The sequence below is a fragment of the Streptomyces sp. NPDC060028 genome, assembly GCF_042736725.1.
Classification (GTDB): Bacteria; Actinomycetota; Actinomycetes; order Streptomycetales; family Streptomycetaceae; genus Streptomyces.
Genome location: NZ_JBHWVJ010000004.1, coordinates 1 through 195,042 on the forward strand (window position 1 = coordinate 1; position 195,042 = coordinate 195,042).

General features: G+C 72.4%; 164 protein-coding genes, 3 tRNA genes, 2 pseudogenes and 1 riboswitch. Of the genes and pseudogenes, 61 read left to right on the top strand and 108 right to left on the bottom strand.

Annotated elements, in window-relative coordinates; genetic code table 11:
* Positions 1 to 50 precede the first annotated feature (50 nt).
* Both ACFWBF_RS03205 and ahcY read right to left on the bottom strand, forming a co-directional pair.
* The gene (locus tag ACFWBF_RS03205; RefSeq protein ID WP_385594344.1) at positions 51 to 683 is read right to left on the bottom strand and encodes a hypothetical protein; all 633 of its coding nucleotides are present in this window, start codon (positions 681 to 683) and stop codon (positions 51 to 53) included.
* A gap of 88 nt (positions 684 to 771) precedes the next feature.
* On the bottom strand, positions 772 to 2,208 hold the full coding sequence (gene ahcY, locus ACFWBF_RS03210) for an adenosylhomocysteinase (RefSeq protein ID WP_385594347.1): 1,437 nt from the start codon (positions 2,206 to 2,208) through the stop codon (positions 772 to 774).
* A gap of 354 nt (positions 2,209 to 2,562) precedes the next feature.
* On the opposite strand from ahcY, the gene ACFWBF_RS03215 reads away from it, so the two are divergent.
* Positions 2,563 to 4,647 carry a fructose-specific PTS transporter subunit EIIC gene (locus ACFWBF_RS03215; RefSeq protein ID WP_385594352.1) on the top strand — a complete coding sequence of 695 codons (2,085 nt, stop codon included), beginning with the start codon at positions 2,563 to 2,565 and terminating at the stop codon, positions 4,645 to 4,647.
* Between the two features lie 73 nt (positions 4,648 to 4,720).
* Here the strand turns inward: ACFWBF_RS03215 and ACFWBF_RS03220 are convergent, their stop codons facing one another.
* The 6 genes from ACFWBF_RS03220 to ACFWBF_RS03245 form a co-directional block, all read right to left on the bottom strand.
* The gene (locus tag ACFWBF_RS03220) at positions 4,721 to 5,656 is read right to left on the bottom strand and encodes a cation diffusion facilitator family transporter (protein WP_385594356.1); all 936 of its coding nucleotides are present in this window, start codon (positions 5,654 to 5,656) and stop codon (positions 4,721 to 4,723) included.
* Positions 5,657 to 5,728: 72 nt separating this feature from the next.
* A complete protein-coding gene (gene manA, locus ACFWBF_RS03225) occupies positions 5,729 to 6,886 on the bottom strand; it encodes a mannose-6-phosphate isomerase, class I (protein WP_385594360.1) in 1,158 nt (385 codons plus the stop codon).
* Positions 6,887 to 6,935: 49 nt separating this feature from the next.
* Positions 6,936 to 8,069 (bottom strand): SIS domain-containing protein, encoded by a 1,134-nt coding sequence (locus ACFWBF_RS03230; RefSeq protein WP_385594363.1) that lies wholly within the window; start codon positions 8,067 to 8,069, stop codon positions 6,936 to 6,938.
* A gap of 52 nt (positions 8,070 to 8,121) precedes the next feature.
* Entirely contained in the window at positions 8,122 to 8,310 is a 189-nt protein-coding gene (locus tag ACFWBF_RS03235) for a Trm112 family protein (RefSeq protein ID WP_365916561.1), read from the bottom strand.
* Positions 8,311 to 8,490: 180 nt separating this feature from the next.
* Positions 8,491 to 9,861, bottom strand: coding sequence for a phosphomannomutase/phosphoglucomutase (locus ACFWBF_RS03240; RefSeq protein ID WP_385594366.1), 1,371 nt, complete (start codon positions 9,859 to 9,861; stop codon positions 8,491 to 8,493).
* Between the two features lie 78 nt (positions 9,862 to 9,939).
* The gene (locus ACFWBF_RS03245; protein WP_385594368.1) at positions 9,940 to 10,314 is read right to left on the bottom strand and encodes a DUF3499 domain-containing protein; all 375 of its coding nucleotides are present in this window, start codon (positions 10,312 to 10,314) and stop codon (positions 9,940 to 9,942) included.
* Between the two features lie 217 nt (positions 10,315 to 10,531).
* On the opposite strand from ACFWBF_RS03245, the gene ACFWBF_RS03250 reads away from it, so the two are divergent.
* Complete coding sequence (locus ACFWBF_RS03250; RefSeq protein ID WP_385594371.1) at positions 10,532 to 11,014, top strand: metallopeptidase family protein; 483 nt, start codon at positions 10,532 to 10,534, stop codon at positions 11,012 to 11,014.
* Positions 11,015 to 11,048: 34 nt separating this feature from the next.
* Here the strand turns inward: ACFWBF_RS03250 and ACFWBF_RS03255 are convergent, their stop codons facing one another.
* From ACFWBF_RS03255 to ACFWBF_RS03265, 3 genes are all read right to left on the bottom strand, one after another.
* On the bottom strand, positions 11,049 to 12,536 hold the full coding sequence (locus tag ACFWBF_RS03255; protein WP_385594373.1) for a DUF5719 family protein: 1,488 nt from the start codon (positions 12,534 to 12,536) through the stop codon (positions 11,049 to 11,051).
* Entirely contained in the window at positions 12,533 to 16,210 is a 3,678-nt protein-coding gene (locus ACFWBF_RS03260; RefSeq protein WP_385594376.1) for a glycosyltransferase, read from the bottom strand. Before ACFWBF_RS03260 ends, ACFWBF_RS03255 begins: the two co-directional genes overlap by 4 nt.
* A 321-nt stretch (positions 16,211 to 16,531) precedes the next feature.
* Positions 16,532 to 16,795 (bottom strand): WhiB family transcriptional regulator, encoded by a 264-nt coding sequence (locus ACFWBF_RS03265; protein ID WP_003983763.1) that lies wholly within the window; start codon positions 16,793 to 16,795, stop codon positions 16,532 to 16,534.
* Between the two features lie 623 nt (positions 16,796 to 17,418).
* Here ACFWBF_RS03265 and ACFWBF_RS03270 point away from each other — a divergent pair.
* The 3 genes from ACFWBF_RS03270 to ACFWBF_RS03280 are packed head-to-tail and all read left to right on the top strand — an operon-like array spanning position 17,419 to position 20,241.
* A complete protein-coding gene (locus ACFWBF_RS03270) occupies positions 17,419 to 17,937 on the top strand; it encodes a cysteine dioxygenase (protein WP_385594378.1) in 519 nt (172 codons plus the stop codon).
* Positions 17,938 to 17,965: 28 nt separating this feature from the next.
* A complete protein-coding gene (cofD, locus tag ACFWBF_RS03275; protein ID WP_385594381.1) occupies positions 17,966 to 18,925 on the top strand; it encodes a 2-phospho-L-lactate transferase in 960 nt (319 codons plus the stop codon).
* Entirely contained in the window at positions 18,922 to 20,241 is a 1,320-nt protein-coding gene (locus ACFWBF_RS03280) for a coenzyme F420-0:L-glutamate ligase (protein ID WP_385594385.1), read from the top strand. The genes cofD and ACFWBF_RS03280 overlap by 4 nt, the downstream gene beginning before the upstream one ends.
* A 45-nt stretch (positions 20,242 to 20,286) precedes the next feature.
* Here the strand turns inward: ACFWBF_RS03280 and ACFWBF_RS03285 are convergent, their stop codons facing one another.
* Together ACFWBF_RS03285 and ACFWBF_RS03290 are read right to left on the bottom strand one after the other, a co-directional pair.
* Positions 20,287 to 21,297 carry a DNA-3-methyladenine glycosylase family protein gene (locus ACFWBF_RS03285; RefSeq protein WP_385594388.1) on the bottom strand — a complete coding sequence of 337 codons (1,011 nt, stop codon included), beginning with the start codon at positions 21,295 to 21,297 and terminating at the stop codon, positions 20,287 to 20,289.
* 305 nt (positions 21,298 to 21,602) lie between these two features.
* Positions 21,603 to 22,997 carry a peptidoglycan recognition protein gene (locus ACFWBF_RS03290; RefSeq protein WP_385594390.1) on the bottom strand — a complete coding sequence of 465 codons (1,395 nt, stop codon included), beginning with the start codon at positions 22,995 to 22,997 and terminating at the stop codon, positions 21,603 to 21,605.
* A 139-nt stretch (positions 22,998 to 23,136) separates the two neighbouring features.
* On the opposite strand from ACFWBF_RS03290, the gene ACFWBF_RS03295 reads away from it, so the two are divergent.
* From ACFWBF_RS03295 to ACFWBF_RS03310, 4 genes are all read left to right on the top strand, one after another.
* Positions 23,137 to 23,889: a TIGR03089 family protein gene (locus ACFWBF_RS03295; protein ID WP_385594393.1), complete on the top strand. Its 753-nt coding sequence runs from the start codon at positions 23,137 to 23,139 to the stop codon at positions 23,887 to 23,889.
* Between the two features lie 194 nt (positions 23,890 to 24,083).
* On the top strand, positions 24,084 to 25,313 hold the full coding sequence (locus ACFWBF_RS03300) for an LCP family protein (protein WP_385594396.1): 1,230 nt from the start codon (positions 24,084 to 24,086) through the stop codon (positions 25,311 to 25,313).
* 223 nt (positions 25,314 to 25,536) lie between these two features.
* Positions 25,537 to 27,294, top strand: a complete 1,758-nt coding sequence (locus tag ACFWBF_RS03305; protein WP_385594399.1) for an LCP family protein — start codon at positions 25,537 to 25,539, stop codon at positions 27,292 to 27,294.
* Positions 27,295 to 27,592: 298 nt separating this feature from the next.
* Entirely contained in the window at positions 27,593 to 29,086 is a 1,494-nt protein-coding gene (locus ACFWBF_RS03310; protein ID WP_385594728.1) for an LCP family protein, read from the top strand.
* Positions 29,087 to 29,167: 81 nt separating this feature from the next.
* On the opposite strand, the gene ACFWBF_RS03315 is transcribed toward ACFWBF_RS03310, so the two are convergent.
* Positions 29,168 to 30,193 carry a glycosyltransferase family 2 protein gene (locus ACFWBF_RS03315; RefSeq protein ID WP_385594401.1) on the bottom strand — a complete coding sequence of 342 codons (1,026 nt, stop codon included), beginning with the start codon at positions 30,191 to 30,193 and terminating at the stop codon, positions 29,168 to 29,170.
* A 273-nt stretch (positions 30,194 to 30,466) separates the two neighbouring features.
* On the opposite strand from ACFWBF_RS03315, the gene ACFWBF_RS03320 reads away from it, so the two are divergent.
* Entirely contained in the window at positions 30,467 to 31,849 is a 1,383-nt protein-coding gene (locus ACFWBF_RS03320; RefSeq protein WP_385594731.1) for an LCP family protein, read from the top strand.
* A 39-nt stretch (positions 31,850 to 31,888) separates the two neighbouring features.
* Here the strand turns inward: ACFWBF_RS03320 and ACFWBF_RS03325 are convergent, their stop codons facing one another.
* Positions 31,889 to 32,431: an acyl-CoA thioesterase gene (locus ACFWBF_RS03325; RefSeq protein ID WP_385594404.1), complete on the bottom strand. Its 543-nt coding sequence runs from the start codon at positions 32,429 to 32,431 to the stop codon at positions 31,889 to 31,891.
* A gap of 106 nt (positions 32,432 to 32,537) precedes the next feature.
* Between ACFWBF_RS03325 and ACFWBF_RS03330 the strand changes: the two genes are divergently transcribed.
* Positions 32,538 to 33,869 carry an LCP family protein gene (locus ACFWBF_RS03330; protein WP_385594407.1) on the top strand — a complete coding sequence of 444 codons (1,332 nt, stop codon included), beginning with the start codon at positions 32,538 to 32,540 and terminating at the stop codon, positions 33,867 to 33,869.
* A 93-nt stretch (positions 33,870 to 33,962) separates the two neighbouring features.
* Here ACFWBF_RS03330 and ACFWBF_RS03335 read toward each other — a convergent pair whose 3' ends face one another.
* The 3 genes from ACFWBF_RS03335 to ACFWBF_RS03345 all read right to left on the bottom strand — a co-directional run bounded on the left by ACFWBF_RS03335 (position 33,963) and on the right by ACFWBF_RS03345 (position 37,347).
* The gene (locus ACFWBF_RS03335) at positions 33,963 to 34,772 is read right to left on the bottom strand and encodes a polyprenol monophosphomannose synthase (RefSeq protein ID WP_385594734.1); all 810 of its coding nucleotides are present in this window, start codon (positions 34,770 to 34,772) and stop codon (positions 33,963 to 33,965) included.
* A gap of 23 nt (positions 34,773 to 34,795) precedes the next feature.
* Entirely contained in the window at positions 34,796 to 35,878 is a 1,083-nt protein-coding gene (locus ACFWBF_RS03340; protein WP_385594409.1) for a sugar phosphate nucleotidyltransferase, read from the bottom strand.
* Positions 35,879 to 35,997: 119 nt separating this feature from the next.
* Positions 35,998 to 37,347 carry an acyltransferase family protein gene (locus tag ACFWBF_RS03345; protein WP_385594412.1) on the bottom strand — a complete coding sequence of 450 codons (1,350 nt, stop codon included), beginning with the start codon at positions 37,345 to 37,347 and terminating at the stop codon, positions 35,998 to 36,000.
* 248 nt (positions 37,348 to 37,595) lie between these two features.
* On the opposite strand from ACFWBF_RS03345, the gene ACFWBF_RS03350 reads away from it, so the two are divergent.
* Positions 37,596 to 39,128 carry a glycosyltransferase family 39 protein gene (locus ACFWBF_RS03350; protein ID WP_385594415.1) on the top strand — a complete coding sequence of 511 codons (1,533 nt, stop codon included), beginning with the start codon at positions 37,596 to 37,598 and terminating at the stop codon, positions 39,126 to 39,128.
* Between the two features lie 106 nt (positions 39,129 to 39,234).
* Here the strand turns inward: ACFWBF_RS03350 and ACFWBF_RS03355 are convergent, their stop codons facing one another.
* The gene (locus ACFWBF_RS03355) at positions 39,235 to 40,392 is read right to left on the bottom strand and encodes an acyl-CoA dehydrogenase family protein (RefSeq protein ID WP_385594418.1); all 1,158 of its coding nucleotides are present in this window, start codon (positions 40,390 to 40,392) and stop codon (positions 39,235 to 39,237) included.
* Positions 40,393 to 40,599: 207 nt separating this feature from the next.
* Here ACFWBF_RS03355 and ACFWBF_RS03360 point away from each other — a divergent pair, with 207 nt between their 5' ends.
* Positions 40,600 to 41,943 (top strand): UDP-glucose dehydrogenase family protein, encoded by a 1,344-nt coding sequence (locus tag ACFWBF_RS03360; RefSeq protein ID WP_385594420.1) that lies wholly within the window; start codon positions 40,600 to 40,602, stop codon positions 41,941 to 41,943.
* 31 nt (positions 41,944 to 41,974) lie between these two features.
* On the opposite strand, the gene ACFWBF_RS03365 is transcribed toward ACFWBF_RS03360, so the two are convergent.
* The 4 genes from ACFWBF_RS03365 to ACFWBF_RS03380 all read right to left on the bottom strand — a co-directional run bounded on the left by ACFWBF_RS03365 (position 41,975) and on the right by ACFWBF_RS03380 (position 46,145).
* On the bottom strand, positions 41,975 to 43,066 hold the full coding sequence (locus ACFWBF_RS03365) for a membrane dipeptidase (RefSeq protein WP_385594423.1): 1,092 nt from the start codon (positions 43,064 to 43,066) through the stop codon (positions 41,975 to 41,977).
* A gap of 147 nt (positions 43,067 to 43,213) precedes the next feature.
* Complete coding sequence (locus ACFWBF_RS03370) at positions 43,214 to 44,410, bottom strand: dipeptidase (protein ID WP_385594425.1); 1,197 nt, start codon at positions 44,408 to 44,410, stop codon at positions 43,214 to 43,216.
* Positions 44,407 to 44,904, bottom strand: a complete 498-nt coding sequence (gene purE, locus ACFWBF_RS03375) for a 5-(carboxyamino)imidazole ribonucleotide mutase (protein WP_385226727.1) — start codon at positions 44,902 to 44,904, stop codon at positions 44,407 to 44,409. The genes ACFWBF_RS03370 and purE overlap by 4 nt, the downstream gene beginning before the upstream one ends.
* A gap of 32 nt (positions 44,905 to 44,936) precedes the next feature.
* The gene (locus ACFWBF_RS03380; RefSeq protein ID WP_385594428.1) at positions 44,937 to 46,145 is read right to left on the bottom strand and encodes a 5-(carboxyamino)imidazole ribonucleotide synthase; all 1,209 of its coding nucleotides are present in this window, start codon (positions 46,143 to 46,145) and stop codon (positions 44,937 to 44,939) included.
* Positions 46,146 to 46,307: 162 nt separating this feature from the next.
* Between ACFWBF_RS03380 and ACFWBF_RS03385 the strand changes: the two genes are divergently transcribed.
* A complete protein-coding gene (locus tag ACFWBF_RS03385; protein ID WP_385594431.1) occupies positions 46,308 to 46,829 on the top strand; it encodes a GtrA family protein in 522 nt (173 codons plus the stop codon).
* Here ACFWBF_RS03385 and ACFWBF_RS03390 read toward each other — a convergent pair.
* Both ACFWBF_RS03390 and ACFWBF_RS03395 read right to left on the bottom strand, forming a co-directional pair.
* On the bottom strand, positions 46,826 to 48,094 hold the full coding sequence (locus tag ACFWBF_RS03390) for an ATP-binding protein (RefSeq protein WP_385594433.1): 1,269 nt from the start codon (positions 48,092 to 48,094) through the stop codon (positions 46,826 to 46,828). The genes ACFWBF_RS03385 and ACFWBF_RS03390 overlap by 4 nt on opposite strands.
* A gap of 14 nt (positions 48,095 to 48,108) precedes the next feature.
* The gene (locus ACFWBF_RS03395) at positions 48,109 to 48,786 is read right to left on the bottom strand and encodes a response regulator transcription factor (RefSeq protein ID WP_385226684.1); all 678 of its coding nucleotides are present in this window, start codon (positions 48,784 to 48,786) and stop codon (positions 48,109 to 48,111) included.
* Positions 48,787 to 49,277: 491 nt separating this feature from the next.
* Here ACFWBF_RS03395 and ACFWBF_RS03400 point away from each other — a divergent pair, with 491 nt between their 5' ends.
* The gene (locus tag ACFWBF_RS03400; protein WP_385594437.1) at positions 49,278 to 50,795 is read left to right on the top strand and encodes a peptide MFS transporter; all 1,518 of its coding nucleotides are present in this window, start codon (positions 49,278 to 49,280) and stop codon (positions 50,793 to 50,795) included.
* 75 nt (positions 50,796 to 50,870) lie between these two features.
* Here the strand turns inward: ACFWBF_RS03400 and ACFWBF_RS03405 are convergent, their stop codons facing one another.
* The 8 genes from ACFWBF_RS03405 to hutU form a co-directional block, all read right to left on the bottom strand.
* Positions 50,871 to 52,106 carry a hypothetical protein gene (locus ACFWBF_RS03405; RefSeq protein WP_385594440.1) on the bottom strand — a complete coding sequence of 412 codons (1,236 nt, stop codon included), beginning with the start codon at positions 52,104 to 52,106 and terminating at the stop codon, positions 50,871 to 50,873.
* Positions 52,107 to 52,120: 14 nt separating this feature from the next.
* Complete coding sequence (locus ACFWBF_RS03410) at positions 52,121 to 53,221, bottom strand: hypothetical protein (protein WP_385594737.1); 1,101 nt, start codon at positions 53,219 to 53,221, stop codon at positions 52,121 to 52,123.
* A gap of 116 nt (positions 53,222 to 53,337) precedes the next feature.
* Positions 53,338 to 54,357 (bottom strand): hypothetical protein, encoded by a 1,020-nt coding sequence (locus ACFWBF_RS03415; protein ID WP_385594443.1) that lies wholly within the window; start codon positions 54,355 to 54,357, stop codon positions 53,338 to 53,340.
* Between the two features lie 17 nt (positions 54,358 to 54,374).
* Positions 54,375 to 55,067 carry an LPXTG cell wall anchor domain-containing protein gene (locus tag ACFWBF_RS03420; RefSeq protein ID WP_385594446.1) on the bottom strand — a complete coding sequence of 231 codons (693 nt, stop codon included), beginning with the start codon at positions 55,065 to 55,067 and terminating at the stop codon, positions 54,375 to 54,377.
* Between the two features lie 127 nt (positions 55,068 to 55,194).
* A complete protein-coding gene (hutI, locus tag ACFWBF_RS03425; protein ID WP_385594449.1) occupies positions 55,195 to 56,373 on the bottom strand; it encodes an imidazolonepropionase in 1,179 nt (392 codons plus the stop codon).
* A 195-nt stretch (positions 56,374 to 56,568) separates the two neighbouring features.
* Positions 56,569 to 57,918 (bottom strand): formimidoylglutamate deiminase, encoded by a 1,350-nt coding sequence (locus ACFWBF_RS03430; RefSeq protein ID WP_385594740.1) that lies wholly within the window; start codon positions 57,916 to 57,918, stop codon positions 56,569 to 56,571.
* The gene (locus ACFWBF_RS03435; RefSeq protein ID WP_385594743.1) at positions 57,915 to 59,105 is read right to left on the bottom strand and encodes an allantoate amidohydrolase; all 1,191 of its coding nucleotides are present in this window, start codon (positions 59,103 to 59,105) and stop codon (positions 57,915 to 57,917) included. The genes ACFWBF_RS03430 and ACFWBF_RS03435 overlap by 4 nt, the downstream gene beginning before the upstream one ends.
* Before the next feature lie 23 nt (positions 59,106 to 59,128).
* Entirely contained in the window at positions 59,129 to 60,814 is a 1,686-nt protein-coding gene (hutU, locus tag ACFWBF_RS03440; protein ID WP_385594452.1) for a urocanate hydratase, read from the bottom strand.
* Positions 60,815 to 60,918: 104 nt separating this feature from the next.
* Between hutU and ACFWBF_RS03445 the strand changes: the two genes are divergently transcribed.
* Complete coding sequence (locus ACFWBF_RS03445; RefSeq protein ID WP_385594455.1) at positions 60,919 to 62,283, top strand: diaminopimelate decarboxylase; 1,365 nt, start codon at positions 60,919 to 60,921, stop codon at positions 62,281 to 62,283.
* A 111-nt stretch (positions 62,284 to 62,394) separates the two neighbouring features.
* Here the strand turns inward: ACFWBF_RS03445 and ACFWBF_RS03450 are convergent, their stop codons facing one another.
* Complete coding sequence (locus ACFWBF_RS03450) at positions 62,395 to 63,237, bottom strand: MurR/RpiR family transcriptional regulator (protein WP_385594458.1); 843 nt, start codon at positions 63,235 to 63,237, stop codon at positions 62,395 to 62,397.
* A gap of 139 nt (positions 63,238 to 63,376) precedes the next feature.
* On the opposite strand from ACFWBF_RS03450, the gene ACFWBF_RS03455 reads away from it, so the two are divergent.
* Positions 63,377 to 63,751, top strand: a complete 375-nt coding sequence (locus ACFWBF_RS03455; protein WP_385594461.1) for a hypothetical protein — start codon at positions 63,377 to 63,379, stop codon at positions 63,749 to 63,751.
* A 306-nt stretch (positions 63,752 to 64,057) separates the two neighbouring features.
* Here the strand turns inward: ACFWBF_RS03455 and ACFWBF_RS03460 are convergent, their stop codons facing one another.
* Positions 64,058 to 65,443, bottom strand: coding sequence for a cystathionine beta-synthase (locus ACFWBF_RS03460; protein ID WP_385594746.1), 1,386 nt, complete (start codon positions 65,441 to 65,443; stop codon positions 64,058 to 64,060).
* A 120-nt stretch (positions 65,444 to 65,563) separates the two neighbouring features.
* Here ACFWBF_RS03460 and ACFWBF_RS03465 point away from each other — a divergent pair, with 120 nt between their 5' ends.
* From ACFWBF_RS03465 to ACFWBF_RS03475, 3 genes are all read left to right on the top strand, one after another.
* The gene (locus tag ACFWBF_RS03465) at positions 65,564 to 66,601 is read left to right on the top strand and encodes an SGNH/GDSL hydrolase family protein (RefSeq protein ID WP_385594464.1); all 1,038 of its coding nucleotides are present in this window, start codon (positions 65,564 to 65,566) and stop codon (positions 66,599 to 66,601) included.
* A 114-nt stretch (positions 66,602 to 66,715) separates the two neighbouring features.
* Positions 66,716 to 67,936, top strand: coding sequence for an acetyl-CoA C-acetyltransferase (locus ACFWBF_RS03470; RefSeq protein WP_385594468.1), 1,221 nt, complete (start codon positions 66,716 to 66,718; stop codon positions 67,934 to 67,936).
* 388 nt (positions 67,937 to 68,324) lie between these two features.
* Positions 68,325 to 69,140: a hypothetical protein gene (locus tag ACFWBF_RS03475; RefSeq protein ID WP_385594749.1), complete on the top strand. Its 816-nt coding sequence runs from the start codon at positions 68,325 to 68,327 to the stop codon at positions 69,138 to 69,140.
* On the opposite strand, the gene ACFWBF_RS03480 is transcribed toward ACFWBF_RS03475, so the two are convergent.
* A complete protein-coding gene (locus tag ACFWBF_RS03480; RefSeq protein ID WP_385594471.1) occupies positions 69,124 to 69,471 on the bottom strand; it encodes a hypothetical protein in 348 nt (115 codons plus the stop codon). The genes ACFWBF_RS03475 and ACFWBF_RS03480 overlap by 17 nt on opposite strands.
* Positions 69,472 to 69,572: 101 nt before the next feature.
* Here ACFWBF_RS03480 and ACFWBF_RS03485 point away from each other — a divergent pair, with 101 nt between their 5' ends.
* On the top strand, positions 69,573 to 69,803 hold the full coding sequence (locus ACFWBF_RS03485) for a DUF4287 domain-containing protein (RefSeq protein WP_365916646.1): 231 nt from the start codon (positions 69,573 to 69,575) through the stop codon (positions 69,801 to 69,803).
* Positions 69,804 to 69,936: 133 nt separating this feature from the next.
* On the opposite strand, the gene ACFWBF_RS03490 is transcribed toward ACFWBF_RS03485, so the two are convergent.
* Both ACFWBF_RS03490 and ACFWBF_RS03495 read right to left on the bottom strand, forming a co-directional pair.
* On the bottom strand, positions 69,937 to 70,791 hold the full coding sequence (locus ACFWBF_RS03490; RefSeq protein WP_385594474.1) for a Bax inhibitor-1/YccA family protein: 855 nt from the start codon (positions 70,789 to 70,791) through the stop codon (positions 69,937 to 69,939).
* Positions 70,792 to 70,951: 160 nt separating this feature from the next.
* A tRNA-Leu gene (locus tag ACFWBF_RS03495) sits at positions 70,952 to 71,033 on the bottom strand.
* A 460-nt stretch (positions 71,034 to 71,493) separates the two neighbouring features.
* Between ACFWBF_RS03495 and ACFWBF_RS03500 the strand changes: the two genes are divergently transcribed.
* Positions 71,494 to 72,261: an ABC transporter ATP-binding protein gene (locus ACFWBF_RS03500; protein ID WP_385594752.1), complete on the top strand. Its 768-nt coding sequence runs from the start codon at positions 71,494 to 71,496 to the stop codon at positions 72,259 to 72,261.
* 56 nt (positions 72,262 to 72,317) lie between these two features.
* Positions 72,318 to 74,867, top strand: coding sequence for an ABC transporter permease (locus ACFWBF_RS03505; RefSeq protein WP_385594476.1), 2,550 nt, complete (start codon positions 72,318 to 72,320; stop codon positions 74,865 to 74,867).
* 99 nt (positions 74,868 to 74,966) lie between these two features.
* Here ACFWBF_RS03505 and ACFWBF_RS03510 read toward each other — a convergent pair whose 3' ends face one another.
* The 9 genes from ACFWBF_RS03510 to ACFWBF_RS03550 all read right to left on the bottom strand — a co-directional run bounded on the left by ACFWBF_RS03510 (position 74,967) and on the right by ACFWBF_RS03550 (position 85,629).
* On the bottom strand, positions 74,967 to 76,301 hold the full coding sequence (locus tag ACFWBF_RS03510) for a class I SAM-dependent methyltransferase (protein WP_385594479.1): 1,335 nt from the start codon (positions 76,299 to 76,301) through the stop codon (positions 74,967 to 74,969).
* A 183-nt stretch (positions 76,302 to 76,484) separates the two neighbouring features.
* Positions 76,485 to 77,861 carry an NAD(P)/FAD-dependent oxidoreductase gene (locus tag ACFWBF_RS03515; RefSeq protein WP_385594481.1) on the bottom strand — a complete coding sequence of 459 codons (1,377 nt, stop codon included), beginning with the start codon at positions 77,859 to 77,861 and terminating at the stop codon, positions 76,485 to 76,487.
* A 424-nt stretch (positions 77,862 to 78,285) separates the two neighbouring features.
* Positions 78,286 to 79,227 (bottom strand): exopolyphosphatase, encoded by a 942-nt coding sequence (locus ACFWBF_RS03520; RefSeq protein ID WP_385594483.1) that lies wholly within the window; start codon positions 79,225 to 79,227, stop codon positions 78,286 to 78,288.
* Complete coding sequence (locus tag ACFWBF_RS03525) at positions 79,224 to 79,790, bottom strand: DUF501 domain-containing protein (protein ID WP_385594485.1); 567 nt, start codon at positions 79,788 to 79,790, stop codon at positions 79,224 to 79,226. The genes ACFWBF_RS03520 and ACFWBF_RS03525 overlap by 4 nt, the downstream gene beginning before the upstream one ends.
* A gap of 45 nt (positions 79,791 to 79,835) precedes the next feature.
* Positions 79,836 to 80,324, bottom strand: coding sequence for a septum formation initiator family protein (locus ACFWBF_RS03530; protein WP_385594487.1), 489 nt, complete (start codon positions 80,322 to 80,324; stop codon positions 79,836 to 79,838).
* A 90-nt stretch (positions 80,325 to 80,414) separates the two neighbouring features.
* Complete coding sequence (gene eno / locus ACFWBF_RS03535) at positions 80,415 to 81,701, bottom strand: phosphopyruvate hydratase (RefSeq protein ID WP_385226643.1); 1,287 nt, start codon at positions 81,699 to 81,701, stop codon at positions 80,415 to 80,417.
* Between the two features lie 253 nt (positions 81,702 to 81,954).
* Positions 81,955 to 82,650 carry a transglycosylase family protein gene (locus ACFWBF_RS03540; protein WP_385594490.1) on the bottom strand — a complete coding sequence of 232 codons (696 nt, stop codon included), beginning with the start codon at positions 82,648 to 82,650 and terminating at the stop codon, positions 81,955 to 81,957.
* Positions 82,651 to 82,653: 3 nt separating this feature from the next.
* A riboswitch (cyclic di-AMP (ydaO/yuaA leader) is annotated at positions 82,654 to 82,826 on the bottom strand.
* 279 nt (positions 82,827 to 83,105) lie between these two features.
* Positions 83,106 to 84,185 (bottom strand): transglycosylase family protein, encoded by a 1,080-nt coding sequence (locus ACFWBF_RS03545; RefSeq protein WP_385594493.1) that lies wholly within the window; start codon positions 84,183 to 84,185, stop codon positions 83,106 to 83,108.
* A 103-nt stretch (positions 84,186 to 84,288) separates the two neighbouring features.
* Complete coding sequence (locus ACFWBF_RS03550; RefSeq protein ID WP_385594496.1) at positions 84,289 to 85,629, bottom strand: cytochrome P450; 1,341 nt, start codon at positions 85,627 to 85,629, stop codon at positions 84,289 to 84,291.
* Positions 85,630 to 85,750: 121 nt separating this feature from the next.
* On the opposite strand from ACFWBF_RS03550, the gene ACFWBF_RS03555 reads away from it, so the two are divergent.
* Positions 85,751 to 86,962, top strand: a complete 1,212-nt coding sequence (locus ACFWBF_RS03555) for a globin domain-containing protein (protein ID WP_385594498.1) — start codon at positions 85,751 to 85,753, stop codon at positions 86,960 to 86,962.
* Between the two features lie 21 nt (positions 86,963 to 86,983).
* On the opposite strand, the gene ACFWBF_RS03560 is transcribed toward ACFWBF_RS03555, so the two are convergent.
* Positions 86,984 to 87,973, bottom strand: coding sequence for a nucleoside triphosphate pyrophosphohydrolase (locus tag ACFWBF_RS03560; protein ID WP_385594502.1), 990 nt, complete (start codon positions 87,971 to 87,973; stop codon positions 86,984 to 86,986).
* 28 nt (positions 87,974 to 88,001) lie between these two features.
* Positions 88,002 to 88,625, bottom strand: a complete 624-nt coding sequence (locus ACFWBF_RS03565; protein WP_385594506.1) for a SurA N-terminal domain-containing protein — start codon at positions 88,623 to 88,625, stop codon at positions 88,002 to 88,004.
* Positions 88,626 to 88,803: 178 nt separating this feature from the next.
* Between ACFWBF_RS03565 and ACFWBF_RS03570 the strand changes: the two genes are divergently transcribed.
* Positions 88,804 to 91,155 (top strand): YfhO family protein, encoded by a 2,352-nt coding sequence (locus ACFWBF_RS03570; RefSeq protein WP_385594509.1) that lies wholly within the window; start codon positions 88,804 to 88,806, stop codon positions 91,153 to 91,155.
* Here the strand turns inward: ACFWBF_RS03570 and ACFWBF_RS03575 are convergent.
* The 5 genes from ACFWBF_RS03575 to ACFWBF_RS03595 all read right to left on the bottom strand — a co-directional run bounded on the left by ACFWBF_RS03575 (position 91,143) and on the right by ACFWBF_RS03595 (position 100,621).
* Positions 91,143 to 92,639 carry a protein kinase gene (locus tag ACFWBF_RS03575; protein ID WP_385594511.1) on the bottom strand — a complete coding sequence of 499 codons (1,497 nt, stop codon included), beginning with the start codon at positions 92,637 to 92,639 and terminating at the stop codon, positions 91,143 to 91,145. The two genes, ACFWBF_RS03570 and ACFWBF_RS03575, sit on opposite strands and share 13 nt — an antisense overlap.
* Positions 92,636 to 93,268, bottom strand: a complete 633-nt coding sequence (locus ACFWBF_RS03580; RefSeq protein WP_385594513.1) for a hypothetical protein — start codon at positions 93,266 to 93,268, stop codon at positions 92,636 to 92,638. Before ACFWBF_RS03580 ends, ACFWBF_RS03575 begins: the two co-directional genes overlap by 4 nt.
* Positions 93,269 to 93,550: 282 nt before the next feature.
* Positions 93,551 to 97,081, bottom strand: coding sequence for a transcription-repair coupling factor (mfd, locus tag ACFWBF_RS03585; protein ID WP_385594515.1), 3,531 nt, complete (start codon positions 97,079 to 97,081; stop codon positions 93,551 to 93,553).
* Between the two features lie 172 nt (positions 97,082 to 97,253).
* A complete protein-coding gene (locus ACFWBF_RS03590) occupies positions 97,254 to 99,848 on the bottom strand; it encodes an ABC transporter permease (protein ID WP_385594517.1) in 2,595 nt (864 codons plus the stop codon).
* Positions 99,845 to 100,621 carry an ABC transporter ATP-binding protein gene (locus ACFWBF_RS03595; RefSeq protein WP_385594519.1) on the bottom strand — a complete coding sequence of 259 codons (777 nt, stop codon included), beginning with the start codon at positions 100,619 to 100,621 and terminating at the stop codon, positions 99,845 to 99,847. Before ACFWBF_RS03595 ends, ACFWBF_RS03590 begins: the two co-directional genes overlap by 4 nt.
* 297 nt (positions 100,622 to 100,918) lie before the next feature.
* Between ACFWBF_RS03595 and ACFWBF_RS03600 the strand changes: the two genes are divergently transcribed.
* Together ACFWBF_RS03600 and ACFWBF_RS03605 are read left to right on the top strand one after the other, a co-directional pair.
* The gene (locus tag ACFWBF_RS03600) at positions 100,919 to 102,688 is read left to right on the top strand and encodes an MFS transporter (protein WP_385594521.1); all 1,770 of its coding nucleotides are present in this window, start codon (positions 100,919 to 100,921) and stop codon (positions 102,686 to 102,688) included.
* A 130-nt stretch (positions 102,689 to 102,818) separates the two neighbouring features.
* Complete coding sequence (locus tag ACFWBF_RS03605) at positions 102,819 to 103,685, top strand: hypothetical protein (protein WP_385594523.1); 867 nt, start codon at positions 102,819 to 102,821, stop codon at positions 103,683 to 103,685.
* A 156-nt stretch (positions 103,686 to 103,841) separates the two neighbouring features.
* Here ACFWBF_RS03605 and ACFWBF_RS03610 read toward each other — a convergent pair whose 3' ends face one another.
* Positions 103,842 to 104,408, bottom strand: a complete 567-nt coding sequence (locus tag ACFWBF_RS03610; protein ID WP_385594525.1) for a CGNR zinc finger domain-containing protein — start codon at positions 104,406 to 104,408, stop codon at positions 103,842 to 103,844.
* An 87-nt stretch (positions 104,409 to 104,495) separates the two neighbouring features.
* On the opposite strand from ACFWBF_RS03610, the gene ACFWBF_RS03615 reads away from it, so the two are divergent.
* Together ACFWBF_RS03615 and ACFWBF_RS03620 are read left to right on the top strand one after the other, a co-directional pair.
* Positions 104,496 to 105,359, top strand: a complete 864-nt coding sequence (locus ACFWBF_RS03615) for an alpha/beta fold hydrolase (RefSeq protein ID WP_385594527.1) — start codon at positions 104,496 to 104,498, stop codon at positions 105,357 to 105,359.
* A gap of 29 nt (positions 105,360 to 105,388) precedes the next feature.
* Positions 105,389 to 105,925 (top strand): DUF6584 family protein, encoded by a 537-nt coding sequence (locus ACFWBF_RS03620; protein WP_385594530.1) that lies wholly within the window; start codon positions 105,389 to 105,391, stop codon positions 105,923 to 105,925.
* A gap of 27 nt (positions 105,926 to 105,952) precedes the next feature.
* Here the strand turns inward: ACFWBF_RS03620 and ACFWBF_RS03625 are convergent, their stop codons facing one another.
* From ACFWBF_RS03625 to ACFWBF_RS03635, 3 genes are all read right to left on the bottom strand, one after another.
* Positions 105,953 to 106,849 (bottom strand): DivIVA domain-containing protein, encoded by an 897-nt coding sequence (locus tag ACFWBF_RS03625; RefSeq protein WP_385594533.1) that lies wholly within the window; start codon positions 106,847 to 106,849, stop codon positions 105,953 to 105,955.
* A gap of 146 nt (positions 106,850 to 106,995) precedes the next feature.
* Positions 106,996 to 109,140 (bottom strand): SUKH-4 family immunity protein, encoded by a 2,145-nt coding sequence (locus ACFWBF_RS03630; protein WP_385594536.1) that lies wholly within the window; start codon positions 109,138 to 109,140, stop codon positions 106,996 to 106,998.
* Positions 109,141 to 109,147: 7 nt separating this feature from the next.
* Entirely contained in the window at positions 109,148 to 110,164 is a 1,017-nt protein-coding gene (locus tag ACFWBF_RS03635; RefSeq protein ID WP_385594539.1) for an SMI1/KNR4 family protein, read from the bottom strand.
* Positions 110,165 to 110,394: 230 nt separating this feature from the next.
* Between ACFWBF_RS03635 and ACFWBF_RS03640 the strand changes: the two genes are divergently transcribed.
* The gene (locus ACFWBF_RS03640) at positions 110,395 to 111,021 is read left to right on the top strand and encodes a YwqJ-related putative deaminase (RefSeq protein WP_385594542.1); all 627 of its coding nucleotides are present in this window, start codon (positions 110,395 to 110,397) and stop codon (positions 111,019 to 111,021) included.
* Between the two features lie 5 nt (positions 111,022 to 111,026).
* Positions 111,027 to 111,536, top strand: a complete 510-nt coding sequence (locus ACFWBF_RS03645; RefSeq protein WP_385594545.1) for an SUKH-3 domain-containing protein — start codon at positions 111,027 to 111,029, stop codon at positions 111,534 to 111,536.
* Positions 111,537 to 111,593: 57 nt separating this feature from the next.
* Here the strand turns inward: ACFWBF_RS03645 and ACFWBF_RS03650 are convergent, their stop codons facing one another.
* Positions 111,594 to 112,865, bottom strand: coding sequence for a sensor histidine kinase (locus tag ACFWBF_RS03650; protein ID WP_385594548.1), 1,272 nt, complete (start codon positions 112,863 to 112,865; stop codon positions 111,594 to 111,596).
* A 173-nt stretch (positions 112,866 to 113,038) separates the two neighbouring features.
* Here ACFWBF_RS03650 and ACFWBF_RS03655 point away from each other — a divergent pair.
* The 5 genes from ACFWBF_RS03655 to pth all read left to right on the top strand — a co-directional run bounded on the left by ACFWBF_RS03655 (position 113,039) and on the right by pth (position 117,272).
* Positions 113,039 to 113,110 (top strand) — tRNA-Gln (locus ACFWBF_RS03655).
* A 147-nt stretch (positions 113,111 to 113,257) separates the two neighbouring features.
* Positions 113,258 to 114,703, top strand: a complete 1,446-nt coding sequence (glmU, locus tag ACFWBF_RS03660) for a bifunctional UDP-N-acetylglucosamine diphosphorylase/glucosamine-1-phosphate N-acetyltransferase GlmU (protein WP_385594551.1) — start codon at positions 113,258 to 113,260, stop codon at positions 114,701 to 114,703.
* Between the two features lie 133 nt (positions 114,704 to 114,836).
* The gene (locus ACFWBF_RS03665; protein ID WP_112451977.1) at positions 114,837 to 115,814 is read left to right on the top strand and encodes a ribose-phosphate diphosphokinase; all 978 of its coding nucleotides are present in this window, start codon (positions 114,837 to 114,839) and stop codon (positions 115,812 to 115,814) included.
* A 194-nt stretch (positions 115,815 to 116,008) separates the two neighbouring features.
* Positions 116,009 to 116,590 carry a 50S ribosomal protein L25/general stress protein Ctc gene (locus ACFWBF_RS03670; RefSeq protein ID WP_385594554.1) on the top strand — a complete coding sequence of 194 codons (582 nt, stop codon included), beginning with the start codon at positions 116,009 to 116,011 and terminating at the stop codon, positions 116,588 to 116,590.
* Positions 116,591 to 116,681: 91 nt separating this feature from the next.
* Positions 116,682 to 117,272 carry an aminoacyl-tRNA hydrolase gene (pth, locus tag ACFWBF_RS03675; protein WP_385594557.1) on the top strand — a complete coding sequence of 197 codons (591 nt, stop codon included), beginning with the start codon at positions 116,682 to 116,684 and terminating at the stop codon, positions 117,270 to 117,272.
* An 84-nt stretch (positions 117,273 to 117,356) separates the two neighbouring features.
* On the opposite strand, the gene ppc is transcribed toward pth, so the two are convergent.
* The gene (ppc, locus tag ACFWBF_RS03680; protein WP_385225955.1) at positions 117,357 to 120,107 is read right to left on the bottom strand and encodes a phosphoenolpyruvate carboxylase; all 2,751 of its coding nucleotides are present in this window, start codon (positions 120,105 to 120,107) and stop codon (positions 117,357 to 117,359) included.
* A gap of 313 nt (positions 120,108 to 120,420) precedes the next feature.
* Between ppc and ACFWBF_RS03685 the strand changes: the two genes are divergently transcribed.
* Positions 120,421 to 121,398: an acyl-CoA desaturase gene (locus tag ACFWBF_RS03685; protein WP_385594560.1), complete on the top strand. Its 978-nt coding sequence runs from the start codon at positions 120,421 to 120,423 to the stop codon at positions 121,396 to 121,398.
* Complete coding sequence (locus tag ACFWBF_RS03690; RefSeq protein ID WP_385594563.1) at positions 121,395 to 122,069, top strand: TetR family transcriptional regulator; 675 nt, start codon at positions 121,395 to 121,397, stop codon at positions 122,067 to 122,069. The genes ACFWBF_RS03685 and ACFWBF_RS03690 overlap by 4 nt, the downstream gene beginning before the upstream one ends.
* Before the next feature lie 99 nt (positions 122,070 to 122,168).
* Here the strand turns inward: ACFWBF_RS03690 and ACFWBF_RS03695 are convergent, their stop codons facing one another.
* Positions 122,169 to 122,534: a VOC family protein gene (locus tag ACFWBF_RS03695; RefSeq protein ID WP_385594755.1), complete on the bottom strand. Its 366-nt coding sequence runs from the start codon at positions 122,532 to 122,534 to the stop codon at positions 122,169 to 122,171.
* A 2-nt stretch (positions 122,535 to 122,536) separates the two neighbouring features.
* The gene (locus ACFWBF_RS03700) at positions 122,537 to 123,394 is read right to left on the bottom strand and encodes a trans-aconitate 2-methyltransferase (RefSeq protein ID WP_385594565.1); all 858 of its coding nucleotides are present in this window, start codon (positions 123,392 to 123,394) and stop codon (positions 122,537 to 122,539) included.
* A 161-nt stretch (positions 123,395 to 123,555) separates the two neighbouring features.
* On the opposite strand from ACFWBF_RS03700, the gene ACFWBF_RS03705 reads away from it, so the two are divergent.
* Positions 123,556 to 124,053, top strand: coding sequence for a MarR family winged helix-turn-helix transcriptional regulator (locus ACFWBF_RS03705; RefSeq protein WP_385225963.1), 498 nt, complete (start codon positions 123,556 to 123,558; stop codon positions 124,051 to 124,053).
* On the opposite strand, the gene ACFWBF_RS03710 is transcribed toward ACFWBF_RS03705, so the two are convergent.
* The 13 genes from ACFWBF_RS03710 to rsmI form a co-directional block, all read right to left on the bottom strand.
* A complete protein-coding gene (locus ACFWBF_RS03710) occupies positions 124,012 to 124,788 on the bottom strand; it encodes a LuxR C-terminal-related transcriptional regulator (RefSeq protein ID WP_385594568.1) in 777 nt (258 codons plus the stop codon). The two genes, ACFWBF_RS03705 and ACFWBF_RS03710, sit on opposite strands and share 42 nt — an antisense overlap.
* Positions 124,789 to 125,277: 489 nt before the next feature.
* On the bottom strand, positions 125,278 to 126,237 hold the full coding sequence (gene galE / locus ACFWBF_RS03715; RefSeq protein ID WP_385594571.1) for a UDP-glucose 4-epimerase GalE: 960 nt from the start codon (positions 126,235 to 126,237) through the stop codon (positions 125,278 to 125,280).
* 83 nt (positions 126,238 to 126,320) lie between these two features.
* Positions 126,321 to 127,007: a response regulator transcription factor gene (locus tag ACFWBF_RS03720; protein WP_385594758.1), complete on the bottom strand. Its 687-nt coding sequence runs from the start codon at positions 127,005 to 127,007 to the stop codon at positions 126,321 to 126,323.
* Between the two features lie 128 nt (positions 127,008 to 127,135).
* Positions 127,136 to 128,791 carry a PQQ-binding-like beta-propeller repeat protein gene (locus ACFWBF_RS03725; RefSeq protein ID WP_385594574.1) on the bottom strand — a complete coding sequence of 552 codons (1,656 nt, stop codon included), beginning with the start codon at positions 128,789 to 128,791 and terminating at the stop codon, positions 127,136 to 127,138.
* Positions 128,792 to 128,912: 121 nt separating this feature from the next.
* Positions 128,913 to 130,571, bottom strand: a complete 1,659-nt coding sequence (locus ACFWBF_RS03730; protein WP_385594576.1) for a PQQ-binding-like beta-propeller repeat protein — start codon at positions 130,569 to 130,571, stop codon at positions 128,913 to 128,915.
* Positions 130,572 to 130,717: 146 nt separating this feature from the next.
* A complete protein-coding gene (locus ACFWBF_RS03735) occupies positions 130,718 to 132,514 on the bottom strand; it encodes an ABC-F family ATP-binding cassette domain-containing protein (protein ID WP_385594579.1) in 1,797 nt (598 codons plus the stop codon).
* A gap of 28 nt (positions 132,515 to 132,542) precedes the next feature.
* On the bottom strand, positions 132,543 to 133,871 hold the full coding sequence (locus tag ACFWBF_RS03740; RefSeq protein ID WP_385594581.1) for an acyltransferase: 1,329 nt from the start codon (positions 133,869 to 133,871) through the stop codon (positions 132,543 to 132,545).
* Between the two features lie 103 nt (positions 133,872 to 133,974).
* On the bottom strand, positions 133,975 to 134,883 hold the full coding sequence (locus ACFWBF_RS03745; protein WP_385594584.1) for a 4-(cytidine 5'-diphospho)-2-C-methyl-D-erythritol kinase: 909 nt from the start codon (positions 134,881 to 134,883) through the stop codon (positions 133,975 to 133,977).
* Positions 134,880 to 135,779 (bottom strand): 16S rRNA (adenine(1518)-N(6)/adenine(1519)-N(6))-dimethyltransferase RsmA, encoded by a 900-nt coding sequence (gene rsmA / locus ACFWBF_RS03750; RefSeq protein ID WP_385594587.1) that lies wholly within the window; start codon positions 135,777 to 135,779, stop codon positions 134,880 to 134,882. Before rsmA ends, ACFWBF_RS03745 begins: the two co-directional genes overlap by 4 nt.
* Complete coding sequence (locus ACFWBF_RS03755) at positions 135,776 to 137,002, bottom strand: ubiquitin-like domain-containing protein (RefSeq protein ID WP_385594761.1); 1,227 nt, start codon at positions 137,000 to 137,002, stop codon at positions 135,776 to 135,778. The genes rsmA and ACFWBF_RS03755 overlap by 4 nt, the downstream gene beginning before the upstream one ends.
* A 343-nt stretch (positions 137,003 to 137,345) precedes the next feature.
* Positions 137,346 to 138,230, bottom strand: coding sequence for a TatD family hydrolase (locus ACFWBF_RS03760; protein WP_385594590.1), 885 nt, complete (start codon positions 138,228 to 138,230; stop codon positions 137,346 to 137,348).
* Between the two features lie 10 nt (positions 138,231 to 138,240).
* Positions 138,241 to 138,741 carry a hypothetical protein gene (locus tag ACFWBF_RS03765; protein ID WP_385594592.1) on the bottom strand — a complete coding sequence of 167 codons (501 nt, stop codon included), beginning with the start codon at positions 138,739 to 138,741 and terminating at the stop codon, positions 138,241 to 138,243.
* Positions 138,742 to 138,901: 160 nt separating this feature from the next.
* On the bottom strand, positions 138,902 to 139,825 hold the full coding sequence (rsmI, locus tag ACFWBF_RS03770) for a 16S rRNA (cytidine(1402)-2'-O)-methyltransferase (RefSeq protein WP_385594595.1): 924 nt from the start codon (positions 139,823 to 139,825) through the stop codon (positions 138,902 to 138,904).
* Between the two features lie 152 nt (positions 139,826 to 139,977).
* Between rsmI and ACFWBF_RS03775 the strand changes: the two genes are divergently transcribed.
* From ACFWBF_RS03775 to ACFWBF_RS03785, 3 genes are all read left to right on the top strand, one after another.
* Positions 139,978 to 141,753, top strand: coding sequence for a dolichyl-phosphate-mannose--protein mannosyltransferase (locus ACFWBF_RS03775; RefSeq protein WP_385594598.1), 1,776 nt, complete (start codon positions 139,978 to 139,980; stop codon positions 141,751 to 141,753).
* 148 nt (positions 141,754 to 141,901) lie between these two features.
* Positions 141,902 to 143,548: a penicillin-binding transpeptidase domain-containing protein gene (locus ACFWBF_RS03780; protein WP_385594601.1), complete on the top strand. Its 1,647-nt coding sequence runs from the start codon at positions 141,902 to 141,904 to the stop codon at positions 143,546 to 143,548.
* Between the two features lie 115 nt (positions 143,549 to 143,663).
* Positions 143,664 to 144,137: a YbaK/EbsC family protein gene (locus tag ACFWBF_RS03785; protein ID WP_385594604.1), complete on the top strand. Its 474-nt coding sequence runs from the start codon at positions 143,664 to 143,666 to the stop codon at positions 144,135 to 144,137.
* Here ACFWBF_RS03785 and ACFWBF_RS03790 read toward each other — a convergent pair.
* The 4 genes from ACFWBF_RS03790 to ACFWBF_RS03805 form a co-directional block, all read right to left on the bottom strand.
* Positions 144,134 to 145,306, bottom strand: coding sequence for a serine hydrolase domain-containing protein (locus ACFWBF_RS03790; RefSeq protein WP_385594607.1), 1,173 nt, complete (start codon positions 145,304 to 145,306; stop codon positions 144,134 to 144,136). The genes ACFWBF_RS03785 and ACFWBF_RS03790 overlap by 4 nt on opposite strands.
* 97 nt (positions 145,307 to 145,403) lie before the next feature.
* Entirely contained in the window at positions 145,404 to 146,180 is a 777-nt protein-coding gene (locus ACFWBF_RS03795) for an energy-coupling factor ABC transporter ATP-binding protein (RefSeq protein WP_385594609.1), read from the bottom strand.
* A complete protein-coding gene (gene cbiQ / locus ACFWBF_RS03800; protein ID WP_385594612.1) occupies positions 146,168 to 146,929 on the bottom strand; it encodes a cobalt ECF transporter T component CbiQ in 762 nt (253 codons plus the stop codon). Before cbiQ ends, ACFWBF_RS03795 begins: the two co-directional genes overlap by 13 nt.
* A 1-nt stretch (position 146,930) precedes the next feature.
* On the bottom strand, positions 146,931 to 148,019 hold the full coding sequence (locus tag ACFWBF_RS03805) for an energy-coupling factor ABC transporter permease (protein WP_385594615.1): 1,089 nt from the start codon (positions 148,017 to 148,019) through the stop codon (positions 146,931 to 146,933).
* Between the two features lie 167 nt (positions 148,020 to 148,186).
* Here ACFWBF_RS03805 and ACFWBF_RS03810 point away from each other — a divergent pair, with 167 nt between their 5' ends.
* On the top strand, positions 148,187 to 148,585 hold the full coding sequence (locus tag ACFWBF_RS03810; RefSeq protein ID WP_385594618.1) for an SsgA family sporulation/cell division regulator: 399 nt from the start codon (positions 148,187 to 148,189) through the stop codon (positions 148,583 to 148,585).
* Positions 148,586 to 148,684: 99 nt separating this feature from the next.
* On the opposite strand, the gene ACFWBF_RS03815 is transcribed toward ACFWBF_RS03810, so the two are convergent.
* Together ACFWBF_RS03815 and ACFWBF_RS03820 are read right to left on the bottom strand one after the other, a co-directional pair.
* Positions 148,685 to 150,898, bottom strand: a complete 2,214-nt coding sequence (locus ACFWBF_RS03815; RefSeq protein ID WP_385594621.1) for an MMPL family transporter — start codon at positions 150,896 to 150,898, stop codon at positions 148,685 to 148,687.
* 91 nt (positions 150,899 to 150,989) lie between these two features.
* Positions 150,990 to 151,580, bottom strand: a complete 591-nt coding sequence (locus tag ACFWBF_RS03820; RefSeq protein ID WP_385594624.1) for a TetR/AcrR family transcriptional regulator — start codon at positions 151,578 to 151,580, stop codon at positions 150,990 to 150,992.
* Between the two features lie 175 nt (positions 151,581 to 151,755).
* Here ACFWBF_RS03820 and ACFWBF_RS03825 point away from each other — a divergent pair, with 175 nt between their 5' ends.
* Entirely contained in the window at positions 151,756 to 155,049 is a 3,294-nt protein-coding gene (locus ACFWBF_RS03825) for a S41 family peptidase (protein WP_385594627.1), read from the top strand.
* A gap of 70 nt (positions 155,050 to 155,119) precedes the next feature.
* Here the strand turns inward: ACFWBF_RS03825 and ACFWBF_RS03830 are convergent, their stop codons facing one another.
* From ACFWBF_RS03830 to ACFWBF_RS03845, 4 genes are all read right to left on the bottom strand, one after another.
* Complete coding sequence (locus tag ACFWBF_RS03830) at positions 155,120 to 155,311, bottom strand: hypothetical protein (RefSeq protein WP_385594630.1); 192 nt, start codon at positions 155,309 to 155,311, stop codon at positions 155,120 to 155,122.
* Between the two features lie 75 nt (positions 155,312 to 155,386).
* Positions 155,387 to 156,271 (bottom strand): SDR family oxidoreductase, encoded by an 885-nt coding sequence (locus ACFWBF_RS03835; protein ID WP_385594632.1) that lies wholly within the window; start codon positions 156,269 to 156,271, stop codon positions 155,387 to 155,389.
* Positions 156,268 to 157,194 (bottom strand): alpha/beta fold hydrolase, encoded by a 927-nt coding sequence (locus tag ACFWBF_RS03840; protein ID WP_385594635.1) that lies wholly within the window; start codon positions 157,192 to 157,194, stop codon positions 156,268 to 156,270. The genes ACFWBF_RS03835 and ACFWBF_RS03840 overlap by 4 nt, the downstream gene beginning before the upstream one ends.
* Positions 157,191 to 158,792 carry a flavin-containing monooxygenase gene (locus ACFWBF_RS03845; protein ID WP_385594638.1) on the bottom strand — a complete coding sequence of 534 codons (1,602 nt, stop codon included), beginning with the start codon at positions 158,790 to 158,792 and terminating at the stop codon, positions 157,191 to 157,193. The genes ACFWBF_RS03840 and ACFWBF_RS03845 overlap by 4 nt, the downstream gene beginning before the upstream one ends.
* A 111-nt stretch (positions 158,793 to 158,903) precedes the next feature.
* Between ACFWBF_RS03845 and ACFWBF_RS03850 the strand changes: the two genes are divergently transcribed.
* The gene (locus ACFWBF_RS03850; protein ID WP_385594641.1) at positions 158,904 to 159,617 is read left to right on the top strand and encodes a MerR family transcriptional regulator; all 714 of its coding nucleotides are present in this window, start codon (positions 158,904 to 158,906) and stop codon (positions 159,615 to 159,617) included.
* Here ACFWBF_RS03850 and ACFWBF_RS03855 read toward each other — a convergent pair.
* Positions 159,599 to 160,402: an exodeoxyribonuclease III gene (locus tag ACFWBF_RS03855; RefSeq protein ID WP_385594644.1), complete on the bottom strand. Its 804-nt coding sequence runs from the start codon at positions 160,400 to 160,402 to the stop codon at positions 159,599 to 159,601. The two genes, ACFWBF_RS03850 and ACFWBF_RS03855, sit on opposite strands and share 19 nt — an antisense overlap.
* 38 nt (positions 160,403 to 160,440) lie before the next feature.
* Here ACFWBF_RS03855 and ACFWBF_RS03860 point away from each other — a divergent pair, with 38 nt between their 5' ends.
* Positions 160,441 to 160,935 carry a GNAT family N-acetyltransferase gene (locus ACFWBF_RS03860; RefSeq protein WP_385594647.1) on the top strand — a complete coding sequence of 165 codons (495 nt, stop codon included), beginning with the start codon at positions 160,441 to 160,443 and terminating at the stop codon, positions 160,933 to 160,935.
* 204 nt (positions 160,936 to 161,139) lie between these two features.
* Here ACFWBF_RS03860 and ACFWBF_RS03865 read toward each other — a convergent pair.
* From ACFWBF_RS03865 to galU, 8 genes and pseudogenes are all read right to left on the bottom strand, one after another.
* Positions 161,140 to 161,256 (bottom strand): annotated as a pseudogene (locus ACFWBF_RS03865) (hypothetical protein); the annotation flags it as partial.
* 116 nt (positions 161,257 to 161,372) lie between these two features.
* Positions 161,373 to 161,446, bottom strand: a tRNA-Ala gene (locus ACFWBF_RS03870).
* A gap of 78 nt (positions 161,447 to 161,524) precedes the next feature.
* Positions 161,525 to 162,571 carry a hypothetical protein gene (locus ACFWBF_RS03875; RefSeq protein ID WP_385594650.1) on the bottom strand — a complete coding sequence of 349 codons (1,047 nt, stop codon included), beginning with the start codon at positions 162,569 to 162,571 and terminating at the stop codon, positions 161,525 to 161,527.
* 156 nt (positions 162,572 to 162,727) lie between these two features.
* Entirely contained in the window at positions 162,728 to 163,336 is a 609-nt protein-coding gene (locus tag ACFWBF_RS03880) for a GNAT family N-acetyltransferase (RefSeq protein WP_385594652.1), read from the bottom strand.
* Positions 163,337 to 163,353: 17 nt separating this feature from the next.
* Positions 163,354 to 163,968, bottom strand: a complete 615-nt coding sequence (locus ACFWBF_RS03885) for a molybdenum cofactor biosynthesis protein B (RefSeq protein WP_385594655.1) — start codon at positions 163,966 to 163,968, stop codon at positions 163,354 to 163,356.
* The gene (gene moaC, locus ACFWBF_RS03890; RefSeq protein WP_030662516.1) at positions 163,965 to 164,444 is read right to left on the bottom strand and encodes a cyclic pyranopterin monophosphate synthase MoaC; all 480 of its coding nucleotides are present in this window, start codon (positions 164,442 to 164,444) and stop codon (positions 163,965 to 163,967) included. The genes ACFWBF_RS03885 and moaC overlap by 4 nt, the downstream gene beginning before the upstream one ends.
* A 72-nt stretch (positions 164,445 to 164,516) precedes the next feature.
* Positions 164,517 to 165,857 carry a gephyrin-like molybdotransferase Glp gene (gene glp, locus ACFWBF_RS03895; protein ID WP_385594657.1) on the bottom strand — a complete coding sequence of 447 codons (1,341 nt, stop codon included), beginning with the start codon at positions 165,855 to 165,857 and terminating at the stop codon, positions 164,517 to 164,519.
* Between the two features lie 4 nt (positions 165,858 to 165,861).
* On the bottom strand, positions 165,862 to 166,764 hold the full coding sequence (gene galU / locus ACFWBF_RS03900) for a UTP--glucose-1-phosphate uridylyltransferase GalU (protein WP_385594662.1): 903 nt from the start codon (positions 166,762 to 166,764) through the stop codon (positions 165,862 to 165,864).
* A gap of 96 nt (positions 166,765 to 166,860) precedes the next feature.
* Between galU and ACFWBF_RS03905 the strand changes: the two genes are divergently transcribed.
* A complete protein-coding gene (locus tag ACFWBF_RS03905) occupies positions 166,861 to 167,490 on the top strand; it encodes a 5-formyltetrahydrofolate cyclo-ligase (RefSeq protein WP_385594664.1) in 630 nt (209 codons plus the stop codon).
* Here the strand turns inward: ACFWBF_RS03905 and ACFWBF_RS03910 are convergent.
* Complete coding sequence (locus tag ACFWBF_RS03910) at positions 167,487 to 170,321, bottom strand: penicillin acylase family protein (RefSeq protein ID WP_385594667.1); 2,835 nt, start codon at positions 170,319 to 170,321, stop codon at positions 167,487 to 167,489. The two genes, ACFWBF_RS03905 and ACFWBF_RS03910, sit on opposite strands and share 4 nt — an antisense overlap.
* 264 nt (positions 170,322 to 170,585) lie before the next feature.
* Between ACFWBF_RS03910 and ACFWBF_RS03915 the strand changes: the two genes are divergently transcribed.
* From ACFWBF_RS03915 to mscL, 10 genes and pseudogenes are all read left to right on the top strand, one after another.
* Positions 170,586 to 172,082, top strand: a complete 1,497-nt coding sequence (locus ACFWBF_RS03915) for a potassium/proton antiporter (protein WP_385594671.1) — start codon at positions 170,586 to 170,588, stop codon at positions 172,080 to 172,082.
* Positions 172,083 to 172,448: 366 nt separating this feature from the next.
* Complete coding sequence (locus tag ACFWBF_RS03920) at positions 172,449 to 173,795, top strand: MFS transporter (RefSeq protein ID WP_385594673.1); 1,347 nt, start codon at positions 172,449 to 172,451, stop codon at positions 173,793 to 173,795.
* A gap of 67 nt (positions 173,796 to 173,862) precedes the next feature.
* Positions 173,863 to 174,180 carry an FmdB family zinc ribbon protein gene (locus ACFWBF_RS03925; protein ID WP_385594676.1) on the top strand — a complete coding sequence of 106 codons (318 nt, stop codon included), beginning with the start codon at positions 173,863 to 173,865 and terminating at the stop codon, positions 174,178 to 174,180.
* A gap of 80 nt (positions 174,181 to 174,260) precedes the next feature.
* Positions 174,261 to 175,094: an S-methyl-5'-thioadenosine phosphorylase gene (locus ACFWBF_RS03930; protein ID WP_385594679.1), complete on the top strand. Its 834-nt coding sequence runs from the start codon at positions 174,261 to 174,263 to the stop codon at positions 175,092 to 175,094.
* 32 nt (positions 175,095 to 175,126) lie between these two features.
* Positions 175,127 to 175,180: pseudogene (locus ACFWBF_RS03935) on the top strand (hypothetical protein); the annotation flags it as partial.
* 58 nt (positions 175,181 to 175,238) lie between these two features.
* On the top strand, positions 175,239 to 175,364 hold the full coding sequence (locus ACFWBF_RS03940; RefSeq protein ID WP_385594773.1) for a hypothetical protein: 126 nt from the start codon (positions 175,239 to 175,241) through the stop codon (positions 175,362 to 175,364).
* Positions 175,365 to 175,378: 14 nt separating this feature from the next.
* Complete coding sequence (locus tag ACFWBF_RS03945) at positions 175,379 to 175,555, top strand: hypothetical protein (protein WP_385594776.1); 177 nt, start codon at positions 175,379 to 175,381, stop codon at positions 175,553 to 175,555.
* Positions 175,552 to 175,737, top strand: a complete 186-nt coding sequence (locus tag ACFWBF_RS03950) for a hypothetical protein (RefSeq protein ID WP_385594682.1) — start codon at positions 175,552 to 175,554, stop codon at positions 175,735 to 175,737. The genes ACFWBF_RS03945 and ACFWBF_RS03950 overlap by 4 nt, the downstream gene beginning before the upstream one ends.
* A gap of 139 nt (positions 175,738 to 175,876) precedes the next feature.
* Positions 175,877 to 176,404 (top strand): hypothetical protein, encoded by a 528-nt coding sequence (locus ACFWBF_RS03955; protein WP_385594685.1) that lies wholly within the window; start codon positions 175,877 to 175,879, stop codon positions 176,402 to 176,404.
* A gap of 147 nt (positions 176,405 to 176,551) precedes the next feature.
* On the top strand, positions 176,552 to 177,052 hold the full coding sequence (mscL, locus tag ACFWBF_RS03960; RefSeq protein WP_385594687.1) for a large conductance mechanosensitive channel protein MscL: 501 nt from the start codon (positions 176,552 to 176,554) through the stop codon (positions 177,050 to 177,052).
* 54 nt (positions 177,053 to 177,106) lie between these two features.
* Here mscL and ACFWBF_RS03965 read toward each other — a convergent pair whose 3' ends face one another.
* Positions 177,107 to 177,334, bottom strand: a complete 228-nt coding sequence (locus tag ACFWBF_RS03965) for a hypothetical protein (RefSeq protein ID WP_385594690.1) — start codon at positions 177,332 to 177,334, stop codon at positions 177,107 to 177,109.
* Positions 177,335 to 177,797: 463 nt separating this feature from the next.
* Here ACFWBF_RS03965 and ACFWBF_RS03970 point away from each other — a divergent pair, with 463 nt between their 5' ends.
* Both ACFWBF_RS03970 and ACFWBF_RS03975 read left to right on the top strand, forming a co-directional pair.
* Positions 177,798 to 178,964: a low temperature requirement protein A gene (locus tag ACFWBF_RS03970; protein ID WP_385594693.1), complete on the top strand. Its 1,167-nt coding sequence runs from the start codon at positions 177,798 to 177,800 to the stop codon at positions 178,962 to 178,964.
* A 90-nt stretch (positions 178,965 to 179,054) separates the two neighbouring features.
* On the top strand, positions 179,055 to 180,305 hold the full coding sequence (locus tag ACFWBF_RS03975) for a cytochrome P450 (RefSeq protein ID WP_385594696.1): 1,251 nt from the start codon (positions 179,055 to 179,057) through the stop codon (positions 180,303 to 180,305).
* A 100-nt stretch (positions 180,306 to 180,405) separates the two neighbouring features.
* Here the strand turns inward: ACFWBF_RS03975 and ACFWBF_RS03980 are convergent, their stop codons facing one another.
* Positions 180,406 to 180,900 (bottom strand): DUF5949 family protein, encoded by a 495-nt coding sequence (locus tag ACFWBF_RS03980; protein ID WP_385594698.1) that lies wholly within the window; start codon positions 180,898 to 180,900, stop codon positions 180,406 to 180,408.
* 56 nt (positions 180,901 to 180,956) lie between these two features.
* Positions 180,957 to 181,544 (bottom strand): DUF4352 domain-containing protein, encoded by a 588-nt coding sequence (locus ACFWBF_RS03985; RefSeq protein WP_385594701.1) that lies wholly within the window; start codon positions 181,542 to 181,544, stop codon positions 180,957 to 180,959.
* Positions 181,545 to 181,697: 153 nt separating this feature from the next.
* Here ACFWBF_RS03985 and ACFWBF_RS03990 point away from each other — a divergent pair, with 153 nt between their 5' ends.
* On the top strand, positions 181,698 to 182,141 hold the full coding sequence (locus tag ACFWBF_RS03990; protein WP_385594703.1) for a DUF6299 family protein: 444 nt from the start codon (positions 181,698 to 181,700) through the stop codon (positions 182,139 to 182,141).
* A gap of 49 nt (positions 182,142 to 182,190) precedes the next feature.
* On the opposite strand, the gene ACFWBF_RS03995 is transcribed toward ACFWBF_RS03990, so the two are convergent.
* The 5 genes from ACFWBF_RS03995 to ACFWBF_RS04015 all read right to left on the bottom strand — a co-directional run bounded on the left by ACFWBF_RS03995 (position 182,191) and on the right by ACFWBF_RS04015 (position 187,541).
* Positions 182,191 to 182,358: a hypothetical protein gene (locus tag ACFWBF_RS03995; RefSeq protein WP_385594706.1), complete on the bottom strand. Its 168-nt coding sequence runs from the start codon at positions 182,356 to 182,358 to the stop codon at positions 182,191 to 182,193.
* Positions 182,359 to 182,427: 69 nt separating this feature from the next.
* Positions 182,428 to 184,515, bottom strand: a complete 2,088-nt coding sequence (locus ACFWBF_RS04000; RefSeq protein WP_385594709.1) for a SpoIIE family protein phosphatase — start codon at positions 184,513 to 184,515, stop codon at positions 182,428 to 182,430.
* Between the two features lie 12 nt (positions 184,516 to 184,527).
* Positions 184,528 to 184,878, bottom strand: a complete 351-nt coding sequence (locus tag ACFWBF_RS04005) for a hypothetical protein (protein WP_385594712.1) — start codon at positions 184,876 to 184,878, stop codon at positions 184,528 to 184,530.
* Between the two features lie 12 nt (positions 184,879 to 184,890).
* Positions 184,891 to 186,165, bottom strand: coding sequence for an NAD(P)-binding domain-containing protein (locus ACFWBF_RS04010; RefSeq protein WP_385594764.1), 1,275 nt, complete (start codon positions 186,163 to 186,165; stop codon positions 184,891 to 184,893).
* A gap of 125 nt (positions 186,166 to 186,290) precedes the next feature.
* The gene (locus ACFWBF_RS04015; protein ID WP_385594713.1) at positions 186,291 to 187,541 is read right to left on the bottom strand and encodes an ATP-grasp domain-containing protein; all 1,251 of its coding nucleotides are present in this window, start codon (positions 187,539 to 187,541) and stop codon (positions 186,291 to 186,293) included.
* Positions 187,542 to 187,835: 294 nt separating this feature from the next.
* Between ACFWBF_RS04015 and ACFWBF_RS04020 the strand changes: the two genes are divergently transcribed.
* A complete protein-coding gene (locus ACFWBF_RS04020) occupies positions 187,836 to 189,425 on the top strand; it encodes a glycosyl hydrolase (protein WP_385594716.1) in 1,590 nt (529 codons plus the stop codon).
* Between the two features lie 38 nt (positions 189,426 to 189,463).
* On the opposite strand, the gene ACFWBF_RS04025 is transcribed toward ACFWBF_RS04020, so the two are convergent.
* The 5 genes from ACFWBF_RS04025 to murJ all read right to left on the bottom strand — a co-directional run.
* The gene (locus tag ACFWBF_RS04025) at positions 189,464 to 190,606 is read right to left on the bottom strand and encodes a GNAT family N-acetyltransferase (protein WP_385594719.1); all 1,143 of its coding nucleotides are present in this window, start codon (positions 190,604 to 190,606) and stop codon (positions 189,464 to 189,466) included.
* Positions 190,603 to 191,295: a lipopolysaccharide biosynthesis protein gene (locus ACFWBF_RS04030; RefSeq protein WP_385594767.1), complete on the bottom strand. Its 693-nt coding sequence runs from the start codon at positions 191,293 to 191,295 to the stop codon at positions 190,603 to 190,605. Before ACFWBF_RS04030 ends, ACFWBF_RS04025 begins: the two co-directional genes overlap by 4 nt.
* Positions 191,296 to 191,303: 8 nt before the next feature.
* Entirely contained in the window at positions 191,304 to 192,569 is a 1,266-nt protein-coding gene (locus tag ACFWBF_RS04035; protein WP_385594770.1) for a glycosyltransferase, read from the bottom strand.
* A gap of 2 nt (positions 192,570 to 192,571) precedes the next feature.
* Positions 192,572 to 193,351, bottom strand: coding sequence for a polysaccharide deacetylase family protein (locus ACFWBF_RS04040; protein WP_385594722.1), 780 nt, complete (start codon positions 193,349 to 193,351; stop codon positions 192,572 to 192,574).
* Positions 193,341 to 195,042: murein biosynthesis integral membrane protein MurJ (murJ, locus tag ACFWBF_RS04045; protein ID WP_385594725.1), on the bottom strand; the 1,702-nt coding region annotated here is incomplete at its 5' end. The genes ACFWBF_RS04040 and murJ, both read right to left, overlap by 11 nt.

Consider the following 195,042-nt stretch of genomic DNA (forward strand, 5'->3'; position numbering starts at 1 on the left):
GAGGTGCCGTACCGGGCGCCGCGACGCGGTGAACCTTTCCGGTCACAGCACTAGACGCCCTGGTCCTGGCCGTTGAGGGAGGACGGCGGGGTTTCCAGGTGTTCGAGTTCGATGCCGGGCGCCGAGAGGACCACGTCCCCGGCGAGGTGGATCGTGTGGACCTCGCCGGTGTCCAGGGCGCTGACCTGGTATTCGTCCACCAGCAGCGGGCCGCTGTCGGTGGGGTGTTCCTCGCGTCGCAGCAGGGCCCAGGCCTGGTCGACGGTGCGGGGGGCCAGCACCGGGTCGGTGAGTGCGACGAGCCGGACGCGGGTGGCGGGGGCGCCGGGGGTCAGGCGGAGCAGCCGGGCCGTCGCGACGAGGAAGGCCGGGGAGGTGCCGGTGAAGCCGGGGGCCTGGACGTTGCCCTCGGTGGCCTCGGCGCCGGCGGGGTCGGTGCGTACCCAGGTGACGCCGTCGATGGCGGCGCCGCGGACCTGCCAGCTCGCGGCGTTCACCTCGAGGCGGATGGGGCGTCCGAGTTCGTCGATCGCGAGGTCGACGGAGCCGCGGTGGTCGCCGTCCGGGCCGGTGATCTGGGAGACGTAGCGCCAGCCGGAGGGGCCCGGGGCGCAGTGGAAGTGCTCCTCGCCTAGCGGGGTGTGGTCGTGCGGGTCGTGGAGCGAGTAGCGGCCGCGGGGCATGGGTCCGGAGTCCAGTCCTTGGGTGGGTACGGGGCAGGCCCCCGGCGTGGTGCCGGGGGCCTGGCTCGGTGCTGTGGATCCGCGGGGATCAGTAGCGGTAGTGGTCCGGCTTGTACGGGCCCTCGACCTTGACGCCGATGTAGTCGGCCTGCTCCGGGCGCAGGGTGGTGAGCCTGACGCCCAGGGCGTCGAGGTGCAGGCGGGCGACCTTCTCGTCGAGGTGCTTGGGGAGCACGTACACGTCGGTGGGGTACTCGGCCGGCTTGGTGAAGAGCTCGATCTGGGCCAGGGTCTGGTCCGCGAAGGAGTTCGACATCACGAAGGACGGGTGGCCGGTCGCGTTGCCCAGGTTCAGCAGGCGGCCCTCGGAGAGGACGATCAGGACCTTGCCGTCGGGGAACTTCCAGGTGTGGACCTGGGGCTTGACCTCGTCCTTGACGATGCCCTCGATCTTGGCCAGGCCGGCCATGTCGATCTCGTTGTCGAAGTGGCCGATGTTGCCCACGATGGCCTGGTGCTTCATCTTGGCCATGTCGGCGGCCATGATGATGTCCTTGTTGCCGGTCGTGGTGATGAAGATGTCGGCCGTCTCGACGACGTCCTGGAGCGTGGCGACCTGGTAGCCGTCCATCGCGGCCTGGAGGGCGCAGATCGGGTCGATCTCGGTGACGATGACGCGCGCGCCCTGGCCGCGCAGCGACTCGGCGCAGCCCTTGCCGACGTCGCCGTAGCCGCAGACGACCGCGACCTTGCCGCCGATGAGGACGTCGGTGGCGCGGTTGATGCCGTCGATGAGGGAGTGGCGGCAGCCGTACTTGTTGTCGAACTTCGACTTCGTGACGGCGTCGTTCACGTTGATCGCCGGGAAGAGCAGGGTGCCCTCGGCCATCATTTCGTACAGGCGGTGGACACCGGTGGTGGTCTCCTCGGTGACGCCGCGGATCTCGGACGCGAGCTGCGTCCACTTCTGCGGGGTCTCGCCCAGGGTGCGGTTGAGCAGGGTGAGGATGTAGCCGTACTCCTCGGAGTCCGCGGTGGCCGGGTCCGGGGCGGAGCCGACCTTCTCGAACTCGACGCCCTTGTGGACGAGCAGGGTGGCGTCACCACCGTCGTCGAGGATCATGTTCGGGCCGCCGGTGGGGGTGTTCGGCCAGGTCAGCGCCTGCTCCGTGCACCACCAGTACTCCTCCAGCGTCTCGCCCTTCCAGGCGAAGACGGGGACGCCCTGCGGGTTCTCCGGGGTGCCGTTCGGGCCGACGGCGATGGCCGCGGCCGCGTGGTCCTGGGTGGAGAAGATGTTGCAGGAGGCCCAGCGGACGTCGGCGCCGAGGGCGACGAGCGTCTCGATGAGGACGGCGGTCTGCACGGTCATGTGCAGGGAGCCGGTGACGCGCGCGCCGGCCAGGGGCTGGGTCGCCGCGTACTCCCGGCGGATCGACATCAGGCCCGGCATCTCGTGCTCGGCCAGGGTGATCTCCTTGCGGCCGAAGGCGGCAAGGCTCAGGTCTGCGACCTTGAAGTCCATGGGTGCTGCTCCTCATGGTTCGAGAGGGTGGGTACGGCTGAGCTGTGCACCGGCCGTGGTGAGACGGGGCGGCACACCGAGCACAGTCCGTCGGGGGCCCTCTCTCCCCTCGGCCGGTCACGGGGACCGCCCGACCGCCATCAGCAGCGACGCCTGACACTGATGACGAATCTACACCGATCGACGGAGCGTGCCCCAGTCCGCGGAGGGGCACGTCCGATCTTGAGGTCGGGCCTTCCAGCGGAACAGTTCAGGGCCTTTCGGACTTTTGATCCGCCTCCTGCCTGTAGCAGGATGCGGTGGGGTCGGGTCGGATGCGCGATCCCGCAGGACCGAAGGCGTGAGGAGATTCCAGTGACCAGTCCGGCAGGCCCTCCCGGTGACGCAGGCACGAGCGGGCGCAGTCCCGTGAAGTTGGTTGCCGTGACCGCGTGTCCCACGGGCATCGCGCACACCTACATGGCCGCGGAGAAGCTCCAGCAGGCCGCCGATCGGCTCGGTGTCGGGATGAAGGTGGAGACGCAGGGCTCCATCGGGGCCGAGAACGTGCTCACTGACAACGATGTCAGGGAGGCGGACGCGGTCATCATCGCCGCCGACAAGGAGGTCGACCGCGAGCGCTTCGCCGGCAAGCGGGTCCTGGCGACGGGCGTGGCGGACGGCATCCACGAGCCGGAGGAACTGATCGAGCGCGCGCAGAGCGCGCCGGTACAGGCCGGGACGACCGCCGCCGCGGGCAGCGGCAGGGGCGCGGGCGGCGCGGGCGCGGGCGGCGGGCGGGAGCGCAGCCAGGCGTACAAGGCGCTGATGAACGGCGTCTCGTACATGATCCCGTTCGTGGTGGTCGGCGGTCTGCTGCTCGCGATCTCGATCGCGCTCGGCGGGCACACGACGCCGAAGGGCATCGAGTTCGAGAAGGACTCGTTCTGGTTCTACGTCAACGCCCTCGGCGGGCTCGGCTTCAAGCTGATGCTGCCGATCTTCTCCGGCTACATCGCCTACGCACTCGGCGACCGCCCCGCGCTGGTCCCCGGCATGATCGGCGGTTTCCTGGCCGCGGACGCCGTCCACATCTACGGCGCGGACGCGAACGCGGGCTTCCTCGGCGCCATCGCGACGGGCTTCCTCGCCGGCTATCTGGTGATCTGGATCAAGAAGGTCAAGGTCCCGAAGTTCGTCATGCCGATCATGCCGATCATCGTGATCCCGGTGTTGTCGACCTTGGCGCTCGGACTGCTCTACATCTACGTCATCGGCCGGCCCATCTCCTGGGTCTTCACGAACCTCACCAGCTGGCTGAACGGGATGACCGGCTCCAGCGCGATCGTGCTGGGCGCCCTGATCGGCCTGATGATCGCCTTCGACATGGGCGGTCCGGTCAACAAGACCGCCTTCCTCGTCGCCGTCGGCCTCATCGGCACCAACAACCACGTCATGGGCATGGCCGCCGCGGCCATCCCGGTCATGCCGCTCGGCCAGGGCCTGGCCACGCTGCTGCGCCGCAAGCTCTACGGCGACCAGGAGCGGGAGACCGGCATCGCCGCGCTGTTCATGGGCTTCTTCGGCATCTCCGAAGGTGCCATTCCGTTCGCCGCCGCACGGCCCGCGCAGGTCATCCCGGCGAACATGCTCGGCGGTGCGGTGGCGGGTGCCGTCGCCGGCCTGGCCGGTGTCGAGAACTCCGTACCGCACGGCGGTCCGATCGTGGCGCTGTTCGGCGCCGTCAGCGGTGTCGCGATGTTCTTCGTCGCCATGGCGATCGGTGTGGCCGTCACGGCGCTCACCACGAACGCGCTCATCGAGATCAAGCTGCGCAGGAGCGGTACGGCGCCCGGGTCCGTCGCGGCCGCGGCGGTACGGGAGCCCGCGCTCGTCGGCGCCGGTACCGGTACCGCGGCGGCCGTCCAGGCGGCCCAGGCCCAGGCCCAGGCCCAGGCTCCGGTCCAGGCCCCGGCAGCGGCCCCGGCCGGCGCCGCGGAGCCCGAGGTGCTGTCCGGGTACCTGACCGCGCGCACCGTGAAGACCGAGTTGGCCTCGGACTCCAAGGAGGCGGCGATCCGCGAGATGGCCGAGATGCTGGCCGGCACCGGCAACGTCCGGGACGTGGACGAGCTGGTACGCGTCGCCCTCGCCCGGGAGGCGCAGGGCACCACGGGTCTCGGCGAGTCGATCGCGATCCCGCACGCCAAGACGGACGCGGTGGCCCGCCCGACCGTGGGCTTCGCCCGCTCCGAGGAGGGCATCGAGTGGGGCGCCCTGGACGGGACGAAGGCCCGGCTGATCTTCATGATCTCGGTGCCGGAGGCCGCGGCCGGCGACGAGCACCTGCGGATCCTGGCGCTGCTGTCGCGCAAGCTCATGGACGCCGGCTTCCGGGAGCGCCTGCAGGGCGCCCCCGACGAGCGGGCGATCCTGGACGTCCTGCGCGAGATCCGGTAGCTCCCGGCCGGCACGCCTACGAGGAAGGCCCCCACGGCACTCGCCGCGGGGGCCTTCCTCGTAGGCGCAGGCGTCAGGCCTTGCCCGCCTCGTGCGCGGCGGCGTCGTAGATGTCGGGCTCCAGGTAGATCACCCGGGCGATGGGCACGGCCTCGCGGATGCGGGCCTCGGCCGCGTCGATGGCGTTCGCGACCTGGGTCGCGGTGTCGTCGTGCCGGACGGCGATCTTGGCGGCGACCAGCAGCTCCTCGGGGCCGAGGTGCAGGGTCCGCATGTGGATCACGCCGGTGACGGTGTGCCCGTCGACGAGCGCGGCCTTGATCTTCTCGACCTCTTCCGCGCCCGCGGCCTCGCCGAGCAGCAGGGACTTGGTCTCCGCGGCCAGGATGATCGCGATGATGATGAGCAGGACGCCGATGCACAGGGTGCCGATGCCGTCCCAGACACCGTCGCCGGTCAGCAGCGCGAGGCCGACGCCACCGAGGGCCAGGACCAGGCCGACGAGCGCGCCGAGGTCCTCCAGCAGGACCACGGGCAGCTCGGGGGCCTTGGCGCGCCGGACGAACTGGATCCACGTCAGCGTGCCGCGGATCTCGTTCGACTCCTTGATCGCCGTACGGAAGGAGAAGGACTCGGCGAGGATCGCGAAGACGAGGACGCCGACCGGCCAGTACCAGTGCTCGATCTCGTGCGGGTCCTTGATCTTGGCGAAGCCCTCGTAGATCGCGAACATGCCGCCGACCGTGAACAGCACGATGGAGACGAGGAAGGCGTAGATGTAGCGCTCACGCCCGTAGCCGAAGGGGTGCTGCGGTGTCTCCTCGCGCTGCGCCTTCTTCCCGCCGAGGAGGAGCAGCCCCTGGTTCCCGGAGTCCGCCAGCGAGTGGACGCTTTCCGCGAGCATCGACGAGGAGCCGCTGAAGAGGTATGCCACGAATTTGGCTACAGCGATGGCGAGGTTGGCGGCGAGTGCCGCCACGATCGCCCTTGTACCGCCCGACGCGCTCATGGATGCGGGGTGTCCTTCCTAGCCACTGACTACCGGCCGCACATTGTTGCAGCCGACGGGACGGACGCCACGTCAGACCAGCACGGTGGCACGGAATACGGTGCCGGTCCCGGACAGTTCGGCCTTTTCGCCCGCCGGTACGAAGACCGACTCGCCCGGGGCCAGGGTCAGTTCGCCCGCCATCGGGGATCCGGCGGTGCACAGCAGGATCTGCGGGGCCGCGTCCGGGAGGGTCTGCGGGGCGCCGCCGGGGGCCAGGTCGAAGCGGGAGAGCCGGAATTCGTCGATGGGGGTCTCGTAGACCTCCTCGCCGTCGCCCTCGGGGCGCAGCAGTCCGGGCTCGCGGGGCTCGAAGATGACGACCTTGAGCAGCTCCGGGACGTCGACGTGCTTGGGGGTGAGCCCGCAGCGCAGCACGTTGTCGGAGTTGGCCATCAGCTCGACGCCGAGTCCGTCGAGGTAGGCGTGCGGGATGCCGGCGCCGAGGAACATGGCCTCGCCGGGCTGGAGCCGGACGTGGTGGAGCAGCATGGCGGCGATCACGCCGGGGTCGCCCGGGTAGTCGTGCACGAGCCCCGCGTACGGCGTGTACGGGCCGCCGAGCCGGCCGGCGGCGGCCGCGGCCTCGGTGACCGTACGGGCCATCTCGGCGCGGTCGGCGGTCAGTACGGCGGTGAGCACCTCGCGCAGCGCCGCCTCCTCGGGGTGGGCGCGCAGCAGGTCGGCGTACGGCTTGAGGGAGTCGACGCCGAGGCCTTCGAGCAGCGCGGCGGCCTCCAGCGGGGGGCGGAAGCCGCACAGGCCGTCGAAGGGGGTGAGCGCGCAGATCAGTTCGGGCTTGTGGTTGGCGTCCTTGTAGTTGCGGTGGCCCGCGTCGATCGGGACGCCGCGGCTCTCCTCGTCGGCGAAGCCCGCCTCGGCCTGGGCGAGGTCGGGGTGGACCTGGAGGGAGAGCGGGGCGCCGGCGGCGAGGATCTTGAAGAGGAAGGGCAGCCTGGGGCCGAACTTGGCGACGGCGGCCGCTCCCAGCTCGCCCTCGGGGTCGGCCGCGATGACGTCCGCGAGGGTGATCGTCCCGGCGCCGCGGTCGAGGCGGGACGGCGCCCCGGGGTGGGCGCCCAACCACATCTCGGCCTGGGGTTCACCGGTCGGCTCGACTCCCAGGAGGGCCGGGATCGCGGTGGTGGATCCCCAGGCGTAGGGGCGGATCGTGTTCGTCAGGCGGTCCATCGTCGTCTTTCCTGGATCTGGAACTGGAGCGGGGCGGCCCGGGCGTGCCTCAGCCGTGTCCCCTGGAGGCCAGCGCCAGGTAGGCGGTGGCGAAGTCGGTGACGGCGAGGAGTTCGGCGAGCTGTTCGAGCTCCGTGCCCTCCTCGGGTTCGAGCTCGCTGATGGCCGTGTCGTGGCTGAGGGCGAGTTCGCGGGCGGCGGGGGCGGCGGTCAGACCGCCGGCCGGCCGGTCGCGCAGCAGGACGACGCGGGCGCGCAGGGCCTGGGGTTCCTCGACGCGGTCGCGGAAGAAGTCCTCGGGGTCGGCTCCGGCGGCGAAGGACCCGGCCAGCAGCACCCCGTGGGCGGGCAGTGCCTCGGGGAGCTCGGAGGCGAGCGCGGGGCGGCCGGCGAGCTCGGCGAGGGTGGCGGCGAAGCGGCGGCCGGCCGGGCCGGCGGCGGCGCCCTCGCTCCAGATGAGCGGGAGGGAGTCGGCGAGCTCGGAGGCGAGGGTCTTGGCCGGGTTGGAGTACGTGGCGATGGCGGGGCCGCAGCGCTCGGCGGTGCGGTCGAGCCGGTCGGCGACGAGCTGCAGGGTGCCGGGGGCCGCCGTGATCAGGCCGACCTTGTCGAGGAGGACCAGCAGCGGGGTGAGCAGCGCCCACAGGGCGCCGGGGCCGGCCGCCGCGGACTCGTCGTACTCCTGGTACGGGGCCCTGGCCATCGGTACGAGGAGCCCGTGCGCGCCGTCCACCGCCTCGCTCAGGGGCGAGCGTTCGGGCGCGACGGCGACGACGGTGCAGCCGCGCCGGTAGGCCTGCTCGGCGAGGACGGCGAGGCCGGGCTCGGTGCCGTCGGTGGTGGCGATGAGCAGCAGGTCGACGGGGCCGGCCCAGCCGGGCACCGCCCAGCGCAGTGCGCCGGGGGCGTGTGCGACCCCGGTGGGGTGCAGCCGGGTGACCGGGGCGGAGGCTCCGGCGAGGGCGCCCAGCAGGTCGGCGACGCCGGTGGCGGCGGTGCCGGGGCCGGCGATGAGCACGGCGCGGGGGCGGCCGTCGGGGCGCAGGTCCCCGAGGCCGGCTTCCGCGGCGTGCCGGGCGGCGGTGCGGACCCGGGCGCCGGCCTCGGCGGCGCCGCGGAGCAGGCCGCGGCGGTCGGCGCGGGCCAGGTCCTCCGGTGCGTCGAGGAGCGACTCGTCGAGCATGGCGGCCTCCGGCGGTGTTGACGGCGTGGGCGGTCTGCGCGGGTGGGGCGGGCTACGCGGGGCGGCGGGCCTCGTCCACGAGGAGGACCGGGATGCCGTCGCGTACCGGGTAGGCGAGACCGCAGTCCGCGGTGCCGGTGCAGATCAGCTCGGGTGCCGTCTCGTCGGCCGACTTGTCCTCGAGGGGCGAGTGGCAGGCGGGGCAGGCGAGGATCTCCAGGAGGCCGGCTTCGAGCGGCATGGGGCGGGTTCCCTTCGGGGAGGTGGATCGGGCGAGGTCAGCGTACCGCCGGTCCACCACCGGTGCGGTGCGATGTGATCCGGCGGTGCCGGTGCGCGGGCGGGCAGCGGGGGGGCTCCGCCCCGGACCCCGCGCCTCAAACCCCGGCGGGGCCGGTGGCCGGCCCCGCCGGGGTTCGGGTCAGGCGCGGACGAGGGCGAGGACCTCGTCGCGGATCTTGGTGAGGGTGGCCTGGTCGCGGGCTTCCACGTTGAGGCGCAGGAGCGGCTCGGTGTTGGAGGGGCGCAGGTTGAACCACCAGTCGGCGGTGGTGACCGTCAGGCCGTCCAGTTCGTCGACGGTGACGCCGTCCTGGGAGCCGTAGGTCTCCTTGACCAGGGCGGTGCGGCCGGCCTGGTCGGCGACGGTGGAGTTGATCTCGCCGGAGCCGACGTAGCGGTCGTAGGAGGAGACCAGGTCGGACAGGGTGCCGTCCTGGCCGCCGAGGGCCGCCAGGACGTGGAGCGCGGCGAGCATGCCGGTGTCCGCGTTCCAGAAGTCCTTGAAGTAGTAGTGCGCGGAGTGCTCGCCGCCGAAGATGGCGCCGGACTTGGCCATCTCCTCCTTGATGAAGGAGTGGCCGACGCGGGTGCGGACGGGGGTGCCGCCGTTCTCCTTGACGACCTCCGGGACGGACCAGGAGGTGATCAGGTTGTGGATCACGATGCCGGTGCCGCCGTTGCGGGCCAGCTCGCGGGCCGCGACCAGGGCGGTGATGGCGGACGGGGAGACGCCCTCGCCGCGCTCGTCGACGACGAAGCAGCGGTCGGCGTCGCCGTCGAAGGCGAGGCCGAGATCAGCGCCTTCGGCGATCACGCGGGCCTGGAGGTCGACGATGTTCTTCGGGTCGAGCGGGTTGGCCTCGTGGTTCGGGAAGGTCCCGTCCAGCTCGAAGTACATGGGTACGAGGTCCAGCGGGAGGCCCTCGAAGACGGTGGGGACGGTGTGGCCGCCCATGCCGTTGCCCGCGTCGACGACGACCTTCAGCGGGCGGATGGCGGTGAGGTCCACCAGGCCCTTGAGGTGCTCGGCGTAACCGGCGAGGCTGTCCTGCTCGGTGATGGTGCCCGGGACGGTGCCGGCGGGGATCGCCGGGGCGCCCTCGTCGGTCCACTTCTCGGCGAGCTCGCGGACGGTGGACAGGCCGGTGTCCTGGCCGACCGGGGCGGCGCCCGCGCGGCAGAGCTTGATGCCGTTGTACTGGGCCGGGTTGTGCGAGGCCGTGAACATCGCGCCGGGCAGGTCCAGCTTGCCGGAGGCGTAGTACAGCTGGTCGGTGGAGCACAGCCCGATCAGGGTGACGTCGACGCCGCGGGCGGCCGCGCCGCGGGCGAAGGCGCCGGACAGGCCGGGCGAGGAGGGGCGCATGTCGTGGCCGACGACGATGGCCGTGGCTCCGGTGACCTCGACGAACGCAGCACCGAACAGCTCGGCCAGGGGCTCGTCCCACTCGTCCGGTACGACGCCTCGTACGTCGTATGCCTTGACGATGTTCGAAAGATCTGCGGCCACTGCCTGCCCTCCTGAAGGTCCTGTGCGGTGGAGCAAACCTACCTCGTGTGGAGAGCGACTTTTCAGACGATCCACGTGTCAGGAGTCGGGCGAACGCAGGACACGGAGGTGTCCCCGGCGTGTCTCGCCGGTGGCCTGGGTGCCCTTGCGGCCGCCGCCGGCCTCGGCCGCGCGTTCCGGCGGACGGGCCGCCTCGCGCACGGCGTTGGCCAGGGCTTCGAGGTCGTCGCCGGTGGGGCGGGACGGCGCGGAGCCGTCGGAGAGGCGTACGACGTCCCAGCCGCGCGGGGCCGTCAGGCGCTCCGAGTGCTCGGCGCACAGGTCATAGCAGTGGGGTTCGGCGTAGGTGGCGAGCGGGCCGAGAACTGCGGTCGAATCGGCGTAGACGTACGTCAGTGTCGCGACGGCAGGGCGGCCGCACGCGGTGCGCGAACAGCGACGTACAAGGCTCACGACGTTGGACGGTACCGCACTCTTGACCGGGCCGCGACGACTCTCCCGCCGGTCACTCCCCCGTGTCGTCGTGGCGCGGCGTGCGGACCGTGCCCGGGTCCGGTGCGGGGAGTCCGGAACGCGGCCCAACCTTGGCCGAATCGTTCCGCGTACGACATCGGACCGTGGCCGGTGCGAAGGCCGGAGCGGGGGCGGGCGCGCGGGCTACGCTGCGGGGGTGACGGACAGCCCTCTGCCCCCTCCCCTCCCGGCCGACTCCGCCGCGGGGCCTCCCGCCGAGCCGCGGGTGCGCCGACGTGACCGGCACGGGCGCGGGATGCGCGGGCCGGTGGCCCCGCCGCAGGTGCCGCTGTCGGCGAGTCGTGCGGAGCTGTTCGGCGACCTCGTACGGGACTCCGTGGAGCGCCTGGAGCGGCGCTGGCCACAGCTGGCCGAGGTGGAGTTCCTGGTCGGGGACGTGCCGGGCCCGCCGGGCGGCGCGGACGCCGGCTGGAACGACGAAGCGGTGCCGCTGGGCGCGCTGGCGGAGCCGGCGGACGGGCGGCCGGCCCGGATCGTGGTGTTCCGCCGGCCCGTGGAGATCCGTGCGAAGTCGCGGGACGACAGGGCGCTGCTGATCCACGAGATCGTGGTGGAGCAGGTGGCGGAGCTGCTGGGGCTGTCCCCGGAGACGGTGGACCCGCGCTACGGGCAGGACTGACGCGCTCTGACGCGCCCTGCCCGTACGCGCGCTGTCAGTCGGTCAGGACCGAGAGGTCCTGGCTCGCCTTGGGGACCGAGACCGTTGAGTGGTCGTCCGACAGGGTCTGCACGGTGAACATCGGGATGCCGTCGCGCGGGATGGTCAGCGTGCGGGACGCGTGGACGGGGCCGCCGGAGAGGGTCTCCACCGTGAGGGCGTACGCGCCCTTCCCGCCGGCGGGGGCCACGGCCACCGTCTGGGTGGTGCCCGCCTTGACGGTGACCTCCTGGGAGGCCGCCTCGCCGCCCTCGGTGCCGGGTGAGGCCGTCACCTTGACCTTCGCGTCGGCGCCCGTCGCCGTCAGGGACAGCACCGTCGCGTTCTCCTCGGTCCGGTTGTCGGCGACGGTGGCCCGGGTGCCGACCGGGGCGGCGGCCTGGACGAAGCCGAGCTCCTGCTTGGCGCCGCTGCCACGGACCACCCGTACCGCCGCGACCACCGGGACCGCCGCCTTGCCGTCGGCGGGGGTCAGCACCAGCGAGCCGGGTTCGCCGCGGGTGACGTCCTTGAGGTCGACGCTCGCGGTCATGCCCGCCTTGACGTGCAGCTGTTCGTTGTCCGCCGGGCTGATGGAACCGTTCGGACCGGCGAGGCGGATCTTGAGGTCCGCGTCCTCGCCGCCGGGTGCGAAGGCGACCAGCCGTACGGAGGTGGCGTCCGCGGGGATCCCGGGCAGCACCAGCGAGCCCGCCGGGTCGACGGAGGCGGGCAGCCAGTCGGAGCCGACCCCCTCCTCGGCGGCCTGAGCGGTGGCGCCGACCCGGCCCGCGCGGGTGGTGACGTGGGCGGTGACGTCCGGGATCTGGGCGCCGGGGGCGAGGGAGGACAGGGAGATGGCCTTGGTGGACTTCGGGTCGATGCGGATGTTCTCGCTGGTGCCCTGGTCGGGCTTGAGCACCCCGTCCGGGCCGAACAGCTTGATGTCCACGACGGCCGCGGTGTCGTCGGGGTTGGTGAGGTGGACGTAGTCCTCGCGCCCCTTGGCGGTGCTCACCCCGGGGAACCAGAAGTCGGTGCCGGGCGCGGTGCAGCTCATGCCGAGCACGCCGCGGGCGCGGCCGACCGAGACCACCGTGGTCTGCTGCGCGGTCCAGCCGGGGGCGAGGAACCCGTCGGCGGTGCCGGTCAGCGCGGGCGCCTCGGCGCCGGACGCCTTGGCGCCGACGGGCTTGCCGGGCTCCTTGAGCTCCAGCACCTGCTTGGCGTCCTTGGTCGCGCCCAGCAGCCGGGCCGAGCCCTTGCCGCCGGCGGCGGCCTTGCCCGGGGTGATCGCCGTGTACTGGGTGTCGGCGATGTCGGAGGAACTGGGCGCCGGGCACACCAGCAGCGACCGCTCCACCGGCATCCGGGCGGCCGCGGCCGACGCCTTGCCCTCGGTGGCGGCGGAGGCGTCGTCGGCGGGCGCGGTGAGGGAGGCGACGGCGGTGACGGCGGCGAGCGCCGCCGCCACGGCCGCGAGCGTCAGGGGTGCGCGCTTCACTGCTGGGGGCTCCCGTCCGGACGCGGGTCGTGCTGTCCGTAGGTGTCGTACGGGTCGTACGGGTGGGGGTACTGCTGCTGGAACGGCTGCTCGTACGGCTGCTCGTACTGCTGCGGCTCGAACTGCTGGTCCTGGTAGGGCTGGTCCGCGTACGGCTGCTCGCCGTACGGCTGGTCCGGCGCGGGGTACGGCTCGTACTCCGGGGCCGGCGGCGCGTACGGGGGCTGCGGGGGCTGTTGGGGCTCCTGCTGCTCGTACGCGTAACCGTCCTGGTCGCCGTACGCCTGGTACGCGTACGTGTCCTCCCCGTACACCGGCTGCGCCGGGATGTCCGCGTACGGGTCGGCGGCGACCGCGGCGGCGGTCTCGGCGGCGGCCGTCTCCGAGGCGTTGGCGGTCTCGGCCTCGGCGCGCAGCCGGCGGGCGCGGCGGCCCTCCCCGGCCTCGCCCGGTCCGGGCTGGGCCGGGATGGCGGCCTCGTCCTCGGGCAGGTCGTCGTCGAGGCGGGCGCGGCGGCCGGGTAGGGCCATCACGAGCAGGACGAGCGCGAGCAGGCCCTGCGCCCAGTGCCAGGCGGTCCGGGTGAGGGCGTCCTCGTGGACGAGGTCGAGGCGGCCGCCGGCGGCGGGGAGCTCGAAGGCCTGCGCCCATCCGTCGACGGTCTTGGCCTTGAGCGGCTTGCCGTCGAGGGTGGCCTGCCAGCCGGGGGCGGCCCGGTCGGCGATGCGCAGGACGCGGCCCGCCTCGCCGGCCTGGATCTTGGTGTGGACCTCGACGGGGCCGGAGGCGACCGGGATCGGGGCCTCGCCGGGCTTGCCGGAGACGATCACGGCGCGGGCGACCTGGCGGTCCACCCGCCACAGGGCGCTTCCGTCGACCTGGCTGAGGCGGCTGAGGCCCGGGGTGGCGTCGAGGACCTTGCGCATCTGCTGCGGGGCGCCGTCGCGGACCAGGATGTAGCGGATGGCGAAGCCGCCGAGCTGGTCGGTCTGGTCGGCGCCGGAGCCGGCGACGAGGCTGGAGACGACCTTGTCGAGGCGGGAGTCGCTGCCGGCCTGGGCGGCCAGTTCGGCGTCGCCGAGGTGGCCGCCGGAGCCGCGGACCAGGGTGTAGGAGAGCGCGGCGGGCGAGGTGGCGCCGAGGACGAGGGTGCGGGCCTGGTCGCGGGTGCCGCTCTCCTCGGCGACGAAGGCCGGGACCTGGACGGGGTCGCGCCTCTGGAGCGGGCCGGCTGCGCCGCTCAGCATCCAGCCGGCCGCGCCGAGCAGCGGGCCGACGGCGGCGGCGAGCGCGATGAGCGCGGCCAGCGGCTGGCGCCAGCCGAAGCTGCTGGCGGCGACGCGTTCCTTGGCGCCGTCGGCGCCGAGCACGGCGGCGGCCAGCAGGGCGAGCCCGTACACGAGGGTGGCGGGCCCGGCCCAGGCGCTGCGGTTGAGGAGGACGGCGAGGACCAGCGCGGCCAGGGCGGTGGCCCAGGCGGTGCGGATGGCGAACTGCCGCTCGGAGCGCACCAGCGCGGCCAGCGCGGCCAGGACGATGCCGATCAGCACCAGTCCGCCGGCGGTCTTGGGTCCGCCGGGGCTGATGCCGAGGAGGTCGAGGGCGCTCGCGGAGCCGGTTCCGTAGGACAGTCCGGCCTCGTGCAGGAAGCGGGCGGGGTGGGTGAGCAGGCTCAGCGACCACGGGGCGAGGACGAGGACCGGGACGGCGAGGGTGGCCAGGAGCCGCGGCCCGTACGCCTTCCACTGCGCGCGGCGCATCACGAGCGCGGCGGTGCCCAGCACTGCGGCGAGCGGCCACACGACGGGGGTGAAGGCGGTGGCCAGCGTCAGCAGGAGGGTGTAGGTCCACGTCGCGCGCCAGCTGCCGGTGCCCTCGGATCCCGCGAACCCGAAGGCGGCGACCGCGGAGCGGGCGATGAGCGGGAGCAGGATCGCGAGGACGGCGGTGCCGAGGCGGCCGCCGGCGAGGGCTCCGGTGACGGCGGGGAGGAAGGCGTAGGCGATGGCGGCCCAGCCGCGCAGCAGCCGGGACTCGACGAGCGGCCGGGAGGCGAAGTAGGCGGCGAGTCCGGCGAGCGGCACCGAGCAGACGAGCAGCAGGGTCAGGGCGGTGGCGGTGGAGCCGAACATCAGGGTGGAGATCGCGCCGAGGACGGCGAGGTAGGGGGGCGCGCCGGTGGTGGAGCCGGTGCCGACGGGCTGCCAGTCGCCGGTGTAGCGGCGCCAGAGGTCGAGTCCGCTGTCGGGGGCGGGCAGCAGGGCGCCGCCCATGAGGGAGCCGCCGCCGAGCAGGGAGCGGCAGGCGATCAGGGAGACGAGCAGGAGGAGCGCGAAGAGGACGGGCGCGGGCTTGCGCGCGATCCGCTTGAGGCGCGCGAACTGTTCGATCTCCAGGTAGTCGGCGTCGTCTCCGCCGGGCCCGGACTCGACGGCGCCGCCGTGGCGTCCCGCGGCGGCGGCCTCGGTGTCGCGGTCGCCGCCGAAGTAGCCGGCGAGCTGTTCGGCGTTGGCGCGCAGGGTGGCGCCGGGCGGCGGGAAGAGCGGGCGCAGTTCCTTGGCGGGGACCGCGGGGCGGCGGCGCGCCGTGCGGGCGGCCAGGATGCGACCGGGTCTCAGCAGGGTGGCGAGGAGTCCGGTGATCTCGTCGACGGCCTGGCCGGGGGCCTTGCCGACGAGGTAGGCGAGGGTGCGCAGCACGGTGCCGACGAGGACGCGCAGCAGGACGTACGGGAGCGCGCGGCCCGAGCTGTTGGCGAGCATCGTGTAGACGGCGCCGGCCTTGTCCACGCGGTGCGGGCTGGCGGTGGTTCGGCCGGCGCAGTCGACGGTGCGGCGTTCGCGGGCGGAGGCCTCGGCGTGGCGCAGGACTGCGTCGGGGGCGATGAGGACGGTGTGGCCGGCGCTCTGGGCGCGCCAGCACAGGTCGACGTCGTCGCGCATGAGGGGCAGGCGGCGGTCGAAGCCGCCGAGGGCGTCGTACACGTCGCGGCGTACGAGCATGCCGGCGGTGGAGACGGACAGGACGGGGTGGACCTGGTCGTGCTGGCCCTGGTCCTGTTCGCGGCGGTCGAGTCCGGTCCAGCGGCGGCCGCTGCGGGCGATGGTGACGCCGACTTCGAGGAGTTGCTTCTTGTCGTACCAGCCGCGCAGCTTGGGGCCGATGACGGCGGCTTCGGGGTTGTCCTCGGCGACGCGCAGCAGTTCGGCGAGGGCGTCGGGCTCGGGGGCGCAGTCGTCGTGGAGCAGCCAGAGCCACTGGACGGGGTCGCCGTGGGGCAGTTCGGGGAGGTCGTAGTTGTCGTCGCGCCAGGTGCGGCTGACGGGGTCCCAGCCCGAGGGGCGCTTGAGGTACGGGAGGTCCTCGGGGGTGAGGGTGCCCGCGGTGCGGACGGCCTCGTCGACGGCCGCGCCGAATCCGGTGCGGCGGGCGAGGTGCAGGACCCGGTCGTCGCCGAGGGCCTCGGTGAGCAGGCGCGCGGAGTCGTCGGCGCTGCCGGTGTCGGCGGCGATGTGGCTCTGGGCGGGGCGTTCCTGGCCGAGGAGGCCGGCGAGCGTCCGGGGCAGCCAGCGGGAGCCGTCGTGGGCGACGAGCACCGCGGTGACGACGTGCCGGGGGAACTCTGGTGTGGCGGCAGCCTGGTAGGAGGCCGTCGACTGGCTGTGCAGGGACATCGCGGTACGGGCCCTCCGGCCGGGGATCCGGGGGTGGTGTGCCCTCGGAGGCTGCTGGACAGCGCCCCACACTAACGGCTGTAAACACAGCGGTCCGCCTCCAGCGGGGAAGGTGCAGGAGGCGGACCGTTTGCTCTGCTCGTCGCGATGCCGCTCTCGGTGTTCGCGGCGGTACGTGCGGCGGTACTTGTGGTGGTGCTTGCGGTGGTGCTTGCGGTGGTGCTTGCGGTGGTGCGGCCGGGCTTTCGGCTATGCCGTGCGCGGCGTTCGATATGTCATGGGATGTACCGTGGGCGCCGGGCAGTGAGCGCCGGGGCAGCTTCAGACCGCGGCCTTCTTCAGCCGGCGGCGCTCTCGTTCGGACAGGCCGCCCCAGATGCCGAATCGCTCGTCGTTGGCGAGGGCGTACTCCAGGCATTCGGAGCGGACTTCACAGGCCAGGCAGACCTTTTTGGCCTCGCGGGTGGAGCCGCCCTTCTCGGGAAAGAAGGACTCGGGGTCGGTCTGGGCGCACAGTGCGCGCTCCTGCCATCCGAGCTCCTCGTCCGCCTCCTCGACCAGCAGTTCCTGAAACAGCTCGGTCATGTGCGCCCCTCGCTCTGTCTGTGCGTCCCCGTGGTGTTGCCGTTACTCATAGCTACGTAACGACACGAGTGAAATTACAAGTGGGGGGCTCCGGCGCAGTCAAGCCGAGATCTGCTATTGGGCCCCTTATTCACTCTGCGGAACCAAGGCTATGCAGAAAGTGTTCATATCGCCAAAAATCGTGACACATGCCACGGGCACCACAAACGCCACTCCCACACCAGCAGCCGACGCGTCACCCTGTGGTGGGGTTCCGATCCGGCCGAAGAAGCGGTGCGGATCACATTTCGGCCACGAAGTGACGGTGCGACGAGGTGTGAAGCGCCAGTTCCCGGGTTCGGATTGCACAAACCTTTCTCCGGACACCGTAACCGGATGAGGTGAAACTTTTGCACCAAAACCGGACATTGAGTTGACAGTCCGACCCCCCACCGGGTCTCCTTGTTGCCATGTCAGTGACCGCAGCCACCTCCCGGACCCCCTTTCGTGGGTTCCTGTGGGCTGCCCAGGTTCGCTGTTGCTGTTGCGGCTGTTGATGCCTCCGGAGCTTCGGCTCCGCTGAGCTCCGGCCCGCCCCCACAGCAACCGCCGCACCACTGACATCCGTCGAGGACTCCCCCACGATGAACAGCACCCCCCTCACCGTCGAGAGCGACCTCCAGATCGCCGGCGACATCCTCTCCGTACAGCACCTCCTGCAGCCCGCCCGCGAACACCCGGCCACCGTCGCCGAGTTCGCGGGCCTCGCCCGCTCCATCGCCGAGAACCGCTCCGAGTGGGAGCACCTCGTCCGGTACGACGCCACCACCCGCTGGTACCACCGGCTGCGCACCGGCCCCGGCTACGAGGTCTGGCTGCTCAGCTGGGTCCCCGGCCAGGGCAGCGGCCTGCACGACCACGGCGCCTCCTCCGGTGTGCTGACCGTCCTGGAGGGCGAGCTCACCGAGAACACCCCGCACCCCGCCCGCGGACCGCTCACCCTGCGCGCCGGCTCCCAGCGCGTCTTCGCCCCCGGCTACGCCCACGAGGTCGTCAACGACACCCTCGACGGTGCGGTCAGCCTGCACGTGTACTTCCCCGGGCTGACCGAGATGCCGATGCACAACTGCTCCCCGGCCAGGCCGGAGGCCGTCTCCGTCTGACGGGGAGCGGCCTGACAGACTGCGCTGCATGCGCATTGTTGTTCTGGCCGGCGGCATCGGCGGCGCCCGTTTCCTCCGCGGCCTCAAGGCCGCGGTTCCCGACGCGGCCATCACGGTCATCGGCAACACCGGTGACGACATTCACCTGTTCGGGCTGAAGGTGTGCCCCGATCTGGACACGGTGATGTACACCCTCGGCGGTGGCATCAACGAGGACCAGGGCTGGGGCCGCACCGACGAGTCCTTCACCGTCAAGGAGGAACTCGCGGCGTACGGGGTCGGCCCCACCTGGTTCGGCCTCGGCGACCGCGACTTCGCCACCCACATCGTCCGTACGCAGATGATCGACGCCGGCTATCCGCTCAGCGCCGTCACCGAGGCGCTCTGCGACCGCTGGCAGCCCGGGGTCCGGCTGCTGCCCATGTCCGACGACCGCGTCGAGACGCACGTCGCGATCACCGACGCCGAGACCGGCGAACGCAGGGTCGTCCACTTCCAGGAGTACTGGGTCCGGATGCGCGCCGCGGTGGACGCGGAGGCCGTCGTACCCGTCGGCGCCGAACAGGCCAAGCCCGCGCCCGGCGTACTGGAGGCCATCGCGGCCGCCGACGTGATCATCTTCCCGCCGTCCAACCCCGTCGTCTCGGTCGGGACCATCCTGGCCGTCCCCGGCATCCGGGAGGCCGTCGCCGCCGCCCAGGCGCCCGTCGTGGGCCTCTCCCCCATCGTCGGGGGCGCCCCCGTACGCGGCATGGCCGACAAGGTGCTCGCCGCGGTCGGCGTCGAGTCCACCGCCGCCGCGGTCGCCCTGCACTACGGCACCGGGCTGCTCGACGGCTGGCTGGTCGACACCGCCGACGCGCGATCCGTCGCCGAGGTGGAGGCGGCCGGGATCACCTGCCGGGCGGTGCCGCTGATGATGACCGACCTGGCCGCCACCGCCGCGATGGCCCGGGCCGCGCTGGAGCTCGCGGAGGCCTCCCGGTGACCACCCCGCACGCCTCTCGCGAGGACACCCCCTCGTACGAGGTCCGGGCCGTCGGCAAGATCCCCGAGGTCCGCCCCGGCGACGACCTGGCGCGCCTGATCGCGGCCGCGGAGCCCGGCCTGCGGGACGGGGACGTCCTGCTGGTCACGTCGAAGATCGTCTCGAAGGCGGAGGGCCGGATCGTCCGGGCCGACTCGCGCGAGGATGCCATAGACGCGGAGACCGTACGGGTGGTCGCGCGGCGCGGGACCCTGCGCATCGTCGAGAACCGCCAGGGCCTGGTGATGGCCGCGGCCGGCGTGGACGCCTCGAACACGGCCCCCGGCACGGTGCTGCTGCTGCCCCAGGACCCGGACGCCTCGGCTCGGGCCATCCGGGCCGGGCTGCGGGACCTGCTGTCCGTGGACGTCGGGGTGGTGGTGACGGACACCTTCGGGCGGCCGTGGCGCACCGGGCTGACCGACGTCGCGATCGGCTCGGCCGGGGTACGGGTGCTGGACGACCTGCGCGGCGCCACGGACGCGCACGGCAACCCGCTGAGCGCGACCGTGGTGGCCACCGCGGACGAGCTGGCGGCCGCCGGGGACCTGGTCAAGGGCAAGGCCGCCGGGCTGCCGGTGGCGGTGGTGCGCGGGCTGGCCCACGTACTGGGCGAGGGGTCGACCGCGCGGGACCTGGTGCGCTCGCCCGCCGACGACATGTTCCGCCTGGGCACCTCGGAGGCCGTACGGGAGGCCGTGACGCAGCGCCGTACGGTACGGGCCTTCACCGCCGACCCGGTCGACCCGGGCGCCGTCCGCCGCGCGGTGGCGGCGGCCGTGACGGCCCCGGCCCCGCACCACACGACGCCGTGGCGGTTCGTCCTGCTGGAGTCGGCCGCGGCGCGGCTGGAGCTGCTGGACGCGATGCGGGACGCCTGGGTCGAGGACCTGCGGCGGGACGGCAAGTCGCCGCAGTCCATCGCGAAGCGGGTGCGGCGCGGCGACGTGCTGCGCGCCGCCCCGTACCTGGTGGTGCCGTGTCTGGTGACGGACGGGGCGCACGACTACGGGCACGCCCGCCGGGACGCGGCGGAGCGGGAGATGTTCGTGGTCGCGATGGGCGCGGGCGTACAGAACTTCCTGATCGCGCTGGCCGGGGAGCGGCTGGGGTCGGCGTGGGTGTCCTCGACGATGTTCTGCCGGGACGTCGTGCGCAAGGTGCTCGGGCTGCCGGACGACTGGGACCCGATGGGGGCGGTGGCCGTGGGTCACGCGGCCTCGCCGCCGGCGCAGCGGCCGGCGCGCGAGGCGGAGCAGTTCATCGAGGTGCGGTAGTCGCCGGCGCGGCCCTCGCCGGCGCGGCGCTCGCCGGCGCGGCGCTCAGAGCAGGCCGATGTCTCCGCGGGGCATCCGCGGGGCGCGGCGCGGCGGGGCGGCTCCGGCCAGCAGGATGAGGCGGGCGGCGCGGTGGCGCTGGCCTGCGTACGGGGCGAGGAGCTCCAGCATCGCGGCGTCGTCGGCGTCGCGGTCGCCGGCCAGCGCGTAGCCGACGATGCCCGGCAGGTGCAGGTCGCCGGTGGTGACGGCGTCGGGGGCGCCGTTGCTGCGCTGGAGGGTCTCGGCGGAGGTCCACGGGCCGATGCCGGGGACGGCCTCCAGGCGGGCGGTCGCCTCGGGGAGCTCCATGGCCGCGGCCTCCTCCAGGCGGTTCGCGACGCGGGCGGCCCGGACGATGGCGGCGGAACGCTTGGCGTCGACGCCGGCCTTGTGCCAGTCCCAGGAGGGGATCAGGGCCCAGGTGCGGGGGTCCGGCATCACGTACAGGTCCTGCGGGGCCGGGCCCGGGCCCGGCGCGGGCTCGCCGTACTGGCGCACCAGGCGGCGCCAGGCACGGTACGCCTCGTCGGCCGTGACCTTCTGCTCCAGCACGGTGGGGATCAGGGATTCCAGGACCAGGCCGGTACGGGTCAGCCGCAGGCCCGGGCGGCGGCGGTGGCTGGCGTGCACGAGGCGGTGGCGCGGGACGAAGGCGGCGGGGTCGTCGCCCGCCCCGAGCAGGGCGGGCAGTCCGTCGAGGAGCCAGTCGGCGCCCGGGCCCCAGGCTTCGGCGTACACCGTGGTCGTGTGGGCGGCGACACGGATCGTGGCGGGGCCGGCGGGGGTCTGGGCGCCCCGCCAGACCGAGCCGTCGGGGGTGGTGCGGAAGGTCGGGTCGCCGGGGCCGCGCCTGAGGGGGCCGAGGGTGAGGCCGAGGTCCAGCGGGCCGTCGGGGGTCCAGGTGCGGGACTTGGCGCCGGCGTCGGCGCCGGCCGTGTGGCCGCTGCCGCGGGGTACGACGGTGCGGCCGCCGCGGGCGGCGGTGCGGGTGAGGGGGTCGAAACGGCCGGCCATGCCTTTGAGCGTAGCCCGCCGAGCCGGGGCACCCGGTGGCTCCGCCCCGGACCCCGGGTGCCCCGGCCCGGCGGCATCAGCCGAAATCCGGCCCGGCCGGTGTTGGAGGCGCGGGGCTCCGGGGGCGGAGCACTGGTGCTGTGGCCAGTGCTGTGGCCGGAAAGGTTCACCGCGTCGCGGCGCCCGGCACGGCACCTCGCCGCGTTGTCGGACCGCGCAAGTACGTCCAGTACGAGACACGGTCCCCCGCCTTGCGACGCACCGCACCGGACACCGCGCCCCGGCAAACCTTCCCGGCCACAGCACTAGCGGCCCTGGAGCTTCGCCGACGAGGTGCGGGTCGGGGGGAGCAGGCTGTAGAGCCGCTTGCCCGGGCATTCCGTCGCGAAGCCGTCGCGGTGGCCCGAGATGACGTTCATCGACACGTTCTTGCCCTTGGGGTACCGGTTGCCGCCGCCCGACTTCAGGGTCGTCTTCGCCCGCGGGTCCGCCCCGAAGAGGCCCAGCTTCCACGCGGTCAGCCGCGCCACCGCGTCCACCGCCGCCGCCGGCGGGGCCGTGGAGGTGAACGAGCCGATCACCGCGACGCCCATGCTGTCCGTGTTGAACCCCATGGTGTGCGCGCCCATCACCGGCTTGGCGACCCCGCCCGCGCGCCCCTCGTACACGGTGCCGCACTTGTCGACGGCGAAGTTGTAGCCGATGTCCCGCCACCCGCTGCTGATCACGTGGTAGCGGTAGAGGCTGCGCAGCACCGCCGGGGCGTCCTTGCAGGCGTAGTTGTTGCCGGAGGCGGTGTGGTGGACGAAGGCCGCCTTGACCGTGTTCGTGTAGACGAAGCCCTTCTCGCGCAGTTCCTCGTCCGCGCCCCACCCCTTGCGGGTGACGATGCGCGGGCGCGGCCCGATGTACGGGCGCCCGGCCGCTTCGAGCGTGTCGTCGGCGAGCACGGCGTCGGCGGTCGAGTCGGCCTTGTCGAGCGCGGGGATCTCGTTCGCGCCGAGCGGGGCCATCGGGACGTTGGCGGCGGAGGACTCCGCCATCTCCATCGTCATGCCGGGCAGCAGTCCGATCTCGCCCTTGTCGTCGCCCGTCGGCGTGCCGTTCTTGCCGTCGGGCGCCGTCGGCTGCCCGCCCGTCGCGCCGGGGTCGACGAGCTCGATGCGCATGCCCGACGGCAGGCGCGCGGCGGCACGGTTGCTCCCGGGTTCCGCCTGGACGCGGACCTCCACGCCGTCGGACTCGCCCACCCACAGCGGGGCGGTGCTGCCGCGGACCTTGTCGGAGCCGCCTTCCGGTGTGCCGGGGTCGGCGGCGTGCTCGCTGTTGTGGGTCTCGACGTCCTGCCAGTCGGACCAGGTCGCGGTCCGCGCGGAGCGGGTACGGACCTGGACCCGGCCGAACAGCTCGGTGCCGGCGTCGTCCCAGACGACACCGATCAGGGAGAACGTCTTGACCTCGCGGGCGGTCAGGCCCCGCGCCTCGGGCAGGCGGGGCGAGGTGCTCATGCCGGGGACGCCGGGGGACCGCTCCGCGGCCGGTCCCAACGGGGCGAGTGGCAGTGACTGGGTGGACCCGGGGACCACCGGGGCGACCGTCGCCGTGGCAGGGGTGGCAAGGGCCGGAGTGGGGAGCACGAGCGGCAGGGCCAGTGCGGCTGCCGTCGCGACGCCGATCGAGGAAGCAAGGAATCCACGCATGGAAAGGATGCTGAGGACTCCCGGCGGCGGGCGCCATCCGAAAACTGACACACCGTCTGATCACTCCGCCGTACGCCTACCCCGTACGGGGGACCGTGCTGCCGCCGTACGAGGGAGGGGCCCGCGTAGGCTCGGGTCCGTGAACGCCACTGACCGCACCCCTGCCGACCTGCTGCGATCCGCGCTCGCCGCCGATCCGGGCCGCCCCCTGGTCACCTTCTACGACGACGCCACGGGCGAGCGCGTCGAATTGTCCGTCGCCACCTTCGCCAATTGGGTGGCCAAGACCGCCAATCTGCTGCAGGGCGACCTGGGCGCCGAGCCGGGCGACCGGCTCGCGCTGCTGCTCCCGGCGCACTGGCAGAGCGCCGTGTGGCTGCTCGCCTGCGCCTCGGTCGGGGTGGTGGCCGAGGTGGGCGGGGATCCGGCCGGCGCCGACCTCGTCGTGACCGGCCCCGACACCCTGGAGGAGGCCGCCGCGTGCACGGGCGAGCGGGTCGCGCTCGCACTGCGGCCGCTGGGCGGGCGCTTCCCGCAGCCGCCCGCCGGGTTCGCGGACTACGCGGTGGAGGTGCCGGGGCAGGGTGACCGCTTCGCGCCCTTCGCGCCGGTCGACGCGGACGGGCCGGGGCTGGTGGTCCGGGGCGAGGAGCTCTCGTACGCACGGATCTGCGAGCGGGCCCGCGAGGACGCGGTGAAGCTCGGCCTCGGGGAGGGTTCGCGGGTGCTGTCCGGGCTCGGCTACGACACCTGGGAGGGGCTCTCGGCCGGGCTGTTCGCCGCGCTGGCCACGGGCGGCTCGGTGGTCCTGTGCCGCAACCCGGACGGGCTGTCGGCGGAGGGTCTGGCGCACCGGATCGAGAGCGAGCGCGTGACCCACACCGCCCGCTAGTCCGTCACCCGGACCGCGTAGTGGCCGTCACCCACTCCGCCCAACAGCGACAACGGGCGATTTGTCACCCACATGGCCCTGTACAGGGCCCTGCCCCCGGGCCGCTCCGGCCGCCCGGGGGCAGGATCGGCAGGAGCCGTACCCACTCGTACGGCTGTCGTGCCACGCCGGTGAGGTGAGGGGACGGTACGCGAGTGAGGGACAGCGCGGGCATACCGGGCGGCACCGAAGCTGCCGGAGGCACTCCCAAGCCTCCGCGCAGCCGTCGGCGCCGGCTGCTGCGCTGGATCACCCTCGGGCTGGCCCTGCTGGTCCTGGCCGGGGCTGCCGCCGGCTGGTGGCTCTACACCAAGCTCGACGGGAACATCACCGAGGACGCCTCGGCCGCCGCCGAGCTGCGGCGCTACGAGCGGGAACGCCCGGTGCACCTCGCGGGCGGCGCGCAGAACATCCTGCTGATCGGCTCCGACACGCGCTCCGGCCGGGAGAACGCCCGCTACGGGCAGGACCGGGGCACCCAGCGCTCGGACACCACGATCCTGCTGCACCTGCCGGCGGACCGCAGGAGCGCGACGGCGGTTTCGATACCCCGGGACCTGATGACGGAGATACCGAGCTGCCTGGGGGCGGACGGAGAGCGTACGGTGCAGCGGACGGCGCAGTTCAACTGGGCGTACCAGTGGGGCGGGGCCGCCTGCACGATCCGTACGGTGGAGAAGCTGACCGGGATCCGGGTCGACCACCACATGGTGCTGGACTTCGGCGGCTTCAAGAAGATGGTCGACGCCGTCGGCGGGGTCGAGATCTGCCTCAAGCAGCCGGTGGACGACTCGGAGGCCAAGCTGAAGCTGCCGGCCGGCCGCCAGACGCTCCAGGGCGAGCAGGCGCTCGGCTTCGTCAGGGCCCGCTACAGCCTGGGCAACGGCAGCGACACGGAGCGGATGGAGCGCCAGCAGCAGTTCCTCGGCTCGCTCGTCAAGAAGGTGCAGAGCAACGGGGTGCTGCTGAACCCGGCGCGGCTCTATCCGCTGCTGGACGCGGCGACCTCCTCGGTGACCACGGACCCGGGGCTGGCCTCGCTGCGCGGCCTGTACGAACTCGTACGGGGCGTAAGGGACATACCGACCGACCAGGTCAAGTTCCTGACGGTGCCGCGCCGCCCGTACGCCGGCGACCCGAACCGCGACGAGCTGCTGGAGCCGGACGCGACCCGGCTGTTCGGCCAACTGCGGGCCGACATGCCGGTGACGGTGACCCCGCCCGAACCCGAACCCGAGCCCGAGCCCCAGCCCGAGCCGCAGCCGCAGCCCGCGACCGAGGTCACGGCAGGCGAGGACGGAAGCCGCAGCCCCTCCGCCCCCGCCACCCCCACCCCGGCCCCCACCTTCCCGGGCACCACGGCCGCCACCGCGGACTGCCGGTAAAGCAATCCCAAAAGCCGGACGCCGAACGAGCTGCTTGAGGTGATTGGCCCGTTATAAGGGGAGTGGAATTTGTCACCAGCATGGTTTGCGGCTGACCTGGCCGGATAAGGTGAGCGATCCGGTGCACCGGACAGCGAAGACGCCGTGCACCAGTAGCCGGATCGTTGACCGGGCGCCTGGGGGGAGGCGCGTCGCGAAGCACCGACGGAGGATTCGAGCAACCGTGGATGCGCAAAGCCGTGGGCGGGCCGACGAGATCGACCCCGCAGACCAGTGGGTGCTCAATCCCCGCACAGGCAACTACGAACTGCGACTGGACAGCTCCGCTGGGCAAGCGTCGGCGCCCGGCGCCACCCCCCGCAAAGCCCCTTCGCCCCAGGCCCCGCGCCAGGTCGCGCGCCGCGGCTCCCCCGCGCTGGCGCCCACGACCCCGTCCCCCGCGGTCCCCGGGCCGCGGCGCGGTGACGGGCCGCCCGACGGAGGCCGGCGCGGCGGGCGTCCACGCAAGGGCGGTGGCGGCGGCCGGAAGAAGGCGCTGGTCATCACCGGTGGCACGCTGGCGTTCCTGCTGGTCGGCGGCTCGGTCGCGGCGTACCTCTACTACGAGCACCTCAACGGCAACCTGAACGTCACCGACGTCGGTGACGCGGGCACGAGCGGCGGCTTCAAGAAGGACCAGGCGATCAACATCCTGGTCATCGGCACCGACAAGCGCAGCGGCGAGGGCAACGAGGGCTACGGGGACGCCGGCAGCGTCGGGCACGCCGACACCACGATCCTCTTCCACGTCGCCAAGGACCGCTCCAACGCGACCGCGCTGTCCATCCCCCGCGACCTGATCACCAACGTCCCGGCCTGCCCGACGAAGCAGCTGGACGGTACGACGAAGAACGTTCCCGCCGAGCACGGCGTGCGCTTCAACACCAGCCTCGGCCAGGGGGGCCGGGACCCGGGCTGCACCATGCGTACGGTCAAGGAGATCACCGGGATCCAGGTCGACCACTTCATGATGGCCGACTTCAACGCGGTGAAGAACCTGAGCACGGCGGTCGGCGGGGTGCCCGTCTGTGTGGAGAAGGCCGTCGACGACAAGGACTCCCAGCTGAAGCTGACGGCGGGCGAGCACCGGCTGGAGGGCGAGCAGGCGCTGGCCTTCGTACGGACCCGGCACGCCTTCGGCAACGAGAGCGACCTCGACCGCATCAAGACCCAGCAGCAGTTCCTCGGCTCGATGATGCGCGAGATGAAGTCGAAGCAGACGCTGACCAGTCCGAAGAAGTTCTTCTCCCTCGCGGAAGCGGCCACCAAATCGCTGAGCGTGGACACCGGCATAGGGTCGATCGACAAACTCACGGATCTCGCCGGTGAGTTGAAGGACATCGACCTCAAGAACATCACCTTCACCACACTTCCCGTTCTCGACAATCCGGCGGAGAAGGTCAAGGCCACCGTCGTGATCAATTCGGCGCAGGCGGATCCGCTGCTCCAGATGATCCGCGGGGACGTCTCGCTGACGGAAGTCGAGCAGAAGGAGCAGGCCGCCAAGGACGCGGCCGACGCGGACGCGAAGAACAAGCAGGACGCCCTGATGCAGGGCGACCGCGCGCCCGCCAAGGACGTACGGGTGGACATCTACAACGGCGGCGGCCCGGCGGGCTCCGCCTCCGGCACCCTGACCTGGCTGCAGAACACCAAGGGTGTACCGAAGGCCAGCAACCTGGGCAATGCCCGGGCCAAGGTCGACACCACGCAGCTGGAGTACGCGCCCAACCAGGCCGCCCAGGCCAGGGCGTTGGCGGACATGATGGGTCTGCCGGCCTCGGCTTTGAAGATGGGCACGGCGGACGCCGCCCCGAAGACCCCGATGAAGCTGACGCTCGGCGGCGACTTCAAGGGGGCCGGGGTGTCCCAGACCGCTCCGCAGCAGGCGCCGGAGGGCGTCCAGCGGGTCGAGGCCGACAAGGCGATCTGCGCCAAGTGACCGGCCGGGGGGCCGGCCTGCGACCATGATCGCCAAGCAGGGCCGGCACGGGCCGGCCCGTCAGACGACCGACACACAGGGAATTCAAGGGGGGGTACGCGTGAGGCACAGCAGCGTGCGAGGGGAGGGGGCGCCCGCACAGGGCGCCGGCGGCATATCCGGCGGCGGCTCGGACACCTCCGGCACCGTACCCTCACCGAGGAGCGGTTCCGGGCACGGGCGCCGGGGCGGTGGCGGTGGACGCCGGGGTGGCGGCAGCGGTGGTGGCCGTCCGGCCCGGCGGGGCAGGCGGCGCGTGCTGCGCTGGGTCGCTTCGGTGCTGGCGTTCCTCATACTCGGGACGGCGGCGGCCGGTTACCTCTACTACCGCCACCTCAACGCCAACATCCGCAGCGGCCAGCGCCTGAGCGGTGACAGCGGGGTCGCCAGGACCGAGGCCGACGCCGCGGGCCGGCGCCCGATCAACATCCTGATGCTCGGCTCCGACATCCGCGACGAGGCGAACGCGAAACTCGGCGGCGGCTGGGACAACATCGGCGGACCCGCGCGGGCCGACGTGCAGATGCTGATCCACATCTCCGCCGACCGGAAGAACGCCTCGGTCACCTCCGTTCCGCGCGACACCATCGTGGACATCCCGGAGTGCACCGATCCCAAGACCGGCGCGAAGTTCAAAGCCACCAAGACGATGATCAACGAGAGCCTCGCGAATGGTGGTCCCGGCTGCACCCTGGCCACCTGGGAGAAGCTGACCAACGTCTACATCGACCACTGGATGATGATCGACTTCACCGGTGTCGTGAGCATGGCCGACGCCATCGGCGGCGTCGACGTCTGCGTCAACCAGAACGTCTTCGACCAGTCGGAGCCCGGGTCGGGGACGGGCGGTTCCGGCCTGAAGCTCAAGGCGGGCACCACCAAGATCCAGGGCGAGCAGGCGCTCCAGTGGCTGCGCACCCGGCACGCCTTCGGCAGCGACATGGGCCGGGCCAAGGCCCAGCACATGTACATGAACTCGATGATGCGCGGGCTCAAGAGCCAGAACGCCTTCACCGACATCCCCCGCCTCACGGGCCTGGCGGAGGCGGCGACGAAGTCGCTGAAGGTGTCGGAGGAGATCGGGTCGGTCAAGAAGCTCCTCGACCTCGGCCTCGCGCTCAAGGACGTACCGGTCAACCGCATCACGATGGCCACGATTCCGGTGCTGGAAGCCCCGGGGGACAAGAACCGGGTGGTCGTCAACCCCCCGGACGCCGAGAAGATGTGGACGATGCTCCGCAAGGACGTCGCCATGGACTCCAACGGCGCCCCGGCCGAGAGCGGCAAGCCCGGTGCGGGCAGTTCCCCGTCGCCGACCCCCGAGGCCGCCAAGGCCCCGCCCACCGACCCGGCGAAGATCGCCGTGCAGGTGGTCAACGGCACGGGTGTCGGGGCTGCGCCGGTGGGCAAGCGGGCCACGGCCATCACCGGCCAGCTGGTCTCCAAGGGGTTCGCGCTGGCCAAGGCGGACAGCGCGCTCACCCCGGAGAAGACCACGATCGTCCGCTACGCCACGGACGCCCAGGCGGCCGACGCGCAGAGCGTGGCGGCGGCCCTCGGGATTCCGGCCGGGTCGGTACAGAAGGCCGCCGGGGCCACCAGGATCACCCTCGTGGTGGGCGCGGACTGGCGGGAAGGCAACGTCTACCCGCAGCAGCCCGCGCCCGAGGCCGGCGCGGTCCCGGAGTCGGCCGACATCCTCAACGGCACGGACACCAGCTGCATGGACATCTACAAGTTCTACCGCTGGTGAGCTGAGCCGGCACGGGTCGTGCGAAAGGGGTGCCCCGGTCCGACGAGGACCGGGACACCCCTTTCGTGTGCGTACGGAAGCTCAGAGCTCGGCGGGGTCCCGGCGCACCGACGGACGGCGGCTCGCGATCACCTTGGCGGCCAGCGAGCGCGGGCTGGTCAGGAAGCCGAAGCCCCAGCACATGTGCATCGTCGCCAGGGCGACCGGGATCTGCGCCCGGGCCTTGAGCGAGAGCCCCTTGCCCGCCGGGACCGACCCGGCTGTGATCGCCGCGAGGTAGCCGGCCGGGACCGCGAAGGCCCACGGGGTGACGGCCGCGCCGACGACCACACCGGCCGCGATCGCGCAGACGGCGGCCGGCGGGGCGAGGTAGCGCAGGTTGATGGAGCCCGAGTGGTAGCGGGCCACCACGTGGCGCCAGCGCCCGTAGTCCTTGTACTGCTTGGCCAGCGCCCGTACGGAGGGCCGCGGGCGGTACTGGACCTTCAGCTCGGGCGAGAACCAGATCAGGCCGCCGGCCTCGCGGATGCGGAAGTTCAGCTCCCAGTCCTGGGCGCGGATGAACTCCTCGTTGTATCCGCCCTGCTGCTCCAGCGCCTCTCGGCGGAAGACGCCGAGGTAGACGGTCTCGGCGGGGCCGGCCTGGCCGCCCGTGTGGAAGGCCGCGTTGCCGACGCCGATCTTCGAGGTCATCGCGGCGGCGACGGCGTCCTCCCAGGCGTTCTCGCCCTCGGCGTGCATGATGCCGCCGACGTTCTGCGCGCCGGTCTCCTCCAGGAGGCGGACCGCGGTGGCGATGTAGTTCGGGGAGAGCATGCCGTGGCCGTCGACGCGCACCACGACGGGGTGGCGCGAGGCCTTGATGGCGGCGTTGAGGGCGGCCGGCGTGCGGCCGGTGGGGTTGGGCACGGTGTGGACGCGGGGGTCGGTGCGTACGAGCTCGGCGGCGATCTCGTCGGTGCGGTCCGTGGACGGCCCCAGCGCGATCACCACCTCCATCTCGCCTGCGTACTCCTGTCCGAGGATGTGGCGGACGGAGTCACGCAGGTGGCGCTCCTCGTTGAGCACCGGCATGATCACCGAGACTGCGGGCTGCTGCGCGGGCATGTGGTCCTTCAAGGTCGGGTATCGGTGTCACGTTACCGCGTACGGGGGAAACGGGTGCGCGGCGGACGAGCGGTACGGACAGAGGCTGATCGTATGGGCCTACTGTTCTGACGAATCAGCCGAATGTGACCTGCTGCCCTGCTGCCCCGCGGAGGTGTCCCCGTGCCCCAGCCGCACCGTCCCACCCGCCCCGCCAGGCCACCGCAGCGCGCACAGCACCTGACGGGGGTCGGCGGTCCGGACCGGCGACGGGCGGACACGCCCCGGTGGGGGGTGCGGATCGCGGCCGGGCTCTCGGTGGTGGTGCTGGGCTCCGGGGCGATCGGGCACGCCGTGATGACCGGACTGGACACCGGCATCGAGCGGGTGGACCCGTTCAAGGACATGAAGAACCGCCCGCAAGCCGGGCACGGGGTGAACTTCCTGCTGGTCGGCACCGACGGCCGCGAGAAGATCACCGCCGAGGAGAAGCGCGAGTACCGCCTGGGCGGTGCGCCCTGCCACTGCACCGACACGATCATGCTCGTGCACATCTCCGCCGACAAGGAGCGGGCGAGCGTGGTCTCCCTCCCCCGCGACAGCTACGCCGAGGTCCCCGCCCACCAGGACCTGGTCACCGGCAAGGCGCACAAGCCGCACCCCGTGAAGCTGAACGCGGCGTACGCCGAGGGCGGGCCCAACCTGACCGTGCGCACCGTGGAGAACATGACCCGGGTGAAGATCGACCACTACCTGGAAGTCGACTTCACCAGCTTCATGAAGACGGTCGACGCGATGGGCGGCGTGGAGATCTGCACCGCCAAGACCATGCGCGACGCGAACACGGGTCTCGACCTGCTGCCGGGCACCCACCGGCTGAGCGGTGGTCAGGCCCTGCAGTACGTGCGCTCGCGCCATGTGGACGGCGCCTCCGACATCGGCCGGATGCAGCGCCAGCAGCGGTTCATCGCCGCCCTGATCCACCAGTCCACCAGTGGTGGCGTGCTGCTCAACCCGGTGAAGTTCAAGGAGCTCAGCTCCACGCTGCTCGGCTCCGTGCGGGCCGACAAGGGCTTCGGATCGGAGCAGATGCTGGCGCTCGGGCAGGCGATGCGGGACTTCACGCCGTCCTCGTCGGAGTTCGCCTCGGTGCCGATCGGCGATCCGTCCTTCCCGGTCAAGAGCATCGGCTCCACGGTGAAGTGGGACGAGCCGAAGGCCGCGAAGCTCTTCGAGGCGCTGCGCGACGACCGCCCGCTGGCCCCGGCCGCGCCCGGCCGGCCCGCGCGGCCGCAGTCGGCGGTGCCGGTGGACGTGGCCCCGCAGCAGGTCCGGGTGCAGGTGGAGAACGGGACCCGGATCGACGGGCTGGGCGGCCGGGTGGACTCGGCGCTGCGCGCCACCGGCTTCGACACCACCGGGGCTCCAGGCAACGGCGCCAGCCGTGACGTCAAGCGCACGGTGATCACGTACGACCCCCGCTGGGACCGGTCGGCCCGTACGGTCTCCGCGGCGCTGCCGGGCAGCGAGCTGCGCGCCGTCGCGGGCCAGGGCCGCACGGTGGTGGTGGTCGCGGGCGCCGACTACACCAAGGTGGTGGCGGTGCGCGGGGAGGACCCGTACCAGGGCGGCGCGACGTCGGTGATCACCGGCGACCAGGTGGTCTGCGGGCGGTAGCCGGGGAAGCGGCCGGGGAAGCGGCCGGCCCCGCGGGGCCTACTCCGCCCCGTCGAAGCCCTCGGCGGCCCGGCGTTCGCGCAGCTCCGTGATCGCCCGGCGGCGGGCCAGGCGGTGGGTGCGGCGGATCTGGGCCTCCTGGTAGCGCCGCTCGTCCTGCTCGGTCTCCGGGATCACGGGCGGGACCGTACGGGGCTTGCCTTCGGCGTCGACCGCCGCGAAGACGAGGTAGGCGCTGCCGACCTGGGTGGCGGGGGTGGACTCGTTCCACCGCTCCGCGAGGACCCGTACGCCGATCTCCATGGAGGAGCGGCCGGTCCAGTTGCACTGGGCCTTGACGTGAACCAGGTCGCCGACCCGGACGGGCGCCAGGAAGGCCATCTCGTCCATCGAGGCGGTGACCGCGGGGCCGCCGGAGTGGCGGCCGGCCACTGCGCCCGCGGCGTCGTCCACCAGCTTCATGATCACACCGCCGTGCACCGTGCCGAGGAGGTTGGTGTCGTTGGCGGTCATGATGTGGCTGAGGGTGGTGCGGGAGGCCGAGATCGGCTTGCCCGGCGTCTCGCCAGGTATGTCTGTCATACGGCCACCTTAAGTGCCTCGCCGAGGCATCAGCTCTGCAACAGCACCGGTACGAACAGCCGCCCGGACTGTCGGCCGACACGCCGGGCCAGGCATTCTTGGGCACATGAGTGACAGGGACGGGTGGAACGGCGACCGCGAGGACCGCGGCCGCCGCGATGACGGGTACGGACGCGGCAGCGACCGGGCGCAGCCGGAGGGCGCGCAGCGGATGCGGCACGTCCAGCGGCCGCAGCCGCAGCAGCAGCCCCCGCGCCCCGCGGTCCCGCCGCCCGCCCGGCGGCCCGGGACGCCGCCCGCACCGGGGGTGCCCCCGCAGCAGGCGCAGAGCCACGACACGTACGGCGGCTACGACAGCGGCTACAACACCGGCCAGGTCTACGGGTCCCCCGCGGGGCCCGGCGGGCCCGCGCAGCCGCCTTCGGGGCCCGGGGGTCCGGGGCGGACGCCCGGGCCGGCGCCGGACTGGCGCAAGCGGATCAAGATCGGCTCGATCGTGCTGGTCTCCGCGCTGCTGGTGACCACGGTCTCCACCTACTTCTGGGCCGACTCCAAGGTGCGCCGGGAGGTGGACCTCTCCAAGGTGATCGAGCGGCCGAAGGAAGGGGACTGCACGACGTACCTGATCGTGGGCTCCGACAGCCGCGAGGGCATGTCCGACGAGGAGAAGAAGAAGCTCCACACGGGCTCGGCCGAGGGCAAGCGGACCGACTCGATGATGATCCTCGCGAAGTGCTCCAGCGGGAACACGATGGTCTCGCTGCCGCGCGACTCGGATGTGGAGATCCCCTCCTTCGTCGGGTCCGAGTCGGGCAAGAAGTTCCCGGGCACGGGCAAGCGGACCAAGCTCAACGCGGCGTACGCGGAGGACGGCCCGGAGCTGCTGGTGCGGACGGTGGAGTTCAACACCGGTCTGCGCATCGACCACTACGCCGAGATCGGTTTCGCCGGCTTCGCGGGCATCGTGGACTCGCTCGGCGGGGTGGAGCTCGACATCGAGCAGGGCTTCAAGGACGAGAAGTCGGGCGCCGACTTCAAGGCCGGCAAGCAGACCCTGAACGGCGAGCAGTCACTGGCCTTCGTACGGACCCGGTACGCCTTCGCCGAGTCCGACCTCCAGCGGACCAAGAACCAGCAGAAGTTCCTGTCGGCCCTCGCCAGTCAGGCGGCCACCCCGTCCACGGTCCTCAACCCGTTCACGCTGTACCCGATGCTGGGCGCGGGCCTGGACACGCTCATCGTGGACAAGGACATGGGCCTGTGGGACATGGGTCAGATGTTCTTCGCGATGAAGGGTGTCAACGGCGGTGACGGCGTCTCGATGAACATGCCGATCTCCGGGCAGCGCGGCGGGAACCTCGTCTGGGACAAGGCGAAGGTGCAGCAGTTGGTGAAGCAGATCCAGAACGACGAGAAGGTCACCGTCCGCGGCAACTGACCCGCGGGCGGGGTACGGGAAAGGGGCACCCCCGAGGGGGTGCCCCTTTCCCGTGGCCTGCGTCGTGTACGTCGTGTACGTGGCCTGCGCGGGTCAGCGCTTGCCGGCGCGGGCGCGCAGCTTCCACGGCATCGCCACGGACTCCAGCTGGACCGCGAGGTTCATCTTGGACTCGCCGACGGTGCGGTCCTCGAAGTGGATCGGGACCTCCATCACCGGGAAGTCGCGGCGCAGCGCCTTGAACTTCATCTCCACCTGGAAGCTGTAGCCCGCACTGCCGACCGACGCCAGGTCGATGGCGCGCAGCGCCTCGGCGCTCCACAGGTTGAAGCCGCCCGTGATGTCGCGGACGCGGGTGCCCAGGATGCTGCTCGCGTAGGCGTTGGCCCAGCGGGAGAGCAGCTTGCGGTGGGCGCCCCAGGCGTCGGACAGGGTGCCGCCGGGGACGTAGCGGCTGCCGACGACGAGGCCGGCGCCGGTGGACAGGGCCACGCCCAGCATCTCGGCGATCTTGCCGGCCGGGTGCGAGCCGTCCGCGTCCATCTGGAGGACGTAGTGGGCACCGTCCTCGACGGCCTTGGTCATGCCGGCGGCGTAGGCGCGGCCGAGGCCGTCCTTCGCGGTGCGGTGCAGGACGGACATGCGCGGCTTGCCGTCCTCGGTGACGAAGCCCTGCGCGAGCTCGTCGGCGATCTTGCCGGTGCCGTCGGGCGAGGAGTCGTCGACGATCAGCAGGCGCAGGCCCGGCTGGTCGAGGCCCATGAGCAGCTCCACCATGCCCGGCAGGTTGCCCGCCTCGTTGTACGTGGGCATGACCACGGTGAGCGGCGTGTGCGCCCAGGCGTCGGGGAGCTTCGTGGTGGCGACGTCGGTCGCGCGGGGAGTCTGCTGCTCGCCTATCACAGGCTGTGCCTCACTGAAGTTGGTCAACGGTCAGAGGAGAAGCGGACGGCGGCGGCGGGCAGTTCAGCCTCGCACCACACCCGCACCCCTGCGCGAAGTTCGTTGTCAGCACCTACGACGGCGCCGTCACCGATGACCGCGCCGTTCACCACCGTGCGCGAGCCCACCGAGGCGCCGGCGCCGATGAGGCTGGCGCTCACGTGCGTGTCCGGGCCGATGGTCGCACCGTCCAGCACGATGGAGCCCTGGACGACCGCGCCCGATTCGATGCGGGCGCCGGCGCCCACCACGGTACCGCCCGAAAGCTTGGCTCCGTCCGCCACGTGGGCGCCCGGCAGGACGAGGGACTCGCCGCGGGGGCCGGGGACGGCCGGGGAGGAGACGACGCCGCGCACCAGGTCGGCGGAGGCCTGGACGAAGGACTCCGGCTTGCCGAGGTCCAGCCAGTAGGTGTTCTCGGTGACACCGTGCAGCTTGGCACCGGAGGCGAGGAGGCCGGGGAAGGTCTCGCGCTCGACGGAGACGGGGCGGCCGGCCGGGATGGAGTCGATCACGCTGCGGCGGAAGACGTAGCAGCCGGCGTTGATCTGGTCGGTGACGATCTCCTCGGGGGTCTGCGGCTTCTCGGTGAAGGCCAGCACCCGCCCCTCGGAGTCGGTGGGCACCAGGCCGAAGGCGCGCGGGTCCTCGACGCGCACCAGGTGCAGGGAGACGTCGGCGTCGGCCGTCTGGTGGGACTCGACCAGGCCGGCGATGTCCAGGCCGGTGAGGATGTCGCCGTTGAAGACGAGGACGGGGGAGTCCGGGCCGCCGGTCAGGCGCTGCGCGGCGTTGCGGATCGCGCCGCCGGTGCCCAGCGGCTCGTCCTCGACGACGTATTCGAGGGTGAGGCCGAAGTCGGATCCGTCGCCGAAGTAGGGCTCGAAGACCTCGGCGAGGTAGCACGTGGCCATCACGACGTGCGTGACGCCGGCGGCAGCGGCCCTGGCTATCTGGTGGGCGAGGAACGGGACTCCGGCGGCCGGGACCATCGGCTTGGGGGTGTTCACCGTCACGGGGCGCAGTCGCGTCCCCTGCCCACCGACCAGCAGGATCGCTTCCGTCATTGTTCTTCTCCCCAACCGGTTCAGGCGTACGAAGGTTCAAATTTAGCCCATGTGAGGGCGTGCGCAGGCCGGTGGGCGGCGGCCCGGGACCCGTCCGGGGCCCGGCCGCCGCCCCCTCGCTAGGCGCGGTGCGAAGCCGGTGTCGGGCTTTGCGCGGGGTCCTGCGCCGAACGCGTCGCGCCCCGCGCGGACTTGCGTTCCAGGGCCTTGAGCACGCGCTTGCCGAGGCGCTGGCCCGGCAGTTCCACGAGGCGGTAGGTGAGGTGACTCAGGAGGAGGACCAGCACCATGAAGACGAGGCTGGGGATGAACTTGCCGGGGCCGGTCTCCGGGAGGCCCGCGTCGTCCAGCATCCAGTGCACTCCGTGGAGCACGGGGACGTGCACGACGTACACCGAGTAGCTGATCGCGCCGAGCCAGGTGAGCACCCGCGGGAACCTGCGGTTGCGCAGCAGCATGCCGATGCCGAAGGTCGCCCACGCCGCGAGGAAGGGGAGCACGAAACCCTTCCAGCCCTCGGTCCAGGTCCCGAAGCGGGCCGGTCCGCGGTTGTACATGTAGCCGGCGGCCAGACCTGCGATCAGGACGAAGGCGCAGCACCACACCCCGAGGAGCCGGTCGATCTGGCCGGCCTGGATCCGGTAGATCGCGGTGCCCGCGAACATCGTGGCGAAGATCAGCATGGTCTCGAAGAAGGGGGCCCGGGCGTTGCCGAGGATCAGCACGAGGCCCAGTCCGCCGAGGATGAGCGCACCGAGGCGGGTCAGGTCCGTACGGCCGCTGAGCACGCAGGCCATCGCCATGACCACGACGATGGCGCAGGCGAGGATGAGGTTTCGGGTGCTGACCTTGTCGACGGTGATCAGGTTCGAGCCGACGGCGGCTCCGAGCAGGAGTGCCAGCGCGCCGAAGGCCAGCGAGATCTGGGCGCTCAGGCGGTGGCGGCCGAGCACGAACAGGGCGGTGACGAAGAAGTAGAAGACCATCTCGTAGGAGAGGGTCCACATGACGCCGATCGCGCTCGGGATGTTGAGCATCTCGTGCAGCAGCAGCGTGTTGGCCAGGGCGGACCGGAACGGGTGGTCGGTCACGACGCTCGGCACCGCGGAGTGCGCGGTGGGCAGGATGAACAGCGAGGCGACGATGACGACGATGAGGAGCGGGTAGATCCGGAAGAGCCGGCCGATCCAGAATCCCCGCACGTCGCCGCGGCGTTCGAGCGACGCCGGCACGATGTATCCGCTGACGAGGAAGAACAAGATGACGGCGTAGATGCCGAGGTCGAAGTTCCTGTGGAAGAAATGGCCGCCGGGTATGAGGTAGAGCACCCTGAAGTGGTGCACCGCCACGAGCAGCGCCGCGATCCCCCGGAGGGCATCAAGCCACCCCAGCCGTACCACTGGCCGGTCGGCGGCTGTATCGCTGATGCCTGCGGGCCGGTTCGCCGGCCGCTGTTCAATTACCGTCACAGCAAAGGAGGCTAACCCAGAAAGGTTAACCTCTATTAATCCGGGTGCCGACACGGCCCCGACGAGCCATCGTACTCCACTCGTTACCTTCCGGGCGCCGGGTGCGCCGCCCGCCGCGTCACCCGCCCCGGGCCATGGGCAATCGGCGACGCGGCCGGGCCATACTGATATGGGCTCCGCGAGTGTTTACGCCCCCACGGACCCGTCATGACCACAGCAGCAACACAGATGTCGAGAGGCTTGCCTTGATGAGCGCCAGCAGGGTCAGCAGCAGTGCTCAACCGCTGACTGGTACGGGGCCTGCCGACCCCTCGGCGTCCTCCGGGGACGGCCCGGGGACGGGCGCGCTCGCACGCGCGGCGCGTCTCGTGTGGCTGTGGCCGGCGCTGTTGACCCTTGCATTCGGTCTTTTCCGCAGTGGCCGCCTCGAGCTCTGGCGCGACGAGCTGGCCACCTGGAACGCCATCGACCGCAGCCGGGGCGAACTGCTCGACCTGCTCGGCAACGTCGACGCGGTCACCGGGGTCTACTACCTGTTCATCCAGCAGTGGACCGCGCTGTTCGGTCACTCGCTGGTGATGCTGCGGCTGCCGTCGGCGCTGGCGATGGCCGGTGCGGCCGCCTTCGTGGCGCTGACCGCCCGCAAGCTGTTCGACACGCGTACCGCCCTGGCGGCCGGGGTGCTGTTCGCGCTGATCCCCTCGGTCTCGCGCTACGCGCAGGAGGCCCGCGGCTATGCGTTCGTGGTGCTCGCCGTGGCCGCCGCGACGTTCCTGCTGCTGCGCGCGATGGAACGGCCGACCACCGGGCGCTGGGCGCTCTACGCGGTCAGTGTCTGCGTGGCCGGGCTCTTCCACATGATTTCGCTGGTGTTCCTGGGAAGCCATGCCCTGATCATCCTGATGCGCTGGCGGAGCGGGCGCGAGCGACGGCTCCTGTCCGGTTTCGCGCTGTCGGTCGTCGCCGCGCTGATTCCCGCAATTCCGCTCGTGGTCCTGGGCCGGCGCCAGGTGGGGCGGCAGCTGGACTGGCTGAACAGGCCCACCCTGCAGTACGTCGCGGACCACTTCTGGCGCGGTCTGTTCGGCTCGACCTGGGTCAGCCTGTGCTTCCTCGCGCTGTCCGTCCTGCCGCTGGCCTGGCACCGGGGACGGCGCCCGGCCTACGAGATCGGGCTCGTCGCCGTCCTGCCGATCGTCATGCTGTGGATCATCTCGCAGGGCAGCACGGCGTACTTCCTCGACCGCTACCTGCTCTTCACCCTGCCGGCGTGGGCCGTGCTGGCGGCCGCCGGGCTGAGCGCGCTGCGTCCCCGGGCGTTCCTGGCCCTGGGCCTGGTGGCCATGCTCGTCCTCGGCCTCAACGGCCAGCGCATCATCCGCAAGCCCTTCTCGCGGGAGAACTTCGACGCCAAGTCGGCAGCCGCGGTCATCGCCGAGGGCTACAAGCCGGGCGACGGCGTCGCACCGCTCCGGGGACACGCGGTCTTCCTGCAGTACAACATCGCCCTCGACTACTACCTGCCCGACGACGTGCACCTCAAGGACGTCTTCGTCGCGCGCAGCGCCGTGGAACGCGGGGACCTCTACCCGGAGTTGTGCAAGGACCCGGCCGCCTGCATCGGCGATCTGCGCAGGGTGTGGGTCGTGACCGAGGGCTCGGCCGACAGCAACCCGTTCAGCGGCTTCTCGCCGGCCCAGACGAAGGCCCTGGCATCGGCGTTCCCCAAGCGGACGGTGACCGGTGTCCCCGGGATGACCGTGACCCTGCTGGAGCGGTAGCCGGACGGATCGGACGGGCCGCGGACGGCGCCCCGACGCGAAAACGCTCGGCCGGGATTCCCGGCCGAGCGTTTTGCGTGGTGCGCGGAGCAGGTACGGGGCCTCGCTACGGCAGGTTCCTCGCCATGACGATGCGCTGGACCTGATTCGTTCCTTCGTAAATCTGCGTGATCTTGGCGTCGCGCATCATGCGCTCCACCGGGTAGTCACGGGTGTAGCCGTAGCCGCCGAGGAGCTGGACGGCGTCGGTGGTGACCTCCATGGCCACGTCCGAGGCGAAGCACTTGGCGGCGGCGCCGAAGAAGGTCAGGTCGCCGTCGACGCGCTGGGACTTGGCGGCGGCCGCGTACGTGAGCTGGCGGGCGGCCTCGATCTTCATGGCCATGTCCGCGAGCATGAACTGCACGCCCTGGAAGTCGCCGATCGGCTTGCCGAACTGCTTGCGCTCCTGGACGTAGCCCTTGGCGTAGTCCAGGGCGCCCTGTGCGATGCCGAGCGCCTGGGCGGCGATCGTGATGCGGGTGTGGTCCAGGGTCTTCATCGCGGTGGCGAAGCCGGTGCCCTCGGCGCCGATCATGCGGTCGGCGGGGATCCGGACGTTGTCGAGGTAGACCTCGCGCGTCGGGGAGCCCTTGATGCCGAGCTTCTTCTCCGGGGCGCCGAAGGAGACACCCTCGTCCGACTTCTCGACCACGAAGGCCGAGATGCCCTTGGAGCGCTTCTCGGGGTCGGTGACGGCCATGACCGTGTAGTACTCGGAGACGCCCGCGTTGGTGATCCAGCGCTTGACGCCGTTGAGCACCCAGAAGTCCCCGTCGCGCACGGCGCGGGTCTTCATGCCCGCCGCGTCGGAGCCCGCGTCGGGCTCGGAGAGCGCGTACGAGAACATCGCGTCGCCCTTGGCGAGGGGGCCGAGGTACTTGGCCTTGAGCTCCTCGGAGCCGGAGAGGATCACCGGGAGCGAGCCGAGCTTGTTGACGGCCGGGATGAGGGAGGAGGAGGCGCAGACGCGGGCCACCTCCTCGATCACGATCACGGTGGCGAGGGCGTCGGCGCCCGCGCCGCCGTAGGTCTCGGGCACGTGGACGGCGTGCAGGTCGCTGGCGACCAGGGCGTCGAGGGCCTCCTGCGGGAAGCGGGACTCCTCGTCGACCGCGGCGGCGAACGGCAGGATCTTCGCCTCGGCGAGCGAGCGGACCGACTCGCGGAGCATGTCGTGCTCCTCGGCCGGGCGGTACAGGTCGAAGTCGGCAGAACCCGCCAAGATCTCTCACTCCCCAGGGTGATGCGTGATGCTAACTACCGTTAAGTAACCCAAGCTTAGTGTCCGGCGTCCCGACAGCGATATGTACGGGGTACGTGAGCTGCGTGACAGCGCGGGTGCCTGGTGTGGTGCCGGTGGGGAGCTTCCCCCGGACGGGGCCGACTATGCTCGGTTGCCGCGAACGGCCCGCACCCCTCTGGAGCACGCATGGCCCCCCTCAAGATCACTGTGATCGGCACCGGATACCTCGGCGCAACGCATGCCGCGGCGATGGCTGAGCTCGGTTTCGAGGTGCTGGGGCTCGACGTGGTGCCCGAGAAGATCGAGATGCTGTCGGCCGGGCGCGTGCCGATGTACGAGCCCGGGCTGGAGGAACTGCTGGCCTCGCACGTGGCCGGGATGCCCGGCTCGACGGGGCGGCTGCGGTTCACGACCTCGTGGGAAGAGGTCGGCGCCTTCGGTGACGTGCACTTCGTCTGCGTGAACACCCCGCAGAAGCACGGCGAGTACGCGTGCGACATGAGTTACGTGGACTCCGCGATGGCCTCGCTGGCCCCGCACCTGACGCGTCCGGTCCTCGTGGTCGGCAAGTCCACGGTGCCGGTCGGCTCCGCGGAGCGGCTGGCGGCGAAGCTGGCGGAGCTCGCCCCGGCGGGCGCCGACGTGGAGCTCGCGTGGAACCCGGAGTTCCTGCGCGAGGGCTTCGCCGTGCAGGACACCCTCCACCCGGACCGGATCGTCATCGGAGTGCAGGGCGAGCGCGCCGAAAAGCTGCTTCGAGAGGTCTACGAGACCCCCATGTCGGAGGGGACCCCGCTGATCGTCACCGACTTCCCCACGGCGGAACTGGTGAAGACGGCGGCGAACTCCTTCCTCGCGACGAAGATCTCCTTCATCAACGCCATGGCCGAGGTCTGCGAGGCGGCCGGCGGCGACGTGGTCAAGCTCGCCGAGGCCATCGGGCACGACGAGCGCATCGGCGCGAAGTTCCTGCGGGCCGGCATCGGCTTCGGCGGCGGGTGCCTGCCGAAGGACATCCGCGCCTTCATGGCGCGGGCGGGCGAGCTCGGCGCCGACCAGGCGCTGACCTTCCTGCGCGAGGTCGACTCCATCAACATGCGCCGGCGCGGCCACATGGTCGAGCTGGCCCGCGACGCCGTCGGCGGCTCGTTCCTGGGCAAGCGGGTCGCGGTCCTCGGCGCCACCTTCAAGCCGGACTCCGACGACGTACGCGACTCCCCCGCACTGAACGTGGCCGGCCAGATCCACCTCCAGGGCGGCCAGGTGACGGTCTACGACCCGAAGGGCATGGACAACGCCCGCCGCGTCTTCCCGACCCTCGGCTACGCGGACTCCGCCCTGGCGGCGGCTCGCGGCGCGGAGGTCGTCCTCCACCTCACCGAGTGGCGCGAGTTCCGCGACCTCGACCCGGCGGAGCTGGGCGAGGTCGTCACCGACCGCCTCATCCTCGACGGCCGCAACGCCCTCGACCCGGCCCGCTGGCGCACCGCCGGCTGGACCTACCGCGCCATGGGCCGCCCCCGCGCCTGAGCCCTTGCCGGGCGGCGTCCGCCGCGGTGGGTCAGGAGGGCGCGGCCCTGCGGTGCTGGGCCGCGCGGGCGGTGAATTCCGCGTCGCGTAGGACGCGCTGGGCGTTGCCCCAGGTCAGGAGGGACAGGTCGGCTTCCGGCCAGCCGCGCTCCAGGAGTTCCGCGATCAGTTTCGGGTAGCCCGACGGGTCGGTCAGGCCGGTGGGGCGGGGGATGCCCGGCTCTGCGCCGAAGCCGGCGCCCAGGCCCACGCAGTGCGGGCCCGCCACGGCCCGTACGTGGTCCAGGTGGTCGGCCACCGCGTGCAGCGAGTCCCCCGTCCGCGCGGTGTCGAAGGTGACCATCGCCAGGCCGCCCGCCTCGCGCAGCGCGAGCAGGACCTCGTCGGTCGCGTTGTCCGGGTGCGGGTTGAGCGCGGCGGCGGCCGTGTGCGAGATGATCGCCGGCGCCTTGGAGGCCCCGGCGAGCTGGCAGGCCACCGCCGGCGGGCAGCCGGTGAGGTCCAGCAGCATCGCCAGCCGGTTCATCTCCCGGACCACCTCGTGGCCGAAGGCCGTCAGGCCCTGCTGGGCCCAGGGCGCTCCCGCGGGCGCGAGGATCCGTACGCCCAGCGCGTGGAAGGCGCGCAGCGCGCCCAGCGAGTCGATCAGGGTGCGCCCGGGCACCGGGCCCAGGAACGAGGCGATCCGGCCCCGGTTGCGGGCGTCGGCCATGTCGTCGGCGGTCAGCGCGAGGCACAGGCTGTCGGGGTAGCGGTGCACCAGGGCGAGCGCCACGTCGATCTCTTCGAGGGTGTCGGACAGCACCTGGTCGGAGGCCGCCTCGGGCGGCCGGCTCGACGGCACGAGCAGCGACCAGAACTGGGCGCCCACTCCCCCGGCGCGCAGCCGCGGGATGTCGGTGTCGACGCCCACGTCCGGGGTGTCGATGTCGTGGTACGGGCTCTGGCGCAGGGTCCAGACGAAGGTGTTGCACCCGTCCGCGACAGGATGCACGGACAGCAGGGCTTCGGCCCGGTCCAGGGCTCCGGCCACCACAGCGGCGGGGGTGTCCTCGGCTCCGAGGGAGCCGGGCCCCACGGGGGTCACCGGGTTCGTGTGCGGTTCATCCTGCAGGTCGGCCATGGCGTTCGCTCCGGTCTCGGCGGCAGCGGGGAGAGAGCAGGGAAGATGCTGCCACCGTGACATGTGGGACGCCTGGGCCGCCCGGCGGGTGTGGCGTTCGGGTGTAACCGGCAGGTCACACCCGACGGCCGGCCGCCGGGCGGGCGGCTACCGCGCCGGCGCCGCGTCCAGCACGCTGTTCGAGGGGCCCCGGGACGCCGACTCCTCGCGCGCCACCGCCTCGGCGTCGCGCAGCGCCCGTACCGCATTGGACCAGGTCAGCTTGGCCAGGTCGGCCTTCGACCAGCCGCGGGTGAGCAGCTCGGCGATCAGGTTCGGGTACCCGGCGACGTCGTCCAGTCCGGACGGGGTGAAGGCGGTGCCGTCGTAGTCCCCGCCGATGCCGATGTGGTCGACGCCGGCCACCTCGCGCATGTGGTCCAGGTGGTCGGCCACCGTGGCGGCCGTGGCCACCGGACGCGGGCGCTGTGCCTCGAAGGCCCGGTGCAGGGCCATCGCCTCGGGGGTGGTGTCGAGGTGGTGGAGGCCGTGCGCGCGCAGGTTCTCGTCCGCGGCCCGCGTCCACTCGACCGCCGCCGGGAGGATGAACTTCGGCACGAAGGTGGCCATCGCGACCCCGCCGTTGGCCGCCAGCAGCTCCAGCACGTCGTCGGGGATGTTGCGCGGGTGGTCGCAGATCGCCCGCGCGGAGGAGTGCGAGAAGATCACCGGCGCGGCCGAGACGGCGAGCGCGTCGCGCATCGTCGTCGCGGCGACGTGCGAGAGGTCGACCAGCATGCCGACGCGGTTCATCTCGCGCACGACGTCGCGGCCGAAGTCCGTCAGGCCCCCGTGCCGGGGCTCGTCGGTCGCCGAGTCCGCCCAGTCGATGGTGTCGTTGTGCGTGAGCGTCATGTACCGCACGCCCAGGCGGTGCAGGGCGCGCAGCGTGGCGAGCGAGTTGTTGATGGAGTGCCCGCCCTCGGCGCCCATCAGCGAGGCGATCCGGCCGTCGGCGCGGGCCGCCTCCATGTCGTCCGCCGTCAGCGCCCGCACCAGGTCGCCGGGGTAACGGGCGATCAGCTGGTCGACGACGTCGATCTGCTCCAGGGTGGCGCTGACCGCCTCGTCGCCCGCGTAGTCGGAGCGGACGTAGACCGACCAGAACTGCGCGCCGACCCCGCCGGCGCGCAGCCGGGGGATGTCGGTGTGCAGGTGGACGGACTGGTCGGCGGCGATGTCGCGGCGGGCCAGGTCGTAACGCACCTGCTCCCGCAGCGCCCACGGCAGGTCGTTGTGGCCGTCGACGACGGGGTGCTCGGCGAGCAGCTCGCGGGCCTCGCCCAGCCGCTCGGCGGCGCTCACTTGCCGAATCCGAAGGATTCCTGGCCCGCGACCTTCGTACGCAGCCGCTTGCCCTTCTCGGTGGCCTGGTCGTTCAGCTCCTGCTGGAAGTCGCGCATCCGGGCCAGCAGCTCGGTGTCGTGCGCGGCCAGCATCCGTACGGCGAGCAGGCCCGCGTTGCGTGCGCCGGCGACGGAGACGGTGGCGACGGGAACCCCGGCGGGCATCTGGACGATCGACAGCAGCGAGTCCATGCCGTCGAGGTACTTCAGCGGCACGGGCACGCCGATGACGGGCAGCGGGGTGACGGACGCGAGCATGCCGGGCAGGTGGGCGGCGCCGCCCGCGCCGGCGATGACCGCCTTCAGACCGCGCTCGGCGGCCTGCTCCCCGTACGCGATCATCTCGCGCGGCATCCGGTGCGCGGAGACCACGTCGACCTCGTAGGGGATCTCGAACTCGTCCAGGGCCTGGGCGGCGGCCTCCATGACCGGCCAGTCCGAGTCCGAACCCATGACGATGCCGACGAGGGGGGTGTTCTGGGTGCTCACTCGGTGATCGTTCCTCTGAGGTAGCCGGCGGCGTGACGTGCGCGCTCCAGCACATCGTCGAGGTCGTCGCCGTAGGTGTTGACGTGGCCGACCTTGCGGCCGTGTTTCACGTCCTTGCCGTACATGTGGATCTTCACCTGCGGGTCGTGGGCCATGCAGTGCAGGTACGCCGCGTACATGTCGGGGTAGTCCCCGCCCAGCACGTTGGCCATGACCGTCCAGCGGGCGCGCGGGCGCGGGTCGCCGAGCGGGAGGTCCAGGACCGCGCGGACGTGGTTGGCGAACTGGGAGGTGACGGCGCCGTCCTGGGTCCAGTGGCCGCTGTTGTGCGGGCGCATCGCCAGCTCGTTGACCAGGATCCGGCCGTCGGAGGTCTCGAACAGCTCAACGGCCAGGTGGCCGGTCACGCCGAGCTCCTTGGCGATGCGCAGGGCCAGCGCCTGGGCCTCGCCCGCCAGCTCCTCGGAGAGGTTCGGGGCGGGGGCGATCACCGTGTCGCAGACCCCGTCGACCTGGACGGACTCCACGACCGGGTAGGCCACGGCCTGGCCGTGCGGGGAGCGGACGATGTTCGCCGCGAGCTCGCGGACGAAGTCGACCTTCTCCTCCGCGAGGACCGGGACGCCCGCCTTGAAGGGGGCCTCCGCGTCCTCGGGGGTGCGCACGAACCACACGCCCTTGCCGTCGTACCCGCCGCGCACCGTCTTGAGGATGATCGGGAAGCCGCCCACCTCGTCCGCGAAGGCCGCCGCGTCCGCCGGATCGCTCACGATCCGGTGGCGGGGGCTGGGCGCGCCGATCTCGTCGAGCTTGGCGCGCATCACCCCCTTGTCCTGGGCGTGCACCAACGCTTCGGGCCCCGGGCGGACGGGGATGCCGTCCGCTTCCAGGGCCCGGAGGTGCTCGGTGGGCACGTGCTCGTGATCGAAGGTGATCACGTCGCAGCCGCGCGCGAAGGCGCGCAGGGTCTCCAGATCGCGATAGTCGCCGATGACGACGTCGCTCACGACCTGGGCCGCCGAGTCCTGTGGGGTGTCACTGAGGATCTTGAATCTGATGCCGAGGGGGATGCCCGCCTCGTGGGTCATGCGGGCGAGCTGTCCGCCGCCGACCATGCCGACTACCGGGAACGTCACACCCCCAGGGTATCCGCCGGTATTCCGCCATCCGGACACGGCCCTGGCCCGTACTGATCGACGCGCCATGCGGCGCGCGCGTCACGCGCCGCGGCGCGTACGGGTGTGCCGTGCGTCGCACGGCCCCCGAAGGCACAGACGCACCATCGGGGCGAGACTTAACATGGGTGAGTTGACGCACGACCCCAGACGCCCCTCACGGGCGACGACGGACAGGGACTGACCAATCACATGAGCGTGCCGAAGAACGGATCTGCCCTCGACCGCGTACGCGGCCTCGCACGGGAGGTCGCCAAGTTCGGGGCCGTCGGTGGGATCGGCGTGCTGGTCAACCTGGGCGTCTTCAACCTGATCCGCCACACCACGGACCTCCAGGTCGTCCGTGCGAGCGTCATAGCCACCGTCGTGGCCATCGCCACGAACTACCTCGGCTTCCGTTACTTCGCCTACCGGGACCGGGCCCACCAGACCGGCCGGACCCGTGAGCTCACCCTGTTCGCCCTGTTCAGCGCGATCGGCCTGGTCATCGAGAACGGCGTCCTGTACACGGCCACCTACGGCCTGGGCTGGGACGGCCCGCTCGCCAGCAACTTCTTCAAGTTCGCCGGCATCGCCGTCGCCACCGTCTTCCGCTTCTGGTCCTACCGCAGCTGGGTCTTCAAGGCCATGCCCGCAGCCGCTCCGGCCTCGCTGGTCGTCGAGCAGCGCGACGGCCAGAACGCTTCCCGCGCCCCCGAGCCCGCGAACAACTAGCGCACCGTCTGCTCCGGCTCCGCGGGGCGTTCCGGGGCCGTCTGGCTCAGGAACAGCGCGAACACCGGCGGCTGCGTCTGGAGCAGCTCCAGGCGGCCGCCGTCCGCCTCGGCGAGGTCCCGGGCCACCGCCAGGCCGATCCCGGTGGAGTTGCGGCCGCTGATGGCCCGCTCGAAGATCCGGTTGCCGAGGTCCGGCGGGACCCCCGGCCCCTCGTCCGTGACCTCCAGCACCGCCTGGTTGCCGATCACCCGGGTGCGCAGCGCGACCGTGCCGCCCCCGTGCATGAGCGCGTTCTCCACGAGGGTCGCCAGGACCTGTGAGACCGCCCCCGGGGTGCCGACGGCCCGCATGCCCGTCTTCCCGGAGCGCACGATGGCCCGCCCGGCGCTGCGGTAGGCCGGGCGCCACTCCTCCACCTGCTGTTTGACGACCTCGTCCAGGTCGAAGGGCACGGCCGAGCCGGTCCGCGGGTCGCGCGAGTTCGTCAGCAGCCGCTCCACCACGTCCGTGAGCCGCTCCACCTGGGTGAGGGCGATGCTCGCCTCCTCCCGGACGGTCTCCAGGTCGTCGGTGACCGTGATCTCCTCGAGCCGCATCGACAGCGCCGTGAGGGGGGTCCGCAGCTGGTGGGAGGCGTCCGCCGCCAGGCGGCGCTCCGCGGTCAGCATCCGCGCGATCCGCTCCGCGCTGGAGTCCAGGACGTCGGCGACCCGGTCCAGCTCGGGGACCCCGTACCGCTTGTGGCGGGGCCTGGGGTCGCCCGATCCCAGGCGTTCCGCCGTCTCGGCGAGGTCCGTGAGCGGGGAGGCCAGCCGGTTGGCCTGGCGTACGGCCAGCAGTACGGCCGCCACTACGGCCAGCAGCGCCACCGCGCCGACCACGGCCAGGGTCCGCCCGACCTCCTTGGTGACCGTGGAGCGGGACGCCTGGACGACCACGACCTCGCCCTGCTCGCCGCGCGCGGTGCCCCGGATGACGCTGTCGGGGATCCGCTCCCCGACCTCCACGGCCGGTTTACCCGGGACGGTGATCCGCGCGTACTGGCCGACGTCGAGCTGCTCGGCGAGCGCCTGGGGGTCGATCCGCTGGTTCTCCAGGACGTTCGACTCGACGATGCCCACCAGCCGCAGCGCCTCGGACTCGATCCGGTCCTGTGCGCTGCTGGTGATCGTCCGGGTCTCCACGATGACCAGGGAGACCCCGAAGACGGCGATGACGACGAGCACCACGGCGAGCGTGGAGTTGATCAGGCGGCGGCGCATGGCTTAGTGAAGGCTCAGCTCTTCTCGAAACGGAAGCCGACGCCCCGCACGGTGGCGATGTAGCGGGGGTTGGCGGCGTCGTCGCCGAGCTTCTTGCGCAGCCAGGAGATGTGCATGTCCAGGGTCTTCGTGGAGGACCACCAGGTGGTGTCCCAGACCTCGCGCATCAGCTGGTCGCGGGTGACGACCCGGCCGGCGTCGCGTACCAGGACGCGCAGCAGGTCGAACTCCTTGGCCGTGAGCTGGAGCTCCTCCTCCCCCATCCAGGCGCGGTGCGACTCGACGTCGATCCGCACCCCGTGGGTGGCGGGGGCCTGGGCCGCCTCGGTGGCGCCGCGCCGCAGCAGGGCCCGTACGCGGGCCAGCAGCTCGGCGAGCCTGAAGGGCTTGGTCACGTAGTCGTCGGCGCCGGCGTCCAGGCCGACGACCGTGTCGACCTCGTCCGCCCGGGCGGTGAGGACCAGGATCGGGAAGCCGTGGCCCTCGGCGCGCAGCCGGCGGGCGACCTCCAGGCCGTCCATCCCCGGCAGGCCCAGATCCAGGACGACGAGGTCGACGCCGCCCTGCAGTCCCGCGTCCAGGGCGGTGGGGCCGTCCTCCCGGACCTCGACCTCGTAGCCCTCCCGGCGCAGGGCCCGGGCCAGGGGTTCCGAGATGGATGCGTCGTCCTCGGCGAGCAGTACACGCGTCATGTGGGTGATGGTAGTCCGCGGCGGGTGCAACGAGTGGCCTGCTCGCACACCCCTGGCGATCTGGTCTTATGAAGTACTGACGGCCTTCGAATGTGATCTTTCGGTTCCCGCCGGGCCTGTGATCCATCTCTCAAGTCCTTTCATATGCCACAGTGTCGTGTCGTATGGTGGCGAGACGCCTGATGCACTACCTCTGAGACCTTTGTGCCGAAAAGCGCGCCGAAGGTCTCTGTTTCTGTCCTGACCGGTCCTGGCAGTCCTTTCGGGCTGACCTGTCCGGGCTTGATGACAGTGAATGACCTATGGGCCGGGCCCGTCGCGCGAGGTGCGCGGCCGGGCGTGGATCCCGGTTACGGATGCTCCTTCGCTCCGCCCCCGCGGGGCGAGACCCCAGGGCGTGGGGTGGGGCATCCGCTGCCGGTGCCGGCCACCCCCCACCGGGCGCGGATGAGCTCACGAAGCCAAGCGTCCCGAGCAAGCAAGGATCGACCATGGCTTCCAGCCTGACGAAGGAACCGGCGGATACGTCCACCGACAAGACCTTCTTCGGCCACCCCCGTGGCCTGGCCACTCTGTTCATGACCGAGATGTGGGAGCGTTTCTCCTACTACGGCATGCGCGCCCTTCTCGTCCTGTACCTGGTCTCCGGCGGCACCGAAGCCGCGACCGGCAGCCAGGGCGGCGGCCTCGCCTTCACGATGGCCACGGCAACGGCGATCTACTCCGTCTACGTGGCGATGGTCTACCTCATGGCCATGCCCGGCGGCTGGTTCGGTGACCGTGTCTGGGGTGCCCGCAAGACGGTCGCCATCGCCGGTGGTGTGATCATGGCCGGCCACGTGTCGCTGGCCATCCCGGGCCAGGCGATGTTCTTCGTCGGTCTGATCCTGGTCGCGGCCGGTTCGGGTCTGCTGAAGGCCAACATCTCCACGATGGTCGGCCACCTCTACGAGGGTCCGGACGACCCGCGTCGTGACGGTGGCTTCACGATCTTCTACATCGGCATCAACCTCGGTGCCTTCGTCGCGCCCTTCGTCGTCGGCACCGTCGGCGAGAAGGTCAACTGGCACCTCGGCTTCCTGCTCGCCGCCGTCGGCATGGGCCTGGGCCTGATCCAGTTCCTGCTGGGCACCAAGCACCTCAACGAGCGCAGCAGCCTGGTCCCGAACCCGCTGTCGCCCGCCGAGCGCAAGAGCGTCATCGTCAAGGTCGCGGCCGTGGCCCTCGCCGCCGCCGTGTTCTACGGCGTCGTCGCCGCCCTGGGCATGTACACCCTGAACTGGGCGCTGGTCCCGATCACCCTCGCCGGCCTGGTCATCCCGGTCGCGGTCCTGGTCCGCATCAAGCGCGACAAGGACCTGTCGGGTACCGAGCAGTCGAAGATGACCGCGTACATCTGGTTCTTCGTCGCCGCGGCCGTCTTCTGGATGATCTACGACCAGGGTGGTTCGACCCTGTCGCTGTTCGCCGACGGCAAGACCGCCGACACCGTCTTCGGCCTCGGCTTCCCGGCCACCTGGTACCAGTCGCTGAACCCGCTGTTCGTCATGGGTCTGGCGCCGCTCTTCGCCTGGGCGTGGGTCTGGCTGGCCCGCAAGAACCAGGAGCCGAACACCATCGTGAAGTTCGCGATGGGCCTGGTCCTGATCGGTGCCTCCTTCTTCGTCTTCATCGTCCCGATGAACATGGCGGGCGACGGCACCAAGGTCTCCCCCATGTGGCTGGTCTCGATCTACATGATCCAGACCATCGGTGAGCTGTGCCTCTCCCCGGTCGGCCTGTCGGTCACCACGAAGATGGCCCCGCAGAAGTACGCCTCCCAGATGATGGGTGTCTGGTTCCTCGCGGTCACCGCGGGCGACTGCACCACCGGCCTGCTCTCCATCGCCGGTGTCGACCTCAACGGCACGTCGGTGATCGGCTTCGAGGCCGCCGCCGCGGTGCTCGCGGGCTTCGCGGTCTACTCGTACCGCAAGAAGGTCAAGGGGCTGATGGGCAACGTGCACTGACGCACCCCGCCCCGCACGCCGCGAACGGCCCGGCACACCGCAAGGTGTGCCGGGCCGTTGCCGTTGCCGTGGGGGCTAGCGGGTGCCGCGCAGGCGGCGCCACGGGGTGAACGTGAAGACCGCCGCGCCGAGCAGGACGACCGTGCCGGCGACCAGGGCCAGGGCCTTGATGCCGCCCTCGTCCTGAGCGCCGGTATGGGCCAGGCTGTCCGAGCCGGTGGTGGTGCCGGTGGTGGACGGGCCGCCGGACCCGCCCGCCTGGGCGGTGACGTCCAGCTCCAGCGAGACGCCGCTGCCGGCCGCCTTGCAGGGCACCACGATCGGGTCGGCGCCCGGGGCCATGGCGACGTCGATCGTCAGTTGGTCCGGGCTCAGCGTCACCTTGCCGCTCTTGCCCGGCTTGTAGGTGCCGGTCATGTCACTGAGGGTGACCCCGGCCCCCGCCGGGATCGGTTCCTTGGTCGCGGGGCCGGAGACCTTGACCGTGCCGCTGTCGGCTCCACCGAGCTTGATCGCCATCGAGGGCTTGAGGGCCCCCGCGGGCAGGGAGGCCGGGCTCTTCATCGCATCCTTGGCGGTCTTGACGGTCAGGTCGTAGCTGCCGCCGTTCTTCTTGGCGCTGATCGTCACCGGGGTCTTGATGCCGTCCTTGACGAAGCTGCCGCAGTCGTAGGCCACCTCGATCGGCTTGCCCGGGAAGTCGGTCTGCCCGCCGGATCCGGCGGTGGTGCCGCCGTTGGTGGAGCCGCTATTGGTGGAGCCCCCGTTGGTGGAGCCGCCGTTGGTGGAGCCCCCGCCCTCGGTGACCTTGATGGTGGCGCCCACGCCGACCGACTCCTGCGGCGTGCAGTGCGTGAGCAGGCCGCTGAAGTCCACGTCGTACTTGCCGGGCGAGATGGTGACGTCCCCGGCCTTGGTCAGCTTGACCTTGGCCTTCATGTCGGAGATGACCATGGGCGACTTCTTCGGGATGGGCGGGTTCGACCGCGCACCCTCCATCTTCAGCTCACCGCTCTGCGCCCCGCCGAGCTTGGCGTAGCCGATCGGCTTGATGCTGTCCTTGGGCAGGTCCATGAGGTCGGTGTTGTTCGAGGCCGGCTTGACGGTCTTCCAGACCACCTCGACCTCGTCACCGACCTTGGCGGTGGCCGGCGCGGTGACCGAGGCGGTGGTCGTGCCCTGGACCGGGCCGCCACCGCCGGCCGGCGGGACGCACTCCACCTTGTACGAGACGTCGGCCGCCTGGGCGGGGGTCGCCGCCAGCAGGATGCCCGCGCCGCCGAACAACAGCGCGACTGCGGCCGCACTCATCCTCCGTTGGGTCTTCACGAATGTCCCTTCGTCGTCGGACTGATCTCAGACGGTGCGGACGCCTGTGGTGCAGGTGGTGCAGGTGCTTCGGGTGGTGCGGTTGGCCCCGGCGCGCTGTCCGGGGTGAACCACGGCAGGACCGCCGTGGTGGTCTGGGGGGACCGGGCCGGGGGCCCGGTGCGTGGCTGCGCGGGGCCCCGTACGGCGGGGATCCTGGGCAGCCGGGCCGTCACGGCCGTCGCCGCCTCGGGGAGGCGGGCGCCGCGGTGGCGGCCGCCGCCGCCGGCGGGCTCGCGCGGGCGGACCTTGTCCACCACGGCCATGCCCACGCGGAAGAGCCCGGCCGGGACGACCAGCAGGAGCAGGCCCCAGAACAGCAGCACTCCGTACGGGCGGGCGACGCCCCAGGGCTGGGTGGCCACGACCGTCTCGCCGTACTTGAGGGAGACCGTGTAGTCCCCGTGGGCGCCCGCGGCGAGGGAGACGGCCAGCGAGACCTCGGCCTTGCCGCCGGGCGGGATGGTGCCCTTCCAGCGGACCTCCTCCCAGATCGGCGCGAACACCCCGTGGGCGATGCCGAGCTGGAAGACGGGGTCCCTGACGGGGGCGGAGCCGAGATTGCCGACGGTGACCGTGAACCTCCGTCCGGGCGGGGCGCCGAACCAGGTCAGCACCCCGTCGTCGCCCTTGAGCCTGACCCCGGTGAGCATGGCCAGGCGGGCGGTGCCGCCCTCGGCGGGGAGCTCCGCCACCGGGTGGTCGGTGATCTTCAGCGCGGCGGCGACGGTGGACTGGTCGCCGTTGACGGAGGTGACGTTGACGACGCAGGGGCACGGCTTGGGCGGCGCCACCACCGGGAGCTGGGCGGCGAAGCGGCCGTCGTCGGCGACCGAGACGGCGACGCCGTCGGCGTTGGCGCAGCTGTTGGTGCCGCCGATCATGTTCTGCCCGCAGACCAGCAGCATCACCAGGGTCTTGGGCCGCCAGCCGGTGCCGGTGACGGTGATCTCGGTGCCCTTGGCGGCCTCCTGGAGGGAGAGCGCCACGGCGGGTTTGCCCGCGTCGGCCGCGGCGGCCGGGGGCGCCGGGAGCAGCAGGAGCGCGGGGACCGCCAGGAGCACCGCCAGCCCTGCCGCGACGAGGGCGCGACCCGGGCCGCGGCCCCGGCCCCCGGCCCGGGCACGGGCACGGGCACGGGCCTTGTCGCCGACTGCCCCGCCGACCTTGGCGCTCACCTGGGTGCTCCCGTCAACTCGTGTTCCGGTGCCGATGCCTGTGCGGGTACGCCGGCCGGGTCGGGCGGCGGCTCGTCCCGCCGGGTCCGCCGCCTGCGTACGAGGAGCAGCGCGGCCGACGTGGTCGCGCCGAGGCCGAGCAGGCCGACGCCGGTCCGGCCGGCGATGCCCCAGGGCACGAACCAGGCGGAGGCGCGTCCCGTGGCCCGGGCGCCGCCGGGGGCGGTGACGGTGAGGATGAGGGAGGCGTGGTCCAGGACCGGGGCGCCGGGCCAGGGTTCGGTCAGCTCGACGCGCTGGCCGGGCAGCAGCTCCACCGGGAGGGGGTGGGCGCCTCGGCCGGGGACCTCGCCGAAGCGGCCGCGGGCGGTGAGGGACAGTTCGGGGGCGAGGGCGACGTTGCCCCGGTTGACCAGGGTGTAGGCGACCCGGGTGCCCGCGCCCTTGCCCCGTACGGCGACGTCCTCGACCGTGAGGGCAGCCAGCGTCGGGCCGCTGACGCGCAGGTGGACCCGTACGCCCACCTCGCGTCCGCCCTCGGTGGCGACCACGGCCGCGGGGTGGTCGCCGGGCGGGGAGGCGGTCGGCACGGTGACGGTGAAGGGCACCACCGCGCGGGTGCGGGGCGGGATCTTGACCGTGGTGGAGGCGCCGAAGCTGATCCAGGACCCGGCGCCGGCGGACTGTGTGGCGGGGCGCACCGCGAAGGCGCCGTCGGCGGTGTTGTAGGCGTCGGCCCCGCGCAGGGTGACGGTGTGCTCCTGGTCGGTGGTGTTGGCCAGGGCGAGCCGGTCTTCCAGCACGGTGCCGGGGGTGCCCGCGAGGTAGAAGTACGGGCGGGCCGCGGCCGGGCGCCCGGCGGCGGGCTCGGCCGTCCAGCCGGGCTCGTCGGCGCTCGCGGGGCCGCCGCCGTACAGCGCGGCGGCCGCGAGGAGCGCCGCGACGGCCAGGCGGGGAGCGCGGCGGGCGCTCCGGCCGGGGGCGCGGTTGCGGGTGTGGGTGTGGAGCACGGGCATGGCCGGGGGCGCTCCGTTCAGGACCGGGCCCGCTGGCCGCGCCGGGTCAGCCAGAGCGCTCCGGCGGCGCCGGAGAGCAGCACGGTGCCGCCGAGGGTGCCGAGGGCGATCGCGGAGTCGGCGGGGCCGGTCTGCGGGAGGGTGTTCCCGCCGGCACCCCCGGCGCCAGCCTGCGGGCTGGTGTCCTTGCCCGCGCCGGCGGGGGCCGTGACCTCCAGTTCGAGGGCGGGCTTGGGGCTGTTGCCGGGGGTGCAGGTGGTCGTCGTGCCCATGGCCTTGATGGTCAGGACGCCGGCGGTGAAGGTGACCTTGCCGCTCTTCTTGGGCGTGTAGGTGCCCGAGAGGTCGGTGATCTTGATGGGCGTCTCGGCCGGAACGGCCTCGGGGTTGGGCGGCCCGGACACGGGGACGGACGCCTTCTCGGCGCCCTCGACGAGGATGACCGCGCTGGGGCTCATCGCGCCCTTGCCGAGCTCGATGGGGCTGGAGGAGACGCCCTTCTGGAAGGACATCGTCAGCTTGTAGCCGTCCCCTTCCTTGACCGCCTTGATGTCGATCGGCGAGACCGCCGACTTGTCCCCGATCGGGGTCTTGCAGTCGTACTGGACCTCGATCACGGCGGCGTGGGCTGCGGGGGCGGCCAGCAGCACGGCCGATCCGGCCAGCGCGGAGGCCAGTGCGAGCGCGGTGGAGCGTTTCCGGTCGGACACCTTCGTCTTCCCCTCAAGCCACAAGTTACTGACGGCACATCAGATTGGTGGCTCAAGGTACGCCCGGGACCTTACGGAGGGAAGACAAAGGACGGGCCCGGATCAACGGCCCGCGGGCCGGGCGGAATCAGGCCGCGCGGACGCCCTTCTGCCAGACGGCGCAGACCAGCGGGACGCCCGGGCGGTAGGCGAGGTGGACGTGGCTGGGGGCGTCGAGCAGGGCCAGATCCGCGCGCGAGCCGGGGGTGAGGGTGCCGATGTCGCCGCGGCGCAGGGCCCGGGCACCGCCCGCGGTCGCGGCCCACAGGGCCTCGTCGGGGGTCATCCGCATGTCCCGGACGGCCAGCGCGATGCAGAACGGCATGGAACTGGTGTAGGAGGAGCCGGGGTTGCAGTCCGTGGACAGCGCGACGGTGGCGCCCGCGTCGATCAGGCGGCGGGCGTCGGGCCACTGGGCGCGGGTGGAGAACTCGGCTCCGGGCAGCAGAGTGGCGACGGTGGTGGCCGCGGCCTGCGCGAGGGCGTCCACGTCGGCGTCGGTGAGGTGGGTGCAGTGGTCGGCGGAGGCGGCCTCCAGCTCCACGGCGAGCTGTACGCCGGGACCGTGGGAGAGCTGGTTGGCGTGGACGCGCGGGATGAGCCCGGCGGCGGCGCCCGCGGTGAGGATGGCGCGGGCCTGGTCGCCGTCGAAGGCGCCCTCCTCGCAGAAGACGTCCACCCAGCGGGCGTACGGGGCGCAGGCGGCCAGCATCTCGCCGGTGACGAGGTCGACGTAGCCGGCCGGGTCGTCGGCGTAGTCGGGGGAGACGATGTGCGCGCCGAGGTAGGTGACCTCCTCGGTGTGCGCGGCGGCGATGCGCAGGGCGCGGGCCTCGTCGGCGACGGTGAGGCCGTAGCCGGACTTGGTCTCGAAGGTGGTGGTGCCCTGGCGGCGGGCCTCGTCGAGGTGGCGCAGCAGGTTGGCTTCGAGCGCGGCGTCGGTGGCTGCGCGGGTGGCGGCGACGGTGGTGCGGATGCCTCCGGCGGAGTAGCTGCGGCCGGACATCCGCGCGTTGAACTCGGCGGTGCGGTCGCCGGCGAAGACCAGGTGCGAGTGGGAGTCGACGAAGCCGGGGATGACGGCGCGGCCGTCGGCGTCGTACGTCTCGTCCGCCGCCGGAGCCTTGTCGGCGGGGCCGGCCCAGGCGATGCGGTCGCCGTCGATGACGACGGCGGCGTCCTGGATCAGCCCGAGGGGGGAGCCGTCGCCGAGGGCGGGGTCGTTGGTGACGAGGCTGCCGATGTTGGTGACGACGGTGGTGGTCATGATTCCTCTCGGGGGTTTCCTGGGGCTCCGCCCCGGCCCCCGCGCCTCAAACGCCGGGCGGGGCTGGTTCTGGCTGAGCTGCGCTTTCAAGTGCCGCACGGCGGGCCGGATCGCCGCGCAGCGGCACATTCCGGCCCCGCCGGCGTTTGAGGCGCGGGGTGCGGGGCGGAGCCCCGGATCTTTGGGCCTCAGCGGTCAGGACCGGAGGGCCGCGATGGCGTCGGCCAGGGCGGACGGGACGTCCTGGAGCAGGGTGTGGGCGCCGTCGCGGACGATGTGGCGGCCGCCGACCACCGTGTGGCGGACGTCGGAGGCCGTGGCCGCGAACACCGCGGTCTCGGCGCCCAGCCTCGGCAGGGCGCCGGCCGTCCGTACGGAATCCAGGGCGATCGTGGTGAGGTCCGCGAGCGCGCCCGCCTCCAGGCGGCCCGCGTCGGGCCGGCCGAGGGCCGCGTGGCCGTCGGCGGTGGCGGCCGCGAGCAGCGAGTTCGCCGTCCAGTGCCCCCGCGTCCGGCTGCTGAGGCGCTCGTTCAGCTCCATCGCCCGCGCCTCTTCGAGCAGGTCGATCACCGCGTGGCTGTCGCTGCCGAGCGACAGCGGGCTGCCCGCGCGCTGGAGGCGGACCGCGGGGCCGATGCCGTCGGCGAGGTCGCGTTCGGTGGTGGGGCACATGCACGTGCCGGTGGTGGTGCCGCCCAGCAGGGCGATGTCCACGTCGGTGAGGTGCGTGTTGTGGACGCCGGTGGTGCGCGGGCCCAGCACCCCGTGGTCGGCCAGCAGCTGGGTCGGGGTGCGCCCGTGGGCGGCCTGGCAGGCGTCGTTCTCGGCGGTCTGCTCCGAGAGGTGCACGTGCAGCGGCGCCTCGCGCTCCTCGGCCCAGCGGGCCACGGTGGCGAGTTGGCCTGCGGGTACGGCGCGTACCGAGTGGATCGCGGCGCCGATCAGGGCGTGCTCGCGGGGCTTGAGCGCGCCGACCCGCTCGGCCCAGGCTTCGGCGGTGCCGTCGGAGAAGCGCAGCTGGTGCTGGTCCGGGGCCTGGCCGAAGCCCGCCGACAGGTACGCCGTGTCCAGCAGGGTGATCCGGATGCCGGCCGCGGCGGCGGCCTCGATCAGGGCCTCGCCCATGGCGTTCGGGTCGGCGTAGGGCGCGCCGCCGGGGGCGTGGTGGACGTAGTGGAACTCGCCGACGTTGGTGATGCCGGCCAGCGCCATCTCGGCGTACACGGCGCGGGCGAGCGCGAAGTACGTGTCGGGGGTGAGGTTCTGGGCGACCTTGTACATGACGGCGCGCCAGGTCCAGAACGTGCCCGAGCCGACCTGGACCGTGCCCCGCAGCGCCCGGTGGAAGGCGTGGCTGTGGGCGTTGGCCAGGCCCGGGAGGGTGAGACCGCGCAGGACCTCCGCGCCGGGCGGCGGGGTCTGCGCCCCGGCCCCGGTGCGGACGGCGGCGATCCGGCCGTCCGTGTTCACGTCCAGGGCGACGCCCGGCTCGACATGGGTGCCGAGCCAGGCGTGCTCCAGCCAGTACGTCTTGTGCGCGGTCAGCGGCACGCGAGACCTTCCAGTACGTCGGCGAGGGCGAGGACGCCGGCCACGCAGTCGTCCTCGGCGGCGAACTCCCGCGGGGAGTGGGAGACCCCGGTGGGGTTCCGTACGAACAGCATCGCGGTCGGGACGGCGGCGGAGAGGATTCCGGCGTCGTGTCCCGCCCCGGTACCGAGGACGGGGACGGCCCCGCCCAGGATCCGGTTCAGCTCGTCGCGCAGGGCGTGCTCGAACTCGACGACCGGGGTGAAGGACTCCCGGACGATGTCCAGGTCGATGCCGTCCTGGTCGGCGCGCTCGCGGGCGGCCTTCTCGATGGCGGTGACGACCATGTCGAGGGTGGCCTGGTCGGCGGCGCGGGAGTCGAGCCAGCCCCGTACGAGGGAGGGGATGGCATTGACCCCGTTGGGTTCGACCGCGATCTTCCCGAAGGTGGCGACGGCCCCGGCGAGGGCCGCCTCGCCGCGGGCGGCCAGCACGGTCGCCGCGTACGTGAGCATCGGGTCCCGGCGGTCCACCAGGCGGGTGGTGCCCGCGTGGTTGGCCTCGCCGTGGAAGTCGAACCGCCAGCGGCCGTGCGGCCAGATCGCCGAGGCGATGCCGACCCGGTCCCCGGACAGGTCCAGGGCCCGGCCCTGCTCGACGTGCAGCTCGACGAAGGCGCCGATGCGGGCGAGGCGCTCGGGGTCGGCCCCGATGGCCTCGGGGTCGTACCCGGCGGCCTCCATCGCCCGGGGCAGGGAGATGCCGTCCGCGTCGCGGAGCTCGTACGCCTTCTCCCGGGTCAGCTGCCCGGCGGCGAGCCGGGAGCCGACGCAGGCGAGGCCGAAGCGGGCCCCTTCCTCGTCACCGAAGTTGGTGATGGCCAGGGGCCTGGCGAACTCCGCGCCCCTCCTGCGGAGCTCGTCCAGGGCCGCGAAGGAGGACACGACCCCGAGGGGGCCGTCGAAGGCCCCGCCGTCGGGGACGGAGTCCAGGTGGGAGCCGGTGACGACGGCGTCACCGGCCAGGGGGTCGCCGAGCCAGGCCCACTGGTTGCCGTTGCGGTCGGTCTCGTACGCCAGTCCGCGCGCCTCGGCCTGCTCCTGGAACCAGTTCCGGCAGTCGGCATCGGCCCCGGTCCAGGCGTACCGGCGGTAGCCGCCCGTGTCGGTGTTGCGCCCGAGGGGCGCGAGCTGCGCCCACATCTCGTGGAACGAGGGGGCGTCGCTCACGCGGTGTCACCCTCCCGCATGGGCACGCGGACGCCGCGCTCGTCGGCCACCGTCTCGGCGATGTCGTAGCCGGCGTCGACGTGGCGGATGACGCCCATGCCGGGGTCGTTGGTGAGGACGCGGCGGATCTTCTCGCCGGCCAGCGGGGTGCCGTCGGCGACCGTGACCTGGCCCGCGTGGATGGAGCGGCCCATGCCGACGCCGCCGCCGTGGTGGATGGAGACCCAGGACGCGCCGGAGGCGACGTTGACCATGGCGTTGAGCAGCGGCCAGTCGGCGATGGCGTCGGAGCCGTCGAGCATGGCCTCGGTCTCGCGGTACGGGGAGGCCACCGAGCCGCAGTCGAGGTGGTCGCGGCCGATGACCAACGGCGCGGCGAGCGTGCCGTCGGCCACCATCTCGTTGAAGCGCTCACCGGCCTTGTCGCGCTCGCCGTAGCCGAGCCAGCAGATCCGCGCGGGCAGGCCCTGGAAGTGGACGCGCTCGCCGGCCATCTTGATCCAGCGGTGCAGCGACTCGTTCTCCGGGAAGAGTTCGAGCATCGCCTTGTCGGTCTTGTGGATGTCCGAGGCCTCGCCGGACAGGGCCGCCCACCGGAAGGGGCCCTTGCCCTCGCAGAACAGCGGGCGGATGTAGGCCGGGACGAAGCCGGGGAAGTCGAACGCCCGGTCGTAGCCCGCCAGCTGCGCCTCGCCGCGGATGGAGTTGCCGTAGTCGAAGACCTCGGCGCCGGCGTCCATGAAGCCGACCATGGCCTCGACGTGCTTGGCCATGGACTCGCGGGCGCGGGTGGTGAAGCCCGCCGGGTCCTTGGCGGCGAAGGTCGCCATGTCGTCGAAGTCGACGCCGACGGGCAGGTAGGCGAGCGGGTCGTGCGCGCTCGTCTGGTCGGTCACGATGTCGATCGGCGCGCCCTCGGCCAGCATCTGCGGGAGCAGCTCGGCGGCGTTGCCGAGCAGGCCGATGGAGAGCGGCTTGCGGGCGTCGCGGGCCTCGACGGCCAGCTGGAGGGCGTGGCGGAGGTTGTCGGCCTTCACGTCCAGGTAGCGGTGCTCGATGCGGCGCTCGATGGCACGCGGGTCGACGTCGATGCAGATGGCGACGCCGTCGTTCATCGTCACGGCCAGCGGCTGGGCGCCGCCCATGCCGCCGAGGCCGGCGGTGAGGGTGATGGTGCCGGCGAGGGTGCCGCCGACCCCTCCCTTACCGATTGAATGCAGCTTCGCCGCGACGGCGCCGAAGGTCTCGTAGGTGCCCTGGAGGATGCCCTGGGTGCCGATGTAGATCCACGAACCGGCGGTCATCTGCCCGTACATGGTCAGCCCGAGGGACTCCAGGCGGCGGAACTCCTCCCAGTTGGCCCAGTCGCCGACCAGGTTGGAGTTCGCGAGCAGGACGCGCGGCGCCCACTCGTGGGTCTGCATCACGCCGACCGGGCGGCCGGACTGGACGAGCATCGTCTCGTCCTGCTTGAGGGTGCGCAGGGTGCGGACCATCGCGTCGTACGAGCGCCAGTCGCGGGCGGCCTTGCCGGTGCCGCCGTAGACGACCAGCTTGTCGGGGTGTTCGGCGACCTCGGGGTCGAGGTTGTTCTGCAGCATCCGCAGCGCGGCCTCCTGCTGCCATCCCAGGGTGCTGAGCTCGGTGCCTCGCGCGGCCCGTACGGGGCGGGGTCCTGACATGGCGGTGCCTCCTCCGATGTTGGTCAATCTATTCACATCCTTGCTCGCTGAATAGATTCAGTCAACCGCTGCGCGCGGCCCCGCCGGATGATGGGATGGCGGGCATGGCTGCCGAGACCCCTGCGGGTACGCCCGCGCACGACCCCGCCACCCGGCGGGACCTGGCCGTACGGGCCGCGGTCGAGCAGGGGCTCGTGGGCGGGGCGCCGGACGCCGAGCCCCTGGCGTGCCTGCTGGACGTGGCCGGAATCCGCGCCTCGGCCGCCGCGCTGACCGAAGCCTTCGCCGCCGCGCTGCCGGCCGGGACGCCCGTGCTGCACGCCTTCGCGGTCAAGGCCGCCCCGCTCGTCCCGGTGCTCCGGCTGCTCGCCGACGCCGGGATCGGCTGCGAGGTGGCCAGCCCCGGCGAGCTGGCGCTGGCCCGCGCGGCGGGCGTCGCGCCCGGGCGGACCGTGCTGGACTCCCCCGCCAAGACCCCGGCCGAGCTGCGCGAGGCCCTGGCGCTGGGCATCGCCGTCAACGCCGACAACCCGCAGGAGCTGGAACGGCTCGACGCGCTGGTGGGCGCGGGGCCGACGGCCTCACCGCTGGGGATGCGGATCAACCCGCAGACCGGCGCGGGCACGATCGGCGCGCTGTCCACCGCCACCGCGACGTCGAAGTTCGGCACCGCCCTGCGCGACCCGGGAGCGCGCGAGTGGCTCGTACGGGCGTACCTGGACCGGCCGTGGCTCACCCGGCTGCACACCCACTCGGGCTCCCAGGGCGTGCCGCTGCCGCTGATCGCGCAGGGAGTGCGGGAACTGCACGCCCTGGCCGAGGAGATCAACGCGGCGGCCGGGCGGCGGCAGGTCGACACCCTCGACATCGGCGGGGGGCTGCCGGTGAACTTCGCCTCGGACGCCGAGACCCCGACGTACGCGCAGTACGTCGCGGCCCTGCGGGAGGCCGTCCCGGGCCTGTTCGCCGGCCGCTACGGCCTGGTGACGGAGTTCGGCCGGTCCCTGCTGGCCAAGCACGGGCTGGTGCTGTCCCGGGTCGAGTACACCAAGACCTCCGGGGCGCGGCCGATCGTGCTCACGCACGCGGGGGTCCAGCTGGCGACCCGTACCGTGTACGCGCCGGCGGCGTGGCCGGTGCGGATCCTGGCGTACGACGCGAAGGGCGCCCCGAAGACGGGGGCGCCCGTCGCGCAGGACATCGCGGGGCCGGCCTGCTTCGCGGGGGATCTGCTGGCCGCGGGGCGGGAGCTCCCGCCCCTCGCCCCCGGTGACGTGATCGCCGTCCCGGACACGGGTGCGTACTTCTTCACCGCGCACTACGGCTACAACAGCCTGCCCCGCCCGGCGGTGCACGGCTTCACCCTCACCCCGGGCGGTCAGGTCCACTTCACCCTGGCCCGCGAGGCGCAGCCCCTCTCCGCGATCGCCGCCGAAGCGGGCGCCGCCCTCCGCGACGCGCTCCTCTGACTGGCGGCGGGGCTGATTTTCAGGCGGCACCGGCCAAAATCCAGCCCCGCCGGCGTTTGAGGCGCGGGGTCTGGGGCGGAGCCCCGGGTGCCGTCGCGGGGCGCCGCGGGGTCACTCCACGAACAGGCCCCGCGCAGCGGCCCCCGCGTCGAAGGCCTCCAGCCGCGCCTGCGCGTCCGGCAGCGCGTCCGCCATCGCCTCCAGCAGCACCCGCCCCAGCAGCATCGGCGCGCACGCCGTGTCGAAGGCCAGGCCGGTGCCCACCGGCGCCGGGATCAGCAGATCCGAGTACGGGGCCACGGGCGCGAACGCCGAGTCGGCGACCGTCACGACGGTCAGCCCGGCCGCGCGCCCGTGCTCCAGGGCCTCCGACACCTCCTTGGGGTGCCGCGGCAGCGCGAAGCACAGCAGCGCCGAGGCTCCCGCGGCCACGGCGGCGTCGATCCGGTCGGCGAGCATCGAGCCGCCCTCGTCGAGGAGCCGCACGTCCGGGTGCACCTTGGCGGCGAAGTACGCGAACCCTCGCGCCTGCGAGGACGCCGCCCGCAGGCCGAGCACCGGCAGCGGAGCCGACGCGGCGAGCAGCCGGCCCGCCTCCTGCACGGGGGCGGGGTCGGCGAGCAGGGTCGCCAGCTGCCGCAGGTTCTCGATCTCCCCCTGGACGGCCTGCTGGTACTCGTTGTACGCGTCCTCCCGCACGGCGCCGACCCGCTCGGCGGGCGCCACCTCGCGCAGGTGCCGGCGCAGCGCCGGGTAGCCGTCGAAGCCGAGGGCCACCGCGAAGCGGGTCACCGAGGGCTGGCTCACGCCGGCCAGCTCGGCGAGCTCCACGCTCGACAGGAAGGGCACCTCCGCCGCGCCGCGCACCATGCAGTGCGCGATGCGCCGCTGGGTCGGCGTCAGCCGGTGCCCCTCGAACAGCTTCTGCAACCGCGCGGCCGGGTTCTCGCCCATCCCGCCCCCTCAGTCCAGGTGATTATTCAGTCACCCAGCACTCTGCATGCGGTTATGCAGGACGGCAAGCCGCGGACCGTTCCGCGAGACGGGGGCTAGCCCCAGTGCCGGTGCGCCGACGGCTTCCTACGCTGGCGGGATGGAGTCTCAAGAGCTGAAGAAGGAACTCGACGCCGCGCTGGACGCCCGGCGGGAACTGGGGCCGGAGTACGAGTCCGCTCTGGTGGACTCCTTCGTCGAGAAGGTCGACACCCAGCTCCGGCGCCGGCTGGCGGAGGACCGCCTGCTCGCCGCCCGCGGCGGCTCCGGTCGCCCCGACCCGTCGGACGGCACCTTCGGCGAACGCTTCGGTTTCGCCATCATCACGCTGGTCCTGGCGATCCCGCTCTCCGCCATCGGCGCGGCCCAGGCGCACCTGAGCGGCCTGCTCGTGACGTGGGCGGGGATCCTCGGCGTGAACTTCATCCACGCCAGGAAGAGCCTCGGCCGCCGGGGCCGCGACCCGCAGGACTGACGCCTCCGGCGCGGCAAACGGACAGCGCGGGGACCGCCGCACCCCGGTTGCCCGGGGGCGGGACGACGGCGGTCCCCGCGAAGGACACGGGCCGGGTCAGGGCCGTCCGCGCGTCCGTGACGTCAGACGCTGTCCGGGAGCCGCTCCGGAGTCGCGCCGACGTCGTTGGTGGCGCCGGCCGGGTCCCGGTTTCCCGGGCTTCCCTGCCGACAACCACCACTGTGCCGGAGCCGTGTTAAGCGGGTGCTGCCGTCACGTGACGGGCCCGTACCGTTTGCGCGACGGACGCACGCGGTCCCGTAACGACTACTTGGCGCCCTTGGCGAGGAACGCCAGCAGGTCCTGACGGCTCACCACACCGGTCGGCTTGCCCTCGACCAGCACGATCGCCGCGTCCGCCTCGCCCAGCACGGCCATCAGCTCGGAAACCGGCTCGCCCGAGCCGACCTGCGGCAGCGGCGCGCTCATGTGCTTCTCCAGCGGGTCGCCCAGCGAGGCCTGCTTGGCGAACAGCGCCGCCAGCAGCTCCTTCTCCACGACCGAGCCGATGACCTCGGCAGCCATCACGTCGGGGTGGCCGGCGCCCGGCTTGACGATCGGCATCTGCGAGACGCCGTACTCGCGCAGGACCTCGATGGCCTCGCCGACGGTCTCCTCGGGGTGCATGTGCACGAGGGAGGGGATGCCGCCCTCCTTGTCGTTCAGCACCTCGCCGATGCGCGCGGAGGGGCCCGCCTCCTCCAGGAAGCCGTGACCGGCCATCCACTCGTCGCTGAAGATCTTGCTGAGGTAGCCGCGGCCGCTGTCCGGCAGCAGGACGACGACCACGTCGTCCGGGCCCAGGCCCTCGGCCGCCTTCAGCGCGGCGACGACCGCCATGCCGCAGGAGCCGCCGACCAGCAGGCCCTCCTCCTTGGCGAGGCGGCGGGTCATCTGGAAGGAGTCCTTGTCGGACACCGCGATGATCTCGTCGGTCACGTTGCGGTCGTAGGCGGTCGGCCAGAAGTCCTCGCCGACGCCCTCGACCAGGTACGGGCGGCCCGAGCCGCCGGAGTACACCGAGCCCTCGGGGTCGGCGCCGATGACCTTGACCTTGCCGCCGGACACCTCCTTCAGGTACCCGCCGGTGCCGGAGATGGTGCCGCCCGTGCCGACGCCCGCGACGAAGTGGGTGATCTTCCCGTCCGTCTGCTCCCACAGCTCGGGACCGGTGGTCTCGTAGTGCGAACGGGGGTTGTTCGCGTTGCTGTACTGGTCCGGCTTCCAGGCTCCCGGCGTCTCGCGCACGAGGCGGTCGGACACGTTGTAGTACGAGTCCGGGTGCTCGGGGTCGACGGCGGTCGGGCAGACCACGACCTCGGCGCCGTACGCGCGCATCACGTTGATCTTGTCCATGGACACCTTGTCAGGGCAGACGAAGATGCACTTGTAGCCCTTCTGCTGGGCCACGATGGCGAGTCCTACACCGGTGTTGCCGCTGGTCGGCTCCACGATGGTGCCACCGGGCTTGAGGGCTCCGCTCTGCTCGGCGGCCTCGATCATCCGGACGGCGATCCGGTCCTTCACGGACCCGCCCGGGTTGAAGTACTCGACCTTCGCAAGGACGGTGGCCTGCAGGCCTTCGGTCACACGGTTGAGCTTCACCAGCGGGGTGTTGCCGACGAGGCTGATCATCGAGTCGTGGAATTGCACCATGTTCTCCAAGGAGGGGACTCCACGGGTTCTCCGGGAGGTCCGGCCAGAGTATGCGGAAAGAGATTGGCCGACCGGCAGTACGGGGCAGGTAGGTCACGGGGCCGGCAGGAAAGCGAGGTGGCTCGAAGGGTGTCCAGGGCGAGGACGGCCCGCCGGATCGCGGCGGGTGCGGCGTACGGCGGCGGCGGGCTCGGGCTGGTCGGGGCCGCCGCGGTGGGACTGGTACTGGCGGAGATGCAGTTCGCGAAGCGGACGGTCGGCACCGGACTGCCCGATCCGCCGCGCGCGGACGGCCTGTACGGGAGCGAGTTCGGCGGCCCCGAGCTGAGTCCGGGCCCGCTGCGCCTGGGCATGCTGGGCGACTCCACGGCCGCGGGCCTCGGCGTACGAAGAGCCAGACAGACCCCGGGAGCCCTGCTCGCGTCGGGGCTGGCCGCCGTGGCCGAGCGGCCGGTGCAGCTGCGCAACGTCGCGCTGTCCGGTGCCATGTCGGACGACCTGGACCGGCAGGCGGGCCTGCTGCTCGACGGGGACGAGCCGCCCCCGGACGTCTGCGTGATCATGATCGGCGCCAATGACGTGACCCGCCGGATGCCGCCGACCCAGTCGGTGCGGCTGCTGACCTCGGCCGTACGCCGGCTGCGGCTCGCCGGCTCCGAGGTCGTGGTCGCGACCTGCCCGGACCTCGGCACCATCGAGCCGGTGTACCAGCCGCTGCGCTGGCTGGCCCGCCGGGTCTCGCGCCAGCTGGCCGCCGCCCAGACCATAGGGGTGGTCGCGCTGGGCGCCCGTACGGTCTCGATGGGGGACCTGCTGGGCCCCGAGTTCGCCGCCAACCCGCGCGAGATGTTCGGCCCGGACTCCTACCACCCCTCCGCGGAGGGCTACGCGACCGCGGCGATGGCCGTCCTGCCCACCCTGTGCGCCGCCCTGTCGCTGTGGCCGGAGTCCGACCGGCTGGACGTCTCCCGCAACGAGGACATGCTCCCGGTGGCCAAGGCCGCCTCCGCCGCCGCGGGCCAGGCCGGTACGGAGGTCACCGCGGCCCGCGGCCCCTGGGTGCTCCTCAAGCACCGCCGCCGCCGGCGGGTGCCGGGCACGGACCCGGACCCGGCCCACGCCGGGGCCGAGGCCCCGGACACGCCGGTGCCCTGATCGCCGAGTGCGGTCCGCATCACATGACAGGGGCCGTGACCTGGACCGTACGGGGCGGTAACTTCGCATGCGGTCCCGGTACGAGCCGCAACTCACCACCCCCTTGGAGCCCCGATGCCCGAAGCCGTCATCGTTTCCACCGCCCGCTCCCCGATCGGGCGCGCCTTCAAGGGGTCCCTCAAGGACGTCCGCCCGGACGACCTGACCGCCACGATCATCCAGGCCGCCCTCGCCCAGGTCCCCGAGCTGGACCCGCGCGAGATCGACGACCTGATGCTCGGCTGCGGCCTGCCGGGCGGCGAGCAGGGCCACAACCTCGCCCGCATCGTGGCCGTGCAGATGGGCATGGACTACCTGCCCGGCGCCACGATCACCCGTTACTGCTCCTCCTCGCTCCAGACCTCCCGCATGGCGCTGCACGCCATCAAGGCGGGCGAGGGCGACGTCTTCATCTCCGCGGGCGTCGAGATGGTCTCCCGCTCCGTGAAGGGCTCCTCCGACGGCCTGCCGGACACCCACAACCCGCTCTTCGGCGACGCGGAGGCCCGTACGGCCGCGGTCGCGCAGAGCGAGGGCGCGTCCTGGCACGACCCGCGCGAGGACGGCCTGATCCCCGACGCGTACATCTCCATGGGGCAGACCGCCGAGAACCTGGCCCGTCTCAAGGGCGTGACCCGCCAGGACATGGACGAGTTCGGCGTCCGCTCGCAGAACCTGGCCGAGGAAGCCGTCAAGAACGGCTTCTGGGCCCGCGAGATCACCCCGGTCACCACCCCGGACGGCACGGTCGTCTCCACCGACGACGGCCCGCGCGCCGGCGTCACCCTGGAGGGCGTCCAGGGCCTCAAGCCCGTCTTCCGCCCCGACGGCCTGGTCACGGCCGCCAACTGCTGCCCGCTCAACGACGGCGCCGCGGCGCTGGTCATCATGAGCGACACCAAGGCGCGGGAGCTGGGCCTGACCCCGCTGGCCCGGATCGTCTCCACCGGCGTCACCGGCCTGTCCCCCGAGATCATGGGCCTGGGCCCGGTCGAGGCGTCGAAGCAGGCGCTGAAGCGGGCGGGCCTGACCGTCGGAGACATCGACCTGTTCGAGATCAACGAGGCCTTCGCCGCCCAGGTCATCCCGTCCTACCGGGACCTGGGGATCCCGCTGGAGAAGCTGAACGTCAACGGCGGGGCCATCGCGGTGGGTCACCCCTTCGGGATGACCGGTGCGCGCATCACCGGCACGCTGATCAACAGCCTGCAGTTCCACGACAAGCAGTTCGGCCTGGAGACGATGTGCGTGGGCGGCGGCCAGGGCATGGCCATGGTCATCGAGCGCCTGAGCTGAGCCGTGGCGCAGGGTGGGGGTCGTCCCGAGGAACGAGGGGCGGCACCTGCCCGCAGCGGTGGCGAAGATCGGCGCGACCAGGGAAGAGGAGCGTTTGAGCTGGTGCGGGGGCCAGTCGCCGCAAGGGATCCGGGTGGATCCCTTGCGGCGTACTGACACCGATTCCAATCCCGTCGCGGCCGACCTGTGACCGAATCTCCCCCAGGATGTGACCTATCTCCTGGGGGATCGGCATATCCGCAGGTCAGGCAGCATGTGGAGGGGCCCGCCGGGACGAAAGACCTGTCCAATTCGTGACGTAATGCACTGCACGCCATTCCCAGGTCAGGACACTCTGATGTAGGAAGTCGGGGGATCGAATCACATCAGGAGTTAGTCAGTGAGCGCCATGTCTCTTGCCCTGCTGCTGACCACGGCCGCTGCCACGGCCGTGGGCGCTGCTGCGCTGCACGCCGTCCACGGCCTGCGCAAGCAGGTCACGGCCCTGCGCGGTGAGCTGGTCGTATCGGCCCACCCCCGCGCCGCGACCGTCCCGCACGCCCGCAGCGCCGTGGATTCCCCGGCCGCGGAGATACGAGCCGCCGTCGCCGAGGCCCTCGCCGAGGAGCGCGAGCGCGAGCTCGCCGAGGCGCGGGCCTTCTGGGCCGCCCAGGAGGCCCGCGACGCCGCCGACGCCCCCTCCCTGCTGGGCGGCCTGCCCGGCCTCGGCGGCGAGGACAGCCCGGTCTTCCTGCCCCGGCAGGCCGACATGGTCGGGCTGGAGCCGGTGCTCGGCGACGAGCTCGACGAATACCCGGCGTACCCCGAGGATTCGGCCGAGCTGGCCGCCGCCCGCCGGCGCCACCCCTCGCACCCCGACTTCGTACCGGCCCAGGCCTCGCACCCCGGCGCCGACCACGAGCGCACGGTCAGCCGCCTGGAGGAGCTCGCACAGGCCCGTACGGCCCTCGCGGACGTCCGCCCCGGCCCGCTGGGCACCCTGGACGTGTACGTCTTCACGGACGGCACCACGCTGTGCATGACCCCGGGCCACCGGGAGACCGCGGAGCGCCTCGCCGAGGCCCTGCGCTCGGGGACCGCGCCGGTCCTGCTGGGCGGCTCGGGCATCTCCGGCGCCTACGCGCTGACCTTCTCCTGCGGCGACTCCGAGGACCCCGACAGCAACGTCTACATCCTCGCGGACCGCGTCATCGCATCGCTCTGACTTCCGCCTGCTCCACCAGCCGCACGGCCTCGTCCAGCAACTCGGACGGGGCCGTCGTGCCGTCCCCCTCGGGTACGCCGCGCAGCGCCTCGGCGAGGTCCTGCCCGGCCACCGTCACCTGGTCCCCGACGACGAACACCCCCGCGTCGGGCATCCGGCGCGCCGGAGCCGCCCCCGCGGGGTCCTCCAGCCGCTGTGCCCGCGCGGCGAGCTCCCGGGCCAGCTCCAGCGCCTCGGCGGCCGCTCCGCGCTGCAGACGGCTCTGCGGCGCGGCCCGCAGCCGGTCGGCGAAACGTTCCACGGCAGCGGTCAGGGGCGAAGTATCAAGCACCCGGCCGACCTTACGCGCCGCCCGGGCGCCATTGCCAACGGGCGAACTCTCCGGCACGGTGGCGTGAAGAGAACAGCACGGCGATACCTCCGGAGGCGCCCATGTCCGTAGAGTTCTCCGAGCAGACACACCGCAACATGATCGACAGAATCCCCCAGAGCACCGGTCGTGAGGTCTCCGACTGGCTCCGCGCCGTGGACGACGGGCCCTCCCTCGTCCGGTTCGAGGAGAAGGTCAGCTGGCTCCTCGGCGCGCACGAGCTGTCGTACGGCCAGGCCAAGGCGATCATCCACGAGTACGACCTGCGCAGGGCCGCCCGCAGACTCGGCTGAGCCCCTGCCGCACCCCTTCCGAATCCCCCGACCCCCGTAGCCCTCCCAGACACGCGAAGGTCCCGCGAGCAGTGCGCTCGCGGGACCTTCGCCGTGCTCGTCGCCCTACCGGACGGCGGCCGTGCCGGCCGTGCTAGTCGCCCTTGAGGATCGACAGCAGGCGCAGCATCTCCAGGTAGATCCACACCAGGGTCATGGTGAGGCCGAAGGCCGCCAGCCAGGACTCCTCGCGCGGGGCGCCGTACGTCACGCCGTCCTCGACCTGCTTGAAGTCGAGGGCGAGGAAGCAGGCGCCGAGGATGATGCCGATGATGCCGAAGACGATGCCGAGGCCGCCGCTGCGGAAGCCGAGGCCGTCGCCGCCGCCGAACATCGAGAACAGCAGGTTGACGACCATGAGCAGGACGAAGCCCATGGCCGCGGCCATCACGAAGCCGTAGAAGCGGCGGGTCACGCGGATCCAGCGCATCTTGTAGGCGAACAGCACGCCGGCGAAGACGCACATGGTGCCCAGGACGGCCTGGATGACCACGCCCTCGCCGATGTAGGTGCTGGTGGCCGAGCTGATGACGCCGAGGAAGACGCCCTCGAATGCCGCGTAGGCCAGGATCAGCGCCGGGACCGGCTTGCGCTTGAAGGACTGGATCATCGCGAAGACGAACGCGACGAGCGCCGCGCCGACGGCGATGCCGTACGACTTGTTGATGTTGGCCGGGTCGACCGGCAGCGTGAGCCAGGAGATGACGGCCGTCAGGACGACGGTGCCGAGCGTCATGGCCGTACGGCTCACGACGTCGTCGATCGTCATCGCGTTGGTGCGCGCCGGCGCCTGCGGCATACCCGTGGACGGGTCGGTCGCATAAGGGTTCGTCGCGTACGGGTTGGCGGCGGTCCCGGCCTGCTGGTGCTGCTGCGTGCCGAAGCCCGCGTAGCCACCGTTGTCGCGGCTGAACCCCCGTCGCGAGAAGACCGGGTTACTGCTCCTCATCTCACTCCTCCATGGCCACCGTGCGCGGCCTTGCATCAAGAGTAATGCGTTAGCAAAGGAAGCACGCTACTGCTGAAGGAGGATCTTAGGAGAAGGCATGGCAAAGCGCAGAGGATGAATGAGGAGATTCCCCTGCGAAGTCGCACAAGAGTCGCGAGAGTGCCCGGAGCCGGACTTGAACCGGCACGACCCGAAGGTCAGCGAGGTTTAAGCTCGCCGTGTCTGCATTCCACCATCCGGGCAGGCTGGCGACTCCCGTGCAGAAAAGCCTTGAACGCTGCGCCGAGCCTATCCGGAACGCCCTCAGCGCCAGACGGCCGTCAATCCGATGTTGTCTGATTTTATTGGCGCTTGATGGGCCGTCAGGCCCGAGAAAGCACGGTCGGCCCCGGTACGGGCGGCGATCACCGGTGCCACGGGAATGACGGGATTTCGATGGCTCGCGCCACCCCGCCGCCACCCTCCACGCCACCCCGGGCCACCCCCGCCTCCGCGGGCGGCCCCGGACGCCCCTCGGGCGGCCCCGTACCGCCTCAGGGGCCGTGTCATACCAAAGGAGGAGGCGGGTACCCCTCCGGTCAGTCTCGAGTGGGCCGTGGAACGGGCACACCGGCTGATCCGGAGCGGGGGTGGCCGCGGCGAGGATTGACGTGTCCCGCCCCACCGCAGCACCCGCTCGACAGGAGTCCCTCCGTGACCGCCATGAACTACGCCCCGCAGCACACCACCCAGGCCGTGGCCGCACGCGCCACGCAGCTCTCCAAGGTGTACGGCCAGGGCGAGACCCAGGTGGTCGCGCTCGACAACGTCTCCGTCGACTTCGGCCAGGGGCAGTTCACCGCGATCATGGGCCCCTCCGGCTCCGGCAAGTCCACGCTGATGCACTGCGTCGCCGGCCTGGACACCTTCTCCGCCGGCTCCGTGCGCATCGGCGAGACCGAGCTGGGGACCCTGAAGGACAAGCAGCTCACGCAGCTGCGCCGGGACAAGATCGGCTTCATCTTCCAGGCCTTCAACCTGCTGCCGACGCTGACGGCCCTGGAGAACATCACGCTCCCCATGGACATCGCCGGCCGCAAGCCCGACAAGCAGTGGCTGGACACCGTGATCCAGATGGTCGGCCTCTCCGACCGCCTGTCCCACCGCCCCACGCAGCTCTCCGGCGGCCAGCAGCAGCGCGTGGCCGTGGCCCGCGCCCTGGCCTCCCGCCCCGAGATCATCTTCGGCGACGAGCCCACCGGCAACCTCGACTCCCGCTCCGGCGCCGAGGTCCTCGGCTTCCTGCGCAACTCGGTGCGCGAGCTCGGCCAGACCGTCGTCATGGTCACCCACGACCCGGTCGCCGCCTCCTACGCGGACCGCGTCATCTTCCTCGCCGACGGCCGCATCGTCGACGAGATGACCAGCCCGAGCGCCGACGGCGTGCTCGACCGCATGAAGGCCTTCGACGCCAAGGGCCGCACCAGCTGAGGCTTTCCCGCCCGGCCCCGCCTCCGCTGACCCTCGACTCCCTGGACTCCTCCACCATGTTCCGTACCGCCCTGCGCAACGTCCTCGCGCACAAGGCCAGGCTGTTGATGACGGTGCTCGCCGTCGTCCTCGGCGTCGCTTTCGTCTCCGGCACCCTCGTCTTCACCGACACCCTCGGCGCATCCCTGCGCGGCCAGTCCGCGAAGAGCTACGAAGGCGTCGCGGTCTCCGTCACCTCCTACGGCCAGAGCCGCGACGACAACGGCCAGAAGGAGGGCGACCCCGGCATCAGCCAGCAGACCCTCGACAAGGTCAAGGCCGTCAAGGGCGTCGACGCCGTGAGCGGCCGGGTCACCGGCTTCGCCGGCGTCGGCGACGAGAACGGCAAGCTGATCGGCCAGGGCTGGTCCAACAAGGGCTCCAACTTCGTCCCCGTCAAGGACGGCAAGGACCCCCGGTACACCTTCACCGAAGGCACCGGCCCGGCCAAGGACGGCGAGATCGCCCTCGACAAGGAGACCGCGTCCAAGGGTGGGTACAAGGTCGGCGACAAGGTCCGCGTCGCCACCAACGGCCCGGTCAAGGAGTACGCCCTCGCCGGCGTCTTCACCACCGAGGACGGCTCGGTCAACGCGGGCGGCAGCCTGGTGCTGTTCGACACCGCCGTCGCGCAGCAGCTGTACCTGAAGCCCGGCTTCTACCAGGAGCTCTCCGTCAGCGCCAAGGCCGGCACCACCGCCGACCAGCTGCTCGCCGAGATCAAGCCGCAGCTCGACGGCAAGAACACCCAGGCCCAGACCGGCGCCCAGCTCGCCAAGGACGAGGCCAAGGGGATCGAGGAGGGGATGAGCGGCATGAGCACCATGCTGCTGATGTTCGCCTTCATCGCGCTCTTCGTCGGCGTCTTCCTGATCTACAACACGTTCACCATGCTGGTCACCCAGCGCACCAAGGAGCTGGCCCTGCTGCGCGCCGTCGGCGCCAACCGCGGTCAGGTCATGCGCTCGGTGCTCGCCGAGGCCCTGGTCGTGGGCATCACCTCCGCCGCGATCGGGCTCGCCACCGGCATCGGCCTCGCGGTCGGCATGCGCTCCCTGATGGACTCCCTCGGCGCCAAGATCCCGGCCGGCGACCTGGTGATCGCGCCGGGCACGATCGTCGCGGCCCTGGTCATCGGCGTCCTCGTCACCGTCCTCGCCGCGCTGCTGCCCGCCTGGCGCACCGGCCGGATCGCCCCCGTCGCGGCCATGGGCAGCGCCCACCTGCCGGCCACCGCGAAGTCCCTCGTCGTGCGCAACGTCATCGGCAGCCTCCTCGGCCTGCTCGGCGTCGGCCTGGTCATGCTGGGCGTGTCCATGGGCAGCGACGGCCGGATGGTCATCGGCGGCGGCGCGTTCTTCCTGCTCCTCGGCCTGATCGTGCTGCTGCCGCTGCTGTCGCGGCCGGTCATCTCGGCCCTGCGGCCGCCGCTGCAGAAGATCTTCGGGGTGCCCGGCAAGCTGGCCGCGCAGAACGCCCTGCGCAACCCGCGCCGTACGGCCGTCACGGCCGCCTCGCTGGCCATCGGCCTGACCCTGGTCACCGCGCTCTCGGTCGTCGGCATCACCATGGGCAAGGCCGTGGACCGGATGAGCACGGACAAGATCAAGGCCGACTACAAGATCTCCATGAACGGCGGCATGGGCAGCCTGGACAAGTCGGTCGCCGAGGCCCTGACGAAGGCCCCCGGCATCAAGGCCGTCTCCCCGCAGACCGCCTCCTCGCTGAAGATCGGCGACGAATTCCACTCGGCGTCGGGCGTCAACCCGGCCGCCATCGCCGAGATGCTCAACGTCGACGTCCTCAGCGGCTCGCTGAGCAGCCTGGGCAAGGGCGACGTCGCCGTCGCGGACAAGACCGCGACGAAGGCCCACCTCTCGGTCGGCTCGACGTTCGACGTCATGTACGACGACGGCCAGAAGGGCACGCTCAAGGTCGGCGCGGTCTACAAGGACCTGGGCGGCCTGCTCTCCCCGTACGTCCTCGACGACAAGATCCTCGCCGCGCACACCGACGACCCCTACATCCCCGAGGTGTACGTCAACGCCACCGGCGGCGAGTCCAAGGCCGGCGAGAAGGCCATCCTGGACGCGCTCGGCAACAACCCGGCGATCGGCATCGCGACCCAGCAGGACATGCGCAACGAGATGGGCGGCATCGTCAACCTGGCGCTGAACATCATGTACGGCCTGCTCGGCATGGCCCTGATCATCTCGGTGCTGGGCGTCGTCAACACCCTCGCGATGTCCGTCTTCGAGCGCAAGCAGGAGATCGGCATGCTGCGGGCGATCGGTCTCGACCGCAGCCGGGTCAAGAACATGATCCGCCTGGAAGCCGTGGTCATCTCGCTGTTCGGCGCGATCCTCGGCATCAGCGTCGGCGTCTTCCTCGCCTGGGCCGTCGGCACCACCTTCAGCAAGTCCATCGAGGGCTACGAGCTGGTCATCCCGTACGACCGGATCGGCATCTTCCTGCTGCTCGCCGGCGTGGTGGGAGTCCTGGCCGCCATGTGGCCCGCCCGCAGCGCGGCCCGGCTGAACATGCTGACCGCCATCAAGACCGAGTAGCCCGGCGGTACGCCGCCGCACGCGGCGCGGCACTCAAGGGACACGGAAGGGCCCCGGGGCAACACGCCCCGGGGCCCTTCCCGTTGTCCCGTACGGGTCCTACGCGCCCCAGGTGCGCAGGCGCAGCGGCAGTCCCGAGTCGCCGCCCGGCGCGGGTTTGACGGCGAGGACCTGGTTGACCCCGAGCCGGCCGTGCTCGAAGCCGAGCGCCGAGGCCGCCATGTACAGCAGCCAGACCCTGGCGCGCCCGGCCGAGGTGAGGCGTACGGCCTCGTCCCGGTTCGCCTCCAGCCGGGCCACCCAGGCCCGCAGGGTGAGCGCGTAGTGCTCGCGCAGCGCCTCCACGTCGCGGACCTCGAAGCCGGCCCGCTCCAGCTCGCCGACGGTGGTGCCGAGCGGGGAGAGCTCCCCGTCGGGGAAGACGTAGGCGTCGATGAACTCGTCGACCCGGTACGCCTCCTCGTCCGGCTCGGGGGGCCGGGCGATCTGGTGGTTCAGCAGCCGGCCGGCCGGGCCCAGCAGGGCGTGCAGGGTGCGGGCGTACTCGCGGTAGCGGTCGGCGCCGACGTGCTCGGCCATGCCGATCGACGAAATGGCGTCGTACGGGCCGTCCATGACGTCCCGGTAGTCCTGCACCCGGATCTCGACCAGATCGGCCAGGCCCTCTTCCGCGACGCGCTTGCGGGCGTACGCGGCCTGCTCGACGGAGAGCGTGATGCCGGTGACCCGGGCGCCGTACTCGCGGGCCGCGTGCAGGGCCATGGAGCCCCAGCCGCAGCCGACGTCCAGGAGCCGCTCCCCCGGAGCCAGGCCGAGCTTCCTGCAGACGAGGTCGAGCTTGTCGCGCTGGGCGTCCTCCAGGGTCGCGCCGGGGCTCCAGTAGGCGCAGGAGTACACCATGGAGGGGCCGAGGACGTGGCCGTAGAACGCGTTGCCGACGTCGTAGTGGTGGCTGACGGCCGCGCGGTCGCGGCCCTTGGAGTGCGGGGGGCCGCCGCGGCGGACGGCCTCCTCGGGCGGCGGCGTCGGCGCGGGCCACGGCCGCGCGAGCCGCAGCAGGTCCCGTACGGCGGCCCGTGAGCGCGGATCGCGCAGCAGTGCGAGGCCGCCCGCGAGCCGGGCCCGGGCGGCCTTCGGGCCCGCGGAGTGCGCACGCCGGCCCGGGCCGCGCGCCCAGAGCAGGCCCGCCACCCGGTCGAGCAGCTCGAACAGGTCCCCCTCGACCGTCAGCTCGCCGGCCACCCAGGCCCTGGCCAGCCCCAGTTCGCCCGGCTTCCACAGGATGCGGCGCAGCGCGCGGCGATGGCGGAAGACGAGCACGGGGCCGGTGGGCGGCCCCGCCTCTGTGCCGTCCCACGCGCGGACGCGGACGGGTAAGGGGGCGCCCAGCAGGGTCTCGGCAAGAGCGGCCAGCCGCGGCGCGGCGTCTTCCATGCGCACCTCCAGAAGCTCCGCCCAAGGCTCTACCCCGGCCGGGCTCAGCGTAAGCGGCGCGCCGGAGGCGACGGGCGGACACGGCGGGCGGACACGCCGAAGGGGCCGCCCGCACCACGGATGGCGGGCAGCCCCTTCGGGGACGTGCTGGTACTGCTCAGGGTCCTGTCGGCTCGCGCCGGGTCAGGACGCCTTGGCCTTCTGGGCCGGGGCCGCGGCGGCCGGAGCCGGCTTGGCGGCCTCGTAGAACTCCTCGCGGGGGGTCTCCAGCGCACCGAGGGAGACGACCTCGCGCTTGAGGAACATGCCGAGGGTCCAGTCGGCGAAGACGCGGATCTTGCGGTTCCAGGTCGGCATGGCCAGACCGTGGTAGCCACGGTGCATGTACCAGGCCAGCCGGCCCTTGAGCTTGATCTTCATCTTGCCCATGACGATCATCGCGACGCCCTTGTGGAGGCCGAGGCCCGCCACCGCACCCTTGTTGGAGTGCTCGTACTCCTTCTGCGGGAAGCCCCGCATGCCGGAGATCACGTTGTCGCCGAGGACCTTGGCCTGGCGCAGCGCGTGCTGGGCGTTCGGCGGGCACCAGGCGTTCTCGACGCCGGCCTTGCGGGCGGCGATGTCCGGGACCTGGGCGTTGTCGCCCGCGGCCCAGATGTAGTCGCTGCCCTGGACCTGGAGGGTCGGGGCGGTGTCCACGTGGCCGCGCGGGCCGAGGGGCAGGCCGTAGCGGGCCAGCACCGGGTTGGGCTTGACGCCCGCGGTCCACACCAGGGTGTTGGAGTCGACCTCGAGGCCGTTCTTCAGCACCACGTGGCCGTCCACGCAGGAGTCCATGGAGGTGTTGAGGTAGATCTCGATGCCGCGCGACTCGAGGTGCTCCTTGCCCCAGGTGCCGAGCTTGGGCCCGACCTCGGGGAGGATCTTGTCGGCCGCGTCCACCAGGATGAAGCGCATGTCCTCGCGCTTGACGTTGGTGTAGTACTTCGCGGCGTCGCGGGCCATGTCCTCGACCTCGCCTATGGTCTCCGCGCCGGCGAAGCCGCCGCCGACGAAGACGAAGGTGAGGGCCTTGCGGCGGACGTTCTCGTCCGTCGTGGACTCGGCCTTGTCGAGCTGCTCGAGGACGTGGTTGCGCAGGCCTATGCCCTCTTCGACGCCCTTCATGCCGATGCCCTGTTCGGCGAGGCCGGGGATCGGGAAGGTGCGGGAGATGGCGCCGAGCGCGATCACCAGGTAGTCGAAGGGCAGCTCGTACGCCTCGCCGACCAGCGGCGTGACGACGGCGACCTTGCGGTCCTGGTCGATGCTGGTGACCCGGCCGGTGAGGACCTCTGCCTTAGGCAGCACGCGTCGCAGCGGGACGACGACGTGCCGAGGCGAGATGCTGCCTGCGGCCACTTCGGGGAGGAAGGGCTGGTAGGTCATGTACGAGCGCGGGTCGACGACCGTGACGGTCGCCTCGCCGTAACGCATCTTCTTCATGATGCGCTTGGCTGCGTACAGGCCTACGTACCCACCTCCTACAACGAGGATCCTGGGACGCTCCGTGGTGCTCATGGAACGAGTATCCAGCACCCGGAAGGGGGACGCTCGTGAGCCCCTTCACAAGGTGCTCGAAGGCCTCTGCTACACTCCGCCGCCCACGTGACCGAGGTCATGGCGCAAAAGGGGAACCAGGGTGTAACGGGAGTCGTTGTTCACCCGTCCTGAACTGGCCTCCAGGTCCGTAAGCGGAGTAGACCACCGGCTTCGTGGATAGCTACCGACGGGGCCCGGCGGCGCCCGCAATTCGCACGAACGCTCGCATGAAACGGGCCTGTGGACCTCCGGAACGCCTCGAAGGACCCTTCCGGTGGCCCCACAGGCCCCTTTTCCTTGTGAAGAACTTCACGAACTTCGTGTGGATCACGGGACTTTCGACCCCCGAGAGCCCCTCCCGGGGCCCTCATCCAGGTCCGGTCCAGACCCGGTCAAGGCCCACTCAGGCCACGGACCAGGCGATTCCGTCGAGGATGTCGTGTTCCGAGACCACGACCTCCGAGGCCCCGGTCCGCTCCATGATCGCCAGCAGCACCAGGGCGCCGGCTGCGATCACGTCCACCCGGCCCGGGTGCATCACCGGGATCGCCGCACGTTCGGCGTGCGTGGCCGTCATCATCCGCTCGCTGATCTCGCGGACCTTCTCGTACGGGATCCGCGCGTGGTGGATCGCCGCCGAGTCGTACTCCGCCAGCCCCAGCGCGATGGCCGCCACCGTGGTCACCGAGCCGGCCAGGCCCACCAGGGTGCGGGCCTCGGTCAGCGGGACCGTCTGCGCGGCCAGGTCCAGCGCCGCCTCGATGTCGGCCCGTATGGCGGCGATCTGCGCCTCGGACGGCGGGTCGGTGACGACCCCGTCCACGACCAGGTGCCGCTCGGTCATCCGTACGCAGCCCACGTCCACGGACCGGGCGGCCCGGACGTGCTCCTCGCCGACCACGAACTCGGTCGAGCCGCCGCCGATGTCCACGACCAGGAACGGCTTTTCGAGGTGATCGGTGCCGGTCAGCTCCTTGGTGGCGCCGGTGAAGGAGAACTCGGCCTCCTGGTCCCCGGAGATCACCTCGGGCTCGACGCCCAGGATGTCCAGGACGCCCCGGACGAACTCGTCGCGGTTCTCGGCGTCCCGCGAGGCCGAGGTGGCCACGAAGCGCAGCCGCTGCGCCCCGAGCTCCTTGATGACCGCCGCGTACTCACGGCACGCCGCGAAGGTGCGCTCCAGCGCCTCCGGGGCGAGCCGGCCGGTCTTGTCCACGCCCTGGCCGAGCCGGACGATCGTCATCCGCCGGTCCAGCTCGACCAGCTCGCCCGTCGCCGGGTCGCAGTCGGCGACCAGCAGGCGGATGGAGTTCGTACCGCAGTCGATGCCCGCGACCCGGGTCACTCGGACTCCTCCCCGGCCTTCTTGTCGGCCTTCTTGTCACCCTTGTCGCCGCACGGGGTGACGCAGGGGCCCTTGGCCCACCACTCGGGCAGCATCGCGAGGGCCTCGTCGCCGAACGGGTTCACGCCGGGGCCGGCGGCCAGCGAGTGGCCGACCAGCACGTGCAGGCACTTGACCCGGTCCGGCATCCCGCCGGCGCTCGGGAAGCCCTGGAGCACCTCGATCGCGTCACGTCGCGTGATGTAGTCCTCGTGCGCGGCCCGGTAGGCGGCGGCGAGCTCCGGGTCGTCGGCGAGCCGGGCCTGCATCTGCTTCATCACGCCGTTGGCCTCCAGCGTGCCGATGGCACCGGCGGCGCGCGGGCACGTCAGGTAGTACAGCGTCGGGAAGGGCGTGCCGTCGGGGAGCCGCGGGGCGGTCTCCACGACGTCCGGCCGGCCGCAGGGGCAGCGGTGCGCGATGGCGCGCAGCCCGCGCGGCGGGCGGCCGAGCTGCTGCTCGAACGCCTCGATGTCCGCGTCGGTCGGCTCGGTCCGGTCGGTCTGGGGCGGGGGCGTCTGCATGCCTGGAGGAAGTCTCTTCGTTCGGTTGTGCTTGGTGTGGATGGGTCAGTCGCCGGGGCGGTCGGCCTTGTCGACACCGTCCCAGACGTTCGAGTACCAGGGGCGGTCGCTCGCGGACTGTCCGCCGCGACGGTGCTCCGGTGCCTCGGCTCCGGGGTCGGTCATGATGTAGCTGACCTCGCCCGGACGCACGAAGTGCAGGTGCTTGCGCGCCTGTTGCTCCGCGTACGCGTCGTCCTGCCAGCGGGCCTTCTCGTCGCGCAGCCGTTCCAGCCGGGCGCGCGCGGTGACCGCGGCCTTCTGCTGCTTCGCGATCTCCGAGCGCTGGGAGACGTACTGGCGCATCGGATACGCGAGGGCGACGACCAGGGTACAGAGGACGAGCACGAGCAGGGCGGCCCTGCCGGTGAGCCGGCTGCGGCGGACCTGGCGGCGCGACTGCGAGCGGTAGACGTGGGCGGCGGTCCGCTCGCCGAGCTGCCTCAGCCTGGTCGCGGTCGAGAAGGTGGAGAACCGATCCCGGTTCCCGGCCATGGTCCCGCCTCCCCTGTGTACGCACTACGCAATACGTCCCCGCACACGGTACGGGACCGAGTGCGGGGACGTACGGAAGCCGGGGCGCGATTAGCCCTTGAAGCGGGGGAACGCGGAGCGGCCCGCGTACACCGCGGCGTCGTCGAGGATCTCCTCGATGCGCAGCAGCTGGTTGTACTTGGCGACGCGGTCCGAGCGGGCCGGGGCGCCGGTCTTGATCTGACCACAGTTCACGGCGACGGCGAGGTCGGCGATGGTGACGTCCTCGGTCTCACCGGAGCGGTGCGACATCATGCACTTGAAGCCGTTGCGCTGGGCCATCTCGACGGCGTCGAGGGTCTCGGTCAGCGAACCGATCTGGTTCACCTTCACGAGCAGGGCGTTCGCGGAGCCCTCCTCGATGCCGCGGGCCAGGCGCTCCGGGTTGGTGACGAAGAGGTCGTCGCCGACGATCTGGACCTTGGAGCCCAGCTTGTCGGTGAGGGTCTTCCAGCCGGCCCAGTCGTCCTCGTACAGCGGGTCCTCGATGGAGACCATCGGGTACGCGGAGACGAGCTCCTCGTAGTACTCGGTCATCTCGGCGGCCGAGCGGGACTGGCCCTCGAACTCGTACTTGCCGTCCTTGTAGAACTCGGACGCGGCGACGTCGAGCGCGAGCGCGATGTCCTTGCCCGGGACGTAGCCGGCCTGCTTGATGGCCTCGACGATGAGGTCCAGCGCGGCGCGGTTGGACTCCAGGTTGGGGGCGAAGCCGCCCTCGTCGCCCAGACCGGTGGAGAGGCCCTTGGTGTGCAGGACCTTCTTCAGGGTGTGGTAGACCTCGGCACCCCAGCGCAGCGCTTCGGAGAAGGACTCCGCGCCGATCGGGGCGATCATGAACTCCTGGATGTCGACGTTGGAGTCGGCGTGCGACCCACCGTTGAGGATGTTCATCATCGGAACGGGCAGCAGGTGCGCGTTCGGGCCGCCGAGGTAGCGGAAGAGCGGGAGGTCCGAGGCCTCGGACGCGGCGTGCGCGACGGCGAGGGAGACGCCGAGGATGGCGTTGGCGCCGAGCGAGCCCTTGTTGTCGGTGGCGTCCAGGTCGAACATGGCCTGGTCGATCAGGCGCTGCTCGGTGGCGTCGTAGCCGACGAGCTCCGGGCCGATCTGCTCGATGACGGCCAGGACGGCCTTCTCGACGCCCTTGCCGAAGTAACGGTTGGGGTCACCGTCACGCAGCTCGATGGCCTCGAATGCACCGGTGGAGGCGCCGGACGGGACTGCAGCACGGCCGGTGCTGCCATCGTCGAGGCCCACCTCGACCTCGACCGTGGGGTTGCCTCGGGAGTCCAGGATTTCCCGGGCTACGACGACGTCGATGGACGGCACGAGCATCTCCTTCTGGGATGTGACGCTGGATGTGCGGTGGCGTCAGGCCGTGGGATGGCCTCGCCGCCTAGAGCCTAACCGGCTCCGGGCACTGGGCCGGCCGACCGCCCGGGTCCTGGGACGAAAAAGGGTCCGAATACCCCTCTTCCGGGACATAGGTCCCTTGAACATCGGGGTGCCCGCCTGCCGCAAGGCCCGGAGCACGCCACCGCCCGGCGCGTCGGGCGGACGCGCCGGGCGGTGGGTGTTACCGCAGGATTCAGCTGAGCTTCAGCTTCTGCCCCGGGAAGATCAGGTCGGCGTCGGACACGATGTCCTTGTTGAGCTCGAAGAGCTTCTCCCAGCCGCCCTTGAGGCCGTTGGCCTCGGCGATGGTGCCCAGCGTGTCGCCGGACTTGACCTCGTACGAGCCGTTGCCGGTCTTGGGCGCCTCGGACTTCGGCTGGGCCGTGGTCCCGGTCTTCGGCTTGGAGGGGGCCGCGGTCTCGGAGCGCTTGGTCTCCTTCTTCGGCGCGGCCTTCTGCTCCTTCTTGGGCTCGGCCTTCGGCTTGGCCGGGGTCTCGGCAGCGCCGCCGTTGTACGAGGCGCCGGACAGGCCCACGCCACAGGACGGCCAGGCGCCCTTGCCCTGACCCTTGAGGACCTTCTCGGCGATGGCTATCTGCTGGGCCTTCGAGGCCTGGTTGGCCTGCGCGGCGTACGCCTTGCCACCGTAGGCGGCCCAGGTGGAGGACGAGAACTGCAGGCCGCCGTAGTAGCCGTTGCCCGTGTTGATGGCCCAGTTGCCGCCGGCCTCGCAGGAGGCGACGCGGTCCCACTCGGAGGCGGTGGCGGCGGAAGCGGTGCCCGCGGCCATCAGGGGGGCCGCGACGGCCACACCGGCGACACCGGCGAGCGTGACGATACGGACGGCCTTGGAACCGCGACGGTGCTTGCCCTTGCCGGAAAGCAGCATGGATTTTCTCCTCACCGACGCCTACGAGGTGAGCTGTCGGGTTCGGGCGAGTGAGTTGCCCGGCGGTGCGACCTAGCGCACCGCTTAACCCCTAGCCGGTGGCGTGACCGTCTTTCAACGGCCGCTCCCGGCACCTACCTTGGTTCCCCCGCTCCTGCCTTCGGCGCTTGACGCGACGACTGTTCCCTCCGTCCGCCGGCAGGATTCGGCGATGCGGTCGAAGGAGCCCGCGGTGGCGAGCGATTCAGAAGGTAGACAGGTCTCTCCCCGATGTTCAACGAGCGCCATCGGGGAGAAACGGGGCCTACTTGCGTCCTTCGGACCAGTGTTTGCGCAGGTGAGGACGGGGTTTGCGGAAGCCTCGGGGCCGGACACGCCAGTTGACCGGAAGAGACACATGTCTCACTTAACTAAATCGGACAATCAGGTGTTTCCGGGTGCCCGAACTGCCCCTATTACCGGGTTAGATCCAGGTTCTGACCGGGCTTGATCAAGTTGGCGTCCTCGCCGATGACCTGCTGGTTGGCCGTATAGAGCGCGTTCCAGCCGCCCTTGAGGTCGTTGGCGTCCGCGATGGCGGCCAGGCTGTCGCCCGGCTGAACGGTGTACGTCGGGTCCGACGCGGCGTCAGATGTGACGGGTGCCTCGACCGCGGCCTCTCCGCGGTGCTTACCGCCGCCCACGCCCGCGGCCGGGTCCGCGGGGTCGGTGGAGGCTCCTGCCGCCGGGGCGCCCGGGCCTGCGGCGGGAGCGCCCGGGTCGCCCGGCGCCGTGGGAGCCGTCGGCCCCGTCGTGGGCGCGTTCGGGTCCGCGGGGCCCGTGGTGGGCGCCGTGGGGCCCGTGGCGGGCGCCGTCGGGTCGCCCGGGGTCGTCGGAGCGACCGGGGCGGTCGGGGTCGCCGGGTCGGTCGGGGCGGTCGGGGTCGTCGGCAGGTCCGGGTCCGGCATGACGGGCAGTCCGCTGGGCGGCCCGAGCGGGATGTCGGGCAGCACGAAGGAGGGCGAGCCGGACGGGCTCGGGGAACCCTGCGTCGGGGCCCCGAAGTCCGTGGCGCGGTCGTCCGAGCCGCCGACCGGTACGGAGTCGTCCGGGCGGGACGCCGACGGGGCGGCGGACCCGTGACTGCCGGGCGCGCCCGGGTCCACGTCCGCGGCCGGCGCCTGCCGGGTCAGGCCGGCCGGCTCCGCGCACATCGGCCACGCCTGGGGGCCCTGCGAGGCCAGCACCCGTTCGGCGACGGCGATCTGCTGCGAGCGGCTGGCCAGGTCGGCGCGGGTCGCGTAGTCGAGACCGCCGGCGCCCTTCCACTGCTCCTCGGTGAACTGCAGGCCGCCGTAGGCGCCGCTGCCGAAGTTCGCGCTCCAGGTCCCACCGCTCTCGCACTCGGCGACCTTGTCCCACGTGGAGGCGTCGGCCGCGCTCGCGCCCGTGGCCGCGAGCAGCGGCAGGGCCAGTGCGGAGCCGGTGACTCCGGCGGTGACGACAATCGCGGGGATCTGTCGGGGGCGTCTGTGGCGGCCGTTCCCGGAACGCATGAGGGTGCACCTTTCGCATAACGGCGGGGTAACGGCAGAACCTAGCGGCCTTCGAACGCTTGTCACAAGTTTCGACGGAAACTGACTTCGAGTCAGCCGGCCTTCACTCGTTGCGAGGTGTGAAGCGGACCGGAAGAGTGCGCAGGCCACGCATGATGAGTCCGCCGCGCCAGCGCAGGTCGCCCGGCGGAACAGCGAGTTCCAGATCCGGCAGACGCGTGAGCAAAGTCGCAAGCGCGGTCTGCCCTTCGAGCCGCGCGAGCGGCGCACCCAGGCAGTAGTGGATCCCGTGCCCGTATCCGAGGTGCTGGTTGTCGGTCCTGGAGAGGTCGAGCGTGTCCGGTTCGGCGAACCGCTCGGGGTCCCGGTCGGCGGCCGCGAGGACCACCAGCACCGGATCGCCCGCCGCGACGTCCTGCCCGCCGAGGGTCAGCGCCTCGGTGGCGAACCGCCAGGTGGCCAGCTCCACCGGGCCGTCGTAGCGCAGCAGCTCCTCGACGCCCGTCTCCAGCAGTCCGCTCTCCCCGGCCGCGAGGGAGGCCTGGAGGCGCTCGCGCTGGTCCGGGTTCATGAAGAGGGAGTGGACCCCGTTGCCGATGAGGTTCACGGTCGTCTCGAAGCCGGCGAAGAGCAGGATGAAGGCCATGGCGGTGGCCTCGGCCTCCGTCAGGTGGTCGCCGTGGTCGCTGGCCCGGATCAGATCGGAGATCAGGTCGTTGCCCAGGTCGTCCCTTTTGCGGTGGATGAGCTCGCCGAGGTAGGTCCGCATCTGCTTCACCGAGCGGGCGACCCCGCCGCGCGGGCCGCCGCCGTGCCGGATCATCATCCCGGCCCAGTCGCGGAAGTCGTCCTGGTCCTCGCGCGGTACGCCGAGCATCTCGCAGATGGCGTAGATGGGCAGGGGGAACGCGAACTCGTGGATGAGGTCGGCTTCCCCCTTGCTCGCGAACTGCTCGATGAGGTGGTCGGTCAGCTCCTGCACCCGCGGGGTGAACTCGGCGACCCTGCGCGGGGTGAACGCCTTCGACACCAGCCGCCGCAGCCGGGTGTGGTCCGGCGGGTCGATGTTGAGCAGATGCGTCATCAGCTCCGCCTTGCGCTCCCCCGGGATGCCGGTCTTCCCCTTGGCGTGCGCGGGCTCGGCGTGGTGCGCCGGATTCTTGCTGAGCCGCTGGTCGGCGAGGGCCTGGCGGGCATCGGCGTACCGGGTCACGAGCCAGGCCTCGACCCCGCTGGGGAGCCGGGTGCGGTGCACGGGCGAGTGCTCGCGCAGCCAGGCGTAGGCGGGGTACGGGTCGGTCGCGAACTCCCAGTCGAACAGGGTCGGTCCCTGGGCCGCGGGGGTGTCGGCCGGTCCCGGGGCAGGGGTCTCGGCGGGGTCTGCGGGGGTCTCGGCGGGGTCTGCGGGGGTCTCGGCGGGGTCTGCGGGGGTCTGCTGATGCACCCGCTGACGGTATCCCGTAGATCGGCCACCACCCCATATGGGTGGTTCGCCGCGGCTGTCCGCAGATCCGCCATGGCTTGACCTGACCTTGTCCGGCATTCCTACTTTCGGTTTTGTGGATGTGAGGATCTTGAAAAGCAGCTTCGCGGTGGTGGAGAGACGGGCCGAGCACACGGTCAAGTTCTTCTACACCCACCTGTTCTGGCACAACCCCGGCATCCGTGAGCTCTTCCCGGCTTCCTTCGAGGACATGGAACGGCAGCGGGACCGGCTCTTCGCCGCGCTCACCCACGTGATCGCCCACCTCGAGAACGAGAGCCTTCTCCCCTATCTACGCGACCTCGGCCGCGACCACCGCAAATTCCTGGTCGGCCCCGAGCACTACGCCGCCGTCGGCACGAGCCTGCTCGCCGCGCTCGCCGAGGCCTCCGGGACGGCATGGACCCCCCGGGTGGAGAAGGCCTGGGCCGAGGCCTACCAGGTGATGGCCGACGCGATGACGGACGGCGCCGGCGCGAGCGGGGATCCGCCGTGGTGGGACGCGGAGATCGTGCGCCACCTCCAGTACGGGCAGGACACGGCCGTGCTGACCCTGCGGCCGCACGCCCCGCTGCCCCATCTCCCCGGCCAGTACGTGAGCGTGAGCAGCGACCGGGTCCCGACGACCTGGCGCACGTACTCCATCGGCAACGCGCCCCGCCCCGACCACACCCTCGACCTGCACGTCAGCCGGATCGAACAGGGCCGGCTCAGCACCGCCCTGGTCCGCGCCGTGCGCCCCGGCGAGATGCTGCGGCTCGGCGCGGCCGGCGGGCAGCTGACCTTGCGCCGCGCGGACCGCCCGGTCACCCTCATAGCCGCCGGCACCGGCTGGGCGCCGATCCGCGCCATGCTGGAGGACCTCGCGCAGCACCCCCCTGATCAGGACGTACGGCTCTTCGTGGTCGCCCGGGACGCCGCCCACCTCTACGACCGCCCGCTCATCGACGCGTACGCCGCCGCCCTGCGCTGGCTCGGCGTCACCTACATCACCCCCGCGCCGGGGCGTCACCGCAACGAGGCCACCGCCCGGCTCGCGACCGCACTCGGCAACCGCGCGCTCTGGCCGGACCAGGACGTCTACCTCAGCGGGCCGGCGCCGTTCATCGAGGAGACCGCGTACCTCCTGGAGGAGCTCGGCGCCCACCCCGGCCGGATCTTCCACGACTCCGTGCCGTCCGGAGGCGGGGACCACGGCCACGAGGGCCGCCCGCTGGGCTTCGGCGAGTGGTTCCTGAACCGCCCCGCGCCGCACTGGCACAACCCCTGGGGCCGCGCGCCCCGGGAGTACTGACACGCGTACCGCAGCGGGGGGCTACTCGCCGACGCCCTCGGCCGCACGGATCGCGTCCCGGTAGGCGCGGGCCGCCGCACGCAGCGCGGTCTCGGGGTCGACCCCGGCCGCCTCGGCGCGTGCCGCCAGCTCCAGCAGTTCGTACCCGATGCCCTCGCCGCGGGGCAGCTCCACGGGCACCGCCGCCGCACGGGCGCGGCCGGCCAGCTTGGCCGCGAGCGCGAGACCCGGCTGTCCCAGCGGGATCCCGTCGGTCACCGACTCCCGCCGCTTCTCGTCCGCCTTGGTGCGCTGCCAGTGCGCGTTGACGTCCTCGGGGGTCTGCGCCTGCGCGTCGCCGAAGACGTGCGGGTGGCGGCGGATCAGCTTCTCGACGAGGCCGCCGGCCACGTCGTCGATGGAGAACGGCTCCTCACCGTCCTGCGGACGGCCTTCCTCGGCGATGCGCGCGTGGAAGACCACCTGGAGGAGTACGTCGCCGAGCTCCTCGCGCAGTTCCTCGCGGTCGCCGTCCTCGATGGCCTCGACCAGCTCGTACGCCTCCTCGATGGCGTACTTCACCAGCCCCCGGTGGGTCTGGCGCGAGGTCCAGGGGCATTCGCGGCGGACCCGGTCCATGACCTGGACCAGGTCGAGCAGCCGCGCGCCCGGCAGATCGTACGAGCCCGGCAGCAGCTCCAGGTCGGGCATGGCGACGCGGCCCGAGCCGGCCAGGCGCGCGAGCCCGTCGGTGAGCCGCTGGTCGCCCTCGCCGCCCGGGAGCACCACGACCGTGCGCCCGCCGGCGCAGGCCTCGACCAGCTCGTGCGCGTCCGGGGTCTCGTACGACACCTCGACGCCGGCCTCGCGCAGGAACGGCAGCTGCGGGTGGCCCGGGTCGGCGCACAGCACCCGGTCCGCGGCGTGCAGGGTCTGCCACGCCGGCCAGGACAGCACGCCGGGGGCGACCCGGTGGCTGGTGGTCAGCAGGACGATACGGCCGGTGGGCTCGGCGGGCGCTTGGTCGGTCACCCTCCGAACCTACCTCCGGGCGCGGGCGTCAGGCTCCGGCGGGGGCCTGCTCGGGCCGGGTGACCTGGGTGATCCACGGGGTCTGCGCGTCGCCGAGGACGATCTGCTGCGCATCCCACGTGCCGTAGCGCGGGTTCACCTCGACGTGCAGGGTCTTGGCGGCCGTCGAGAGCTGCGCGAGAGCTTTCTCCTGGCTGCCGTAGTGCTCGAAGAGCTTGTCGCGCAGCAGGTTGAAGCGGGTGTTCGCGTCCATCTGGCCCGGCGCGAGATTGGCCTGCTTGAGGGCCGCGGCCTCCAGCGCCGCGGGCGAGCCGGCCTGCTGGAGCTGGGCCTTGCGGAAGTCCTCGACCTCCTTGGTGCTCACGCTCACCCCGGCGGCTTTGGCGGCGCGGTCCAGGACGGCGGCCTGGATCATGCGGTTGAGCTTGCTGCGGTCGAGTCCGGGGGTCGCCTGGACGAGCTCGGCCGCGTCCTCGGAACGGTTCTGCGCGGCCCGGACGTCCTTCACCTGGGCCTGGAGTGCGGAGGTGGTGATCCGTTCGCCGCCGACCACGGCCGCGGTGCCGGGGCGGGTCTCGCCCGAGCAGGCGGACAGCAGGGGGGCCGCCGCGAGCAGGGCGGCGGAGACGGAGAGCGCAGTGCGACGGTGCAAAGGAGCCTCCAGGGCCGGGGAGATTGTGCGTCGGTGCACAAGGGCCGTGCGGTGATCGATGTTATGCAGTCAGGGTGATCGGAGCCACTGGTTCGACCAACGATTCCCGGGCTGTTGGGGTGCGCGTTCACCCTGTGGCCACTTGCCCGCCCTCCGGCGCTGCCAAGGTCGGCCCACCATGTCGACTCCGCAATCCTCGCCCCGGCGCCGGAGCCTGCTCGGCTCGGCGCTCGCCGCCGTGATCACGACGGCGGCCGTGTGCTCCGGGGACGCCGTCGCCCGGGTCTTCCCGTACGGACCGCGCCACCGCAGCATCAACGACCTCGGCAACCAGTTCGTGCCCTTCCACGCCCACCTGTGGGACCTGCTGCACGGGCGGGCGCGGGGCGGGCTGCTCTTCAACTGGCAGTCCGGGTACGGAACGAGCTTCCTGCCCGACCTCGGGACGTACCTGACCAGCCCGTTCGCGGTGCTGGTGGGACTGTTCCCGCGGGCGGACACGGACCTCGCGGTGTACGTCGTCACCGTGCTCAAGACGGCCGCCGCGGCCGCGGCGATGGCCTGGCTGCTGCGCACCCAGCGGCGCGGGCCGTGGTGGGCGGCGGGGCTGCTCGGGGCCTCGTACGCGCTGTGCGGCTGGTCGGTGATCGAGGCCTCGTACAACCCGATGTGGCTGGACGGGCTGATTTCCTTCCCGCTGCTGTGTCTGACGGGCGAATGGGCGCTGCGGCAGCGGCGGTTGGGGCCTGCGGTCGTGATCGTGGCGGTCGGCTGGACGGCGAACTTCTACACCGCCTACATGGCGACGCTCGGCGCCGCGCTGGTGCTGCTCGTACGGGTCGTGCTGACGCGGGAGGGCGCGCGCGAGCGGGTACGGGTGCTGGGCCGGGCGGCCGGGACCACGCTGCTGGGCATCGCCCTGTCGGCGCCGGTCCTCGTCCCCCTCTTCCTGAGCTCGAAGCAGGCGTACCCGGGCTGGTTCAAGCCGTTCCGGCCGGTGCCCTGGTCCGACCTGTTCGCGCGGCTGCTGCCCGCCACGTACTCCTTCTCCTCGCCGGCGCTGTTCGTCGGGACCGGGACGCTGCTGCTGGTGGCGGCCCTGCCGTTCCACCGGGCGGTGCCCGTGCGCACCCGGCTGTGGTGGGCGGGGCTGGTGGTGGCCGTGGTGCTCTCCTTCCAGTGGACGCCGACACACCTGGCCTGGCACGTCTTCGCGACCCCGAACGGCAGCCCGTACCGGCAGACCTTCGTCCTGGCCGGGATCCTCGTGATCGCCGCCTGGACGGGCCTGGCGGCGGGCCTGCCCGGGCCGCGGGCGCTGGCCGGCGGGGCCGGCGTACTGGCGGGCGCCGCCTGGTGGGCGAGCGGCAGCGCCCTGGCCACCGGGTGGGGTTACCTGCTCTTCTGCGGCGGCCTGGCCCTGGCGGGCGCCGCCTGGTGGGCGCTGCGCCACCGCCGGTGGGCCCGGCCCGCGGCGGGGCTGCTGGCCCTGGTCCTGGTGGCCCAGGCCGCGGCGACCACCGCCTACGGCCATCAGGGCAAACTGGCCGGCCTGGACGACTACCCCTCCTGGGGCCCGGCCCACTCCGCGCGCGCCGCGGCCCTGGCGGGCGCCGACGGCTGGCCCGCGTACCGCACCGACCCGAGCCGGCCTGCGCTGTCGGGCAACGACCCGCTGCTGCTGGGCGGGGAGGGCGGCTCGTACTACAGCAGCCACACCCCGGACGTGTTCACCCGCACGATGGTGGCCCTCGGCGCGGGCTGGACCTCGCGCGGCCGCAACGTCCAGAGCCTCGACAACCCCGTGACGGACGCGGTCTTCGCGGTCGGCGCCCGGCTGCGCCCCGACGGCACGATCGCCCGCGCCGAGGTCCCGCCGCTCGTCACCACCCGCCCGCCGGGCCCGGACCCGGCGTACGGCCCCTCCCCGTTCGCGAACCAGGAACTCCTGCTGGGCGCGCAGGTGTACGAGGACCCGGTCTCCCCCGGGGTGTGCCGCGCGGGCACGGAAGCCTACCTGTGGGCCCCGGAGTACAACGCGACGGCCCGCCTCGCGGACGGGCCGGCCTTCCGGCTGAACGCCGTCCCCCCGCGCAACAGGGCGGCCCTCCAGCCCCTGGGCCCCTCCCACGGCCCGGCCTCCGCACTGGTCTTCGACCAGAGCGCGCCGGTCGCGTGGACCCTGTCCTGCCTGGACCGCGGGCGGCTCGCCGCGGCCGTCTCGCGCCTGCGCGCCGCGGCGGCGCCTTCGCTGCGGGTCTTTGACTCGGGCGTACGCGCCACCCTCCCGCCGGGCGCCACGGGCACGGCGGTCCTCTCGGTCCCCGCCATCGCGGGCTGGACCTGCAACGACCGCCCGGCCTCGGCGTACCTGGGCCTGGTCGCCCTCCCGCTGGACGGCCGCACCACGACCCTGGACTGCACCTTCCGCCCGCCGGGCCTCCTGCCGGGCGCGGCGGTGGCGGGGGTGGCCCTCGCGATCCTGCTCGGTCTGCTCGGGCTCGGCCGCGGACGGCGTCAGCGGACCTGACCGAGCCACTGCAGGGTGCGACGGACCTCCGTGGCGAAGGGGTGGGCCGGGCCGTGCAGACGTTCCGCGTCGAAGAGGAGGCGGGCCAGGGTGTCGTGGGCCGCCGGGCGGTCGCCGAGCGAGAGCAGCAGGTGCGCTATGCGGCGGCGGACCTCCAGCGGGAGGCCGGGGTCGGGGTTGGCGTAGTGGTTCTCGAACAGCGGGAGCAGCGCACGGTATTCGGCGAGGGCGGCCGCCGGTTCGCCGAGCTGCTCCAGGCACTGGGCCGCGTCGTAGCGAAAGCGCAGGGACTGCGCGTCGCCGGCCGGGAACTCCTCGGCCAGGCGCCGCAGTTCGGGCAGGGCGCGGCGGTACTGGCCGTCGTCCATCAGGGTGGCCGCGTACTGCTTGCGCAGGGAGCGGACCACCGGGGAGTGCTCGCCGTGCTGCGCGGCCGCCGCCGGGAGGATGCCGCCGAGGATGTCCACGGCCTGGGTGAGCAGGCCCTGGTCCAGGAGCTTCTTCGCCTCCTCCACCGCCGCGGGGACGTCCGGCCTCGCCGGCGGGGCGGTCGGCTGCGGAGGGATGGTCTGCGCCCGGTCGGGCCAGGGGGCCTGCGGGCGCAGGAAGGGGCGGGTCGGGTCGAGCGGGCCCGCCGGGTTGCCCTGCTTGGGCAGCAGCGGGACGAGGGCCTCGTACACCTCCTGCGCGGAGGCGGGGCGGTCCTGCGGGTCCTTCGCCAGGAGGTGCAGGAGTACGGCCTCCAGCTGGTGCGGGATCTCCGGACGCAGCCGGCGCACCGGCACCGGGGGCTCGTACAGGTGGCGGTGGAGCACGCCGAGCGCCGTGGAGCCGGCGAAGGGGACGTTGCCGCTGAGGAGTTCGTACAGCAGCACGCCGAGGGCGTACAGGTCGGTGTACGGGCCGACCGCGCCGCCCATGGCCTGCTCGGGCGCCATGTAGGCCGGGCTGCCGATCGGTGAACCGGTGCTGGTGAGGCGGGTGGTGTCGGTCTCCATCACCGAGGCGACACCGAGGTCCAGGACGCTGAGCGTCCCGTCCGGGCGGACCATCACATTGCGCGGCTTCAGGTCCCGGTGGACGATCGGCACCGCGTGCACGGCCGAGAGCACCGAGCACAGCTGCGCGACCACCGAGACCGCCCACGGCCACGGGTACGGGTCGTACCGCGCGAGGTGGTCGGCGAGGTCGGTGCCCTCGACGTACTGCATGACGAGGTACAGTTCGTCACCGTCGTTGCCCGCGTCGTGCACGGTGACCAGCCCGGGGTGGTCCACCTGCGCCGTGACCCGGCACTCGCGCACGAAACGGCGGCGCAGTTCCTCGGCCACGCTGCCGGGTCCCGCGACCCGGTCCGGGCGCAGCAGCTTGACGGCGACCCGGCGGTCGAGGCGGCGGTCGTACGCCGTCCAGACCTGGCCCATGCCGCCCTGGCCCAGGATGGTGGCGAGTTGGTAGCGGTCGCCGATGAGGCGGTCGGTCACTGGTTCGGGCCCTCGTTGCGGGGCGGGGTCTGGCGGCGCAGGAGTTCGCTCAGCTCGTCGAGCTCGGCGCGGACCTGCCCGATGCGCGGCGGCGCCACCGGGCCGGGGACCGGCGGCAGGGGCTGCGGCTGTTGAGGCAGCGGCCCGCGCGGCTGGTCCGGGGCCGCGGGCGGGTACCCGTACGACGGCCGGGTCTGCTGCGTCGAGCCCGCCGCCCCCAGGGTCTGCCGCGTCGGCGGGGCGTACGGCGCGGGCGGCGCCGGGTACCAGGGCGCGGCCTGGGCCTTGACCTGCTCGTAGTGCCGGATGTCGCAGACGAGGAAGTACACGCAGACCGCGAGCCCGGTGCCGATCGTGCCGAACGCGCCGACGTTGCCCTGCCAGCCGCTGGTGTCGGGCGTCGGGTCGGCGCCGATCAGGGCCACCCAGGCGACCTCGGCCGCGGCCGAGGCGGCGAGCAGCCACCAGTCGCGGGACTTGCGGGTGACGAGCGCGAGTCGGAGCATCGAGCCCCACACCAGGAAACCGCAGCTCAGGATGGGCAGCAGCGTGAACAGCACGCGCAGCGCCACCACACCCCCGGTACTGGGCTGGTGACCATGCTGCGGCGGGATGCCGGGGCCGTGCATCGCTGCTCCTGACGGGCCGTTCGGGCGGGGTTCGGGCGGGGGACGGACGAAGTTCCGGGTCTGAGCGTATACAGCGTTTCCAGCCGGGAGTGAGGGGATGCGCCCAACCGTTGCACGGTCGCCGCATGCGGCTGACCTGGGGATCCCGCCCCCCGTCAAGTGGATCACCCGAAGCGGGCGTACCGTCGCAAAGTACGCCGACAAGACAGCGCATGGGCATGGTCCCCCGCCGCGGCCTTCGCCGTGCCGCGGCCGGTACGGCGAAGGCGGGCCCCGGCGCCGCTACGACCCGAGGATGGTGGCGAGGAACTCCCCCGTCCAGGCCAGCAGTTCCCGTCCGACCAGCGGCTTCCCGCCCACCCGGGCGGTCTTCGGGCGCGGGATCAGCACCTGCGAGGTGGCGGCCTTGAGCACCGACCCCGGGTAGAGCCGCCCCAGGCGCAGCTCCTGCGATTCGCGCAACTCCACCGGCCCGAAGCGGATGTTGGCGCCCTGCAGGGTGATGTCACCGACCCCGCAGGCGCGGGCGAGCATCCGCAGTCCGGCCACCAGCAGCAGGTTCTCCACCGGCTCCGGCAGCTTGCCGTAGCGGTCGGTGAGCTCCTCCCGTACGGCCTTGACGTCGGCCTCGGAGTTGGCGGAGGCGATCGACCGGTACGCCTGCAGGCGCAGCCGCTCGCCCGGCGCGTAGTCGTGCGGGACGTGCGCGTCGACCGGCAGCTCGATCTTGACCTCCAGCGCCGGCTCCTCCTCCACCCCGCCTTCGACGGCCGCCCGGTAGTCGGCCACGGCCTCGCCGACCATGCGGATGTACAGGTCGAAGCCGACGCCGGCGATGTGCCCGGACTGCTCGCCGCCGAGCAGGTTGCCCGCGCCGCGGATCTCCAGGTCCTTCATGGCCACGTACATGCCGGCGCCCATCTCGGTGTGCTGGGCGATCGTCGCGAGCCGCTCGTGCGCGGTCTCGGTCAGCGGCTTCTCCGGCGGGTAGAGGAAGTACGCGTACCCGCGCTCGCGGCCGCGGCCCACGCGGCCGCGCAGCTGGTGCAGCTGCGAGAGGCCGAAGTTGTCGCCGCGCTCGACGATGAGGGTGTTGGCGTTGGAGATGTCGATGCCGGACTCGACGATCGTCGTCGAGACGAGGACGTCGAACTTCTTCTCCCAGAAGTCCACGACGACCTGCTCCAGGGCCTGCTCCGACATCTGGCCGTGCGCGGTCGCGATCCGCGCCTCGGGCACGATCTCGCGCAGCTTGGCGGCCGCCCGGTCGATGGACTCGACCCGGTTGTGAATGTAGAAGCACTGCCCCTCGCGCAGCAGTTCGCGCCGGATGGCCGCGCCGATCTGCTTCTCCTCGTAGGGGCCGACGAAGGTGAGGACCGGGTGGCGCTCCTCGGGCGGGGTGGTGATCGTCGACATCTCGCGGATGCCGGTCACCGCCATCTCCAGGGTGCGCGGGATCGGCGTCGCGGACATCGTCAGCACGTCGACGTTGGCGCGCAGCTTCTTCAGCTGCTCCTTGTGCTCGACGCCGAACCGCTGCTCCTCGTCGACGATGACCAGGCCCAGGTCCTTGAACTTCGTCTCCTGCGAGAAGAGGCGGTGGGTGCCGATGACGATGTCGACGGAGCCCTCGCGCAGGCCCTCCAGGGTGGCCTTGGACTCGGATTCGCTCTGGAAGCGGGACAGGGCCTTGGTGACGACGGGGAACTGCGCGTACCGCTCGGAGAAGGTGCCGTAGTGCTGCTGCACGAGCAGGGTGGTCGGCACCAGGACGGCGACCTGCTTGCCGTCCTGGACCGCCTTGAAGGCGGCGCGCACCGCGATCTCGGTCTTGCCGTAGCCGACGTCACCGCAGATCAGCCGGTCCATGGGGACCGACTTCTCCATGTCCTCCTTGACCTCGGCGATGGTGGTGAGCTGGTCGGGCGTCTCCACGTACGGGAAGGCGTCCTCCAGCTCGCGCTGCCAGGGGGTGTCGGGGCCGAAGGTGTGGCCGGGGGCCGCCATGCGCGCGCTGTAGAGCCTGATCAGGTCGGCGGCGATCTCCTTGACGGCCTTCTTCGCGCGCGCCTTGGTCTTGGTCCAGTCGGCGCCGCCGAGCCGGTGCAGGGTGGGGGCCTCGCCGCCGACGTACTTGGTGACCTGCTCCAGCTGGTCGGTGGGGATGTAGAGCCGGTCGCCGGGCTGGCCGCGCTTGGCGGGGGCGTACTCGACGAGCAGGTACTCGCGGGTGGCGCCCTGGACGGTGCGCTGGACCATCTCGATGTAGCGGCCGACGCCGTGCTGCTCGTGGACGATGTAGTCGCCGACCTCCAGGGTGAGGGGGTCGATGGTCTTGCGGCGCCGGGTCGGCATCCGGCCGAGGTCCTTGGTTGCGGTGCGCTGGCCGGTCAGGTCCGTCTCGGTGAGGACGGCGATCTTGAGGGCCGGGTCGACGAAGCCGGTTTCGAGGGAGCCGCAGGCGACGTGGACGAGGCTGGGCTCCAGGGTGCGCAGGTCGGCTTCCAGCCGGGCCGCGATGCCCTCGCCGCCGAGGACCTCGACGGTACGGGCGGCCGGCCCGTGCCCCTCGGTGAGGTACACGGTGTGCCAGCCGTCGGCGATCCAGGCCTTGGTGTCGGCCAGGGCGCGGGCGGTGTCGCCGCGGTAGGCCTCGGGGGCGTGCATGCCGAGCGCGAGGGTGTCACCGCCGGCTTCCACGTCGGCCGCGAAGGGGGAGACCGACCACCACATCATGCCGAGCTCGCGGGCGTGCTCGCGGACGTCGGCGATGCCCCGCAGGGAGGCGGCGCCGACGTCGATGGGAGCCTCGCCGCCGCCCGCGGTGGCCGCCCAGGAGGCCATGAGGAACTCCTGCGAGGTGGCCACGAGGTCAGCGGCCCGGGTGCGTACCCGCTCGGGGTCGCAGACCACGGCCATGGACCCGGCGGGCAGCACGTCGATCAGCAGTTCCATGTCGTCGACCAGGACCGGGGCGAGGGACTCCATGCCCTCGACGGCGATCCCCTCGGCGATCTTGTTCAGGAGTTCACCCAGCTCGGGGTGGGCCGCGGCGAGGGCCGCGGCCCGCTCCCGCACCTCGTCGGTGAGCAGCAGCTCACGGCAGGGCGGCGCCCACAGGCCGTGCTCGGCGATCTCCAGGGACCGCTGGTCGGCGACCTTGAAGTAACGGATCTCCTCGACCTCGTCGCCCCAGAACTCGATGCGCAGCGGGTGTTCCTCGGTGGGCGGGAACACGTCGAGGATGCCGCCGCGGACGGCGAACTCGCCGCGCTTCTCGACGAGTTCGACGCGCGCGTACGCGGCCGCGGCGAGCGCCGCGACGATCTCCCCGAGGTCGACGCTCTGCCCCTGGCGAAGGCTCACGGGCACGAGGTCGCCGAGCCCCTTGACCTGCGGCTGGAGCACGGACCGGATCGGGGCGACGACCACGCTGACGGGCCCGGCGGCCGGGTCGTCCTTGCTCGGGTGCGCGAGCCGGCGCAGTACGGCGATCCGCCGGCCGACGGTGTCGCTGCGCGGGCTCAGCCGCTCGTGCGGCAGCGTCTCCCAGGACGGGTAGTCCACCACCTCGTCGGCGGGCAGCAGCGAGCGCAGCGCGGCGGCCAGGTCCTCGGCCTCACGCCCGGTGGCGGTGACCGCGAGCACGGTCCGCTCGGTACGGGCGGCCAGCGCGGCGATGGCGAAGGGCCGCGCGGCGGCCGGGCCGACGAGGTCCACGTACATGCGGTTGCCGTCCCCGGCCGCGGTGACCGCCTCGGCGAGTGCGGGGTCCCTGGTGACGGCGTCGAGCAGTCCGTGCAGGCTCATGAATGCGGCATTCCATCCGGTGAGGGGGCAACGCGAAGGGCCCGACACGTCGCACGGGCCAGGGGTTCCCAGCCTACGCCCGCACGGTGGTGGCGCGCCGGACATGACTCCGGCCCCGGTCGGCCCGTGTGGGCCGGCCGGGGCCGGTGACTCCCCCGTGACGATCGCCGGGCTAGTCGCTGGCGATCGCGTTCAGTACGTTCATCCGCCCCGCCCGGAAGGCCGGGAACAGTGCGGCGAACAGGCCCACCACGGCCGACGCGGCGAAGACGCCGATGATCGTCGGCCACGGGATCTCCAGGACCTTCAGCCCTTGGAGCGCGAGGAGCTGCTGGGCGGTGGCCCCCCAGCCCATGCCGAGCCCGAGGCCCAGCAGGGCGCCGAAGAGCGAGATGACGACCGACTCCAGGCGGATCATGCGACGCAGCTGCCGGCGGGAGAGGCCGATGGCGCGCATCAGGCCGATCTCGCGGGTCCGCTCGACCACCGAGAGGGCCAGGGTGTTCACGACGCCCAGGACCGCGACGATGATCGCGAGGAAGAGGAGCCCGTAGACCATGTTCAGCAGCTGGCCGACCTGGTCCTTCAGCGCCTTCTTGTAGTCGGTCTGGTTGAGCACCTTGTACTGCGGGTACTCCGCCAGCCCCGCCTTGACCGCGGTGTACGCGGTGTCCTCCTGGCCGTCCTTGGCGGTGGCCAGCAGCATGAAGGGCCGCGGCAGCTTGTCGGCCGGCAGGTTCGCCTCGGCGACCGCGGTGCTCGTGTACTTCATGCCCTTGTCGAGGTTGCCCTCGTCGCTGGTGATCGCCGCGACCTTGAGCTTGGCGGTCTTGCCGCCGGTGAAGGCCACCGTCAGCTCGTCACCGAGCTTGACGTTGTGCTTGGTGGCGTAGAGCGAGCCGACCGACATCGAGTTCGCCCCGTACGCCGCCGCGTGCTCGCCGGCGACCATCTTGCGGCGGATGTCCTTGGCGTAGGTGGGGTCCTGGGCGCCGAGACCGTCCTCCTCGGTGGTCCCGTCGGGGGCCGTGATCTTGGTCTGCAGCTCCCGGTACGCGGTGACGTGGTCCAGGTCCTTGGTGGCCCGCAGCTTCTGCTCGGCCTGCGGCATGACCGGCTGCCCGGTCTGGGACTGGATGATGTAGTCCGCGCCGACCGACTTGTCGAGCTCGTCGGTGGCGGAGGCCACCATCGAGGAGCCGACCACCGACAGGCAGGCGACCAGCGCCAGACCGATCATCAGCGCGGCGGCGGTGGCACCGGTGCGGCGCGGGTTGCGCAGCGCGTTGCGCTCGGCGAGCCGGCCGACGGAACCGAAGGGCCGCAGGACCGCGCCGGAGAGCACCCGCACCACGACACCGGCGAGCAGCGGGCCGATCACGATGAAGCCGATGAGGGTGAGCACCACGCCCAGGCCCAGCCACAGGGATCCGGGGGCGGCCTTGTCGGCGGCGGCGGAGAGGAACAGGGCCGCACCGCCGATGCCGGTGAGGACCAGGCCGAAGGCGGCGCGCACCCGGCCGGCCTTCTTGTCGCCGGGCGTGCCCGACTCGCGCAGGGCCGCCATCGGGGAGACCTTGCCGGCCCGGCGGGCCGGGATGAAGGCGGAGACGATGGTGACGACGACACCGAGGAAGATGCCGAGGGCCGGGGTGGTCCAGGCGATGGTCAGGTCACTGGTGGACAGGTGCATGCCCATCTGGCCCATGATCTTCATGAGCCCGACGGCCAGGCCCACGCCCGCGCCGACGCCGAGGACCGAGCCGACGACGCCGAGGAGGAAGGCCTCGACCACGACGGACTTGAGCACCTGGCCGCTGTCGGCGCCGATGGCGCGCATCAGGCCGATCTCGCGGGTCCGCTGGGCGACCAGCATCGAGAAGGTGTTGAAGATCAGGAAGATGCCGACGAGGAAGGCGATCCCGGCGAAGCCGAGCATCACGTACTTCATGACGTCGAGGAAGGAGCCGACGTCCTTGCGGCCCTGGTCCGCGGATTCCTTCGCGGTCTGGAGCTTGTAGGTGCCCGCGCCGACGGCGGTGGCGATGTTCGACTTGAGCTGCTCGTCGCTCACCCCGTCCTTGGCGGTGACGTTGATGTTGGTGAACAGGCCGGGCGCGCCGAGCAGTTCCTGCTGGGCGGTGGCCGTGTCGAAGTAGACGACGGTGGCGCCCGGGTTGGTCACCTTGTAGGTGGCGATGCCGGAGATCTTCGCGCGGAAGTCGCCGGTGATGGCGATGGTGCGCAGCTCGTCACCGAGCTTCAGCTTGTGCTTCTTCGCCGTGTCGGCGTCGACGAGCACCTCGGTGGGGCCGCGCGGCTCGTGGCCGGAGCTGACCTCCATCGACTTGAGCTCGTTGTCGTTCCAGCTGGCGGCGATCGTCGGGGCGCCGGAGGTGGGTCCGACGTTCTTGTTCTCGGCGTTGACGACCGTGACGGACAGCGAGACGACGCTGCCCTGGGCGGACTGCACGCCCGGCGCCGCGGCGACCTTCTGGACGGCGTCGCCGGGGATGGTGGCCGGCCGGCCGCTGCGCGGGTTCTCCGCGTCGCCGTCGCCGCCGCCCTCGACGGGCTTGGCGGAGACGGTGACGTCGGCGCCGGTGGTCGCGAAGAGCTTCTCGAAGGTGGTGTTCATCGTGTCGGTGAACACCAGCGTCCCGCACACGAACGCGACGGAGAGCAGGACGGCGACCGCGGAGAGCGCCATCCGGCCCTTGTGCGCGACGAAGTTGCGCCGCGAGGTCTTCAGGACGGTGTTGCTCATGACGTCCGCCCGCGCGCGTCGAAGTCCTTCATCCGGTCCAGGACCTGGTCCGCGGTGGGCCCGTACATCTCGTCCACGATCCGGCCGTCGGCGAGGAAGATGACGCGGTCCGCGTAGGAGGCGGCGACCGGGTCGTGGGTGACCATGACGATGGTCTGGCCGAGCTCGTCCACCGAGCGGCGCAGGAAGCCGAGGATCTCGGCGCCGGCCCGGGAGTCGAGGTTTCCGGTCGGCTCGTCGCCGAAGATGATCTGCGGGCGGGCGGCGAGGGCGCGGGCCACGGCCACGCGCTGCTGCTGACCGCCGGAGAGCTCGGTCGGGCGGTGCTTGAGGCGGCCCGCGAGGCCGACCGTCTCCACGACCCGGTTCAGCCACTCCGCGTCGGGCTTGCGGCCGGCTATGTCCATGGGGAGCGTGATGTTCTCCAGGGCGTTGAGCGTCGGCAGCAGGTTGTACGCCTGGAAGATGAAGCCGATCCGGTCGCGGCGCAGCTGCGTGAGCTTCTTGTCCTTGAGGCCGGTGATCTCGGTGTCGTCCAGGTGGATCTGACCGCTGGTCACCGTGTCCAGGCCGGCGAGGCAGTGCATCAACGTGGACTTGCCGGAGCCGGACGGGCCCATGATCGCGGTGAACTGCCCGCGCTTGATGTCCACGTCCACCGAATCGAGGGCGACGACGCGCGTCTCCCCGGAGCCGTAGGCCTTGACGACCTGGCGTGCCCGGGCCGCGACGGCTTCATGCCCTCCAGTGCCCCCGTGCCTGGTTTCGGTCATAGCCGTTGTCACGGTGTTTCCCCTCGTTCGATGCGTTCGGTTGAAGACTGCCGGTCAGCCGGCTCCGGCACGCTGGTGCCCGTCGCCGTATCCGCCCGGGGGTTATCCCCACCCCCCGGTGCCTGTCCGTAGGAACCAGTTAAGGACAGGAAGGGACCTTCTACCTCCTACGCCGGGACGAAAGACCCCTGGCTCTTTGTGAGGAGCTACCCCTAGGGGTTCTCCACCCTTCGGTGGACTCGCACTCGGGGATCGAAGGTCGGGTGAGATGGTGAACGCGGCACGGGAGGGGTGGTCATGGACCCAGTGGAGTCAGGGGCGGGCAAGGACGCCGACGGAGGCATACCGGGCAGGCGCGTTCGCGCCAATTCCGCGGGCGGGCGGGATGCGGGGGGCTCGCGGGAGACGGGGGACTCGCGGGAGACGGGTGGCTCCCAGGAGAAGGGGGGCTCCCGGGAGAAGGGGGGCTCCCGGGAGCGGGAGAACGCGCGGGATACGGGTGGCTCCCGGGCCACTGGTGACCCCAGGAACACGAGCGGCGGCGGGACGCCCGGTGCGGGCGGCGGGGTGCCGCCGCCGGGGAGGCGGCCGCGGCCGGCCGTCGTCGCCTCGCTGATGCTGACCATGGGCCTCGTCGCCCTCGACGGGGCCATCGTCTCCACCGCGGTTCCGCAGATCGTCGGCGACCTCGGTGGCTTCGCCGTCTTCTCCTGGATCTTCTCCGGCTACATGCTGGCGAGCACCGTCACCCTGCCCGTCTACGGGAAGCTGTCCGACACCCTGGGCCGCAAGCCCGTACTGCTCCTCGGCATCAGCCTGTTCCTGCTCGGCTCCCTGCTGTGCGCGGCCGCCTGGAACATGGCCGCCCTCGTCGCCTTCCGGATCCTCCAGGGTCTGGGCGGAGGCGCCCTGCAGGGCACGGTCCAGACGCTGGCCGCCGACCTGTACCCGCTGAAGGAGCGACCGAGGATCCAGGCGCGGATGTCCGTGGTGTGGGCCGGCTCGGCACTGGCCGGGCCGGCGCTGGGCGGACTGATGGCCTCGTACGTGAACTGGCGCTGGATCTTCCTCGTCAACCTGCCGCTGGCCCTCGCGGCCCTGTGGGTCATCGCCCGCCATCTGGTCGAGCCGGTACGGGCCCGGGCGCGCCGGGGGCGGATCGACTGGGCCGGGGCGGCCGGCATCTTCGCCTGCGGCGGGCTGCTGCTCTTCGCGCTCGTGCAGGGCGGGGTGGCCTGGCCCTGGCTGTCGGCGCCCTCGGTCACGCTGTTGGGCGCGAGCGCCGTGCTGGGCGTACTGGTCGCCTGGGTGGAACGCCGGGCCGCAGAACCGATTCTGCCCGGCTGGGTGTGGCGCCGGCGCCCCATCGCCGCCGTCAACCTCGCCATGGGTGCGCTCGGCCTGCTGATGGTGGCCCCGATGGTGTTCATGCCGACGTACGCCCAGTCGGTACTGCGGCTCAGCGCGGTCGAGGCCGGGCTGATCACCTCCGCGATGACCCTGAGCTGGCCGATCAGCGCGATGTTCGTGCAGCACGTCTACCGCCGCGTGGGCTTTCGCAACAGCGCCGTCATCGGGGTCGGGCTGGCCGCGCTGATCCTGTGCGCCTTCACCCTGCTCCCGTACCCGGCCGCGCCGTGGCAGCCCGCGCTGATCATGCTGCTGCTGGGCGCGGCCCTCGGCCTCTTCCAGCTCCCGCTGATCATGGCGGTCCAGTCCACGGTCGGCTGGGCGGAGCGGGGCACCACGACCGCCTCGGTGCTGTTCTGCCGCCAGGTGGGCATGAGCGTCGGGGCCGCGCTGATGGGGGCCGTCGCCAACGCGACCCTGGCGGCCCGGCTGGCGGACGCCCCGATGCCGGGGCTGCCGCGGCACGTGAACGACGTGCCCGAGGCGCTGGACCGGCCGGCGCTGCTCGCGCCCGAGGCCGCCGACTACCTGCGGCGGGCCGTGGCCGCGGCCGTGAACCACATCTTCGTGGGCGCGACGGCGGCCGCGGTGGCGGCGGTGGCGGTGCTGCTGCTGTTGGCGCCGCGGCGGTTCCCGGTGCTGCCGCCGGAGGACTGAGTGGGAGCCGGAGCCGGGGCGGCGGATGGCCGGGCGGCGGGCAGTGGGCGGCCGGGTGGCCGGGCGGCGGGTTGTCATGCTCGCACCGAGCGGGTAAGTCTCTGCGGAGCGCACTCTCCGGGGGGAACACATGACTTCAGCACTCTGCGCACTGGCGTTACTGGCCGCCCTGGCCGGCCCGCTCGGGTGGCGGCTCCACCGCCACCCCGGCTTCATCACCGGCCGCGACGGCCGGCTCTCCACCTCGACCACCCTGGCCCTGGCGTGGACGGTGATCCTGCTCTGGCTGCTGCTCACGATCCTGGGCTACGGGCTCACCGCGGGCGGCGGCGTCGACTGGTTCCGTGCCGAGGACAGCCACGGCCCGCTGTCCTCCCTCACGGACGTCTACCTGCCGCTGCTCGGGGGCCCTTACGTGGCCCTGATCGGCGCGAAGACGGTCGTCGGCATGCGGGTGCAGAACGGCAGCATGGCCAAACCGGCCCCGCGCCCGACGCGGTCGGGACGGCGGCCGCTGCGGGAGCTGATCGCGAACGACGGCGGGCGCACGGACCTGGTGGACCTCCAGTACGTGGCCCTGAGCGCGGTCACGATGCTGTACGTGGTGGCGTTCTTCCTGGCGGACGTGGGGGGCGGGCTGCCGAGGCTGCCCGCCGAGATCTGGGCGCTGACGGGGGCGCCGGCGGGGGCGTACCTGCTGAACAAGATGGCCACCCGGGCGAATCCGGTGATCACGCACGCCACGGTGGCGGGCGGGGTCCTGACCGTCGAGGGCGGTGGCTTCGGCGAGGATGCGCGGGTCGAGGCCGACGCGGCGCCGCTGCCGACTGCGTTCCACGCCGCCACGGGCACCCTGACGGCCCCGCTCCCCACCCCCGCCCCACCCGCGACCATCACGGTCACCACGCGCGGCCTCCGCAGCGACCCCTACCCGCCCGGGGGCACCCCGGCCCCGCCTCCGGGCCCGGTCCCGGCGCAGCAGCGGGCGGCCGACTGAGCACCTCGCGGCGGGGGCGCGGAGCCGGCACCCCGGACGCGGCCCAAAGACCTGGGGCTCGCCCCGGACCCCGCGCCTCGAACGCCGGCGAGCTGGATCTCGGCTGATGCCGCCTGTTCGCCGCCGCGCCGCGCCGCACGCACAACGGGCCCCCGGTCAGGCCGGGGTGGGGCGGTGGCGGGCGTAGTAGCGGGCGACCCTGGCCCGGTTGCCGCAGAGCGACGCCACGCACCACCGCCGCCGCGGATTCGCCGGGAGGAACAGCAGCACGCACCCCGGCCCCTCGCACCGCCGGACCTCCCCCGCCCGCGGCCCCGTCACCAGCTCCGCCACCGCCTCGGCGAGCTCCGCCGCGAGCCGCCGCGCCGCCGGCCCGGCCCGTCGCGGGGCCGCCGTCAGGCCACCGCCGGTCCAGGCCAGCTCGGGGTGCGCCGGCGCCCCCCGCATCGCCTCGTTCAGCACCCGCAGCGCACCCCCCGGCGGCCGCTCGCCGCACCGCGCCGCTTCGACCGCCGCCCGCGCCGCCTCCCGTACGGCCTGCACGGCGGCCACCTCGGCCGCACCCACCTCCGCGACCGGGCTCAGCCGCCCGGCCTGCCCGGCCAGCCACGCGCGGAGCCCCGCCGGGTCGGCGATGAGGTCCCCGTCCGCGGGCCGGGTGTTGAGCAGGTCCAGAGCGAGGGGCTCACCGGTGAGAGGGAAGTCGGTCGAAGTCGTCGTCACGGTCACATCGCTAATGCTACACACACCCCTTGACCCGTTAGGGATCTTCGGCAAAGCTAATGGGACCGAAGCCACTGGAGGCATGTGATGACCACCGCACTGACCCACCACCGCACCGTGGACGTGGCCGGCGTCCGCGTCGCCTACCGCGAGAGCGGCCCGGCCGACGCCCCCGTCCTGCTCCTCCTCCACGGCTTCCCGACGTCCTCGCACCAGTTCGCCCGCCTGATGGACGCCCTCGGCCACACCCCGTACCGGCTGATCGCCCCCGACTACCCCGGCTTCGGCCGGACCCGGGCCCCGGAAGGGTTCACGTACACCTTCGACCGGCTCGCGGACATCGTGGAGGGGTTCACGGACGCCCTCGGGCTGGACCGCTACGCGCTGTACGTCTTCGACTTCGGCGCCCCCGTCGGCCTGCGCCTCGCCGAGCGCCGCCCCGAGCGGGTGACGGGCCTGATCGTGCAGAACGGCAACGCGTACGAGGAGGGACTGTCCGACGCCGCCCGCGAGTTCGCCGGGCTGCGCCGCGAGGTGCCGGGCGACGAGGAACGGATCCGCGGCCTCTTCACCGAGGCGGGCACCCGCTTCCAGTACGAGACCGGCGTCGCCGACACCGGTCTCCTCTCCCCCGACGCCTGGACGCTCGACGTGCACTACCTCGGCCTGCCGGGCCGCGCCGACGCCCAGGCGGACCTGGCCTTCGACTACGCCTCCAACTTCGCCCGCTACCCGGCCTGGCAGGCCTGGCTGCGCTCCGCGCGGGTGCCGGTCCTGGTCGTCTGGGGCGCGGGTGACCCCTTCTTCACGCCGGCGGGCGCGAAGGCGTACCGGCGCGACGCCCCCGACGCCGAGGTCCACGTCTTCGAGGGCGCGGGCCATTTCGCCCTGGAGACCCACCTCCCCGAGATCGCTCCGCTGATCGAGAGCTTCCTCACGAAGCTGCCCTGACGGCGCCTTCCGTCGGGGACCATGCGGCCATGACGCTCGTGGACACCCTCGCCCGCATCGACTCGGACCTCGCCGCCGGCCGGGTCCCCCTGGCGCGGCAGCGCCTGCGCGGCCTGGTGTCCTCCTTCCCCTGGGACCTGGCGCTGCGGCGCCGCCTGGCCGAGGTCTACCGGCTGTACGGGGAAGCGGCGGAGGCCGGGCGCTGGATGTACCTCGAAGCGGACCGGGACCCCGTGGAGAGCGCCGCGTTCGAGGCGCGGTACCGCCTGCCGCTGCGGCGGATGCGGGCACTGGCCTGGCACGCGCCGGAATCCCTCGCCGGCACCGCGTTCGCGGCCGAGCAGCTGGCGGCCCTGCGCGCGGCCGGCTCGCACCACGTCGGGCGCCCCGTCGAATGGACCGCGATCCCCGCCGACGACGACGGCGACGAAGGCGTCGGCCCGCTGCGCGAAGGCAGCCCGTTCCCCGACCGCCTGATCGGCGCGGGCTACGTCCTGCTGGCGCTGGTGTTCATCGCCGTCTGGTCGGTCGGCTTCGTCACCTCCGCCCACTGGCTCTGGCGGTAGGGGTCCGGGGAGGGGGACGGGCGGACCTCAGTCCGCCAGGCCCGGCGCCGCCGACCCGGCGCGACCCGTCAGGGCCGCCAGGCTGGAGCGGACGTGGTTCATGTGGGCCCGCATCTCCTCCTGGGACTCCGCGTGCTCCCGCAGGACCCGCTCCGTCTCGCGCGCGACCCGCTCCTCCCGGACCCGCGCCGCCGCGATCAGTTCGGCGGCGCGCGCCTCCGCGTCCTCCTGGCCGTGCCGCGCCGCCTCCTCGGCCTGCGCGAAGCCCCGCCGGGCCTCCTCCAGCCGGGACTCGGCGTACCGCTCCAGCTCCAGGTGGCGCGCCTCCAGTTCCGCCCCCCGCACCTCCAGCTCCCGCTCCGCCGCCTCCCACCGCTCCGCGTGCTCCTGCTCGCGCTCCGCCAGCAGCGCGTCCGACCGGCGGCGCATCTCCACCAGCGCCGCCTGCGCCTCGCCCCGCCAGGTCTTCGCGCCCTCGCGGGCCTCCGCGCGCTCCTCGTCCGCCTCCCGCTGCGCCCGCAGCAGCCCCTGCCGGGCCCGGACCTCGGTCTGCTCGCGCACCGCCTCCGCGTCGTGGCGGGCCAGTTCCGCCACCCGGTCGGCGTGCGCCTCGGCCGCGCCCAGCGTCGTCGACGCGTCCGCCCGCGCGTCCGCCCGTACGGTGTCCGCCTCTTCCTCCACCAGCAGCAGGATCCGCCGGGCGCGCTCGCTGAGTTCGTCGTACGTCTGCGGGGCCAGCGAGGACACCGCCTCGCGCAGCCGCTCCGCCTCCGCCTCCATCCGCTTCGCCAGTACGGTCAGGCGTGCCACCCGCTCCCAGGCCTCGTCCCGGCTGCCGGAGAGCCGGGCGAGGTACCGGTCCACCTCTTCCGGGCGGTATCCGCGGACGCGTACGGTCGCGAAGCCCGGACCCTGAGGTGACATGGGTGCACTCATCCTGGAAGCGCCTCTCTCGCGGGGATTCCCGTCAAGGATGCGTCATTTGCGCGCAGAAGCCGGAATGGCCGGGCCGGGACCCTGTACGAGGGTCCCGGCCCGGCCATCGAGCCGATCATCCGTTCAGCCGGTGATCAGAGCAGTCCGTCCCACATCTGCTCCAGCAGCACCGACCACCAGTTCTCCGCAGAGGCCAGCGCCGCACTGTCCAGCCCCGCCAGATTCGTCTGGAAATCGACGGTCCAGCGGCCCGCCTGCTCCGGCGTCAGGTGCTGGCGCAGCCGCCACATGTGACCCAGCATCGCCAGGCACCGTACGAACTGCGGCAGGCTGGAGTTCACGAACTGCGGCGGCACGGGCGCCCCGCCCGGACCGCCCTCCACCGGCACCGCGACGATGTGCGCGGTGCCGTACTGCACGCACAGCGCCCTGCCGAAGTCGCTGCCCACCACCAGATAGGAACCGGCGTCCGACGAAGGCTGCACCTGCCGCTGCGCCGCCAGTTCGGCCAGGGTCGGAAGCGGCGCACCCGGCACCGCCTGCGCCCAGAAGAACGGCCCGAAATCGACGGGCAGACCCGACCACATCAGCGTCTGCGCCACGATCTCCGGCACGCCCTGGCGGGACACCGCCCGCGGCTCGAAGCGGAACACGCCCTGCGGGCCGAACGCCCCCGCCAGTTCCTGCGCGATGGCCTCCAGCGGGATCGCCGGCTGGAGCGGGACCTGCGCCAGCGGCGCCCGTACCGGCGCGGGGCGCGCCGGGCCGTCCGCGACCTGGTGCAGCTCGCCCTGGTGGGTCAGCAGGTGCCGCATGCCCTGCTGGCGGCCCGCGTGGTCCGTCCCGTACGGGGCCACGCTCGTGATCCGGACCTGGGGCCAGGTCTCCCGGATCATGCGGGCGCAGTAACCGCCGGGCAGCTCGCAGGACTCCAGTTCCGTGTGCAGCTCCAGCACCTGCTGCGGCGGCACGTTCATCGCGCGCAGCTCGTGCAGGATCTGCCACTCCGGGTGCGGGGTGCCGGGCGCCGAGCGGCGGATGAGCTGCTGCTCGGAGCCGTCCGGGGCGCGGTAGCGGAGCACGGCCTGGTAGCCGGGGCCGACGGTGGGCACCCCGGGGGCCGGGGGCGCCTGCGGCCCCGGGTGCGGCTGGGGCTGCTGCGGCGCGGGGCCGGGCGGACCGGGCGGACCGGGCGGCTGCGGTACGCCGGGACCCGCCAGCATCGTGGCGGCATGGTGCGCACCACCGCCGGGAGCCCCGGGAACCCCGGGCGGACCGGGAGGCGTCGGAGCCCCGGGCGGGCCCGGAGGCACGGGCGGCTGCATGACGGCCGGACCGGCGAGCATCGTCGCGGCATGGTCGAGCCCACCACCGGGCGCACCCGGAACCCCGGGCGGGCCCGGCGGGGTCGGCGGCTGGGCGGCCGGGCCCGGGCGGTTGACCCGGGCCTTGCTCGTCGGGGCATCGGCGATGTCACTGCTCAGGGCCGGCGCGACAGCGGTCTTCGGCAGCTGGCTGCCGCCCGCCATCAGGGTCGTCTTCGCCTCGGGGGCCACCCCGGGGCGCGGCGCGTCCTCCAGGTCCGAACCGGACAGCGGCGGCGCGAACACCGTCGCCGGCAGCGGTACGGACACGTCGTCCGAGCCGGAGTGCACATCGGTACCGGCCCACGGCGTGGCCCCGGCCGGCACACCGTCGTTGGCGGTCGGCTCGTACGGGATCTCGCCCCCGCGCCGCAGCGGCACGGGAGCCGGCCCGGCATCGAACGGCTCGGGCTCCGCCACGTCAGCGGCGACAGGAGCGGGGGCCGGAGCCTCCGCCGCCGGCTCCGGAAGCGAAACCGCAACCGGCTCCGCGACCGGCTCCGGGGCAGGGGCCGGCGCAGGCGCGGGCGCCGCCGGGATCCCCGCCCGGTCCGCGGCTTCCTGCAACCACTCCGGCGGGCTCAGCATGAACGAGGTCTGCTCCGAGTCGATCCGCGGCGGCGGAACCGAAGCCTCCGAAGCGGCGGCCGCGGCCGACGCCCCGTACTCCTCCTCGTACCGACGGATCACCTCACCCACCGGCAGCCCCGGCCACAGCGTCACCTCCCCGCTGTCGCGCGCGATGACCAGCCGCTGCCGGCCGCCGCCCGAGACGGGCGCCGCCGCGCGGTCCTCGGCCCACACCACGAACCCGAGTCCGAACTCCCGTACCCGCACCTCACGGTGCTGATAGGCGGGCACGTCCCCGTTGATCCACTCCTCGGCGCGCTCCTGCGCCTGCGCAAACGTCACCATCGCGCCGTCACCCTTCCACCGGCGTCGCCGCCGGCCCCGAACCGGCCCCGGTCACCACCGGAACCGAACGCGCGAATCCGCCGTCCACCATCAGACCGGCCACCGTCTCCAGCTCCGGCGGATTGCCCGCCAGCCGCTCCAGAAAGGCGTCGAAATCCGTACCGCACGGCAGCAACAGCCGCTCCACACGCTCCTGGACCGACCATCCGTCCCGGTCGCGCGCGTCGTCGTACGGGGACAGCCAGACGGAGCCGATGCCCTCGCCCCTCACCTTGACCGCGAGCAGCCCGCCCTGGGCGAAGCCCACGCACAGGTAGTCCTTCGTCAGGTGGTCGCGCAGGCACTTGTTGACGTACACGAGGTCGTTGACCGCCGCCTCCTCGCGCACCGTGAAGAACGGCTGGTCCACCAGCAGCCCCAGGTCCACGTCGAGGCCGGCGCCCACCGGCGCGCAGCCGCCCGCCGCCTTCAGGAACGAGCGGTACGCCTCCGGCAGCCGGTAGCCGAGGTCCTCCTCGACGCCCTGCACCTGCTGCTCGGACACCGAGACCACCGACTTCGGCAGCCCCATGTGCACCGGGCGCAGCTCCTGCAATGCCCGCGTGCCGCGCTTGTCGTGGTCCACCGGCGCCGTCGCCAGTCCCGCGTGGTGCCGCAGCAGGGCCTTCACCTCGACCGGGACGAGCTCCATCCGGCGGCTGCCGGCCACGTGGTGCCAGGTCCAGCCGTGCGGGGTGGCCACCGGGCCGACGGTGTCCCACAGCTCGTGGCCGACGGCCTGCATGGCGGCGTTCGCGGAGACGTAGTCCGTCAGCCGCAGCTCGTCCACGCCGAAGCCCTCCGGCGGATCCGCGATCTCCACCGCCGCGCGGGCGTACGGGGAGAAGTCGGGATGCCCGCCCCCGTCGATGCGTACTCCGTGGGGATGCCGAGCGGCCCGGACGGGGTCCGGGAAATGCACGACCTGCCCCGAGTAAGCGGCGTTGGGTGGCGCGGCCTGCTGCCCGAGCCGACCTGTCGTCATGGCGGTAGCCCCCTGCTGGATCTGGCTGGTTCAGCACAGCCTATGTGCTTCGGCAAGAGCGTCACCCGCCTGCGAGGCGGGCACCGGCCGGGCAGCCGGGAAGATCCGAATTGATACGAATATTCGACCCCGCTTCCACACGACAGGGGACATTTGACAGGCTGTCCCCGCAGCACGGGGGCGTGCGCGACAGCGGCCACCACCGCGGCCACGGGAGGGAAAGCGCGACCATGCACAACACGGCAACACGCACAGAACCGGCTGACCCCGCTTCAGGCGCCGCGGGAGCGGATGGGGCCGCGGCGGCCCCGGGCCCCGCGGGCCCGCCGGGAAGCACCGGCACCGGCACAGGCCTCACAGGCACCGACGGCGCAGCCGCCGGCGACCCCCGCCTGCGCTGGAGCAGCCCGGACGGCCGCCCCGTCGCGCCCGCCCTGCGGTTCCGCCGCGACGGCATCCTCCCCACGGTCGCCGCCGCGCTCTCCGTACGCGGCGAGACCCTCACCGGCACCGCGGGCAAGGCCGACCAGCCGCCCGTGCTCCACGCCCTGGTGCAGGATTTCCTCGACACCCTCACCAGCGGCCAGCGGGAACGCTTCACCGGCCGATGTCCGGAGGCGATACTGCTGTCCCGCCACCTCTCTGCCGTCGAGGGCGCCCGCAGCAAGCGCGCGTCCCGCAAGCCGCTCACCCCGAGCGAGGCGCGCCGCTCCCTGAAGCACGCCAAGATCACCGCCCGCCGCATCCGCGAGGACGGCGACCCGCTGCACGGCAGCTACGCACCGCCGTGCCGCTCCTGCGACGCCCTCCTCGCCCACTTCGGCGTACGCCCCGTCGACCTCACCCATTCCGAGTAGCCGCCATGACCGCCACCTCAGCCTCCTACGACCGCTCCTCGACGACCCGTTTCCCGGTCGCCGTGGACTCCGCCCTGCGCACCGCCGGCTGGGAGCCCGGCCGCTGGGACATCAAGCAGGCCGAGTACTGGGCCGACGCGCTGCGCGACCACACCACCCGGGCCGGGCACCGGCACACCGTCTTCCCCGCCGCCGTCGAGGCGTGGGCCGAATTCGGCGGCCTGACGGTCACCGCCCCCGGTCCGGGCCGCCAGATAGCCCCGGCGGTGGTGCGGCTGGACCCCCTGACCGGGCTGCACCTGGCCCGTACCTTCGCCGATCTCGGGCGCGCGCTGTCCACGCAGCTGTGCCCGCTGGGCGTCGAGGCCGACGGAGGCTCCCACCTGGCGCTGGACCGCGAGGGCCGCGTCTACGGCATCGACCACACCGGCGACTGGTACCTGGGCGCAACCCTGGACGAGGCCCTCACCCTCCTCCTGACGGGCCTCCAGCCCATCCGCCTCACGACGTCCTGACGGTGCGGCGCCGCTCCCGGGGGCTGGGGCGGAGCCCCGGCAGCGGCGCCGGGCCGCCTACCGGACCGGGAGCACCGCCGAGACCCTGAACCCACCCTCGTCGGTGGGACCCGACACGAAGACCCCGCCCAGCCCGAGCACACGCTCCCGCATCCCGACGAGCCCGTTGCCGCCACTCGGCAGCCCCGGCTCATCGGCCTTGCCGTCGCACGGCCCGTTCTCCACCTGCATGGCCACTTCCCCGTCGCGATGGGCCAGGCGTACGACGACCTTCGCGCCCGGCGCGTGCTTGTGGCAGTTGGTCAGCGCCTCCTGCACCACGCGGTACGCCGTCTGCTGCACCGGGGCCGGGTACCCGGCCCCCGCCCCCGCCCCCCGGACGTCCAGCTCCACGGCCATCCCGGCGGCCCTGGACTGCCCGACCAGCGCCTCCAGCTCCTCCAGCGACGGCCCGTCCTCGAAGCTCCCGACCAGCGCCAAGGGCACCAAGGGCGCCACCATCGCGGGCACCGGTTTGGGCGACTCGGCGCGCAGCACCCCGAGCATCTCCCGGAGTTCCGTCAGCGCCTGGCGCCCCATGTCACCCACCAGGGCGGCGTTCTTCATCGCCTTCACCGGGTCCTTGGCGGCAACCGCCTGCAGGGCCGCCGCGTGCACCACCATCAGCGACACCCGGTGTGCCACGACGTCGTGCATCTCCCGCGCGATCCGGGTGCGTTCCTCCGTACGGGCCCACTCGGCCCGCTCCTCGGCCCGGTCCGCCAGCAGCGACAGCTCCCGCTCCAGCGAGTCCGCCCGCTCCTGCAGGCTCTCCATCAGCCGCCGCCGGGCCCCTATGTACAGGCCGAGCAGCACCGGCGGCACCGTCAGCGCCACCGCCACGAAGCCGGAGAGCACGATGACGAGCGTGCGGTCGGCCTCCACGTCCCCCTGGGTCCGCATGTACATCACCACGAAGGTCGCGGCCAGTGACATCGAGGTGAGGATCGCGGTGATCCTCCGGGGCACCTCGGAGGTGGCGAGGGTGTACAGCCCCACCACGCCCAGCAGGAACCCCATGGCGGCCGGCGACACCGCGATGCCGATCAGCACCACGGCGATCGGCCAGCGCCGCCGCAGCACGAGCGCGGCCCCGACCACGATCCCGAACAGCACCCCGACGGCCACGGGCACCCCGGCCTCGTGGGCGAACGACACCCCCTCCACGGCGCACTCGACGGCGGACACCCCGCCGAGCCCCACATCCAGCGCGGCTCCCCGCCGCCTCTCCCACCACAGCGGCCCGTCCCGCTCTGCCGCCCCGTCCTGCTCTTCCCCCGTACCGGTCATGCCGTCCAGCCTACGGGCGCCCTCCCTTTCGGCTCCGGCATTACTTGTCCTCCCTTCTTTGTCCTCGACACGGCTCGGCCGAGTACCGTCGCGGTGAGGGCGGGTGGTACGGCATAGTAGGGACGGCCAGCTTGATCGGTCTCGCGAAATGTCCGATTAGGCGATATTCGCTATCCCCTGTGGTGTAATTGGCAGCACTGAGGCTTTTGGTGCCTTATGTTCGGGTTCGAGTCCTGACAGGGGAGCTTCTCAAGAATTCGGGTCCTGACCACCGGTCGGGACCCTTTCTCATTGCGCTCCCCCGTCCGGCGGGGCCACGGCCGCCAGTCCAGGGGCACTTCGGGCACCGGTATCCTTCACGGGTCCACCACCCGAAGCCGAAGGGCACACCCGTGAGCGCCAACCGCCCGGCAGCCGTCGTCGTACTCGCAGCGGGTGAAGGCACCCGCATGAAGTCGGCCACACCCAAGGTTCTGCACGAGATCAGCGGGCGCTCGCTCGTCGGTCACGTCGTCGCCGCCTCCCGTGAGCTGGACCCCGCCCACCTCGTCGTCGTCGTCGGACACGCCCGCGAGCAGGTCGCCCTGCACCTCGCCGAAACCGACGCCGACGTCCGCACCGCCGTCCAGTACGAGCAGAACGGCACGGGCCACGCCGTCCGCATGGCGCTCGAAGAACTCGGGGGCACCGTCGAAGGCACCGTCGTGGTCGTCTGCGGCGACACCCCGCTGCTCACCGGCGAGACCCTCGGCGCCCTCGTCGCCACGCACGACGCCGACGGCAACGCCGTCACCGTGCTCACCGCCGAGGTGCCGGACTCCACCGGGTACGGACGCATCATCCGCGCCGCCGACGGGGCGGTCACCGCCATCGTCGAGCACAAGGACGCCACCGACGCCCAGCGCGCCATCCGCGAGATCAACTCCGGCGTCTTCGCCTTCGACGGCGCCCTGCTGACCGAGGCGCTCGGCAAGGTCCGCACCGACAACAGCCAGGGCGAGGAGTACCTCACCGACGTACTCGGCATCCTGCGCGAGGCCGGCCACCGCGTCGGCGCGGCCGTCGGCGCCGACCACCGCCAGATCCTCGGCATCAACAACCGCGTCCAGCTCGCCGAGGCCCGCGCGCTGCTCAACGCACGTCTGCTGGAGCGCGCCATGCTCGCCGGCGTGACGATCGTCGACCCGGCCAGCACCCTCGTGGACGTGACGGTCACCTTCGGCCAGGACGCAGTCGTCCACCCGGGCACCCAGCTCCTCGGCGCCACCCACATCGGCGAAGGGGCCGAGGTCGGCCCCAACAGCCGCCTCAAGGACACCCGCGTCGGGCCGCGCGCCACCATGGTCAACACGGTGGCCGACAACGCCGTGGTCGGCGAGTCGGCGACCGTCGGCCCCTTCGCGTACCTGCGCCCGGGGACCAACCTCGGCGCCAAGTCCAAGGCCGGCACGTACGTGGAGATGAAGAACGCGACGATCGGCGAGGGCACCAAGGTGCCCCACCTGTCGTACGTGGGCGACGCGACGATCGGCGAGTACACGAACATCGGCGCCGCGAGCGTCTTCGTGAACTACGACGGCGAGCACAAGCACCACACCACCGTCGGATCACACTGCAAGACGGGCTCGGACAACATGTTTGTGGCTCCCGTCACCATCGGGGACGGCGCCTACACGGCCGCCGGCTCGGTGATCACGAAGGATGTGCCGGCCGGCGCACTGGCCGTGGCCCGTGGCCAGCAGCGGAATATCGAGGGCTGGGTGGCCCGCAAGCGTCCGGGAAGTGCCGCCGCGACAGCGGCCCAGTCGGCAGTCCAGGAGGACTCCGACCAGCGCTGAGGTGAACTGACCGGAAACGGGTACGTCGGAGACGGCGTACCGTGATAGGTGCACGCAATTCGGCTGGCTCACCGTGTGCGGGACGGACGCGCATGGGGGCGAGCAGCTTTCCCACGTCTGAGGAGACAGTGCTGTGACCGGGATCAAGACGACCGGCGAGAAGAAGCTCATGCTCTTCTCCGGCCGCGCCCACCCCGAGCTGGCCGAGGAGGTCGCACACCAGCTGGGAGTCGGCCTCGTGCCGACCAAGGCTTTCGACTTCGCGAACGGTGAGATCTACGTCCGCTTCCAAGAGTCGGCTCGTGGCGCGGACTGCTTCCTGATCCAGAGCCACACGGCTCCGATCAACAAGTGGATCATGGAGCAGCTGATCATGATCGACGCGCTCAAGCGCGCGTCGGCACGCTCCATCACCGTGATCGTCCCGTCCTACGGGTACGCCCGCCAGGACAAGAAGCACAAGGGCCGCGAGCCGATCTCGGCGCGCCTGGTCGCGGACCTGCTCAAGACCGCGGGCGCCGACCGCATCCTGACGGTCGACCTGCACACCGACCAGATCCAGGGCTTCTTCGACGGCCCGGTCGACCACCTCTCCGCCCTGTCGGTCCTCGCGGACTACGTGGGCGCCAAGGTGGACCGCTCCAAGCTGACGATCGTCTCCCCGGACGCCGGCCGCGTGCGCGTGGCCGACCGCTGGTGCGACCGCCTGGACGCGCCGCTGGCCATCGTGCACAAGCGCCGTGACAAGGACGTCGCCAACCAGGTGACCGTCCACGAGGTCGTCGGTGAGGTCAAGGGCCGCGTCTGCGTCCTGGTCGACGACATGATCGACACGGGTGGCACCATCTGCGCCGCCGCCGACGCGCTCTTCGCGCACGGCGCGGAGGACGTCATCGTGACGGCCACGCACGGCATCCTGTCGGGCCCGGCGGCCGACCGCCTGAAGAACTCCAAGGTCAGCGAGTTCGTCTTCACGAACACCCTGCCGGACCCGTCCGACCTGGAACTCGACAAGATCACGGTCCTGTCGATCGCCCCGATGATCGCCCGCGCGGTGCGCGAGGTCTTCGAGGACGGCTCCGTCACCAGCCTCTTCGAAGAGCAGCAGTAACGAAGAGCGGCAGCAACCGGGACCACGGAAGATCCTTTTGAAGTACGGCCTCCCCGCCGGGTAGACTCTGCGAGTTGCTCGGCGAGGGAGGCCGTACCTTTTGGTACCGGCTCTCCGTTATCGACGCGCTCTTCGTAGCAGGCCGTTCCGGCCGGGTGACTCGTCCGATTTTCGTCACCCCACGAGGAGTGAGCATGTCCGAGATCAAGCTTTCCGCCCAGCTCCGCACCAGCTTCGGCAAGGGCTCCGCCCGCCAGGCCCGTCGCGACGCGATGGTTCCCGGCGTCATCTACGGCCACGGCAACGACACGAAGCACGTCAACGTCGAGGGCCACGGCCTGCAGCTGGCGCTCCGCACCCCCAACGTCCTGCTCTCCCTGGACATCGAGGGCGCCGGCACCGAGCTGGTCATCCCGAAGGCCGTGCAGAAGCACCCCCTGAAGCGCTCGATCTCCCACGTCGACTACCTGATCGTCAAGAAGGGCGAGAAGGTCACCGTCGACGTCGCGATCGTCACCGAGGGCGACCTGGCCGCCGGCGGCAACATGCTGGAGACCCTCCAGAACACCATCTCCGTCGAGGCCGAGGCCACCCACATCCCGACCGAGGTCACCGTCTCCATCGCGGGCCTCCAGGCCGGCGACACCATCCACGCCAAGGACCTGGTCCTGCCGGCCGGCACCACGCTGGCCGTCGACGGTGACATCGCCGTCCTGCAGGTCGTCGCCCCGCAGGCCGAGGAGCCGGCCGCCGAGGCCGAGGGCACCGAGGCCTGAGCCTCGCCCTTCCCCCTCAGCACTTGCTGACCGACCGCCGTCCGGCTCCACTGGAGCGGGACGGCGGTCGTTCTCGTATAAGGAGCTTTTGATGTCGGACGACGCGGCGCCCTGGCTGATCGTCGGCCTCGGGAACCCCGGGCCGGAGTACGCGGGCAACCGCCACAACATCGGGTTCATGGTGGCCGACCTGCTGGCGGACCGGATGCGCGGGAAGTTCAAGGCGCACAAGGCCCGCGCCCAGGTGGTCGAGGGCCGCATCGGCCCGCCCGGCCCCGCGAACCGCAGGGTGGTGCTGGCCAAGCCCCTGTCGTTCATGAACCTGTCCGGCGGCCCCGTGACGGCGCTGCGGGACTTCTACAAGGTGCCGCTGGAGCGGATCGTCGCGGTCCACGACGAGCTGGACATCGACTACCCGACGCTGCGCCTGAAGCTGGGCGGCGGGGACAACGGCCACAACGGCCTGAAGTCGATGACGAAGTCGATGGGCCCGGACTACCACCGGGTCCGCTGCGGCATCGGCCGCCCGCCGGGGCGTATGCAGGTCGCCGACTTCGTGCTGAAGGACTTCTCCTCCACGGAGCGCAAGGAACTCGACTGGTTCGTGGACCGCGCCGCCGACGCCGTGGAATGTCTGATCACCGAGGGCCTGGAGCGCGCCCAGTCGGCGTACAACTCCTGAGAGCGCCGCTACGGAGATCGTACGAGGAGAGCCCCCGCACCGTCGCGTCGTCGCGGTGCGGGGGCTCTCCTCGTACGGGCTCGCTCAGCCGGTGTTGCGCAGGCCGGCCGCGACTCCGTTGACCGTGAGGAGCAGGGCGCGGGAGAGGATCGGGTCCACTTCCTCGCCGGCCTCGGCCGCCGCGCGCTGGCGGGCCAGCAGGGACACCTGGAGGTAGGAGATCGGGTCCAGGTAGGCGTCACGGACGGAGAAGGTCTGCTGGAGCACCGGGTTGGAGTCCAGGAGCCGCTCGCCGCCGGTGATCCGCAGGACCTCGCGCACGGTCAGCTCGTGCTCGGCCTCGATCCGGGCGAAGACGTGCTTGAGGTGCTCGGGCACGAGGGTGTCGACGTAGTGGCGGGCGATCCGCAGGTCCGTCTTGGCCAGCGTCATCTCGACGTTGGACAGGAAGTTGCGGAAGAAGTGCCAGCGCTTGCCCATCTCGGCGAGCGCGTCCCCCTGACCGGCCTCGCGCAGGGCCTTCAGGCCCGAGCCGACCCCGTACCAGCCGGGGACGATCTGGCGGGACTGGGTCCAGCCGAACACCCACGGGATGGCGCGCAGGCCGTCGAGGCCCGCGCCGGAGTCGGGACGCCGCGAGGGGCGCGAGCCAAGGTGCAGGTCGGCGAGCTGGTCGACCGGGGTCGCGGCGAAGAAGTACGCCGGCAGGTCCGGGTCCTCGACGAGCGCCCGGTACGCGCCGTGCGCGGCGTCGGAGACGATGTCCATCGCCGCGTCCCACCGGGCCAGGGCGTCCTCGGACTGGCGCGGGGAGGTGTGCAGGGCGGAGGCCTGCAGGGTCGCCGCGACGGTCAGTTCGAGGTTCTCACGGGCCAGCGAGGGGACGAGGTACTTGTCGGAGATGACCTCGCCCTGCTCGGTGACCTTGATCTCGCCCTCCAGGGTGCCCCAGGGCTGGGCGAGGATCGCGTCGTGCGAGGGGCCGCCACCGCGGCCGACGGTGCCGCCGCGGCCGTGGAAGAGCCGCAGCCGCACGCCGTAGCGGTGGGCGACGTCGCGCAGCCGGCGCTGGGCGCGGTGGATCTCCCACTGGGAGGTGGTGATGCCGCCGAACTTGGAGGAGTCGGAGTAGCCGAGCATGACCTCCTGGACGTCGCCGCGCAGCGAGACCAGCCGCCGGTAGGACGGGTCGGCCAGCATCTCGTCGAGGATGACGTCGGCGGCGCGCAGCTCGTCGGTGGTCTCCAGGAGCGGCACGATGCCGATCTTGGCCCAGCCGGCGTGCAGGTCGAGCAGGCCGGCCTCGCGGGCGAGGACGGCCGCGGCGAAGACGTCGTCGGCGCCCTGGCACATCGAGATGATGTAGGACTCGATGACCTCGGGGCCGAACTTCTCGAAGGCGTCCTTGATGGCGCCGAAGACACCGAGGGTCTTCTGCCCGGCGGCATCCAGGGGGGCCGGGGTGGGGGCCAGCGGGCGGCGCGAGCGCAGCTCCTTGGCCAGGAGCTTGCCCCGGTAGTCGCGCGGCATGTCGGCGTAGCGCCAGGACTCCTCGCCGAGCCGGTCGAAGAGCTGGCCCAGCGCGTGGTGGTGGGCGTCCGCGTGCTCGCGTACGTCCATGGTCGCGAGCTGGAGGCCGAAGGCGGCCAGCGTGCGGATCGTACGGTCCATGCGGCCGTCGGCGAAGAGCGCGCCGCGGTGCTCGCGCAGCGAGGTCTGGATGAGGGTGAGGTCGGCGAGCAGCTCGGCGGTGCCGAGGTAGTCGCGGCCCTCCTCGTGGGGGATGCCCTTGGCGAGGCGCTCGCGGGTGTTGACGAGCTTCTGCCGGATGCAGGTGGCCTTGAGGCGGTACGGCTCCTCGGCGTTCAGCCGCTTGTAGCGCGGGCTGATCTCGGGGAGGCGTTCCAGGTCGGCCTGGAGGGAGGAGAGGAGTTCCTCCGTGGCCCCGGTGTAGCGGATGGAGTTCGACAGCAGCCCGCGCAGGAAGTCGACGAGTTCGAGGGCGTCGGTGATGCCGTGCTCGTGCTGGAGGATCAGCACGTCCCGGGTGACGTCGGGGGTGACGTTGGGGTTGCCGTCGCGGTCGCCGCCGATCCAGGTGCCGAAGGTGAGCGGACGGGTGCCCGGGGGCAGCTCCACGCCGACGCGCTGGAGCTCGGCGGCCAGGTCCTCCAGGACGTCGCCGACGGCGCCGGCGTGCAGCTCGTCGAGGTAGTAGATGGCGTTGCGGGCCTCGTCGGCGGGCTCGGGGCGGACCACGCGCAGCTCGTCGGTCTGCCAGACGAGGTCGATGTTCTCGGCCAGGCGCAGGTCGTGGCGACGGCGCTCGCCGGCTCCGGCGACGGGCTCCTCCAGCAGGGCGGCGATGCGGCGCAGCTTGTTCAGGACGCTGCGGCGGGCGGCCTCGGTGGGGTGCGCGGTGAAGACGGGGCGGACGTTGAGGTTGCGGACCGTCGCGCGCAGGTGCTCGGGATCGGCGTCCTTGAGCATGTCGGCGGTGCGGGCGAGGAGACCGCCCTCGGCGGCGCGGTGGGCGCGCAGCTCCTTGCCGCGGTGCACCTGCTCGGTGACGTTGGCGAGGTGGAAGTAGGTGGAGAAGGCGCGCACCAGCTTGGCGGCGGTCTCCAGGTCGGTGTCGCCGAGCAGCGCGGCGGCGGCTTCGCCGTCGGTGCGGGTCAGGGCGCGCACTTGTTCGACGAGGTCGAGGAGTTCCTGGCCCTCCTGGCGTACGAGGGTCTCGCCGAGGAGATCGCCGAGGCGGCGGATGTCCGCGCGCAGCTCTGCGTTCGCGGCGGCTTCCGTGGTGCGGGCGGGGGCCTGGTCAGCACTGCTCACAGGTGCGGCTCCTTGCAGTGTTCGAGCGCTACTGGGAGGTGGGCTCCCGGGATGCGCACGGCCGTGGCCGATCCTGATGCGCAGCTCGGGCTGCCCGTGCGGACCGCGCTGTCCGACGACACCAGGATAGGTGTCCCGCCCTCGTGCCTCGGTATACGTGTCACCAGGCGGGACGGGGAACCCGCTCGGCGGGGGTCCCGGCCGTGCTCCTCTTGCCGCGGGGCTGAGCTTTGCCATACTTACGTTGCCGTAGGTTACGGGTCCGTAGGGACCGTGATCCGACACCTGCCGACCTCACCCCCAGAGGACATCCATGACCACCAGCCCCGATTTGATCGAGGGCGCCACGCCCTCCGACACGTCCGAGCCGTCCGCGACCCTCGGCGGCGAGAGCAAGCGGTCCATCGAGCAGATCGCACTGCTGTTCTTCATCACCGTTCCCTTCCTGGCACTGCTGGCGGCGGTCCCGCTGGCCTGGGGCTGGGGGGTGAGCTGGCTGGACCTCGGCCTGATGGTGTTCATGTACTTCCTGGCCTGCCACGGCATCACCATCGGCTTCCACCGCTACTTCACGCACGGCTCCTTCAAGGCGAAGCGGCCGCTGCGGATCGTGCTGGCCGTGATGGGCTCGATGGCCGTCGAGGGTCCGCTGGTGCGCTGGGTGGCCGACCACCGCAAGCACCACAAGTACTCCGACCACGAGGGCGACCCGCACTCGCCGTGGCGCTTCGGGGAGACCCTGCCGGCGCTGATGAAGGGCCTGTGGTGGGCGCACATCGGCTGGCTCTTCGACGAGGAGCAGACCGATCAGCAGAAGTACGCCCCGGACCTGATCAAGGACCCGGCGATCCGGCGGATCTCGCGTGACTTCGTCTTCTGGACGATTTTCTCGCTGGCGATCCCGCCGCTGGTGGGCGGCCTGGTGACGATGTCCTGGTGGGGCGCGTTCACGGCGTTCTTCTGGGGCTCCCTGGTACGGGTCGCGCTGCTGCACCACGTGACGTGGTCCATCAACTCGATCTGCCACGCGGTGGGCAAGCGCCCCTTCAAGTCCCGCGACCGCTCGGGCAACGTCTGGTGGCTCGCGGTGCTCTCCTGCGGGGAGTCCTGGCACAACCTGCACCACGCCGACCCGACCTCGGCCCGCCACGGCGTGCTGCGCGGTCAGGTCGACTCCAGCGCGCGGCTGATCCGCTGGTTCGAGCAGGCCGGCTGGGCCTCGGACGTGCGCTGGCCCTCCGAGGCCCGCATCGACGCCCGGCGCAGGGAAAACGAGTCGAACGCGGCATGATGGGGGGCGTGGCGATCGACGGCAGTACCTCCAGCAGCGACAAGCCCAGGCGGGGCCGCCGGGTCCGGATGACGGGGGCGGAGCGCCGTCAGCAACTGCTGGACATCGGTCGGACCCTGTTCGCGGAGAAGGGTTTCGAAGGCACCTCGGTGGAGGAGATCGCGGCGAAGGCCGGGGTGTCCAAGCCGGTGGTGTACGAGCACTTCGGGGGCAAGGAAGGCTTGTACGCGGTCGTCGTGGACCGGGAGATGCGCCAGCTGCTCGACGGGGTGACGGGCGCGCTGACGGCCGGGCACCCGCGGGAGCTGCTGGAGCAGGCGGCGTTCGCGCTGCTGGACTACATCGAGTCGTACACGGACGGCTTCCGGATCCTCGTGCGGGACTCCCCCGTGGCCCAGTCCACGGGCACCTTCGCCTCGCTGATCAGCGATATCGCCACGCAGGTCGAGGACATCCTGGGGCTGGAGTTCAAGGCGCGCGGTTTTGACCCGAAGCTGGCCCCGCTCTACGCGCAGGCGCTGGTCGGGATGGTCGCGCTGACCGGGCAGTGGTGGCTGGACGTGCGCCGGCCGAAGAAGGCCGAGGTCGCGGCGCACCTGGTGAACCTGGCCTGGCACGGGCTGGACGGGCTGGAGTCCAAGCCGCGGCTGGTGGGCCACCGCAAGAGCTGAGCCCCGTACGCGAAGGCGTGCACACGGCGGCGCCCCGTCACCGCGGATCCGGTGGCGGGGCGCCGTCGCGTCACATGCGGCTCAGGCGGCTCGATCAGCTCATGTCGTGAAGGGTTCCAAAAACTCCAGCCGGTTGCCCACGGGGTCCTCGGAGTGGAAACGGCGGTGGCCCGGCAGTTCGTCGTCCCAGACGACCTTCGCGCCCCGCTCCTCCAGTCGTCTCGCGTAGGCCTCGATGCCGGTCACCCGGAGTCCCGGGTGCGCCTTGCGGGCGGGCCGGAACTCCTCCTCGACGCCCAGGTGCAGTTGCACCGGCCCGGCGGCGAACCAGCACCCGCCGCGCGCCGCGAGGACGGGCGGCTTCGGGATCTCGGTCATGCCGAGGACGTCCTGGTAGTACGCGCGCAGCCGGTCCTCCGAGCCGGGTGGCGCGGCGAGTTGCACGTGGTCGACGGCGCTGAGCACGGTCATGCCTCCTTGCGGGCGACGGCGAAGATGCGGCGGAACGGGAACACGGTGCCCCGCGGCCCGGGCGGATAGGCCCCGCGCAGGAGGTCCCGGTACTCGGCGAGGAAGGCGTCGACGGACTCCCGGTCGTCCCCCAGGGCGGTGAGCACCGGCCGCAGTGCGGTGCCCTTGACCCAGTCCAGCACCGGGTCGGGGCCGTCGAGGAGCTGGTAGTACGTCGTCTCCCACGCCTCGACGGCGCAGCCGAGCTCGGTCAACCGCTCCAGGTACTCGGCGGATTCGAGGAAGTGGACGTAGCGCGCCCCGTGCCCGGCGAGCCGCGCCCGCCAGTGCGGGGTGTCGCAGAGGTCGGCGAGGAGCCGGTGGCTGGGGGCGGTGTAGTTGCCGGGGATCTGGAAGGCGAAGGTCCCGCCGGGGCGCAGCCCGTTGATCCAGGCGGCGAAGGAGCCGGGGTGGTTGGGGACCCACTGGAGCGCGGCGTTGGAGACGATCAGGTCGTAGGGCTCCTCGGGGAGCCAGTCGGCCAGGTCTCCCGGGCGGAAGTCGAGGCTGCCGCCCCCGCTCGTGGGGCCGGCGTACTCCGCCTTCGCGCGGTGGAGCATCTCCGGGGAGAGGTCGAAGCCGGTGATGCGGGCCTCGGGCCAGCGGTCGGCGAGCAGGGTGGTGACGTTGCCGGGGCCGCAGCCGAGGTCGGCGATGCGGGCGGGCCGGGCGGGCAGCTCCGGTATGCGGGCCAGGAGGTCCAGGAAGGGCCGGGTCCGGTGGCCGGCGTGTCGGAGGTACTGCTGCGGGTCCCAGGTCGGTGCGGACGGCGCGGTGGAGGTGGTGATCCTGGCCGAGGCGGTATCGGAATGCATGTTCGAGCCTCCTTGCTGGTGGGGCAGGCGGAAACGGAAGCTGTTCCGGCCACCTCCATGCCCCATGGTCGCTCAGAATATATCTTGACGTCAAGAAACATCAGCACGAGATTCTTGATGTGAAGAGACTTCACATCGACAGACCCCTTACACTGATCGGCATGGAGGACGAGGTCGACCGACTGGTCGCGGCATGGCGGCGGGAACGCCCTGACCTCGACGTGGAACCGCTCGAGGTGCTGAGCCGCGTCAGCAGGCTCGCGCGCCACCTCGACCGCGCGCGCAGGCTGGCCTTCGCCGAGCACGGCCTGGAGCCTTGGGAGTTCGACGTCCTGACCTCCCTGCGACGTGCCGGGGCGCCGTACCAGCTCTCGCCGGGACAGCTGCTGACGCAGACCCTGGTCACCTCGGGCACCATGACCAATCGCATCGACCGCCTTGCCAAGAAGGGCCTCGTCGAGCGGCTGCCCGACCCCAGCGACCGCCGCGGGGTCCTGGTGCGGCTCACCCCCGAGGGCCGCGACCGCGCCGACCAGGCACTGGCCGGGCTGCTGGCCCAGGAGCGGGCGATCCTGGCCCAGCTCTCGCGGACCGAGCGCGGCGATCTGGCCGCGCTGCTACGCCAGTTGACCGCTCCGTTCGACAACGTCCCCGGCTAGGTCCGCGGGCCGTACGCCCGCCCGCCGGGCCAGTGCCACCGCCGCCAGGGTGGAGTGCACGCCCAGCTTGCCCAGCACGTTCTGCATGTGGGTGCGGACGGTGTGCGGGGACAGGAACAGCCGCGCGGCCACGTCCTTGCGGCCCAGCCCCGCCACCATGCAGCGCAGCACCTCGTGTTCGCGCGGAGTGAGGGACTCCACGAGCCGTTCGCTGTCCGTACGGTGCTTGCGCGCCGCCGTCAGCTCCCGGAGCACCCCGGTGAGCAGCGCGGGCGGCAGGTGCGTCTCCTCGCGCAGGACCCCGCGGACGACCGCCAGCAGCCGGGAGAGCGAGCAGTCCTTCGCCACCCACCCGGAGGCCCCCGCCTGGAGCGCGAGGGCGGCCCGGCGCGGGTCGTCGCGCTCGGCCAGGACGACCGTGCGGACCCCGGGGTGGGACACCCGTACGCCCGCCACCAGTGCGATGCCGTCGGAGCCGGGCGGTGGCCCGGCGCCCGGGCCGGAGCCGGATTCCCGCTGCGCGGGCACGACGCCGACGACCGCGCCGAGGTCGGCGTCGACCAGCAGGACGTCGAAGCGGCGGCCCTCGGCCGCCGCGCGTTCGAGGCAGCGCAGCGCGGCGGGGCCGCTGCCGGCCGCGGACACGTCCACGTCCGGCTCGGCCGCCAGTGCGGCGGCCAGGGATTCGGCGAAGATGCGGTGATCGTCGACCACGAGAACACGGATACGAACCACAAAACCCCCAAGGGTCGGGGAACGGACGGCGGCGGGTACGGCGCCCGGACCGGGTGGCCCACAGCTGCCGCGGCCGCCGCCGAGACATCTCTGCAACTACCCCGGACCGGACGTCGTACCCGACTTGTCTCGACCCCTGAATCAACGCCGGCCCCCACCGGTGTCACGCATCAGCGTAGGGCCGGGGGTCGCTCGCGGTTGGCCGAATAGCAGAAGTTTTCCCTGCGATTTTCCGGCGGGGCGGTCCCGAACGGCCTTTGCCGTGGCTTGAATTCAACTGTCCGGAAGGCCCGGAAGGAGGGTGCCGGCAGGGCCTGTGCCACGGGCAGTTGCACGATGGGCATTTCACTCGGCGTGCGCACGCCGGGCGCCCGCGCACAGCGCCCCCCTCCGGCGCGCACCGCACACACACGCGCCCCCGGCGCCGAGGTGGCGCCGGGGGCGGATGGAACGCGGAGCGGTGCGCGCGGGCGCGACGGTCGCGAGCGGTCAGGAGCGGTGCGTGCGCGCGAAGTTCCAGGCGTCCGTCACGATGCCGGTGAGGTCGGAGCGCGTCGGGCTCCAGCCGAGCTTCCGGCGGGCCGTCTCCGCGGAGGCGACGAGCACCGCCGGGTCGCCGGGGCGGCGCGGGGAGACGATCTCCGGGATCTCCCGCCCCGTGACCTTGCGGACGGTCTCGATGACCTCCCGGACCGAGAAACCGCTGCCGTTGCCGAGGTTGCAGATCAGGTGCTCCCCCTCGGCGGCCACCCGCAGCGCGTCCAGGTGGGCGCGCGCCAGGTCGGCGACGTGGATGTAGTCGCGGACGCAGGTGCCGTCCGGGGTCGGGTAGTCCTCGCCGAACACCGAGATGGACTCCCGCTCCCCCAGCGCCACCTGCAGCACCAGCGGGATCAGGTGCGTCTCGGGGTCGTGCCGCTCGCCGTACTGGCCGTACGCGCCCGCCACGTTGAAGTAGCGCAGGGACACCGCCGCCAGGCCGTGCGCCGCGCACTCCCCCGCGATCATGTGGTCGACGGCCAGCTTCGAGGCCCCGTACGGGTTGGAGGGCGCGGTCACCGAGGCCTCGGTGAGCAGCTCCTCGACCGGCTCCCCGTAGGTGGCGGCGGTGGAGGAGAACACCAGCTTGCGCACCCCCGCCTCGCGCATCGCGGTCAGCAGGGCCAGGGTGCCGCCGACGTTGTTGTCCCAGTACTTGCCGGGGTTCGCCACGGACTCGGCGACCTGCGAGGAGGCCGCGAAGTGCAGTACCGCCTCGTAGGAGGAGTCCAGGTACTCGGCCGCGTCCTGGATCCGGGCGTCGATGAACCGGGCGCCCTCGGGGAGCCCGGACCGGAAGCCGGTGGTGAGGTTGTCCACGATCGTGACCTCGTGGCCCGCCTCGAGGAGGTGCGCCGCCACGACACTGCCCACATAGCCGGCACCGCCGGTCACCAGGTATTTGCTCAACGGTCCATCACCTCTCGCGCGGGGGCGCGCGCGATTGCGCGTGCTGACTCTGGATACCTGATTCCGCCCCGCCGGGGAAATCCTCAGAGCTGCGCGACCCCGGACGGCAGCCCCGCCCGGTCCAGCAGGCCGGTGCGCGCGGCCAGTGCGGCCGCCTCCAGCCGCGAGCCCACGCCCAGCTTCATCAGCACCCGCTGCACGTGCGTACGGGCGGTGCTCGGCGCGATCGCCATCCCGGAGGCGATGAGCCGGGTGTCCTCGCCCTCCGCGACCCGGACCAGCACCTCGACCTCCCGGGGGGTGAGCAGCCGTAGCAGTCTGCTGCCCTCGTCGTCGGGCTGGGCGGCGGGGTTGAGCAGCTCGGCGAAGGCCCCTTGCAGCAGCTGCGGGGAGATCGCGACCTCGCCCGCCCGTGCCTTGGCCAGCGCCCGCTCCACGCCCTCGATGCGCTCGTCGTGCCGTACGTAGCCCGAGGCGCCCGCGGCGAAGGCCGCCGCGATCCCGCGCGGACTCGGCACCGGGCCTAGCACGACCACGGCGATCTGCGGGCGCTCCCGCTTGATCCGCACGATCGGCTCGAAGACCCCGGGCTCGGCGGGGGTCGCGGTGCCCAGGAGGCAGACGTCCGGGGCGCGGCTGATGACCAGTTCGGCGGCGCCCGCGGCCGGGGCGGCCGCCGCGAGGACCCGGTGGCCGCGCAGTTTCAGGGCCGAGGCGAGCGCCTCGGCCAGCAGCCGGTGCTCGTCGACCACCATGACCCGTACGCCCATCGCGCCACCCACCCCCCACCCTTCTGACCCGGCAAGCTACACGCTTGTTCGACGGCGCGAGGCGGATACCGACGAGAAGCCCCCGATCGGTACGGACCGTTCGGGGGCTTCCGGTGTGGCTGCGCAGGTCAGCTGGCGGTGAAGGAGACGAAGAGGTACTCGGGATCGCCGCTGTCGTAGGAGGACTTGCGCACCGAGGGACGCGCGATGAACAGCTTTCCGTTGTGGTAGCGGTACTCCGCCCCCTCCGGCGAGTACTGGGTCTCGGCGCGCTGGGACGCCTTGTCCGCCGGGTTCTCCATGAGGAGGGTCTCCTTCATCGTCGCCGCGTCGATGGTGACGATCTGACCGCCCTTGTCGTACGGGGGGATCTTGTACGCGATGATGTTCGACCCGTCCATCCGCAGCGGCATGATCTCGTACCGCTCACCGGCGTCCGCACGGTCGCTGGTCTGCTTGCCGGTCTCCAGGTCGAAGGAGACGATCTCGTTGGTCTTGCCGAACTCCGCCGTGCCCTGGTGCTCGTACGACGGCATGTAGATCTTGCCGTTGCCGACCACCATGTTGATGCACTTCTCGACCTCGGTGCCCCCGCACTTGGGGTTGAAGTTGCCCGAGGTGAGCGGGATGCGCGCCTTCAGCTGGCCCGCGTCGTCGACGACGAACAGGTCGCTGACGCCGGTGGCGTTCTTGGCCGTGTTGTTGATGTTGGCCGAGACGATCAGCGGCTTGGTCGAGACGATGCTCGCCCACTCGATGCCCTGCGAGAGCTTGTACGAGAACTTCGGCGCGCCCGAGACCGGGTCGAGCGCCTGCGCGTACAGGGTCTGGTTCGGGATGCGGCCGCACTTGCGGATCACGGCGAGGGCCGGGCCGCCGGCGTAGCCGAGGTCGTAGCAGCCTTCGCCGTCGACCTTGGGCGTCCACAGCGGCTTGCCGTCGGCGAGGTTCCAGGCCGCGCCGCCGTAGAGGCCGCCCGCGGCGACGGTCTGGCCGCTGAGGGTCACCTCGGAGAAGACCACGGCCTTGTCGCCGCTGGTCTGGGACTTGGCGGTGGCCGACCACAGGAGCTTGCCGGTGTTCAGGTCGATGACACCGACCTGGGTGCACTGCGGGTACTTCCGGTCGGCCGTCGGCAGCGCCTCGTCGAACATGATGGCGGTCTTGTTGTCGGAGACGTACGAGGTCGCCGCGCAGATGTTGGCCGGGAGCGGGGTCTCCCACTTCTTGCCGCCGTCGACCAGGTTGTAGCCGACGACCTTCGTCACATCGGACTTGATGTACGTGGTGTCGGTGATCCACGAGCCGCGGACGGTGACCATGTCGTCCGGCTTGGGCATCGCGAGGTTGAGCAGCGTCTTCGACTTGGTGCTCTTCGGCGGCTTCTCGCTGCCGACCGCGCCGGCCGGGGACTTGCCCTTGTCACCGCCCGGGGAGGTGCTCGCACCGCCGTCGGCGGTGGTGTTCGAGGCGCCGCCCTTGCCGTCGTCGGAGACGTACCAGAAGCCGCCGCCGACGATGAGGACGATGGCCAGCAGGGCCGCTCCGACGATCATCAGCTGGGTGCGCACCGCGCCGCCGCCGGCCGCGGAGCCCTCGGCCGGGGCCTGGGCCGCGTACATGGGCGTGGTCTGCGCACCGTACGGCGACTGGGCGCCGGGCTGCTGCTGCGGGTAGCCGTAGCTCGCCTGCGGGTAGCCGTACGCGGCCTGCCCGGGGGCGGTCGGCGGCTGCGCCGGGGCGGCCGGGGGCTGCGCCGGCGGCTGCGGGGCCGTCGGCGGCATGGGCGGTACGGGCGGCCGATGCTCTTGCGGCGCGCCGAAACCGCCGGACGGCGGCTGGCTGGGGGGCGGCGGGGTGCTCATCGTGTACTGCTGCCTCTCGGTGGGCGCTCGGTGGACTCGTTCACTTGCCGAAGACCATCAGGAACTTCTCGTCCTTGCCCTGGGCGCGCAGGCTGGAGGCGGAGAGGAAGAACCGGCCGTCCACGTAGTCGATCTTCGGGGAGCTGAAGGAGCTCTCGATCGGAGCGGCGGGGCCGGACGGGTTGCGCAGGACCGCGGTGGGAGTGCCGCCGCCGGCCGGGATGGTGAGGACCTCGCCGCCCTTGTCGTCCTCGGCCTGGCGATAGACGACCACCTGGCCGCCGGCGGCCTTGACCGGAACGAGGGTGCGGCCCTCGCCCGCCGGGGTGCGCCACTTCTCCTTGCCGCTGGCCAGGTCGAAGGCGACGAGCTCGTTGCCCTTGCCCGCGTCGGGCGCGGTGGGCAGGTAGAGGGTGTTGGAGTCCACGGAGGCGGAGCCGCAGGACTGAAGGGACCGCTCGAAGCCGCGCCCGCAGCTTGCCGCGAAACTGCCCTGGCCGGCGACGGTCGCGCGCGGCTTGCCGTCGGGGCCCAGGACGATGATCGAGCGTTCCTTCTTCTCGTCGTTGCCGATGTCGAGCACGATCGGGTCGAGCGCGTACACGGTGGTGACCTTGAAGCCCTTGGGGAGCCGGTAGCTCCAGGTCTTCTTCCCGGTGACCGGGTCGGCGTCCTGGACCTCGACCGTGTGGTCCTCGTCCTGGCAGGTCGCCACCGCGATCGCCTTGCCGTTGCCGGCGGCGTACTCGTTCGGCTGGCAGCCGTCGGGCTGCTTGGAGGAGAAGAGCTTGTCGCCGGTGGAGACCTTGAACGCGCTGCTCTGTCCCAGCCGGCTGACGATGACCGTGTCACCGGTGATGGCGAGGTTCGGGGAGCTGAAGATGTCGAAGAGGCCCTCCTTGGGCACCTCGTGCGACCAGCCCTCCTTGCCCGTCTTGAGGTCGACCATCCGCATCTGGTTGCAGTTGGCGGAGTCGGACTCGCCGTCCATGTACATGACGACGGTCTTGCCGTCGGCGGTGGTCTGGCCGGTGACGCCGCAGACGACCGCCGGGAAGGCCATCGTCCACTTCTCCTTGCCGTCGGCCGCCGCGTAGCCGGTGAGGGTCTTCCAGACCGACTTGACGACGGTGCCGCCGACGATCCACTGGCCCGTGGCGTCGACGCCCGAGCCGGGTCCGTCGATCTTGCTGGTCTTGAGCCAGAGGACCTTGTCCTCGCCCTGCTTGCGGCCGGCGTTGAGGTCGCTCGCCGTAGCCCCGCCGTTGCCGCTGCCGTCGCCGCTGTCCACGGAGGCGGAGGCGGACGGCTTGTCGTCGGCGGGCGTCGATCCCTGCGCGACGGGCTGGTCCTTGCCCTTGCCCTCGCCCTTGAAGAAGGCGAAGTACGCACCGGTGCCGAGTATGAGCACGCCGGCGACGGCGGCCGCGATCAGCACGGTCGCCCGCTTCTTCGACGGCGGCGGCATCCCGGGGGCACCCATCGGCACGCCGGGCGGCATGTGCGGGGGCGGCGGCGGGAAGCCGTGGCCGCCGCCCGGGGGCTGCTGACCGTACGGCGGCTGCTGTTGGGGCTGCTGGGCGTACGGGTTCTGGCCGCCGGGCGGCGGGTAGCCGTAACCGGGCTGCGGCGGACCGGGCAGGTGCCCGTAACCGGAAGGCGTTGGCGGCTGGTTCGGCGGCTGGGGCGGCTCGGTCATCAGCGCTAACCTTCGGCGTCGGGTGGCGGGGGGATGACCTTTCTATCACTGACAGCGCGCATACATCGGGCCGGTCCACCCCCTGTTCCCAAGGGAGGACCGGCCCGTGACGCCGCCGTTATCCGGCCAGTTGCAAACGGGAGCGCTCAGGCCTCCTCCGCCAGCTCCAGCCAGCGCATTTCCAACTCGTCCCGGCCCGAGATCAGTTCGCGCAGCTCTGCGTCGAGCTTGGCGACCTTGTCGAAGTCGGTGGAATTCTCGGCGATCTGGGCGTGCAGGCCGCTCTCCCGGTCCGCCATCTTGTTGAGCTGCCGCTCGATCTTCTGCAGCTCCTTCTTCGCGGCGCGGGAGTCGCCCGAGGCGGTCGACTTGGCCGCGGCCGGCGCGGGCGCCGGGGCGGCCGCCTCGATCATCCGCCGACGGCGCTCCAGGTACTCGTCCAGACCGCGCGGCAGCATCCGCAGGCTCGCGTCCCCGAGCAGCGCCATCACCGTGTCGGTGGTGCGCTCGATGAAGAACCGGTCGTGGGAGATCACGATCATCGAGCCGGGCCAGCCGTCGAGGAGGTCCTCAAGCTGGGTGAGGGTCTCGATGTCGAGGTCGTTGGTGGGCTCGTCGAGGAACAGGACGTTCGGCTCGTCCATCAGCAGCCGCAGGATCTGCAGCCGGCGCCGCTCACCACCGGACAGGTCACCGACCGGCGTCCACTGCTTCTCCTTGGTGAAGCCGAACTGCTCGCACAGCTGGCCCGCCGTCATCTCGCGTCCCTTGCCGAGGTCGACCCGGTCGCGCACGCGCTGGACGGCCTCCAGGACCCGCAGGGAGGGGTCGAGTTCGCCGACCTCCTGGGAGAGGTAGGCGAGCCGGACGGTCTTGCCGACGGTGACGGAGCCGGCCGCGGGCTGGACCTCGCCCTGGGTGCGGGCGGCCTCGGCGAGGGCCCGCAGCAGGGAGGTCTTCCCGGCGCCGTTGACACCGACGAGGCCCACGCGGTCGCCGGGGCCCAGGTGCCAGGTGAGGTGCTTGAGCAGCGTCTTCGGCCCGGCCTGGACGGTGACGTCCTCCAGGTCGAACACGGTCTTGCCGAGGCGGGCGTTGGCGAACTTCATCAGCTCGGAGGTGTCGCGCGGCGGCGGCACGTCGGCGATGAGCTCGTTGGCCGCCTCGATGCGGTAGCGCGGCTTGGAGGTGCGCGCGGGGGCGCCGCGGCGCAGCCAGGCCAGCTCCTTGCGCATCAGGTTCTGCCGCTTGGACTCCTCGGTGGCGGCGATCCTGTCGCGCTCGGCGCGGGAGAAGACGTAGTCGCTGTAGCCGCCCTCGTACTCGTGGACGTCACCGCGCTGCACGTCCCACATGCGGGTGCAGACCTGGTCCAGGAACCAGCGGTCGTGCGTGACGCAGACCAGGGCGGAGCGGCGCTCCTGGAGGTGTTTGGCCAGCCAGGAGATGCCCTCGACGTCGAGGTGGTTGGTGGGCTCGTCGAGCACCAGGAGGTCCTGGTCGGCGATGAGCAGCTGGGCGAGCGCGATGCGGCGGCGCTCGCCGCCGGAGAGCGGGCCGATGACGGTGTCGAGGCCCTGCCCGAAGCCGGGCAGGTCCAGGCCGCCGAAGAGGCCCGTCAGCACGTCGCGGATCTTCGCGTTGCCGGCCCACTCGTGGTCCGCCATGTCCCGGATGATCTCGTGGCGGATGGTGGCCGCGGGGTCGAGGGAGTCGTGCTGGGTGAGTACGCCCATGCGCAGGCCGCCGGACTGGGTGACCCGGCCGGTGTCGGGCTCCTCCAGCTTGGCGAGCATCCGGATGAGGGTGGTCTTCCCGTCGCCGTTGCGGCCGACGACACCGATCCGGTCCCCCTCGGACACGCCGAGGGAGATGCCGTCGAGCAGGGTACGGGTTCCGTACACCTTGCTGACTGCCTCGACATTGACCAGATTGACGGCCATCAGACGCGCTCCAGGTAAGGGGGGTGGATCAGCCCCTCAGCCTAACCCTCCGGGGGGCGGCGGATCGTTCCACCAGGAGCCAGCCGCCCAGCGCCATGCCGATCGCGGCGGGGGCGGTGAGCGGGAGCGCGACCAGGGTGGCGCTGTGGCCGTGCAGGAGGCCGCCCAGGCCTGTCATGGACAGCCCGAGGATGCCGAGCAGGCACAGGGTGATCCCGGCGGCGGCCAGGGGTCCGCGACCGGGGGCGGCGCCGCTGTCGCCGGGGGCCTCGAAACGCCGGAAGGCGGCCACGAGTACGCCGGTCAGCGCGGCCGCGGCCACCATCCGCACCGGCACCTGCGCCCACCACGCGGCGGAGGCGGGGTCGGGGAGTGCGAAGCCGAGGCCGAGCTGGAGGGCGTACACCGCCAGCATGGCGGTGAGGTGCCACAGGAAGGCGGTCATGGCGATCCCGTTGGCGGCGACGACCGCGCGCCAGGCGCGGGGCCGGGCCAGCAGCCGGCCGGCGGGGCGCCGCAGCAGCTCCACGGCCCCGACGAGCCACATCCCGTGGCACAGCAGGGCGAGGGTGGGCGGGGCCATGTTGGACACCTTCTCGCCGGGCATTCCGACCATGGAGAGCGGGTACGGCCCGTACGCGACCAGGGCGACGGCGCCCAGCAGTCCGGCGGCGGCGAGCCCGGCGGGGCGCCGCGGGCGGCGCAGGCGGCCGTCGGCGCGCAGGAAGCCGAGCTGGTGGACGGCGAGCCAGACGAAGCCGAAGTTCAGGAACTCGACGTACGGCACACCGAGGGCGAAGCGCAGTACGTCCACGAGCGCGGCGGCGCCCGCGAGCAACCCGAAGGCGCCCCAGCCCCACCGCTCGTGCAGCCTGAGCAGGGGCGGGGTGAAGGCGACCATGGCGAGGTAGATCCCGATGAACCACAGCGGCTGCGTCACCAGCCGCAGCGCGGCCCCGGACAGCCGCCCGTCACCGCCGCCGGCGAGCTGCACGGCGAGTGCGAAGGCGGTCCAGACGAGGACGAAGACGAGGGTGGGCCGCAGCAGCCGCCGCAGCCGGGCCCGCAGGAAGACGGCGTACACGGGCCCGTCGGCCTTGCGGCGCACGGACCGGTAGGACAGGGCGTGGGAGAACCCGCCGACGAAGAAGAACACGGGCATGACCTGCAGCCCCCAGGTGAGCACCTGCAGCGCCGGCAGCACCGCGAGCAGGTTCCCTATACCGTCCCCGCTGACGGCGGCCATCAGCCAGTGCCCGCAGATGACGGTACCCAGCGAGGCGACGCGCAACAGGTCGACGTACCGGTCCCGCGCGGGGGGCGTCGCGGCGGCGAGTTCGCGTGTGCTGACTGTCATGGCCCCACGGTCGCGGCCGACCGCCGCCTCCCGACAGGGTGCGGGTACTCAACTCCCGTCTGAGTACGGGTGCGTGCGACCCCGCTACCGCGGCGCCGCGGGGTCAGGACGGCAGGACCGTCGCGCCCGGGGCGGGGGAGGCGGCCACGCGCGTCGCGCGGCAGGTGCCGGACGCGGCCAGGGCCGCGGCGACCTTCTCGGCGGATTCCGGGTCCCGGCACAGGAAGGCCGTCGTGGGCCCCGACCCCGAGACCAGCGCGGCCAGCGCACCGGCTTCGGTGCCCGCCGCCAGGGTGTCGGCCAGGCGCGGCCGCAGCGAGAGCGCGGCGGGCTGGAGGTCATTGGCCAGGGTCGCCGCCAGCGCGTCCGGGTCACCCGAGGCGAGGGCCGCCAACAGGGCCGGCGAGGCCTGCGGGACCGGGATCCCGCGCCCCTCGGCGAGCCGGTCGAACTCGCGGAACACCGCCGGGGTGGACAGCCCGCCGTCGGCCACGGCGAACACCCAGTGGAACGCCCCCGCCTCCAGCGGGGCCAGCACCTCACCCCGCCCCGTGCCCAGCGCCGCGCCGCCCACCAGGCTGAAGGGGACGTCGCTGCCCAGCTCGGCGCAGATGTCGAGCAGTTCCTCGCGCGGGGTGCCCAGCCCCCACAGCGCGTCGCAGGCCAGCAGGGCCGCCGCGCCGTCGGCGCTGCCGCCCGCCATGCCGCCCGCGACCGGGATGTTCTTGGCGATGTGGAGGTGTACTGCGGGGTCGAGCCCGGCCCGGGCCGCGAGCGTCTCGGCCGCCCGCGCCGCCAGGTTCGTACGGTCCAGCGGCACCTGGTCGGCGTCCGGGCCGGCGCAGGTGACCGTCAGCTCGTCGGCGGGGGTCACGGTGACCTCGTCGTACAGGGAGACCGCGAGGAACACGTTGGCCAGGTCGTGGAAGCCGTCGGGCCGCGCCGCGCCGACCGCCAGCTGCACGTTGACCTTCGCCGGAACCCGTACGGTCACGCGCGCCGCCGCGCTCACAGCGCGGGCCTCTCCGCCGCCGGCTTGTGCTCGGCGATCGCGGCGAACTGCTCCACCGTCAGCGACTCCCCGCGCGCCTGCGGCGAGATGCCCGCGGCGACCAGGGCCGCCTCCGCGCCCGCCGCCGACCCGGCCCAGCCGGCCAGCGCCGCGCGCAGCGTCTTGCGGCGCTGGGCGAAGGCCGCGTCGACCACGGCGAAGACCTGCGCCTTGGTGGCGGTGGTCTTGATCGGCTCGGTGCGCCGCACGAGCGAGACGAGACCGGAGTCGACGTTGGGCGCGGGCCAGAAGACCTTGCGGCCGATGGACCCGGCGCGCTTGACGTGCGCGTACCAGTTGGCCTTGACGGAGGGCACCCCGTACACCTTGTTGCCCGGCTCGGCGGCGAGCCGGTCGGCGACCTCCGCCTGCACCATGACCAGGGTCCGCTCGATGCTCGGGAACCGGTCGAGCATGGTCAGCAGCACCGGAACGGCCACGTTGTACGGCAGGTTCGCGACGAGCGCGGTCGGCGCCGGGCCGGGCAGTTCCTTTACGAGCATCGCGTCGGAGTGGACCAGCGCGAAGCGGTCCTTCTTCTGCGGCATCCGCGCCTCGATGGTCGCGGGCAGCGCCGCGGCCAGGATGTCGTCGATCTCGACGGCGACGACCCGGTCCGCGGCCTCCAGCAGCGCGAGCGTCAGCGAGCCCAGACCCGGCCCGACCTCGACGACCACGTCGTCCGGCCGCACCTCGGCGGTGCGCACGATCCGGCGCACCGTGTTGGCGTCGATGACGAAGTTCTGCCCCTTCTGCTTCGTCGGGCGTACGCCGAGGGCGTCGGCCAGCTCTCGGATGTCGGCCGCGCCGAGAAGGGCGTCGGAAGTCTTTTCGGGCTGCTGCTCTGCGGTGCTCACCGGTAAAGCCTACGGCCGCAGTGGGGCCAGGGACTCGCCCCCCGCTGCACGTAGAGCTTCTTCGCCCGGTACGTCTGTTCCGGGCCCGGGGCGTCCTGGGGGCGGCCGCTGCCGCCGAGGGCCTGCCAGGTGCGGACGTCGAACTGGTAGAGGCCGCCGTACGTCCCTGACGGGTCGGTCGCGGCGGGGCGGCCGCCGGACTCGCACTGGGCCAGGGCGCCCCAGTCGAGGCCGTCCGCTCCGGCGACGGAGGCGGGCAGTGGCTTCGTGCCGACCTTGACGAGTTGCGTGACGGGCTCGCGGACCGTCTCCTCGGCGATCCGGCGGGGTTTTTGGGGGACGCCGTTGACGGTGCGCACGCTGTACGTGGCCCGGCGCGCCCCGGGGCGACCGGCGCGCTCGACGACCTCGGTGCCGGCGAAGAGGGCGGCGTCCTTGACCTTCTCGGTCTCGTACGGGATGCGTTCCTCGCGGACTTCGCGGGTGCCGGTGATGCGGAGCACGGTGACGGTCTGGCCGTCGCGCGGGAAGGCGCCGGGCGCCACCGAGGTGGTGTCCTGGCCGTGCAGGGTGATGCCCGCCTGGCCGAGGGCCTCCTGGACGGTGGCGGCGTTGGTGCGCAGGGTGGTCTCGCGGCCGTCGGCCATGAAGGTGATGCTGCGTTCGGTGCGCACGGCGAGGGTCAGGCCGGCGCGCGGTACGGGGGCGGTGCGCGGGGCGGAGAGGTAGGCGCCTTCGGCGCGGATGCCGAACTGGCGCAGGGCCCCGTCCACGGTGCGGGCGGTGGTCCACACCTGGCGCTGCTGTCCGTCGAGGGTGAGCCGCAGGGGGCGGCCGTAGCGGACGACGACCGTCTCTCCGTCGTCCAGGGCCTCTCCCGGGGCCGGGGCGACGAGGTCGTGGGGGCCGACGCCGAGGCCTTCGGCACCGAGCAGTTCGTCGACGTCGTCGGCGAAGGTGTGCAGGGTCTGCGGGACCCCGTCCACGGTGAGCCGCACCGTCTTGTCGGCGGCGACGAAGGCCGTGGTGCCGCCCGCCAGGAACGCGACGACCAGGGCCTGGGGCACGATCCGCCGCCAGGTCCCGGCGGGGGTGGGCGCGAGGAGGGCGCCGGAGCGCCGGGCTCCCGGCCCGGCGGCGGCCCGGCGCCGCCCGGTGCCGCGCCCCGGGACCGGCAGGACCGGCTCGGGCGGGGTGGGTTCGGGCAGGACCGGCTGGGGCAGGACGGACGGGCCCGCTTCGGTGCGCCGGCGGCGGCCGGTGGGCGGCTGCGCCTGCGGCTCGGGCGCCCTGCCCCGGGCCCGGCGCCCCGACCCGCCCCGGGGCGATGGCACGCCGGGCCCGGGCTCCCGATGGGGCCCCGGCTCGGGGCTCCGGGACGGCGCCGGGGCCGGGGCCGGCCAGGACACCGGGCCGGTCCCTTCCCCGTACACCCCCGTGAAAGGGCTATCGCTCACGACGCTCGCTCCACTGGTCCGTCCCCGCTGCTCCGGGCACGGCACCCTAGCGGAGCGACCGTCACTCACCAAAGCCGGGCGGCTACCCAGTGTGGCGAACGGGTGTGCGTCAGTACCCGAACGCGCGCGCAGTGTTCGCGGCCAGCGCCGTCGCCATGGCGTCCTCGTCGATGCCGCGGGCCGCCGCCATCGCCCGTACCGTCAGCGGAATGAGGTACGGCGCGTTGGGCCGTCCGCGGTACGGCGCCGGGGTCAGGTACGGCGCGTCCGTCTCGACCAGCACCAGCTCCAGGGGGGCCACCGCCAGGGCCTCGCGCAGCGGCGCGGCGTTCTTGAAGGTGACCGTCCCGGCGAAGGACATGTAGTACCCGGCGGCGGCGCACTCGCGGGCCATCTCCGCGTCCCCGGAGTAGCAGTGGAACACCGTGCGCTCCGGCGCGCCCTCCTCGCGCAGGACGCGCAGCACGTCGGCGTGGGCCTCGCGGTCGTGGATCACGAGTGCCTTGCCCTGCCGCTTGGCGATCTCGATGTGGGCCCGGAAGGAACGCTCCTGCGCGGCCATGCCCTCGGGGCCGGTGCGGAAGTAGTCGAGTCCGGTCTCGCCGACCGCCTTCACGTGCGGGAGCGCGGCGAGCGCCTCGATCTCGGCCAGCGCGTCGTCGAGCGCGCCCTCGCCGCCGCCGGCCCGCGCGCCCTGCCGCGACCATCCGTCGGGGTCGCCGTGCACGATGCGGGGGGCTTCGTTCGGGTGAAGGGCCACGGCCGCGTGGACGTTCTCGTACGCGGCGGCCGTCTCGGCGGCCCAGCGCGAGCCCTTCACGTCGCAGCCGACCTGTACCACGGTGGTCACGCCGACGGAGGCGGCCTTGGCCAGGCCCTCCTCGACGGTGCCGGACTGCATGTCCAGGTGGGTGTGGGAGTCCGCCACCGCCACCCGGAGGGGCTCGGGCAGCGGCGGCGGTGCGTCCTTCGAAGCGGTGCTCGTGGTGCTCATGCGCCCGATCTTATGACCGGCGCAGCAGCCCCATCAGGCGGGCGAACAGGCCCCGGCGCCGGCCGGCCTCGTCGATGGAGACGGGTCCCGGCGCGTCGTGCAGGTGAGTCGCCTTGCGCGGCTTCGGGGGCTTGGGGGCCCGGGGGACGTTCTCGCCCGCGGGCACCGGTCCGGCGATCCCGGGGGCGATGCGGTGGTGGTAGAGGTGGTCGATCATGCCGAGGACGGAGGAGACCTGGCCGGCCCGCATGATGCGTACGACGTGGCCGCCGCAGTTGTGGCAGGTCGGGTTCGACAGCGGAGAGGGCACCCGCTCCCCGTTGACCGTGTACATGATGAACGGCTGACCCTTGCCGTCGACGTGGTGTTCGATCTCGCACGCCTGCTCCCAGCCGTACCCGCACTTCATGCAGGCGAACGAATAGGCCTCGTGCACGGTCTGCACGGCAGGTGCGGAGACGGCGGGTACGGCGACGGGTACGGGTACCGGGGTGTCAGCGATCTCACTCATGCCAGCTCCTCTTGTTCCACTGGTGCCATTGCCAGTGGACGCCTCTTCGGGCGGGAGCGCATCAGGCCATGTCCAGTATTGGACGGTCTTTGGCCCACTCATGCCCAAAGCGCCCGGCGCGCGGTCTGAGCTTTGCTTTTCAGGTTAGCTCTTTACCGACTTACGGCATCTTTTGTGCCGCATTCTTTGCCGCCACGACCGCGTCGAAGACCTCGCGCTTGGGTACCCCCGCCTCCGCCGCGACCGCGGCGATCGCCTCCTTGCGACGCTCCCCCGCCTCCTCGCGCACCTGCACCCTGCGCACCAGCTCCTCGGCGTCCACGTCGCCCGGCGCCGCGGCCGGGGCGCCCTCGACGACGACGGTGATCTCGCCGCGGACGCCCTCCGCCGCCCAGGCGGCCAGCTCGCCGAGTCCGCCGCGCTTGATCTCCTCGTACGTCTTGGTCAGCTCGCGGCACACGGCGGCCCGGCGGTCCGCGCCGAAGACCTCGGCCATCGCGGCCAGGGTGTCGTCGAGCCGGTGCGGGGCCTCGAAGTAGACGAGCGTGCGCCGCTCGCCCTCCACCTCGCGCAGCCGGCCCAGGCGCTCGCCCGCCTTGCGCGGCAGGAACCCCTCGAAGCAGAACCGGTCCACCGGCAGACCGGACAGTGCGAGTGCGGTGAGTACGGCGGAGGGCCCGGGTACGGCCGTGACCTTGATGTCCTTCTCCACGGCGGCGGCGACCAGCCGGTAGCCGGGGTCGGAGACGGACGGCATGCCGGCGTCGGTCACCAGCAGCACCCGCTTGCCCGCCTGCAGCGCCTCGACCAGCTCCGGGGTGCGTGCGGACTCGTTGCCCTCGAAGTACGACACGACGCGCCCGGTGGTGTGCACACCCAGGCCCTGAGTGAGGCGGCGCAGCCGCCGGGTGTCCTCGGCGGCGACCACGTCGGCCCGCTCCAGCTCGGCCCCCAGGCGGGGCGGGGCGTCGGCGAGGTCGCCGATCGGCGTCCCGGCGAGGACGAGGACGCCGGGGGCGCCGGGCGCGCCCTGGGCGCCGTGGGAGGGGGAGGTGTCGGTGGCGCGGGGCTGGTCAGTGGTCACCGCCCCATCCTCTCAGCCGCCACGGCCGGCCCGGCCGTCGCTGCCGTCCCGGCCGCCGCCCGCCCGGCCCGGCCGTCGCCGCCGCGACGCACGACGCTCCTTGATCCCCCGGGCACTGGGGTACGCACAGCCGCGTTCCCTACGATGACCCGGTGACCAGTACCGCGACGCCGCCGCCCAGCCCCGCGGGGGCCCCGCCCGCCTCCGAGGCGGGGCGCGACTCCGACGCCCAGCCGTCCGTCTGGCTGCGCCGCCTGCGCGGCTTCGGCTACGCGCCGCCCGCGGGGGCCGCCCGCCGCGCGGACGTCCGTACCCGGCTGGTGCCCCCGTACGCGCAGCCCTCGGGGCAGCTGTGGACGGCCCTGGGCGTCCCGGCCGCGGAGAGGGCCACCTGGCAGCGGGTGCTGGCATGGGCGGGGCCGCTGCTGGTGGCGCTGGTCGCCGGGGTGCTGCGGTTCGTGCACCTGGGCAGCCCGAAGGCGGTGATATTCGACGAGACGTACTACGCCAAGGACGCCTGGGCCACGATCCGGCAGGGCTACGAGTCGAGCTGGCCCAAGGACATCGACAAGTCGATCCTCGCCAACCCCGACGGGGTCCCGCTGCCCCTGGACCCGGGCTACGTCGTGCACCCGCCCGTCGGCAAATGGGTGATCGGGCTCGGCGAATGGATGTTCGGCTTCGACCCGTTCGGCTGGCGGTTCATGACCGCCCTGCTCGGCACCCTGTCCGTGCTGATGCTGTGCCGCATCGGGCGGCGCCTGTTCCGCTCGACCTTCCTCGGCTGCCTGGCGGGCGCGCTGATGGCGGTGGACGGCCTGCACCTGGTGATGAGCCGGACCGCCCTGCTCGACCTGGTCCTGATGTTCTTCGTCCTGGCCGCCTTCGGGGCCCTGGTCATCGACCGGGACAAGGCGCGGGCCCGGCTCGCGGCGGCGCTCCCGGTGGACGAGGAGGGCCGCACCCGGCCGGACCTGCGGATCGCCGAGACGCTGGGCCTGGGCTGGCGCCCGTACCGGATCCTGGCCGGCGTCTGCCTGGGCCTGGCCTTCGGCACGAAGTGGAACGGCCTGGTCGTGCTGGCGTTCTTCGGCGTCCTGACCGTGCTGTGGGACGCCGCGGCCCGGCGCACCGCGGGCGCGGGCGCCCCGTACGCGGCGATGATGCGCCGCGACGCGCTGCCCGGCTTCCTGTCGACCGTGCCGGTGGCGGTCGCCGTGTACCTGATGTCGTGGCTGGGCTGGATCCTGAGCCCGGACAACGGCAAGGGCGGCTACTTCCGCGACTGGGCGGCCAAGAACGACCAGGGCAGCTCGCTGTCCTTCCTGCCGGAGTGGCTGCGCAGCCTGTGGCACTACGAGACCGAGGTCTACAAGTTCCACGTCGGCCTGACCTCGGGGCACACGTACGAGTCCAACCCCTGGAGCTGGCTGGTCCTCGGGCGGCCCGTCTCCTTCTTCTACGAGTCCCCCGCGCCCGGCACCGACGGCTGCCCGGGGACGGAGACGGCCAAGTGCGCCCGCGAGGTGCTGGCCCTGGGCACGCCGCTGCTGTGGTGGGCGGGCTGCTTCGCGCTGCTGTACGTGCTGTGGCGCTGGCTGCTGCGCCGCGACTGGCGGGCGGGCGCGATCGCGTGCGCGCTGGCCGCGGGCCTGCTGCCCTGGTTCAACTACCAGGAGCGGACCATCTTCTACTTCTACGCGGTGGTCTTCGTCCCGTACCTGTGCCTGGCGGTGGCGATGATGATCGGCGCCCTGCTGGGACCGGCGGGCCCCTCGGAACGCCGGCGCGCGCTGGGGGCGATCGGGGCGGGGGTCCTGGTGCTCCTGATCGTGTGGAACTTCATCTACTTCTGGCCCATCTACACCGGCCAGTCCATCCCGATGGACTCCTGGCGGGGCCGCATGTGGCTGGACACCTGGGTCTGAGGGCGGGTGAGGGCGGGTCAGACAGCAGGTCCGGCGGCATGTGACGGTCCGGTAACAACCGCACGTGCGTTCGCTCCCTCGGCGTAAAGTCCGCACCAAGAGTTCTTGAACACGTTCAGGAGCCATCAACGGGGGAACGGGGACTTACGTGAACGGGGCGACGAAGGGTGCCATCGTCGGGGGCACATTGCTCGCGATGCTGGGCGGGGCCGGGTACGGGGTGTACGCGCTGGTCGGGGACGCCGGCGACACGGGGGACGACAAGAAGAGCAGCGCGGCCGGCGCGGCGCCGCACAAGCCGGAGAAGGGCAGCGGGCCCGTCAGCGAGAAGGAGATCGCCGAGACCGCCAAGGCGTTCCTCGCCGCGTGGGCGGCCGGGGACGCTCCGGCCGCCGCCGCCCTGACGAACAACGCGCAGGACGCCCAGCCGGCCGTCGCCGACTACAAGGCCAAGGCCTACGTGGCCAAGGCCGCGATCACTGCGGGCACGCCGGCCGGCACCACGGTGCCGTTCACCGTCGCCGCCGAGATCACGTACGAGGGCGTGACCAAGCCCCTGGCGTACGAGTCCAAGCTGACGGTGGTGCGCGGGATCACCAGCGGCCTGCCGCTGGTGGACTGGCAGCCCGAGATCATCCACCCGCAGCTCCAGAAGGGCGACAGACTGCGCGCGGGCACCCCGGCGAGCCCGCCGGTCAAGGCCGTCGACCGCAACGGCAAGGAGCTGACGGCCGAGCAGTACCCGTCCCTGCGCCCGGTGCTGGACGCGCTGCGCAAGACGTACGGGGAGAAGGCGGGCGGCGCCGCCGGCGCCGAGGTGTGGATCGAACCGGCCGCGCAGGACGCCCCCCGGCGGAGCCTGCTGACGTTGGTGGAGGGCAAGCCGGGGCAGATCGAGACCGTGCTGGACGCCGATGTGCAGGCGGCCGCGGAGAAGGCGGTCGGACGGTTCGCCGAGGCCTCGGTGGTCGCCGTCAAGCCGAGCACCGGGGACATCCTGGCCATCGCCAACCACCGCAAGGACGGCTACGACGCGGCCGTGCTCGGCGGGCGCGCCCCCGGGTCCACGATGAAGATCGCGACGGCGGCGATGCTGCTCGACCGGGGGCTGGTGGCGGCCGACAAGGTGGCCGAGTGTCCGGCGACGGTGCCGTGGGACGGCCGCACCTTCAAGAACCTGAACGGCCTCAAGCTCGACAACGAGCCCTTCGCGACGAGTTTCGCCCAGTCCTGCAACACCGCTTTCATCAAGCAGATCAAGCAGGTGGGCGACAACGCGGCGCTGCCCAAGGAGGCGCGCGAGGTCTTCGGCATCGGCGAGGAGTGGAAGATCGGCATCCCGAGCTTCCCGGGGGAGGTCCCGGACGCGTCGGGTGCGGCGGCGGCCGCGGAGTACATCGGCCAGGGCCAGATCCGGATGAACCCGCTGAACATCGCGTCCATCACGGCGACCGCGCGGACGGGGGTGTTCCGCCAGCCGGTGATCGTCAAGGCCTCGCTGGACGGCCGCGACCTCGCGCGGGCCAAGCGGCCGATGAAGCCGGGGGTGGCGGCGCAGCTCGTACGCATGATGAAGCTGACGGCCACCAGCGGGACGGGGCGCGGCGCGATGGCCGCGGTCGGCGGCTCGGACAAGGGCGCGAAGACCGGCTCGGCGGAGGTCGACGGCGCGGGCAGCCCGGACAGCTGGTTCACGGGCTTCAGCGGTGACGTGGCGGCGGCGGCGATGGTCGAGGCCGGCGGCCACGGCGCGGACGCGGCGGGCCCGATCGTGGCCCAGGTCCTGAACTCCTGACCCGCTCTCCGGGGCTCCGTTGGTCAGCGGAGCCCGGCAGCGGAGCCCCCGGCAGCGGAGCCGCACGCGCAAAAACCGGCCGCGCCCGGGGCGGGGGCGGCGGTAGCGTCGGCGCATGACGACTCCGCACCCCCGCTTCGCCGAAGCCCTCGCCGAGCTCGGCCTCGACGACCTGGACGTCCGTACCTTCCCCGACGGCACCCGCACCGCCGCCGACGCCGCCGCGGCGATCGGCTGCGAGCTCAGCCAGATCGCCAAGTCGCTGGTCTTCGCCGCGGACGGCGTCCCCGTGCTGGTCCTGATGGACGGGGCCTCCCGCGTGGACGTGGACGCGGTGCGCCGGGAGCTCGGCGCGGGGAAGGTGACCCGCGCCGACGCCGCGCTGGTGCGCGAGACCACCGGGTACGCGATCGGCGGCGTGCCGCCCTTCGGCCACCGCACCCGCACCCGCGTCCTCGCGGACCGTTCCCTGCTCGCGCACGAGGTGGTCTGGGCGGCCGCCGGCACCCCGGACTCGGTGTTCCCGATGCCCCCGCGGGACCTCATCGGGCATGCGGGGGCCGTACTGGCCGACGTACGGGAGCGCTAGGACCCGGAGGGCTGGAGGGCCGATCGCAGGGCCCGGACCAGGGTCTGGGCCCGCGGGTCGGCGGTGACCGACTTGGCGTGGGCGTTGGTGACGTAGCCGAAGCCGATGCCCGCCTCCGGGTCCGCGAAGGCCAGCGAGCCACCGCGGCCCGGGTGCCCGAAGGAGGCCGGGGACAGCAGCGGCGAGGCGGGCCCGTGCAGCATGTAGCCCGGGCCGAAGCGGGTGGCGACCACCAGGACCCGGTCGGGGCCGGCCGAGAACTCCCGCCCGGCCAGTGCCGTCGTGGCCGGGGTGAAGATCCGGGCGCCGTCCTCGACCACGCCGATCGTGGCGGCGTAGAAGCGGGCCAGGGCGCGCGCCGTGCCGATGCCGGCCGAGCCGGGCAGTTCGGCGGCCTGGTAGACGGGGTCGTTCTCGTCCGGCAGGGGGTCGATGGCGGCGAAGGCGCGGCGGGTGAGGGAGTCCGGGTCGGCGTACGCCTCGGAAACGTTTCTCCTCGGCCGGGTCCGCAGCAGCCCCGCGCTCTGCGGCGGCTCGACCGGCGCCACCCGGCCCACCCGGTGCGCCTCGGCCTCCGGCAGGCCGATCCAGAAGTCGAGCCCGAGCGGCTCGGCGATCTCCTCCGCCAGGATCCCGCCGACGGTCCGGCCGGTCGCCCGCAGCACCAGCTCCGACAGCAGCCAGCTGAAGGTCTGCGCGTGGTAGCCGTGCCCGGTGCCGGGCTCCCAGAAGGCCTGCTGCGCGGCGACCGCACGCGGTCCGGACACCCCGTCCGCCGCCTGCGCCATGGTCAGGCCGCGGTCCAGCGCGGGCACCCCGGCCTGGTGCGCGAGCAGGTGGCGGACCAGGGTCTTGTCCTTGCCGCCCGCCTCGAACTCCGGCCAGTACGAGCTCACGGGCGCGTCCAGGTCCAGCAGCCCGCGCTGGTGCAGCAGCAGCGGCACGGCGGCGGCCACGCCCTTGGTGGCGGAGCGGACGATCTGCGCGGTGTCCTCGGTCCAGGGCTCCGTGCCGTTCGCGTCCTTCGTGCCGCCCCACAGGTCCACGACCTTGCGGCCGTCCCGGTACACGGACACGGCCGCGCCCCGGTCCCCGAGCACCTCGAAATTGCGTACGAACGCGTCCCTGACGGGCTCGAAGCCCTCCGTCACCACACCCTGGATGTCCACGAGCGGTCCAACGCGCCGGGGCCTGCGCTTATGCCTCCGCGATCCGAGCCGCCGCCGTCCGAGCCGCCGTCCGGGCCGTAGTCCGGGCCGTAGTCCCCTACGCCACCGACACCGAGCGCGGATCGAAGCCGAAGGGGAGTTCCAGGCGGTGGGCCCGCATCAGCTCCTCGTCGCACAGCAGGTCCTGCGTGCGGCCGTCCGCCGCGATGACCCCCTCACTGAGGATCACCGCGCGCGGGCACAGTTCCAGCGCGTACGGCAGGTCGTGCGTGACCATCAGCACCGTCACGTCCAGCGAGCGCAGGATGTCGGCCAGCTCCCGCCGCGAGGCCGGGTCCAGGTTGGACGAGGGCTCGTCCAGGACCAGGATCTCCGGCCGCATGGCCAGTACGGTCGCCACCGCGACCCGGCGGCGCTGCCCGAAGGACAGGTGGTGCGGCGGCCGGTCGGCGAAATCCGCCATCCCGACCTGCTCCAGGGCCTCCCGTACGCGCATCTCCAGCTCGGCGCCGCGCATCCCGGCGGCGGCCGGCCCGAAGGCCACGTCCTCGCGGACGGTGGGCATGAACAGCTGGTCGTCGGGGTCCTGGAAGACGATCCCGACCCGGCGCCGGATCTCGGCGAGGTGCCGCTTCTCCACCGGCAGCCCGGCCACGGTCACCGAGCCGACCCCGCCGCCCAGGATGCCGTTGAGGTGCAGCACCAGGGTGGTCTTGCCCGCGCCGTTGGGCCCGAGCAGGGCGACCCGCTCGCCCCGGCCCACGGTCAGGTCGACCCCGAAGAGGGCCTGGTGCCCGTCCGGGTAGGCGTAGGCGAGTCCGGACACGTCCAGCGAAGGCGAGGAGGGCGAGGAGGAGGGGTTCACAGTGTCCATCCCATCAGACAGACGGCGAGGGCCGTCACCGGGAGTACGGCCGCGTACGCCCACTGGGCGCGCGTGGCCGCGACTTCGTCGATCACCGGCATGGAACCGGTGTAGCCGCGGCTGACCATCGCGAGGTGGACCCGCTCGCCGCGCTCGTAGGAGCGGATGAACAGCGCGCCGGCGGTCTTGGCGAGCACCCCCCAGTGCCGGATCCCGCTCGCCTCGAAGCCGCGCGAGCGGCGCGCGATCGACATCCGGCGCAGCTCGTCGGTGATCACGTCCCCGTACCGGATCATGAAGGAGGCGATCTGCACGAGCAGCGGCGGCAGCTTCAGCCGCTGCAGGCCCAGGAGCAGCGCCCGCAGCTCGGTCGTCGAGGCGAGCAGTACGGACGCGGCGACGCCGAGCGTGCCCTTGGCCAGCACGTTCCAGGCGCCCCACAGGCCGGAGACGCTGAGCGAGAGCCCGAGGAAGTCGACCCGCTCGCCCTCGGCCACGAAGGGCATCAGGACGGCGAAGGCGACGAAGGGCACCTCGATGAGCAGCCGGCGCAGCAGGAAGCCGGCCGGGATCCGGGCCGCGGCCGTGACCGCCGCGAGGAGGACGGCGTACAGGCCGAAGGCCCACACCGCCTCGCGCGGTGTGGACACGACGACCAGGACGAAGGCGAGGGTCGCGGCGAGCTTGCAGTGCGGCGGCAGCCCGTGGATCGGGGAGTGCCCGTGCCGGTAGAGCTTGTGGGCGTGGCCCGCGCCCACGTCAGGCCGCCGACGAGGCCGTGGAGGCGGCGGTGAGGTCCTCCGCGCGGCGGCGGCGCACCGTCCAGAAGATCCCGGTGCCCACGACGACGGTCGCGCCGACGCCGATGACCCCGGCGAGGCCGCCGGAGAGGCGGGCGTCGCCGACGTCCTTGACGCTGTAGTCGGCGAGCGGGGAGTCGGCGGCGGCGTGCTCGGTCACCTTCCGGTCGATGCCCTTGTCGGCGGCGACCTTCTCCAGGCCGTCGGGGCTGGCGGAGGCGTAGAAGGAGACGAAGCCGGCCAGCACGAGGGCGGTGACCAGGCCGGCGGCCCAGAGTTTCCGCGGGGAGCGGGCGGCTACGGCCACCGGGGCGGGGGCCGCCGCGGGGGCGTCGACCAGTACGCCGCCGACGCGCAGCTTGAGCGGCGCGGCCAGGCCCCGGGCGCCGTGCACCAGGTCGGGCCGTACGGCCAGTACGGCGCCCACGGTCGCGGCCGTGATGGCGGCTTCGCCGATGCCGATCAGGACGTGGACGCCGACCATGGCGCCGAACACCTTGTCGAGGGGCACGTCGGTCGTGCCGCCGAGGGCGTAGAAGAGGGAGAACATGACGGCCGCGCCGGGCACCGAGAACAGGGCGCCGACGAAGGCGGCCGCGGTCACCGAGCGGCGGGTGTCGGGCAGCAGCTTGAGCAGCCCGCGGAAGATCGCGTACGCGACGACCACGGTCACGACGGCCATGTTCACGACGTTGACGCCGAGGGCGGTCAGGCCGCCGTCGGCGAAGAGGACGCCCTGCATGAGCAGCACCACGGACACGCACAGCACACCCGTGTAGGGGCCTACGAGTATCGCGGCGAGCGCCCCTCCCAGCAGGTGGCCGCTGGTGCCGGCGGCCACCGGGAAGTTCAGCATCTGCACGGCGAAGATGAAGGCGGCGACGAGGCCGGCGAGCGGCGCCGCGCGCTCTCCCCCGGATCCTTCGGCCTGGGAGGTGCCCCCGAGCTCGCGGCGTGCGCCGCGGAGGCTGACGGCCACCGCGCCGGCGGCCACCACTCCGGCGGCCACCGAGACGGGTGCGTTGATGAATCCGTCGGGCACATGCATGGAGTGGCTCCGCTTCTCACACAGTCTTTAACCGTTCAAGAATAGTGCCCAGTTGCAAATGGTTGGCAAGAGCGGCGCCGTCACAAATAGTGCCGTGCACTTTCGTCGGAATGTGCGAGGCTGGGGGCAATACGGACGTATATGTTCCGATTCGAGGAGTCTTGTCGATGTCAGCGACCGCCGAGAATCCACCCACGACCGCGACCGCCACCGTTGCCGCCGCCGTCGAGGAGCGGGTCCGTGCCCGCGTCATCACGGACGACCCCCTCTACCGGACCATCCCGGTCGCCCTGCGCTTCGCCTCCGCCGAGCCCTTGGCCGTGCGCATGGTCTTCCCTGCCGACCTCTCCCCCGAGGGCACGGACAACGAGTGGGTCTTCCCCCGCGCCCTCCTGGAGGCCGGCCTCCAGGCACCGACGGGGACCGGCGACGTACGCGTCTGGCCCTGCGGGCGGGTGCAAGCCATCGTGGAGCTCCACTCCCCCGAGGGCGTCGCCGTGATCCAGTTCGACATCGCCGCCCTGCGGCGCTTCCTTCGGCGCACGTACGCCTCCGTCACCCGCTGAGCCCAACGCCGCGCGACGACTCCCACGACACCGGCCCCGCACCTGTCGATCAGGTGCGGGGCCGGTGTCATGCGATCCGAGGATCCGAGGATCCGAGGATCAGACCTTGATCAGCTCGCGGTCCTTGTCCGGGTCCTGCGGGGAGGACGCCTCAAGGTGCTTGCGCAGGCTCTCGCCCTCCACGTCCACGTTCGGCAGGATCCGGTCCAGCCACTTGGGCAGCCACCAGGCCTTGTGGCCGAGCAGTGCGAGCACGGCCGGGACGATGGCCATGCGGACGACGAAGGCGTCGAAGAAGACGGCGACGGCCAGACCGAAGCCGATCATCTTCACCATCTGCTCGCTGGCCCCGATGAAGCCGGAGAACACCGCGATCATGATGACCGCCGCGGCCACGACCACCCGGGCGCTGTACCGGAAGCCGGTCACGACGGCCTGGCCCGGGCGCTCGCCGTGGACGTACGCCTCACGCATGCGGGTGACGAGGAAGACCTCGTAGTCCATGGCCAGACCGAAGACCACGCCCACCATGAAGATCGGCATCATCGACATGATCGGACCGGTCTGCTCCACCCCGAAGAGCGAGCCGAGCCAGCCCCACTGGAAGACCGCGACGACGGCGCCGAGGGCGGCGACCACCGAGAGCAGGAAGCCGAGGGCCGCCTTGAGCGGGACCAGGATCGAGCGGAAGACGAGCATCAGCAGCAGGAAGGCGAGGCCGACGACGAGTGCCAGGTAGGGCAGCAGCGCGTCGTTCATCTTCTGCGAGAAGTCGATGTTCATCGCGGTCGCGCCGGTGACGAGGACGTCGTCCCCGCTGCCCTCGCGGATCGTGTGGACCAGGTTCTCGGTCTCGACGGAGGACGGGCGGTCCTTCGGGATGACGGTGATCACCGAGGCGTCGCCGGCCTCGTTGGTGGTCGGCGGGGTGACCGCGACCACGCCCTCCAGGCCCTTGATCCGGTCGGCCGTCTTCTCGGCAAGTGCCTTGTCGCCGTCCACGACCACCATCAGGGGGCCGTTGAAGCCCGGGCCGAAGCCCTCGGACAGCAGGTCGTACGCCTGGCGCTGGGTGGTGGAGACCGGCTGGGCGCCGTCGTCCGGGAGGCCCATCTCCAGCTTGCTCGCCGGGATCGCGATGGCGCCGAGGCCGATCACGCCGACCAGCAGGACCATCACCGGGCGGCGCAGGACGAAGCGGGCCCAGCGGGTGCCGCCGTTGGGCTTGGCCTCGGTGCCGGCGGGCGCGTCCTTGCCGTTCCCCTTGCCCTTGCCGAACAGCTTGCTCTTCGTACCGGCCGGCAGGACCTTCTTGCCCGCGAAGCCGAGCATGGCCGGGACCAGGGTCAGGGCGACGAGGACGGCGATGACCACGGTGCCCGCGGCCGCGAAGCCCATCTTGGTCAGCATCGGGATGTTGACGACGGCCAGGCCCACCAGGGCGATGACCACGGTCAGACCGGCGAAGACGACGGCGGAGCCGGCGGTTCCGGCGGCCCGTCCGGCCGCTTCGTCCCGCTCGCGGCCCTCGGCGAGCTCCGCGCGGTAGCGGGAGACGATGAAGAGGGCGTAGTCGATGCCGACGGCGAGGCCGATCATCATCGCGAGGGTGGAGGTGGTGGAGCCGAGGTCCAGCACGCTGGCCAGCGCGGTGATGGAGGAGACGCCGATGCCCACGCCGATCAGCGCGGTCACCAGCGGCAGTCCGGCCGCGATCAGCGAACCGAAGGTGATGACGAGGACGATCGCGGCGATGGCGATGCCGATGATCTCGCCGGAGCCCGTGTCGGGGGCGGCCATCAGCGCGTCGCCGCCGATCTCGACGGTGAGGCCGGAGGCCTTGGCCGCGTCGCCCGACTCCTTGAGCGCATCGCGCGTCGGGTCCTTGAGCTCCATGCCGCTGACGGTGTACTTGACGCTCACGTACGCGGTGGAGCCGTCCTGGCTGACGGCCTTGGCCTCGTACGGGTCGGCGACCGAGGAGATCTGCTCCTTGCCCGCGCCGTTCTTCAGGTCCGAGACGATCTTGTTGACCTGGTCCTTGACGGCCGGGGAGTCGACCTTCTCGCCCGCCGGGGCCTTGATGACGATACGGGCGGTGGCGCCGTCGGCGGCCATCCCCGGGAAGCGCTGGTCCAACAGGTCGAAGGCCTTCTGGGCCTCCGTGCCGGGTATCGAGAACGAGCCGGAGGTGGGCGCGGACGCCGACGCCGCGCCGAAGCCGGCGGCGAACAGCAGCGCCACCCAGACGAGGGCGACGAAACGGCGGCGCCGGAAGGCGCCCCTGCCGAGTCGGTAAAGGAAGGTGGCCACGTCGGTGGTTCTCCCGTTCGGGTCGTGGATGGATCAGGGCATGGTGAGCCGGTCCGACGACGAGAGCGGCGTGTCAGGAACAGCGGGCAGATCAGACGCCGAGGGCGGGGAAGACCACGGCGTCGATGAAGTCACCGAGGAAGCACCGGTCGACCGACCGGTCCTCGATCAGCGGGAGCGCGATGAACGCCCCGATGAGCATGTGCGGTACGAAGGCCAGGGCCGGACAGTCCGGGGCGATCTCGCCACGGTCCACGGCCCGCTGCAGCATCAGCTGCAGGCCGGTGATCTCCGGGTCGACCAGCAGGTCCCGCAGCGCCTTGTGGAGCTCCGGACTCTCGTGGACCGCGTGGGCCAGGCCCCGCATGAGCGCGGTGTCCTTCGCCATCTGGTCGTCGTCGGAGTGCTCGATCATGAGGGCGAAGTCCCCGCGCAGGCTCCCCGTGTCGATCTCCCGCAGGGAGACCGGTTGGGTGCACCGCAGGGCTCGCGCGACCAGCTCGGGCTTGCTCCCCCACTGGCGGTAGAGGGTGGCCTTGCTGGACTTCGTACGGGCGGCGACCGCGTCCATGGTCAGCGCTTCGTAGCCGACCTCGCGCAGGAGGTCGAGGACCGCCCCGTGGAGTTCGGCTTCCCGCTCGGGGGTGATCCGGGTGCGGCGCGACATGGCTTCTTCGACCATCTCGGCATCTCCTTCCGGCGTCGCCCATCGAGACGAAACTGTTTCGTACGCCTAAGACGATACCCCTCGACCAAGCGAAACGAAACCGTTCCGTTTCGGTCTGCACAGTGGCGTGGGTCACCTTGGATCACCTGTACGAGTTGCCAGCCCCCCTCGGCGCGGAAAGCATTGGGGGGTGAGTCACGACGTCGCGTACCTCCGGTTCCCGCACCTGCACGACGACCTGCTGTGTTTCGCCACCGAGGACGATCTTTGGGTGGCGCCCTTGGTTCCCCCTGGAGATCCGGTCGGCCGGGCCTGGCGGATCACCGTCGACCGGACCCGGGTCAGCCACCCCCGCTTCTCCCCCGACGGCAGGCACATCGCCTTCACCACGTGGCGCAGCCTCGACCCCGAGATCCACCTCGCCCCCGTGGACGGCGGCCCCGCCCGCCAGCTGAGCTACTGGGGCGCCACCGACACCCGCGTCTGCGGCTGGACCCCGCCCGACGAGGACGGCCGCAGCGACATCCTGGCCGTGTCCTCGCAGAACCAGCCCTTCTCCTACTTCGCCTGGGCCTACAGCCTGCCGACCGACGGCTCCCCCGGCGGCAAGCTCCCCTGGGGCCCGGTCTCGGACATCGCCGTCCACGACAGCGACGGGCCCGGCAGCGAGCGGCGCACCCTGCTGCTGACCGGCAAGCCCCCGCACGAGCCCGCCGCCTGGAAGCGCTACCGGGGCGGTGCCACCGGCCGGCTGTGGCTGCACGGCAAGCGGCTGCTGGAAGGGCTGGAGGGCCACCTCGACTCCCCGATGTTCGTCGGCGGCCGGATCGCCTTCCTCTCCGACCACGAGGGCATCGGCAACCTCTACTCCTGCCTGCCCGACGGGAGCGACCTTCGCCGGCACACCGACCACGGGGAGTACTACGCCCGGCACGCCTCCAGCGACGGCTCCCGGATCGTCTACCAGTGCGCCGGGGACATCTGGCTCGTCGACTCCCTCGCCCCCGACAGCGTCCCGCGCAAGCTGGAGGTCCGCCTCGGCGGCCCCCGCGCGGGACGGCGTACCTACCAGGTGCCGGCCGCCAGCCACGTCGACTCGCTCTCCGTCGACGCCACCGGGCGGGCCAGCGCCGTCGTGGTGCGCGGCAGCCTGTACTGGCTGACGCACCGCGACGGGCCCGCCCGGACCATCGCGGACACCCCGGGCGTGCGGGTCCGGCTGCCCGAGATGCTGGGCAGCGGCGGCCAGGTGGCGTACGTGACGGACGCGGAGGGCGAGGACGCGATCGAGATCGCCTACCTGCCGCGGGCCTCCGGGGAGCGGGAGCCGCGCCGGCTGGCCTCGGGCGAGCTGGGGCGCGTACTGGAACTGCTGTCGGACCCGGACGGCGAGCGGCTCGCCATCGCCTCCAACGACGGGCGGCTGCTCCTGATCGACGCGTCCGAGGATTCCGACGGAGAGGTCAGCGAGCTGATCCGCTCCGTCAACGGGCCGGTCACCGACCTGGCGTTCTCGCCCGACGGGACCTGGCTGACCTGGTCGCACCCGGGCGTCGGGCGTTCGCTGCGGCAGATCAAGATGGCCCGGATCTCGGGTCCCGGCGCGCGCACGGTCGTGGACGTCACCAACGGCCGCTTCGAGGACGAGAGTCCGGTCTTCACCCGGGACGGCCGCTACCTGGCCTTCCTGTCGTGGCGCGGCTTCGACCCGGTCTACGACGTGCACACCGGCGACCTGTCCTTCCCGCTGGGCTGCCGCCCCTATCTGGTGCCGCTCTCCTCGGCGACCCCCTCGCCCTTCGCCTACTCGGCCGACGGCCGCCCCGCGGCGGGCGGGCTCGACCCGGGCGAGGGCGACTCCGACTCCGACTCCGACTCCGGCGCGGTGACCGTGGAGGTGGAGGGGCTGGAGAGCCGGGTCACCCCCTTCCCGGTGTCCGCCTCGAAGTACTCGGCCCTGTACCCGGTGAGCGGCGGCGGGCTGGTGTGGCTGCGCTGGCCCATCTCCGGGGCGCTCGGCGAGACCTTCGCCAACCCGGCCGACACCAGCGGCAAGCCGACGCTGGAGTACTTCGACATCACCAAGGCCCGCAAGACCGAACTGGCCTCCGGGCTCGACTGGTTCGCGGTCAGCGGCGACGGCACGCGGCTGGTGGTGAACGACGACGGCGAACTGCGGGCGGTCCCCGCGACCGAGTCGGGCGACAGTGACTCCACCGTCTACCTGGACCTGCGGCGGATCCTGCACGAGGTGGACCCGGCGGCCGAGTGGCGCCAGGCCTTCGAGGAGGCCGGGCGGCTGATCCGCGCCTACTTCTGGGAGCCGGACATGTGCGGCATCGACTGGGACGGGGTGCTGCGCCAGTACCGCCCGCTGGTCGAACGGGTCGCCTCCCCGGACGAGTTCGCCGACCTGATGCGCGAGGTCCTCGGCGAGCTGGGCACCTCGCACGCGTACGTCTCCCCCGCGCGCCGCAACGAAGGCCCCCCGCACTACCAACGGGCCATCGGGCTGCTCGGCGCCAACCTGGTCCCCCGGGACGGGGCCTGGGTCATCGCCCGGATCCTGCCCGGCGAATCCTCCGACTCCAAGGCCCGTTCCCCGCTCGCGGGCACGGGCATCCGCGAGGGCGCGGTCCTCACCCACGTCGACGGCAGGCCGGTGGACCCGGTCGCCGGGCCCTACCCGCTGCTCACGGCGGCGGGCGGCACGACGGTGGAGCTCACCTTCGAGCCCGCGGAGGGCGAGGGCCGGGCCCGGCGGGTGGCGGTCGTACCGCTGGTCGACGAGCGGCCGCTGCGCTACCAGGACTGGGTCTCCAAGCGCCGCGCGGTGGTACGGGAGATCAGCGGCGGCCGGTGCGGCTACCTGCACATCCCCGACATGGGGGGCTCGGGCTGGGCGCAGTTCAACCGCGATCTGCGGATGGAGATGTCGCGGCCGGCCCTGATCGTGGACGTGCGCGGCAACGCGGGAGGGCACATCAGCGAGCTGGTGGTGGAGAAGCTGACCCGCTCGATCCTCGGCTGGGACCTGACCCGTAACGCCCAGCCGGTCTCGTACGCCTCGAACGCGCCCCGGGGTCCGATCGTGGCGCTGGCCGACGAGGCGACCTCCTCCGACGGGGACATGATCACCGCGGCCTTCAAGCTGCTGGGGCTGGGCCCGGTGGTCGGGCAGCGCACCTGGGGCGGGGTGGTCGGCATGACCGGCCGGCACACCCTCGGCGACGGCACGGTGATCACGGTGCCGATGAACGCGGCCTGGTTCCCGGAGTACGGGTGGTCGGTGGAGAACCACGGCGTGGAGCCGGACCTGGCGATCCTGCGCACCCCGCTGGACTGGGCGGAGGGGCGGTACGCGCAGCTCGACGACGCGGTGCACCTGGCGCTGGAGCTGCTGGAGCAGGACCCGGCCCTGCAGCCGCCCGGGTACACGGACGTGCCGGACCGGCGCCGTCCGAAGCTGCCGCCGCGGGAGTGAGCAGGACGCGCGCGAGGGGCGCGACCCGTCGTCCGTTCCGGACGGGTCGCGCCCCTCGCGGGGTGCCCGGCTACTTGTCGAAATTGTCGTCGAAGGCCTCACGGGCCTTCTGGGCCTGCGCCTTCGGGTTCCGCTCGGCCTGCGAGGAACGCTCCGAGGCCTCGCCCTCGCCCTCGGCGCCGTGCGCCTTGGCCTTGGCCTTGGCCTTGGCCTGCTCCGCGAGCTGCTTCGCCTTGTCCTGGAACTGATCCTTGAGACCCATGCTGTTCCCTCCTGGAGGGGTGTCGGGGCTTGGCCCGACCCAGCCTGGCACGGGCAGACAAAGGCCGCATTTCGACTAGCCGCGCTGTATCCGCTCCTGCTCGTCCGCGGCCCCGCCGGCGCCCACAAGTCCCTTGGAGACACTGGCCAGTCGCGGTTCGAACCGCTTCATCTCGCGCTGGCCGACCGCCCCGATGATCCCCGGCAGGTAGCCGCGGACCCCCTGCATCCCCCGCAGCCACCACTGCGCGTACACGTGCGCCGAGCGCCGCTCGATGCCCGCCACGATCCGGTCGACGGCCGGTCCCAGCGGGTACGTGCGGTTGGACGGCCACGGCAGCCGCTGTCGCAACTCCCGCATGACCTCGTCCTGGTCCGCGCCGCGCACCATGTCGGTGTCGGTCCAGGAGAGGTAGCCGACGCCCACCTTGACGCCCTTGTAGCCGACCTCGGCGCGCAGGCAGTGGGCGAAGGCCTCGACTCCCGACTTGGAGGCGCAGTACGCCGTCATCATCGGCGCCGGGGTGATCGCGGCGAGCGAGGCGATCTGGAGGAAGTAGCCGCGGCTCTCCGTCAGGACGGGCAGGAAGGCCCGGCCGGTGACGGCCCCGCCGATGAGGTTGACCTCGATCACGCGGCGCCAGGCGTCGGGGTCGGAGTCGACGAACGGGCCGCCGGCGGCCACGCCCGCGTTGGCGACGACGATGTCCACCTTCCCGAAGCGCTGCTTGACCTCCTGCGCGACGCGGGCCATGGCCTCGTGGTCGGTGACGTCGGCGTACCAGTGGTCGCTGTCGGTGTGCAGCCGCTCGGAGACCTCCTTGAGGGCCTCCGGCTCCAGCCCCACCAGGGCGATCTTCGCGCCGCGCGCGGAGAGCTTGCGGGCGAGCAGCTCACCGACCCCGCGGGCGGCGCCGGTGACGACGGCGACCTGGCCTTCCAGACTCCTGCGAGCGCTCACGGCGTCTTCTCCTTCTCGGGGACGGAAAGGTACGAGTCGACCAGTTCCCGCACGGCGTTGGTGACGGCTTCCGGGGCCTCGATCGGGGTCATGTGCCCCATGCCCGTCAGTTCGGTGAGCCCGACGCAGTTCGGCAGCGCGGCGGCGAGCCCCCGGGCGTGCACGATCGGCGTCAGGCGGTCGTTCTGGCCGCCGATGACGGCGGTGGGCGCGGTGAGCGCGGCCAGGTTCGCGTCCAGGTCCAGCTCGGCCAGCACCCGGGACCACGCGTGGCGGACCCCGGTGGGGCAGGCGTGCACGATACGGGCGCAGGCCTCGACCTTGTCGGGCGCGGAACCGGGGCCCATGGTGGCGTACTTCAGCACCTTCCTGGCCACGGGCGTGACGGGTCCGAGCGGGGCGCGCGAGCCGAGTATCGCGCCGGTGATACGGGTCCGCACGCGCCCGGCGCGGACCGGCAGGACCAGCGACTCCCGGACCAGCCCGCTGCTGCCGGTGCTGCACAGCAGGACGGCCGCGGTGTGCTCGGCGAACTCCGGCCGCCCGGCGGCGGCCATGACCGTCATGCCGCCCATGGAGTGCCCCGCGACCACGGCCCGCTCGCCGGGGGCGAGGGTGGCCCGCAGGACGGCGACGAGGTCGTCCGCGAGGGCGGTGACGCCGTACGCGGTGGCGGCAGGGCTGCGGCCGTGCCCGCGCTGGTCGTAGGCGATGACCCGGTGGGTGCCCGCCAGGGCCCGTGTCTGCGCGGCCCAGAAGGCGGTGGAACAGGTCCAGCCGTGCGCCAGCACCACGGCCGGCGCGCCCTCCTCCCCGTGCACCTCGACGTGCAGCCGCGCCCCGTCGGCGGAGGTGGCGACCAGCTCCCGCCGCGCGGTCGGGGGAGCGTACGGCCCGGCAGTGACATGCGTCAGGCGGCTCACGCGGCGCCCTCCTCGGCGGGGGCGGCCTTGGCGGTGCGCGGGGCGGGCTTCGCCTTCACCGCGGAGGCGGCCGCGGGCTCGCGCTCCCGGACGCGCACGACCTCGTACTCGCTCAGGTCCACACTCCGCGTCTCCTTGCGGAACTCGCCGGTGGTTCCCGGCCAGACCGTGGTGTTGCGGCCCTGCGCGTCCAGGTACCAGCTGGTGCAGCCGCCCGTGTTCCACACGGTCCGCCGCATCCGGTCCTGGACCCGGCGGTTCCAGGTACCCACGGCCGAGGGCCTGGCCGCGAGCGCGACCCGCCCGCCGAGGACGTCGAGCTGCCTCATGTAGTCGGCCATGTAGGCGAGCTGCGACTCGATCATGAGGATCATCGAGCTGTTCCCGAGCCCGGTGTTGGGCCCGATGATCGTCATCCAGTTCGGGAAGCCGGCCGCCGTCGCCCCGCGCAGCGACTGCATCCCGTCCTTCCACGCCTCCGCGAGGGTCTTGCCCTCCGCGCCCACCACCCGGTCGGCGATCGGCATGTCCGTGACGTGGAAGCCGGTGCCGAAGACGATCGCGTCGACCTCGGTCTCCGTCCCGTCGGCCGCGACCAGCACCGACCCGCGGATCTCCTTCAGCCCGGAGGCGACCAGGTCCACATTGGGCCGGGCCAGCGCCGGGTAGTACTCGCTCGACAGCAGGATCCGCTTGCAGCCGATCCGGTACGAGGGCGTCAGCTTGGCCCGCAGCGCCGGGTCCTTGATCGAGCGCGCCATGTTGGCCTTGGCCAGCGACTCGATGAGCCCGAGCTGGTTCGGCCGCTTGGTGAAGGCGCTGACCTGCAGTTCCCGTATCCCCCACAGCAGCCCGCGCCGCGCCGCCCGGGTGAAGGGCAGCTGGCGGTGCAGCCAGCGCTCCACGGCGCTGATGGCCCGGTCGGTGCGCGGCATCACCCACGGCGGGGTCCGCTGGAAGAGCGTGAGGCGCTCCACGTCGGGTGCGATGGCGGGCACGATCTGGATGGCGGAGGCGCCCGTGCCGATCATGGCGACGCGCTTGCCGCGCAGGTCGTAGTCGTGGTCCCAGCGGGCCGAGTGGAAGACCTTGCCGGGGAATCCGGCGAGCCCGGGGACCTCGGGCATCTTCGGGTCGGACAGCGGCCCGGTGGCGGAGACGACGACGTCGGCGGTGAGTTCGCCGCCCGAGGTCTCGATCTCCCACCTCAGGGCGTCGGCGTCCCAGCGCATCATCCGGACCTCGTGGTTCAGCCGGATGTGCCGGCGCAGCCCGAAGGTGTCGGCGACGTGCTCCAGGTACTCACGGATGGCCGGCTGCCCGGAGAAGGTGCGGGGCCAGTCGGGGTTGGGCGCGAAGGAGAAGGAGTAGAGGTGCGAGGGGACGTCGCACGCGCACCCCGGGTAGCTGTTGTCGCGCCAGGTCCCGCCGACGGAATCGGCCCGTTCCAGTACGACGAAGTCCGTGATCCCCTCGCGCCGCAGTCGCACGGCGGCGCCCAGTCCGCCGAATCCGGACCCGATCACCGCCACCCGTACGTGCTCGCGTCCCGCGATGTCGTTGCCGACCGTGCCGCCCATGCCCGCCGCCTTCCGCATCTGCAACCTTGCCAGCAATCACTGGCACAATCGGGAGAGTAGAGCAGCCCCGTACCCATGGGTAGGGGTCACGCCCGGAAAGTTACTGCGGGTACGCCATAGGCTTCGGCCGTGGCTGAAACGGAAGCGGGGACGGCAGTGCACGAATACCGTACGGAGGAGCTGGCCGAGGCGGCCGGCATACCCGTACGCACCCTGCGCTTCTACCGGGAGCGCAAACTGCTCCCGCCGCCGCGCCGCCAGGGCCGCATCGCCTGGTACGACGACCACCACCTGGCCCGGCTGCGCACCATCGCCGCGCTGCTGGAGCGCGGACACACCCTCGGCGGCATCGCCGAGCTGACCGCCGCCTTCGAGAACGGCCGCGACGTCAGCCAGCTCGGCGAGCTGCTCGGGATCGGCTGGTCGCAGGAGACCCCGGTCCGGCTCACGCCGGAGGCCCTGGCCGACTACTTCGAGGGCGAGGTCACCCCGGAGAACCTGGCGGCCTCCCTGGACCTCGGCTACCTCGCCACCGACGGGGAGGAGATCGTGCACGTCAGCCGCCGGCTGCTGGACGTCTCCTCCGCGCTCGTCCGCGAGGGCGTTCCGCTGTCCGCCGTGCTGGAGACGGGCCGCCGGGTCCGCGAGCACGCGGACGCGATGGCGGCCCTGTTCACCGAGCTCATCTCCGCACACCTCGGGGAGGAGGCCCTGCCCCGGCTGCGCCCGCTGGCCAAGAGCGTGGTCGAGGCCGAGCTCACGATGGCGATGGACCGCCTGCACCAGCCCTCCGCCCGGGAGCGGACGGCCCAGGATCCGCCGGCTCAGACGCCCAGCTCGTAGACCACGGTCACGGGGGCGTGGTCGGACCACCGCTCGGGGTGCGTCTCGGCCCGCTCGACGAAGGCCTTCACGGCCTTGCCGGCCAGCCCCGGGCTCGCGACCTGGAGGTCGATGCGCCATCCGGCGTCGTTGTCGAAGGCCCGCCCGCGGTAGGACCACCAGGAGTACGGCCCTTCGGTGTCGGGGTGCAGGCCGCGCACGACGTCGACGTATCCGGCCTCGTCGTACACCTTGCCGAGCCACTCCCGCTCCTCGGGCAGGAAGCCGGCGTTCTTGCGGTTGGTCTTCCAGTTCTTGAGGTCGGCTTCCTGGTGGCAGATGTTCCAGTCACCGCACACCACGACCTCGCGCCCGTCGGCGGCGGCCCGCGCCCTCAGCCCGGCGAGGTAGGCCGCGAACTCCCCCATGAACCGGTACTTCTCGTCCTGCTTCGCGGTGCCGGCCTCCCCGGAGGGCAGGTACAGGCTCGCCACGGTCACGCCGGGCAGGTCCACCTCGACGTACCGCCCGGAGGAGTCGAATTCCTCACTCCCGAAGCCGACCTGCACTCGCTCGGGCGCCCGGCGCGTGTAGAGCGCGACCCCGGCGCGGCCCTTGGCGGCGGCCGGCGCGAACACGGTGTGCCAGCCCTCGGGCTCCCGGGCCTCCGCAGGAATCTGACCTTCCTCGGCCCGCACCTCTTGCAGGCAGACGACGTCGGCGTCGGATCCCTCGAGCCACTCCACGAAGCCCTTCTTGGCGGCGGCGCGGATCCCATTCACATTCACGGAGGTCACAGTGAGCATCCCTGCACCCTAGCGGGATGGTTCCGTACGATATTCGAATGTCTCACGGTATAAACCTCCGCGCCGTGCCGTACGACCACCCGGACGCGGTCAAACTCAACGACCAGGTCCAGCTCGAGTACCAGGTGCGGTACGACGGCGAGGGCGATGTCACATTCCTGGACCCGGCGATGTTCGCCCGGCCGAGCGGCCTCTACCTCCTCGCGTACGACGCCACGGGCGCGCCGGTCGCCAGCGGCGGCTGGCGCAGCCAGGACGCGAACGACGAGGGCTACTCGGACGGGGACGCCGAGCTGAAGCGCATGTACGTGATCCCGGAGGCCCGCGGCCTGGGCCTGGCCCGCCGGATCCTGGCGGAACTCGAAGCCGACGCCCGCGCGGCGGGCCGCGTCCGCATGGCCCTGGAAACGGGTGACCAGCAGCCGGAGGCGATAGCCCTCTACCTCTCGTCGGGCTACACGACGTCCGAGAAGTTCGGCCACTACCGCTTCTACGACTCGAGCCGCTGCATGACGAAGTCGCTCGCCCCGTGACCCCGGCCCGGGTCCTCGACGAGGAACTCGACCGTCTCGATCACGTACTCGCCGAGCGCGAAGGCGGCATTGATCTCCTGGTACTCCGTCCAGGCCGCCGGTGGCGAACAACCGGCTGGCCTCGATGTAGTTGTCGTCGTACTCGATGCCCGGGCCGTCTTCGAGGAACTTCTTGACGTCCGCGTCCGACCCGAGGAGCGCACGCTCGGCGGCCTCCTTGACACCGACGCCGCCGGTCTGCCAGTACGCGACGGCCTGGGTCCGGTCCGACGGCGCCGCGTCCGGATTGCTGCCGTCTCGCCCAAGGGGCCTGCCATGCAACGCGGTTGAAAACCAGGCCGTGGGCGGCGCGCCCGGAAATGCAAAGATCCCGCCCGGTCTTCCGACCGGACGGGATCTCTTGACGTTCCCGAGAGCTACTCGCGAACTGTCGTTTGTGGACCTGTGGGGATTTGAACCCCAGACCCCCTCGATGCGAACGAGGTGCGCTACCAGACTGCGCCACAGGCCCTTGCGACGTGTGAAACATTAGCATCCCCGCGCGGGTGCTCCAAAACCGATAACCGGGAGCGTCCGCGCAGGTCACCGATCACTCGTTCGCGGCGCGGGGGCGCTCGTCGCTCTCGTACTGGTCGAACAGCGGCGTGCGGGCCGTGTCACGGGGGCGGGGCCGGGACGCGGGCTGCTGCTGGGGGTGGGGCTGGGCGCGCAGGCGCGGTTCCGTCGGCTCCGCGGTGCTGGAGCGGGCCGCGCTCCAGGCGTCGGGGGCCGCCGGGCCGGTGGCGCGCGGGGCGACCGGGGCCGTCACGTACGTCGGCAGCGGGACCGGGACGGGCTCCCAGCTGTCACCGCGGGCGGGGCCGCGCTCGCGTTCGCGCTGCTGGTCCACCCACTCGGCGTGGTCGGTCTGCTCGACCAGCGCGCGGCGCCCGGCCTCCTGCGGGGAGACCGGTGGCGCCGGGTCCGGTTCGGAGCCGGCCGCGGTGGCGTCTTCGGGGTACTCGGGGTACTCGGGGTATTCGGCCTCGCGCCGGCGCGGGCGGTTCTCGCGGAGCTGGCGCGCGGCGGCCTCGGCGCGCCGCCGGTCCATGGTGAACTCGTAGCGCCGCCGCTCCTGGACCCGCAGGTGCACGATGTACGTGCTCAGCAGCAGGGCGGGGACGGCCGGGGCCCACAGGTACTGCAGGCCGCCGACGGCCGCGGCGACGGCACCGAGGGTGAAGATCAGGAAGAGGAGCGCGGTGGTGCGCCGCCGGCGCGCGAGCACCTGGAGGCGCTGTTCGCGCCGGGCCCGCTCCGCCCGGTCCGCCCGCTCGGACGCGGCCGATCTCGGCTCCGCCCTGGTCGGGGGCACGGCGATGACCCGGGCGTCGGCGTCCACGGAATTCACCGTTTCCGTCGCGGCGTCCGGGTCCGCGGGGGGCTGGGGCTGCGCCTCTTCGTCACCGCGCCCGCGCAGTCCCTTGGCGTAACGGCGCTCCATTCCCGCCCGGCCGGACAGCAGCCGGATGGCAGTGGAGAAGCGTTCCGTCGGACGGGCTTCGTTCAGCTCGTCCTGCCTCCGGAGCCACATGGGCACCAAGTAGGCGGCCCAGGCCCCGACAATGACTGCGTAGATGAGGCCGCTGCTGCTCACACCTCATACCGTAGAGGGGCGCGGCCGAGGGAATCCGCCAATTGGGCCGGTGTGTCGCACGATCCGGCTGATATCACGGACTTTTTTTGTGATTCTTCGGATCAAGTTATGGGCGAATCGGTTCTCGAACGCTCAAATTCGAACGGATATTCGCTTTTATTTGGGCGGCGAGTGCGGGTGCCGGCCGCGGTGCCAGCGGCGCAGCAGCCCCTCCGGCACCTCCTCCATCGTGAGCGCGTACACGAGGTGGTCCCGCCACGCCCCGTCGATGTGCAGATAACGCGGACGCAGTCCCTCCTCACGAAAGCCCAGCTTCTCCACGACCCGCCGGCTCGGCCCGTTCTCCGGGCGGATGCACACCTCGATCCGGTGCAGCCCCACCTTGGTGAAGCAGTGGTCCACGGCCATCGCGACCGCCGTCGGCATCACCCCGCGGCCCGCCACCTCGCGGTCCACCCAGTAGCCGACGTGGCCCGCGCACATCGAGCCCCAGGTGATCCCGGCGACCGTGAGCTGGCCGACGAGCCGGCCCTGGTACTCGATGACGAAGGGCAGCATGCGCCCGGCGTTCGCCTCCGCCCGCAGATGGCGGACCATCTGACGGTACGTGGGCCGCTGGATCACCGGCCCCCAGGGCGCGGGCGGCGGAATCGTCGCCTCCCAGGGCCGCAGCCAGTCGCGGTTGCGGCGGTTGACCTCGCGCCAGGCGGCCTGGTCCCGCAGCTTTATCGGCCGGAGCGTGACGTCGCCGTCGGTCAGCACCACCGGCCAGGAAGGGCCGTTCAGCTCGGGCTCCCCGTGGGTCTCGGGTGGTCGCCACCCCGGATCTGGTCGACGGCGTGCAGCAGGACGCGCCCGAGCACGGCCAGGCCGTCGCGGACCCCGCCCGTCGAGCCCGGCAGGTTCACGATCAGGGTGTGTCCGGCCACGCCCGCGAGGCCCCGGGACAGCGCCGCGGTCGGCACCTGCGCCAGGGACTCGGCGCGGATCGCCTGCGGAATGCCCGGGATCTCGTAGTCCAGCACCCGCGCGGTGGCGTCCGGGGTGCGGTCGGTCGGCGAGATGCCGGTGCCGCCGGTGGTGAGGATGACGTCGTACCCGGCGGCCACGCCCTCGCGCAGCGCCTGCTCCACGGGATCCCCGTCAGGGACGACGAGCGGGCCGTCGACCGCGAAGCCGAGCGCGCCCAGCCCCTCGGCGAGCACCGGGCCGCCCCGGTCCGCGTACACGCCCTTGGAGGCGCGGTTCGAGGCCGTGACCACCAGGGCCCGCAGCGCCGCCGGGGCGCCGGCCTCGGGAGCCTGCGCCGCCCAGGCCTCGCCCGCGGCGGGCGAACCGCCCGCGGGGGTGTCGGTGTGCGCGTGGCTGTGGACCTCGCCGCCGCGGGGGGCGTTCACGAGCGCGCCCAGTCGCCGGACTTGCCGCCCGTCTTCTCCTCGACCCGTACGTCCGTGATGACCGCGCCCTTGTCGACGGCCTTGACCATGTCGATCACGGTGAGCCCGGCGACGGCGACGGCGGTCAGCGCCTCCATCTCGACGCCCGTACGGTCGGTCGTCTTCACGGTGGCGAGGATCTCGACGGCGTCATCGGCGACCGACAGGTCCACCTTCACGCCGGACACGGCCAGCGGGTGGCACAGCGGGATCAGGTCGGGGGTCTTCTTCGCGCCCATGATCCCGGCGATCCGCGCGGTGGCGAGGGCGTCGCCCTTGGGGACGCCCTCGCCGCGCAGCAGCTCGATCACCCGGGGGGAGACGAGTACCCGCCCGCTGGCCCGCGCCGTGCGAGTGGTGACGTCCTTCGCGGAGACGTCGACCATCCGGGCCGCGCCGGCCTCGTCGATGTGGGTGAGCCTGCTCTCGGTACTCATGCTGTGCCGCTCCGCTCTGGGCCCGGTGGGGGCCTGTGTGGTGCGACACACGCTACCCGCATCCGGCGGGCCTCAGCCGAGCAGGACCACTTCCAGATCGGTCCCCGGCTCGACCGAGGTGACGTCCTCCGGCACGACCATCAGGGAGTCGGCGTGCGCGAGCGCGGCGATCAGGTGCGAGCCCGATCCGCCGACCGGGCTGACCGTGCCGGCGTCGGCGTCGTACTTGCCGCGCAGGAACTGGCGGCGGCCCGCCGGGGAGCCCAGCGCCTTGTCCGCGTCGAGCACCGCGCGCACGCTCGGCCGGCTGACCTCGGACTGCGGCAGGCCCATGAGCGCGCGGATCGCGGGGCGCACGAACAGCTCGAAGGAGACGTAGGAGGAGACCGGGTTGCCGGGCAGGGCCAGCAGCGGGGTGTGGTCGGGGCCGATGGTGCCGAAGCCCTGCGGCTTGCCGGGCTGCATGGCGAGCTTGCGGAAGTCGATCCCGGCGCCGTCCACGCCCTCCGCACCGGTGGAGACCGCGGTGAGGGCCTCCTTGACCACGTCGTACGCGCCGACGCTGACGCCGCCCGTGGTCACCAGCAGGTCCGCGCGGATCAGCTGGTCCTCGATGGCGGCGCGCAGGGTCTCGGCGTCGTCGGCGACGGCGCCGACGCGGTAGGCGATGGCCCCGGCGTCCCGCGCGGCCGCGGCCAGCGCGAAGCTGTTGGAGTCGTAGATCGTCCCGGGGGTCAGTGCCTCGCCCGGCTGGACCAGCTCGCTGCCGGTGGACATGACGACCACCCGAGGGCGCGGCCGCACCCGTACGGTGCCCCGCCCGATGGCGGCGAGCAGCGCGATCTGCGGCGGGCCCAGCACCGTGCCCGCGGCCAGCGCGAGGTCCCCGGCCTGTACGTCGCTGCCGCGTGCGCGGACGTGCGCCCGGGCCTCGGCGGCGCGGTTCACCCGTACCTCGCCGGCCGCGCCCTCGGGGGCGGCGCTGGCCGGGGTCATCCCCGAGGCCGCGCCGCCGCCCGTGCCGCCGTCGGTCCACTCGACCGGGACGACGGCTTCCGCGCCGGGCGGCAGCGGGGCGCCGGTCATGATGCGGGCGGCCTGGCCGGGGCCGACGGTGGGCAGCTCGCCACTGCCCGCCGCCACGTCCCCTACGACCGTCAGCACCGCGGGAAACTCCTCGCTCGCGCCCTGGACATCGGCCGTGCGGACGGCGTAGCCGTCCATGGAGCTGTTGTCGAAGGGCGGGAGGGCGACGGGCACGGTGACGTCCTCGACCAGGACACAGCCCTGGGCGTCCAGCAGCTGGAGCTCGATGGGCTCCAGCGGCCGGACGGCGGCGAGGACGTCCGCGAGGTGCTCGTCCACGGACCACAGTCGGTGCTGGCCGGTGTCCTGCGGTGCGGAACTGCTCAAGGTGCTACATCTCCTCCGTGACGTAACGGTGAAGCCAGGTGCGGAAGTCCGGGCCCAGGTCCTCACGCTCGCACGCGAGGGTGACGATGGCCCGCAGGTAGTCCCCGCGGTCGCCGGTGTCGTAGCGGCGGCCCCGGAAGACCACGCCGTGCACCGGGCCGCCGACGGTCTCGTCCGCGGCCAGCTTCTGCAGGGCGTCGGTGAGCTGGATCTCCCCACCGCGGCCCGGCTCGGTCTCCCGCAGTATGTCGAAGATCGCGGGGTTGAGGACATAGCGTCCGATGACGGCGTAGTTGCTGGGCGCGTCGGCCGCGTCCGGCTTCTCGACGAGGCCGGTGACGCGGACGACGCCCTCCTCGTCGGTGGCCTCGACGGCGGCGCAGCCGTAGAGGTGGACGTGGGCCGGGTCGACCTCCATCAGCGCGACGACGGTGCCGCCGGTGCGGAGCTGGATCTCGACCATCTGACGCAGCAGCGGGTCGCGCGGGTCGATGAGGTCGTCGCCGAGGAGGACGGCGAAGGGCTCGTCGCCGACGTGCGGCTCGGCGCACAGCACGGCGTGGCCGAGGCCGCGCGGGTCGCCCTGGCGGACGTAGTGCATGGTGGCCAGGTCGCTGGACTCCTGGACCTTCTTCAGGCGGTCGTCGTCGCCCTTGGCGATGAGCGCCGACTCCAGCTCGTAGTTGCGGTCGAAGTGGTCTTCCAGCGCACGCTTGTTACGCCCTGTGATCATCAGGACGTCGTCCAGGCCCGCCGAGACGGCCTCCTCGACCACGTACTGGATGGCCGGCTTGTCCACCACGGGGAGCATTTCCTTGGGGGTGGCCTTCGTCGCCGGGAGGAAGCGGGTACCGAGGCCGGCAGCCGGGATGACGGCCTTTTTGATCACGGGGTGCAACTGAGTCATGGGCAGAACGATAGTCGGTCGCCGGGACTGCCTCCCTTTGGATTCAGAGGAGAAAGTCCATGTTCAGGCCAGTATGGAAGGAACTGTGAATCAGCCATGAAAGAGAGCCGACCCCCCGGCGCGAACCGCCCGCCCTCCGACGTGAAGGCGGAGCTGCGCGGGCAACTCCTCGCCGCCCGCCGCGCCTTGTCCGGGGATGCCCGCCGTACGGCGGCCCGCGCGCTCTCCCGTTCCGCCCTCGCACTGCCCGAGCTGGCCGATGCCCGCACGGTCGCGGCGTACGTCTCCGTGGGCGGCGAACCCGGTACGCACGAGCTGCTCGACGCACTGCGGGGAGCCGGGAAGCGGGTGCTGCTGCCCGTCCTGCTGCCCGACAACGACCTCGACTGGGCGGCGTACGAGGGCCCGGGCAGCCTCGCCGAGGCCTCGCACCCGGGGAAGATGCGGCTGCTGGAGCCGGCCGGGCCGCGGCTGGGGCCCGACGCGGTGACCGGAGCCGACACCGTGCTGCTGCCCGGGCTCGCCGTGGACGGGCGCGGGATGCGGCTCGGCCGCGGCGGGGGCTCGTACGACCGGGTGCTGGAGCGACTGGAGCGGGCCGGGGCGCACCCCGCGCTGGTGGTGCTCCTGTACGACGAAGAGGTGGTCGCGCGGGTCCCGGAGGAACCGCACGACCACCCCGTCCAGGCGGTGGCCACCCCGTCGGGCGTGGTGCGTTTCGGTTAGTTCGAACCGGCCGGCTTGAGGGTCAGGGTCTCGGTCGTCGCCTTGTCGACCGCGTCCTTGCCGAAGGGCCAGTCCAGCAGCTCGCCCTTGGCCCACATCGTGGTCTGGTCCGTGTAGTTGTCGTGGTACGCGTGCCCCGAGGCGCCCGTCAGGTTGATCCAGCGCGACTTGTCGAGGTCGTTGAGGTTGACGACCATCCGCATCGACGGGACCCAGGTGACCCCGTAGCCGCCGGAGGCGTTCCATCCGGTCGCGTTGACGGTGGCCTCGCCGCCGCCGAGGTTCCAGGGGCCGCGGTTGAGGAGCCACTGCATGAAGCCGGGGCCCTCGGTGCCGATGGTCTGGTTCTTCAGCGTCAGCTGGTGCAGCCGGCCCCAGCTCCAGGTGGACTGGTCCTTGCCGAGCTTGGCCGTCAGCTCCCAGCGGGCGTCCTCCATGGCCCGGGCGAAGAGCTCGTCGCGGGTGGTGGTCGCCGGCACGGTCAGGCCCTTCCTGGGCGAGCTCCACCAGGGCGACTTCTCGTCCTTGACCAGCCGGCGGACCACCTCGAACCAGCGGTCGCCGCCGTCGGGCTGCGCCGAGTCGGGGCCGCGGGTGCCGCATTCGCGGACGGTCTTGGCGAGGTCGTCGGCCGGGCCGGTGCCGTTGCCGCGGACGTTCATGCAGCTGCCCTCGATCCGCAGCTCCTTGGGCATCTTGTCGCCGAAGGACAGCTTGAGGATGTTGCGCCAGACCGCGTTGAAGTAGGCGGCGGCCGCCGAGTCGGGCTCCTGGGTGTAGTTCCAGCCCTCCAGGAGCTTCTGCGCGGAGCGCACGTCGGGGTCCGAGACCTCGATCTTGGCCAGCATCGGGGTCAGCAGCGCGGCGATCTCGCTGCTGTTGTCCATCTGCATGGTGCGCATGTCGTCGGTGGAGATCTTGCCGCTGTCCTTGGTCTTCGCCTCGATGAGGTCGTTGATCCGCTGGCTGCGGGCGCCGTATCCCCAGTCGGTGGTCAGCAGGTACGGGTACTTGCCCGGGCCGGTGCCGGGCTCCGCGACGGCCTGGTTGGCGGTGACGATGTAGCCGCGCGCCGGGTTGAGGTCCCAGGGCATCTCGTCCTGCGGGATGTAGCCGGCGTTGCCGTCCTTGCCGCCCTTCCAGGCGTACTTCGAGTCCCAGCCGGGGGCGGGCATCCGGCCGTCGCCGGCGGTGCGGATCGGGATCCGGCCGGGCGCCTGGTAGCCGATGTTGCCGGTGGCGCCCTTGCTGTCGGCGTAGATCAGGTTCTGGGACGGGACCTCGAAGTCGCGGGCGGCGGCGCGGAAGCTGTTGAAGTCCTTGGCCCGGTTGATCTTGAAGACCGCGTCCATCGACTTGCCGGGGTCCAGCGCCGTCCAGCGCAGGGCGACGGCGTAGCCGTCTCCGCGGTCGGGGGCGGAGCTGGCGACGGGGGCGCGGGCGCCGGCCGTGGCGAGCTCGTCGCTGCGGTCGGAGATCAGCGGGCCGTTGTTGGTGGTGCGGACGGTGATCTTCTTGCTCTTGCCGCCGGCGACCTTGATCTCCTCTTCACGGGTGGTGAAGGGGAGCACCTTGTTGTCGTAGACGTAGCCCTCGGGCTTGACCTGCTCCAGGTAGAGGTCGGTGACGTCGGCGCCGAGGTTGGTCATGCCCCAGGCGATGTCGGCGTTGTGGCCTATGACCACGCCCGGCATGCCGGAGAAGGTGAAGCCGCTCACGTCGAACTGGCACTGGGCCGAGGCGGTGCGGCAGTGCAGGCCCATCTGGTACCAGACCGAGGGAAGCTGCGGGGAGAGGTGCGGGTCGTTCGCGAGGAGCGGCTTGCCGGTGGTCGTGTACTTGCCCGAGATGACCCAGGAGTTCGAGCCGATGCCACTGCCGCTCGGGCCGAGTATCGCGGGGATCTGGTCCAGGGTGTCGGCCAGCGCGCTCATGTGCGTGCGCAGGCCCACGGCCGCGCCCTGGGCGGTGGCGTTGCCGGCGAGACCGCTCTCGGTGGCGCCGTTCGCGGAGACCGGGGAGCCGGCAGCGCCCTGGGCGCCCGGGTTGGAGCCGGAGCCGCCGCCCGCCTGGGGGGTGTACTTCCCGCCCTCGGTCTTGCCGCCCTCGACGATCGGCTTGTTGCGGTCGTAGGGGTACGGCGGGTACAGGTCGTCGATCTGCGCCTGCGAGAGCTTGCCCGACATCAGCGCGCGGTCGATCTCGTCCTGCATGTTGCCGCGCAGGTCCCAGGCCATCGCCTTGAGCCAGGCCACCGAGTCCACCGGGGACCACTGCTCGGGCTGGTAGCTCGCGGTGAGCTTGAGGGCGGCGTGCTCGACGGAGAGGTCCTTGCCGGACTTCCCCTTCAGGTACGCGTTGACCCCGTCGGCGTAGGCCTGCAGGTACTTCTTCGTCTCCGGCGTGAGCTTGGTGTCGTACTCCTGCTGCGCGACCTGGCGCCAGCCCAGCGTGCGCAGGAAGGCGTCGGTCTCGACCTGGCCGGAGCCGAACATCTCGGAGAGCCGCCCCGAGGTCATGTGGCGGCGTACGTCCATCTCCCAGAACCGGTCCTGCGCGTGGACGAAGCCCTGGGCACGGAAGAGGTCCTCGTCGTTGTCGGCGTAGAGCTGGGGAATGCCGTGGGAATCGCGCTTGACGTCCACGGTCCCGGTCAGCCCGGGCACCTTGAGGGAGCCGGTGGCCTGGGGGTACGAGGCGCGCAGGCTGTCCAGGCTCCAGTACGCCCCGTAGCCGAGGCCCGCGACGAGCGCCAGGACCAGCACGAGCACGATCAGACGGGCGCGTCGTCCCTTCTTCTTGACGGAAGGGGCGGTTTCGTTGGCGGGCATCGCTGTCCTTAGAGGGGCAGGGTGGTCCTGGGAGTGCTGGGAGCAACCATAGGCGCAGGACTGCCTTCGTTGATCCGCCAGGGGTGGAGGGTGCTGAGGACAGGGGCCAACAGGCGTTTCACAATGTGGTTATCACGTAAAGAGACGTCAAAGATTAGGTAAGGTAACGAAGTACTTGCCGAATACGCCGCCGGGAGGAACACTCCGCCGGGCGCGCATTGAGGAAAGGGCCGCCCGCTGACTGTCCACACGCTCAATGAGCTTTTGCTGGTCTGCTCGCTCGTGCTGCTCGTCGCCGTGGCGGCGGTGCGCGTCTCTTCACGCAGCGGCCTGCCCAGCCTGCTCATCTACCTCGGCATAGGCATCGCGATAGGCCAGGACGGCATCGGCAACGTCGTATTCGACAATGCCGAGCTGACCCAGGTCATCGGTTATGCCGCACTCGTCGTGATCCTCGCCGAGGGTGGTCTGGGCACCAAGTGGAAAGAGATCAGACCGGCGCTTCCGGCGGCGATCGTGCTGTCGCTGGTGGGCGTCGCGGTCAGCGTCGGCGTCACGGCGGCGGGCGCGCACTACCTGGTCGGCCTGGAGTGGCGCCAGGCCCTGCTGATCGGCGCGGTCGTCTCCTCGACCGACGCCGCGGCCGTCTTCTCCGTACTGCGCAAGGTCCCGCTGCCCTCGCGGGTGACGGGTGTGCTGGAGGCCGAGTCCGGCTTCAACGACGCCCCCGTGGTCATCCTGGTCGTGGCCTTCGCGACCGTCGGGCCGGTGGACGACTGGTACGTCCTGCTCGGCAAGATCGCGCTGGAGCTGGCGATCGGCGTCGCGATCGGCCTCACCGTGGGCTTCCTCGGCTCGTACGGCCTGCGGCACGTGGCACTGCCCGCCTCGGGCCTCTACCCGATCGCCGTCATGGCCATCGCGATCACGGCGTACGCCGCCGGCGCGATCGCGCACGGCTCCGGCTTCCTCGCCGTGTACCTGGCGGCCATGGTCCTCGGGAACGCGAAGCTGCCGCACTGGCCGGCCACGCGGGGCTTCGCGGACGGGCTCGGCTGGATCGCCCAGATCGGCATGTTCGTCCTGCTGGGACTGCTGGTCACCCCGCACGAGCTGGCGGGCGACTTCTGGCCCGCCGTGATCATCGGACTGGTGCTCACGATGGTGGCGCGGCCGCTGGAGGTCTTCGTCTCCCTGCTGCCGTTCCGGCTGCCCTGGCAGGAGCAGGCCCTGATGTCGTGGGCGGGCCTGCGCGGAGCCGTGCCGATCATCCTGGCGACCATCCCCATGGTGTCCGGGATCGAGGGCAGCGAGCGGGTCTTCAACATCGTCTTCGTGCTGGTCGTCGTCTACACCCTGGTGCAGGGCCCCACGCTGCCGTGGGTGGCGGCCAAGCTGAAGCTCGGCGACAGCGACGAGGGCGCCTCGGACCTGGGGATCGAGTCGGCCCCGCTGGAGAAGCTGCGCGGGCACCTGCTGTCCTTCGCGATCCCGGCGGCCTCGCGGATGCACGGCGTCGAGGTGAGCGAGCTGCGGCTGCCGCCGGGGGCTTCCGTGACGCTGGTGGTGCGGGACGCCAAGAGCTTCGTACCGCTGCCGCAGACGGTGCTGCGGCGCGGGGACGAGCTGCTGGTGGTGGCCACGGATCCGGTGCGGGACGCGGCGGAGGCGCGGCTGCGGGCGGTGGCCCGGGGCGGCAAGCTGGCCGGCTGGCTGGGGACGGGCGAGGAGCCGGGGCCCCGCGACACAGGTCGGCCTTAGAGCGGCGTTCTAATTCGGCCAATTTCGATGGCTTCTGTCGGGGTTCACCCGCTTTTGACCGGGGCCGGAATGCGAAGTTCCAGTTAATCGCAGGTGAAGACACACCTTGTCACGGGAATCACAGGGCGTAAGACCAGCCCTGCCTGTACGATAAAGGCACACCACATCGAACCAACTCTGCCTGACGCAGAGCTGGCGCGACCGCAAAGCGGCCGTGGCACCCTCCCGCAGTGGGCGCCCAGGTATCACTCGGTTCTGCGCAAGAGGACAGCTCTCGGGGCTCCCACATGTACGGGTGCGATCGCTCACAAGGTGATGCACCGTCCGCAGACGGGGAGTTCTACCAGGCAGCGGAAAGGCAAGGCCGTGACATCCGCGGTCACGACCGACACGTCCGCCCGCCCCGGCTACGGACAGCTCCTGCGCACGCCCGCCGCCCTCGGCTTCGTACTCCCCGGCTTCGCAGCGCGACTGCCCTTCGGCATGCTGACCATCAGCATCCTGCTGCTCGTCCAGCACGCCACCGGCTCCTACGGCGACGCCGGCATCGTCGCCGCCGTCACCGGCGTCTCCATGGCCCTCTTCGCCCCGGTCATGGGCAAGCTCACCGACCGCCGCGGCCAGAGCGCCGTCCTGGTCCCGGCCGTGCTCGGCCACACCGCCGCCGTCAGCCTGCTGACCGTGCTGGCCCTCATCGGCGCCCCGCTGTGGGCGCTCGCGCTGGCCGCCGTCCCGGCCGGCGCCTCCGTCCCGCAGGTCGGACCCATGGTCCGGGCCCGCTGGGCGGCCAAGCTCGAGGGCTCCCCGCTGCTGCCGACCGCGGCCGCGTTCGAGTCCGTCACCGACGAGTTCACCTTCGTCATCGGCCCGGTGCTCGCCACCGCGCTGTGCACCGGCATCCACCCGGCGGCCGGCCTGGCCACCGAGGCCGCGCTGACGCTGCTCGGCGGCCTGTTCTTCGCCGCCCGGCGCTCCACCGAGCCGAAGGCGGCGCCCCGCGCCGCCGACGGTGAGAAGCACGCCTCCGCCCTGTCCTTCCCGGGCCTGCGCGTCCTGATCGTCGCCTTCATCGGCATCGGCGCCGTCTTCGGCGGCATGCAGGTCTCGCTCGCCGCCTTCTCCGAGGAGATCGGCAACCCCGGCGCCAACGGCCTGCTCTACGGCATCTTCGCGGCCGGCAACATGGTCGCCGGCATCGCCATGGGCGCCGTCGCCTGGAAGATCGGCCCGCGCCGCCGCCTGATCCTCGGCTACATCGGCCTCACCGCCGCCGCCTCGGTCCTGTGGGCCGCGAACTCGATGATCGTGCTGGGCGCGCTCGGCCTGGTCGTCGGCCTGTGCATCGCCCCGGCGCTCATCACCGGCTACACCATGATCGAGCAGCTGATCCCGGCCGCCTCGCGCACCGAGGCCTTCACCTGGCTCACCGGAGCGGTCGCCTTCGGGCAGGCCGCCGCGGTGACCGTGGCCGGGCGGCTCACGGACGCGCACGGCTCCTCGTACGGCTTCCTGGTGCCCCTGGCGGCCACCGCGGTCGCGCTGGTCACCCTGCTGGCCCTGCGCGCGAAGCTGGCGCCGACCGCCCCGAGCCGGATCGTGAACACGTCCGCGCCGGCGGCCTCGGCTCCGGCCGCGTCGGGGCCCGCGCCGGCCGCCCGGAACCGGGTGAACGAGCGTGGGATGGGTCACCGCGTGCCGGTGACGGTGGACTGATCGGCCGGAATACGTCACCATGGAGCGTCGTTAGCACTCATTGAGTCAGAGTGCCAGGAGGAAATTCGTGCCGACCTACCAGTACCAGTGCACCGAGTGCGGTGAGGGCCTTGAGGCCGTGCAGAAGTTCACCGATGACGCACTGACCGTGTGCCCGAACTGCGACGGACGCCTGAAGAAGGTGTTCTCCGCGGTCGGCATCGTCTTCAAGGGCTCCGGTTTCTACCGGAACGACAGCCGTGGCGCTTCGTCGAGCAGCACCCCTGCCTCGAAGCCGGCGTCCACGACGTCGACCCCCGCCGCGTCCTCTTCGTCGACGTCTTCGTCCTCGGCCTCTTCGAGCACGAGCACGAGCACGAGCAGCAGCTCCACCTCGGCTGCCTGACCCGCCCGACAGTCCTTCGCGAGGCCCCACCGCCCTTCCGGGCGGTGGGGCCTCGCGCATGCCCCGTTAGGGTGGGATCCATGGCGAACGCAGAGATCGGTGTCATCGGCGGCTCGGGCTTCTACTCCTTCCTCGAGGACGTCTCCGAGGTCCAGGTGGAGACCCCGTACGGGCCCCCGAGCGACTCCCTGTACATAGGCGAGCTGGCGGGCCGGTCCGTGGCGTTCCTGCCGCGGCACGGACGCAGCCACACCGTGCCCCCGAACAAGATCAACTATCGGGCCAACCTGTGGGCCCTGCGCTCGGTCGGCGTCCGCCAGGTCCTCGGCCCGTGCGCGGTCGGCGGATTGCGCGCCGAGTACGGTCCGGGCACGCTGCTCGTCCCCGACCAGCTGGTCGACCGTACGAAGTCCCGCGCCCAGACGTTCTTCGACGGGGAGCCGCTGCCGGACGGATCCGTGCCGAACGTCGTGCACACCACCTTCGCGGACCCGTACTGCCCGGTCGGGCGATCGGTCGCGCTGGCGGCGGCCCGGGGGCGGGACTGGGAGCCCGTGGACGGCGGCACCATGGTCGTCATCGAGGGGCCGCGGTTCTCGACGCGCGCCGAGTCGCGCTGGCACGCGGCGGCCGGCTGGTCGGTGGTCGGCATGACGGGCCACCCGGAGGCGGTGCTCGCCCGTGAGCTGGGGCTCTGCTACACCTCCATGGCTCTGGTCACGGACCTGGACGCGGGCGCCGAGACGGGCGAGGGCGTCTCCCACACCGAGGTGCTGAAGGTCTTCGGCGAGAACGTCGGCCGACTGCGCGAGGTGCTCTTCGACGCGGTGGCGGCCCTCCCCGCGACGGAATCCCGCGCCTGCCTGTGCACGCACGCACACGACGGCTGGGACCTGGGCATCGAGCTGCCGTAGAACCGCTCGTGGACGGACAGGGCCGGGTCATCGTGGCCCTCGACTTCGACGACCGCCGGGAAGCGCTGGAGCTCGTCGCGCGGCTCGGCGACGCCTGCGGCTTCTACAAGGTCGGGCTGGAGCTGCTCACGGCCGCCGGGCCTGGTGCGGGAGCTGGTCGGGCAGGGCCACGAGGTCTTCCTCGACCTGAAGCTCTTCGAGATCCCGAACTCCGTGGCGGGCGCCGTCCGCGCCGTCGGCGGCCTGGGCGCCTACGGGTGCTCGCGCTGACGGTGGTCACGAGCATGACCGGGAGCGACCTCGCCGATGTCGGGATCGGCGCGACTCCCGACGAGCAGGTGCTGCGCCTCGCGCGTCTCGCGGTCGGCGCCGGGTGCGCCGGGGTGATCGCCTCACCGCGGGAAGCCGGGTCGCTACGGGCCGAGTTGGGGCCGCGGCCGCTGATCGTGAGCCCGGGGTGACGCTTCCGGGCCGAGCGGACGGCGGGCACTCCCGGAGCGGCACCGCGCAGGCGGCCTTCGCCGGCGGGGCCTCGTACGTGGTGGTCGGGCGGGCGGTGGCACGGGCCGCGGACCCGGCGGCCGCGCTGGCGCGCGTCGGGGTCGCCGGACAAGGGGTCACCGGAGAAGGGGTCGCCGGATAACTCGTGTGGGTGTCGGCGTTGTCCACAGGCTGGGGATCGTCCACAGGCGCGAGCGGGATCCGGCGGGGCGGCGGATCGTGAGGGGTGTCCGGCCGCCGGGGCCGGACACCGCAACTCACTCAGCCTGGTGGTGGTCGCCATGTCCGCAACGTCCCGCGTCCCGCACGTCACCCACACTCACACCCCTTCCGGTACGTGTCCCCCCGCGCGCACCGTGCCGCTCTTCCCCCCGCTTCGCGTGGGGCGCGGCGGGGACCGGCTGCGCAGGGCCCTGCGTCGGCGGCGGCGCGGCGCCGCGGCCGCACTGGCCGTCGTGGCGGCCACGTTGGCGGTGGGCGGCGCCGAGGCACAGGCCTCCCGGGGCGCCCCGCCGTCCGAGGTGAAGCCCCCTCCCGCGGTGGTGCGGACGGTGTCGGCGCCCGTACGCATCGCGGACGCGGCGACGGTGCGGCTGCTGCACCCCGGGGACCGGGTGGACGTGGTCGCGGCCGAGCGCACCGGGCCGCCGCGGGTGGTGGCCGCCGGGGCCCGCGTTGCCGAAGTGCCGGATCCCGACGAGGGTGTCGGGGACGGTGGGGCGCTGGTGGTCCTGTCCGTGCCCCGGGACATCGCGCGGGATCTCGTGGGGGCGGGCGCCGTGGCGCGACTGGCGGTGACGCTGTGTTGACTCGCGCCGTGCCGTTCGTGACGAAACGGACGGATGCGCGGTCAAGTCGCCTCGAAATGGGGGCCGATTGGACACGCCCGGCCCGGACTGCCGTAGCTTTCGGAACCGTTGGCTCCGTGTTCGGCACATGTGAAGAAAGGCTCAGTGGTGAGCGAGAAGAAGAAGGAGAGCGTCCTGGCGGGCTTCAAGGCCTTCCTGATGCGCGGCAATGTGGTCGATCTGGCGGTGGCCGTCGTCATCGGCGCCGCGTTCACGAACATCGTGAACTCTGTGGTGAAGGGGATCATCGGCCCGCTGGTCGGCGCCGTGGGGACGAAGAACCTGGACGTCTACTCCTCGTGCCTGAAGGACCCCTGCGGCATCGACGCGAAGGGGGAGCCGACCGGCGTCAACATCCTGTGGGGCTCGGTCCTCAACGCCACGCTCACCTTCCTGGTCACCGCGGCGGTCGTCTACTTCCTGATGGTCCTGCCGATGGCGAAGTACCTCGCCAAGGTGGAAGCACGCCGCAGGGCCAAGGAGGGCGTCAAGGAGACCATGGAGATCACCGAGCTGGAGGTCCTCAAGGAGATCCGGGACACCCTGGTCGCGCAGCGGGCCGCGGGCGGCGGCAACGGCCGCCCTCCGGGTTCGCACGACGCGTTCTAGTGCCGTGGCCGGTCCGGCGGGACCCGGCGGCCCTTCCGGCCAGGCCGGTCACGGTCAGATGTGGTGCGGCGGCTTCTCGTCGAGGAAGCGGGCCAGGTCGGCCGTGCTTCCTCCGGCGGGCGGCCGTTCGCCCCAGCCGCGGTCGGTGTCGTCCGAGGACTGCTGGTCCAGCGGGTCGTCGAAGTCGATCCTCGGCTTCGGCCCGGGCTTCGCGGCGGGCCGCGGCTCGGTCCGGCCCTCGGGCTTCGGGTCCTGCGGGTCGGGGGCGGGGGCGGTGCTCATGCCTCCAGGGTACGGCCGCCCCGGCTGCGGCCTCGCTGAGCTGGGAGCCTCCGCGCCCTTGCGGGCGTAGAACCACCGGCACACCGCCAGGCAGGTCGTCTGGAATCATCGGGCCGATGAAGGTGTAGAGGATGCGGGCGCTGCCGCCATCCACTCCGTGATGGTGCGGCCTGGGCGGTACTGCGCCGGATCGGCGAGCGGCCTCTGAACTTCCTGCGTGGCGGAACTCATGGCACGTCCTGCACTGCGAGAAGGGTCCTGACATATCCAGATTCCGCCTCGCGCCGCGCCCGCGGCAGAGGCCAACGCACCGCGCGCGACAGGACCTTGTCCTGTCGCCCCCAGTGCGTCGGTCGCGTCGCACCTGAAGGGCCGCCCGGGCGATGGCCGCCCGGGGCACGCGGGCGCCGAGGGCCGCGCGCCTCGCCCGCCGAAGCGGCGGCCGTCTGGTCTGCTGTTCGCCATGGCCTACCTCCCCATGACCGCTCGCAGCCCCGACGAGGACCACCGGGCATCCACACCGCTGGAGCTGTTCTTCGACCTCTGCTTCGTCGTCGCCATCGCCCAGGCCGGTGCCCGGCTGGTGCACGCGCTGGCCGAGGGCCATCCCGGCACCGGGGTGATCGGCTACTTCTTCGTCTTCTTCGGCGTGTGGTGGGCGTGGATGAACTTCACGTGGTTCGCCTCCGCCTACGACTGCGACGACGTGCCGTACCGGATCGCGACGCTCGTCCAGATCGCCGGCGTGCTCGTCTACGCGGCGGGCGTGAGCCAGGCTTTCGACCAGAACGACTGGGCGGTGGCCGTCATCGGCTACCTGATCATGCGCGTGGCCCTCACCGCCCAGTGGCTGCGGGCCGCCGCGGGCGAGAGCGGCGAGGCCCGCACGGCGGCGCTGAAGTACGCGGCCGGACTGGTCGTCTGCCAGGCCGGCTGGGTGGCGCTGCTGTTCGCGCCGGACGACGCCAAGCACTGGCTGTTCCTGGTCCTCGGCGCCGCGGAGCTGATGGTGCCGGTGCTGGCCGAGCGCGGCCACCAGACGCCGTGGCACGCCCACCACATCGTGGAGCGGTACGGGCTGTTCACCATCATCGTGCTGGGCGAGACGATCGCCGCGAGCACGGTGGCCGTGCAGTCGGCGATCGACGAGCACGAGGCCCTGGGCGAGCTGCTGCCCATCGCCGCAGGCGGCCTGCTGATCGTCTTCGCCGCCTGGTGGATCTACTTCGCGGTGCCGATGCACGAGCGGCTGACTTCCAACCGGGAGGCGATCCCGTGGGGTTACGGGCATCTGCTGATCTTCGCCTCGGGCGCGGCGATCGGGGCGGGCATCGAGGTCGCGGTCGAGCACGCGGTCGGCAAGGCCCACATCTCGCAGGTCGCCGCGAACTCCGCCGTCACCGTCCCGGCCGCGCTCTACCTGCTGATGGTCTGGCTCCTGCACTCCCGCCACTTCAAGCGGGGTCTCGCCCAGCAGCTGACCCTGCCGCTGTCCGCCCTCGCGGTGCTCGCCTGCACCTGGGCGGGCACGTACGCCGTCCTGTACGCGGGCCTGATCGCGGCGGCGACGGTCGCGGTCGGCCTGACCCTGTCGGTACGCGGCACCACGGCATCAGCTCACGCCGCCTGACGGGTCCGCCGCGCCGGACCCGTCACCCCCGTGCCCCCTTCGCCGTTCTGCACCACAGCGGCACGGCGCCCGACAGGAAGAGGCACAGACATGACGGTTCCGGCACAGAGACACGAGAGCACGGGCGCGGAACTGGCCGACCCGGGCTTCTGGCAGGCTCCCCCGGCCCACCGCCTGGCGGTCTTCGCGCGGCTGCGGGCACTGGACGCCCCGGTGTACGTGCCCGAGGGGCGCGACCGGGGTCACTGGGCCCTCGTACGGCACGCGGACGTGCAGGAGGCGAGCCGCCTGCCCAAGGTCTTCGCCAGCGCGCCCGGGGTGACCACCCCCGAGCCGGCCCGGTGGGTGCGGGCGCTGTTCGGGGACTCGATGGTCAACCTCGACGGCGCGGACCACGCCCAGCTGCGCAAGATCGTGCAGCGGGCCTTCACGCCCCGGCTGCTGGCGGCCGCCGAGCAGGACATCCACACGGTGGCGGCCCGGATCGTGGACGACGTACTGGCCGAGCGGCCCGAGGAGTTCGTCTCGGCGGTGGCCTCCCGGCTGCCGCTGGAGGTCATCTGCAACATGATGGGCATCCCGGAGCGCTACCGCGCCGAGATCGCCGACCGCGTCAACCACGCCTCCGAGAACATCGGCGTGGAGCGCGGCCTGGCCTCCCGGCTGCGGATGCCCGGGCGCGGGCTGCGCGCCCTGGCCCGGATGCAGCGGATGGTCGCGGGCATCGGCCGGGAGCGGCGCAAGAACCCCACCGACGACCTGATCTCGGCGCTGGTCTGCGCGAACGTCGACGGCCAGGCGCTCGGCGCCCGGCAACTGGGCGCCTTCTTCTCGCTGTTGATGGTCGCGGGCGTGGAGACCACCCGCAACGCCATCACGCACGGGCTGACCCTGCTGACGGAATTTCCCGAGCAACGGGACCTGCTGCTCTCGGACTTCGAGAAGTACGGCGAGGGCGCCGTCGACGAGATGATCCGGCACTCGACGCCGATCATCCAGTTCCGCCGCACGGTGACCGCCGAACACACCCTGGGCGGCCACCTCTTGCGGCCCGGCGACAAGGTGGTGCTGTACTACGCCTCCGCCAACCGCGACGAGGCCGTCTTCCCCGACCCCGACACCTTCGACATCACCCGCTCCCCCAACCCCCACCTGGGCTTCGGCGGCGGCGGACCGCACTTCTGCCTGGGCGCGCACCTGGCCCGGGTGGAGATGAAGGCCCTCTTCCACGAGCTGCTGACCCGGCCGGTGGGCCTGCGTGCGGCGGGCCTGCCGGATCTGGCGGGGTCCAACTTCGACAACCGCGTCCGCTCGCTCAAGTTCGCCTTCGAGCGCCCGTAGCCGCGCGGCTGCGCACCCGCGCAGCCGCGTACGGAAGAACCGGCCACCGGGCGGGCTGGGAGCCCGGCGGCCGGAGCGGATGGTTTCCCCTCCGCGGGCGCTACTTCTGCAGGCGCCGCACCGCGAGGACGGCGTGGGCGCTCCCGGTGAGCACTTCCTCGTCACCCGCGAAGGCCTGCAGGGTCTCCGCGGAGACCGGCTGGCCGGGGACCGCCTCGGGCCAAGCGCGCGTGGCGAAGAGGAAGTAGGCCTGCCCGCTGTCGTCCGCCGCGGCGACCCACTCCGGCGGCGCGATGCACTTCGCGTTCAGACCCGGCATGGTCAGCGCGATCTGGTTGCCCTCCAGGAGGATCTGCACCGGGAAGCCGGCCGGGTTGCGCACGCCGTCCATGACCACGTCGCCGATGGGCAGGCCGAGCTCCTCCAGCAGCCCGCGGGCAGCCTCCTCGGCGGCCTGCGGACCGTCGGGGCCGTCACCGAGGGTGTAGGCGAGGAGGTACGGGATGTCGTGAGCCTCATCGGGGTCGCCGATCCAGGCGAGCACGCAAAGGGTGCCGAGCTTGGACCGGTCGATTTCGGCTTTGGTTGAAGTCATGCGCGCACCCTAGTGGTCTCTCCCCCGGAGCTTTCACGGCGTTTCACCCGGCCGGGCTAGACCGCCCAGTATCCACCTCCGGAATTCGCCTGCATGTTCGCGTCCTGGTACTGGAGCCGCACAATGCGAGCGTTTTCCGGAATTTCGAACACGACCCATCCCTCGGCCCGCTCACCGACCGCGAGGGAATCGAAGACGAGTGGTTTGCCGGTGGTCAGTTCACCGGTGGGCACCACCGGATGGCGCTGCCCCGCGCCGTCGAGCGCCCACATGTGTCCGAGCGCCCCGTACGAGGTCCCGCCGACGTTGACGAACGACATCGAGGCGGCCACCCACCGCTTGCCGGCGGCCGGGGCGAAGTTCTTCTCGACGCTGACCGCGGGGTCCACGTACGCGTTGAGCACCGCCTGGAGGTGGCGTCCCACCTGCGCCCCGTCCACCCGTACGGACTCGCCCACACGGGCGGCTTCGGCGGCTGCCCGCACGGGAGCGTCCTCGGCGCCCGGCGCCCCGTCGTCCACCGGGACGGCGGGCGCCGCGGCCGGGGCGAGCGCGGCTCCCTCGGGAGCGCTCTGGCAGGCCGTGGCACCGAGCAGGAGAAGCGGGACGAGAGCGGCGGCGAGGACGGAAGCGGACTGACGCATGCGGGATCCCTCCGGGGATGTATTTCGGCCAGTCTCACGCGCCCGAGCGGGCAATTGCACACACCGACACGAGCGTGCGGAGCGAGTTGCCCGCCGATTGCCAGCACAATGCGTTCCGGCGGAATCCCGCCCCCGCGATCAACTGGAGGAAAAATGCCCCTGTCCCCCCGCCGAATGGCACTGGCGGCCCTGTCCGCACTGGCCGCCACCACGGTATTCACCGCCCCGGCCGGCGCCACCGTTTTCAACCAAGGCATTTCCGTGCATCCCGAGGCGCACATCGCCGCGGACGGCGGCGTCACCCTTTCAGGCAGCTACCACTGCGAGGGGGCCTCACCCATGGGGGCGATGCAGATCAAGGCGACCGTCGAGCAGGGCGGCAGCCGGCTCAGCATCGGCGGGGAGCAGGTCGTCTGCGACGGCACGGAGCGCAGGTGGGTGGCGCACGCGCCGGGCTTCGCCGCGGGCAGCGTGCACCCGGGCCACGCGAAGGTCACGGGGGAGCTCCAGGAGATCCGCCTCTCGGGCCTGATGCCGAGGTCGGTCACCACCGTCGCCCAGGACACGCGGGACGTCCAGGTCCACGAGGAGAACTGAGCGCTGCCGGGCCCCGGGCACTCGGGGCCCGGCCCGCCGCCCGGACCCGTCAGCGGCAGTCGGGCGCGACGTCGGTCATCGACATGAACGCCACCGACTGGCAGCCGCCGTCCGCATGCGGGCGGCCCGTCGTCCAGTCCACGGCCTTCGGCACTCCGGCGGCCAGCAGGAGCAGGGCCAGGATGCCCGTCGCGGCACTTTTGCTCAGCCTGCGCACAGCACGATCCGTTCCATGGCCGCATCATCACTCCACATCCCGCACCCCACAACTCGGCGTGAGCACCCGTCACCCGGCGCTGCGGGCCGCGCTGCCCGCGGCGTCGAACTCGCACCACACCGCCTTGCCGTCGCCGCGGGATTCCACCCCCCAGTGCGTGGCCAGTGCGTCCACCAGCAACAGCCCGCGCCCGGTCGTCGCCGACTCCCCCGGGGTGCGCCGGCGCGGCCACACGCTGGAGCGGTCCTTGACCCACAGCCGGATCCGCCGGACCGGCTCGGGCAGCACCTCCATGGTCAGCACCGCCCCGCCGTCGGTGTGCAGCAGGGCGTTGACCAGCAGCTCCCCCGCCGCCAGCTCCACGTCGTCGGCGAGCTCCGGCATGCCCCAGTCCCGCAGCGCCTGCCGCAGGGCGAAGCGGGCCTCGGACAGCCCCTCGGGGTCCGCCTGGTGGATGTACTGGTGGATGCGCGGGGCCCGGTGGGTGCCCGGGTCGGGAGCCCGGCGCAGCACCAACAGCGCCACGTCGTCGCCGGAGCCCCAGCGCTCCCAGAGCCGGTCCGACAGGTGATCGGCGAGGGCACCGGCCTCCTGGGGGCCGCTGCGGACCGCGTGGGCCAGGGCTTCCATGCCCTGGGTGATGTTGGTGCCGGGCTCCTCCACGAGTCCGTCCGTGCACAGCACGAGCGTCTCCCCGGGGACCAGGTCGAGCCGGGTCTCGGGGAACTCCTCCTGCTCGAAGATCGAGGCCAGCCCCAGCGGCAGGCCGCCGCGCACGTTGGGCCAGCCGGTGCGCCCGTCCGTGTGCCGGATCAGCGGGCCGAGATGGCCCGCACGGACGGCCCGTACGCCTCCGGTCTCCAGGTCCACCTGCGCGTACATGCAGGTGGCGAAGCGCTCGGTGTCCAGTTCGGCGAGGAAGCGCGAGGCCCGCGCCAGCACCGTGGACGGCGGGTGGCCCTCGCCCGCGTACGCCCGCAGGGCGATCCGGAGCTGGCCCATGATGGCCGCCGCGTGCGTGTCGTGGCCCTGTACGTCGCCCACCACGATGCCGACCCGGTCGCGGGGCAGGGAGATCACGTCGTACCAGTCCCCGCCGACCTCCCGTCCGCTCCACGCGGAGTGGTAGCGGACCGCGATCTCCCCGCCGGTGATCTCCGGGATCCGGCGCGGCAGCATCGCCGCCTGCAGGCCCGTCGCGAATTCCCGCTCCTGGTCGAACAGGAGCGCCCGCTGGAGCGACTGGGCGACGATGCCGGCCAGGCCCAGGCAGAGGTTCTTCTCCTCCGGGCTGAACTCGCTGCGCCGGCGGTAGAAGAGCACCAGGCCGCCGATCGCCTTGGCCTGGGCGATCAGCGGCAGGTAGGCGGCCGCGTCGTAGCGGATCCGGCTCAGGTAGTCGGAGAGCAGGGGGAACTCGACCGCCAGCTCCGCGAGCGAGGTGACGAAACGTGCCTGCCGAGTGATCACGGCCTGCGACAGCGGGAGCGAGCCGTCGAGCCGGGTGAACTTGCGCTCGCTGAGGATCTCCAGCGTCTCCCCGCTCAACGCGATGATCTTGATGGCGCCGTTCTCGACCAGTCCCAGCGCCAGCCCCTCCGCGCCCAGCCGCTCCAGCGCGCCCGCGCCGGTCAGCGTGGCCGTGACGTCGTCCACGGTCACCGCCCGCGACAGGGCCTCCGTCGTCCGCTGCACGATGGTCGTCTGCTGGGCCCGCGCCGACTCCAGCTTCCGCAGGAACGTGGCGTGCTCCAGCTCGGCGGTCGCGTCCCGGACGATCCCGAGGATCCGCTGCGGCCGGCCGTCCGCGTGCCGGATCACCCGGCCCTGGGCGTGGGTCCACTGGTCGCGGCCCTCGCGCCGCTGCACCGTGAAGTACGCGCCGTACGCCTCCTCGCCGGCCTCCAGGACGGCGATCACGGTGTCCGCGAGCCGCATGGCGTCCTCGGCCGGGATCCGCAGCCCGAGACCCTCCGGGGTCCCGTCGAACTCGCCCGGTCCCAGGTCGAAGACGGCCATCCCGGCCTCGTCCAGTGCCAGCGTCCCCGCGTCGAGGTCCCACTCGAAGCTGCCCATGCCGTTCAGCGCGAGCCGCTCCCCGGGCCCGGTCACGGGCTCCGGGCGGTCCGTCGGGTTCGGGCGGTCCGTCGCTGCCAAAGGTCACACCACCTAACGCCCGGGCCAGTACGGCTGGGAGATGAGCCGCTCCCACTCCTCGTCAGGATGCCCCGGAAGGGTGCGTCCGGCCTCCCGCCAGCGCTTGACCAGGGACATGTAGATCATGGTCTGGTCCCCGTACGAGGAGCTCGCGTACGGGGGGTACGGGGCATGCGGGGTGTACGCGGGCTCCTCGTACGGCTGGTACGGCTGGTACGGCTCGTACGGCTGGTATTGCTCGTACGGCTCGTACGGCGGGGGCCCCGCCGTGGCGGTTCCTGCCGCGGCGGGGCCGGCCGGCTGTTCCCCGCGGCTGGCGGGAATGCGTACCCAGCCACGGCCCTGTGCTCGCTCCGCGCTCATCGCGGACCCCTCTCACCGCAGATACGTGCTCGGATTGCCGGCAGTGGTCCGATCCGGCCGCGCCCCACCGGTCGAGCCCGGCAGCGGACCCCGGGCGCCGAGGCGCTTACGGACTCCTTTCACCAGTCTCCCCGCCGTGAAGCCCGCACCGTGCACGAATCGCATGGAAGGGCCGAATGAGGGAGCGGTCAGCAGCCCCGCGAAGAACAGCCCCGGCCAGGAGGACTCGAAGCCGGGGCTCAGCTCCGGCGTCCCGCCCTCCCCCACCGTGGCCAGCGCGTCCCGCAGCCCCGCGTCGAGCAGCCCCAGCCGCGCCAGGCCCGGGGTGAAGCCGGTCGCCGCGATCACGTGCGCCGTGTCCAGGACCACGGACTCCCCGGCAGCCGTGGTCAGCCCCAGCCGGGTCCGCTCGCCCACCGGGACCGCCCGGTGCAGCCGGTGCCCGAGCAGGACGGGCACCCGCCGCTCGAAGCGCTCCCGCAGCCACCAGGCGCCGGCCGGGCCCAGCGCGGTCGCCGCGATCCGCTCCCGGGTCGGGGCGGGCAGGTGGCGCACCGCCCACGGCAGCTCCGACCAGGCCCAGCTGCGCCAGCCGGTGCCCAGACCGCTGTGCGGATCGCGCAGGGCGCGCAGCGGGGGCCGCCGCAGCGGCTGGGGGACGGTGTTCCAGTTCAGCCGGGAGCGCCGGGCGACCAGGCAGGGCCGGGCGCCGCTCTCGGCGAGCAGGGCGGCCGTCTCCAGGGCCGCCTGCCCGGCTCCGAGCACGGCGACCTCCCGGCCGGCGAACCGGCTCAGGTCGCGGTGGTCGCTGCTGTGCGAGTAGTGCGTGGGCGGCAGGTCCCGCAAGGCCTCGGGGTGGTTGACGAAGGGCATGACCCCGACCGCCAGGGCCACGGTGCGGGCGAGCAGCGGCGGCCCTTCGGCGGTATGGACCCGGAAGCCCTCGCCGTGCGGGGTGACCTCGGTGACGGTGACCTCCTCCACTTCGGGCCCGGCGTGCCGGGCGAACCAGAGCCCGTACTCACTGAACGTGGCGATCGGCAGCGGAGTGCCGTGTTCCGCCGGGATCCCGCGGGTGGCGCAGTAGTCGGCCAGGCTGTGGCGGCCGCCCGGCGCCGACAGGTTGGAGGACCACGGCTCCGACTTCAGGTACATGCCGTCGGGCATGTGGTCCCGCCAGGACGCCATGGGCCGTCCGAGCACCCGTACGTCGAGTCCCGCGCCCGCCGCGTGCGCGGCGACCGACAGCCCGTACGGGCCCGCGCCGACCACCACGAGATCGTGCATCCGCGTCACGGCCGTCCTTCCAGTCTCACGTTCACGAGGTCACAACCCATCAGGTGCCACCGGTCAGGGGCTCACCGCTACCGGGTCACCACGTCACCGGTCACCGGGTCACCGCGTCACCCCTGTCACCGCGTCACCAGCTCGTCCGGCTCCGCCGACGCCTCCGGCGGCGCGCTACGGGAGACCGGCCCGCCCGGCGCCGGCCCTCCCGACGCCGCCGGCGGCAGTTCCCGGCCGCGCTGGCGCGGGGCGCGCACCACCGCCCGCGCGGTCCGCCGCCCGTGCGCCGGTACGCCGCGCAGCACCCGTACGCCCTTGCCCGCACCCCGCCCCAGGAAGGCGGCGAGCATCGCCGCGAACGGCAGCAGGTCGTCGGCGGCGAACCAGGCCGCCTCCACCCGCCCGCGGTCCGGCGCCGCAGCGGGCTCGCGCCGTCGCGGGAGCGACCGGCTCCGTACCGCGGCCAGCAGGGCGTAGTTCTCCGCCACGAACACCCGGCCCGGCCCCCCGGACGGCTCCGGGACCCGTTGGCCCGTCAGATCCAGGTACATCGCCTGGACCACGTCCAGCCCGGCCGCGTCCGTGAACAGCCGGAACTGCGCGCCCGGCCGCGGGTTGAAGTCCACCAGCCGGAAGCAGCCCCGCTCGTCCCGGCGGAAGTCCAGGTCCAAGATGCCCTGGTAGCCGAGCCGTTCGGCGATCCGCAGCCCCGCCTCCTCCACCGCGGGGTCCGGCAGCCAGCGCCCCACCGCCGTCAGGCCGGTCCGCACCGGCCAGGACAGCTCCTTGCGCCCCGACCCGGTCAGCAGCGGACGCCCGCCGCGGGCGAAGGCCCCGTGGAAGAACCAGTCGGTGTCCGGGCCGGCCGGCAGGAACCGCTGGAGCAGCAGCCGGCTCCCGGCCTCGGCGGAGCGCTCGTACAGTCGCCGCGCCTCGGCGGCGGTCTGCACGAGCGTGGTGCTGCGCAGGTCCGTACCGGCCGGCAGCAGCCACGGCCGGCTCCACTTCGCGATCACCGGCAGCCCGAGCCGCCACGCGGCGTCCGCCGCCTCGGCGCCGCCCGCCGGGATCACGGTCTGCGGGTGCGGGATGTCCCAACGCGCGCACAGCCGTGACAACTCGGCCTTGTCGGCGACCCGCGCGGGCAGCCCGTCCGGCTGATGGGGGATCCGGAACCGGCCCGCGAGCATCGGCGCCATGCGGGCGACGGCGATGGCGCTCAGATCGTCCATGGCGAAGAGCACCGCCTCCCGCCCGATCCGCTCGGAGACGCCGACCAGGCATTCGAGGAGCGCCTCGGGCGCCTCGGGATCCAGCCCGTCCGCGCCGCAGTCGGGTCCGGGGTGCACGGCACGCAGATAGCGCGAACGCCCCATGGGACCTCCCCCGGCCTCGACGACGGCATGGACCTCCACGCCCTTGCGCCCAAGGGATCTGACGGCGCCGAGGGTTCCGTGGTGGAACGGATTCCGATCGAGTCTGAGCAGAACAGCGGGCACATGGTTGGCATACGCGTGCATGGAAGCGGTGTCTTTCACCTAGTCGGACCAAGCGGGGAGTGTGCGCACCTGCGAATGGCCTATGCGGCGGTCACCGGACAGGCCATTCGTCGGATGTGATGCCTAACGTCTTTGGTAAGCACACCGATTCGGGATAGCTCGGGAGACGCCATGCCCAGACCAAACCGCCGACTGGCGAGCACCTGCATCGGTACGGTCACGGCCGGGCTGCTCGCCTCCGGGGCCGCGCTCGCGGCACCCGACCGGGGCAGGCCCGACGACTCCGACATCGCCATGGGCGCCTATCTCGACTACGGGCCGCCCGGCGTGGCCCGGATCCCGTACCTGTCGCGCTGGCTGGGCGGCAAGGAGATCCGGGTCGGGCACACCTATCTGCCCGGTGACCGGTGGGCCGGCATCGAAGGCAACGTCAGCTTCCTGGAGAGCTGGGCGCAGTGGCGCGGGGCGAAGGACGACCGGATGTTCGTCCTCAACGTGCCCATGCAGGAGCGCAACGAGTCCCGGGTGCCCGACTACCAGGTGGCCCAGCTGATCCGCGCGGGCGCGGGCGGCCAGTACGACCGGCACTTCAAGAAGCTCGCCGAGCGGCTGGTGGAGCTGGGCGTCCCGGACACGGTGATCGTGCTCGGCTGGGAGATGAACGGCACCACCTACACCCACCGCTGCGGGCCGGACCCGGAGAACTGGAAGGCGTACTGGAAGCGCGTCGTCAACACCATGCGCTCCGTGCCCGGCCAGGAGTTCAAGTTCGATTTCGCCCCGAACCGGGGTACGGACGCGATCGGCTGGAGCAAGTGCTACCCCGGCGACGACGTGGTGGACATCATCGGGATGGATTCGTACGACCAGGCCCCCGGGCGTACGTTCGACGAACAGATCAGCCAGCCGTACGGGCTCCAGGAGCACGTCGACTTCGCGAAAGCACACGGAAAGCGCATCTCGTTCCCGGAGTGGGGGCTGTACCGGCGGGGTGACAATCCGGAGTACGTGCGGCGCATGCTGAAGTGGATCGAGCAGACCAGGCCGATCTACCACACCATCACCGACTACTGCCCGCACGGCGTGTGGCAGTGCAAGCAGAACCCGGAGTCCGCGAAGGCCTTCCGCGACGCGCTGACCCCCGAGAAGCCCGGCCCGGTCATCCCGACGCCGGTCATCCCGACGCCGGTCATCCCCACCCCCGCCATTCCCACGCCGGTCATCCCCACGCCGGTCATCCCGACGCCGGTCATCCCGACGCCGCAGATCCCGACGCCGCAGATCCCCACGCCGGTCATCCCGACGCCGCAGATCCCGGCGCCCCAGATTCCGACGCCCGTGGTGCCGACCCCGGCGGTCCCCACGCCCGAGGTCCCGCTCCCCTCGCCCGTGGTCCCCGCCCCCGAGGCCCCGGTCCCGGTGCCCAGCCCGGTCGTGCCGAGCCCGGTCGTGCCCACGCCCGAGGTGCCCAAGCCCGACCCCGAGGTGCCCGTCCCCGCGCCCGAGCCCTCGCCCGTGGTCCCGAAGCCCGAGGCGCCGTCCCCGCAGGTCCCGACTCCGGTCCCGGCGCCCGTCACGCCGAGCCCGGTCGCGCCGCAGCCGCAGCCGCAGCCCGAGCCGCCCGCGCCGCAGCCGCCGCTCAACAACACGCAGTGGTGCGTGCCGCTCAACTTCGGCGAATGGCTCTCCAAGCTGGTCGGCAAGCAGTCGGTCTGCGTCGAGCTCGGCTGGGGCAAGAACTCCGGTTTCTGGCCCTTCTAGCCCCCGCCCCCTGCTGCGGCCCCGGCGCGGCGGTCCGCTCATCGGACCCGGAGTTCGTTGAGCCGGGCCCGCCAGTCCCGGGCCGCCGGCAGCGCCTCCCGCAGCACGTCCACCACCCGCTCGCGCCCCGCCACCTGCGACTCGTGCAGCCGCAGCAGGGGCGCGAGCGCGGCCGTGGCCAGCAGCAGGCGCTGGTTGACGACGGTCTCGGGCCGCCAGTGGTTCTTGTACGGCTCGTTGCCGCGCAGGAAGCTCACCACCGGGCGGCCCTCCTCCAGCGCCCGCGCCGTCTCGTAACGCAGCAGCAGCGTCGCCACGTCCACCTTCCGGTTGCGCAGGTCCGGGTCGGCCCCGTACAGGTAGCCGCCGCTCAACGCGCCCGACAGCAGCGTCAGGTTGGAGGCCACCACCTTCCCGTCGAGGCGGAACTCGGCGAGCCTGCCCTCCCCCGCCCGCACCATCCGCCGGGTGGCCCGGGTCAGGTGCTCGGCGAAGCGCGGCTTGAGGTGTTCGGGGGTCACTCCGCGGCCGCGCCACTGCTTCTCGTGCAGCCGCAGCAGCGTCCGCACGGCACGCGGCACTTCCTGCTCGGTGACCTCGTGCTCCTCGATTCCGGCCGCGTCGGTCTTGCGGAGTTTGGCCCGCACCCGCTGCGCGCCGGAGGCCGGCATCCGCTTGACCAGATCGTCGAACGGCATCGCGGGCAGCTCCATGCAGGTGGAGTCGGCCAGCTTGCTGCGCACCCCGGGCCACTGCCCGTACACCGCCTCGGCGGCGGCCCCGGGCCGCACCTCGCGCAGGTCCACCACGGCGCGCCGGGCGGCCCGGTGCAGGCCGCGGGCCAGCGCCGGGACGACCTCGTCGGCGTACTCCCCGGCCACGAGCACGTCGAAGTAGTCGGTGATGCCGCCGCCGAGCGGCACGAGCAGCGGCAGCGGCCGGTGTACGAGCATCAGCGCGGCCGCGCCGACCAGCTCCTCGCCGCGCCGAACGAGGACGATCCGGAGCCGGCCCTCCTTCCCGTACGAGAGCCACCAGGAGTGCAGCCAGGCATGGCTCTGGAAGGGGGTGGCGGTGGGGCAGCCGCGGACGAGCCGGTTCCACGGCTCCTCCAGCGCGGCGAACTGTCGGGGGTCGCGGCACAGCGTCACCGACAGGGCCCCGGCGGAGCCCGACGTCATCGAACGGACTCCTTCTCCTTGGTCTCGGTGTGCTCGCTCTGCGCGGGCAGCGAGGCGTACTCCTCGACGGCGGGCGCCGCGGCCTCGATGGCCGTGTCCTCCTTGCGCCGACCGGGCCGGGCCAGGAGCCACAGCCCGCCGAGGAGCCCGCCGGCGCACAGCCCGACGGCCCCGCTGACGGGCGCGGACGGCGAGGCGGGGTCGCTGGGCGCCACGGCCTGGTTGAACAGGAGCAGCTGGACGCCGGTGTTCTTGGCGGCCTGGTTGCTGCTGAGCGAGAGGGCGTCGGCGACGGCGTTGGCGATGTCGGCGGCCTCGGCCGGACTCTTGGAGGTGCCCGTGATGGCGATCATCGGGGACTCGGGGGAGGTCTCGGCACGGACCTGGGTACGCAGCTGCCGGGCGCCGATGCCCGCGCGCGGCTGGGCGTACGCGAGGGTGGAACTGCTGGTGGCGATGCGGGCGTAGGCCTGGGCGAAGCCGAGGGCGGTGGCCGGCTCGGTGGTGTCGTCGGGGACGGCGACGACATAGCTGGTGGCCGCGTACTCGGGTGCCTTGAGCACCCCGTACGCCCCGCCCGCGGCCAGCCCCAGCAGCGCGCAGGCGGGCAGTGGCCACCAAGCGGGGGGCGGCAGCAGCCGGCCCCGGCGGCGGTGGGCGGTCTTCTTCTGATCGGCGGTGTCGGCCATGAGGGTGCTCACTTCCTGAGTGAAGGGGGTTCGTGGGATCCGGTACGGGGCGAATCCAGCCCCGCCTGGGGACCCCTCCCAGCGGTAGCCGGGGGAGTTTGAGGCGCGGGGTCCGGGGCGGAGCCCCAGGCGGCCCGGGCGGAGCCCGGATCCACCGGCGCGGCCAGCGCGACCCCGTAGACGGACAGCAACTGCCGCGCGCTGCGCGCGATGTCGTAGCGCCGGACCACGGGCGGCGGCGGAAGCCGACGGGCCCCCGCCTCCATGTGCCCGCGCAGGGCGGCGACCAGCTCCTCGGTCCCGCTGCCGATCCGACGCGCTCCGGGGGCCTGGCTGGCGGGAAGGTCGTCGATGGCCGGGCAGGTCACGTGCAGCACGGGCAGCCCGGCGGCCAGCGCCTCGACCACGGCGAGGCCGAAGGCCTCCTCCCGCGACGGGGAGACGAAGACGTCCATCGCCGCGAGCAGCGCGGGGATGCCCGGCGTGCGCCCGTCCGCGCTGTCGCCGAGCGGGTCCCGCTCGCCCAGCAGGTGGATACGGCTCTGCGCGCCCAGCTCGGCGGCCAGGCTGCGCAGCGCGGCCCGCTCCGGCCCGTCCCCGGCGAGCAGCAGGTGCGCCCCGGGGAGCGCGGCCACCGCCCGTACGAGTACGTCGAACCGCTTGCCCGGCACCAGCCGCCCGACCCCGCCCACCACGAACGCCCGGTCCGACAGCCCGGTCCGGGCCCGGGTGGCCCGGCGGACGCCCTCGTCGAAGCGGAAGCGGACGGCCTCGATCCCGTTCGGCACGACGTGGACCCGTGCGGCGGGCACCCCCCAGCCCTCCAGCCGCGCGGCGACCGTGTCCGACACGGCGACCGTCGCGGCGCCGAGCCGTTCGCTGGCCAGGTACAGCGCCCGTACCCCGCCAGACAGCGGCCGGCCCTCGATCTCGGCCTCGCCGAGGGAGTGTTCGGTGGCGACCGTCGCGCCGACCCCCGCGAGCCGGGCCGCGAGGCGCCCGTACACGCAGGCCCGGTACAGGTGCGTGTGCACGAGGTCGTAGCGGCCGCGGCGGATGAACGTCACCAGCTTCGGCAGCGCCCCGAGGTCCCGGTTCCCGCTCATCCCGAGGTGCACGACCCGGACCCCGTCGGCCCGCAGCCCCTCGGCAACCGGCCCCGGGTTGGTCAGCGTCAGCACGTCACAGTGCATCGGCATGTGCCGCAGCAGCAGCCTCAGCTGCTGCTCGGCGCCGCCGACGCCCAGGCCCGTGATGATGTGCAGCGCCTTCAGCGTCACCGGTGGGTCACCGCCCGCCGCAGCTCGCGTACCTGGTGGCGCAGCCGCTTGACGTGCAGCCGGGACCCGCCGTCCGCCTGGCTGATGTGCGTACGCGGCAGGGCCCAGGGGCCCGCGAGCCGCCCGGGGTCGATGGCGCAGGCGTACGCGTACCCGGCGGCCCGCACCTGGGCCACGACCCGGGCGTCGAGGTGCCCGTACGGGTAGCAGAACCCCTCGGGCAGCCGCCCGGTCAGCTCGCGCAGCAGGTCGCGGCTGCCCCGGAGCTCCTGCTGGAGCACGTCGTCGGGGGTGGTGGTGAGGTCCTGGTGGAGCAGCCCGTGCGAGCCGATCTCCTGTCCGGCGGCGGCGACTTCGCGGATGCCCTCGGCGGTGAGCAGGGACTTGCGGGGGCCCAGCGGGTCCCACACGTTGTCCACGCCGAGCCGGCCGGGCAGCACGAACAGCGTGGCGGTGCAGTCGTGGCGGCGCAGCAGGGGCAGCGCGTTGGTGAGGAAGTCGGTGTAGCCGTCGTCGAAGGTCAGGCCGACCAGTCCGGCGCCGCGCCCGGCCGCGCGGGCCCGGAGCAGCTCTCCCACGGACACCCCGCGCAGTCCCCGGGAGCGCAGCCACAGCAGCTGGGCCTCCAGGACGTGCGGGGTGACGGTGATGCCGTACGGGTCCTCGGCGGGGTCGGTGAACTCGGCGACCGAGTGGTACATCAGGACCCACGGTGATGTGGTCCGGCGGGCGGGTACCACCGCGGCGGAACGAGCCGTGTCGGTGTCAGCGGACATTGCGGAACCTCTGGGTGAGCTGGGAGGTGAGCGAAGCGGTGAGCTTGGCGATCTGGGCGGGCATGGCGGTGACCTCCAGGGCCCGTATGGCCATGCCGGTGGCACCGAACATGGCCGGGACCAGCAGGCAGCCGAGGGCGGCGCTGACCATCGGGTCGGCGACCATCGGCCCGGCGATCCAGCCGGTGGCGCCGGCGGCGAACGCGGCGACCGAGAGCCGGCCGATGCTGATGGCCACCCGGCGGACCTGGATGGCGATGATCCGCGAGCCGAGGCCGGTGAGCAGCAGCGCGGCGGTGGTGGAGATGCCGGCGGCATTGGCGGCGGCGATTCCGTAGGTCCCCCACCAGCCGACGGCGAAGGCTCCGGCCACGATGTTGACGAGGAGTCCGGCACCCATCGCGAGCGCCGGGAACCAGATGGGCCGGGCGGTCGAGAAGAAGGGCCGGGACAGCGCCCCGACGAGGCAGTGGCCGAGGAGGCCGAGGCCGTAGACCCGCATCACGGATGCGGTGGCGGTGGTGTCCTGGTGGGTGAACGCGCCGCGTTCGAAGAGGACTTGGATGATCTGGGGGGCGTAGCCGATGACGAGTGCGGTGCCGGTGAGGACGGCGAGGGAGGCGAGCGCGAGGTCCTGCTCGACGCGCCGCCTGGCCTTCTCCCGCTCGCCGCCGGCCATGGCCTGGGCGACGACGGGGAAGGTGACGGTACAGATCATCAGGGAGAGGACCATCGGCATCTGCGCCACTTTCTGGGCGTAGTTCAGGTGCGAGATGGCGCCGGGCGGCAGCGAGGCGGCGAGGAACCGCTCGACGAGGACCTGGGACTGCCGGAAGACGGCGAAGAAGATCACCGGGGCGATGACGCCGAAGGCGATGAGGGTGGGCCGGTCGCGGTCGCGCTGGCTGCGCGGGGCCCACCGGGCCCGGGGCGGCCCGAAGCCCACGTTCCGGACGAACGCGGGCAGTTGGACCACGACCATCAGCAGCCCGCCGACGGCGACCCCGGCGGCCGCGGCCCGCACTCCCCACACGGCGTGCAGGGCCACCATCGTGCCGATGATGCCCACGTTGTACGAGACGTAGATGGCCGCGGGCGGCACGAAGGAGCGGTGGGCCCGCAGCGAGGCGCTGAAGTACCCGGCGATCCCGAACGACAGGACCGTCAGGGCCGTCATGCGGGTGCACTCGACGGCCAGTTCGGGGTCCGGCAGGCCGGGTGCGAGCACGGAGACCACGAGCGGCGCGGCGATGATCAGCACCGACGCGACGGCGGCCAGGAACACCGCGAGACGGGGCAGGGTCGCGCCCACGAGCAGCCGTACGGGATCGGCCGCGCGGGCCTCCCTGCGGGTGAGCCCGGCCCGGCTGGCGGCCCGGCGGGCCAGTGCTTGGCTGAAGGCGGGCACCATCAGCAGCGCCATGGCGTCCTCGATCAGCAGCGTCGAGGCCATCTCGGGCACGGTCCAGGAGATCAGGAACGCGTCGCTGTCGTGGCCGGCGCCGAAGAGGTGCGCGATGGTCTGGTCCCGTACGAGCCCGAACACCGCGCCGGCGGCGGTCAGCCCGGCCGTCACGGCGGCGGCCTTGACCAGGAACCGCCCGAGCGGAGCCGGCCCGCTGCCGCCGGGTGAGCCGGGCGCGCCGGGTACCGGGCCCGCGGCCGCCCGCGCACCGGCGGCGGGCCCGGTG

Bases quoted from the DNA above. Each gene is read 5' to 3' on its own strand.
- ACFWBF_RS03500 (WP_385594752.1), top strand. From the start codon at position 71,494: ATGAACTACGCCCCGCAGCACACCACCCAGGCCGTGGCCGCACGCGCC.
- ACFWBF_RS03910 (WP_385594667.1), bottom strand. From the start codon at position 170,321: ATGCCCGCCAACGAAACCGCCCCTTCCGTCAAGAAGAAGGGACGACGC.
- ACFWBF_RS03435 (WP_385594743.1), bottom strand. From the start codon at position 59,105: ATGTGGGCGCAGCTCGCGCCCCTCGGGCGCAACACCGACACGGGCGGC.
- ACFWBF_RS03325 (WP_385594404.1), bottom strand. From the start codon at position 32,431: ATGACAGACATACCTGGCGAGACGCCGGGCAAGCCGATCTCGGCCTCC.
- ACFWBF_RS03415 (WP_385594443.1), bottom strand. From the start codon at position 54,357: ATGCCCGTGCTCCACACCCACACCCGCAACCGCGCCCCCGGCCGGAGC.
- ACFWBF_RS03605 (WP_385594523.1), top strand. From the start codon at position 102,819: ATGACTTCAGCACTCTGCGCACTGGCGTTACTGGCCGCCCTGGCCGGC.
- ACFWBF_RS03905 (WP_385594664.1), top strand. From the start codon at position 166,861: ATGAAAGAGAGCCGACCCCCCGGCGCGAACCGCCCGCCCTCCGACGTG.
- ACFWBF_RS03955 (WP_385594685.1), top strand. From the start codon at position 175,877: ATGTCCGCAACGTCCCGCGTCCCGCACGTCACCCACACTCACACCCCT.
- ACFWBF_RS03805 (WP_385594615.1), bottom strand. From the start codon at position 148,019: ATGCATGTGCCCGACGGATTCATCAACGCACCCGTCTCGGTGGCCGCC.
- ACFWBF_RS03590 (WP_385594517.1), bottom strand. From the start codon at position 99,848: ATGAGCAACACCGTCCTGAAGACCTCGCGGCGCAACTTCGTCGCGCAC.
- ACFWBF_RS03965 (WP_385594690.1), bottom strand. From the start codon at position 177,334: ATGAGCACCGCCCCCGCCCCCGACCCGCAGGACCCGAAGCCCGAGGGC.
- ACFWBF_RS03620 (WP_385594530.1), top strand. From the start codon at position 105,389: ATGACGCTCGTGGACACCCTCGCCCGCATCGACTCGGACCTCGCCGCC.
- ACFWBF_RS03685 (WP_385594560.1), top strand. From the start codon at position 120,421: ATGACCACCAGCCCCGATTTGATCGAGGGCGCCACGCCCTCCGACACG.
- cofD (WP_385594381.1), top strand. From the start codon at position 17,966: ATGCGCATTGTTGTTCTGGCCGGCGGCATCGGCGGCGCCCGTTTCCTC.
- ACFWBF_RS03640 (WP_385594542.1), top strand. From the start codon at position 110,395: ATGCACAACACGGCAACACGCACAGAACCGGCTGACCCCGCTTCAGGC.
- ACFWBF_RS03670 (WP_385594554.1), top strand. From the start codon at position 116,009: ATGTCCGAGATCAAGCTTTCCGCCCAGCTCCGCACCAGCTTCGGCAAG.
- ACFWBF_RS04020 (WP_385594716.1), top strand. From the start codon at position 187,836: ATGCCCAGACCAAACCGCCGACTGGCGAGCACCTGCATCGGTACGGTC.
- manA (WP_385594360.1), bottom strand. From the start codon at position 6,886: ATGGACCGCCTGACGAACACGATCCGCCCCTACGCCTGGGGATCCACC.
- ACFWBF_RS03760 (WP_385594590.1), bottom strand. From the start codon at position 138,230: ATGAGCACCACGAGCACCGCTTCGAAGGACGCACCGCCGCCGCTGCCC.
- pth (WP_385594557.1), top strand. From the start codon at position 116,682: ATGTCGGACGACGCGGCGCCCTGGCTGATCGTCGGCCTCGGGAACCCC.
- ACFWBF_RS03845 (WP_385594638.1), bottom strand. From the start codon at position 158,792: ATGCGGAAGGCGGCGGGCATGGGCGGCACGGTCGGCAACGACATCGCG.
- ACFWBF_RS04010 (WP_385594764.1), bottom strand. From the start codon at position 186,165: ATGCACGATCTCGTGGTGGTCGGCGCGGGCCCGTACGGGCTGTCGGTC.
- ACFWBF_RS03290 (WP_385594390.1), bottom strand. From the start codon at position 22,997: ATGCGTGGATTCCTTGCTTCCTCGATCGGCGTCGCGACGGCAGCCGCA.
- ACFWBF_RS03600 (WP_385594521.1), top strand. From the start codon at position 100,919: ATGGACCCAGTGGAGTCAGGGGCGGGCAAGGACGCCGACGGAGGCATA.
- ACFWBF_RS03990 (WP_385594703.1), top strand. From the start codon at position 181,698: ATGCCCCTGTCCCCCCGCCGAATGGCACTGGCGGCCCTGTCCGCACTG.
- ACFWBF_RS03385 (WP_385594431.1), top strand. From the start codon at position 46,308: ATGAGCGTGCCGAAGAACGGATCTGCCCTCGACCGCGTACGCGGCCTC.
- ACFWBF_RS03810 (WP_385594618.1), top strand. From the start codon at position 148,187: ATGTCAGCGACCGCCGAGAATCCACCCACGACCGCGACCGCCACCGTT.
- ACFWBF_RS03765 (WP_385594592.1), bottom strand. From the start codon at position 138,741: ATGAGTGAGATCGCTGACACCCCGGTACCCGTACCCGTCGCCGTACCC.
- mfd (WP_385594515.1), bottom strand. From the start codon at position 97,081: ATGAGCCTGCACGGACTGCTCGACGCCGTCACCAGGGACCCCGCACTC.
- ACFWBF_RS03380 (WP_385594428.1), bottom strand. From the start codon at position 46,145: ATGGCGCGTCGATCAGTACGGGCCAGGGCCGTGTCCGGATGGCGGAAT.
- ACFWBF_RS04040 (WP_385594722.1), bottom strand. From the start codon at position 193,351: ATGTCCGCTGACACCGACACGGCTCGTTCCGCCGCGGTGGTACCCGCC.
- ACFWBF_RS03350 (WP_385594415.1), top strand. From the start codon at position 37,596: ATGAGCGCCAGCAGGGTCAGCAGCAGTGCTCAACCGCTGACTGGTACG.
- ACFWBF_RS03625 (WP_385594533.1), bottom strand. From the start codon at position 106,849: ATGTCACCTCAGGGTCCGGGCTTCGCGACCGTACGCGTCCGCGGATAC.
- moaC (WP_030662516.1), bottom strand. From the start codon at position 164,444: ATGAGTACCGAGAGCAGGCTCACCCACATCGACGAGGCCGGCGCGGCC.
- ACFWBF_RS03455 (WP_385594461.1), top strand. From the start codon at position 63,377: ATGGAGTCTCAAGAGCTGAAGAAGGAACTCGACGCCGCGCTGGACGCC.
- ACFWBF_RS04030 (WP_385594767.1), bottom strand. From the start codon at position 191,295: ATGGCCGACACCGCCGATCAGAAGAAGACCGCCCACCGCCGCCGGGGC.
- ACFWBF_RS03230 (WP_385594363.1), bottom strand. From the start codon at position 8,069: ATGCTCGACGAGTCGCTCCTCGACGCACCGGAGGACCTGGCCCGCGCC.
- ACFWBF_RS03475 (WP_385594749.1), top strand. From the start codon at position 68,325: ATGTCTCTTGCCCTGCTGCTGACCACGGCCGCTGCCACGGCCGTGGGC.
- ACFWBF_RS03725 (WP_385594574.1), bottom strand. From the start codon at position 128,791: ATGCCGCCGACGGCCCCGCAGCCGCCGGCGCAGCCCCCGGCCGCCCCG.
- ACFWBF_RS03540 (WP_385594490.1), bottom strand. From the start codon at position 82,650: ATGCTGCTTTCCGGCAAGGGCAAGCACCGTCGCGGTTCCAAGGCCGTC.
- ACFWBF_RS04005 (WP_385594712.1), bottom strand. From the start codon at position 184,878: ATGAGCGCGGAGCGAGCACAGGGCCGTGGCTGGGTACGCATTCCCGCC.
- ahcY (WP_385594347.1), bottom strand. From the start codon at position 2,208: ATGGACTTCAAGGTCGCAGACCTGAGCCTTGCCGCCTTCGGCCGCAAG.
- ACFWBF_RS03570 (WP_385594509.1), top strand. From the start codon at position 88,804: ATGTCGACTCCGCAATCCTCGCCCCGGCGCCGGAGCCTGCTCGGCTCG.
- ACFWBF_RS03970 (WP_385594693.1), top strand. From the start codon at position 177,798: ATGGCCTACCTCCCCATGACCGCTCGCAGCCCCGACGAGGACCACCGG.
- ACFWBF_RS03820 (WP_385594624.1), bottom strand. From the start codon at position 151,580: ATGGTCGAAGAAGCCATGTCGCGCCGCACCCGGATCACCCCCGAGCGG.
- ACFWBF_RS03450 (WP_385594458.1), bottom strand. From the start codon at position 63,237: ATGGGCGAGAACCCGGCCGCGCGGTTGCAGAAGCTGTTCGAGGGGCAC.
- ACFWBF_RS03690 (WP_385594563.1), top strand. From the start codon at position 121,395: ATGATGGGGGGCGTGGCGATCGACGGCAGTACCTCCAGCAGCGACAAG.
- ACFWBF_RS03985 (WP_385594701.1), bottom strand. From the start codon at position 181,544: ATGCGTCAGTCCGCTTCCGTCCTCGCCGCCGCTCTCGTCCCGCTTCTC.
- ACFWBF_RS03365 (WP_385594423.1), bottom strand. From the start codon at position 43,066: ATGGCCGACCTGCAGGATGAACCGCACACGAACCCGGTGACCCCCGTG.
- ACFWBF_RS03855 (WP_385594644.1), bottom strand. From the start codon at position 160,402: ATGCTCACTGTGACCTCCGTGAATGTGAATGGGATCCGCGCCGCCGCC.
- ACFWBF_RS04015 (WP_385594713.1), bottom strand. From the start codon at position 187,541: ATGGGGCGTTCGCGCTATCTGCGTGCCGTGCACCCCGGACCCGACTGC.
- ACFWBF_RS03735 (WP_385594579.1), bottom strand. From the start codon at position 132,514: ATGGCCGTCAATCTGGTCAATGTCGAGGCAGTCAGCAAGGTGTACGGA.
- ACFWBF_RS03395 (WP_385226684.1), bottom strand. From the start codon at position 48,786: ATGACGCGTGTACTGCTCGCCGAGGACGACGCATCCATCTCGGAACCC.
- hutI (WP_385594449.1), bottom strand. From the start codon at position 56,373: ATGACCACCACCGTCGTCACCAACATCGGCAGCCTCGTCACCAACGAC.
- galU (WP_385594662.1), bottom strand. From the start codon at position 166,764: ATGACTCAGTTGCACCCCGTGATCAAAAAGGCCGTCATCCCGGCTGCC.
- ACFWBF_RS03645 (WP_385594545.1), top strand. From the start codon at position 111,027: ATGACCGCCACCTCAGCCTCCTACGACCGCTCCTCGACGACCCGTTTC.
- ACFWBF_RS03360 (WP_385594420.1), top strand. From the start codon at position 40,600: ATGGCCCCCCTCAAGATCACTGTGATCGGCACCGGATACCTCGGCGCA.
- ACFWBF_RS03740 (WP_385594581.1), bottom strand. From the start codon at position 133,871: ATGACAGTCAGCACACGCGAACTCGCCGCCGCGACGCCCCCCGCGCGG.
- ACFWBF_RS03515 (WP_385594481.1), bottom strand. From the start codon at position 77,861: ATGAGCACCACGGAGCGTCCCAGGATCCTCGTTGTAGGAGGTGGGTAC.
- ACFWBF_RS03510 (WP_385594479.1), bottom strand. From the start codon at position 76,301: ATGGAAGACGCCGCGCCGCGGCTGGCCGCTCTTGCCGAGACCCTGCTG.
- ACFWBF_RS03650 (WP_385594548.1), bottom strand. From the start codon at position 112,865: ATGACCGGTACGGGGGAAGAGCAGGACGGGGCGGCAGAGCGGGACGGG.
- ACFWBF_RS03235 (WP_365916561.1), bottom strand. From the start codon at position 8,310: ATGCCGCTCGAAGCCGGCCTCCTGGAGATCCTCGCCTGCCCCGCCTGC.
- ACFWBF_RS03260 (WP_385594376.1), bottom strand. From the start codon at position 16,210: ATGTCCCTGCACAGCCAGTCGACGGCCTCCTACCAGGCTGCCGCCACA.
- ACFWBF_RS03445 (WP_385594455.1), top strand. From the start codon at position 60,919: ATGGCTGCCGAGACCCCTGCGGGTACGCCCGCGCACGACCCCGCCACC.
- ACFWBF_RS03705 (WP_385225963.1), top strand. From the start codon at position 123,556: ATGGAGGACGAGGTCGACCGACTGGTCGCGGCATGGCGGCGGGAACGC.
- ACFWBF_RS03315 (WP_385594401.1), bottom strand. From the start codon at position 30,193: ATGCCCGCGCAGCAGCCCGCAGTCTCGGTGATCATGCCGGTGCTCAAC.
- ACFWBF_RS03720 (WP_385594758.1), bottom strand. From the start codon at position 127,007: ATGGGCGTACGGGTCATGGTGGTCGACGAGCACCGGCTGCTGGCCGAG.
- ACFWBF_RS03265 (WP_003983763.1), bottom strand. From the start codon at position 16,795: ATGACCGAGCTGTTTCAGGAACTGCTGGTCGAGGAGGCGGACGAGGAG.
- ACFWBF_RS03930 (WP_385594679.1), top strand. From the start codon at position 174,261: ATGGCGAACGCAGAGATCGGTGTCATCGGCGGCTCGGGCTTCTACTCC.
- ACFWBF_RS03795 (WP_385594609.1), bottom strand. From the start codon at position 146,180: ATGGACACTGTGAACCCCTCCTCCTCGCCCTCCTCGCCTTCGCTGGAC.
- ACFWBF_RS03860 (WP_385594647.1), top strand. From the start codon at position 160,441: ATGTCTCACGGTATAAACCTCCGCGCCGTGCCGTACGACCACCCGGAC.
- ACFWBF_RS03530 (WP_385594487.1), bottom strand. From the start codon at position 80,324: ATGGCCGGGAACCGGGATCGGTTCTCCACCTTCTCGACCGCGACCAGG.
- hutU (WP_385594452.1), bottom strand. From the start codon at position 60,814: ATGTCAGGACCCCGCCCCGTACGGGCCGCGCGAGGCACCGAGCTCAGC.
- ACFWBF_RS03270 (WP_385594378.1), top strand. From the start codon at position 17,419: ATGAACAGCACCCCCCTCACCGTCGAGAGCGACCTCCAGATCGCCGGC.
- ACFWBF_RS03700 (WP_385594565.1), bottom strand. From the start codon at position 123,394: ATGCATTCCGATACCGCCTCGGCCAGGATCACCACCTCCACCGCGCCG.
- ACFWBF_RS03400 (WP_385594437.1), top strand. From the start codon at position 49,278: ATGGCTTCCAGCCTGACGAAGGAACCGGCGGATACGTCCACCGACAAG.
- ACFWBF_RS03945 (WP_385594776.1), top strand. From the start codon at position 175,379: ATGACCGGGAGCGACCTCGCCGATGTCGGGATCGGCGCGACTCCCGAC.
- ACFWBF_RS03330 (WP_385594407.1), top strand. From the start codon at position 32,538: ATGAGTGACAGGGACGGGTGGAACGGCGACCGCGAGGACCGCGGCCGC.
- ACFWBF_RS03470 (WP_385594468.1), top strand. From the start codon at position 66,716: ATGCCCGAAGCCGTCATCGTTTCCACCGCCCGCTCCCCGATCGGGCGC.
- ACFWBF_RS03630 (WP_385594536.1), bottom strand. From the start codon at position 109,140: ATGGTGACGTTTGCGCAGGCGCAGGAGCGCGCCGAGGAGTGGATCAAC.
- ACFWBF_RS03205 (WP_385594344.1), bottom strand. From the start codon at position 683: ATGCCCCGCGGCCGCTACTCGCTCCACGACCCGCACGACCACACCCCG.
- eno (WP_385226643.1), bottom strand. From the start codon at position 81,701: ATGCTCGTGCCGTCCATCGACGTCGTCGTAGCCCGGGAAATCCTGGAC.
- purE (WP_385226727.1), bottom strand. From the start codon at position 44,904: ATGGGTTCGGACTCGGACTGGCCGGTCATGGAGGCCGCCGCCCAGGCC.
- ACFWBF_RS03340 (WP_385594409.1), bottom strand. From the start codon at position 35,878: ATGACGGAAGCGATCCTGCTGGTCGGTGGGCAGGGGACGCGACTGCGC.
- ACFWBF_RS03485 (WP_365916646.1), top strand. From the start codon at position 69,573: ATGTCCGTAGAGTTCTCCGAGCAGACACACCGCAACATGATCGACAGA.
- ACFWBF_RS03595 (WP_385594519.1), bottom strand. From the start codon at position 100,621: ATGACCGAAACCAGGCACGGGGGCACTGGAGGGCATGAAGCCGTCGCG.
- ACFWBF_RS03975 (WP_385594696.1), top strand. From the start codon at position 179,055: ATGACGGTTCCGGCACAGAGACACGAGAGCACGGGCGCGGAACTGGCC.
- ACFWBF_RS03490 (WP_385594474.1), bottom strand. From the start codon at position 70,791: ATGAGGAGCAGTAACCCGGTCTTCTCGCGACGGGGGTTCAGCCGCGAC.
- ACFWBF_RS03220 (WP_385594356.1), bottom strand. From the start codon at position 5,656: ATGAGCGCGTCGGGCGGTACAAGGGCGATCGTGGCGGCACTCGCCGCC.
- ACFWBF_RS03285 (WP_385594388.1), bottom strand. From the start codon at position 21,297: ATGGCCGGCCGTTTCGACCCCCTCACCCGCACCGCCGCCCGCGGCGGC.
- ACFWBF_RS03545 (WP_385594493.1), bottom strand. From the start codon at position 84,185: ATGCGTTCCGGGAACGGCCGCCACAGACGCCCCCGACAGATCCCCGCG.
- ACFWBF_RS03635 (WP_385594539.1), bottom strand. From the start codon at position 110,164: ATGACGACAGGTCGGCTCGGGCAGCAGGCCGCGCCACCCAACGCCGCT.
- ACFWBF_RS03580 (WP_385594513.1), bottom strand. From the start codon at position 93,268: ATGCACGGCCCCGGCATCCCGCCGCAGCATGGTCACCAGCCCAGTACC.
- ACFWBF_RS03980 (WP_385594698.1), bottom strand. From the start codon at position 180,900: ATGACTTCAACCAAAGCCGAAATCGACCGGTCCAAGCTCGGCACCCTT.
- ACFWBF_RS03785 (WP_385594604.1), top strand. From the start codon at position 143,664: ATGACGACTCCGCACCCCCGCTTCGCCGAAGCCCTCGCCGAGCTCGGC.
- ACFWBF_RS03405 (WP_385594440.1), bottom strand. From the start codon at position 52,106: ATGAGTGCGGCCGCAGTCGCGCTGTTGTTCGGCGGCGCGGGCATCCTG.
- ACFWBF_RS03505 (WP_385594476.1), top strand. From the start codon at position 72,318: ATGTTCCGTACCGCCCTGCGCAACGTCCTCGCGCACAAGGCCAGGCTG.
- ACFWBF_RS03390 (WP_385594433.1), bottom strand. From the start codon at position 48,094: ATGCGCCGCCGCCTGATCAACTCCACGCTCGCCGTGGTGCTCGTCGTC.
- ACFWBF_RS04025 (WP_385594719.1), bottom strand. From the start codon at position 190,606: ATGACGTCGGGCTCCGCCGGGGCCCTGTCGGTGACGCTGTGCCGCGAC.
- ACFWBF_RS03830 (WP_385594630.1), bottom strand. From the start codon at position 155,311: ATGGGTCTCAAGGATCAGTTCCAGGACAAGGCGAAGCAGCTCGCGGAG.
- ACFWBF_RS03525 (WP_385594485.1), bottom strand. From the start codon at position 79,790: ATGCAGACGCCCCCGCCCCAGACCGACCGGACCGAGCCGACCGACGCG.
- ACFWBF_RS03730 (WP_385594576.1), bottom strand. From the start codon at position 130,571: ATGACCGAGCCGCCCCAGCCGCCGAACCAGCCGCCAACGCCTTCCGGT.
- ACFWBF_RS03615 (WP_385594527.1), top strand. From the start codon at position 104,496: ATGACCACCGCACTGACCCACCACCGCACCGTGGACGTGGCCGGCGTC.